This is a genomic window from Sinomonas atrocyanea, from assembly GCF_001577305.1.
Taxonomy (GTDB): Bacteria; Actinomycetota; Actinomycetes; order Actinomycetales; family Micrococcaceae; genus Sinomonas; species Sinomonas atrocyanea.
Map to the genome: position 1 here is coordinate 1,407,069 of NZ_CP014518.1, position 230,686 is coordinate 1,637,754.

At 72.3% G+C, this 230,686-nt stretch carries 191 protein-coding genes, 3 tRNA genes, 1 pseudogene and 1 riboswitch (2 of these 196 only partly in view); of the genes and pseudogenes, 119 read left to right on the forward strand and 76 right to left on the reverse strand.

Annotated elements, in window-relative coordinates:
- From SA2016_RS06575 to SA2016_RS06590, 5 genes are all read right to left on the reverse strand, one after another.
- A protein-coding gene (locus SA2016_RS06575) for a DEAD/DEAH box helicase (RefSeq protein ID WP_066496783.1) crosses the window boundary here: on the reverse strand, window positions 1-252 show its 5' portion. It extends 3,132 nt beyond the left edge of the window; the window shows 252 of its 3,384 coding nt (coding positions 1-252); it begins with the start codon at window positions 250-252; its stop codon lies beyond the left edge, outside the window.
- Between the two features lie 61 nt (window positions 253-313).
- On the reverse strand, window positions 314-1,219 hold the full coding sequence (locus SA2016_RS22160) for a hypothetical protein (RefSeq protein ID WP_229710870.1): 906 nt from the start codon (window positions 1,217-1,219) through the stop codon (window positions 314-316).
- Window positions 1,189-1,827 carry a DUF6318 family protein gene (locus SA2016_RS21390; protein WP_141305616.1) on the reverse strand — a complete coding sequence of 213 codons (639 nt, stop codon included), beginning with the start codon at window positions 1,825-1,827 and terminating at the stop codon, window positions 1,189-1,191. Before SA2016_RS21390 ends, SA2016_RS22160 begins: the two co-directional genes overlap by 31 nt.
- Window positions 1,828-1,939: 112 nt before the next feature.
- Window positions 1,940-3,274, reverse strand: coding sequence for a UDP-glucose dehydrogenase family protein (locus tag SA2016_RS06585; RefSeq protein WP_066502102.1), 1,335 nt, complete (start codon window positions 3,272-3,274; stop codon window positions 1,940-1,942).
- 46 nt (window positions 3,275-3,320) lie between these two features.
- Window positions 3,321-4,478: a glycosyltransferase family 4 protein gene (locus tag SA2016_RS06590; RefSeq protein ID WP_066496784.1), complete on the reverse strand. Its 1,158-nt coding sequence runs from the start codon at window positions 4,476-4,478 to the stop codon at window positions 3,321-3,323.
- Window positions 4,479-4,632: 154 nt separating this feature from the next.
- Here SA2016_RS06590 and SA2016_RS06595 point away from each other — a divergent pair, with 154 nt between their 5' ends.
- The gene (locus tag SA2016_RS06595; protein WP_066496786.1) at window positions 4,633-5,799 is read left to right on the forward strand and encodes an NADH:flavin oxidoreductase; all 1,167 of its coding nucleotides are present in this window, start codon (window positions 4,633-4,635) and stop codon (window positions 5,797-5,799) included.
- A gap of 69 nt (window positions 5,800-5,868) precedes the next feature.
- On the forward strand, window positions 5,869-7,179 hold the full coding sequence (locus SA2016_RS06600) for a cell division protein PerM (protein ID WP_066496788.1): 1,311 nt from the start codon (window positions 5,869-5,871) through the stop codon (window positions 7,177-7,179).
- Window positions 7,180-7,181: 2 nt separating this feature from the next.
- On the opposite strand, the gene SA2016_RS06605 is transcribed toward SA2016_RS06600, so the two are convergent.
- Complete coding sequence (locus tag SA2016_RS06605) at window positions 7,182-7,565, reverse strand: hypothetical protein (RefSeq protein WP_066496792.1); 384 nt, start codon at window positions 7,563-7,565, stop codon at window positions 7,182-7,184.
- A 61-nt stretch (window positions 7,566-7,626) separates the two neighbouring features.
- Between SA2016_RS06605 and purN the strand changes: the two genes are divergently transcribed.
- Complete coding sequence (gene purN / locus SA2016_RS06610) at window positions 7,627-8,208, forward strand: phosphoribosylglycinamide formyltransferase (protein WP_066496794.1); 582 nt, start codon at window positions 7,627-7,629, stop codon at window positions 8,206-8,208.
- 124 nt (window positions 8,209-8,332) lie between these two features.
- Here purN and SA2016_RS06615 read toward each other — a convergent pair whose 3' ends face one another.
- From SA2016_RS06615 to SA2016_RS06630, 4 genes are all read right to left on the reverse strand, one after another.
- Window positions 8,333-8,806: an SRPBCC family protein gene (locus SA2016_RS06615; RefSeq protein WP_066496796.1), complete on the reverse strand. Its 474-nt coding sequence runs from the start codon at window positions 8,804-8,806 to the stop codon at window positions 8,333-8,335.
- Between the two features lie 75 nt (window positions 8,807-8,881).
- Window positions 8,882-9,367 (reverse strand): DoxX family membrane protein, encoded by a 486-nt coding sequence (locus tag SA2016_RS06620; RefSeq protein ID WP_066496797.1) that lies wholly within the window; start codon window positions 9,365-9,367, stop codon window positions 8,882-8,884.
- Window positions 9,368-9,404: 37 nt separating this feature from the next.
- Entirely contained in the window at window positions 9,405-9,977 is a 573-nt protein-coding gene (locus SA2016_RS06625) for a hypothetical protein (RefSeq protein ID WP_066496799.1), read from the reverse strand.
- A gap of 12 nt (window positions 9,978-9,989) precedes the next feature.
- Window positions 9,990-11,138: a zinc-dependent alcohol dehydrogenase gene (locus tag SA2016_RS06630; RefSeq protein ID WP_066496800.1), complete on the reverse strand. Its 1,149-nt coding sequence runs from the start codon at window positions 11,136-11,138 to the stop codon at window positions 9,990-9,992.
- Window positions 11,139-11,294: 156 nt separating this feature from the next.
- Here SA2016_RS06630 and purH point away from each other — a divergent pair, with 156 nt between their 5' ends.
- Window positions 11,295-12,968 carry a bifunctional phosphoribosylaminoimidazolecarboxamide formyltransferase/IMP cyclohydrolase gene (purH, locus tag SA2016_RS06635; protein ID WP_066496801.1) on the forward strand — a complete coding sequence of 558 codons (1,674 nt, stop codon included), beginning with the start codon at window positions 11,295-11,297 and terminating at the stop codon, window positions 12,966-12,968.
- Between the two features lie 170 nt (window positions 12,969-13,138).
- On the opposite strand, the gene SA2016_RS06640 is transcribed toward purH, so the two are convergent.
- The gene (locus SA2016_RS06640) at window positions 13,139-13,390 is read right to left on the reverse strand and encodes a hypothetical protein (RefSeq protein WP_066496802.1); all 252 of its coding nucleotides are present in this window, start codon (window positions 13,388-13,390) and stop codon (window positions 13,139-13,141) included.
- A gap of 239 nt (window positions 13,391-13,629) precedes the next feature.
- Here SA2016_RS06640 and SA2016_RS06645 point away from each other — a divergent pair, with 239 nt between their 5' ends.
- Together SA2016_RS06645 and SA2016_RS06650 are read left to right on the forward strand one after the other, a co-directional pair.
- Window positions 13,630-15,852 (forward strand): NADP-dependent isocitrate dehydrogenase, encoded by a 2,223-nt coding sequence (locus SA2016_RS06645; protein WP_066496807.1) that lies wholly within the window; start codon window positions 13,630-13,632, stop codon window positions 15,850-15,852.
- Between the two features lie 245 nt (window positions 15,853-16,097).
- Window positions 16,098-16,544 (forward strand): DoxX family protein, encoded by a 447-nt coding sequence (locus SA2016_RS06650; RefSeq protein WP_066496808.1) that lies wholly within the window; start codon window positions 16,098-16,100, stop codon window positions 16,542-16,544.
- A gap of 179 nt (window positions 16,545-16,723) precedes the next feature.
- Here SA2016_RS06650 and SA2016_RS21395 read toward each other — a convergent pair whose 3' ends face one another.
- The 3 genes from SA2016_RS21395 to SA2016_RS06665 all read right to left on the reverse strand — a co-directional run bounded on the left by SA2016_RS21395 (window position 16,724) and on the right by SA2016_RS06665 (window position 20,093).
- Complete coding sequence (locus tag SA2016_RS21395) at window positions 16,724-17,881, reverse strand: hypothetical protein (RefSeq protein ID WP_066496810.1); 1,158 nt, start codon at window positions 17,879-17,881, stop codon at window positions 16,724-16,726.
- 81 nt (window positions 17,882-17,962) lie between these two features.
- Complete coding sequence (locus SA2016_RS06660; RefSeq protein ID WP_066496812.1) at window positions 17,963-18,919, reverse strand: hypothetical protein; 957 nt, start codon at window positions 18,917-18,919, stop codon at window positions 17,963-17,965.
- A 100-nt stretch (window positions 18,920-19,019) separates the two neighbouring features.
- On the reverse strand, window positions 19,020-20,093 hold the full coding sequence (locus tag SA2016_RS06665; RefSeq protein ID WP_066496814.1) for a Gfo/Idh/MocA family protein: 1,074 nt from the start codon (window positions 20,091-20,093) through the stop codon (window positions 19,020-19,022).
- Between the two features lie 110 nt (window positions 20,094-20,203).
- Here SA2016_RS06665 and SA2016_RS06670 point away from each other — a divergent pair, with 110 nt between their 5' ends.
- Window positions 20,204-22,084, forward strand: a complete 1,881-nt coding sequence (locus SA2016_RS06670; RefSeq protein WP_066496815.1) for a heavy metal translocating P-type ATPase — start codon at window positions 20,204-20,206, stop codon at window positions 22,082-22,084.
- A gap of 13 nt (window positions 22,085-22,097) precedes the next feature.
- Here SA2016_RS06670 and SA2016_RS06675 read toward each other — a convergent pair whose 3' ends face one another.
- From SA2016_RS06675 to SA2016_RS06690, 4 genes are all read right to left on the reverse strand, one after another.
- The gene (locus tag SA2016_RS06675; RefSeq protein ID WP_066496817.1) at window positions 22,098-23,198 is read right to left on the reverse strand and encodes a substrate-binding domain-containing protein; all 1,101 of its coding nucleotides are present in this window, start codon (window positions 23,196-23,198) and stop codon (window positions 22,098-22,100) included.
- A gap of 112 nt (window positions 23,199-23,310) precedes the next feature.
- Window positions 23,311-24,603: a multiple monosaccharide ABC transporter permease gene (gene mmsB / locus SA2016_RS06680; RefSeq protein WP_066496818.1), complete on the reverse strand. Its 1,293-nt coding sequence runs from the start codon at window positions 24,601-24,603 to the stop codon at window positions 23,311-23,313.
- A gap of 17 nt (window positions 24,604-24,620) precedes the next feature.
- Complete coding sequence (gene mmsA / locus SA2016_RS06685; protein WP_066496819.1) at window positions 24,621-26,165, reverse strand: multiple monosaccharide ABC transporter ATP-binding protein; 1,545 nt, start codon at window positions 26,163-26,165, stop codon at window positions 24,621-24,623.
- A 156-nt stretch (window positions 26,166-26,321) separates the two neighbouring features.
- Entirely contained in the window at window positions 26,322-27,515 is a 1,194-nt protein-coding gene (locus SA2016_RS06690; RefSeq protein ID WP_066496823.1) for an ROK family transcriptional regulator, read from the reverse strand.
- Between the two features lie 95 nt (window positions 27,516-27,610).
- Here SA2016_RS06690 and SA2016_RS06695 point away from each other — a divergent pair, with 95 nt between their 5' ends.
- Window positions 27,611-28,132, forward strand: a complete 522-nt coding sequence (locus SA2016_RS06695) for a gamma carbonic anhydrase family protein (protein ID WP_066496824.1) — start codon at window positions 27,611-27,613, stop codon at window positions 28,130-28,132.
- A gap of 59 nt (window positions 28,133-28,191) precedes the next feature.
- Here SA2016_RS06695 and purU read toward each other — a convergent pair whose 3' ends face one another.
- Together purU and SA2016_RS06705 are read right to left on the reverse strand one after the other, a co-directional pair.
- The gene (gene purU / locus SA2016_RS06700; RefSeq protein ID WP_066496825.1) at window positions 28,192-29,040 is read right to left on the reverse strand and encodes a formyltetrahydrofolate deformylase; all 849 of its coding nucleotides are present in this window, start codon (window positions 29,038-29,040) and stop codon (window positions 28,192-28,194) included.
- A gap of 54 nt (window positions 29,041-29,094) precedes the next feature.
- On the reverse strand, window positions 29,095-30,207 hold the full coding sequence (locus SA2016_RS06705; protein ID WP_066496827.1) for an NAD(P)-binding domain-containing protein: 1,113 nt from the start codon (window positions 30,205-30,207) through the stop codon (window positions 29,095-29,097).
- A 70-nt stretch (window positions 30,208-30,277) separates the two neighbouring features.
- Window positions 30,278-30,364, forward strand: a riboswitch (ZMP/ZTP riboswitch).
- Window positions 30,365-30,467: 103 nt separating this feature from the next.
- Between SA2016_RS06705 and glyA the strand changes: the two genes are divergently transcribed.
- From glyA to SA2016_RS06730, 5 genes are all read left to right on the forward strand, one after another.
- Window positions 30,468-31,760 carry a serine hydroxymethyltransferase gene (glyA, locus tag SA2016_RS06710; protein WP_066496828.1) on the forward strand — a complete coding sequence of 431 codons (1,293 nt, stop codon included), beginning with the start codon at window positions 30,468-30,470 and terminating at the stop codon, window positions 31,758-31,760.
- Window positions 31,761-31,768: 8 nt separating this feature from the next.
- Window positions 31,769-32,674, forward strand: a complete 906-nt coding sequence (locus tag SA2016_RS06715) for a bifunctional methylenetetrahydrofolate dehydrogenase/methenyltetrahydrofolate cyclohydrolase (protein ID WP_066502107.1) — start codon at window positions 31,769-31,771, stop codon at window positions 32,672-32,674.
- 198 nt (window positions 32,675-32,872) lie between these two features.
- Entirely contained in the window at window positions 32,873-34,015 is a 1,143-nt protein-coding gene (locus tag SA2016_RS06720; protein ID WP_066496829.1) for a sensor histidine kinase, read from the forward strand.
- Window positions 34,012-34,680: a response regulator gene (locus SA2016_RS06725; RefSeq protein ID WP_066496830.1), complete on the forward strand. Its 669-nt coding sequence runs from the start codon at window positions 34,012-34,014 to the stop codon at window positions 34,678-34,680. Before SA2016_RS06720 ends, SA2016_RS06725 begins: the two co-directional genes overlap by 4 nt.
- A gap of 158 nt (window positions 34,681-34,838) precedes the next feature.
- Window positions 34,839-35,177, forward strand: coding sequence for an SHOCT domain-containing protein (locus SA2016_RS06730; RefSeq protein WP_066496831.1), 339 nt, complete (start codon window positions 34,839-34,841; stop codon window positions 35,175-35,177).
- Between the two features lie 203 nt (window positions 35,178-35,380).
- Here SA2016_RS06730 and SA2016_RS06735 read toward each other — a convergent pair whose 3' ends face one another.
- Window positions 35,381-36,766 carry an MFS transporter gene (locus tag SA2016_RS06735; protein ID WP_066496835.1) on the reverse strand — a complete coding sequence of 462 codons (1,386 nt, stop codon included), beginning with the start codon at window positions 36,764-36,766 and terminating at the stop codon, window positions 35,381-35,383.
- A 196-nt stretch (window positions 36,767-36,962) separates the two neighbouring features.
- On the opposite strand from SA2016_RS06735, the gene SA2016_RS06740 reads away from it, so the two are divergent.
- The 8 genes from SA2016_RS06740 (at window position 36,963) to SA2016_RS06775 (ending at window position 43,944) form a co-directional block, all read left to right on the forward strand.
- Window positions 36,963-37,967 carry a LysR substrate-binding domain-containing protein gene (locus SA2016_RS06740; protein ID WP_084249364.1) on the forward strand — a complete coding sequence of 335 codons (1,005 nt, stop codon included), beginning with the start codon at window positions 36,963-36,965 and terminating at the stop codon, window positions 37,965-37,967.
- A gap of 83 nt (window positions 37,968-38,050) precedes the next feature.
- Entirely contained in the window at window positions 38,051-38,989 is a 939-nt protein-coding gene (locus SA2016_RS06745) for an ABC transporter ATP-binding protein (protein ID WP_229710727.1), read from the forward strand.
- A complete protein-coding gene (locus SA2016_RS06750; RefSeq protein WP_066496840.1) occupies window positions 38,982-39,833 on the forward strand; it encodes an ABC transporter permease in 852 nt (283 codons plus the stop codon). The genes SA2016_RS06745 and SA2016_RS06750 overlap by 8 nt, the downstream gene beginning before the upstream one ends.
- Window positions 39,830-40,660 (forward strand): ABC transporter permease, encoded by an 831-nt coding sequence (locus SA2016_RS06755; protein ID WP_066496841.1) that lies wholly within the window; start codon window positions 39,830-39,832, stop codon window positions 40,658-40,660. The genes SA2016_RS06750 and SA2016_RS06755 overlap by 4 nt, the downstream gene beginning before the upstream one ends.
- A gap of 272 nt (window positions 40,661-40,932) precedes the next feature.
- On the forward strand, window positions 40,933-41,457 hold the full coding sequence (locus SA2016_RS06760; protein ID WP_066496842.1) for a hypothetical protein: 525 nt from the start codon (window positions 40,933-40,935) through the stop codon (window positions 41,455-41,457).
- 9 nt (window positions 41,458-41,466) lie between these two features.
- Window positions 41,467-42,294: an exodeoxyribonuclease III gene (locus SA2016_RS06765; RefSeq protein ID WP_066496844.1), complete on the forward strand. Its 828-nt coding sequence runs from the start codon at window positions 41,467-41,469 to the stop codon at window positions 42,292-42,294.
- 23 nt (window positions 42,295-42,317) lie between these two features.
- A complete protein-coding gene (trpS, locus tag SA2016_RS06770; RefSeq protein WP_174835410.1) occupies window positions 42,318-43,361 on the forward strand; it encodes a tryptophan--tRNA ligase in 1,044 nt (347 codons plus the stop codon).
- A gap of 4 nt (window positions 43,362-43,365) precedes the next feature.
- Window positions 43,366-43,944 carry a 2'-5' RNA ligase family protein gene (locus SA2016_RS06775; RefSeq protein ID WP_066496849.1) on the forward strand — a complete coding sequence of 193 codons (579 nt, stop codon included), beginning with the start codon at window positions 43,366-43,368 and terminating at the stop codon, window positions 43,942-43,944.
- 110 nt (window positions 43,945-44,054) lie between these two features.
- Here the strand turns inward: SA2016_RS06775 and SA2016_RS06780 are convergent, their stop codons facing one another.
- From SA2016_RS06780 to sdhC, 4 genes are read right to left on the reverse strand one after another with little or no spacing between them, the layout of a single operon-like run.
- The gene (locus SA2016_RS06780) at window positions 44,055-44,837 is read right to left on the reverse strand and encodes a succinate dehydrogenase iron-sulfur subunit (protein WP_066496852.1); all 783 of its coding nucleotides are present in this window, start codon (window positions 44,835-44,837) and stop codon (window positions 44,055-44,057) included.
- A complete protein-coding gene (sdhA, locus tag SA2016_RS06785) occupies window positions 44,837-46,624 on the reverse strand; it encodes a succinate dehydrogenase flavoprotein subunit (protein ID WP_066496854.1) in 1,788 nt (595 codons plus the stop codon). The genes SA2016_RS06780 and sdhA overlap by 1 nt, the downstream gene beginning before the upstream one ends.
- A 36-nt stretch (window positions 46,625-46,660) precedes the next feature.
- Window positions 46,661-47,143, reverse strand: coding sequence for a succinate dehydrogenase hydrophobic membrane anchor subunit (locus SA2016_RS06790; protein WP_066496856.1), 483 nt, complete (start codon window positions 47,141-47,143; stop codon window positions 46,661-46,663).
- 1 nt (window position 47,144) lies between these two features.
- Window positions 47,145-47,525 carry a succinate dehydrogenase, cytochrome b556 subunit gene (sdhC, locus tag SA2016_RS06795; RefSeq protein WP_084249366.1) on the reverse strand — a complete coding sequence of 127 codons (381 nt, stop codon included), beginning with the start codon at window positions 47,523-47,525 and terminating at the stop codon, window positions 47,145-47,147.
- A 251-nt stretch (window positions 47,526-47,776) separates the two neighbouring features.
- On the opposite strand from sdhC, the gene SA2016_RS06800 reads away from it, so the two are divergent.
- From SA2016_RS06800 to SA2016_RS06885, 18 genes are all read left to right on the forward strand, one after another.
- Window positions 47,777-48,937 carry a mannose-1-phosphate guanylyltransferase gene (locus SA2016_RS06800; protein ID WP_066496859.1) on the forward strand — a complete coding sequence of 387 codons (1,161 nt, stop codon included), beginning with the start codon at window positions 47,777-47,779 and terminating at the stop codon, window positions 48,935-48,937.
- A 24-nt stretch (window positions 48,938-48,961) separates the two neighbouring features.
- Complete coding sequence (locus SA2016_RS06805; protein WP_066496860.1) at window positions 48,962-50,161, forward strand: amidohydrolase; 1,200 nt, start codon at window positions 48,962-48,964, stop codon at window positions 50,159-50,161.
- Between the two features lie 196 nt (window positions 50,162-50,357).
- Entirely contained in the window at window positions 50,358-51,476 is a 1,119-nt protein-coding gene (locus tag SA2016_RS06810) for a BMP family lipoprotein (RefSeq protein ID WP_066496861.1), read from the forward strand.
- Window positions 51,477-51,623: 147 nt separating this feature from the next.
- On the forward strand, window positions 51,624-53,195 hold the full coding sequence (locus tag SA2016_RS06815) for an ABC transporter ATP-binding protein (RefSeq protein ID WP_066496862.1): 1,572 nt from the start codon (window positions 51,624-51,626) through the stop codon (window positions 53,193-53,195).
- The gene (locus SA2016_RS06820) at window positions 53,188-54,477 is read left to right on the forward strand and encodes an ABC transporter permease (RefSeq protein ID WP_141305617.1); all 1,290 of its coding nucleotides are present in this window, start codon (window positions 53,188-53,190) and stop codon (window positions 54,475-54,477) included. The genes SA2016_RS06815 and SA2016_RS06820 overlap by 8 nt, the downstream gene beginning before the upstream one ends.
- A complete protein-coding gene (locus SA2016_RS06825) occupies window positions 54,474-55,937 on the forward strand; it encodes an ABC transporter permease (RefSeq protein WP_084249369.1) in 1,464 nt (487 codons plus the stop codon). The genes SA2016_RS06820 and SA2016_RS06825 overlap by 4 nt, the downstream gene beginning before the upstream one ends.
- Window positions 55,924-56,337 carry a cytidine deaminase gene (locus SA2016_RS06830; protein WP_066496865.1) on the forward strand — a complete coding sequence of 138 codons (414 nt, stop codon included), beginning with the start codon at window positions 55,924-55,926 and terminating at the stop codon, window positions 56,335-56,337. The genes SA2016_RS06825 and SA2016_RS06830 overlap by 14 nt, the downstream gene beginning before the upstream one ends.
- Before the next feature lie 18 nt (window positions 56,338-56,355).
- Window positions 56,356-57,684: a thymidine phosphorylase gene (locus tag SA2016_RS06835; RefSeq protein ID WP_066496866.1), complete on the forward strand. Its 1,329-nt coding sequence runs from the start codon at window positions 56,356-56,358 to the stop codon at window positions 57,682-57,684.
- A 179-nt stretch (window positions 57,685-57,863) separates the two neighbouring features.
- Entirely contained in the window at window positions 57,864-58,598 is a 735-nt protein-coding gene (locus tag SA2016_RS06840; protein WP_174835412.1) for a DedA family protein, read from the forward strand.
- Between the two features lie 44 nt (window positions 58,599-58,642).
- A complete protein-coding gene (locus SA2016_RS06845) occupies window positions 58,643-59,785 on the forward strand; it encodes an adenosine deaminase (protein WP_066496868.1) in 1,143 nt (380 codons plus the stop codon).
- A gap of 42 nt (window positions 59,786-59,827) precedes the next feature.
- Window positions 59,828-60,544: a MazG nucleotide pyrophosphohydrolase domain-containing protein gene (locus tag SA2016_RS06850; RefSeq protein ID WP_084249371.1), complete on the forward strand. Its 717-nt coding sequence runs from the start codon at window positions 59,828-59,830 to the stop codon at window positions 60,542-60,544.
- A gap of 142 nt (window positions 60,545-60,686) precedes the next feature.
- A complete protein-coding gene (eno, locus tag SA2016_RS06855; RefSeq protein ID WP_066496870.1) occupies window positions 60,687-61,967 on the forward strand; it encodes a phosphopyruvate hydratase in 1,281 nt (426 codons plus the stop codon).
- A 165-nt stretch (window positions 61,968-62,132) separates the two neighbouring features.
- Entirely contained in the window at window positions 62,133-62,738 is a 606-nt protein-coding gene (locus tag SA2016_RS06860; RefSeq protein ID WP_084249372.1) for an FtsB family cell division protein, read from the forward strand.
- Between the two features lie 91 nt (window positions 62,739-62,829).
- Complete coding sequence (locus tag SA2016_RS06865) at window positions 62,830-63,546, forward strand: DUF501 domain-containing protein (protein ID WP_066496874.1); 717 nt, start codon at window positions 62,830-62,832, stop codon at window positions 63,544-63,546.
- Complete coding sequence (locus tag SA2016_RS06870) at window positions 63,543-64,505, forward strand: Ppx/GppA phosphatase family protein (protein WP_066496876.1); 963 nt, start codon at window positions 63,543-63,545, stop codon at window positions 64,503-64,505. The genes SA2016_RS06865 and SA2016_RS06870 overlap by 4 nt, the downstream gene beginning before the upstream one ends.
- The gene (locus tag SA2016_RS06875) at window positions 64,505-65,848 is read left to right on the forward strand and encodes a S8 family serine peptidase (protein ID WP_066502114.1); all 1,344 of its coding nucleotides are present in this window, start codon (window positions 64,505-64,507) and stop codon (window positions 65,846-65,848) included. The genes SA2016_RS06870 and SA2016_RS06875 overlap by 1 nt, the downstream gene beginning before the upstream one ends.
- Window positions 65,849-65,882: 34 nt before the next feature.
- Entirely contained in the window at window positions 65,883-67,322 is a 1,440-nt protein-coding gene (locus tag SA2016_RS06880; RefSeq protein WP_066496879.1) for an NAD(P)/FAD-dependent oxidoreductase, read from the forward strand.
- Between the two features lie 132 nt (window positions 67,323-67,454).
- Window positions 67,455-67,531 (forward strand) — tRNA-Leu (locus SA2016_RS06885).
- A gap of 160 nt (window positions 67,532-67,691) precedes the next feature.
- Here SA2016_RS06885 and SA2016_RS22165 read toward each other — a convergent pair.
- Window positions 67,692-67,943 (reverse strand): hypothetical protein, encoded by a 252-nt coding sequence (locus SA2016_RS22165; RefSeq protein ID WP_229710725.1) that lies wholly within the window; start codon window positions 67,941-67,943, stop codon window positions 67,692-67,694.
- Here SA2016_RS22165 and SA2016_RS06890 point away from each other — a divergent pair.
- Window positions 67,906-69,057: an ABC transporter substrate-binding protein gene (locus SA2016_RS06890; RefSeq protein WP_229710723.1), complete on the forward strand. Its 1,152-nt coding sequence runs from the start codon at window positions 67,906-67,908 to the stop codon at window positions 69,055-69,057. The genes SA2016_RS22165 and SA2016_RS06890 overlap by 38 nt on opposite strands.
- A gap of 166 nt (window positions 69,058-69,223) precedes the next feature.
- Here the strand turns inward: SA2016_RS06890 and SA2016_RS06895 are convergent, their stop codons facing one another.
- The 5 genes from SA2016_RS06895 to SA2016_RS21980 all read right to left on the reverse strand — a co-directional run bounded on the left by SA2016_RS06895 (window position 69,224) and on the right by SA2016_RS21980 (window position 74,063).
- Window positions 69,224-70,021, reverse strand: coding sequence for an ABC transporter ATP-binding protein (locus tag SA2016_RS06895; protein WP_066496883.1), 798 nt, complete (start codon window positions 70,019-70,021; stop codon window positions 69,224-69,226).
- The gene (locus tag SA2016_RS06900) at window positions 70,018-71,148 is read right to left on the reverse strand and encodes an ABC transporter ATP-binding protein (RefSeq protein ID WP_066496885.1); all 1,131 of its coding nucleotides are present in this window, start codon (window positions 71,146-71,148) and stop codon (window positions 70,018-70,020) included. Before SA2016_RS06900 ends, SA2016_RS06895 begins: the two co-directional genes overlap by 4 nt.
- Entirely contained in the window at window positions 71,145-72,113 is a 969-nt protein-coding gene (locus SA2016_RS06905) for a branched-chain amino acid ABC transporter permease (protein WP_066496887.1), read from the reverse strand. The genes SA2016_RS06900 and SA2016_RS06905 overlap by 4 nt, the downstream gene beginning before the upstream one ends.
- A gap of 10 nt (window positions 72,114-72,123) precedes the next feature.
- Window positions 72,124-73,413 carry a branched-chain amino acid ABC transporter permease gene (locus tag SA2016_RS06910; protein WP_066496889.1) on the reverse strand — a complete coding sequence of 430 codons (1,290 nt, stop codon included), beginning with the start codon at window positions 73,411-73,413 and terminating at the stop codon, window positions 72,124-72,126.
- Between the two features lie 353 nt (window positions 73,414-73,766).
- Window positions 73,767-74,063: a GroES family chaperonin gene (locus tag SA2016_RS21980; RefSeq protein ID WP_218030611.1), complete on the reverse strand. Its 297-nt coding sequence runs from the start codon at window positions 74,061-74,063 to the stop codon at window positions 73,767-73,769.
- 166 nt (window positions 74,064-74,229) lie between these two features.
- Between SA2016_RS21980 and SA2016_RS06920 the strand changes: the two genes are divergently transcribed.
- On the forward strand, window positions 74,230-75,132 hold the full coding sequence (locus SA2016_RS06920) for a Bax inhibitor-1/YccA family protein (protein WP_066496891.1): 903 nt from the start codon (window positions 74,230-74,232) through the stop codon (window positions 75,130-75,132).
- A 96-nt stretch (window positions 75,133-75,228) separates the two neighbouring features.
- Here SA2016_RS06920 and galK read toward each other — a convergent pair whose 3' ends face one another.
- Genes galK through SA2016_RS06935 form a run of 3 tightly spaced genes read right to left on the reverse strand, consistent with a single transcriptional unit; the run spans window position 75,229 to window position 78,337 of the window.
- Window positions 75,229-76,398 (reverse strand): galactokinase, encoded by a 1,170-nt coding sequence (gene galK / locus SA2016_RS06925; protein WP_066496892.1) that lies wholly within the window; start codon window positions 76,396-76,398, stop codon window positions 75,229-75,231.
- Window positions 76,395-77,543, reverse strand: coding sequence for a galactose-1-phosphate uridylyltransferase (gene galT, locus SA2016_RS06930; RefSeq protein ID WP_229710712.1), 1,149 nt, complete (start codon window positions 77,541-77,543; stop codon window positions 76,395-76,397). Before galT ends, galK begins: the two co-directional genes overlap by 4 nt.
- Entirely contained in the window at window positions 77,540-78,337 is a 798-nt protein-coding gene (locus SA2016_RS06935) for a DeoR/GlpR family DNA-binding transcription regulator (RefSeq protein WP_066496893.1), read from the reverse strand. The genes galT and SA2016_RS06935 overlap by 4 nt, the downstream gene beginning before the upstream one ends.
- Window positions 78,338-78,482: 145 nt before the next feature.
- On the opposite strand from SA2016_RS06935, the gene SA2016_RS06940 reads away from it, so the two are divergent.
- The 4 genes from SA2016_RS06940 to SA2016_RS06955 are packed head-to-tail and all read left to right on the forward strand — an operon-like array spanning window position 78,483 to window position 82,569.
- Complete coding sequence (locus tag SA2016_RS06940; RefSeq protein ID WP_066496897.1) at window positions 78,483-79,451, forward strand: aldose 1-epimerase family protein; 969 nt, start codon at window positions 78,483-78,485, stop codon at window positions 79,449-79,451.
- 41 nt (window positions 79,452-79,492) lie between these two features.
- The gene (locus SA2016_RS06945) at window positions 79,493-80,662 is read left to right on the forward strand and encodes an AI-2E family transporter (RefSeq protein ID WP_084249374.1); all 1,170 of its coding nucleotides are present in this window, start codon (window positions 79,493-79,495) and stop codon (window positions 80,660-80,662) included.
- Between the two features lie 21 nt (window positions 80,663-80,683).
- A complete protein-coding gene (ilvA, locus tag SA2016_RS06950; RefSeq protein WP_066496899.1) occupies window positions 80,684-81,937 on the forward strand; it encodes a threonine ammonia-lyase in 1,254 nt (417 codons plus the stop codon).
- A gap of 32 nt (window positions 81,938-81,969) precedes the next feature.
- Entirely contained in the window at window positions 81,970-82,569 is a 600-nt protein-coding gene (locus SA2016_RS06955) for a rhomboid family intramembrane serine protease (RefSeq protein WP_229710710.1), read from the forward strand.
- An 87-nt stretch (window positions 82,570-82,656) separates the two neighbouring features.
- Here the strand turns inward: SA2016_RS06955 and greA are convergent, their stop codons facing one another.
- Window positions 82,657-83,154 carry a transcription elongation factor GreA gene (greA, locus tag SA2016_RS06960; RefSeq protein ID WP_066496901.1) on the reverse strand — a complete coding sequence of 166 codons (498 nt, stop codon included), beginning with the start codon at window positions 83,152-83,154 and terminating at the stop codon, window positions 82,657-82,659.
- Between the two features lie 172 nt (window positions 83,155-83,326).
- Window positions 83,327-83,743 carry a DUF4307 domain-containing protein gene (locus tag SA2016_RS06965; protein WP_066502124.1) on the reverse strand — a complete coding sequence of 139 codons (417 nt, stop codon included), beginning with the start codon at window positions 83,741-83,743 and terminating at the stop codon, window positions 83,327-83,329.
- Between the two features lie 18 nt (window positions 83,744-83,761).
- Between SA2016_RS06965 and mca the strand changes: the two genes are divergently transcribed.
- The 3 genes from mca to SA2016_RS06980 all read left to right on the forward strand — a co-directional run bounded on the left by mca (window position 83,762) and on the right by SA2016_RS06980 (window position 86,531).
- Window positions 83,762-84,667 (forward strand): mycothiol conjugate amidase Mca, encoded by a 906-nt coding sequence (mca, locus tag SA2016_RS06970; RefSeq protein ID WP_229710708.1) that lies wholly within the window; start codon window positions 83,762-83,764, stop codon window positions 84,665-84,667.
- 4 nt (window positions 84,668-84,671) lie between these two features.
- On the forward strand, window positions 84,672-84,980 hold the full coding sequence (locus SA2016_RS06975) for a hypothetical protein (protein WP_066496902.1): 309 nt from the start codon (window positions 84,672-84,674) through the stop codon (window positions 84,978-84,980).
- Between the two features lie 147 nt (window positions 84,981-85,127).
- On the forward strand, window positions 85,128-86,531 hold the full coding sequence (locus tag SA2016_RS06980; protein ID WP_066496906.1) for an MFS transporter: 1,404 nt from the start codon (window positions 85,128-85,130) through the stop codon (window positions 86,529-86,531).
- On the opposite strand, the gene SA2016_RS06985 is transcribed toward SA2016_RS06980, so the two are convergent.
- Both SA2016_RS06985 and SA2016_RS06990 read right to left on the reverse strand, forming a co-directional pair.
- Entirely contained in the window at window positions 86,521-88,716 is a 2,196-nt protein-coding gene (locus tag SA2016_RS06985) for a bifunctional polysaccharide deacetylase/glycosyltransferase family 2 protein (protein ID WP_229710706.1), read from the reverse strand. The two genes, SA2016_RS06980 and SA2016_RS06985, sit on opposite strands and share 11 nt — an antisense overlap.
- Window positions 88,713-89,240 carry a hypothetical protein gene (locus tag SA2016_RS06990; RefSeq protein WP_066496907.1) on the reverse strand — a complete coding sequence of 176 codons (528 nt, stop codon included), beginning with the start codon at window positions 89,238-89,240 and terminating at the stop codon, window positions 88,713-88,715. The genes SA2016_RS06985 and SA2016_RS06990 overlap by 4 nt, the downstream gene beginning before the upstream one ends.
- Before the next feature lie 102 nt (window positions 89,241-89,342).
- On the opposite strand from SA2016_RS06990, the gene SA2016_RS06995 reads away from it, so the two are divergent.
- A complete protein-coding gene (locus tag SA2016_RS06995) occupies window positions 89,343-91,448 on the forward strand; it encodes a thioredoxin domain-containing protein (protein ID WP_066496908.1) in 2,106 nt (701 codons plus the stop codon).
- A 69-nt stretch (window positions 91,449-91,517) separates the two neighbouring features.
- On the opposite strand, the gene trhA is transcribed toward SA2016_RS06995, so the two are convergent.
- Entirely contained in the window at window positions 91,518-92,201 is a 684-nt protein-coding gene (gene trhA / locus SA2016_RS07000) for a PAQR family membrane homeostasis protein TrhA (protein WP_066496910.1), read from the reverse strand.
- Between the two features lie 126 nt (window positions 92,202-92,327).
- Here trhA and SA2016_RS07005 point away from each other — a divergent pair, with 126 nt between their 5' ends.
- Entirely contained in the window at window positions 92,328-93,089 is a 762-nt protein-coding gene (locus SA2016_RS07005; RefSeq protein WP_066496911.1) for an isoprenyl transferase, read from the forward strand.
- On the opposite strand, the gene SA2016_RS07010 is transcribed toward SA2016_RS07005, so the two are convergent.
- The 3 genes from SA2016_RS07010 to SA2016_RS07020 form a co-directional block, all read right to left on the reverse strand.
- The gene (locus SA2016_RS07010) at window positions 93,086-93,847 is read right to left on the reverse strand and encodes an aspartate/glutamate racemase family protein (protein WP_066496912.1); all 762 of its coding nucleotides are present in this window, start codon (window positions 93,845-93,847) and stop codon (window positions 93,086-93,088) included. The genes SA2016_RS07005 and SA2016_RS07010 overlap by 4 nt on opposite strands.
- A 93-nt stretch (window positions 93,848-93,940) precedes the next feature.
- The gene (locus SA2016_RS07015; RefSeq protein ID WP_084249375.1) at window positions 93,941-95,524 is read right to left on the reverse strand and encodes an NCS1 family nucleobase:cation symporter-1; all 1,584 of its coding nucleotides are present in this window, start codon (window positions 95,522-95,524) and stop codon (window positions 93,941-93,943) included.
- Window positions 95,525-95,776: 252 nt separating this feature from the next.
- Complete coding sequence (locus SA2016_RS07020; RefSeq protein WP_066496913.1) at window positions 95,777-96,430, reverse strand: GntR family transcriptional regulator; 654 nt, start codon at window positions 96,428-96,430, stop codon at window positions 95,777-95,779.
- A gap of 276 nt (window positions 96,431-96,706) precedes the next feature.
- On the opposite strand from SA2016_RS07020, the gene phoH2 reads away from it, so the two are divergent.
- Window positions 96,707-98,053 (forward strand): RNA 5'-3' helicase PhoH2, encoded by a 1,347-nt coding sequence (gene phoH2, locus SA2016_RS07025; RefSeq protein WP_066496917.1) that lies wholly within the window; start codon window positions 96,707-96,709, stop codon window positions 98,051-98,053.
- 52 nt (window positions 98,054-98,105) lie between these two features.
- Here phoH2 and SA2016_RS07030 read toward each other — a convergent pair whose 3' ends face one another.
- Window positions 98,106-98,777, reverse strand: coding sequence for a GNAT family N-acetyltransferase (locus SA2016_RS07030; RefSeq protein ID WP_066496918.1), 672 nt, complete (start codon window positions 98,775-98,777; stop codon window positions 98,106-98,108).
- Window positions 98,778-98,834: 57 nt separating this feature from the next.
- Between SA2016_RS07030 and SA2016_RS07035 the strand changes: the two genes are divergently transcribed.
- Window positions 98,835-99,347: a prepilin peptidase gene (locus tag SA2016_RS07035; RefSeq protein ID WP_066496920.1), complete on the forward strand. Its 513-nt coding sequence runs from the start codon at window positions 98,835-98,837 to the stop codon at window positions 99,345-99,347.
- Between the two features lie 7 nt (window positions 99,348-99,354).
- Here SA2016_RS07035 and SA2016_RS07040 read toward each other — a convergent pair whose 3' ends face one another.
- From SA2016_RS07040 to SA2016_RS07055, 4 genes are all read right to left on the reverse strand, one after another.
- On the reverse strand, window positions 99,355-99,825 hold the full coding sequence (locus SA2016_RS07040; RefSeq protein ID WP_066496921.1) for an NUDIX hydrolase: 471 nt from the start codon (window positions 99,823-99,825) through the stop codon (window positions 99,355-99,357).
- A 192-nt stretch (window positions 99,826-100,017) separates the two neighbouring features.
- Window positions 100,018-101,451 carry a class II fumarate hydratase gene (locus SA2016_RS07045; protein ID WP_084249376.1) on the reverse strand — a complete coding sequence of 478 codons (1,434 nt, stop codon included), beginning with the start codon at window positions 101,449-101,451 and terminating at the stop codon, window positions 100,018-100,020.
- Window positions 101,452-101,532: 81 nt separating this feature from the next.
- Window positions 101,533-102,111: a carbonic anhydrase gene (locus tag SA2016_RS07050; RefSeq protein ID WP_066496924.1), complete on the reverse strand. Its 579-nt coding sequence runs from the start codon at window positions 102,109-102,111 to the stop codon at window positions 101,533-101,535.
- A 103-nt stretch (window positions 102,112-102,214) separates the two neighbouring features.
- Entirely contained in the window at window positions 102,215-102,841 is a 627-nt protein-coding gene (locus tag SA2016_RS07055) for a DUF4245 domain-containing protein (RefSeq protein ID WP_169803055.1), read from the reverse strand.
- Window positions 102,842-102,973: 132 nt separating this feature from the next.
- Here SA2016_RS07055 and glpX point away from each other — a divergent pair, with 132 nt between their 5' ends.
- Both glpX and SA2016_RS07065 read left to right on the forward strand, forming a co-directional pair.
- Window positions 102,974-104,011, forward strand: coding sequence for a class II fructose-bisphosphatase (gene glpX / locus SA2016_RS07060; protein WP_371326652.1), 1,038 nt, complete (start codon window positions 102,974-102,976; stop codon window positions 104,009-104,011).
- Window positions 104,012-104,087: 76 nt separating this feature from the next.
- On the forward strand, window positions 104,088-105,176 hold the full coding sequence (locus SA2016_RS07065; RefSeq protein WP_066496932.1) for a lipid II:glycine glycyltransferase FemX: 1,089 nt from the start codon (window positions 104,088-104,090) through the stop codon (window positions 105,174-105,176).
- 57 nt (window positions 105,177-105,233) lie between these two features.
- On the opposite strand, the gene manA is transcribed toward SA2016_RS07065, so the two are convergent.
- From manA to SA2016_RS07085, 4 genes are all read right to left on the reverse strand, one after another.
- Entirely contained in the window at window positions 105,234-106,499 is a 1,266-nt protein-coding gene (gene manA / locus SA2016_RS07070; RefSeq protein ID WP_066496934.1) for a mannose-6-phosphate isomerase, class I, read from the reverse strand.
- Between the two features lie 134 nt (window positions 106,500-106,633).
- Complete coding sequence (locus SA2016_RS07075) at window positions 106,634-108,244, reverse strand: LCP family protein (protein WP_066496935.1); 1,611 nt, start codon at window positions 108,242-108,244, stop codon at window positions 106,634-106,636.
- Window positions 108,245-108,266: 22 nt separating this feature from the next.
- Window positions 108,267-108,830 carry a 5-(carboxyamino)imidazole ribonucleotide mutase gene (gene purE / locus SA2016_RS07080; protein ID WP_066496937.1) on the reverse strand — a complete coding sequence of 188 codons (564 nt, stop codon included), beginning with the start codon at window positions 108,828-108,830 and terminating at the stop codon, window positions 108,267-108,269.
- Entirely contained in the window at window positions 108,827-110,029 is a 1,203-nt protein-coding gene (locus SA2016_RS07085; protein WP_084249377.1) for a 5-(carboxyamino)imidazole ribonucleotide synthase, read from the reverse strand. Before SA2016_RS07085 ends, purE begins: the two co-directional genes overlap by 4 nt.
- 207 nt (window positions 110,030-110,236) lie before the next feature.
- Between SA2016_RS07085 and SA2016_RS07090 the strand changes: the two genes are divergently transcribed.
- Window positions 110,237-110,830 carry a GtrA family protein gene (locus SA2016_RS07090; protein WP_066496938.1) on the forward strand — a complete coding sequence of 198 codons (594 nt, stop codon included), beginning with the start codon at window positions 110,237-110,239 and terminating at the stop codon, window positions 110,828-110,830.
- An 11-nt stretch (window positions 110,831-110,841) separates the two neighbouring features.
- Here SA2016_RS07090 and SA2016_RS07095 read toward each other — a convergent pair whose 3' ends face one another.
- Window positions 110,842-111,570 (reverse strand): TIGR03089 family protein, encoded by a 729-nt coding sequence (locus SA2016_RS07095; RefSeq protein WP_084249378.1) that lies wholly within the window; start codon window positions 111,568-111,570, stop codon window positions 110,842-110,844.
- Between the two features lie 283 nt (window positions 111,571-111,853).
- On the opposite strand from SA2016_RS07095, the gene SA2016_RS22170 reads away from it, so the two are divergent.
- Genes SA2016_RS22170 through SA2016_RS07110 form a run of 3 tightly spaced genes read left to right on the forward strand, consistent with a single transcriptional unit; the run spans window position 111,854 to window position 117,538 of the window.
- Window positions 111,854-112,405: a WhiB family transcriptional regulator gene (locus SA2016_RS22170; protein WP_084249379.1), complete on the forward strand. Its 552-nt coding sequence runs from the start codon at window positions 111,854-111,856 to the stop codon at window positions 112,403-112,405.
- Between the two features lie 2 nt (window positions 112,406-112,407).
- Window positions 112,408-115,953 (forward strand): glycosyltransferase, encoded by a 3,546-nt coding sequence (locus tag SA2016_RS07105; RefSeq protein ID WP_141305715.1) that lies wholly within the window; start codon window positions 112,408-112,410, stop codon window positions 115,951-115,953.
- The gene (locus SA2016_RS07110; protein WP_066496939.1) at window positions 115,934-117,538 is read left to right on the forward strand and encodes a DUF5719 family protein; all 1,605 of its coding nucleotides are present in this window, start codon (window positions 115,934-115,936) and stop codon (window positions 117,536-117,538) included. Before SA2016_RS07105 ends, SA2016_RS07110 begins: the two co-directional genes overlap by 20 nt.
- 20 nt (window positions 117,539-117,558) lie before the next feature.
- On the opposite strand, the gene SA2016_RS07115 is transcribed toward SA2016_RS07110, so the two are convergent.
- Window positions 117,559-118,083 (reverse strand): metallopeptidase family protein, encoded by a 525-nt coding sequence (locus SA2016_RS07115; RefSeq protein WP_066496940.1) that lies wholly within the window; start codon window positions 118,081-118,083, stop codon window positions 117,559-117,561.
- Between the two features lie 120 nt (window positions 118,084-118,203).
- On the opposite strand from SA2016_RS07115, the gene SA2016_RS22175 reads away from it, so the two are divergent.
- The 5 genes from SA2016_RS22175 (at window position 118,204) to SA2016_RS07140 (ending at window position 123,155) form a co-directional block, all read left to right on the forward strand.
- Window positions 118,204-118,644, forward strand: coding sequence for a DUF3499 domain-containing protein (locus tag SA2016_RS22175; RefSeq protein WP_066496942.1), 441 nt, complete (start codon window positions 118,204-118,206; stop codon window positions 118,642-118,644).
- A 91-nt stretch (window positions 118,645-118,735) separates the two neighbouring features.
- Window positions 118,736-118,930 (forward strand): Trm112 family protein, encoded by a 195-nt coding sequence (locus SA2016_RS07125; RefSeq protein ID WP_066496943.1) that lies wholly within the window; start codon window positions 118,736-118,738, stop codon window positions 118,928-118,930.
- Window positions 118,927-120,420, forward strand: coding sequence for an adenosylhomocysteinase (ahcY, locus tag SA2016_RS07130; protein ID WP_066496944.1), 1,494 nt, complete (start codon window positions 118,927-118,929; stop codon window positions 120,418-120,420). Before SA2016_RS07125 ends, ahcY begins: the two co-directional genes overlap by 4 nt.
- A gap of 144 nt (window positions 120,421-120,564) precedes the next feature.
- On the forward strand, window positions 120,565-121,794 hold the full coding sequence (locus SA2016_RS07135) for a L,D-transpeptidase (RefSeq protein ID WP_066496945.1): 1,230 nt from the start codon (window positions 120,565-120,567) through the stop codon (window positions 121,792-121,794).
- Between the two features lie 128 nt (window positions 121,795-121,922).
- Window positions 121,923-123,155, forward strand: coding sequence for a TIGR01906 family membrane protein (locus tag SA2016_RS07140; RefSeq protein WP_371326658.1), 1,233 nt, complete (start codon window positions 121,923-121,925; stop codon window positions 123,153-123,155).
- On the opposite strand, the gene SA2016_RS07145 is transcribed toward SA2016_RS07140, so the two are convergent.
- On the reverse strand, window positions 123,143-125,029 hold the full coding sequence (locus SA2016_RS07145; protein WP_066496947.1) for an AMP-dependent synthetase/ligase: 1,887 nt from the start codon (window positions 125,027-125,029) through the stop codon (window positions 123,143-123,145). The two genes, SA2016_RS07140 and SA2016_RS07145, sit on opposite strands and share 13 nt — an antisense overlap.
- Window positions 125,030-125,147: 118 nt before the next feature.
- Window positions 125,148-126,800: a dolichyl-phosphate-mannose--protein mannosyltransferase gene (locus SA2016_RS07150; protein ID WP_066496949.1), complete on the reverse strand. Its 1,653-nt coding sequence runs from the start codon at window positions 126,798-126,800 to the stop codon at window positions 125,148-125,150.
- Window positions 126,801-126,929: 129 nt separating this feature from the next.
- Between SA2016_RS07150 and rsmI the strand changes: the two genes are divergently transcribed.
- Together rsmI and SA2016_RS07160 are read left to right on the forward strand one after the other, a co-directional pair.
- A complete protein-coding gene (gene rsmI, locus SA2016_RS07155) occupies window positions 126,930-127,799 on the forward strand; it encodes a 16S rRNA (cytidine(1402)-2'-O)-methyltransferase (protein WP_066502138.1) in 870 nt (289 codons plus the stop codon).
- A 166-nt stretch (window positions 127,800-127,965) separates the two neighbouring features.
- A complete protein-coding gene (locus tag SA2016_RS07160) occupies window positions 127,966-129,459 on the forward strand; it encodes an NAD-dependent succinate-semialdehyde dehydrogenase (RefSeq protein ID WP_066496951.1) in 1,494 nt (497 codons plus the stop codon).
- 98 nt (window positions 129,460-129,557) lie between these two features.
- On the opposite strand, the gene SA2016_RS07165 is transcribed toward SA2016_RS07160, so the two are convergent.
- From SA2016_RS07165 to SA2016_RS07175, 3 genes are read right to left on the reverse strand one after another with little or no spacing between them, the layout of a single operon-like run.
- Window positions 129,558-131,903 carry a transglutaminase TgpA family protein gene (locus SA2016_RS07165; RefSeq protein WP_066496952.1) on the reverse strand — a complete coding sequence of 782 codons (2,346 nt, stop codon included), beginning with the start codon at window positions 131,901-131,903 and terminating at the stop codon, window positions 129,558-129,560.
- Window positions 131,900-133,258 (reverse strand): DUF58 domain-containing protein, encoded by a 1,359-nt coding sequence (locus SA2016_RS07170; RefSeq protein ID WP_066496953.1) that lies wholly within the window; start codon window positions 133,256-133,258, stop codon window positions 131,900-131,902. The genes SA2016_RS07165 and SA2016_RS07170 overlap by 4 nt, the downstream gene beginning before the upstream one ends.
- A 10-nt stretch (window positions 133,259-133,268) precedes the next feature.
- Window positions 133,269-134,240 carry an AAA family ATPase gene (locus SA2016_RS07175; RefSeq protein ID WP_229710959.1) on the reverse strand — a complete coding sequence of 324 codons (972 nt, stop codon included), beginning with the start codon at window positions 134,238-134,240 and terminating at the stop codon, window positions 133,269-133,271.
- 266 nt (window positions 134,241-134,506) lie between these two features.
- On the opposite strand from SA2016_RS07175, the gene SA2016_RS07180 reads away from it, so the two are divergent.
- From SA2016_RS07180 to SA2016_RS07340, 33 genes are all read left to right on the forward strand, one after another.
- Complete coding sequence (locus SA2016_RS07180) at window positions 134,507-135,454, forward strand: TatD family hydrolase (protein WP_066496957.1); 948 nt, start codon at window positions 134,507-134,509, stop codon at window positions 135,452-135,454.
- A gap of 231 nt (window positions 135,455-135,685) precedes the next feature.
- Window positions 135,686-136,849: a resuscitation-promoting factor gene (locus SA2016_RS22485; RefSeq protein WP_066496958.1), complete on the forward strand. Its 1,164-nt coding sequence runs from the start codon at window positions 135,686-135,688 to the stop codon at window positions 136,847-136,849.
- 32 nt (window positions 136,850-136,881) lie between these two features.
- A complete protein-coding gene (rsmA, locus tag SA2016_RS07190) occupies window positions 136,882-137,790 on the forward strand; it encodes a 16S rRNA (adenine(1518)-N(6)/adenine(1519)-N(6))-dimethyltransferase RsmA (RefSeq protein WP_066496959.1) in 909 nt (302 codons plus the stop codon).
- A 9-nt stretch (window positions 137,791-137,799) separates the two neighbouring features.
- Entirely contained in the window at window positions 137,800-138,768 is a 969-nt protein-coding gene (locus tag SA2016_RS07195; RefSeq protein ID WP_066496960.1) for a 4-(cytidine 5'-diphospho)-2-C-methyl-D-erythritol kinase, read from the forward strand.
- Between the two features lie 29 nt (window positions 138,769-138,797).
- Entirely contained in the window at window positions 138,798-140,603 is a 1,806-nt protein-coding gene (locus SA2016_RS07200) for an ABC-F family ATP-binding cassette domain-containing protein (protein WP_066496962.1), read from the forward strand.
- Window positions 140,604-140,717: 114 nt separating this feature from the next.
- A complete protein-coding gene (locus tag SA2016_RS07205) occupies window positions 140,718-140,921 on the forward strand; it encodes a hypothetical protein (RefSeq protein WP_066496963.1) in 204 nt (67 codons plus the stop codon).
- Window positions 140,922-140,995: 74 nt separating this feature from the next.
- The gene (locus SA2016_RS07210; protein ID WP_066496964.1) at window positions 140,996-141,655 is read left to right on the forward strand and encodes a DedA family protein; all 660 of its coding nucleotides are present in this window, start codon (window positions 140,996-140,998) and stop codon (window positions 141,653-141,655) included.
- 88 nt (window positions 141,656-141,743) lie between these two features.
- Window positions 141,744-141,815, forward strand: a tRNA-Gln gene (locus SA2016_RS07215).
- A gap of 218 nt (window positions 141,816-142,033) precedes the next feature.
- Window positions 142,034-143,497: a bifunctional UDP-N-acetylglucosamine diphosphorylase/glucosamine-1-phosphate N-acetyltransferase GlmU gene (glmU, locus tag SA2016_RS07220; RefSeq protein WP_244932824.1), complete on the forward strand. Its 1,464-nt coding sequence runs from the start codon at window positions 142,034-142,036 to the stop codon at window positions 143,495-143,497.
- Window positions 143,498-144,478 (forward strand): ribose-phosphate diphosphokinase, encoded by a 981-nt coding sequence (locus SA2016_RS07225; protein WP_066496966.1) that lies wholly within the window; start codon window positions 143,498-143,500, stop codon window positions 144,476-144,478.
- A 224-nt stretch (window positions 144,479-144,702) separates the two neighbouring features.
- Complete coding sequence (locus SA2016_RS07230) at window positions 144,703-145,320, forward strand: 50S ribosomal protein L25/general stress protein Ctc (RefSeq protein WP_066496968.1); 618 nt, start codon at window positions 144,703-144,705, stop codon at window positions 145,318-145,320.
- 119 nt (window positions 145,321-145,439) lie between these two features.
- A complete protein-coding gene (gene pth / locus SA2016_RS07235) occupies window positions 145,440-146,027 on the forward strand; it encodes an aminoacyl-tRNA hydrolase (protein ID WP_066496971.1) in 588 nt (195 codons plus the stop codon).
- A 113-nt stretch (window positions 146,028-146,140) separates the two neighbouring features.
- Window positions 146,141-148,864: a helix-turn-helix transcriptional regulator gene (locus SA2016_RS07240; protein ID WP_066496973.1), complete on the forward strand. Its 2,724-nt coding sequence runs from the start codon at window positions 146,141-146,143 to the stop codon at window positions 148,862-148,864.
- Window positions 148,865-148,886: 22 nt separating this feature from the next.
- Entirely contained in the window at window positions 148,887-151,625 is a 2,739-nt protein-coding gene (locus SA2016_RS07245; protein WP_066496975.1) for a helix-turn-helix transcriptional regulator, read from the forward strand.
- A 343-nt stretch (window positions 151,626-151,968) separates the two neighbouring features.
- On the forward strand, window positions 151,969-153,315 hold the full coding sequence (locus SA2016_RS07250; RefSeq protein WP_066496976.1) for an aminotransferase class V-fold PLP-dependent enzyme: 1,347 nt from the start codon (window positions 151,969-151,971) through the stop codon (window positions 153,313-153,315).
- Entirely contained in the window at window positions 153,312-153,767 is a 456-nt protein-coding gene (gene sufU, locus SA2016_RS07255; RefSeq protein WP_066496978.1) for a Fe-S cluster assembly sulfur transfer protein SufU, read from the forward strand. The genes SA2016_RS07250 and sufU overlap by 4 nt, the downstream gene beginning before the upstream one ends.
- Before the next feature lie 151 nt (window positions 153,768-153,918).
- Complete coding sequence (locus SA2016_RS07260; RefSeq protein WP_066496979.1) at window positions 153,919-156,636, forward strand: helix-turn-helix transcriptional regulator; 2,718 nt, start codon at window positions 153,919-153,921, stop codon at window positions 156,634-156,636.
- A 40-nt stretch (window positions 156,637-156,676) separates the two neighbouring features.
- The gene (locus SA2016_RS07265; RefSeq protein WP_066496981.1) at window positions 156,677-159,406 is read left to right on the forward strand and encodes an AAA family ATPase; all 2,730 of its coding nucleotides are present in this window, start codon (window positions 156,677-156,679) and stop codon (window positions 159,404-159,406) included.
- A 348-nt stretch (window positions 159,407-159,754) separates the two neighbouring features.
- The gene (locus SA2016_RS07270) at window positions 159,755-161,293 is read left to right on the forward strand and encodes a sugar transferase (RefSeq protein ID WP_084249383.1); all 1,539 of its coding nucleotides are present in this window, start codon (window positions 159,755-159,757) and stop codon (window positions 161,291-161,293) included.
- Window positions 161,294-161,351: 58 nt separating this feature from the next.
- Entirely contained in the window at window positions 161,352-162,557 is a 1,206-nt protein-coding gene (locus tag SA2016_RS07275; protein WP_084249384.1) for a Gfo/Idh/MocA family protein, read from the forward strand.
- The gene (locus SA2016_RS07280) at window positions 162,554-163,549 is read left to right on the forward strand and encodes an NAD-dependent epimerase/dehydratase family protein (protein WP_066496982.1); all 996 of its coding nucleotides are present in this window, start codon (window positions 162,554-162,556) and stop codon (window positions 163,547-163,549) included. The genes SA2016_RS07275 and SA2016_RS07280 overlap by 4 nt, the downstream gene beginning before the upstream one ends.
- Entirely contained in the window at window positions 163,546-164,694 is a 1,149-nt protein-coding gene (locus SA2016_RS07285; RefSeq protein WP_066496983.1) for a DegT/DnrJ/EryC1/StrS family aminotransferase, read from the forward strand. The genes SA2016_RS07280 and SA2016_RS07285 overlap by 4 nt, the downstream gene beginning before the upstream one ends.
- On the forward strand, window positions 164,691-165,386 hold the full coding sequence (locus SA2016_RS07290) for a NeuD/PglB/VioB family sugar acetyltransferase (RefSeq protein ID WP_066496984.1): 696 nt from the start codon (window positions 164,691-164,693) through the stop codon (window positions 165,384-165,386). Before SA2016_RS07285 ends, SA2016_RS07290 begins: the two co-directional genes overlap by 4 nt.
- A complete protein-coding gene (locus tag SA2016_RS07295; RefSeq protein WP_066496985.1) occupies window positions 165,383-166,525 on the forward strand; it encodes a DegT/DnrJ/EryC1/StrS family aminotransferase in 1,143 nt (380 codons plus the stop codon). The genes SA2016_RS07290 and SA2016_RS07295 overlap by 4 nt, the downstream gene beginning before the upstream one ends.
- On the forward strand, window positions 166,519-168,060 hold the full coding sequence (locus SA2016_RS07300) for an oligosaccharide flippase family protein (protein ID WP_066496987.1): 1,542 nt from the start codon (window positions 166,519-166,521) through the stop codon (window positions 168,058-168,060). The genes SA2016_RS07295 and SA2016_RS07300 overlap by 7 nt, the downstream gene beginning before the upstream one ends.
- Window positions 168,057-170,282 carry a glycosyltransferase gene (locus tag SA2016_RS07305; protein ID WP_066496988.1) on the forward strand — a complete coding sequence of 742 codons (2,226 nt, stop codon included), beginning with the start codon at window positions 168,057-168,059 and terminating at the stop codon, window positions 170,280-170,282. Before SA2016_RS07300 ends, SA2016_RS07305 begins: the two co-directional genes overlap by 4 nt.
- Window positions 170,270-171,358, forward strand: a complete 1,089-nt coding sequence (locus SA2016_RS07310) for a glycosyltransferase family 2 protein (RefSeq protein WP_169803056.1) — start codon at window positions 170,270-170,272, stop codon at window positions 171,356-171,358. Before SA2016_RS07305 ends, SA2016_RS07310 begins: the two co-directional genes overlap by 13 nt.
- 1 nt (window position 171,359) lies before the next feature.
- The gene (locus SA2016_RS07315) at window positions 171,360-172,565 is read left to right on the forward strand and encodes a glycosyltransferase (RefSeq protein WP_066496992.1); all 1,206 of its coding nucleotides are present in this window, start codon (window positions 171,360-171,362) and stop codon (window positions 172,563-172,565) included.
- Window positions 172,562-173,455 carry a glycosyltransferase gene (locus SA2016_RS07320; protein WP_066496994.1) on the forward strand — a complete coding sequence of 298 codons (894 nt, stop codon included), beginning with the start codon at window positions 172,562-172,564 and terminating at the stop codon, window positions 173,453-173,455. The genes SA2016_RS07315 and SA2016_RS07320 overlap by 4 nt, the downstream gene beginning before the upstream one ends.
- Window positions 173,452-174,288 (forward strand): hypothetical protein, encoded by an 837-nt coding sequence (locus tag SA2016_RS07325; RefSeq protein WP_066496995.1) that lies wholly within the window; start codon window positions 173,452-173,454, stop codon window positions 174,286-174,288. The genes SA2016_RS07320 and SA2016_RS07325 overlap by 4 nt, the downstream gene beginning before the upstream one ends.
- Complete coding sequence (locus tag SA2016_RS07330) at window positions 174,275-174,970, forward strand: hypothetical protein (protein ID WP_066496998.1); 696 nt, start codon at window positions 174,275-174,277, stop codon at window positions 174,968-174,970. Before SA2016_RS07325 ends, SA2016_RS07330 begins: the two co-directional genes overlap by 14 nt.
- Before the next feature lies 1 nt (window position 174,971).
- Window positions 174,972-176,300: an O-antigen ligase family protein gene (locus tag SA2016_RS07335; protein WP_066496999.1), complete on the forward strand. Its 1,329-nt coding sequence runs from the start codon at window positions 174,972-174,974 to the stop codon at window positions 176,298-176,300.
- Window positions 176,300-177,601, forward strand: a complete 1,302-nt coding sequence (locus SA2016_RS07340; RefSeq protein WP_066497001.1) for a hypothetical protein — start codon at window positions 176,300-176,302, stop codon at window positions 177,599-177,601. The genes SA2016_RS07335 and SA2016_RS07340 overlap by 1 nt, the downstream gene beginning before the upstream one ends.
- Before the next feature lie 390 nt (window positions 177,602-177,991).
- On the opposite strand, the gene SA2016_RS07345 is transcribed toward SA2016_RS07340, so the two are convergent.
- From SA2016_RS07345 to SA2016_RS07375, 7 genes are all read right to left on the reverse strand, one after another.
- Complete coding sequence (locus SA2016_RS07345) at window positions 177,992-182,722, reverse strand: DUF4082 domain-containing protein (RefSeq protein ID WP_257125855.1); 4,731 nt, start codon at window positions 182,720-182,722, stop codon at window positions 177,992-177,994.
- A 44-nt stretch (window positions 182,723-182,766) separates the two neighbouring features.
- Window positions 182,767-185,427, reverse strand: coding sequence for a WecB/TagA/CpsF family glycosyltransferase (locus SA2016_RS20820; RefSeq protein WP_169803057.1), 2,661 nt, complete (start codon window positions 185,425-185,427; stop codon window positions 182,767-182,769).
- Entirely contained in the window at window positions 185,424-186,026 is a 603-nt protein-coding gene (locus SA2016_RS07355) for an acyltransferase (RefSeq protein WP_066497004.1), read from the reverse strand. The genes SA2016_RS20820 and SA2016_RS07355 overlap by 4 nt, the downstream gene beginning before the upstream one ends.
- Window positions 186,027-186,247: 221 nt before the next feature.
- On the reverse strand, window positions 186,248-187,582 hold the full coding sequence (gene nhaA / locus SA2016_RS07360; RefSeq protein WP_066497006.1) for a Na+/H+ antiporter NhaA: 1,335 nt from the start codon (window positions 187,580-187,582) through the stop codon (window positions 186,248-186,250).
- Between the two features lie 212 nt (window positions 187,583-187,794).
- Window positions 187,795-188,016 carry an SCO4848 family membrane protein gene (locus SA2016_RS07365; protein ID WP_066497007.1) on the reverse strand — a complete coding sequence of 74 codons (222 nt, stop codon included), beginning with the start codon at window positions 188,014-188,016 and terminating at the stop codon, window positions 187,795-187,797.
- Complete coding sequence (locus SA2016_RS07370) at window positions 188,016-188,519, reverse strand: DUF2505 domain-containing protein (protein ID WP_066497008.1); 504 nt, start codon at window positions 188,517-188,519, stop codon at window positions 188,016-188,018. The genes SA2016_RS07365 and SA2016_RS07370 overlap by 1 nt, the downstream gene beginning before the upstream one ends.
- A gap of 85 nt (window positions 188,520-188,604) precedes the next feature.
- Window positions 188,605-189,078 (reverse strand): VanZ family protein, encoded by a 474-nt coding sequence (locus SA2016_RS07375; protein ID WP_169803058.1) that lies wholly within the window; start codon window positions 189,076-189,078, stop codon window positions 188,605-188,607.
- A gap of 158 nt (window positions 189,079-189,236) precedes the next feature.
- Here SA2016_RS07375 and mfd point away from each other — a divergent pair, with 158 nt between their 5' ends.
- Window positions 189,237-192,959, forward strand: a complete 3,723-nt coding sequence (mfd, locus tag SA2016_RS07380; protein ID WP_229710846.1) for a transcription-repair coupling factor — start codon at window positions 189,237-189,239, stop codon at window positions 192,957-192,959.
- A 92-nt stretch (window positions 192,960-193,051) separates the two neighbouring features.
- On the opposite strand, the gene SA2016_RS22190 is transcribed toward mfd, so the two are convergent.
- The 3 genes from SA2016_RS22190 to deoC all read right to left on the reverse strand — a co-directional run bounded on the left by SA2016_RS22190 (window position 193,052) and on the right by deoC (window position 195,161).
- The gene (locus SA2016_RS22190; RefSeq protein WP_066497012.1) at window positions 193,052-193,993 is read right to left on the reverse strand and encodes an endonuclease domain-containing protein; all 942 of its coding nucleotides are present in this window, start codon (window positions 193,991-193,993) and stop codon (window positions 193,052-193,054) included.
- A 215-nt stretch (window positions 193,994-194,208) separates the two neighbouring features.
- Window positions 194,209-194,442: a hypothetical protein gene (locus tag SA2016_RS07390; RefSeq protein WP_066497014.1), complete on the reverse strand. Its 234-nt coding sequence runs from the start codon at window positions 194,440-194,442 to the stop codon at window positions 194,209-194,211.
- Window positions 194,443-194,462: 20 nt separating this feature from the next.
- The gene (gene deoC / locus SA2016_RS07395; protein ID WP_066497016.1) at window positions 194,463-195,161 is read right to left on the reverse strand and encodes a deoxyribose-phosphate aldolase; all 699 of its coding nucleotides are present in this window, start codon (window positions 195,159-195,161) and stop codon (window positions 194,463-194,465) included.
- Between the two features lie 241 nt (window positions 195,162-195,402).
- Here deoC and SA2016_RS07400 point away from each other — a divergent pair, with 241 nt between their 5' ends.
- From SA2016_RS07400 to SA2016_RS07445, 10 genes are all read left to right on the forward strand, one after another.
- Window positions 195,403-196,470, forward strand: a complete 1,068-nt coding sequence (locus SA2016_RS07400; protein ID WP_229710847.1) for a LacI family DNA-binding transcriptional regulator — start codon at window positions 195,403-195,405, stop codon at window positions 196,468-196,470.
- 181 nt (window positions 196,471-196,651) lie between these two features.
- Window positions 196,652-197,143 (forward strand): hypothetical protein, encoded by a 492-nt coding sequence (locus SA2016_RS07405; protein WP_066497018.1) that lies wholly within the window; start codon window positions 196,652-196,654, stop codon window positions 197,141-197,143.
- Window positions 197,144-197,264: 121 nt separating this feature from the next.
- Window positions 197,265-198,422, forward strand: a complete 1,158-nt coding sequence (locus SA2016_RS07410) for a substrate-binding domain-containing protein (protein WP_174835388.1) — start codon at window positions 197,265-197,267, stop codon at window positions 198,420-198,422.
- A 63-nt stretch (window positions 198,423-198,485) separates the two neighbouring features.
- The gene (locus SA2016_RS07415) at window positions 198,486-199,991 is read left to right on the forward strand and encodes a sugar ABC transporter ATP-binding protein (protein WP_066497020.1); all 1,506 of its coding nucleotides are present in this window, start codon (window positions 198,486-198,488) and stop codon (window positions 199,989-199,991) included.
- Window position 199,992: 1 nt separating this feature from the next.
- Window positions 199,993-200,979 carry an ABC transporter permease gene (locus tag SA2016_RS07420; protein ID WP_066497022.1) on the forward strand — a complete coding sequence of 329 codons (987 nt, stop codon included), beginning with the start codon at window positions 199,993-199,995 and terminating at the stop codon, window positions 200,977-200,979.
- A 2-nt stretch (window positions 200,980-200,981) separates the two neighbouring features.
- Complete coding sequence (locus SA2016_RS07425; RefSeq protein WP_066497023.1) at window positions 200,982-202,115, forward strand: Gfo/Idh/MocA family protein; 1,134 nt, start codon at window positions 200,982-200,984, stop codon at window positions 202,113-202,115.
- A 14-nt stretch (window positions 202,116-202,129) separates the two neighbouring features.
- Complete coding sequence (locus SA2016_RS07430; RefSeq protein ID WP_066497024.1) at window positions 202,130-202,951, forward strand: sugar phosphate isomerase/epimerase family protein; 822 nt, start codon at window positions 202,130-202,132, stop codon at window positions 202,949-202,951.
- Between the two features lie 23 nt (window positions 202,952-202,974).
- The gene (locus SA2016_RS07435) at window positions 202,975-204,156 is read left to right on the forward strand and encodes a levoglucosan dehydrogenase (protein ID WP_066497025.1); all 1,182 of its coding nucleotides are present in this window, start codon (window positions 202,975-202,977) and stop codon (window positions 204,154-204,156) included.
- A gap of 130 nt (window positions 204,157-204,286) precedes the next feature.
- Window positions 204,287-204,553 (forward strand): putative quinol monooxygenase, encoded by a 267-nt coding sequence (locus SA2016_RS07440; protein ID WP_066497027.1) that lies wholly within the window; start codon window positions 204,287-204,289, stop codon window positions 204,551-204,553.
- Between the two features lie 26 nt (window positions 204,554-204,579).
- Complete coding sequence (locus tag SA2016_RS07445; RefSeq protein ID WP_066497028.1) at window positions 204,580-205,584, forward strand: sugar phosphate isomerase/epimerase family protein; 1,005 nt, start codon at window positions 204,580-204,582, stop codon at window positions 205,582-205,584.
- 242 nt (window positions 205,585-205,826) lie between these two features.
- Here the strand turns inward: SA2016_RS07445 and SA2016_RS07450 are convergent, their stop codons facing one another.
- From SA2016_RS07450 to nirB, 3 genes are read right to left on the reverse strand one after another with little or no spacing between them, the layout of a single operon-like run.
- Complete coding sequence (locus tag SA2016_RS07450) at window positions 205,827-207,017, reverse strand: uroporphyrinogen-III synthase (RefSeq protein ID WP_066497029.1); 1,191 nt, start codon at window positions 207,015-207,017, stop codon at window positions 205,827-205,829.
- A complete protein-coding gene (gene cobA, locus SA2016_RS07455) occupies window positions 207,014-208,102 on the reverse strand; it encodes a uroporphyrinogen-III C-methyltransferase (protein ID WP_066497030.1) in 1,089 nt (362 codons plus the stop codon). Before cobA ends, SA2016_RS07450 begins: the two co-directional genes overlap by 4 nt.
- A gap of 1 nt (window position 208,103) precedes the next feature.
- Window positions 208,104-210,794, reverse strand: coding sequence for a nitrite reductase large subunit NirB (gene nirB / locus SA2016_RS07460; RefSeq protein WP_066502159.1), 2,691 nt, complete (start codon window positions 210,792-210,794; stop codon window positions 208,104-208,106).
- Between the two features lie 211 nt (window positions 210,795-211,005).
- On the opposite strand from nirB, the gene nirD reads away from it, so the two are divergent.
- Window positions 211,006-211,395, forward strand: a complete 390-nt coding sequence (gene nirD / locus SA2016_RS07465; RefSeq protein ID WP_066497032.1) for a nitrite reductase small subunit NirD — start codon at window positions 211,006-211,008, stop codon at window positions 211,393-211,395.
- A gap of 30 nt (window positions 211,396-211,425) precedes the next feature.
- Here the strand turns inward: nirD and SA2016_RS07470 are convergent, their stop codons facing one another.
- Together SA2016_RS07470 and SA2016_RS07475 are read right to left on the reverse strand one after the other, a co-directional pair.
- Window positions 211,426-213,285: a phospho-sugar mutase gene (locus tag SA2016_RS07470; RefSeq protein WP_066497033.1), complete on the reverse strand. Its 1,860-nt coding sequence runs from the start codon at window positions 213,283-213,285 to the stop codon at window positions 211,426-211,428.
- A gap of 11 nt (window positions 213,286-213,296) precedes the next feature.
- A complete protein-coding gene (locus SA2016_RS07475) occupies window positions 213,297-214,112 on the reverse strand; it encodes a purine-nucleoside phosphorylase (RefSeq protein ID WP_066497035.1) in 816 nt (271 codons plus the stop codon).
- A gap of 86 nt (window positions 214,113-214,198) precedes the next feature.
- On the opposite strand from SA2016_RS07475, the gene SA2016_RS07480 reads away from it, so the two are divergent.
- The 4 genes from SA2016_RS07480 (at window position 214,199) to nrfD (ending at window position 221,112) form a co-directional block, all read left to right on the forward strand.
- Window positions 214,199-215,623, forward strand: a complete 1,425-nt coding sequence (locus tag SA2016_RS07480) for an NAD(P)H-quinone dehydrogenase (protein ID WP_066497036.1) — start codon at window positions 214,199-214,201, stop codon at window positions 215,621-215,623.
- Between the two features lie 93 nt (window positions 215,624-215,716).
- Window positions 215,717-219,025, forward strand: a complete 3,309-nt coding sequence (fdh, locus tag SA2016_RS07490) for a formate dehydrogenase (RefSeq protein WP_141305557.1) — start codon at window positions 215,717-215,719, stop codon at window positions 219,023-219,025.
- Window positions 219,026-220,024, forward strand: a complete 999-nt coding sequence (locus SA2016_RS07495; protein ID WP_066497039.1) for a 4Fe-4S dicluster domain-containing protein — start codon at window positions 219,026-219,028, stop codon at window positions 220,022-220,024.
- Entirely contained in the window at window positions 220,021-221,112 is a 1,092-nt protein-coding gene (gene nrfD / locus SA2016_RS07500) for an NrfD/PsrC family molybdoenzyme membrane anchor subunit (protein ID WP_066497041.1), read from the forward strand. Before SA2016_RS07495 ends, nrfD begins: the two co-directional genes overlap by 4 nt.
- 28 nt (window positions 221,113-221,140) lie before the next feature.
- On the opposite strand, the gene selD is transcribed toward nrfD, so the two are convergent.
- Complete coding sequence (gene selD, locus SA2016_RS07505) at window positions 221,141-222,139, reverse strand: selenide, water dikinase SelD (protein ID WP_371326659.1); 999 nt, start codon at window positions 222,137-222,139, stop codon at window positions 221,141-221,143.
- 68 nt (window positions 222,140-222,207) lie between these two features.
- Between selD and SA2016_RS07510 the strand changes: the two genes are divergently transcribed.
- The 5 genes from SA2016_RS07510 to SA2016_RS07530 all read left to right on the forward strand — a co-directional run bounded on the left by SA2016_RS07510 (window position 222,208) and on the right by SA2016_RS07530 (window position 227,525).
- A tRNA-Sec gene (locus SA2016_RS07510) sits at window positions 222,208-222,302 on the forward strand.
- A 37-nt stretch (window positions 222,303-222,339) separates the two neighbouring features.
- Window positions 222,340-223,671 (forward strand): L-seryl-tRNA(Sec) selenium transferase, encoded by a 1,332-nt coding sequence (selA, locus tag SA2016_RS07515; protein WP_066497044.1) that lies wholly within the window; start codon window positions 222,340-222,342, stop codon window positions 223,669-223,671.
- A gap of 3 nt (window positions 223,672-223,674) precedes the next feature.
- On the forward strand, window positions 223,675-225,471 hold the full coding sequence (gene selB, locus SA2016_RS07520; protein WP_066497046.1) for a selenocysteine-specific translation elongation factor: 1,797 nt from the start codon (window positions 223,675-223,677) through the stop codon (window positions 225,469-225,471).
- A 116-nt stretch (window positions 225,472-225,587) separates the two neighbouring features.
- On the forward strand, window positions 225,588-226,088 hold the full coding sequence (locus tag SA2016_RS07525; protein ID WP_066497047.1) for a hemerythrin domain-containing protein: 501 nt from the start codon (window positions 225,588-225,590) through the stop codon (window positions 226,086-226,088).
- Between the two features lie 132 nt (window positions 226,089-226,220).
- Window positions 226,221-227,525: a benzoate/H(+) symporter BenE family transporter gene (locus SA2016_RS07530; RefSeq protein ID WP_084249390.1), complete on the forward strand. Its 1,305-nt coding sequence runs from the start codon at window positions 226,221-226,223 to the stop codon at window positions 227,523-227,525.
- On the opposite strand, the pseudogene SA2016_RS07535 reads toward SA2016_RS07530, so the two are convergent.
- Together SA2016_RS07535 and SA2016_RS07540 are read right to left on the reverse strand one after the other, a co-directional pair.
- Window positions 227,491-229,055: pseudogene (locus SA2016_RS07535) on the reverse strand (FAD-dependent oxidoreductase). The gene SA2016_RS07530 and the pseudogene SA2016_RS07535 sit on opposite strands and share 35 nt — an antisense overlap.
- On the reverse strand, window positions 229,052-230,686 hold the 3' portion of the coding sequence (locus SA2016_RS07540) for a molybdopterin oxidoreductase family protein (RefSeq protein WP_084249391.1). The gene runs 717 nt beyond the window's last position; 1,635 of the gene's 2,352 nt are visible here — the last part of the coding sequence; the start codon falls outside the window, past its right edge; its stop codon occupies window positions 229,052-229,054. Before SA2016_RS07540 ends, SA2016_RS07535 begins: the two are co-directional and overlap by 4 nt.

The window sequence follows — 230,686 nt, forward strand, 5'->3', positions numbered from 1 at the left end:
GTAGGTGGCCTGCTGGGGCTTGAGGTAGACGCCGACCTCGTATGGCTCCTCTGCCGTGCCGAAGACCTGGGCCGTCATCTCGCTGATGTCGGGGTGCCAGGCCAGGTTCTCGACCCGTCCGTCCCTGGCGTAGGCATGGGCCCGGGACATGGCCGCCGCTCCGATCCTGGCGACCATTCCGGCGACGTCCACGAGGGGCAGGGCTCCGCCGCCGGTGCCAGGGTGCTGGCCAGCGAGGGAGAGGGGTGTCATGCCTTCATCGTCCCATGCGCCACCGACAGCCGTGGTCCCGGGGTGTGCAGGCCGCGGGGTGCTATCTGCAGCCTTCGCCCGCGGGGTTGGCAGTGCAGTCGTCGGCGTAGAGCTTGACTTCGGACCGCCACACGCTCAGCATCTTCGGTGCACTGGGGACCGGAGCGTTGCCCGCGATGGGCTGGAAGGGGCCGCCGTCCACGGAGAACTCTCCGGTGAAGACGGTGGTCAGCCCGACGTTCATGTCCCCGGTGGCCCTGTAGACGTGGCTCGTGACGGTCTTCTCGCCCCACCGTGCCTCGGGGACCGGACCGCCTGCCACCGCGGTGACAAGGCTCGTCCCGTCGCCGTAGCTCCAGTGGTACTCGCTCGGCTTGACGCGGATGTCCACCTTCTTGCCGACGATCGTGATGGAGAAGGACTGGTCGGAGGGCTCCGCGTAGATGTTGGTCTCGGCGCCCTTGAGCGTGTGGCGCCCAGGCTGGCTGCCGACCGTGGAGGCCTTGATCGGCAGTTCGCGCAGCTGCTTCTCGGTCACCGCGATGACGACGTCGCCGGGCCGTTCAGGCGGTTTGCCCGGATAGAGGCACGCCTGTTCGAGCCGCTCCCATGGCGCCCCCTGCTTCCGGGTGTCCTGCCGCTCCCACACGACCATCTTCCCGCCCGGCTCGGCGCGGCAGCGGCTGTTGACTGCGGCACAGGAATTCTGCTCTGGAGTATCGGTGTCGCTGACGCAGGCGGGTGTATAGGAGTAGACATAAACATCGGCCACGCCTTCGATATTGGGAAATTTGATCTCGACTTGCCCCGATCGCGTGCCGTTCACCTCGACTGCTTCTTTACCGAAGTCGGAGATCGGGTCAGCAGCGTACGCGATGCTCGCCGACCACAAGGCATGAAGGACAAGGAAGAAGCCGATCGCCAGGCGTCGAGAGGTCATGCGTTCCCGGCCTGCGTAGTGAGCCATTTCCCGTTGGCGTAGATCGCGTAGATGGCTTTGGGGGCATCATCCGAAAGTGCCTGCTGAGACTTGGCTACCGAGCCATCGCGAGAGTACTGGGTCGCGGCGCTCTCATCGATGAGAAAATATCCCAGTGCTTGCCCTAGCGGATCAAGCTTTAGGGTGCTGGAAAAGCCTTTCACGGTCCATCGAGGCCCTACATTCCAGCCATTCCCGCCAGCAACCCTATCGGCTCTAGCGATGTACCCATTGCAGATCTTGCAGTCCGGCTTAGATATCGCCTTGAGCGGCGCCGTGTCTCCGGTTTCCAGGGCATAGGTGACGGCGTCGAACCAGTACTGCGTGAACGCCTCGAACCCGGCCTTGGTGTTCTCCTTGGCGGCGGCAGGCATCTCGGGCTTGGGCAGGTTCCGTGCCGGCCCGGTGGAACTGGCGGGCGTGGGCCGGGAGTCGACGCTGGGTGTCGGCGTGGCCGTCGCGGAGGCACTGGGCGAGGCGGTGGGCGGGCCCTGGGACTCGGCGTCGGCGCCGCCGGAGCACCCCGAGAGTGCCAGGGCCGAGGCGAACGCAAGGACGGGCAGGGCAGAGCGAAGCGTGCAGCGGCGAATCGCCATTGACATCCCCCGAGGTCGTTGGTGTGGGCGCCGCCCGGTGCGTGGCGACGCTTGTCCGGCAGTCTACAAGCCTGTGACTAGACCTGTCGGGAGTTATCCACAGGAGCGCTGCTCATGCACAGGCCCGGGCGCGGAGGGCGTCGCCGGTGCCGAGGCCGTGGAGCTCCCAGCCGGCCTCGCGCCAAGCCGCTGCGTCGAGGACGTTGCGGGCGTCGAGGATCACCGGGCGGCGGACCCGGAAGGCGGCCTCGGCCGGGTCGATCGCCCGGAACTGCGGCCACTCGGTCAGCAGCAGCACGAGCTCGGCGCCCTGGAGCGCAGCGGGCAGGGACGGCTCGAACTCGAGCTGCGGGAAGCGCAGCCAGGCGTTGTTGATCGCCTTCGGGTCCGTCACCACCACGTGTGCCCCGGCCGCCGCGAGCCGTAGGGCGACATCGAGGGCGGGGGAGTCGCGGATGTCGTCGGTGTCCGGCTTGAACGCCGCGCCGAGCACGGCCACGCGCCGCCCCGCGACGTCGCCGCCGCACAGGTCCGCGGCGAGGGCCGCCACGCGCCCGCGCTGGCCCTCGTTGACCGCGTCCACGAGGCCCATCCACGCGTCCACGGAGTCCACGCCGAGTTCCTGCGCCTGGGCCCGGAACGAGCGGATGTCCTTGGGCAGGCACCCGCCGCCGAATCCGAGCCCGGCCGCGAGGTAGCGCTGGCCGATGCGAGGGTCCAGGCCCATGGCGGCGGAGAGCTGGGTGACGTCGGCGCCGGCGGCGTCGCACAGCTCGGACATCGCGTTGATGTAGGAGAGCTTCGTGGCGAGGTAGGCGTTCGCCGCGGACTTGATGAGCTCGGCGGTCGCGAAGCTGCACACGATCCGCGGCACGCCGGCCTGCAGCAGGGGAGCGTAGACGGTATCGAGCGTCCGCGCGGCGGCCGTCCCGCCGTCGTCGTCCGCCACCCCGTACACGAGCCGGTCCGGCACGAGGGAGTCCTTCACGGCGGTCCCCTGCCGCAGGAACTCGGGGTTCCACGCGAGCCCGAGGTCCTCCCGGCCGAGCCATTCGCGCACGCGGTGGACCGTCCCCACCGGGACCGTGGACTTGCCCACGACGGCGGCCCCGGCCTTCGCGTGCCGGCCCACCGAGCGCGCGGCCGCCTCGAGGTACGCCAGGTCGGCCACGCCGCTCGTCTTGGACTGGGGGGTCCCGACGCACAGGAAGTGCACGTCGCAGTCCGCCGCGAGGGCCATGTCGGTGGAGAACACGAGCCGGCCCGTGGCCCGGCCCTCGGCGAGGAGCTCCTCGAGCCCGGGCTCGAAGAACGGCGCGGTGGCACGGGCCAGGCGCGCCGCCTTGTCCGCGTCGGTGTCGATGCCCACCACGGTGTGGCCCATCGAGGCGAGCGTGGCGGCGTGGACCGCCCCCAGGTAGCCGCAGCCGATGACGGAGATCTTCATCATGTCCCTTCCTTCCCTTGCGCCCCTCGCCGGGATCCGGCGGCACTCACCGTGCCGGGACCGCGGCGCGGGCGATGACGTCCTCGTAGTGCCCGATGAGCTGGGCGCAGATGGCCCTCCAGGACCGGCCCTGGACGCTCCGCCAGGCGGCCTCGGCGAACGCGGCGCGCTTCGCGTCGTCGCCGAGGAGGTCCTGGGCGTAGGAGCGAAGCTGGGCCAGGTCGCCGGGGGAGTAGAGCCAGCCGGTCTTGGAGTTCTGCACGAGGTCGAGCGGGCCGCCTCGCCCCGTCGCGACCACCGGCACCCCGGAGGCCATGGCCTCCTGGATGGTCTGGCAGAACGTCTCGAACTCCCCCGGGTGGACGAACAGGTCGAAACTCGCCACGATCCGCGCAAGGTCCTCGCCGCCCTTGAACCCGGTGAAGTGCGCCCCGGGCAGCTGCGCCTCGAGCTGGGCCCGCAGCGGCCCGTCGCCGACCACCACGAGCCTGGTGCCCGGCAGGTCCGCGAGCACGCGCAGGTCCTCGACCTGCTTCTCCGCCGCGAGCCGCCCCACGTAGCCGATCACGGCCACCGGCGCGCCCTCGGGAGTCCGCCCGGCCACCGAGGCCCGCCACGCGGCGTCGCGCTTCGCCGGGGTGAACCGGGCCGTGTCCACGCCGCGGCGCCACAGCTCGACGCCGGGGATCCCGCGCCCGCGCAGCTGGTTGAGCGCGAAGGTCGACGGCGCGAGGGTCCGGTCCGCGAGAAGGTGGATGGCCTCCACCCGCTGCCAGGCCCAGTTCTCCAGGAACGGCACCCCGTACCGGGCCGCGTAGCCGGGCACCTCCGTCTGGTACACGGCCACGGTGGGGATCCCGAGCTGGCTCGCTGCCCGCACGGCCCGCCATCCGAGCTCGAACGGGGAGGCGAGGTGCACCACGTCGGGCTGGAACGCCCGCAGGATCCGCCGCACCTTCGGCACGGCCCCGAAGGCGATCCGCACATTGGGGTACCCGGCCACCGGCACGGCCGGCAGCCGCACGACCCGCGCCCCGGAGACGGTCTCGTGCTGCGGGAAGACCGCGCCGGCCCCTTCGCCGGACGGGGCGAGCACGAGCACCTCGTCGCCGCGCTCGCGCAGGTGGTCGAGCACCCGCAGGACGGAGTGGGTGACGCCGTTCATCTGCGGCAGGAACGACTCGGCAACAATCGCGATCCTCACGCCTCCACGCTCCGCTGCCCGTCTGGCCGGGCGGAGGCGGGGGCGTGACCTCCGGGGGAAGGCCGGGTGAACGCCCGGAACACCGGTGCTGTGACGTGCGGCACACTCGCCGCCGACGGGGAATGGCGCCGCGCGGGGTCCCGTTGCCCAGAGCATGACGATCCAGGACACCGCTTCCGGCCGCGCCTCGGCGGCTCCGCTCTCGAGCCTCTTCACCCCCTTCGACCTCGGCACCCTCCGCGTGCCCAACCGCTTCGTCATGGCTCCCATGACGCGCGAGTTCTCGCCCGAGGGGACGGTGACGGACGACGTCGTGGGCTACTACGCGCGCCGCGCCGCGGCCGGCGTCGGGCTCCTCATCACGGAGGGCGTCTACGTCTCGGAGGACTCCGGCCCGAGCACCCGGGTGCCGCGCCTGTTCGGCGAGGCCCAGCTCGCCGCCTGGCGCCGCCTGGTCGAGGAGGTCCACGCGGCCGGCGGCGCGATCGTGCCCCAGCTCTGGCACCTCGGCGCCGCCCGCGGCGACCACGCCGAGTTCAACCCGGAGCTGCCCTCCCTCAGCCCCTCCGGGATCGCCCCGAACGGCGCCCAGCGCGGCCGCGCCGCGACCGTGGAGGAGCTGGCCCGCATCCGCGACGACTTCGCCCGTGCCGCCGCCGCGGCCAAGGAGGCCGGGTTCGACGGGGTCGAGCTGCACGGCGCCCACGGCTACCTCCTCGACCAGTTCCTCTGGGAGGGCACGAACCGCCGCGAGGACCAGTACGGCGGATCGCTCGAGGCCCGGCTCCGCTTCCCCGCAGAGGTCGCCTCGGCGGTGCGCGCCGCCGTCGGCCCCGACTACCCGGTGATCTTCCGCTTCTCCCAGTGGAAGTCCGGCGACTACGGCGCGCGGATCGCCCAGACGCCCGAGGAGCTCGGCACCGTCCTGAGCACGCTCGCCGAGGCCGGCGTCTCGGCGTTCCACCCCTCCACCCGCCGCCACTGGGAGCCCGCGTTCCCCGAGGCCGCCGGCACCGGCGGCGCGGCAGGGGACGCCGCGCTCGGCCTCGCGGGCTGGACCAAGAAGCTCTCCGGCCTGCCCGTCATCACGGTCGGCTCAGTGGGCCTGGACAACGAGTTCGAGGTCACGTGGCAGGAGGGCGGCCGCTCCCAGGTCCGCGGCCTCGAGGCCCTGCTGGCGCAGTTCGGCCGCGGTGAGTTCGACCTCGTCGCGGTGGGCCGCGTCCTGCTCTCGGACCCGCGCTGGGTCGAGAAGGTCCGCGAGGGGCGCACGGAGGAGATCCGGCCGTTCAGCGCCGAGGACCGGCTCCACCTCTCCTGACGCCGGGCAGCGCCGTCCGCCGGTGCGCCTGAGCGGCGCACCGGCGGCGCCGTGGCACAGTGGAGGGCGATGAAACTCCGCGCCGACCAGTCTGGACTCCGCGGGCTCCCCATGCCGCTGTGGCTCCAGGGAGTCGCGGAAGCCGTCCAAGCCCTCCTGATCTCCGCCGTCCTGGCGATCGTCCCCGTGTGCGCCGTCTGGGCGACGGGCGGACTGGGGCCCTGGGCGCCCGAGGACGCCGCCCGCCTCGCGGGCCAGGCGTGGCTCCTCGCCCACGGGGTGCCGCTCAAGCTCAGCCTGGCCGCCGGGACGGGCGAGGCCGCCGAGCCCGTGACGGGGACCGTGTCCCTGATCCCGCTAGGGCTCACGCTGATCCCCGTGCTCCTGGCCTGGCGGGCGGGCCGGCGGCTCGCGCGCGCCTCGTATGCGGACACGCTGTGGCAGGCGCTCGCGGGCGCCGCGGCCGCCTACGCCGGGTTCGCGTTCGCCACCGCGTTCGTGTGCCGCACCCCCCAGGTGGATGTGGGCATGGTCGCCGCGACCCTGATCCCGCTCATCCCGGCCGGCCTCGGCCTCGTGGCCGGCGCCCGGCGCGAGGCCGGCGCCTGGACCCGGCTGATCGGGGTGGACGCGGTCGACTGGATCGCCCGCACCGGCCAGTACTCGCGGTGGGCCGGCAGCTATGTCTGGGCGGCGCTCCGCGCCGGGGCCGTGGGCCTGCTGACCTCGCTCGCCCTCGCCGCGCTGCTGCTCGCCGTGGACCTCCTGGGCCACTGGGCGGAGGCGGTGGCCGTGTTCGAGGGCGTGGGCGCCGACGCCGTGGGCGGGGCCGCCCTGACCGTCGCCCAGATCGGCTACATTCCCCACCTCGTGGTCTGGACCCTGGGCTGGGCCTCCGGCGCGGGCGTGGCGCTCGGGACGGGCTCGACGGCGGGGGCGCTCGCCACCGCGGTGGGGCCGCTCCCTCCGGTCCCGATGCTCGCCGCCGTGCCGACGGGCCCGCTCGTCTTCGGGCCGGCGGCCCTCGTGGTTCCGGTCCTCGGCGGCCTCGCCGCCGGCTGGTGGTTCGTGCGCGAGGGGGAGGACCACTTCGACGAGTGGCTCTCCATCAAGGTCCGCGCGCGGTGGTTCTCCGCGCCCGTCTCGGCGCTCTTCCTCGGCGCGCTCGTCGGCGCCGTCGCGGGCGTCCTGGCGGCGGGGCTCGCGTGGCTCACCAGCGGTTCTGCCGGCGTGGGCCGGCTCACCGAGCTCGGCGTGAGCCCCCTGTGGATGCTCGTCTGGGTCGGGGCCGAGACCGCGATAGGGGCCTGCCTCGGCTACGCCCTCGGGCCCTGGCTCGAGCGCTCCCGCTCCCGCAGCGCCGACTCAGCCGACGTCTAGGCTCAGCCCCGGCCCGAGGCCGCGGCCAGTGCGGCGCGCAGGTCGGCCTGGCAGGAGTCCTTGGCCGTGATGGTGATCGCGTGGTGGGAGCAGTCCTCGAAGCGGGCCACCTGCCCGGCGAACGCCAGCGCGGCCGCGGAATAGAGCCCGAGCAGCAGCCCGACGAGCATGCCCGCCACGGCGCCCACGGCCAGCGACCGGGGGTGGCCGCCGCGCCCCACGCGCACGAGCACCGTGATCCCGCCGCCCAGTACCGCCGCGGACAGCAGCGCCGAGGCCCAGGCCCAGCCGACGCCGTGCGCCGCCGCGATCCAGGTCAGGAGGACGGCCACCGCGAGGGCGCGGAGCAGGAGCTGGGTGCGGGCAAGGGAGGCCTGGGCGGTCACGGTTCTCCACCCTACCGGCGCGCGGGCCTGCGGGCGCGCGCTGCGCCGGTAAGGTGGCCCCATGCGCATCGTGGTCCTCGTCTCCGGCACCGGCTCCAACCTGCAGGCCGTGATCGACGCCGTGCGGGCCGGCGAGCTCGATGTCGAGATCGCCGCGGTCGGCGCCGACCGCGAGGGCACCTACGGCATCGAGCGCTCGGACGAGGCCGGCATCGAGACGTTCGTGGTGAACTTCAACTCGTTCCCCACTAGGGCCGAGTGGGATGCCGCGCTCGCGGACAAGGTGGCCTCCTACCGTCCGGACGTGGTCGTCTCCTCGGGCTTCATGCGGATCGTCAGCGCCGAGTTCATCGCGCGCTTCGGCGGCCGCTACCTCAACACGCATCCGGCACTGCTGCCCGCCTTCCCCGGCGCGCACGGCGTCCGCGACGCCCTCGACTACGGCGTGAAGGTCACCGGCTGCACGGTCCACTGGGCGGACGCCGGGGTGGACACCGGGCCGATCATCGCCCAGGAGGCCCTCGCGGTCGCCGACAGCGAGGACGAGGACTCGCTCCACGAGCGCATCAAGGTCATCGAGCGGCGGCTGCTCATCGATGTCCTGCGCCGGCTTGCCGCGGGCGAGGTCCCCGCACCGGCCTGAGCGGCCCTGCCCCGCCTGGCGTCGCTGTCCCACCGGGCCGTCGCCGTCCCGCGGCGGGCAGACGCACGACGGCGCGTGCCCGCCGCAGCGGTGCACGCGCCGTCGTGCGCGGAAAGTGCGTGGATCAGAGGGTGCCGCCGCCCTGCGGGGGCGCGTCCACGGAACCGCGCCATCCGCCGGTGGCGCCGTGGGACTCGACGAAGTCCTTGAACTTCTTCAGGTCGCTCTTGACCTGGGCGTTGTCGGCGCCGAAGGCCGCACCGATCTTCTCGGTCGCGGAACCGGGCTCCCAGTCGAACTGGACGGAGACCCGCGACTCAGCGTCGTTGAGCCGGTGGAAAGTGACGACGCCGGCGTGGTTGGGGCCGTCGGTGCTCTTCCAGGCGATCCGCTCGTCCGGGTTCTGCTCGGTGATCACCGTGTCGAACTCGCGGGTCTGCCCGGCCACCTTCGTGGTCCAGTGCAGGTGGGTGTCGTCCTGCTGGACCACGGACTCGACGCCCCCCATGAAGTGCGGGAAGGACTCGAACTGGGTCCACTGGTTGTACGCCGTCGCGACGGGGACGGCAACATCGATCGTTTCCTGGACGGTAGACATGCGTTTCTCCTAGCGAAGTTGGCGCTGTGGGGACCCTCTACTTGTACCCCGCGGTGCGGGACCCAAACCGGGCGGCTACTTCACGGCCGACTTGATCGCCGTCTTCGCCTGGGCGGCCCTGGCCTGGGCCACCTTGCGCCGGGCCTTGATCGGGTGGTGCTTGCGGTCGATGAGCAGCGCCACGCCGATCCCGGCGAGCCAGGCGTCCTTGGCCATGGGCACCCCGGCCGGCGTCGGCCTGATCCCGTCGGACTGGGTCAGCCCCGGGGTCTTCGCGTAGACGGCGAGCAGGCCGCTCGAGAACGCCGTGAGGCCCAGCGCCGCGAGCCGGGTGGGGACGAAGGGCGCCAGCAGGGCGGCCCCCAGCGCCATCTCGGCGCCGGCGACCATCTTGCCGAACATCTTCGGCGAGACCTGCTTGGCCTGCGGAATCGCGTGGGCCGTCATGTCCTGCAGGCGTGCCGAGCCCTCGTCGTCGAGCGAGAGCTTGGAGACCCCCGAGTTGAGGATGAAGGCGCCCGAGACGAGACGGAGGACGCCGTGGCTGAGCTTGAATCCCATGATGTGATGTGCCTTTCGGTGGTGGAGGTGGGGACCGCTAGCGGCGGGAGGGGGAGGTCAGGAGTTTGCGGGCGCCGACCCAGGCGAGGACGGCGGCCGCGGCCCACGGGCCGCCCACCATCACCGGGTCCATCCACGCGTGCTTGAGGTCCGCGCGGTTCCGGCCGAACCGGGAGGACAGCGGCCGGTGCCCGGGCTCGGCGAGGATGCCCGTCTGCGTGACCGGGTTGTCGGGGCGCCCGGTCGCGAGCGAGCGCAGATGCGATTCCCAGGCGTCCACGCGGTCGCCGGCGAGGAGCAGCAGCCAGTGCGGCGTCTGTCCTTCGCTGTACCGCCGGTACGCGAACCGGCGGATCGCGCCGGAGAACCCGTGCAGGGGAGCGGTGGTGCCGAACACCGGGGTGAGGAACTTGTGCTCGAGGGACCGCTCGCGCGGTGTGTTCTCCGGCTGCCGCTCGGGGAAGTCCCAATGCGCCCCGGTCGGCTCGTGCTTCTCCCGCGGCACGGAGGGCCGGTCCGCGGGGTCCAGGTCCGCGCCCCAGCCGGGGATCCGGTTGCGGAGCTCGTCCCTGCTCGGCGGCTGGCGGCGCGTGTCGGCGGTGTACGGCATGGCTGGCTCCTTTCAGGACGCCCCGGGTACCACGAGGGGCTTGATGATGCCATCGAGCTTGCCCGAGAAGAGGTGGTAGCCCTCGGCGATGTGCTCGAGCGGGATGCGGTGGGTGACGAGCTCGCTGGGCCTGAGGTAGCCGTTGCGGAGGTGCTCGAACAGGCGCGGCCACTGCCGCTTGACCGGACACTGGTTGGCGCGGATCGTCAGGCCCTTGTTCATGGCGTCACCGAACTTGATGCCGGTGGGCGCGGGCCCGTAGGCCCCGAGGACGGAGACCGTCCCGCCCTTGCGGACGGCAGCGAGCGCCCAGTTCAGGGCGATCGGCGAGCCGCCCTGCAGCTTGAGCTTGGCCCCGGCCACGTGCTGAAGGAAGCTCCCGTCCGCCTCGGCGCCGACCGCGTCGATGACGACGTCGGCCCCGAGGTAGTCTGTGGCCTTCTTCAGCTCGAGGATGATGTCCCGGTGCTCGGCGAAGTTGTAGGTCTCGGCGTGCGCGAACTCCCGGGCCTTGGCGAGGCGGTAGTCGAGATGGTCGACCACGATCACGCGCCCGGCCCCCATGAGCCACGGGGACGCGGCGGCGAAGAGCCCCACGGGCCCCGCGCCCAGGACGATCACGGTGTCCCCCTCGGAGATGTCCCCGAGCTGCGCCCCGAAGTAGCCGGTGGGGAGGGCATCGGTGAGCAGGACCGCGTCCTCATCGCTCATCCAGTCGGGGATGAGGGAGGGGCCGACGTCGGCGAAGGGGACCCGCACGAACTCGGACTGCCCGCCGTCGTACCCACCGCAGCTGTGCGAGTAGCCGTAGATCCCGCCGATCGCGGTGGCATTGGGATTCACGTTGTGGCAGTTGGAGTACAGCCCGCGCGCGCAGAAGTAGCACGAGCCGCAGTAGACGTTGAAGGGGACCATGACGCGGTCGCCCACCTTCAGGTTCTGCACCGACGGGCCGACCTCCTCGACGACTCCGATGAACTCGTGGCCGAAGGTGGTCCCGACCCTGGTGTCCGGGATCAGCCCGTGGTACAGGTGCAGGTCGGAGCCGCAGATCGCCCCGAGCGTGACGCGGACGATCGCGTCGTTGGGGTGCTCGACCGAGGGGATGTCCTTCTCCTCGACCGCGACCTTGTACGGGCCCCGGTAGACCATTGCGCGCACAGCGGACCTCCTCGCTGGGTGACGGGATGCTTCGGGCACCTCTCGCCAGACCCTTCCCCGCCGCGGCCTCGGTCAACCAACCGCGGCCCGGGCGGGCGCGGACGGCGACGGTAGAATGGCGCCGACCCCTCCCCGCTGCTGCTTCGAGAAAGACGAGTGCCTGTGACCCAGCTGGACCGCGTTCCCATCCGCCGAGCCCTGATCTCGGTGTACGACAAGACGGGGCTCGAGGAGCTCGCCGTCGGGCTCTTCGAGGCCGGCGTGCGGATCGTCTCGACCGGCTCGACGGCGAAGCGGATCGCCGCCGCCGGTGTGCCGGTCCAGGAGGTCGAGGAGGTCACCGGCTCGCCCGAGATGCTCGACGGCCGCGTGAAGACCCTCCACCCGCGCGTGCACGGCGGCATCCTCGCCGACCGCCGGGTCCCGGCCCACATGGAGACGCTCGAGCGGATGGAGATCGAGCCGTTCGACCTCGTCGTGGTGAACCTGTACCCGTTCGTGGAGACGGTCGCCTCCGGGGCGGCGATGGACGACGTCGTCGAGCAGATCGACATCGGCGGCCCCGCCATGGTGCGCTCCGCGGCGAAGAACCACGCCGCCGTCGCCATCGTGGTGGACCCGGGAGCCTACGGCGACGTCGTGGCGGCCGCGAAGGCCGGCGGCTTCGACCTGCGCACGCGCCGCCGCCTCGCGGCCAAGGCGTTCGCGCACACCGCGGCCTACGACACCGCGGTGGCGACGTGGACCGCGAGCCAGTTCCCGGACGAGGACGAGAACGGCGCGGTGCACTGGCCCGCCTACGCCGGGCTCGCGCTCGAGCGCTCCGAGGTGCTCCGCTACGGCGAGAACCCGCACCAGCCGGCCGCGCTGTATGTGGACCGGGCCGCCCCGGCGGGCATCGCCCAGGCGGACCAGCTCCACGGCAAGGCCATGAGCTACAACAACTTCGTCGACGCGGACGCCGCCCTGCGCGCCGCCTTCGACTTCGACGAGCCGGCCGTCGCGGTCGTCAAGCACGCGAACCCGTGCGGCATCGCCGTCGCCACCCCCGGCGCCGAGGACCCCATCGCGGACGCGCACCGCAAGGCGCACGCGTGCGACCCGGTCTCCGCGTTCGGCGGCGTCATCGCGGCGAACCGCCCTGTGACCCGCGCCATGGCCGAGACCGTGGCGGGCATCTTCACCGAGGTCGTCATCGCCCCGGACTTCGAGCCCGAGGCCGTGGAGATCCTCTCGAAGAAGAAGAACATCCGCCTCCTCGCCCTCCCCGAGGGCTACGGCCGCTACCCGACCGAGATCAAGCAGATCTCCGGGGGCGTGCTCGCGCAGGTCAGCGACACCTTCTCGGCCGAGGGCGACGACCCGGCCCGCTGGACCCTCGCCGCGGGCGAGGCGGCCGACGAGGCGACCCTCGCCGACCTCGCCTTCGCCTGGCGGGCCTCCCGCGCCGCCAAGTCGAATGCGATCCTGCTCGCCAAGGACGGCGCCTCCGTGGGCATCGGCATGGGCCAGGTCAACCGGGTCGACTCGTGCCGCCTCGCGGTCGAGCGCGCCAACACCCTCGGCGTGGAGGTGACGTCCGACGTCGACTCGGCCGGCGGCGCGTCCGGCACCGGCGGCTCGGGGGCGGCGCCGGAGCGCTCGCGCGGTGCGGTCGCGGCGTCGGACGCGTTCTTCCCGTTCGCCGACGGCCTGCAGATCCTCATCGACGCAGGGGTCAAGGCCGTGGTCCAGCCCGGCGGCTCCGTCCGCGACGAGGAGGTCGTCGAGGCCGCGAAGGCCGCTGGCATCTCGATGTACTTCACGGGCGCACGCCACTTCTTCCACTGACGCACCACCCGTAGGGGAGGGAGGCCGGGGCCACGGGACCCGGCCTCCCTCCCGCCGTCTCGGGTACGCATCTCGTCGCCCCCACACCGTTTCGGGTACGCATCTCGTCGCCGAATCGGCGTTCCGGGTACACGGGCAGCGTGGGTCCGCTCCAGCGGACGGGGGGAGGCTCAGCCCCGCGACGGCCCGGGCGGCTCCTGCCGCGCGTCCAGCCACTTCCTGACGGCCTCGAGTGCGGCCTCGGGATCGGCGAGCACGGCCATGCTCGCCGGTTCGTTCTGGCCCTCCGAGGCGAGGATGCGCACCCTGAGGCCCTGCTCGGTGCCGCGCTCCCGCCACACCCGCAGGACCAGGGCCCCCAGTTCCTCGATCGCCGGCTCGGGCGCCTCGTCCTCTCCGGCAGACACGGAATGCTGTGCCATTCTCTCCCCCTGGGGATCGCTGCTGATCGATGACGGGCTGGGGCCCGCGTTCCTGCCCCTGGCCCAGTCTAGGTACCAGAGCGCCTAATCCGGGTCTGCCGGCGGTCACGAATCGGGCCAGCTCGCTCTCTCCGGTAAGTTAAGCATGTTGACATAGCAGCACTCACGCACACTGCGGCCCATGCTGATGCGCGCATCCGCGCCGCGGTCTGCTCCAGCTCCGCAGGAGGCGCCCACCCATGGCCACCATCATCTATACGCACACGGACGAGGCGCCGATGCTGGCGACTCACTCCTTCCTGCCGATCGTCCAGGCCTACTCCTCGGCGGCGGGCGTGCAGATCGAGACGCGGGACATCTCCCTGTCGGGCCGCATCATCGCCGCCTTCGGGGACTACCTGACCGCTGAGCAGCAGCAGTCGGATGCACTCGCCGAGCTGGGCGCCCTCGCCAAGACGCCCGAGGCCAACATCGTCAAGCTGCCGAACATCTCGGCCTCGATCCCGCAGCTCAAGGCCGCCATCGCCGAGCTCCAGTCCCAGGGCTACGCGCTGCCGGACTACCCGGACAACCCCTCTTCGGACGAGGAGACGGACATCCGCTCGCGCTACGACAAGATCAAGGGCTCGGCGGTGAACCCGGTGCTCCGCGAGGGCAACTCCGACCGCCGCGCTCCGCTGTCCGTCAAGAACTACGCGCGCAAGAACCCGCACTCGATGGGTGCCTGGAGCGCGGATTCCAAGACGAACGTGGCCACGATGGGCGAGAACGACTTCCGCTCCAACGAGAAGTCCGTGGTCATGCCTTCGGACGATTCGCTCACCATCCAGCTCGTGCTCTCCGACGGCACGGTCAAGGAGCTCAAGAAGGGCATCAAGGTCCTCGCCGGGGAAGTCGTGGACGGCACCGTCATGCGGGCGGCAGCGCTCGATGACTTCCTCGCTGCGCAGGTGGCCCGTGCCAAGGAGGAGGGCGTCCTCTTCTCGGCCCACCTCAAGGCGACCATGATGAAGGTCTCCGACCCGATCATCTTCGGCCACGTCGTCACCGCGTACTTCTCCGAGCTGTTCGAGACCTACGGCAAGCAGCTCGCGGCCGCCGGCCTGAGCCCCAACAACGGCCTCGCCGCGATCCTCAACGGCCTGGACGCGCTGCCCGAGGACGTCCGCGACGGCGTCAAGGACCTCATCCAGAAGGGGCTCACGGAGGGCCCCGCCCTGGCGATGGTGGACTCGGACAAGGGCATCACCAACCTCCACGTCCCCTCGGACGTGATCGTGGACGCCTCCATGCCCGCCATGATCCGGATCGGCGGCCACATGTGGGGCCCGGACGGCCAGGAGCACGACACGCTCGCGGTCCTGCCCGACTCCTCCTACGCCAGCGTCTACCAGACCGTGGTCGACGACTGCCGCGAGCACGGCGCCCTCGATCCCACCACGATGGGCACCGTCCCGAACGTGGGCCTCATGGCGCAGGCGGCCGAGGAGTACGGCAGCCACGACAAGACGTTCGAGATCCCGGCCGCTGGCACGGTCCAGCTCGTGAACCGGGCCGGGGACGTGCTGATCGAGCACGCGGTCGAGCCCGGTGACATCTGGCGCGCCTGCCAGACCAAGGACGTGCCGATCCGCGACTGGGTCAAGCTCGCCGTCAACCGCGCCCGCGCCACGGACACCCCCGCCGTGTTCTGGCTCGACGAGGACCGAGCCCACGACCGCAACCTCATCGCGAAGGTCCGCGAGTACCTCCGCGAGCACAACACCGAGGGCCTCACCATCGAGATCCTCGCGCCCGCGAAGGCCACCGCCTACACGCTCGAGCGGCTCCGCAAGGGCGAGGACACGATCTCGGTCACGGGCAACGTCCTGCGCGACTACCTCACCGACCTGTTCCCGATCCTCGAGCTGGGCACGAGCGCCAAGATGCTCTCGGTCGTCCCGCTCATCGCCGGCGGCGGCCTGTTCGAGACGGGCGCGGGCGGCTCCGCCCCGAAGCACGTCCAGCAGCTCGTGAAGGAGAACTACCTGCGCTGGGACAGCCTGGGCGAGTTCTTCGCGCTCGTGCCGTCCTTCGAGCTCTACGCCGAGCAGGCGAACCTGCCGGCCGCGAAGGTCCTCGCCGACACGCTCGACCGCGCCACGGGCACGCTCCTCCTCGAGAACAAGTCTCCGGGCCGCAAGCTCGGCACGATCGACAACCGCGGCTCGCACTTCTTCCTCGCCCAGTACTGGGCGCAGGAGCTGGCGAAGCAGACGGACGACGCCGGCCTGGCCGCCGCGTTCGCGCCGGTCGCCGAGGCTCTGGCCTCCCAGGAGGAGGCCATCGTCTCGGAGCTGCTCGCGGTGCAGGGCTCGCCGGTTGAGCTCGGCGGCTACTACCGCCCGGACGAGGAGAAGGTGTTCGAGGTCATGCGCCCGTCCAAGACCCTCAACGGGATTGTGGACGGCCTGGCCAAGTAGCGCCAGCAGTCTTCCGAGCGGGCCGAGCCCCGCCCACGACGACGGCGCCCGCGCGCCCGAGGTGACCGACCACCTCAGGCGCGCGGGCGCCGTCGTCGTCTCGCGGACGGCGTCGTGGGAGCCGTGGGTCGTCACGCTTCTTGACACGGGACGGCTGTCCCCGATAATGGTTGAAGCTTCAATTGACGTGTCCGCCTCGCAGGCGGCCACGGAGCCGACGACCCCCTGACAGCAAGGAGCCCACCATGGCACCAGCCAACAGCCCCGTTCTCGCCGACACCGCCCGCACGATCCTGCGCGTCGCGCTCGGCGCCGTCTTCCTGGCCCACGGCTGGCAGAAGTTCTTCGAGTTCACCATCCCCGGCGCGCAGGGCGCCTTCGCGCAGATGGGCGTCCCCGCGGCCGGAGTCGCCGCTCCCGTGGCCGCCACCCTCGAGCTCGCGGGCGGTGCTCTGCTCGTCCTGGGGGTGCTGACTCGGATCGCTGGTGCGCTCCTGGCCCTCGAGATGCTCGGCGCGCTGTTCCTCGTGCACATCTCTGCGGGAATGTTCGTCGAGAAGGGCGGCATGGAGCTCGTGCTCGTGCTCGCGGCAGGCGCCGCTGCAGTGGCCCTCGTCGGCCCGGGACGCTTCTCGGCGAGCGGCCTGCTCTTCGGTCGCGCGTCCGGCCGCTGGGCGAGCATCGCGGCCTGACGCCCCCTTCCGGACGACGGCGCCCCGCGCCCGAGGTGAACTCGTCACCCCGGGCGCGGGGCGCCGTCGTGCTCTGTCCGCCGACGCCGGGCCGGGGCCGCCGGGTCCCACCGGTCGTGATGCCCCAACTCACCACGTCCGGTCGGGACGGCAGCCGCGGCCCGGCGCCGGAGGACGCATCAGACCACCGCGGTGGCAGGGCGGCGGCGCAGCACCAGCCCCGTTCCGAGGCCGGCGCCGGCACCGAGCAGGAGCCCGAGGCCCGCGAGGACCATCGCGAGCGTCAGACTCAGGCCGTCACCGGCGTCCTGAGCGAGCGACGCCAGGCACACCCCCGGAGCCTGCGCGGCCTGCGGCGCCCCGGAGGGCGCGTTCGTCTGCGTTCCCGCTACCGCGTTCGGCCGGGACCCACCCGCACCGGTGGCGGGGAGAGGACCCATTGCGTGGCCCGAGCCGGCAGTCAACCCAACGGTTGGACCAGCTAGGGTGCCCGCGTCGGATGCCAGACCGGACCCAAATGGCCCCATGGCCGCTTGTGCTGGGGTCAAAGCGACGTTCGTGCCAGCGGTCGATGTGGGTGCGCCTGTGCCCGTGGCCTGGTCTTCACCGCCCGTGGCCCCCTGCACGTCAGCGGCAGGCGTCGTCACCCCCTGACCTGAGATCAAGCCGGGGCTCCCGAGAAGACCTTGTACAAGGTCGCTCGCGGGCAGCGCCAATCCACCGGTGCCCGTCCCGCTGCCATCCTGGCTTCCGGTCTCGGTCCCGCCCAGCGGGCCCTCGTCGGCCGAGGTGCCACCGAGCAGGGTGAGCGCCGGTCCAGCGTTGCCGTCCGTGCCGGTGCCGGTGCTGCCGAGTATGGTGCTCCCGGTGGTGGCGCCTGTCGGGGCGGTGACGGTCGCCACCGGGTTGCTGGCGGCGCTGACCCCGCCGACGGCTGCCGGTGCAGGGGCGGCGTCCGGGTCGGTGCCCGCGCCAGTTGCGGTGCCGGCTCCGGTTCCGGTGAGGACGGCGCCGGTGGTGGCGCCGGTCGGGGCGGTGACGGTCGCCACCGGGTTGGTGACGGCGCCGACCCCGCCGAGGGTGCCCGATGAGGACCCCGTTCCGCTGGCGGTGCCGCCGACGACGGTGCCGGTGGCGCCGGTCGGGGCATTGAGCGTGAGCACGGGAGCGGTGGCGGCGGTGAGCGGTGAGGTTGTCACCGCGGCGGGCGCGGTGACAACCGCGCTGGGATCTGTGGTGACGGTGGTCGCATCCGCGCTGGCGGCGGCCTGGCCGAGGCCGAGCAGGCCTCCTGCGACCACGGTGCCGAGCATGGCCCGGCGCATCAAGGTATTCACGGTTGTTCTCCTGACAACGATTCGATGGCGCGTTGCGCGCCCGGGACGCATGTGCCTGCACGGGGGCAGACTCGTCCCCTCCTAATCGGGAGTCGAACCGGGATCGAAGGCCGGCAGCGCCGGAAGTGGCGTGGCACGCCGACGCCCGCGCGGACCGGTCCGCCAGGCGAGTGCGAGGGCGAAAGCTGCGGCGGCCAGAGCGGCCGGGCTGGGCCCGGAGCCGGCGGAACCGAGGAGTGTCCCACCCGTGGCGTCGGCGGTGATGGGCAGCACCGGAAGCGCCGGGAAGGTGGGCGACGGCTCACCGGGAAGCACGCCCGCGGCGGCATCGACCATGACCGCCGCTGACGCGAACGGGCCCATGGCCAGCGCCGTCACCATCGAGTCCGCCGCGGTGTCCACGCTGTCTGTTCCCAGCGCCTCCGGGCCTGAGCCCGTTCCGGTAGACGCGGCTCCGGCCGAGGGTCCTACGTCGGAGGCGTCGAGCGCGTCCGCGGCCACGGCCGCCTGCGCCGGGACGGGCGCTGAGGGGGCGGGCACGGGCACCGGGACGGCCAAGGATGCCTGCGGCGCAGGCAGGACAGCTCGCGTGCTGTCCGCGATGGCCCATGCCGTGGTGCCCACGGCGTCCACGGTGCTGCCCAGGGTGCCGGTGGCCCCGGACACGGTCGGGGCTACGACGGGGGAGAGCGGTGCGAGAGGGCCCTCGATGAGCGGCTCGACGGCGTTGGGCAGCGCCCGCAGCCCCGTGGCCCTAGAGGTGGTGGTTCCTGCGGTGAGGCCAGCGACGGGGCCGGCCGGGTCGGAGGTGAGCGCCGCCGTCGTACGCGAGACGGCGCCGACAGCGGGGCTGCGAGCGGGCGAGGCGGTGGAGGCCGGTGGAGCCACGACGGAGCCGAGGAGGTCGCCGGGTGGAGGGGCCGCGGCGCTCGCGGCGCCGCCCGAGAGGAGCAGCCAGCCGACGCCGAGGCCGGCAGCGGCGGCCGCATGGCGGAGCAGGGCACGCGCTCGGCTGCGCCAGTCGGCATGGTTGCGCATCCCGCGCCCTCCTCCCCAGTCAGACGGCGGCCCGGATGGGCTGTCCGGCTATCCTAGGAACGTCCGGCGCCGGAGGTCCAGACGCGGGGCCCGGCTTTTTTCAGCCCCGTTCGTCGTTCGGGTAGCTGATGCCGAGCTGGCGGCGGACGCCGTCGAACAGCCGCATCGTGTCCACGCTGTGGCTCCACGGCATCGTCGGGCTCTCCAAGACGCCCTGCTGCACGCACCGGACCACCTCGCGCAGCTCGTACACGTAGCCGCGGCCCACGACCTCGATCTTCTCGGTGCGCGCCGGGTCCCACCCGCGCCTCACCACGAGCTCGGTGGGGTTGTTGACGCTGCCGACGCTCGTGAGGACCCCCTCGGTCCCCGCCACGGTCGCGGTCCGGGGCCCGTGGGCCACCAGTGAGGAGATGAGCGAGGCGAGCTGGCCGTCCGAGTAGGAGAGGGTGAGCACGTTCTGCTCGTCCACCCCGGCGTCGTTGAGCTTCCCGACCGCGGTGAGCGAGTCCGGGAAGCCGAGGGCGCCGACCGCCCAGAGGAGGGGGTAGACGGTCAGGTCGAGCAGGGCCCCGCCCCCGGCCGGCACGTCCCAGAGCCGGCTCGCGGGGTCTTTGGGGGCGGGGAAGCCGAGGTCCGCCGAGACCCACTGCACCTCGCCGATCTCGCCCGACTCGATGATGTCGAAGGCCCTGAGCATGCCGGGCAGGAACCGGCTCCACATCGCCTCCATGAGGAACAGCCCCTTCGCCTCGGCGAGGGCCACGAGCTCCTGCGCCTCGTGGGCGTTGACCGTGAAGGCCTTCTCGACGAGCACGTTCTTTCCGGCGTCGAGGGCGGCGCGGGCCACCTCGTAGTGCTGCCCGTGCGGCGTGGCCACGTAGACGACGTCGACGTCCGGATCCTCGACGAGCTGGACGTAGCCGGGGCGTGCGCCCTCGTCGGAGTACGCACGCAGGGCCCCGAACTCGCGGGCGAAGGCGAGCGCACGTTCGTGGACCCGCGAGCTGACCGCGTGCAGCGCCGCGTCCGGGAGGAGGGCGAGGTCCCGCGCGACGGTCCGGGCGATCCCGCCCGTCGCCACCACGCCCCACCGGACCGTGCGCCCGGTCGGCTCGAGCGGATCGTCAGTGGGCTGCAGCGACAGCCACGGCCGCTGGATGTGACGTGTCATGCGCCCATCCTTCCACGGCCCGCGGGGCGGCGGCCGCGGCCACGCGGCGCCGACGTCCGGCGGCCAGTGCCCTGCTGGACGGGCGCCACGGCGGGCGGGAGGATCGGACCATGAGGACGCTCCGTCTCGCCCGCAGGTATCCGATCGTCATCGCTGCCCTCGTCGTGCTGGCGGCTGCCCTGCTCCTCGCCGGCCTCGGCCAGGGGGACGCCGCGCTCATCACGGCGAGCGTGTTCGCCGGCGCGGTGGGCGCCTGGACCCTCATCACGATGGTCCGGGAGATCCTCCGGGGCCACTTCGGCCTCGACATCCTCGCCGTCACAGCCATTGTCGCGACCCTGCTCGTGGGCGAGTACATCGCTGCCGTGATCATCGTGCTCATGCTCTCCGGCGGCGAGGCGCTCGAGGACTACGCCGCCGGGAGGGCCAAGCGCGAGCTCACCGCCCTGCTCGACCGCGCCCCCAGGGCGGCGCACCGGCAGGCGGCGGACGGGACCGTGGAAGACGTGGCGCTCGAGGAGGTCATGCCGGGGGACCTGCTCGTGGTGCGTCCCGCCGAGGTGGTCCCGGTCGACGGCACCCTCGAATCCCCGGCCGCGACCTTCGACGAGTCCTCCCTGACGGGGGAGAGCCTACCCGTGGACCGGCTGGCCGGCGAGCCCGTCCTCTCCGGCTCCATCAACGGGACAGGGGCGGCCGTGCTCCGTGCCACGGCCACCGCGGCGGACAGCCAGTTCTCCCAGATCGTGGCGCTCGTCCGCGAGGCCGCCGCGAGCCGGGCGCCGGTGGTGCGCCTCGCGGACCGGTACGCCGTCCCCTTCACGCTGTTCTCCCTCGCCGTCGGCGGGGTCGGCTGGTGGGTCTCCGGCGACCCTCGGCGGTTCGCCGAGGTGCTCGTGGTCGCCACGCCGTGCCCGCTGCTCATCGCGGCCCCGGTCGCCTTCATGGGCGGCATGAGCCGGGCCGCGAAGCACGGCGTGATCGTCAAGGGCGGCGCGGTGCTCGAGCTGCTCTCCCGGGTGAAGACCGCCGCCTTCGACAAGACCGGCACGCTCACGCGCGGGCGTCCCGAGCTCGTCGCGGTCCGGCCCGAGCGCGGGTTCGACGCCGAGCAGCTCCTCACGCTCACCGCCTCCGCCGAGCAGTACTCGACCCACGCGCTCGCCGCCTCCGTGGTCGAGGCGGCCGTGGCCCAGGGGGTCGTCCTCCTCCCGGGCGGGGGAGCGGAGGAGGCCGCGACGAACGGAGTCCTCGCCGAGATTGCCGGCCAGCGCGTCCTCGTCGGCAAGCGGGCCTTCGTGGCGGCCGAGACGGGCCGCCCGATCCCCGAGCCCCCGCTCGAACCGGGGGAGCTGGCCGTCTACGTGGCGGTCGACGGCGCGTTCGCCGGTGTCGTCGTGCTGCGGGACCTCCCGCGGCCCGAGGCCCGTGCCACCCTCGCCCGCCTCGGCGATCTGGGCGCGCGGCACACGGTCATGCTCACGGGCGACGGCGCGTCGACCGCCCACAGCATCGCCTCCCACCTCGGCGTCACGGACGTGCGCCCGGAGCTGCTGCCGCTCGACAAGGTCGAGATCGTCCGGGCAGCACAGCCGCGCCCCGTCCTCATGGTGGGCGACGGCGTCAACGACGCGCCCGTCCTCGCCGCAGCCGACGTCGGGATCGCCATGGGCGCCCGCGGCTCGACGGCGGCCAGCGAGTCCGCGGACGCGGTGGTGCTCGTCGACGACATCTCCCGGGCGGCGGATGCCGTCGAGATCTCGCAGCGCACCGTGCGGGTGGCGCTCCAGTCCATCTGGCTCGGCATCGCCCTGAGCGTGGGCCTGATGGCGGTAGCCCTCACCGGCCTGCTGCCCCCCGTCGTCGGCGCCCTCCTGCAGGAGGCGGTGGACCTCGCGACCATCCTCAACGCCCTGCGCGCGATCCGCGGAGGACGGCAGACGGCGACGGCGGCCGCCCCCGCAGTGGGGACGGCCGCCGTCAGAGGCTGAGCGCTCGGGGAGACTACTGGGTGAGCTTGCTCAGCGTCGGGTCGTTGGCGTAGGCCTCCTTGGCGTTGGCCTTCGTGACGATCTGGGGCGGCAGCAGGAAGGCCGGGACCGTCTTGACGCCGTTGTTGTAGGACTTGTCGTCGTTGATGTCCGGCTTCTGGCCCGCCTGGAGCTTCTTGACCATGTCGATGGCCTTGGCCACGAGGTTGCGGGTGTCCTTGTTGATGGTCGAGTACTGCTCGCCCGCCATGATGGACTTGACCGACTCGACCTCGGAATCCTGGCCGGTGACGACCGGGACCGGCTTTCCGGCGCTCTTCACGGAGGTGATGATCGCGCGGGCCAGGGTGTCATTCGGGGACAGCACGCCGTCCAGCGGCGCGGAGTTGTAGCTCGCGGCGAGGATGGTGTCCATGCGCTTCTGCGCGTTCTCCGCCTTCCAGCCCTGGGTCACTGCCTGGTCGAAGGACTTCTGGCCCGAGAGCACCTTGAGCGTGCCGTCGTCGATCTTGGGCTGGAGGATGTTCATCGCCCCATCCCAGAAGACCTTCGCGTTGGCGTCGTCAGGGGACCCGGCGAACAGCTCGACGTTGTACGGGCCGTTCGGCTTCTTCGCCTTCATGCCGTCCAGGAGCGCCTGGCCCTGCAGCTGGCCGACCTTGTAGTTGTCGTACGCGACGTAGTAGTCCACCGCGTCCGTGTTCTTCAGGAGGCGGTCGTAGGCGATGACCGTGGCGCCGGCGGCCTTGGCCTGCTGCACCTGGGTGCCCAGCTGGGAGCCGTCGATGGCGCCCACGATGATGACCTTGGCGCCCTTGGTGACCATGGCCGAGATCTGGTTCTGCTGCTCCGAGACGCCGCCGTTGGCGAACTGGACATCCGGGTTGAAGCCCGCAGCCTTGAGCCCATCGTTGAACAGCCCCTCCGCGAGGACCCAGTTCTCCGACGTCTTCTGGGGGAGGGCGACGCCGATCGTCGAGCCCGCGGGGAACCCGCCGGTGCCGCCGCTGGCGCTGCTGGAGCTGCTCGACTCCGAGCGTCCGCAGCCTGTCAGTGCGAGCGCCGCGATGGCCACGACGGCCGCGGCCTTTCCTGCCGTACCGAACATGCGCATGGTTTCTGCTTTCTGTGGTTTCCTATGGATCCGGTTGCGGAATCGTGGGGGTCTGGTGGTGCCCGGAAGGGGAGGCGCCGGCCGCGCCCGGGCGCGCGGCCGGCGTCGTGCGTCAGGCGTCCTTGGCGAGGACTTCGCTGGTCTTGGTGGTCTCGTCCGGCTGGAGCGGGGTCCCTGTGGTGCCGGTGCCGCCCCTGCCGCCGCCGGCGCCGCGGAGGAGCAGGCCGATGATGGAGCGGCGTCCCTGGGACTTCTGGTAGACGTCGAATGCGACGGCGGCGAGGAGGACGAGGCCCTTGATGATGGCGGTGCGGTCCGCGCCGATGCCGAGGAGCTGGAGGCCGTTGTTGAGCACGGCCATGACGAGGCCACCGACGATCGAGCCGATCACGGTGCCGACGCCGCCGGTGACGGCGGCGCCGCCGATGAACACGGCCGCGATCGCGTCGAGCTCCCAGCCGGTGCCGTCGAACGGGCCGGAGGCGGTGGAGCGGGCCACGAAGACCATGCCGGCGAGGGCGGCGAGGATCGCCATGTTCATCATCACCAGGAAGTTGACCTTCTTGGACTGGACGCCGGAGAGCTCGGCCGCGTGGCGGTTGCCGCCGACGGCGTAGACGTGGCGGCCGATCACGGTCTTGGAGGAGATGAAGCCGTAGATGAGCACGAGGACGCCGAGGATGATGCCCGGGACCGGGAAGGAGGTACCGGGGCGGCCGGTGGCGAAGAGGTAGGTCGCGTAGAGGATGGCGGCGCTGATGAGCACGAGCTTGGTCACGGTGACCCACAGTTCGGGGACCTCGGCGCCGAGCGCCCTGGCCTCGCGGCGGGAGCGCAGCTCGAAGAAGACCACCGCGGCGACGCCGATGATGCCGATGAGGAGCGTGAGGTTGTTGTAGGTGGTGTCGGGGCCGATCTCGGGCAGGTAGCCGGCGCCGATGAACTGGAAGTCCTTGGGGACCGGGACGGTGTTGGACTGGCCGATCCACTGGTTCACGCCGCGGAAGATGAGCATGCCGGCGAGGGTCACGATGAAGGCGGGGATGCCGATGTAGGCGACCCAGAAGCCCTGCCAGGCGCCGATGACCGCGCCGATGACGAGGCCGAGGATGATCCCGACCCAGGAGGGAAGGCCCCAGTCCCGCATCGCGATGGCGACGATGATGCCGACGGCGGCGGCGATCGAGCCGACGGAGAGGTCGATGTGGCCGGCGATGATCACGAGGACCATGCCGATGGCCAGGATCAGGATGTACGAGTTGCCGTTAAAGAGGTTGATCACGTTGTCCGGCGTGAGCGTGAGCCCGCCGGTGAGGATCTGGAACAGGATGATCAGGGCCACGAGGGCGAAGATCATCCCGAACTGGCGGCTGTTGCCGCCGAAGAGCTTCTTGAGGGCGTCCATGGTTGGTCCTTCGTCTCTCAGGCTGCCTTGCGGGCCTGGGTCATGAGCTTCATGAGGCTCTCCTGCGTGGCCTCTTCCTTGGTCAGGACGCCGGTGATGGCGCCCTCGAAGATCGTGTAGATGCGGTCCGAGAGTCCCAGCAGCTCGGGCAGCTCCGAGGAGATCACGATCACGCCCTTGCCCTGGCTGGCCAAGCGCTGGATGATCCCGTAGATCTCGTACTTCGCGCCGACGTCGATGCCGCGGGTGGGCTCGTCGAGGATCAGCAGCTCGGGATCCGTGAACATCCACTTGGCCAGGACGACCTTCTGCTGGTTCCCGCCGGAGAGCTTGGCGACGCCCTCGTCGACGTTGGGGGTCTTGGTCCGCAGCGAGCGGCGGTACTCCTCGGCGACCTGGTACTCGCGGTTGCGGTCGACGACGAGGCCCCGGGTGATCTTCTTCAGCGCGGCCGAGACGGTGGTCGTCTTGATGTCGTCGAGCAGGTTCAGGCCGAGGGACTTCCGGTCCTCGGTGACGTAGCCGAGGCCCGCCTCGATCGCCTGGGAGACGGTGTGCATGCGGACCTCCTTGCCGTTCAGGTAGGTGTGCCCGGAGATGAACTTGCCGTAGGAGTGGCCGAAGATGCTGCGCGCCAGCTCGGTCCGGCCGGCGCCCATGAGCCCGGCGAAGCCGACGATCTCGCCCTTGCGGACGAAGAAGTCGGAGCCCTTGCACACGAGCCGGTCGGCGATCACGGGGTGCTGCACCGTCCAGCCCTTGGCCTCGAACAGGACCTCGCCCACGGTGGGGGTGTGGTCGGGGAAGCGGGACTCGAGGGTGCGCCCCACCATGCCCTTGATGATGCGGTCCTCGTCGACGCCGTCGCGCTTGACGTTGAGCGTCTCGATCGAGCGGCCGTCGCGGATGATCGTGATCTCGTCCGCGATCTGCTCGATCTCGTTGAGCTTGTGGGAGATCATGATCGAGGTGACCCCGCGGCCCTTCAGGCCCACGATCAGGTCCAGCAGGTGCTGGGAGTCGGACTCGTTCAGCGCAGCCGTCGGCTCGTCGAGGATCAGGAGCTTGACGGACTTGTTCAGTGCCTTCGCGATCTCGACCAGCTGCTGCTTGCCGACGCCGATCTCCTTGACCGGGGTGTCGGGATCGTCGGAGAGCCCGACCCGGGCGAGGAGGTCCAGCGACCGCCGGCGGGCCTCCTTCCAGTCGATCACGCCGCGGCGGGAAGGCTCGTTGCCCAGGAAGATGTTCTCCATGATGGACAGCTCGGGGATGAGCGCGAGCTCCTGGTGGATGATCACGATCCCCGCGGCCTCGCTGGCCCGGATGTCCTTGAACTCCTGGACCTGGCCCTGGAAGACGATCTCCCCGGCGTAGCTCCCGTGGGGGTAGACCCCGGAGAGGACCTTCATGAGCGTGGACTTGCCAGCTCCGTTCTCCCCGCAGATCGCGTGGATCTCGCCGGCCTTCACCCTCAGGTTCACGTCCGCGAGCGCTTTCACGCCCGGGAACTCCTTGGTGATGGACCGCATTTCGAGGATGACGGGTTCGTTCGGCGCCATGTGCCCCTTGCCTCCTGGTCATCAGGTCGAACTTCATTGTCCGGCGGCCAAGGATCGGCGCCGTCTGAGTAGAAAGTAAACAATCTCTGCGGTCTTGTCGTCAAGGCTTGAACGCAATCTGAGGGTGGGGCTCCGATTCCCGGGCCCGCCGGACCCTCAGGAGTGGTGGGAGATGTCCGCGTTCTGGAACACGAGTGCGGCCGCCCCCAAGGCCTCCGCACGGGCCCCCAGGGCGGACATCGCGAGGGCGGTCGTCTCGCCCACGAGCGGCACCGCGTGGCGCAGCAGACCGCGCCTGATCGGCTCGAGGAGGATCTCCCCGAGCCCCGCCAGGGGGCCGCCGATGACGATCACCTCGGGGCTGATGAGGTTGGCGACGGCGCCGAGCGCGCGGCCGACCGCCAGCCCGGCGTCGTCGAGCACCCGCAGCACGGCCGCCGAGCCGGCGTGGGCGCGCTGGACGATCTCGTCCGGGGTCATCGGCTCGGGCTGACCCCTGCTGAGGAGCTCCGACATGATGGTGGTCGAGGCCACCGTCTCGAGGCACCCGCGGTTGCCGCAGCGGCACACGAGGCCGTGCTCCACGATCGTCGAATGCCCGATCTCGCCGGTGACCCCCACGTGCCCGTAGAAGGGCGCCCCGTTGATGATGAGCCCTGCGCCGATGCCGGAGCCGATCTTGACGAACATGAGGTTCTCGACCCCGTTGTGGGGCCCCCACGTGACCTCGCTGAGGGCGCCGAGATTGGCGTCGTTGTCGACGAAGACGGGCAGTCCGAGCCGTTCCTCGAGGTGGGCGAGGATCTGGAAGCCGACCCACTCGGGCAGGATCGCGCCCTGCACCACCGTCCCGGTCCGGTGGTCGATCGGGCCGGGGATTCCAGCCCCCACGCCCACGATGTGCTCGCGGCGCACGCCCGATTCGGCCAGCAGCCGGTCGAGCACGTTGACGGCCGCAGTGATGCTCACGTCCGCCTGGTGGCCGAGGGGCAGCATCATGCTCTCCTCGGCCAGGACCTCGTAGGCCAGGTTCGCGAGCACCACCCTCAGGTGCCGGCGCCCGAAGTCGATGCCCACCGCGACCGCCGAGTTGCTGTTGAGCCGGACGCTGAGGGCGCGCCGCCCCGAGCTGGTGGTCGGCTCGGTGGCGACCACGCTCGCGTCGCAGAGCACCTTGACGATGTTGGACACGGTGGCGGTCGAGAGGCCGGTCTGGCGGGAGAGCTCGGCCTGTGTGGCAGGGCCTGCCATGAGGGCCTCCACGATGCGCTGCTCGTTGAGCTTGCGGAGCGCTGACTGGGAGCCGGGGTTGCCGGTGCCGCTCGTCGTCGAGCGCAGGGTGGAGACCATGCCTCACAGCTTGCGCTCTGCCCCCTGTTGTCGTCAAGAAATGAACGCAAGGCGGGTCATCGTCATGGCTCGGAGAGGGCCACTAGTCTGGGGCCATGAGTCCAGTGATCGAATTCGGCGGCAAGTCTCCGGACATCCACCCGAGCGCCTTCGTGGCCCCGACGGCGTCCGTGATCGGCGACGCGCACCTGGCCGACCACTCGAGTGCCTTCTACGGGGTCTCGGTGCGCGCCGACACCGCGACCATCACGGTAGGGGCCGGGAGCAACCTCCAGGACAACGTCGTCCTGCATGCCGACGCCGGGTTCCCCTGTACGGTCGGCGCGGGCGTCTCGGTGGGCCACAACGCCGTGGTCCACGGCTGCACCGTGGAGGACAACGTGCTCGTGGGCATGGGCGCGACCATCATGAACGGGGCCGTGATCGGGGCTGAGTCGCTCGTCGCGGCCGGCGCCGTGGTCCTCGAGGGGACGCACGTGCCCCCGCGGTCGCTCGTGGCGGGCGTGCCCGCGAAGGTGCGCCGCGAGCTCACCGACGAGGAGGTCCAGGGCCTGTACCGGAATGCCGCGCACTACGTGGACCTCGCCCGGGCCCACCGGCAGGCCAACAGCCGCTGACCCGCCGGCTCTCCGCCGAGGCCACCCGGCAGGGGGCCGAGGTCACCCCGGCGGGCGGGTCAGGCGAAGACCACCGTCCGGTGCCCGTCGAGCAGGACCCGGTGCTCGGCGTGCCACTGCACGGCCCGGCACAGGGTGCGGCCCTCCACGTCGCGGCCCATCTGCACGAGCTGCTCGGCCGTCTTCGAGTGGTCCACCCGGATGACCTCCTGCTCGATGATCGGCCCCTCGTCGAGGTCCGCGGTCACGTAGTGGGCGGTCGCGCCGATGATCTTGACCCCGCGCGCGTGCGCCTGGTGGTACGGCTTGGCGCCCTTGAACGAGGGCAGGAACGAGTGGTGGATGTTGATGGCGCGGCCCTCGAGGGCGCGGCAGAGCCCGTCCGAGAGGATCTGCATGTACCGGGCGAGGACCACGAGCTCGATCTGGTGCTCCTCGACGAGGGCCAGCAGCTTGGCCTCGGCGTCGGCCTTCGTCCCCGCATCCACCGGCAGGTGGACGAACGGCACGCCGTAGAAGTCCGCCATCGGGGCCAGCTCGGTGTGGTTGGACACGACCACGGGCACCTCGATCGGCAGGGTCCCGGCACGCTGCTGGAAGAGGAGGTCGTTGAGCGTCCGGCCGTCCTTGGAGCACATGATGAGGGTCCGCACGCGCTGGCCGCCGGTGAACAGGCCCAGCCGCATCGAGAATGCCTCCGCGACCGGCGCCAGCGACGCCTCGAGCGCCCCGCGGTCCGACTCCGTCTCGACCTCGACCCGCATGAAGAAGGTGCCCGTGTGGGGGCTCTCGTACTGCCGGGACTCGGCGATGTTGCAGCCGGCCTCTAGCAGGGCTCCGGAGACGGCGTGCACGATCCCTGGGCGGTCGGGGCAGGAGAGGGTCACGATGAACCTGTTGCGCTTCACGCGCTCTAGCGTAGCGAGCCCGGCGTGTCGCTCCGGCCGGGGGCGCCCGCCCGCTCAGCGCACGACGGCGCCCGCCTCCGCGCGCTCGGAGGCTTGCCGCAGCAGCCGGGTCGCGGCCAGTGCGGCGGCGCGCCCGGCGCGCGTCGCGCCGATGGTCGAGGCGCTCGCACCGTACCCGACGAGGAACAGCCGCGGTTCCCGGACCACGCTCACGCCGTCTGGGCCCATGAGGACGCCGCCGCCGGGCTCCCGCACCCGCAGCGGGGCAAGGTGCCCGAGGGATGCCCGGAACCCGGTGGCCCAGAGGACCGCGTCGAGCTCGAGCGCGGTGCCGTCGGCGAGCACGGCTCCCGCGGGTGTGAGGCGGGCGAGCGGGCCGCGGGAGACGAGCACCCCCGAGCGGATGCCCTCCCGGTACTGCTCCGTGAGGGGCAGCCCGGTCGCGGCGGAGACGCTCAGCGGAGGCAGTCCGGCGCGGGTGCGCTCGCTGACACGCCGCTCGACGTCGGCGCCCCACTCCGCATCGAACGGCGCGTGGGTCCACTGCGGCGGCCGCCGCGTCGACCAGACGGTGCGGGCGCCCGCGGCGTCGAGCTGGAGCAGGAACTGCAGGGCGCTCGTCCCCGCCCCCACGACGAGGACGCGCTGGCCGGCGAACTCCTCGGCCGAGACGAAGTCGTGCGTGTGCAGCTGCCGGCCGCGGAACTGCTCGCGCCCGGGGTAGTGGGGCCAGTACGGCTGGTCCCACGTCCCGGTCGCCGAGATGACGGTCTCGGCGCGCCACGCGCGCCCGTCGGCCGCGCGCACGAGGAGGGCGGCGCCGTCGTCCGCGTGCTCCACCGCGGCCACGCGGGCGGGGCGCAGCACGGGCAGCCCGAAGGCGCGCTCGTAGCCGCCGTAGTACCGGCGCACGACGGCGGAGGCAGGCTCGTGCGGGTCCGGCGCCTCGAGGGTGAGGCCGGGCAGGGAGTGGAGGTGGTGCGCGGCGTCGAAGGTCAGGGAATCCCAGCGGTGCCGCCAGGCTCCGCCGGGGCCCTCGTTGGCGTCCAGGACCACGTAGTCCTCCCAGGGCGCGAGGCCACGCCGCTGCAGCCAGTGCGCGGCGCTGAGCCCGGCCTGCCCGGCTCCGATGACCACTGCCGCGAGGCCTTCCACACCGCACTCCATTCGTTGACGAATCAATCACCTAGGGAACGGCGCCGGGCGCCCCGATGTTCCCGGCCGGTCCACGGTAGACTGGCTGCGTCGCGACTGGCGTTGGGTGGATGACCACCGGGGAGCGGCAGACATGGGACACCGCGGATCGTACGCCTGGGCCGGGGTCGTGACGCCGTGCCTTCATGCTCCGCCGCGAGAGTTCCGCCGGGAGCGCGGAGGCCGGTAGCCTGACCAGTAGCCTCCCGCCACCTGACAATCCAGGAGATCCCGTGAGCCCCACCACTCCTCTCGTGTCCGCCGTCAGCAACCTCCCGCTCAGCGAGGTCGATCCCGAGATCGCCGCCGTCCTCGACCAGGAGCTCGGCCGCCAGCGCAACACCCTCGAGATGATCGCGAGCGAGAACTTCGCCCCGCGCGCCGTCATGGAGGCGCAGGGCTCCGTCCTGACGAACAAGTACGCCGAGGGCTACCCCGGCAAGCGGTACTACGGCGGGTGCGAGTACGTCGACGTCGCCGAGAACCTCGCGATCGACCGCGTCAAGGCCCTCTTCGGCGCCGAGTACGCGAACGTGCAGCCGCATTCGGGCGCCCAGGCCAACGCCGCGGCCCTGTCGGCGATGATCAACCCCGGGGACAAGATCCTCGGTCTCTCGCTCGCCCACGGCGGCCACCTCACGCACGGCATGAAGCTCAACTTCTCCGGCAAGCTGTACCAGGTCGCGGCCTACCAGGTCGAGCAGGACACCTTCCGCGTGGACATGGACCGGCTCCGCGAGCAGGCCCTTGCCGAGCGTCCCCAGGTCATCATCGCCGGCTGGTCGGCCTACCCCCGGCACCTGGACTTCGCCGCGTTCCGCTCGATCGCGGACGAGGTCGGGGCGCTCCTGTGGACCGACATGGCGCACTTCGCCGGCCTCGTCGCCGCGGGCCTGCACCCCTCGCCCGTGCCCCACTCCCACGTCGTGACCTCGACCGTGCACAAGACCCTGGCCGGCCCCCGCTCGGGCGTGATCCTGGCCAAGGAGGAGTTCGGCAAGAAGATCAACTCCAACGTCTTCCCAGGCCAGCAGGGCGGCCCGCTCATGCACGTCATCGCGGCCAAGGCCGTGGCGTTCAAGGTGGCCGGCTCCGAGGAGTTCAAGGAGCGCCAGCAGCGCACCCTCGAGGGCGCGAAGATCGTGGCCGAGCGCCTCTCGCAGCAGGACGTGGCGGACGCCGGCGTGTCCGTCCTCACCGGCGGCACGGACGTGCACCTGGTCCTCGTGGACCTGCGCCACTCCCAGCTCGACGGCCAGCAGGCGGAGGACCTCCTGCACGAGGTCGGCATCACCGTCAACCGCAACGCCGTCCCGTTCGACCCGCGCCCGCCGATGGTCACCTCGGGGCTGCGGATCGGCACCCCGGCGCTCGCGACCCGCGGCTTCGGCGCCGCCGAGTTCACCGAGGTCGCCGACATCATCGCCACCGCGCTGAAGGGCGGCGCCGATGCCGACGCCCTCCGCGCCCGCGTCGCGAAGCTCGCCGAGGACTTCCCGCTCTACCCGGGCCACGAGGAATGGTGAGCGGAACGATGACCTCTCAGACAGCGGGCCGTGCCGTCGTCCTCGACGGCAGGGCTGCCTCGTCCGCCATCAAGGAGGAGCTGGCCGAGCGCGTCGCAGCGCTCAAGGCCCGCGGGGTCACCCCCGGCATCGCCACGGTGCTGGTGGGCGCGGACCCGGCCTCGCAGCTCTACGTGGGCATGAAGCACAAGCAGTCCGAGGCGATCGGGATGAACTCGATCCAGCGCGAGCTGCCGGCCGATGCCACCCAGGAGCAGGTCGAGGCCCTCATCGACGAGCTCAACGCGGATCCCGCGTGCCACGGGTACATCGTGCAGCTGCCGCTGCCGAAGCACCTCGACACGGACGCGATCCTCGAGCGGATCGACCCGGCCAAGGACGCCGACGGCCTGCACCCGACCAACCTCGGCCGGCTCGTGCTGAACGTCAGCGGCACGATCGACACGCCGCTGCCGTGCACGCCGCGGGGCGTGATCGAGCTCCTGGTCCGCAACGGCTACGACCTCAAGGGCAAGCACGTGGTCGTGGTGGGGCGCGGCGTCACGATCGGCCGGCCGATCCCGCTGCTGCTGACGCGCCGCGAGATCAATGCGACCGTGACCATCACCCACACGGGCACCGCGGACCTGTCGGAGCACCTGCGCCGCGCGGACGTGATCGTGGCCGGCGCCGGCGTCAAGCACATCGTCAGGCCCGAGGACGTCAAGCCCGGCGCTGCCGTGCTGGACGTCGGCGTGACCCGGGAGACGGACCCCGAGACGGGCAAGTCCAAGGTCTACGGCGACGTCCATCCCGAGGTCGCCGAGGTGGCCGGCTACATCTCGCCGAACCCCGGCGGCGTGGGCCCCATGACCGTGGCGCTGCTCATGACCAACGTGGTCGAGGCCGCCGAGAGGGCAGCCGGCCTCGCCTGATTCTGAAGGTCACCTTCTGGGAGTCATCTTCTGGGGGTCACCTTCTGGAAGTCACCTCGTGTGACTCCCAGAAGGTGACCCCCAGATTCGTGTGGGGGCGCCGTCCCGCGGCCCGTACTCCCACGGGAGCAGCCGGGCGGCGCATCTGTGCCTCCCGTACGACGACGGCGGCCCGCCCCCGCGCGTAGGCTCGGCCCCATGCAGGGGTGGAGTGGGGCGCGGCCGCGCCAGGCGTGGGCGCACGGCCGCGCCCCGTGGCCCATCAGGGTCGCGGCCGTCGTGGTGCTCGCCCTCGTGCAGGTGTTGGGCACGCACGGGGCGGCGTTCCGCCAGCCGGGGGCCCGCCCCCTCGATGCCCTTGCGGTCGTCCTCCTCGTGGCCGGTCCCGCGTTCCTGCTCGGGCTCGCCCGCAGGCCCGGCCCCGCTGCCGCCGCAGTCGTTGCGGTGACCCTCGTCTACTTCGGGCTCGGCTACCCGTGGGGTCCCGTGCTCGCCTCGCCGGCCCTCGCCCTCGCGCTCGCGACGGCGGCGGGCGCCCGCCGCTGGACCTGGGGCGCCGGGCTGGCCGTCGTCGCCGCCGCGGCCGCCTGGACCCTGCCCGCCGGCAACTGGCTGGGGGCCGGAGCGGCCGCGGCCTGGACCGTCGTCGTGCTGCTGCTCGGCGAGGGGCTGCGCGTGCGCCGGGAGCGGGCCGCGGCCCGGCGCCGGGAGTGGGAGTCCCACCGCCGCGAGGTCCGCGACCAGGAGCGCCTCGAGCTCGCCCGCGACATCCACGACATCGTGGCCCACTCCCTCTCCCTCATCAACGTCAGGGCGAGCGTCGCCCTGCACCTCGCCGAGAAGAACCCCGGCGAGCTCGTGCCCGCCCTCGAGGCCATCAAGCACACGAGCCACGAGGCCCTCGGCGAGGTGCGCGAGCTCCTCGGTGTGCTGCGCCAGGATGCGCCCGTCACCCCCGAGGACCCGCTCGGCCGCATTCCGGGGCTCATCGAGGATGCGCGGGGGACCGGGCTCGAGGTGACGCTCGACGCGCGGCTGGACCCGCCGCCGTCGTCCTCCATCCAGCGGGTGGTGCACCGCGTGGTCCAGGAGGCGCTCACCAACACCGTGCGGCACGCCGGCGCGCACCGCGCCGACGTGCGGATCGCGCGCGAGGGCGGCCGCGTCGTCGTGGACGTGCACGACGACGGCACCGGCCTCCGCGGGTCCCTCCCCGGCGCGGGGATCACCGGCATGCGCGAACGCGTCGCCTCGCTCGGCGGCACCCTCACGCTCACCGACCGCGGCGGCCTCCAGGTGCACGCGGAGCTGCCCGAGGGGAAGACAGGGGAGGGCCGATGATCCGCATCCTGGTGGTCGACGACCAGGCGCTCCTGCGCGCCGGCTTCCGTGCGCTCCTCGACGCCGAGCCGGACATGGAGGTGGTCGGCGAGGCCGGGACCGGGGCGGACGCCGTGGCCGCGGCGGCGAGGCTCGCGCCCGACGTGGTCCTCATGGACATCCGCATGCCCGGCGGCGACGGGCTCGAGGCGACGCGGTCGATCCTCGCCGCGCCCCCGGACGGCCTGAAGGTCATCATCCTGACCACGTTCGAGCTGGACGAGTACGTCACGGGCGCGATCCGGGCCGGCGCGAGCGGCTTCCTGGTCAAGGACACGGAGCCGGCGGACCTCGTGCGGGCCGTGCGCGCCGTGCACGATGGCGACGCCATGCTCTCGCCGTCCGTCACCCGCAGGCTGCTCGCGCGCCTTGCGGCCGAGCGGACGCCCGCGGCCGAGGCGCCCGCGGTGGACATCAGCGGCCTCACCGAGCGCGAGCGCGAGGTCGTCTCCCTGGTCGGCCAGGGCCTCAACAACGCCGAGATCGGCGCACGCCTGTTCATCACGCCGCTCACGGCGAAGACCCACGTCTCGCGGGCCATGACCAAGCTCGGGCTGCGTGACCGGGCCCAGGTGGTGGTCCTCGCCTACGAGTCGGGGCTGGTGCGGCCGGGCTGGCTCGGCTGAGCCCCGGCGGGCGCGTCCCGGGCGTAGGCCCGCATGATCCCCGCGGAGTAGGCCGCCCCCGCCAGATGACTCCGCGGGGCCGATGCCGGAGCAGGGCCGGCTGAGAAGACTGGAATCAGCGGCTGAAGTCCAGCCGACACAGTCCCAAGGAGACCTCCATGTTCGCCGTCCTCAATGCCACAGCCGCCGCCGACCCGACCGCCCACTGGGCCGGCCCCTGGTTCCCGTGGTTCCTGATCTTCCCGCTGTTCTGGATCCTCGCTCTGGGCCTCTTCTTCTTCATCGGCCGCCGCATGTGGTGGGGCCGCCGCGGGCAGGCGGCGGGCGCCGGGCGCTTCGGCCCGGGCCACTACCCGGGGCCTTTCCCGGCTGGCCCTGCGGCCGCCGAGGAGATCCTGCGTGAGCGCTACGCTCGGGGCGACATCGATGAGACCGAGTACCGCCAGCGCCTCGAGGTCCTCCGCGGCGCCGAGCCGGGACCCTACTACCAGCCCTGAGCCCTGACGTCTGGGAGTCACCTCCTGAAGGGCAGCTTCTGGGAGTCACCTTCTGAAGGGCACCTTCTGAAGGGCAGCTCCTGGGAGGCACCTCCTGTGGGTCGCGACCGAGGGCCAGGAACCGAAGGTCACGCTAGGTGACTCTCAGGACCTGACCCTCGGAAGGTGACTCTCAGGAGGTGACTCCCAGAACGGATGGGCGGTCAGGCCTCCGCGGCCACGGGCTCGGCAGAGCGGTTCGGGCCGAAGACCGTGGCGCCGGTGGCCTGCTCGGCCTCGTGGTCGGGCCCGAGCGGGATGCCCCGCCGGTCGCGCAGGCACAGGACCGCGCCGATCGAGACGAGCGTCGCGACGAGCAGGTAGGCCGAGACCGCGGCAGTGGAGCCGGTGGCCTGCAGGAGCGCCTGGGCGATGGTCGGGGCGAAGGCGCCGCCGAGGATCGCCCCGATGGCGTAGGAGATCGAGACGCCGGAGAAGCGCACCGAGGCCGGGAAGATCTCCGCGTACCACGCGGCCTGGGGGCCGTAGGTGAGGCCCAGGCCGATCGAGAGCAGCACCAGGCCGGCGTAGAGGCCGCCGAGGTTGCCCAGGTTGACGAACCAGAACAGCGGGAACACCATCAGGGCCTGGAAGGCGAAGCCGATGAGGTAGGTGGCCTTCCGGCCGATCTTGTCGGCGAGGATGCCGGCCACGAGGGTGGATACGAACCACATGGCGGAGGCGACGGTGGCCGCGAGCAGCACGGCGGTCGCGTCCATCTTGAGCTTGCTGGTCGCGTAGCCCTGGATGAAACCGCCGGTGGTCATGTAGCCGACGGCGTTGTTGCCCACGAACACGAGCGCGGCGAGGATCACGAGGTGCCAGTGCTTGCGGAACAGCACGAGGATCGGCACCTTGGTCTGGCGGCCGCGCTCGGCGATCTCGGCGAACACCGGGCTCTCCTCGACGGAGCGGCGCACGAAGTACCCGACGACGATCAGCACGACGCTCAGCAGGAACGGCACGCGCCAGCCCCATTCCAGGAACGCCTTGCCGGGGGAGACCAGGCCGGTCATGATCGCCATGACGCCGGAGGCGAGCAGCATGCCGAGCGGCACGCCGAGCTGCGGGAACGCGCCCGCGAGGCCGCGCCGTTTCGCCGGCGCGTGCTCGACAGCCATGAGCACCGCGCCGCCCCATTCGCCGCCGGCCGAGACGCCCTGGAGGATGCGCAGGAGCAGCAGCAGGACCGGGGCAGCCATGCCAGCCTGCGAGAACGTGGGCAGCACACCGATGAGGGTCGTGGACGCGCCCATGAGGATGAGGGTGATCACGAGCATCGCCCGGCGGCCGATCACATCGCCGAAGTGCCCGGCGAGGAACGCCCCGAGCGGGCGGAAGAGGAACGAGATGCCGACGGTCGCGAACGAGAGCAGCGTGGCGATGTTCGCGCCGGCGGGCTTGAAGAACAGCTCGGCGAAGACGAGGGCCGCGCCGGTGGCGTAGATGAAGAAGTCGTACCACTCGATGGTGGTGCCGATGATCGTCGCGAACGCGACGCGTCGCTGGTTCGCTGCGGCGGAGACGGCGCCGGTGCCGGTGTGCGTCATGGCTGGTGTCCTTGCTGGCCGGCATCGTCGCTGATGCCTCATGGTGCGGCGGGGGCCGCGGGGGAACGGTGATGGCCCTGGCCCGTTCGGGCTCGGGCTCGGAGGTGGCGGTGTGACCATAGTGGCCGACACCACTTCCGAATGTAAACTTCAGATAATCGCCAAAGCACTTCGAGTGAACTTATATAGGAGCCTCATGGCGGATGTGACGCTGCGACAGCTCGAGCTCTTCGCCGCCCTGCCCGACCACGACACGCTCAGCGCGGCCGCGGTCTCCCTGCACATCTCGGAATCGGCGCTCTCCCAGGCCATCACGAGCCTCGAGAAGACCGTGGGGGAGCAGCTGTGCGTGCGCCGCAAGGCCCGCGGCCTCGCGCTCACGCCGGCGGGGCAGCACTTCGCGGTGCAGGCCCGCCGCATCCTCGCGGACACCCGCGAGCTCGTCCTCGATGCGCGGCGGGGCGACGAGCTGCGCGGGCCGGTGAAGCTGGGATGCTTCGCGAGCTTCGCCACCAGCATCGTCCCCGCCCTCCTGGATGGCTTCCCGCGCCGGCATCCGGGGGTCGACCTCGAGATCACGGTCGGCACCAACGACGACCTGCTCCCGGCGCTCGACTCCGGCCGTCTCGACGTCGCCATCATGTACGACATGTTCCTGCCCGTGGGCTACAGCCGGCGCGAGATCTACGCGACCGAGCTCCAGGCGCACCTGCACCCCGACCACCCCCTGGCCTCCCGGGACGCCGTCGACCTCGCAGACCTCGCCGACGAGCCGCTGATCCACTACGAGGCGAGCCCCAGCACCGTCAACACCGTCCAGGCCTTCGCCGCCCGCGGGCTGGCGCCCACCATCGCCGCGAGGGTGCCGCAGATCATCCTCGTGGAGGCGCTCGTGGGCCGCGGGGTGGGCTACGGGCTGCTCATGTCCCGCCCCAACGTCCAGCCCGCAAGCGTCGAGGGCCTTCCGGTGGCGGTCCGGCCCCTGGACCCGCCCGCGACCCGCACCCACGTCGTGGCCATCTGGCCCGAGGACATGGCCCTCACCCCGCGCGCCGCCGCGCTCCTGGACTACGCCGTCGAGAAGCTCGGCTCATACGGGCGCCCCGAGGCGCACGACGGCGCGTCCCCGGCTCGCGCTGCCGGCCCGCCCGCCGCCGGGGAGCCGGCGCCGCCGCCCGAGGGGGCGCCCCCGTTGTTGTGAAAGATTCGTTGCGGAACGTGGGGGACCGTACTAGGCTGCGACCTGTGTCACATTCCGCCTTTGCAACTGCCGGGGGGTCAGCCGTGAGTGGGGCAGGCAGGCGGACCGTCATCCGCGCCGAGCAGCTCGTGAAGGCCTACGGCGAGTTCCGCGCCGTCGACGGCATCAGCTTCGAGGTCCCTGCCGGCGAGTCCTTCGGCCTCCTCGGGCCCAATGGGGCCGGGAAGTCGACCACCATGCGCATGATCGGCGGCGTCACCCAGCGCACCGGCGGCAAGCTCGAGATCATGGGCCTCGACCCCGAGCGCCAGGGGCCGGAGGTCCGCGCGCACCTCGGCGTCGTGCCGCAGCAGGACAACCTCGACGAGGAGCTGCGGGTCCGGGACAACCTCATCGTCTACGGACGCTACTTCGGGCTCCCGATGGGCTACCTGCGCCAGCGCGCCGACGAGCTCCTCGCCTTCGCCCAGCTCGAGGACAAGGCGGGCGCGAAGGTCGATTCGCTCTCCGGCGGCATGAAGCGCCGCCTTACCATCGCCCGTTCCCTGGTCAACGAGCCCAAGATCCTGCTCCTCGACGAGCCCACCACCGGCCTCGACCCGCAGGCGCGCCACGTCCTGTGGGACCGCCTGTTCCGCCTCAAGGAGCAGGGCGTCACGCTCGTGCTGACCACGCACTACATGGACGAGGCCGAGCAGCTGTGCGACAGGCTCATCGTCGTGGACAAGGGCCGCATCATGGCCGAGGGCTCGCCCGCCGCGCTCATCCGTGAGCACTCGAGCCGGGAGGTGCTCGAGGTGCGGTTCGGCGCGGAGCGGAATGCCGCCGTCGCCGGCCAGCTCGAGGGCGTCGGCGACCGCGTCGAGGCGCTGCCGGACCGCGTGCTCGTCTACGCCGCGGACGGCGAGCGGGCGCTCGAGCTCATCCGGGCCCGCGGGCTGCACCCCCTCACCTCGCTCGTGCGGCGGGCCTCGCTCGAGGACGTCTTCCTGCGCCTGACGGGACGGTCGCTCATTGACTGATGCCGCACGGACCCGGCTCGCGGCGCACGCCCCGGAGGTCTCGGCGGCCAAGGCGCGCCGCTGGGGCTCGTTCTACTTCGCCGAGCACGTGCTCCGCTCGATGCGGGCCTACCTCGTCACGATCGTCGTCACGAGCGTCGGGAATCCGCTGTTGTACCTGTTCTCGATGGGGGTCGGGCTCGCCTCCATCGTGGACAGGAGCGCCGGCGGGGCGCATGGCGTGTTCGGCGGCGTGGGGTACCTCGCGTTCGCCGCCCCGGCCCTGCTCGTCTCGAGCGCCGTCATGACCAGCGCCAACGAGATGATGTTCCCCGTCATGGACGGGTTCAAGTGGCGCCGGTTCTACTACGGCCCGCACGTCACGCCGCTCGTGCCGGGCCAGCTGGCCGCGGGCCACATCATGGCCGTGGGGGTGCGCCTGACACTCCAGTGCCTCGTGTTCTTCCTCATCATGCTCGCGTTCGGCGCCGCCCCGGGTCCGTGGGCGTGGCTGCTCGTGCCGATCGGGGTCTTCGCCGGGATGGCCTTCGGCGCGCCGCTCATGGCCTACTCGGCGCACATCGAGTCGGAGAACTTCCAGTTCTCGATGATCCAGCGCTTCATCGTCATGCCCCTGTTCCTGTTCTCCGGCACGTTCTACCCGCTCGCGACCATGCCGGTGGGCATGCAGTGGATCGGCTGGATCTCGCCGCTGTGGCACGGGAACGAGCTCGGCCGGATGGCCTCCTACGGCCTGAGCGAGCCGGGCTGGCTCGTGGCGGTGCACGTGCTGTACCTGGGCGCGCTCGGTGCCGTGGGCATCTGGTGGGCGCGGAGGAACTACGCGAAGAGGATGGGCAAGTGAGCGCCCTGACGGACGAGGACTACGCGATCACGGAGGGCGGCCGTCCCCTCGGGGCCCTGTACGCGGGCAACGCGCGCGCCGTGATCGAGCGCGGGTTCCGGGTCATCAAGAGCCAGAACTGGATCATCCTCGTCTCCGGATTCTTCGAGCCGGTGTTCTACCTGCTCTCGATGGGGATCGGGCTCGGCAGCCTGGTGGGAACCGTCACCGGGCCCGGCGGCGCGCCCATCTCCTATGCGGCGTACATCGCGCCCGCACTCCTGGCGGTCTCCGCCATGAACGGGGCCATCTACGACTCCACGTGGAACGTGTTCTTCAAGATGCACTTCGGCAAGCTCTACCAGGGCATGCTCTACACGTCCCTCGGCCCGCTCGACATCGCGATGGGCGAGATCTTCATGGCCCTGTTCCGCGGCTTCCTCTACGCGCTGGGCTTCACCGGCGTCATGGGCGTCATGGGCCTCATCACCACCCCGTGGGCGCTCCTGCTCGTGCCGGCGTCGGTGATGGTCGCCTTCGGGTTCGCGTCCTTCGGGATGGCCGTCACGAGCTACATGAAGACGTTCCAGCAGATGGACATGATCACGTTCGTCATGCTGCCCATGTTCCTGTTCTCCGCGACGTTCTACCCGCTGTCGGTCTATCCGGTGCCGGTGCAGTGGATCGTGCAGGCCTTTCCGCTCTGGCACGGCGTGGAGCTCATGCGGCAGATCAGCATCGGGGCGTTCAGCTCCGCCACGGGTGTGCACCTGCTCTACTACGCGGTCATGATCCTGGTGGGGGTCGCCTTCACGACCGGCCGGCTCCGGTCCCTGTTCCTGCGCTGACGGCCGGGGGCATCCTTCCGCCCGACCCGCCCTCGAGCCCCGTTTCGGGTACGCATCTCGTCGCCCTTTCGGGCTTTCGGGTACGCACGACGGCGGGTGCCCGACCCGCGCGGGCCGGGCACCTGCCGTCGTCCCCGCCGCCTGCGTACCCGAGACGGGGAAAGCGCGACGAGATGCGTACCCGAGACGGTGGGAGGGCGGGGGGTGGAGCGGGGCCGGGGGAGGAGCGTGCGCGGCGATCGGCGGTGCGGACGTCTGGGAGAATGGACCCCATGCAGAGTCTCGGCCATCAGAACGCATCCAGCCAGCCCAGCGGCGCCCAGGCGCCCCGCCGAGGAGGCATCAAGGTCGGCGCACTGGGCCTGTCGGTCCTCGTGCTCGCGTTCCTCGTGGCCGTGATCTTCGCGGCGAACCAGAACGCCGTGATCGGATGGATCGTGGCGATCGTCTCGTTCGGGTGGCTGGTCTTCGCGTTCTTCGTCTTCACCACCGTCCGGACCGCAGGCCGCAAGGCCCAGGAGCGCTTCGAACGCGCCGCCGAGCAGCTCACCGGCCGCGGACCGTCGGTCGCCGGCGGTGAGGCCCGCTCGGTGGACGAGGTCCGCGACCTCAAGCTCGACCACTCGTTCAAGATCATTCAGGTCCAGGAGCGCGTGATCCGCGAGAACCTCGGAGGTGATCGCGAGATGGTGGACCGCGCCCTCGAGACGATCCAGATCACGGCCGCGAACGCCCGTGACATGCTCCGCCCTGACGACGGCACGCCCCTCACGGGGACGGTCATCGACGAGGGGTAGAGTGGCTAGGTGACTTCCCCCGAATCGGCCCCGAAGGGTGGGGCCCTGCGCATCGCGACCGTCAACGTCAACGGCCTCCGCGCCGCGTGGCGCAAGGGCATGCCGGAGTGGCTCGGGACGCGCGAGGTGGACATCCTCTGCCTGCAGGAAGTCCGTGCCCCGGACCCGACCGTGCACGAGTACTTCGACGGCTGGCACGTCCTGCATGCGGAGGCGGACGCGAAGGGCCGCGCCGGCGTGGCGATCGCTTCCCGCGAGGCTCCCACGGAGACGAGGATCGGGATCGGCGACGACTACTTCGCCACCGCCGGGCGCTGGGTGGAGGCGGACTTCGCCCTCGAGGGCGGCCGCCAGCTGACCGTCGTGAGCGCGTACGTGCACTCGGGCGAGGTGGGCACCCCCAAGCAGGATGACAAGTACCGGTTCCTGGACGTCATGCTCAAGCGGCTGCCGGAGCTCGGCGAGCTGAGCGACTACGCCCTCGTGGTCGGCGACCTCAACGTGGGCCACACCCCGCTGGACATCCGCAACTGGAAGGCCAACCAGAAGCGCGCCGGGTTCCTTCCGGAGGAGCGCGCGTACTTCGACCGGTTCTTCGGCACCGAGATCGGCTGGCGGGACGTGCACCGTGACCTGGCCGGCCAGGTGGATGGCCCCTACACGTGGTGGTCGCAGCGCGGCAAGGCGTTCGACAACGATGCGGGGTGGCGCATCGACTACCAGATGGCCACGCCGTCCCTGGCCGCGGTGGCGCGGAACGCCGTCGTCGATCGCGCCAGCGCCTGGGACACGCGATGGTCCGACCACGCCCCGCTCGTCATCGACTACCAGCTCTAGACCTCTCGGAAGTGCCTGACTCCATGACCTCTCCTGCCCCCGCCCGCCAGCGACTCCTCTCCGGCATGCAGCCCTCGGGCGACTCGCTCCACCTCGGAAACTACCTCGGCGCCCTCGTCAACTGGGTCAAGCTCCAGGACCAGTACGAGTGCCTGTACTTCATCCCCGACCTGCACGCCATCACGGTCCCGCACGAGCCGGCCGAGCTCCTGCACCGCACGCGGCTGACGGCGGCCCAGTACATCGCGGGCGGAATCGACGTCGAGCGCTCCACGCTGTTCGTGCAGTCGCACGTGCCCGAGCACGCCCAGCTCGCTTGGGTGCTGACGTGCCTCACGGGCTTCGGCGAGGCATCCCGCATGACCCAGTTCAAGGACAAGGCGGCCCGCCACGGCCACGACGCCGCGAGTGCCGGCCTGTTCATGTACCCGATGCTCATGGCAGCCGACATCCTCCTCTACCGGCCGTACGGGGTCCCCGTGGGCGAGGACCAGCGCCAGCACCTCGAGCTCGCGCGCACCCTGGCCCAGCGCTTCAACTCCCGGTTCGGCGAGACCTTCGTGGTGCCCGAGGCGCTCATCCCGCCGACCTCGGCGAAGATCTACGACCTGCAGAACCCGACGGCGAAGATGTCGAAGTCGGCCGAGTCGCCGAACGGCCTGATCAACCTCCTCGACGACCCCAAGGCCACGGCGAAGAAGATCAAGTCGGCGGTGACCGACGCCGAGACGGTGGTCCGGTTCGACCGCGAGGCAAAGCCGGGCGTCTCCAACCTCCTGACGATCATCTCGACCATCACGGGCGAGGACATGGACTCGCTCGTGGCCTCCTACGAGGGCAAGATGTACGGCCATCTCAAGACGGACGTCGCGCAGGTGGTCGTGGACGCCGTCGCGCCCATCAAGGCGCGCACCGAGGAGCTGCTGACGGATCCGTCGGAGCTCGACCGTCTGCTGGCCCGCGGCGCCGCGAAGGCCCGCGAGATCGCGTCGCGCACGCTCGCCGACGTCTACGAGCGCGTCGGGTTCCTCCCTGCCCTCGCCCCGGCGGCAGCGGCCGTCGGCTGAGGCCATGCCGGGATTCGAGGACGGCACGATCGAGGACACAGCGGGCACCGCAGGAGGTGCCGACCGGCCGCTCGTCGGCGTGATCCTCGGGTTTCCCGACATGGTGGCCCAGGAGCTCCGCGCGTGGCGGGCCTCGTTCGGGGACCGCATGGCCGAGGTCATCCCGGCCCACATCACGCTCGTGACCACCACCGAGACGTCCGACTGGGACGCGGCCGTCCGGCACGTGCGCGGTGTCGCCGCCCAGGCGCGTCCGTTCACCGTGGGCCTGAAGGGGACCGGCACGTTCCGCCCCGTCTCGCCCGTGGTGTACGTCAACGTGGACGAGGGCTTCGAGGAGTGCGTCAGCCTGCACCGCGAGCTCCAGCAGGGCCCGCTCGCGCGCACGCTGCCCTTCCCGTACCACCCGCACGTCACCGTGGCGCACGACCTGCCGCCCGAGCGGCTCGATGAGGCGCAGAGCGAGCTGGAGTCCTACAGCGCAGCGTTCACCGTGGACAGCATGGGCCTGTACCAGCACGACGCCGACGGGTTCTGGCAGCTGCGGGAAGAACTCACGTTCGGCCGCGCTGGGCGGCGCTGAGCTCAGGGCACTCAGCAGAGGACCCTGCGCACAGGACCCCGGGGGAGGGGAACACAAAAGGGCGCCGCTCGTGACGAGCGGCGCCCTTTCGCATGCCGGGCGGCGGTTCCCTACACCTTGCGGGCCAGAATGGCCTGCTTGACCTCGGAGATCGCCTTCGTCACCTGGATGCCACGGGGGCAGGCCTCGGTGCAGTTGAAGATCGTGCGGCAGCGCCACACGCCCTCCTTGTCGTTGAGGATCTCGAGGCGCATGTCGCCGGCATCGTCGCGCGAATCGAAGATGAAGCGGTGCGCGTTGACGATGGCCGCCGGACCGAAGTACTGCCCGTCGGTCCAGAACACCGGGCAGGACGAGGTGCACGCTGCGCACAGGATGCACTTCGTGGTGTCGTCGAAGCGCTCGCGCTCCTCGGCCGACTGGAGGCGCTCCTTCGTGGGCACGTGGCCCTTGGAGACGAGGAACGGCATGATCTCGCGGTAGGACTGGAAGAACGGCTCCATGTCCACGATCAGGTCCTTCTCGACGGGCAGGCCCTTGATGGGCTCGACCTCGATCGGCTTGGACGTGTCGAGGTCCTTCAGGAGGGTCTTGCACGCCAGGCGGTTGCGGCCGTTGATGCGCATGGCATCGGAGCCGCACACGCCATGGGCGCACGAGCGGCGGAACGAGAGCGATCCATCGTGCTCCCATTTGACCTTGTGGAGGGCATCCAGGACGCGGTCCGTGCCGTACATCGTCAGCTGGAACTCGTCCCAGCTCGACTCCTCGGAGACCTCCGGGTTGTAGCGGCGCACACGCAGCGTGACATCGAACGTGGGGATCTCGCCCCCGCCGCCCACGCTCGCGGGCAGCTCGACCTTGGACGCTGGCTCAGCGGTTGAGGCGGTCATCAGTACTTACGCTCCATCGGCTCGTAACGGGTGAAGACAACGGGCTTCGTGCCGAAGCGCAGGCCCTTGATGCCCTCGGTTTCCGCGGCGTCGTCCTTGTAGAGCATCGTGTGCTTCATCCAGTTGGCGTCGTCGCGATCGGGGAAGTCCTCGCGGTAGTGGCCGCCGCGGGACTCCTTGCGGTGCAGCGCAGCAACGGTCATGACCTCGGCAAGGTCCAGGAGGAAGCCGAGCTCCACGGCCTCGAGGAGGTCGAGGTTGAAGCGCTTGCCCTTGTCCTGGATGCCGATGTTGCGGTACCGCTCGCGGAGCTTGGAGATGTCCGCGAGGGCCTGCGCGATCGAGTCCTTGGTGCGGAACACCTGCATGTTCGCGTCCATGGTCTCCTGCAGGTCCGCGCGGATCGCGGCGATCCGCTCGGTGCCGGAGGCGTTGCGGACGGCGTCGAGCATGGCGACCGTCTCGGCGGCCGGGTTCTCCGGCAGCTCGACGAACTCGGCGGTCTTGGCGTACTCCGCGGCGTTGATGCCGGAGCGCTTGCCGAAGACGTTGATGTCGAGCAGCGAGTTGGTGCCGAGGCGGTTGGATCCGTGCACGGAGACGCACGCGACCTCGCCGGCCGCGTACAGGCCGGGGACCACGGTGTCGTTGTCCTGGAGGACCTCGCCCTTGATGTTGGTCGGCACGCCGCCCATGATGTAGTGCGCGGTGGGGAACACCGGCACGGGCTCCGTGTAGGGCTCGACGCCGAGGTAGGTCCGCGCGAACTCGGTGATGTCCGGCAGCTTCGCGTCGATGTGCGCGGGCTCGAGGTGGGTGAGGTCGAGCAGCACGTAGTCCTTGTTCGGACCGGCGCCGCGTCCCTCGCGCACCTCGTTGGCCATCGAACGGGCCACGATGTCACGCGGGGCGAGATCCTTGATGGTCGGCGCGTAGCGCTCCATGAAGCGCTCGCCCTCGGAGTTGCGCAGGATCGCGCCCTCGCCGCGGGCGGCCTCCGAGAGGAGGATGCCGAGGCCGGCGAGGCCGGTCGGATGGAACTGGATGAACTCCATGTCCTCGAGCGGGATGCCGCGGCGGAACGCGATCCCCATGCCGTCACCGGTGAGGGTGTGGGCGTTCGAGGTCGTCTTGAAGACCTTGCCCGCGCCGCCCGTGGCGAACACGACGGCCTTGGCCTGGAAGACGTGCAGCTCGCCGGAGGCGAGGTCGTAGCTGACGACGCCGGCCACGCGCTTCTGCTGGTAGACGGTGCCGTCCTCGCGGGTCGCCTCCTCTTCGACGACGAGCAGGTCGAGCACGTAGTACTCGTTGTAGAACTCGACGTTGTGCTTGACGCAGTTCTGGTACAGCGTCTGGAGGATCATGTGGCCGGTGCGGTCGGCGGCGTAGCACGCGCGGCGGACCGGGGCCTTGCCGTGGTCGCGGGTGTGGCCGCCGAAGCGACGCTGGTCGATCCGGCCCTCGGGCGTGCGGTTGAACGGCAGGCCCATCTTCTCGAGGTCGAGGACCGCGTCGATGGCCTCCTTGGCCATGACCTCCGCCGCGTCCTGGTCGACGAGGTAGTCGCCGCCCTTGACGGTGTCGAAGGTGTGCCACTCCCAGTTGTCTTCCTCGACGTTGGCGAGGGCCGCGCACATGCCGCCCTGGGCGGCTCCCGTGTGCGAGCGGGTGGGGTACAGCTTGGTCAGCACGGCGGTACGGGCCCGCTGGCCGGCCTCGATCGCTGCTCGCATGCCGGCGCCACCGGCGCCGACGATCACCACATCGTATTTGTGGACCTGCATGCTGTGAAGCTCCATTTCTTGCGGGGGATCCGCTGGTTACGAGGCGGGGCAGTAGTCGGCCACGGTGCGGACACCGTTGACCACCGGGCACGGATCGAAGGTGAAGATCACCAGGGTGCCGAGGATCACGATGATGGCGCTGGCCGCGAAGAGGACCGCCTTGAGCCAGAAGCGGACGGAGTCCCGCTCGGCGTAGTCGTTGATGATGGTGCGCACGCCGTTGGAGCCGTGGAGCATCGCGAGCCAGAGCATGGCGAGGTCCCAGACCTGCCAGAACGGGCTGGCCCACTTCCCGGCGACGAAGCCGAAGTCGATGCCGTGGACGCCCTGTCCGACCATCAGGTTCACGAAGAGGTGGCCGAAGATCAGGACGACCAGGACGATGCCGGACAGGCGCATGAACAGCCAGGCCAACATCTCGAACTGGCCCTTCGGGCCCCCGCTGCGCTTGTACTGCGGGGCGATGCGGCCGGTCACGGACGTGCTGCGCGGCTCGCGGATTTCAGGTGCTGTGGTCATGTCAGTGGGCTCCCAGCGCGAGTGAGAGGTGGCGGATGGCGAAGCCTGCGAACACGACGACCCAGACGATCACGACCGTCCAGAGCATCTGCCGCTGGTACTTGGGGCCGTTCTTCCAGAAGTCCACGAGGATCACGCGCAGGCCGTTGAAGGCGTGGAAGAGGATGGCAGCGACGAGACCAGTCTCGCCGAGGGCCATGAGCGGGTTCTTGTATTCGGCGATGACCGCCGTGTACACCTCGGGGGACACTCGCACCAATGAGGTGTCCAGGACGTGCACCAACAAGAAGAAGAAGATGACGACGCCGGTGATCCGGTGTACGACCCACGACCACATGCCTTCACGGCCGCGGTACAGGGTGCCAGCTGGTTTTGTCGGCACTGAATAAACCTCCCTGCGGGCACCGGCGCCCGCATGGGGCCCATGCGGAGGGGGCAACCGGTGCGGAGTGGCCCTGCTGTGCGTAGGGCGCGCTCACCTAGTCGGATTCCAGCCTAAATCTAGGCATCGCCCACAGCTTACTCAAAAGGGCCTCTGGGGCATGTTAAACCAGTGGGGATTGTCACAGTGCCCCCTCTTGCGGTCCGTGCGCGACCGTGATCCGGGCATCCGGCCCACTACAGTGGGGGGTGATGACAGAGAATACTGCCCCCGTCGCCGGCCCGGCGCCCGCCCCGCAGGATCCGCTCGAGAAGTTCGTCGCGGTGATCCCCGCGGGCGGCGTGGGCACCCGCCTGTGGCCGCTCTCGCGCGCCGCCGCGCCCAAGTTCCTGCACGACCTCACGGGGTCCGGCAGCACTCTCATCCGCGCGACGTACGACAGGCTGACGCCGCTGGCGGGGGGCCGCTTCCTCGTGGTGACGGGCGAGGCCCACCGGGCCGCCGTCTGCCGGCAGATCCCCGAGCTGGACGCGGCGAACCTCGTCCTCGAGAGTGAGCCGAAGGACTCGGGGGCCGCGATCGGCCTTGCCGCGGCGATCCTGTACCGACGGGACCCGGCCACGATCATGGGCTCCTTCGCCGCCGACCAGGTCATCAGCCCCGACGGCGTCTTCCAGGCTGCCGTCCGCGAGGCGATCCTCACGGCCGCCTCGGGCGAGCGGGGGAAGATCGTCACCATCGGCATCGAGCCGACGCACCCCTCCACGGGCTTCGGCTACATCCGCGGAGGCGAGCCGCTCGACGTCGCGGGCGCACCGAGCGCGCGCGCCGTCGTGGAGTTCGTCGAGAAGCCGAACCTCGAGGTTGCGGAGAAGTACCTCGCCTCGGGCGAGTACCTGTGGAACGCGGGCATGTTCGTGGCCCCGGTGGCCCTCATGCTCGAGCACCTCGCGGCGAACCAGCCCGAGCTCTATGCCGGGCTGACGGAGATCGCCGAGGCCTGGGACACCCTGGCCCGCGACGAGGTCGCGGCCCGCGTGTGGCCCACGCTGCCGAAGATCGCGATCGACTACGCCGTCGCCGAGCCGGCCGCCGCCGCCGGGGACGTCGCCGTCGTGCCCGGCGCGTTCCGCTGGGACGACGTCGGCGACTTCGCCGCGATCGGCCGGCTCAACAGCGCCCGGGAGGCCGAGCGCGTGACCGTGCTCGGCGAGGGCGCCAGGGTGTTCACCGAGGACGCGAGCGGCATCGTCGTCTCGGACACGAAGAGGGTCATCGCGCTCATCGGCATCGAGGACGTCGTCATCGTCGACACCCCCGACGCCCTCCTGGTCACCACGACGGAGCACGCGCAAAAGGTCAAGAACGCCGTGGCCGGTCTGAAGGCGAGCGGGGACCTCGACGTCCTCTGAGAACCGTGACGCTAGAGTGAACGGGTGCGAAACTACACGACGGAGACGAAGCCCACGCCCCTCGTAGGCCCCCGTCTCGAGGCCTTCCTGCCCGAGCTGATCCAATTCCGCCGGGACCTCCACTCGCACCCCGAGCTGTCCTTCCACGAGTACCGCACCACGGACCGGATCGTGGCGCGCCTCGAGGCTGCAGGGCTCGCGCCGCGCCGGCTCGATGGCACGGGTGTCGTCGTCGACATCGGCTCCGGTCCCATCGCCACCGCGGTGCGCGGCGACATCGACGCGCTGCCGATCATCGAGGAGACGGGCCTGCCCTTCGCCTCGCGCAACCACGGCGTGACCCACGCGTGCGGCCACGACGTCCACACCACGGTGGCCCTGGGGGTCGCGCTGCTCCTGGCCGAGATGGACCAGGAGACCCCGCTCGAGGGCACCGTGCGGGTCCTCTTCCAGCCGGCCGAGGAGACCATGCCCGGCGGCGCGCTGGCCTGCATGGGCCAGGGCGTGCTCTCCGGCGTGCCGCGGATCATGGCCCTCCACTGCGATCCGCGCATCGAGGTCGGCAAGATCGGCACCCGCATCGGGCCGATCACCTCGGCCTCCGACACGATCCGCATCCAGCTCACCGGCCGCGGCGGCCACACCTCGCGGCCGCACCTCACGGAGGACCTGGTCTTCGCCCTGGCGCAGATCGCGGTCAACGTCCCAGCGGTCCTGTCCCGGCGCGTGGACGTGCGCAGCGGCGTGTCCGTGGTCTGGGGCCAGATCTCCGCGGGCGCCGCGCCGAACGCCATCCCCGCCATCGGATCCATGTCCGGCACCATGCGCTGCCTCGACCGCGAGGCCTGGCACAGCGCCGGCGAGCTCCTCGACGAAGTGGTCCAGCAGGTCGCCGCGCCGTATGGGGTCGAGGTGAGCCTCGAGCACATCCGCGGCGTGCCCCCGGTCGTGAACTCCGAGCACGAGACCGCCCTGCTGGAGGCGGCGGCGCGGGCCGAGCTGGGGGAGAACGCCGTGGTGCTCACCCCGCAGTCGATGGGCGGAGAGGACTTCGCCTGGTTCCTCTCGGAAGTCCCCGGCTCCATGTTCCGCCTCGGCACGCACACCCCGGGCGGGGAGGAGTACGACCTCCACCGCGGCGACTACGTGGTCGACGAGGCGGCCATCGGCTGCGGCGTGCAGGTCCTCGCCGCCGCCGCCCTCAGGAGCCTGCGCGACCTCTGAGCCGTCCCCGCGCTGCCACGCTTCGGTGGGGCCTTCCCGTGAGGTTGGTAACGAATCACCAACGATTCGTGGGCGGCCGTCCCGCACGAGTGTGTGAAGGACTCCTTTCGATTACCCTAGTGCGCTGTACCACGCGCCCGGCGCGTCCCTCGGGGCCCCGGGGCTGAGGATTCCCTCGTCCACTCTGGAGGACTACTTGAACCGCTTCCGTACCCCCTTCCACCGAGCCGGCGTCGCGGGCGTGGCCCTGGCAGCGGTGTCCGCGCTGACCCTCGCCGGCTGCGGCTCGGCCCCGCCCACGTCGGGCTCCTCGGGCGGCTCCTCGGCCCAGGCCTCCAACTACCTCGGCTGCATGGTCTCGGACTCGGGCGGCTTCGACGACAAGTCGTTCAACCAGTCCGGCTACGAGGGCCTCCAGAAGGCCGTCAAGGACCTCGGCATTCAGGAGAAGCACGTCCAGTCGAAGGCCGACACCGACTACGACCCGAACCTGCGCTCCATGGTGCAGGCGGGCTGCAAGCTCACCGTCACCGTCGGCTTCCTGCTCGGCGACGCGACCAAGAGCATCGCCAGCGCCAACCCCAACAGCCACTTCGCGATCATCGACTACACGGACCCGGCGTTCCCCAAGAATGTCAAGCCGATCGTGTACGACACGGCCCAGGCCGCGTTCCTCGCCGGCTACCTCGCCGCGGGCGTCTCCAAGACCGGGAAGGTGGCCACGTTCGGCGGCCTCAACATCCCCACGGTGACGATCTTCATGGACGGCTTCGCCGACGGCGTGAAGTACTACAACCAGAAGAAGGGCAAGAACGTCCAGGTCCTGGGCTGGGACAAGGACAAGCAGGACGGCACCTTCGTGGGCGACTTCAAGTCCGTCGACAAGGGCAAGGTCCTCACCCAGGGCTTCCTCCAGCAGGGCGCGGACGTGGTGCTCCCCGTGGCGGGCGCGGTCGGCCCCGGTGCCGCCTCCGCAGTGCTGGACGCCAAGAACGCCGGCCAGGACGCCAAGCTCATCTGGGTCGACTCCGATGGCTACCTCACGGCCCCGGACTACAAGTCGGTCATGCTGACGTCGGTCCAGAAGACCATGTCCACCGCCGTCGAATCCGTCATCAAGGACGACCTCAACGGCAAGTTCGACGCGACGCCGTACGTCGGCACGCTCGCGAACGGCGGCGTTGCCCTCGCCCCGTTCCACGACCTCGACTCGGCGGTCCCGGCGGACATGAAGAGCGAGCTCGACCAGCTCAAGAAGGACATCATCTCGGGCAACATCAAGGTCGAGTCGAAGTCCAGCCCCGTCTCGAAGTAGCGCCGGCCACGATCCCATCCAGCGCTCCGGCTCCACGGTGCCCCGTGCACCGGGCCACCCAGTGCCGCCCGCCGCTCGCCGGCCGGGCGGCGCTGGCGTGCCGGGGAGCAAGCTGGTCCCACCTCATCCAAGGGGACGGTTCCCGCAGTGAAACTCGAACTCCGCGGCATCACCAAGCGCTTCGGCTCGTTCGCCGCGAACGACCACATTGACCTCGTCGTCGAGGACTCGCAGATCCATGCGCTGCTCGGCGAGAACGGCGCCGGCAAGTCGACGCTCATGAACGTGCTCTACGGGCTCTACGAGCCCACCGAGGGCGAGATCCTCGTGGACGGCAGGCCCGTCGCGTTCCGAGGCCCGGCGGACGCGATGGCTGCCGGGATCGGCATGGTGCACCAGCACTTCATGCTCGTCCCGGTCTTCACGGTGGCCGAGAACGTGGCCCTCGGGGCGGAGGCCACGAAGGCCGGAGGCTTCCTCGACCTCGACGCGACCCGGGCCCGGATCCGCGAGATCTCGTCCCGCTATGGGTTCGACGTCGACCCGGATGCCCGCATCGAGGACCTCCCCGTGGGCGTGCAGCAGCGCGTCGAGATCATCAAGGCCCTCGTCCGCGACGCGAAGGTCCTCATCCTCGACGAGCCCACCGCCGTCCTGACCCCGCAGGAGACGGACGAACTGCTCGCGATCATGGACGGGCTCAAGGCCTCCGGCACCTCGATCATCTTCATCTCCCACAAGCTGCGCGAGGTCAAGGCGGTCGCGGACGTCATCACGGTGATCCGGCGGGGCCGCGTGGTCGGCGACGCCCCGCCGTCGGCCGCCCCGGCCGAGCTCGCGGCCATGATGGTGGGACGCCCCGTGAGCCTCACCCTCGACAAGGCTCCTGCCCAGCCCGCGGAGACCACCTTCTCGGTGCGGGACCTGACGCTCGTGGCGCCCACGGGCCAGCGGATCGTGGACGGGGTGTCCTTCGACATCGCGCAAGGAGAGATCCTCGCCGTCGCCGGCGTCCAGGGCAACGGCCAGACCGAGCTCACCGAGGCCATCCTCGGCCTCCACCGGCACGTCACCGGCTCGGTGACCCTCGACGGCGCGGAGCTGCTCGGACGCAGCGTCAAGCAGGTCCTCGAGGCGGGGGTCGGGTTCGTCCCCGAGGACCGTTCGCACGATGGCCTCGTGGGTGCGTTCAGCGTCGCGGAGAACCTCGTCCTGGACCTCTACGACCGCGCGCCGTTCGCCCGCGGGCTCGCGATGAGCCCGGGCCGGGTCGCGGCCCAGGCCAAGGAGAAGATCGAGGAGTTCGACATCCGCGCGGGCTCACCCGATGCGCCGGCGTCGTCCCTCTCGGGGGGAAACCAGCAGAAGGTGGTCATGGCGCGCGAGCTCTCGCGGCCCCTGCGCCTCTTCATCGCCTCCCAGCCCACCCGCGGCGTGGACGTGGGCTCGATCGAGTTCCTCCACCGCCGCATCCTCGCCGAGCGGGACCGCGGGACTCCGGTCATGATCGTCTCGACCGAACTGGACGAGATCATGGAGCTCTCGGACCGCATCGCCGTGCTCTACCGCGGACGCCTCATGGGCATCGTCGACGGTGGCACCCCCCGCGACGTCCTCGGCCTGATGATGGCAGGCATGCATGCTGACGAGGCCGCGGCCGCCGCCGCGGAGGCCCGCCACACCGGCGGCGAGCACACCACAGGAGAGACACATGGCTGACGTGCAGAACGCGCCTGACTCGGCCCAGGCGCCCCAGCCCGTGCCGACCCCGCCGCCCGGCGGTCCCGCTGGCCCCGCGGCGGACGAGTCACTTCTCCGCCGGATCGCCACCGGCACCCCGATGGTGTCCCTGCTGTCCATGGTCCTGGCGATCGTCATCGGCGGGATCCTCATGGCGGTGACCAACCCCAAGGTCGCCACCGCGGCGGGCTACTTCTTCGCCCGGCCCTCCGACACCATCACGGAGGTCTTCCGCCCGTACGCCGCACTGGTCCAGGGCTCGATCTTCAACTGGCAGGGCGCAGACCTCGCCGCGCAGCTCTACCCGCTCGCCGAGACCCTCACGGTCTCGACCCCGCTGATCCTCGCGGGCCTCGGCGTGGCCCTCGCCTTCCGGGCCGGCCTGTTCAACATCGGGGCCCAGGGGCAGCTGATCTTCGGCGCCCTCTTCGGCGCCTACGTCGGCTTCGCGTGGCACCTTCCGTTCGGGCTGCACCTGCTCGTGGTGATCCTCGCCGGAATCTTGGGCGGCGGCATCTGGGGCGGGATCGTGGGCTTCCTCAAGGCGCGCACCGGCGCCCACGAGGTCATCGTGACCATCATGTTCAACTACATCGCGAGCTTCCTGCTCCTGTTCCTGCTCACCACGCCCGCGTTCCAGCGGAAGGGCTCGACCAACCCGATCTCGCCGTTCCTGGACGCCTCTGCCCTGTTCCCGGAGCTCCTGGGGCCGCAGTTCCGCCTGCACGCCGGGTTCATCCTCGCCATCCTCGTCACGTGGGGCGTGTGGTGGATCCTGTCCCGCTCCACCGTGGGGTTCGAGTTCCGGGCCGTCGGCGCCAACCCGAACGCCGCGCGCACGGCGGGCATCAACGTCGGGCGCTCGACGGTCCTGGTCATGGCCCTCGCCGGAGCGCTATCGGGCCTCGCCGGCATCGCCCAGGTGTCGGGCACCGAGAAGTACCTCTCCGGGGGCGTGGCGGCCTCGATCGGCTTCGACGCCATCACCGTGGCGCTGCTCGGCAGGTCGACCCCGTGGGGGACGTTCTTCGCCGGCCTGCTCTTCGGGGCGTTCCGCGCCGGCGGGGTCTCCATGCAGGCCGTGACCCAGACGCCGATCGACATCGTCCTGGTGATCCAGTCGCTCATCGTCCTCTTCATCGCCGCCCCGCCGCTCGTGCGGGCGATCTTCGGCCTCGGCCCGCGCAGGAGGAAGCGCAGCCGGTCCGGGCCGCCCACCCCCACACCGGCCGAAGCTGCCGAGAGCGGAGCCGCGTCATGAGCACCAGCACAGCAGCCGCCGCGCCGCAGGCCGCGCGCCCCGTCGCCGCGCCCGTGTCCCTCAAGGCCCCGATCGGGCTCAGTCTCCTCGCCGTGCTCGGCACGGTGCTCTTCGGCGCGCTCTCGGGCAGCAAGAACGCCTCGTTCGGCCTCGTCGACGCGGGGCGGGAGGCCTCCGGGGTGGCCGCATGGCTCGCCCTCGCCGTCGCGCTCGTCGCCGCGGCCTGGTTCGGATACCTCCGGTTCTGGGGCCCCCGCGCCGGCCGCACCCCGGCCCGCTGGCTCACCGGGGCGCTCGCCGCCGCGGTCGTCGTGTTCCTCCTGGCGATCCTGGGCGTCGCCGGGGTCACCGTCGTCACCGTCAGCTCGCCCGTCGTCGGCTGGCTCACCGCCGCCGTCATGCTCGCCGGCGCGGCCTACTCCGTGTGGCTCGCCTCCGCGCGGCGTCCGACGCCGGGCTGGGTCGGCGCCGTCTTCGCCGTCGCCTTCCTCGTGGGCTTCCTCGTGTGGATCGTGGCCGGCGGCCGTGACCAGACCCCCTTCATCTCCCTCGCCGGCCTGCTCGCGGGTGCCGTCACGCTCTCGGTCCCGCTCGTGTTCGGCTCCCTCTCGGGGGTGCTGTGCGAGCGGTCGGGCATCGTCAACATCGCGATCGAGGGCCAGCTGCTCATGGGCGCCTTCAGCGCTGCGGTCGGCGCCACCCTCGCGCACAACGTGTACGTGGGCCTCGTCGCGGCGGCGGTGGCCGGGGCGCTCGTGTCCCTCATCCTCGCCCTCGTGAGCATCAAGTACCTGGTGAACCAGATCATTGTCGGCGTCGTGCTCAACGTCCTCGTGGTCGGGCTGACCAACTTCCTCTTCTCCACCCTGCTCACCGAGGACCCCGACGGGCTCAACAACCCCCCGCACCTGGGCACCATCGAGATCCCCATCCTCGCGGACGTGCCGGTGATCGGGCCGATCCTCTTCCGCCAGTCGCTCGTGGGCTACCTGATGTACATCGCCGTCGTGGTGGTCTACGTGGGGCTGTTCCACACGCGCTGGGGCCTGCGCGTGCGGGCCGTGGGGGAGCACCCCCAGGCCGCGGACACCCTGGGCGTCAACGTCAACCGGACCCGGTTCTGGAACACGATCCTCGGCGGAGCGGTCGCGGGCATCGGCGGCTCGTTCTTCACCCTCGTCGCCGTGGACGCGTTCAGCAAGGAGATGTCCGCCGGCCGCGGCTACATCGCCCTCGCCGCCCTGATCTTCGGGCGCTGGAACCCGATCGGGGCCTTCCTGGCCTCGCTCCTGTTCGGCTTCGCCGACAACCTCCAGAGCATCATCACGATCATCGGCTCGCCGGTCCCGAGCCAGTTCATGGCCATGCTCCCGTACGTGGTCACCGTGTTCGCCGTCGCCGGGCTCGTCGGCCGCTCGCGGCCGCCGGCCATGGAGGGCATCCCGTATGTCAAGCAGTGAGCCCACGGCACCCGAGGTCGACTGGGACGCCCTCACCGCGGCGGCCACCCAGGCCATGCACGCCGCCTACGCGCCGTACTCGGACTTCCCCGTCGGCGCGGCGGCGCTGACGGACGACGGCCGGATCATCACCGGCTGCAACGTCGAGAACGCCTCGTACGGGCTCACGCTCTGCGCCGAGTGCACCCTCGTGGGCCAGCTCCGGCTCGGCGGCGGCGGCCGGATCGCGGCCTTCGCCTGCGTCGACGCGTCCGGCAGCGTGCTCATGCCGTGCGGCCGCTGCCGCCAGCTCCTCTACGAGTTCCGCGCGCCCGGGATGGTGCTGCTCACGGTGAGCGGCGTGCGGACCATGGACGAGGTGCTCCCCGACGCGTTCGGGCCGCAGAACCTGCAGAACTGATCCGACGGAAGGACACCAGTGACCACCTCCGGGAACGGGGCGCGTGCCGCGGAAGCGCACGACGCCGTCGACGTCATCCGCGCCAAGCGCGACCGGCGCGAGCTCAGCGACGCCCAGATCGACTGGGTCATCGACGCCTACACGCGCGGGGCCGTGGCCGATGAGCAGATGTCCGCCCTCGCCATGGCGATCCTCCTCAACGGCATGACCCACCGGGAGACGGCCCGATGGACGACGGCGATGATCGCCTCGGGCGAGCGGCTCGACTTCTCCTCCCTCCGCAGCCGCTCCGGCGGGCAGCGGCCGACGGCCGACAAGCACTCCACCGGCGGGGTCGGGGACAAGATCACGCTCCCGCTCGCGCCCCTCGTGGCCGTGTTCGGGGTGGCCGTCCCGCAGCTCTCCGGCCGCGGCCTCGGCCACACCGGCGGCACCCTGGACAAGCTCGAGTCGATCCCGGGCTGGCGGGCGGCCCTGAGCAACGAGGAGATGATGGCCCAGCTCGACGACGTCGGGGCGGTCATCTGCGCCGCGGGCGCCGGACTCGCCCCGGCAGACAAGAAGCTCTACGCGCTGCGCGACGTCACCGGCACCGTCGAGGCGATCCCGCTCATCGCCTCCTCGATCATGAGCAAGAAGATCGCCGAGGGGACCGGCGCGCTGGTCCTCGACGTCAAGGTCGGCTCCGGGGCCTTCATGAAGGATGAGGCCGACGCCCGCGAGCTGGCCGAGACGATGGTGGCCCTCGGCCAGGACGCCGGGGTGCGCACCGTGGCGCTCCTGACCGACATGGACACCCCGCTCGGCCTCACCGCCGGCAACGCGATCGAGGTCGAGGAGTCCCTCGAGGTCCTCGCCGGCGGGGGCCCGGAGGACGTCGTGGCGCTCACGGTCCGGCTGGCCGAGGAGATGCTCGAGGCCTCGGGCGTGCAGGGCGACCCGGCGCAGGCGCTCAAGGACGGCCGTGCGATGGACGTGTGGCGGCGGATGATCGCCGCCCAGGGCGGCGACCCGGACGCCCCGCTCCCGCGCGCCAAGGAGTCGGAGACGGTCTACGCCCCGGCTGACGGAGTCCTCGTGGGCCTCGACGCGCTCTCCGTCGGCGTCGCCGCGTGGCGGCTCGGCGCCGGCCGGGCGCGCAAGGAGGACGCCGTCCAGGCCGGCGCCGGCGTGCGGCTGCATGCCAAGCCGGGCGCGACGGTCCGCGCGGGGGAGCCGCTCATGACGCTGCTGACCGACACCCCCGAGCGTTTCGGCCGTGCGCGCGAGGCGCTCGAGGGGGCGGTCACGATCGCGCCGGAAGGCTCCCGCCCGGCCACCCCGCTCATCCTCGACCGCATCGCCTAGCACCGCCGAACCCGGCCCCGCCCTCGGGGCGAGCGCCTCCGCCCGGGGGAGGGGCCGGCGTCGTCCGTAGGGAGGATCGCCCCCGGCGCAATCTAGGGCCTTAGGGCGGATAGTCGCCTGAGCCTGCGCATGGGACACTGGAGGAGGCCCAGTATCCGGAGGAGCAATACCGCATGTCGTTGACCTTCATCGATCACGCGATCCTCCATGCTGCCGGCCAGTGGTGGATCTACCCGATCCTCCTCGTCTTCTTCTTCGTCGACGGCTTCGCGATGATCGCGCCGAGCGAGACGCTCATCGTGGCCCTCGCCGCGTACTGGCGCCATTCCGGCGAGCCCAACCTGTGGATCCTGGGCGCCACGGCGCTCATCGGGGCGATGGCAGGCGACAACGTGGCCTACTTCCTCGGGCGCAAGATCGGCACCGACCGCTGGAAGTGGATGCGGCGCCCGCGCGTGCAGAAGGTCTTCGGCTGGGCCCGGCACGAGCTCGACAAGCGCGGCGCCGTGCTGATCTTCACCGCCCGGTACATCCCCTGGGGCCGCGTGGCGGTCAACTACGTCTCCGGCAGCACCGGGTTCCGCCACCGCACCTTCTTCTGGCTCGATGCGTTCGCGTGCCTGACCTGGGTGGGCTACTCGCTCGGGGTGGGCCTCCTCGCGAGCTCCTTCCCCTGGCTGCACCACAACCCGCTCCTGAGCGTCGTGGTCGCCGTCGCCTTCGCACTCGTCCTCGGCGTGCTCCTGGACCACAGCATCACGGTCCTCCACCGCTGGCGCGACACGGTCGACGCCCGCCGGGCCGCCGCGGCGGCGAGGGCAGAGCACGAGCGCGAGCTCGCCCTGCGGCCCCATCTGCCCGCCGACGACTACGCGCCGCGCGAGCGCGAGACCACGCCCACTCCGGGGGAGTGACCTGCGCGGTGGCCTGCTGCCCCCAGCTTCAATAGAGTTGGGGCGTGACTGAGCCGAACATCGACGCCGCCCCGGACCTCTCCTTCGACCTCCGGGCGCTGCCCAAGGTCTCCCTCCACGACCACCTCGACGGCGGCCTGCGCCCCGCGACCATCATCGAGCTCGCCGCCGAGATCGGCCACGAGCTCCCATCCACGGACCCCGTGGCCCTCGGGCAGTGGTTCCGGGACGCCGCGGACTCCGGCTCCCTGCCCCGGTACCTCGAGACGTTCGACCACACGATCGCCGTGATGCAGACCGCCCCGGCCCTGCGCCGGATCGCACGGGAGTTCGTCGAGGACCTCGCGGACGACGGCGTGGTGTACGGCGAGGTGCGCTGGGCGCCCGAGCAGCACCTCACCGACGGGCTCACCCTCGACGAGGCCGTCGAGGCTGTCCAGGCCGGCCTCGAGGACGGCATGGCCCTCGTGGAGGAGTCGGGGCGGGTCATCGCCGTCGGCCAGCTCATCACGGCCATGCGCCACGCCGACAACTCCCAGGCGATCGCCGAGCTCGCCGTGCGCCACCGCGACCGCGGCGCGGTCGGGTTCGACATCGCCGGGGCCGAGGACGGCTTCCCGCCCTCGCGCTTCGCCGAGGCCTTCACCTACCTCGCGCAGAACAACTTCCCGGCCACCGTCCACGCCGGAGAGGCCGCCGGCCTCGCGAGCATCCAGTCGGCCCTCGTCGACGGGCGCGCCCTCCGCCTCGGCCACGGCGTGCGCATCGCCGAGGACATCACCGTCGACTCGACCGACGAGGTCGACGAGGACGGCGTGCCGATCCTCGACGTCACGCTCGGCGAGCTGGCCGCGTGGGTCCGCGACCGCGGGATCCCGCTCGAGCTCTGCCCGTCCTCGAACCTCCAGACCGGCGCGATCGCCGCCTGGGGCGAGGACATCCTCGACCACCCCTTCGACATGCTCTACGAGCTCGGCTTCAACGTCACGGTCAACACCGACAACCGGCTCATGAGCGGCGTGACGCTCACGGACGAGTTCGAGCTGCTCGTGGAGGCCTTCGACTACGACCTCGACGACCTGCTCGAGATCACGCTCAACGCCGCCGAGGCCGCATTCCTGCCCCTCGAGGACCGTGAGGACCTCGTCGAGTACATCAACGAGGCCTACGCGAACCTTGCCGAGTAGGCACGGGCCGGGTGAGGCCGCGGGTGCGGCGGGAGCCGTGAGGTGAGCGCCGCCGTCGACCGTCTCGTGGAGGTGGTGCGGCTCCTGCGGGAGCACTGCCTCTGGACGGCCGCGCTCACGCACGCCTCTCTCGTGACGTACCTCATCGAGGAGTCCTACGAGCTCGTCGAGGCGATCGAGGACGGCCAGCCGGAGGAGGAGCTGCGGGGCGAGCTCGCCGACGTGCTCCTGCAGGTGGTCCTGCACGCCGAGATCGCGCGGGAGCGCGGCGCGTTCGACCTCGACGGCGTCGCGGGGGCGCTCACCGCGAAGCTCGTCCGGCGCAACCGCCACGTCTTCACGCCCGACGGCGCGCTGCAGCCGAGCTTCCCGACCACCGTGGCCGAGATCATCGCCTCGTGGGACGAGGCCAAGCGCCAGGAGAAGGCGGCCGCCGGGTCGGGGCAGGGACCCGGGCCCGACGGCGACGGCTCGCCCCGGCTCGTCGGCCCCGACGCGCTCGAGGGGCTTCCGCGGCACCTGCCTGCCCTCGCCCTCGCCCAGAAGGCACTGGGGCGGGCCGAGCGGCGGCGTGCCCTGGAGGGCGCCGGGCCGGCCGGCGGGCCCGATGCCCCGACCTCGGCGTCCGGTGGGGTGACCTCGGCGGGATTCGCGACCGAGGAGGAGCTCGGGGACTTCCTGCTCGACGCCGTGCGCGCCGCCCGCGCCGCCGGGCTCGACGCCGAGCGCGCGCTCCGCGCCGCGGTCGGCCGCCTCTGAGCCCAGCCCGAGATGGGCGTCACAGGTCGCGCCGCCGAGCGCGGGCCGGATAGTCTGGTGCCGACACCGTGCCTGCCCCGCGGTTCGGCGCGGGCAGCGCCTCCTCATGTCAGAGCCGTTCCATCCACCAAGGAGCACATCCATGGCCCTTATCGATGCCATCCACGCCCGCGAGATCCTCGACTCCCGGGGCAACCCGACGGTCGAGGTCGAGGTCCTGCTCAGCGACGGCTCGCTCGGCCGCGCCGCGGTCCCCTCGGGCGCCTCGACGGGCGAGTTCGAGGCCGTGGAGCGCCGCGACGGCGACAAGGGCCGCTACCAGGGCAAGGGCGTCCAGCAGGCCGTCGAGGCCGTCCTCGACCAGATCGCCCCGGCGCTGACGGGCTTCGACGCCACCGACCAGCGCGCCATCGACCAGGCCATGATCGACCTCGACGGCACCCCCAACAAGGGCAACCTCGGTGCCAACGCGATCCTCGGCGTCTCCCTCGCCGTCGCCAACGCGGCCGCCGACTCCGCCAACCTGCCGCTGTACAAGTACCTCGGCGGCCCGAACGCGCACGTCCTGCCCGTGCCGCTCATGAACATCCTCAACGGCGGCTCGCACGCCGATTCCGACGTGGACATCCAGGAGTTCATGATCGCCCCGATCGGCGCCGAGACCTTCTCCGAGGGCCTCCGCTGGGGCGTCGAGGTCTACCACAACCTCAAGAGCGTCCTGAAGGAGAAGGGCCTCTCGACGGGCCTGGGCGACGAGGGCGGCTTCGCCCCGAACCTGCCCTCCAACCGCGCCGCGCTCGAGCTCATCACGGAGGCCATCAGCAAGGCCGGCTACACCCCGGGCAAGGACATCGCGCTCGCGCTCGACGTCGCCTCGTCCGAGTTCTTCAAGGACGGCGCGTACCAGTTCGAGGGCAAGGCGCTCTCCGCGTCCGAGATGAGCGCGTACTACGCCGAGCTCGTCAACGACTTCCCGCTCGTCTCGATCGAGGACCCGCTCGACGAGAACGACTGGGAGGGCTGGAAGATCCTCACCGAGGAGATCGGGGACAAGGTCCAGCTCGTGGGCGACGACCTCTTCGTGACCAACCCCGAGCGCCTCCAGCAGGGCATCGACGCCAAGACGGCCAACTCGCTGCTCGTGAAGGTCAACCAGATCGGCTCCCTCACCGAGACGCTCGACGCCGTCTCCCTGGCCCAGCGCAGCGGCTACACCACGATCACCTCTCACCGCTCCGGCGAGACCGAGGACACGACCATCGCGGACATCTGCGTCGCGACCAACGCCGGCCAGATCAAGACCGGCGCCCCGGCCCGCTCTGAGCGCGTCGCGAAGTACAACCAGCTCCTGCGCATCGAGGAGGAGCTCGACGACGCCGCGCGCTACGCCGGCCGCAGCGCCTTCCCGCGCTTCAAGGGCTGACACCCTCCGCGCCGTCCGGTGTGCCGCCCGCGGCACCCGGGCGGCGCCTGCGCAGAAATGCGCCCCGCGGCGGCTATCGTTGAATGACGATGGCCGCCGCGGCGCATCGGGCAGGGGCCGCCGCAGCGGCCGGCCGCACACAGGAGACCAACGCAAGGAGCTTCCATGGCGACGCGTCGACCGGCCGTGCCCCGCACGCCGGCCACGAAGCGACCCTCGCCCGCCGCGCCCACCCCTGTGGTGGAGCCGGTCCAGGAGGCAGCACCGGGGATGGGGGCCCCGAAGGCCCAGAAGTCCCCGAAGTCCCCGAGGAAGCCGGCCGGTCCGGCGAAGCGGCGGACGGGGACCAAGGTTCCCCTCAAGACCCCGGTCTCCGCGGACAGCGCCCCCGTGCCGGCGCGGGCCTTCTCCGGCCGCATCATCGCCCTCGCCGTGGTGCTCGTCGCCATCACGATCATGCTCGCCCCGACCGTCCGCGTCTTCCTCGGCCAGCGGGCCGAGATCAGCTCCCTCCAGGCCGACATCGCCGCGAAGCACGCCGAGCAGGACTCGCTCAAGCAGTCCATCGCCCGGTGGGAGGACCCCAACTACGTCAAGCAGCAGGCGCGCGACCGCATTAACATGGTCATGCCCGGCGAGACCTCGTACTGGGTGTTCGGCGACGACGGCAGCCCGGCCGCCACGAGCAGCGGGACGCAGACGCAGGCGGGCGGCGACACGCCCTGGAGCCAGGGCTTCTGGGACGCGTTCGTGCGGGCCGCGACCGACTGAGCCGCCGCGGCACCCGCGGTGCCGCCCCCGTCAGAAGGCGGCAGGGCGCCGTCGTGCGCCCACCGACCAGAGCAAGGACAGTGAGAGCCCCGTGACCGAGACCCCCCAGCCGTCCGCCGACGTCCCGACGCCGGCGGATCTCGAGACCCTGAGCCGCCAGCTCGGGCGCCCCGTGCGCGACGTGGTCGCCATCCCGGCGCGGTGCGTGTGCGGGAACCCGCTCGTGGCGGCGACCGCGCCGCGCCTGGCCAGCGGCACCCCGTTCCCCACGACCTTCTACCTCACCCACCCCGTCATCACCTCCGCCGTCTCCCGCCTCGAGGCCGCCGGCCTGATGGCCGAGATGAACGACAGGCTCGCGGCCGATCCCGAGCTCGCCGGCGCGTACCGCCGCGCCCACGAGGCCTATCTCGCCGCGCGCGAGGAGATCGGCCGCCGCGCGGGCACGGGCCCCGTCCCGGAGATCGACGGCGTCTCCGCCGGCGGGATGCCCACCCGCGTCAAGTGCCTCCACGTCCTCGTGGGGCAGTCGCTCGCCCTGGGCCACGGCGTCAATCCGCTCGGCGACGAGGCGATCGCGGGGATCTCCGCCTGGTGGACGCCAGAGGCCTGCTACTGCGACGGGGCCTGGGACACCGAGGGGGAGGCACCGGACCGGGACCTCTCCCGGCACGGCCCACAGGGGCTGCCGGCGATGACCGGCCGGCCGGCGCCCCTCCGGCGCACGGACTCCGCCGAGGGCACCGCGGAGGGCACCGCCGGCTCCAGCGCCGAGCGGGAGGACGCGGCGGGGGAGGACCGGGCATGAGGGTCGCGGGCATCGACTGCGGCACGAATTCGATCCGCCTCCTCGTGGCGGACACGCGTCCCGGGGACGACGGCGCGCCCCGCCTGGCGGACGTCCACCGCGAGATGCGCGTCGTCCGCCTGGGCCAGGGCGTCGACGCGACCGGCATGCTCGCTCCCGAGGCGCTCGAGCGCACCTTCGCCGCCGCCGACGACTACGCCGCCACCGTCCGTGACCTGGGCGCAGAGCGCGTCCGCTTCGTGGCGACCTCGGCCATGCGGGACGCGCGCAACGGCGACGAGTTCGTCGCCGGCATCCGGGCGCGCTTCGGCGTCGAGCCCGAGATCGTGCCCGGCGCCGAGGAGGCCGCGCTGAGCTTCGCCGGCGCCGCGAGCGTCCTGCCGCTGGCCGCCGGCCGCCCCGTGCTCGTGGTCGACCTCGGCGGCGGCAGCACGGAGTTCGTCCTCGGCGACGCCGCCGGGGTCCGGGGCGCGCGCTCGATCGACATGGGCTGCGTCCGCCTCACCGAGCGGCACCTCCGCTCGGACCCGCCCACCGCCGAGGAGGTCGCCGCGGCGGAGCGCGACGTCGACGCTGGCATCGACGAGGCGCTTGCCGGCGTGCCGCTCGGCGAGGCGACCGCGGTGATCGGCGTGGCCGGCTCGATCACCACCATCACCGCGCACGCCCTGGGCCTGCCCGCCTACCAGCCCGAGTGCATCCATGGCACCGAACTGCCCATCGCGCAGGTGGCCGCAGCCTGCACGTCGCTGCTGGGACTGACCCACGCCCAGCGGGCCGAGCTGCCCTACATGCACCCCGGGCGCGTCGACGTGATCGGGGCCGGGGCGCTCGTGTGGCGCCACATCCTCGCCCGGCTGTCCACGCTGACGGACGGCCGCATCGCCACCGCCGTCACGAGCGAGCACGACATCCTCGACGGCATCGCGCTGAGCACCCTGACGAAGAAGACCACGTGATCCGACGCGCCACTGCCCTGACCCTCTCCATCCTCACGGCGCTGGCCGCGGCGCTGCTCGGCCTCCTGCCGTCGGCGCCCGCCGCGCGGGCCGACAGCATCCGGGACCGCGAGTACTGGCTCGGCGAGTACGGGATCGAGAAGGCCTGGGAGGTCTCCAAGGGCGCCGGGGTCAAGGTGGCCGTCATCGACAGCGGCATCGACGGCACGCACCCGGACCTGCACGGGGCGGTCGTGGGCGGCCACGACTCCTCCGGCGCCGGCTCTCCGGACGGGCAGAAGCCGATCGGCGCGAAGCCCGAGCACGGCACGCTCGTCGCGACGATGCTCGCCGGCCGAGGCCACGGCCAGGACCCCGGCAAGGACGGCGTGGGCCCGGACGGGATCGTGGGCGTGGCGCCCGAGGCGCAGCTCCTCTCGGCGTCCACCTGGCTGGGCTCGCCGAACCCCGCAGGGATCTCCGACCAGGCGCAGATCCCCGATGCCGTGCGCTGGGCGGTGGACCAGGGCGCCAAGGTCATCAACATCTCCCTCGGCAGCTCCTCGCCCGTCTGGCCAGAGAGCTGGGACTCGGCCTTCCTCTACGCGGAGCAGCACGACGTGGTGATCGTCGCCGCGGCCGGGAACCGCGTGGGCGGCAACGTCCAGGTCGGTGCGCCCGCCACGATCCCGGGCGTCCTGACCGTCGCGGGCCTGGACCGCCAGCGGAAGGCGAGCGTCGACTCCTCGTCGCAGGGCATCAGCATCGGCGTGGCCGCTCCCGCCGAGGAGCTCGCCGGCGGCCTGCCGGGCGGCGAGTACGCGGAATGGGCCGGCACCTCGGGCGCCGCCCCGATCGTCTCAGGGGTGGCGGCGCTCATCCGCTCGAAGTGGCCGGACATGAGCGCGGCCCAGGTGATCAACCGGATCGTCTCGACGGCGAAGGACGCGGGCGCGCCCGGACCCGACCCGATCTACGGCCGCGGCATCCTCGATGCCGAGGCGGCGCTGAAGGCGGATGTGCCGGTGACGTCCGTCAACCCGCTCGGCTCGATCGCCGACTGGATCCGCGTCCACCGCAAGGGCGCGGGCCCGGCGCCCACCGCCCCGGACGAGACGGCGGCCCCGACTGCCCCTGCCACCGCCGTGCCCGAGCCGTCGGCGCCGACGCCCCGCAACGATCCTGCGGAGAGCCCCTGGCCGGCCCTGACCGTGGTCCTCTCGGCGGTCCTCGTGCTGGGCACTGCCGCCGGCGGAGGCCTCCACGTCTGGCGGCGCTCGGTCCGCAGCCCCGCGGGCGGGGCCGCCCTGCCGCCGGACGCCGCGGCGTCGGCGGAGCCGGAGGAGTCACACCCGGGGAGCTAGTGAATATTTTCACAAACTGCGCTACGCTTGTTCCATGCCTTCCTCCCTGCAGCTTGTCGATCGCCCCCGCGTCCTCGTCGTCGGCGGCGGCTACGTCGGCCTCTACGTGGCCCTGAACCTCCAGAAGAAGATCGCCTCGGCCGGCGGCATCGTCACGGTCGTGGATCCCAACCCGTACATGACCTACCAGCCGTTCCTGCCCGAGGTGGCCGGCGGCAACATCGAGGCGCGCCACGCCGTCGTCTCCCTCCGCGAGCACCTCAAGCAGAGTGAGGTCATCCAGGGCTCGGTCACGAGCATCGACCACGAGGCCCGCAAGGCCGTCGTGGAGCTCCCGGGCGACCAGGGCACGGTCGAGGTCCCCTACGTCGACGTGGTCCTCGGCGCGGGCGCCATCACGCGGACGTTCCCGATCCCGGGCCTCGCCGAGGCCGGCATCGGCAACAAGACCATCGAGGAGGCCATCGCCCTCCGCAACCGGGTGATCGAGCGCATCGAGTTCGCCTCGACCGCCACAGACCCGGCCGAGCGCCGGCGCGCCCTGACCTTCGTGGTCGTCGGCGGCGGCTTCGCCGGCATCGAGACCATCGCCGAGATGGAGGACCTCGCCCGCGAGGCCGTCCGCAACAACGCCCGCCTGAGCCAGGACGAGGTCCGCTTCGTCCTCGTCGAGGCGATGGGCCGCATCATGCCCGAGGTCACGGCCGAGCAGGCCGAGTGGGTCGTCAGCCACCTCAAGGGCCGCGGCATCGAGGTGCTCCTGAACACCTCCCTCGCCAGCGCCGAGGGCTCCCTGAAGCTCATCAACATGCCGGACAAGACCCCTGCGGACGAGTTCGAGGCGGACACCCTCGTCTGGACCGCCGGCGTGCAGGCCAACCCGATGGTCCGCGCCACCGGCTTCCCGCTCGAGCCGCGCGGCCGCGTCCGCGTCCTGCCGGACCTCCGCATCGCCGGGGACGAGGGCATCATCGACAACGCCTGGGCTGCCGGCGACGTCGCCGCCGTGCCCGACCTGACCGGCAAGGGCCTCCCGGACGGCACCTGCGTGCCGAACGCCCAGCACGCCCTGCGCCAGGCCAAGGTCCTCGCGAACAACCTGTGGGCCAACCGCTGGGACAAGCCGCTGACCGACTACAAGCACAAGAACCTCGGTGCCGTGGCCGGCTTCGGCCCGTGGAAGGGCGTGGCGAACATCAACCTGTTCGGGCGGATCGGCCTGAAGGGCCCGCTCGCCTGGCTCGCCCACCGCGGCTACCACGGCCTCGCGATCCCGACGGCGGAGCGCAAGTTCCGCGTGCTCCTCGACTGGTTCTCCTCGCTCTTCGCCGGCCGCGACACGACCCCGCTGCAGGGCCTCGAGAACCCGCGTGCCGCGTTCGAGAGCGCCGCCCGCCCCGCCCCGAAGCCCGCGGCCGCCCCGGCGCCGAAGGCCCAGGACGCCGGCGAGAAGGTTCCGGCCGGCGCCAAGTAGCCCCGCCACCCGGCCCTCTCGGGCCGAGCACGACGACGGCGGCCGCCTCCCGCGAAGGAGGCGGCCGCCGTCGTGCTCCCGGCAGGCACCCCGCGTCGCGGCACGCGGGCGAGCCAGTAGGCTGGGGAGCGCGCCCCAGTAGCCCAATCGGCAGAGGCAGCGGACTTAAAATCCGCTCAGTCAGGGTTCGAGTCCCTGCTGGGGCACCATGCGCGCCGGAAGCTGCCGAGGCGTTACAAGGCTGTGACCACAATCACTGTAACGAGCGTTAACCGTTGAATTAGCCTGTCTTCTAATCAGGAACACCTGATTGTTCGCATCAGGGGCTCTCCGTGCCCTTCGATGGAGGAGATTACGCATGATTCAACGTCACCAGGCTGCGCCTCGGGCGGCGAAGCTGGCTGCACTCGGCATCGGCGTCGCCCTCCTGGCGACCGCCTGCAGCGGTTCCTCGGGGACGCCGTCGAGCTCCAGCTCGAGCTCGGGCAGCGCTGCAGCATCCGGCACCATTTCCTGCCCGGCACCGAGCGCGTCGGCAGGCGCCGGCAGCGCCTCGGCCGCGGCCACGGTCGCCCCCGGGGACGTGCCGAAGTCCTCGACCACCTCCCCGACCCCGCTCAAGCTGGGCTCGCTCCTCCCGCAGACGGGCGCCCTCGCGTTCCTCGGCCCGCCCGAGATCGCCGGCGTGAACCTCGCCGTGAAGCAGATCAATGAGGCCGGCGGTGTCCTCGGCCACCCGGTCGAGATCACCCACCGCGACTCCGGCGACACGACCACGGACATCGCGACCCAGTCGGTGACGAACCTCCTCGGACAGGGCGTGTCCGCGATCATCGGCGCGGCGTCCTCGGGCGTGTCCAAGACGGTGATCAACCAGATCACCGGTGCTGGCGTGGTGCAGTTCTCGCCGGCCAACACGTCGCCGGACTTCAGCACCTGGAACGCGCACGGGCTCTACTGGCGCACTGCGCCCTCGGACGTGCTCCAGGGCCGCGTGCTCGGCAACTACATGGCCTCCTGCGGCGCCCAGACGCTCGGCATGATCGTCCTGAACGACGCCTACGGCACCGGCCTGCGGGACAACGTCCAGAAGGCCTTCGAGGCCGCCGGCGGCAAGGTCGTGGACCAGGAGCTGTTCAACGAGGGCGACTCGCAGTTCAGCTCGCAGGTGGACAAGGTCGTGGCGGCCAAGCCGGACGCGATCGCGGTGATCTCCTTCGACCAGGCCAAGCAGATCATCCCGCTGCTGACGGCCAAGGGTGTCAAGCCGACGCAGATGTTCTTCGTCGACGGCAACACCTCGGACTACAGCAAGGACCTCAAGCCGGGCACGCTCAAGGGCGCCCAGGGCACCACCCCGGGGACCTTCGCGAAGGACGACTTCAAGAAGCAGCTCGCCACGGTCGACTCCGGTCTGAAGGACTACAACTACGCCGGTGAGTCCTGGGACGCCGTGAACCTGATCGCACTCGCGGCCGAGGAGGCCAAGAGCACCAAGGGCACGGACATCGCGGCGCACCTCCAGGACGTCTCCGAGGGCGGTCAGAAGTGCTACGACTTCGCCAGCTGCGTGACGCTCCTGCGCCAGGGCAAGGACATCGACTACGACGGCAAGTCCGGCCCGGTCTCCTTCGCCAAGAACGGTGACCCCCAGGAGGCCTACATCGGCATCTACCAGTTCGATGACAACAACAAGCCGCAGCCGGTCCGCGAGGAGTTCGGCAAGCTGAGCTGACCGGCCTCTGACGGTCAGCACGGCTCAGGGCCCCGGTCCCCGCGAGGGTGACCGGGGCCTCTGCACGCCTCGGGGCTGCTCCGACCGGTGGCGCCGCGGTGAGCACAGACGACGGCGCCGCCCCACCCGCGGAGGGTGGGGCGGCGCCGTCGTGAGCGGGTGCCTCCTACGCCTGGCCGGCCGCCTTCCCTTCGCCCTCGACGGTGTCGGCGAGGGTGCCGAGGTAGAGCTGGATGACCTTCGGATCCTTGAGCAGCTCGCGGCCGGTGCCCGTGTAGGCGTCGCGGCCCTGGTCCAGGACGTAGCCCCGGTCGCAGATCTGCAGGCAGCGCCGGGCGTTCTGCTCGACCATGATGACGGAGACGCCGGCCCGGTTGATCTCGTGCACGCGCAGGAACGTCTCATCCTGCTTGACGGGGGAGAGGCCGGCCGAGGGCTCGTCGAGGAGGAGCACCGCCGGGTCCATCATGAGGGCCCGGCCCATCGCCACCATCTGCCGCTCGCCGCCCGAGAGCGAGCCGGCCCGCTGCGCCCGGCGCTTCCCGAGCTCGGGGAACAGCTCGGTCACGAAGTCCCAGCGCTCCTTGAAGGCCTTGGGCCGCTGGAACATGCCCATCTGCATGTTCTCCTCGATCGTGAGCGTCGTGAAGACGTTGTTGTTCTGCGGCACGAACCCCAGGCCGCGGCTCACGAGCTTGTTCGCCTTGAGCCCGGTCAGGTCCTGCCCGCGGACCACGACGGAGCCGGAGTGGACCTTCACGAGGCCGAACATGGCCTTGAGCAGGGTGGACTTCCCTGCGCCGTTCGGGCCGATGATGCCGATCAGCTCGCCCTTGCGGGCCTCGATGCTGCAGCCGTTGAGGATGTTGACCCCGGGCAGGTAGCCGGCCACGAGCTTCGTGACGGTCACGACGGCCTCGCCGGCCGGTGCGGCGCCTGCCGCGGGCGCGCTGTGCTCGCTCACTTCTGCTCCTCCTTGCCGGCGTCCTCAGTGGCCTCGGTGGCACCGTGGGGCGCCCGACCGGCGGCCTCGTCCGGTGCCTCGGCCTCGTCCAGCCCCTCGCCCGGCGCGGCGCGGTGCTTGGCGGGGTGGCTGACGGTGATGGTCTCGGCCTCGGAGAGGACCGACTCCTCGGAGATGATCCCGGCGTCGGCGGTGCCGACCACCGACTCCTCGTCCGCAGCCAGCTCCTCCTCGAGCTCCTTCAGGCCGCCGGCGGCTCCGAGGTCCACGTCGTGGTGGGCGCCCAGGTAGGCGTCGATCACGGCCTGGTCCTTCATGACGTCGGCCGGCGGGCCCTCGGCCACCACCTTCCCCTCGGCCATGACCACGACCCAGTCGGCGATGTGGCGGACCATGTGCATGTCGTGCTCGACGAACAGCACGGTCATGCCCTCGGCCTTGAGGTTCTTGATGTGGTCGAGGAGGCTCTGGGTCAGGGCCGGGTTGACGCCGGCCATGGGCTCGTCGAGCATGACGAGCTTGGGGTTGACCATGAGCGCCCGGGCCATCTCGAGGAGCTTGCGCTGGCCTCCGGAGAGGGAGGCTGCGTAGTCGTCGCGCTTGGTGTCGAGCTTGAACTTGGCCAGCAGCTCCTCGGCCTTGCCAGTGATGTCCTTCTCGCGGCTGCCCCAGATCCCACGGAACAGGGCGTTGCGGAGCTTCTCGCCCGGCTGCTCCGAGGCGCCGAGACGCATGTTCTCGATGACGGTCAGCTTGCCCATGACCTTGGTGAGCTGGAAGGTGCGCACCATGCCGAGCCTGGCCACCTTGTAGGAGGCCATCCCGGCGAGGTCGCGCCCCTCGAACTGCCACTTGCCCGACTGGGGGGTGTCGAAGCCCGTGAGGAGGTTGAAGAGGGTCGTCTTGCCTGCACCGTTGGGACCGATCAGTGCGGTGATCTTGTGCCGGGGGATCTCGAGGTGCTCGACGTCGACGGCATTGATGCCGCCGAAGCGCCGGCTCACGTTGTCGGCGACGACGATCGGGTCGCGCTTGCGGCATCCGGGCGCCGCGGGCCCTTCGGCGATGGGGCGGCTGTCCGTCATGTAGTCGACGGTCCCGCCGGAGGTGGTCTGTGCCTCGCTCATGAGAATGCGAGCTCCTTCTTGTTGCCGAACACGCCCTGCGGCCGGAAGATCATCAGCAGCATGAGGGCGACGCCGACGAGGATGTAGCGCAGCTGGCCTGCCTGGGTGGGGCTGAGGAACGGCAGGACGCCGATCTGGATCAGCCCGAAGAGCACGTTCTGGGTCAGGGAGAGCACGACCCAGAAGATCATGGCGCCCACAATCGGCCCGAGCACCGTGGCCATGCCGCCGAGGAGGAGGCACGTCCACAGGAAGAACGTGAACTCGGTCCCGTAGTTCGCCGGCTGCACGACGTCGCGGGGGAGGGTGAAGACGAGGCCCGCGAGCGCGCCGAGGATGCCGCCGATCACGAGGGCCTGCATCTTGTACGAGTAGACGTTCTTGCCGAGCGAGCGCACGGCCATCTCGTCCTCCCGGATGCCCTTGAGGACGCGGCCCCAGGGGCTGCGCATGAGCAGCCAGACGCCGATGCCGAAGATGACCACGAGGCCCCAGCCGAAGACCCGGTAGAAGAAGTCGGGGCTGCTGTACCCGAGGTAGGTGCCCGCGGGGAAGGGGTTCAGCCGCAGGAAGTCCTGCCGGAAGCCGGCCAGGCCGTTGGCCGAGCCGGTGACGTCCGTGAGGGTGTTGGTGGTGACGATGTAGCGGATGATCTCCGCCGCGGCGATCGTCACGATGGCGAGGTAGTCCGCCCGCAGCCGCAGGGTCGGGATGCCGAGGATGAGCGCGAACACGACCGAGGCCACGACGGCCACGATGAGCGCGAGCCAGAACGGGAACTGCAGATGGATGGTGGTCATGGCGAACGCGTAGGCGCCGACCGCGATGAAGCCGGCCTGGCCGAAGTTGAGCAGCCCGGAGTAGCCGAAGTGCACGGCGAGGCCGAGCGCGGCGAGGGCGTAGGCCGCGGTCGTGGGGCTGACGAGCTCGCCGAAAGCCTCGAGAAGAATCTGTCCGAAATCCATGGTGGCCTCCTCAGCCCACTCGCTCACGCCGGCCCAGGATGCCCTGCGGCCGGAACAGGAGGACGAGGATCATGACGACCAGCGCCCCGACGTACTTCAGGTCCGAGGTGAGGCCGAAGACCGTGGTGAGTTCGACGAAGATGCCCACCACGATCGACCCCACGAGCGCGCCGAACACGGTCCCGAGGCCTCCGAGGGTCACCCCCGCGAAGATCATGAGCAGCAGCTGCTGGCCCATGTTGAACGAGACCCCTGGGCGGTAGTACGCCCAGAGGATCCCGCCGAGCGCCGCAAGGAAGCCGCCCGTGACCCACACGAGCCGGATGACGCGGTCCACGTCGATCCCGCTCGCCGCAGCGAGGGCGGGGTTGTCCGCGACCGCGCGCGTCGCCTTCCCGAGCCGGGTCCGCAGGAGCGCGAAGGCGATCAGGAGGATCACGACGATGGAGATCAGCAGGGACCAGAGGTTGTTCGGCGAGATCGAGACCACGCCCAGGTCGATGTCCGTGGACTGCGAGCCCGGAAGCTGCTGGGTCGCGCCCCCGAAGAAGAACAGGATGACGTAGCGGGACGCCAGGGCGAGGCCGATGCTGACGATCATCATGGGGACGAGGCCGGTTCCGCGCCGGCGCAGGGGCTTCCAGAGGAACGCGTCCTGGGCGTAGCCGAAGGCGATCCCCGAGGCGAGGCCGGCGAGGATGGCGAGCCAGAAGGGCACGCCCACGGCGCTCGTCGAGAACACGACGACCGCGCCGAGCGTCACCATCTCGCCGTGGGCGAAGTTGGTCAGGCCTGTCGTGCCGAAGATGAGCGAGAGGCCTACGGCCGAGAGCGCGAGGAGCAGGCCGAAGCTCAGGCCCGCGACGAGGCGGTTGGCGAGGTTCGTGAAGAAGCTCTCCTGGTGCACCTGGATGCCCGCGCCGAACGCGAAGATGGTGCTCGCGTTGGACGTCTGGCTGAACGTCACCGTCCGCGGATTCTCCTGCCCGTCCGCGAGCTTGACGCCCTGGGGCAGCGTCGACTCGTCGAGCGTGACCTTGTAGCTGCCCTGGGTCGGCACCGAGATGCTCCACGCGCCGGAGGCCGAGGAGGTGGTGCTGCCGGTGAAGCCGTTCCCCTCCGCCGTGATCTTGACGCCTTGGAGAGGCTGGCCGGCATTGCGCAGGAAGCCCGAGATGCTGTTCTGGAACTGGGACTGGCTGGGGCCCGGGCTGGGCGAGGTCGTCGCCTCGGCGGCCGGGGCCACGGTCAGGAGCACTGCGAGGATGGCGCCGATCAGGGCGCCCGCCGCCGCCAGCACGCGCCGAGCGCGTAACCGGGGGACGGCCGAGGCTGTGCGTCTCACGTAGGGCCTCCGTCTGTACGGGTGCGGCTGGGGGATGCCAGCCGGTGATTGGTGCAGCGGGCACGGATCCTCCCGCCGAGCGCGCGGCCCTGCATGTGACGAACCTCACCCGCTGGACGTCATGTTACCCGCGGGCACGGCAGCGATCGGCCGCGGAAGGGGGCCCCGGAGGTCGCGATCCGGTAACAACTATGAAGCTGTGGGCCACCACGCCTTTAGGAGAGCTTGGGATTCAGGCCCGCGTCGGAGATCGCGCTGCGGACTGTCCCCGCGTGCGGGGCTCTGAGGAGAAAGGTGCGGGGCCCTGATCAGAGATAGAGGCCGAGATCCCGCGCAGGCTCGCCGCTCTCGGCCACGGCATGGAGGTCACGCTCGCGCAGCAGCACGTAGTCCTTGGCGCCGACCTCGACCTCGGCGCGGTCCTCGGGATCGAAGAGCACGTGGTCCCCGACGGCAACCTGGCGGACGCTGGGCCCGGCGGCGACGACCTCGGCCCAGGCAAGCCGCTTGCCGAGCATGGCGGTCGCCGGGATGACGATGCCCGACGCCGAGCGCCGCTCGCTCGCCTCCTTGTCCAGCTCCACCAGGATGCGGTCGTGGAGCATGCGCAGGGGGAGACGGGGCTGCGGGGCTGAGGTCACGTCATTCGGCACCGCAACAGTGTAGCCGCGGGAACTTCTGCGGCCTCCCGGGCGTGCTCTCCAGTAGTGACTCCGCAGCACCCGCGGGGCCGCCACGACGCCGCACCAGCAGTATGGACAAGGAGCCGACATGGCATTTGGGGGCAACCCGGTCTTCCGGGGGAAGAACTACAGGGGCGCCATTGCCACCGCCGCGCCCGCACAGGCCGCGCCCCAGGGCCACAGCCCGTACGCCCAGGGCCCGTATGGCCAGAACCCCTACGGGCAGGCGCGGTACCCGCAGCAGCCCCTGACGCCCGAGCAGCTCGACAAGCTCTACCGCGCCCCGTCCGCGGGGCCGGCCGAGACCGGGCGCATGACGTACGACGACGTGATCGTCCGCACGCTCGCATGCCTCGGTTTCGTCGTGGTCGGGGCCGCGGTCACCCTGGCCGTCCCGGGGAGCGCCGCGCTGGGCCTCATGGTCCTCGGCGCGATCGGGGGCTTCGTCCTCGCACTCGTCAACTCGTTCAAGCGGGAACCGGCCGCCGGGCTGATCCTGGCGTACGCAGGCCTCGAGGGCCTCTTCCTCGGCGGGATCACCCGCATCATCGACGCCGTGGCGCCCGGGGTGGGGCTGCAGGCGGTCATCGGCACGATCGTCGTCGCTGCCGTGACCCTGGCCCTGTACAAGAGCGGCAAGGTGCGGGCCACTCCGCGCCTGGCGAAGTTCCTCCTGATCGCCCTCGTGAGCTACCTCGCGTTCAGCCTCGTGAACCTCGTCATCATGCTCGTCGACCCGGGCCTCGGTGCGTGGGGCCTGCGCAGCAGCGTGCACATCTTCGGCATCCCGCTCGGCGTGTTCGTGGGACTGTTCGCTGTCGTGCTCGCGGCGATCTCGCTCATCTTCGACTTCAACAGCATCGAGCAGGGCGTCCGTGCCGGGGCTCCCCGCCGGTTCGCCTGGACCGCGGCGTTCGGGCTGACCGTGACCCTCGTGTGGCTCTACACCGAGCTGCTCAGGCTCCTGGCGATCCTCAACAGCAACGACTGAGGCGCCCAGAGCTGAGGCGCTGGGAGCACCAGGAGCCCCCGGGACCGACGGTCCCGGGGGCTCCTGCGCTGCTGGGGGCGTGCTGCCCGCATCGGGTCAGAGGACCCGCCGCGCCCCCTCGGCCGGGACCACCGTGAAGAGGTCAGGGGCGGTGAACCCCGCGCGCCGGAACGCGGCGGAGACCGCGTCCCGGACTGCCCCCTCGGCAGCGCGCGGGATCAGCGCGATCGCCGAGCCGCCGAAGCCGCCGCCGGTCATGCGGGCCCCCAGGGCCCCGGCCGAGCGCGCGGCCTCCACGGCCAAGTCGAGCTCAGGGCAGGAGATCTCGAAGTCGTCGCGCATCGAGGCGTGGCTCGCGTCCAGCAGGGGGCCGATCGCCGCCGGTCCCTCGGTCCGGAGCACCTCCACCGTGGCCAGGACCCGCTCGTCCTCGGTCACCACGTGCCGCACGCGTCGGAAGGTCACGGGGTCGAGGAGCCCGCGTGCCTCGGCCAGGTCCTCGGAGGAGACGTCCCGCAGCGCCTCGACGCCCAGGACCTCTGCCCCGAGCTCGCACGAGGCCCGGCGCTCGGCGTAGCCGCCGCCGGCGTGGGAGTGCGCCACCTTCGTGTCGACCACGAGGACCGCCAGGCCGGCTGCGTCGGCGTCGAACGGGATGAGCTCGACCCCCTGGTCGCGGCAGTCGAGGAACACCGCGTGCCCCGCCGTCCCGCGCAGCGAGGCCGACTGGTCGAGGATTCCCGTGGGCGCGCCGACGAACGCGTTCTCCGCCCGCTGGGTCACGAGCACGAGGTCCTGCGGCGTCAGGTCGGCCCCGGCGAGCTCGGACAGCGCCGTGGCCACCGCGCACTCGATGGCGTGCGAGGAGGACAGGCCCGAGCCCGCCGGGACGGTCGAGTCGAGCGCGAGGTCGAACCCGGGCAGGCGCACGCCGTGCTCGGCGAGGGCCCACGCGACGCCGGCCGGGTACACGCTCCATCCGGGGGCCCCGTCCCGGGAGAGCGCGTCCAGGTCGAGCTCGACGACGCCGCCGCCGTGGGTGGACAGGAGCCTGACGAGCCGGTCCGGTCGCGCCTGCACCGCCACATGGGCGGCGAGGTCGATCGCGAAGGGCAGGGCGAACCCCTCGTTGTAGTCGGTGTGCTCCCCGATGAGGTTGACCCTGCCCGGTGCCCGCCACACGCCGTCGGGCTCGCCGCCGAAGGCCTCCGAGAACGCGCGGTGGGCGGGTGCGGCGGCCTGCTGCGGGGAGAGGGGGCTGCTCATGCGGGGGCCTTTCCGGTGGCTGCGCGGACGGCGGGCGCCCCGGAGAGGGCGTCCCGCAGCCGGGCAGCGACCTGCTCAGGGGTGGTGTCGTTGATGAAGGCCCCCATGGCGGCCTCGGACCCGGCCAGGAACTTCAGCTTGTCCGCCGCGCGGCGCGGGGAGGTGAGCTGGAGGTGGAACCGCGACGCCGGCCGGAGTGCGGCCTCCAGCGGTGCCTGGTGCCAGGCGGCGATGTAGGGGGTCGGTGTGGGGTAGAGCGCGTCGAGGCCCCGCAGGAGCGTGAGGTAGGCGTCGGCGAGCTCGTCCTTCTCCTCGCCGGCGAGCGCGGAGAAGTCGGCGACATGACGGTGCGGGACGAGGTGGACCTCGAGCGGCCAGCGCGCGGCGAAGGGCACGTACGCCGTGAAGTGGGCGCCTTCGAGGACCACCCGCTCGCCCGCCGCGCGCTCGCGGTCCAGGAGGGTGCCGAGCAGGGTGGCGCGGCCGCCCGCCTCGTCGTAGAACCGGCGGGCGGCGGCGCCGAGCTGGGCGGCCCGCGGGGTGACGTAGGGGTAGGCGTAGATCTGGCCGTGGGGGTGGTGCAGGGTCACGCCGATTTCCGCCCCCCGGTTCTCGAACGGGAAGACCTGGCGGACGCCGGGCAGCGCGCTCAGGGCCGCGGTCCGGTGGGCCCATGCCTCGACCACGGTGCGGGCCCTCTCGTAGGGCAGCTGGGCGAAGGACCCGGTGTGGCTCGCCGTGAAGGACACGACCTCGCAGCGGCCGACGGCGGGCACCGTGTGCCCCCACGGCAGCGTCGGGGAGACCACCGCGGTGTCCGGTCCGAGCGAGGGGAAGCGGTTCTCGAACACCACCACGTCGTAGTCCGGCTCCGGGATCTCGGAAGCGTTGGACGCGGTGGTGGGGCACAGCGGGCATGCCTCGGCGGGCGGCAGGTGGGTCCGGGACTGCCGGTGGGCCGCGACGGCCACCCAGTCGCCGGAGAGCTCGTCGTAGCGCAGCTCCCCGGGGGCGGCACGGTGCGTGAGGCCGCGCCGGTCGGCCACCGGCGTGCGCGGCGGGGTGCCCGGGTCGTCGAAATACAGCAGCTCGCGGCCGTCGGACAGGCGTGTCGGCGTGATCCTCGGGGCATGGGGTGCAGTCACTGCGCTCCCTTCGTGGGTCGGGCGTCATCGACGGCCGCGACGATGAGGTCGGGGACGTGCTGGCGGAGTTCGTCGAGGGCCGCGGTGGAGAGCCCGTCGTCGGTGATGAGGGTGTCGACCGCGCTCAGGGGAAGGATCTGCGCGAGGCCCACGAGGCCGTACTTGCTGTGGTCCGCGAGGACCACGAGCCGGGCGGCGGCCTCCGCGGCCGCGCGGTTCGCCTCCGCCTCGAGCATGTTCGGGGTGGTCAGGCCGGCACGGGGATGCAGTCCGTGCACACCCATGAAGCACACCTCGACGTGGAGCTGGCGGAGGGTCGAGGTGGCCAGGGGCCCGACGAGGGCCTCCGACGGCGTCCGTTCCCCGCCGGTGAGGATGGTCCGCACCCCGCCGGCGGCGCCGAGTGCCTCGACCACCTTGATCGAATTGGTCGCGACCGTGAGGTCCGGGATGCCCACGAGCAGGCGCGCGAAGGCGAAGGTCGTGGTGCCCGCGGTGACGAAGATGGTCGCGCCCGGCCGGACGAGCTCGACGGCCTGCTGCGCGATGGCGCTCTTGGCGTCGGGGCGGTGCTCGCTCTTGATCTCGAACCCGAGCTCGGTGAAGCCCACCTCCGTGGGCCGGGCGGCACCGCCGTGCACCCGGCGGGCAAGGCCCTGCTGCTCGAGGTGCTCGATGTCCCGCCGGATCGTCATCTCGGAGACGCCCAGGGCGGCCGCAAGCTCGGTGACCCGGACGGCCTCCCGCCGCTCGAGCTCGGCGATGATGTGTGCATGGCGTTCCGCAGCCAGCATAGGTCCCCCCGCCTCGGCTCCCGTGACGGGAGACGACTAACAGAAACAACAGCTTTCTAACAAAAGATAACATTCTGACGCCCGGCTGGGAAGACCCTGCGGGCGACCCGGGCGGAGCGTCCCCGGCGCCGCTAGCGTGGTCCCCATGACACCTTCACCGACCGCCCGCCGTGCCGCCACGGGCCGGCAGCATGAACTCCGGCGCGGGGGCGCCGTCGTCGTCGTCACCGAGCTCGCCGCCGGCCTGCGGTCGTACGCCCGCAACGGTGTGGCCCTCACCGAGACCTACGGCGACGGGCAGATCCCCCCGGGCGCCACCGGCATCACGCTCGCGCCGTGGGCGAACCGGATCGAGGACGGGCGGTGGACCCTCGACGGCAAGGTCCAGCAGCTGGACATCACCGAGCCCAAGTTCGGGCACGCGAGCCACGGGCTCCTGCGCAACACCGGCTACAGCGTCCTCGAGCAGACGGAGTCCGCCGTCGCCCTCGAGGCCGTCGTGTTCCCGCAGCACGGGTACCCGTTCCTCCTCCGCCACCGGGTCGACTACGCGCTCGGGAGCGACGGCGGCCTCAGCGTCACCCAGACCCTCGCCAACGACTCGGCCGCGTCCGCGCCCTACGTGCTCGGCGCCCACCCCTACCTCCGGATCGGCGACGTCCCCACCGAGGAGCTCACGCTCACCGTCTCGGGCCGCACGCGGCTCATCGCGGACCAGCGCCTCATTCCCCGCTCGTCCGAGCCCGTCTCCGGCGGCACCGACCTCCGCGGGGGCCAACCGGTCTCCTCCCTCGCGCTCGACTCCGGCTACACCGACCTCGCCTTCGAGGACGCGGCGGACGACACCCCGGGAGGCCCCCGGGAGGCCCACGCACCCCGGGTGGCCCGCGCAACGCTCGCTGCGGCCGACGGGCGCAGGGTATGGATGTGGCAGGAACAGACCTGCCCCTACACCCATGTCTTCGTCACCGACACCTTCCCGGGACGGCCCGCGGCGGTGGCGCTCGAGCCGATGAGCGGGGCCGCGAACGCCTTCAACAGCGGCGCCGGGCTGGGCTGGCTGGAGCCCGGCGCGTCCGCCTCCATCCGCTGGGGGATCGGCTCCGAGCTCTAGGGGCGCGCGGGGCGCCGGGAGGGCTCTGGCAGGATGGGGCCATGGAGCCCACGCCCCCAGGACCCCGCCCCGCGCCCGCCCGGCCCACCCGGCCGGTGAGCGACGCAGACCTGCCGTTCGCGCTGCGGGTTGCGGCCGCCTGGTCCTGGCGCACGGCGATCATCCTCGTGGTCGCCTGGGCCATCGCGTGGGCGCTCGCGCAGCTGAGCTTCCTCGTGATCCCCGTCCTCGTCGCGGCGCTCCTCGCCGGGCTGCTCAGCCCGGTCGTCGGCTGGCTCCGGCGCGCCCGCGTCCCCAAGGGCCTCGCGGTCGCGATCACCGAGGTCGGCTTCATTGCGGCCGTCGCGGGCCTGCTGACCCTCGTGGGACGGCAGATCTCGATCGGCTTCGCGCAGCTGTGGGACGAGGCGCTGGCCGGGCTGGCCGAGGTCCAGAAGTGGCTCGCCGAGGGGCCGTTGCAGCTCACCGCCGATCAGCTCGAGGCCTACACCAAGGACGCCCAGCGCCTCCTCCAGACGAACCAGGGCACCCTCGTCAGCGGCGTGCTGAGTGTGGGGTCCTCTGCCGGCCACTTCCTCGCGGGCGCCCTCATCACCCTGTTCGTCCTCGTCTTCTTCCTGCTCGAGGGAGAGCGCATCTGGCGCTTCCTCGTGGGGCTCCTGCCCCGGCAGGCACGCCCGGCCGCCGACGGCGCCGGACGCCGGGGCTGGGCCTCGCTCGTGAGCTACGTGCGGGTCCAGGTGCTCGTCGCCGCGGTCGACGCGGTGGGCATCTCAGTGGGCGCGGCGATCCTGGGCGTGCCCCTCGCGCTGCCGCTCGGGATCCTCGTCTTCGTCGCATCCTTCATCCCGGTGGTCGGCGCGCTCGTGAGCGGCGCGGTGGCCGTGCTCCTTGCGCTCGTCGCGAATGGACTCGTCAACGCCGTCATCATGCTCGTCATCGTCGTGGCCGTCCAGCAGATCGAGTCGCACGTGCTCCAGCCCCTCATCATGGGCCGCGCCGTGTCCCTCCATCCCGTGGCGGTGATCCTCGCGGTCGCCGCCGGCTCGTACATCGCCGGCATCCCCGGGGCGCTCTTCGCCGTGCCCACCCTCGCCGTCACGAACTCCGCGGTCCGCTACATCGCGGCCCGAGGGTGGGAGAACTCGTGGGAAACTGGAGATGCGCCGGCCCCAGCGGAAGACGCCGGACCGGTTCCGCCATCTTCGTGAAACCCCCAAGGAGCACTGAGCATGAAGACCCTCCCGACTCTCGCTGTGACGCTCGACGACGTTGTTGCCGCACAGGAGCTGCTCGAGGGCATTATTGCCAAGACCCCGATCGAGCAGTCCAGGGCGCTGGGCCAGCAGATCGGCGGCGAGGTCTTCTTCAAGTGCGAGAACCTCCAGCGCGCGGGCTCGTTCAAGGTCCGCGGCGCCTACGTGCGCATGGCGAGGCTGAGCGAGGAGGAGAAGCGCCGCGGCGTGGTGGCCGCCTCCGCCGGGAACCACGCCCAGGGCGTCGCCTCCGCCGCCAAGCGGCTCGGCATCCGCGCGCGCATCTACATGCCGCTCGGCGTCGCCCTGCCCAAGCTCCAGGCGACCCGCAGCCACGGCGCCGAGGTGGTCCTCCACGGCCACAACGTCGATGAGGCGCTCGCCGAGGCGAAGCGCTTCGCGGACGAGACGGGCGCCGTGTTCGTCCACCCCTTCGACAACGCGGACGTCGTCTCCGGCCAGGGCACGATCGGCCTCGAGATCCTCGAGCAGGTTCCGGACGTGGACACCGTCCTGATGGGCGTCGGCGGCGGCGGCCTGCTCGCCGGCGTCACCGTGGCCCTGAAGGCCAAGGCCGCCGAGCTCGGACGCGAGATCCGGGTGATCGGCGTGCAGGCCGAGAACGCCGCGGCCTATCCGCCCTCGCTCGCCGCGGACGCCGTGGTGCCGCTGCCCAAGGTCGCGACCATGGCAGACGGCATCGCTGTCGGCCTTCCCGGCCAGATCCCGTTCAGCATCATCCGGGAGCTCGTGGACGACGTCGTCACCGTGAGCGAGGACTCGCTGGCCCGTGCGCTGATCTTCCTGCTCGAGCGGGCCAAGCTCGTCGTCGAGCCGGCCGGCGCGGTGGGCGTGGCCGCCCTCATGGACGGCAAGCTCGCCGAGCTGGGCATCGACCCGAAGAAGACGGTCGTGATCCTCTCGGGCGGCAACATTGACCCCATGCTCATGCTCAAGGTCATCCAGCGCGGCCTCTCCGCCGCCGGGCGCTTCCTCACGGTCCGCATGATGCTCGACGACCGGCCCGGCTCGCTCGCCACCATCTCGCGCATCATCGCCGAGAACGATGCGAACGTCACCGGCGTGGACCACACCCGAGTCGGCGGCTCGATCGCGATGGGAGACGTGGCGATCACCATCGACATGGAGACCAAGGGCCACGAGCACTCCGACCAGGTCCTCCGTGCCCTGCGCGCCGAGGGGTTCCAGCCGATCGTCATGCACGTCTGAGGCCACGCGGGCGTGGCGGGAGGGAGCGCGGGGTGGACGCACGCCTCGCGGTGAGGGCACGGGCCGGACTCGCGACCATGACGGCCGTGACCGCCCTCCTCTACGCGATCCAGTGCGTCAACATGGCCACGTTCGGCCTGCTCACCCGCTGGTTCGGCATCCGGCCCCGTGACGTGAGCAGCCTGCCGGACATCGTCACCTCGCCCCTCGTGCACGACCCGACCGGCTGGGGGCACCTCGCGGCCAACACGCTGCCGCTGTTCGTCTTCGGGTTCCTCGCCTTCCTCGCAGGGATCAGGCAGTTCCTCACCGCGGTCGGCCTGTCCTGGCTCGCCTCCGGAACCGGCGTGTGGATGTTCGGCGGGAACCTCCTCGGGGCCCCGTCCATCACCGTCGGGGCCTCCGGGGTGATCTTCGGCCTGTTCGGGTTCCTGCTCGTGCGCGGGTTCTTCAACCGCAGCTGGTGGCAGATCCTCCTCGCCCTCGTGCTCTTCGCCGCGTACGGCAGCGTGCTCCTGGGCATCCTGCCCACCGTGGGCAGGGGCATCTCGTGGCAGGCGCACCTGTTCGGCCTTGCGGGCGGCGTGGCCGCGGCCGTCATCCTCCGGCCCCGGGGCCGGGTGGCGGTCTGAATCGCCCCGGTTCCCGCACGACGACGGCGCCGCCCCCCTCGCGAGGGGAGCGGCGCCGTCGTGCGTGATGGCTGGGGGTGTGGCGGATCAGCCGTTGTACGGCGTGGCCGAGATGATCTCGACCTTGATCTCTTTGCCGTTCGGGGCGGTGTAGGACAGCTTGTCGCCCTGCTTGTGGCCCACGATCGCGGCGCCGAGCGGGGACTTCTCGCTGAACACGTCCATGTCCGTGCCGCCGTCGGCGATCTCGCGCGAGCCGAGGAGGAAGCGCTCCTCCTCGCCCGCGATCTTGGCGACCACGATCATGCCGGGCTCGACGACGCCGTCGTCCGCGGGCTTCTCGCCCACGTGGGCGCTGCGCAGCAGCTCGGTCAGCTGGCGGATGCGGGCTTCGATCTTGCCCTGCTCCTCCTTGGCCGCGTGGTAGCCGCCGTTCTCCTTGAGGTCGCCCTCCTGGCGGGCAGCCTCGATCCTCTCGACGATCTCATGACGGCCGGGCCCCGAGAGGTGGTCCAGCTCGGCCTTGAGACGGTCGTACGCCTCCTGGGTGAGCCAGGCGCCGCCCTGATGGGTCGTGGTGGACATGTCGTCTCCTTGTAGCGTCTTGCCAAAGCAAATACCCCGCGGCGGCTCAACGAACCCTCTCAAGGAACGATGCCTCGGGAGCGCTGTCTCGACCACCGGCGGGGCAATGGGTATTAGACCAGTCTAGTGATACGGGGTCCCAATCCCAAGCTGGCCTGCGGGGCGTGTCCTGCTAGGCCCCCTTGAGCCAGCAGGAGTCCACGACGCCGGACACCGCCGCGGTCTCGGTCCGCAGCGGGACGCGCTGCAGGCTCGTGGTGGTCCCGGACCGGCCGGCGTCCGGGCCGATGACGACCTCCTTGAAGCCCACCACGGCGTAGGTGTCGGACAGCGCGTGGACGGCGCAGACCGCGGTGGCGGAGGCGTCCTTGCTCACCTGGAAGTCGATCTCCGCGTGCCACGGGTCCGGGGTCGAGAAGCCGATGTCGTTCGAGCTCACCCCGGCGCGCACGCTCGAGGTGTAGGTCAGCCAGGCGGCCGCCGCGATGCCCACCACGAGGGCCACGATGATGACGAGGCGTGCCCTCTGCTTCGTGAATCCGCGCCGGGGGGCGCCGTAGCGGGCAGCGAGAGCGGGGGAGTCGGTCACCTGACTATTCTAGGAGACGTGTCAGAGACCCATGCCGCCCTGCGCCTCCTCGCCGTGCACGCCCACCCCGACGACGAATCGAGCAAGGGCGCCCCGATGATGGCGAAGTACCTCGCCGAGGGGCACGAGGTCATGGTCGTCTCGTGCACGGACGGATCCCGGGGGGACATCCAGAACCCGCACATCCTCGATGCCCCGCACCCTCGGCGCGACATGGCCGGCGCCCGGCGCCTGGAGATGGCCGCCGCGCGCGAGATCCTCGGCGTGGACCACCGCTGGCTCGGCTTCATCGACTCGGGCCTGCCCGAGGGCGACCCGCTGCCGCCGCTTCCCTGGGGCTCCTTCGCGACGCTGCCCATCGACCAGGCCTCCGCGCCGCTCGTGCGGCTCATCCGCGAATTCCGCCCCCACGTGGTCGTCGCCTACGACGAGAACGGCGGCTACCCCCACCCGGACCACATCATGGCCCACCGTGTGGCCGTCGAGGCCTTCCGCGCGGCGGGGAAGGACGGCGCCTACCCGGACGCCGGCGAACCCTGGGCACCCTCGAAGCTCTACTACGACGTCTCCTTCAACCCGGACAAGGTCCGTCGCATCCACGACGCGCTCGTCTCCGCCGGGCTCACGTCGCCCTACGCAGACTGGATCGCCCGTGCCTCCGAGAACGACGCCGAGGGCCACCGCCCCTGGACCTCGCGGCACCGCGTGACCACCCACGTCCAGTGCGCCGAGTACTTCGAGGTCCGGGACCGTGCGCTCCTCGCCCACGCCACCCAGATCGACCCCGACGGCTGGTTCTTCGCGGTCCCGCTCGAGCTGCGCCAGCGCGAGTGGCCCTGGGAGGACTACGCCCTCATCGAGTCCGCCGTCGGCTTCCCCGAGGAGGGGACGACCGAGGGGGACCTCTTCGCCGGGCTACGATAGAGCGGTGCAGAATCTCCTCGTTGCCCTCACCCAGACACCGGCTCCGTCGCCCGAGAGCTCACTGCGGCCGGGGCTGAGCGAGGACATGATCACCCCCGGAAACTGGGGGTTCGCGGCCACCGCCTTCGTCGTCATCCTCACGATCTTCCTCATCATCGACATGGTGCGCCGCCTCCGGCGGATCCGCTACCGCGCCCAGGTCGAGGAGGCCCGCCGCGCCGACGGCGAACCCGGGGCCGCCGGCGATGAGTCCGGGCAGGGGGGCACCGGCCCCGAGGCGCCCCGGCCCGGCCGTGCCACCGGCCGCCCCTGACGTCTCCCTGAACGTCCATGGCAACGCGTGGCAACGTGTTGCCGGGCCACGTCCCGCGGTTTAGTCTCACTCTGCCCTCGGTATGACCGGGGCCACAGGCCACGGAGTCCCACGTCCCGGGACTCCGACAGGGAGGGGGAGGCACCGATGGACCAGACAACCATCCGCAGGCTGTCCGATGAGGCGACCCAGCTGCTGATGAACCGGGCAGGGACGGAGTCCAGCCGTCGCGGCGGCTGGATGATGATCGCGACGATCCTCATCGAGGCGTGGGACCTGTATGCCCTCTCCTTCGTGCTCGTCTTCATCAAGACCGAGTACCACCCCACCGCGTTCGAACTCGGCTGGCTGACGGCCGGCGTGCAGGGCGGGGCGCTGATCGGCGCGGTCCTCGGCGGTGTGGTGGCCGACCGTCTGGGGCGCAAGCGAGTCTTCATCCTCACGATGGTGCTGTTCATCGTGCTCGCGATCGCGCAGGGGTTCTCCCAGAACGTCTGGGACCTGATCATCCTGCGCATCCTCATCGGCATCCCGCTCGGGTCCGACATCTCCAACGGCTACGCCTACATCATGGAGTCCATGTCCAAGGGCGCGCGGGACCGCATGGGCAGCCGCTGGCAGGGCATGTTCGGCCTCGGCGAGGTGCTCTCGATCGTGGTCATCACCATCATGTACGTCACCGGGATCGACCACGCCATCCTGTGGCGCGTGGCCCTCGCGATCGGCGCGATCCCCGCCTTCATCCTGCTGCTGGCACGGCTCGACCTGCCCGAGACCCCGCTCTCGCTCATCCACCAGGGCAGGTTCGCCAACGCCAAGGAAGTCTCGCTGCGCCTCTTCGACGAGCCGCTCGACATGCTCCCGAACGAGGACGCGAAGCTCGAGCGGCCCAAGGTCGGCGACTTCCTGCAGGTCATCTGGGCCGACCGCACCAAGCGGCGCGCCACGATCTTCGCCTGGATCTCCAACGCGTGCCAGGGCGCCGAGTTCACCGCCTTCGGCTTCTACCTCCCCGTCATCCTCGTGACCGCCGGCGTCGGCGTCGCCTCGAACGCCAACATGACGGGAACGAACATCGTCACCGCGGCGATCTACGTCCTGGCCACGATCTCGGGCTTCCTCGCGCCGGTGATGATCCAGCGCACCGGCCACCGCGGGGTGGCCATGTGGGGCTTCGGCCTGGCGTTCATCGGCCTGGCGGTGGGCGCCTTCGCGCTGGGCGCCAAGGTCGAATGGCTGATCGTCCTGGGCGCGGCGGTCCTCATGTGGGGGCACTACTGGGACGCCTCCAACGGCATGACCATCGCCTCGATGGTGGCGCCCGCGCGGTTCAAGGCGACCGCCTCGGGGTTCGGCTACGTCTTCGTGAAGGCCGCCTCGTTCTTCGGCGCCTTCGTGTTCCCGTTCATGACCTCCGCCTGGGGCCCGGTGGGGGCGACCCTGGCCGTCTCGGTCCTGTCCCTCATCGGGTTCCTGGCCGCGAAGTTCATCCTCCCGGAGGTCTACAACTACGTCGAGTCCGAGGAGGTCCGCGCGGCGGTCACCGACTGACGGGCCCCTGCGTCGGAGCCGGCACGTTCAGGCTGCCGTAGCGCTCCATGCGGTGCCACTTCAGGTGCAGGCCGGCGAGCGCCGTGAACACCGACTGGATGACCACGAGGTACATGAGCTGGCGGTACACCACCTGCTGCAGCGGCAGCGTCCACAGGGGGGCCAGCTTCTCGCGGTCCAGGCGGAACGCGTAGGCCGCCATCGCGAGCTGGGCGCCCATGAAGGCCAGCCACAGCACCGCGATCCGCACGGGGTCGAGGAACACCAGCCCGTACAGCGCGAACACGTCCACGATCGGCGCGAAGAGCGGCAGGAGGACCTGCAGCACCAGGAGGTAGCCGAGCCCGCGGCGCCCCAGCTTGCCTGCGGCCCCGCCCTGCAGCACCGCGCCGCGATGCTTCCACATCGCCTGCAGGGTCCCGTAGCACCAGCGGTACCGCTGCTTCCAGAGCGCGCCGAGGGTTGCCGGCGCCTCGGTCCAGGCCCGCGCGCTGTCCTTGTACACGACCCGCCAGCCATCGCGGCACAGCGCCATGGTCAGGTCGGTGTCCTCCGCGAGCGTGTCGCTGCTGACGCCGCCGAGACGCAGGAGCACGTCGCGCCGGAACGCGCCGATCGCGCCCGGCACGGTCGGCATGCACTCGGCGAGGTCGAACAGCCTCCGGTCGAGGTTGAAGCCCACGACGTACTCGATGTGCTGCCACGCGCCGAGGACCCCGCCCCGGTTGGCGACCTTCGTGTTGCCCGAGACCGCGCCGACCCGGGGGTCGGCCAGCGGCTGCACGAGGTCATGGACCGTGCCCGGTTCGAAGACGGTGTCGCCGTCGACCATGACGACGATCTCGTGCGAGGCGGCGCGCAGGCCCGTGTTGAGCGCCGAGGGCTTGCCGCCGTTCTCCTGGCGCACCACGATCACTCCGGGGAGCGCGAGGGCTTCGACGATGTCGGCGGTGCCGTCGGTGGAGCCGTCGTCCACGACGATGATCTCCACGGGGTGCTCGGACGCGGCGATGGACCTGACGGCCGCCTCGATCCCCGCCGATTCGTTGTAGGCGGGGACGATCACCGTGACCGGCTCTGTGACCTCGGGCAGCAGCGGGACGTCCCGTCGGCGTCGCCCGCGCCGCGCGAGGCGGTGGTGGCGGGACGCCACCGCCACGACCAGGACGGCCCGCACCAGCGTGACGACGCCGCTTGCGGCGAGCAGCCACGAGATCACGGCCACGACCGTCCCGCTGGCCTGGATCCCGCCCACGAACGCCTCGCCGATGAGCTGCTCGGAGGGCGGCGCGGTCCGCATGGTCGCCAGGCCGAGGGCGTCGCCCACGCTGGTGACGCGGTCGCCCTGCGCGGCAGCCCGGTCGAGGACCTGGTCAAGAGCGGCCACCGTCTGGCTGCGGTCGCCGCCGCCGTCGTGCATGAGGAGGACCTGGCCCTGGCTGCCCGTCGGCACGGCGTTCTTGACGATCTGCGGCACGCCGGGCCGTGACCAGTCCTCGCTGTCGAGGGTGCTCAGCACCGTGAGGTAGCCGTCCGACGCGCTCGAGAGCATGGCGGACCATGCCTGGGTCGTGACGGCGTCGTTCTCCGAGCTGTACGGAGGACGCAGGAGCGTGGCGGTCTTGCCCGTGATCCCGGCGACGGCGCGCTGGGCGCCCTGCACCTCGAGCTGGCGCCGCCACTCGGGGATCTGGCCGAGGTCCGCGTGGGTGAGCGTGTGGATTCCGACCTCGTGCCCCTCGGCGATCATGCGGCGGATGAGGTCGGGGTGGTCGATCGCCGCCGTGCCGACCACGAAGAAGGTCGCGTGGACGTGGTGGGCCTTCAGGACGTCCAGGATGCGGGGCGTCCAGGTCGGGTCGGGACCGTCGTCGAAGGTGAGGGCCAGCGTGTGCTCGGCGGGCCGGGCGGTGCGGACGGCGGATGACCTCGCGTCGACGACCGGGCCCCCATGGAGCACCGAGGCGGGCACGCCGTCGGAGCCCGTCGCGGCGGGCACGGAGTCGTCCCCGATCCCGGCCAGATGCTGGGTGTACCCCTGGACGGCCAGGGCCAGCGCGAGTCCGACCAGGAGCGCGGCGAGCACGATCCAGTGCGTGCGGACCCGGCCCGGCTTCCGGCTCGCCGCGGCGCGGACGCGCGGGGGCTTCCGGCTTCCCCTCACCGGGGTGTGGGTGCCGGTCACGGGTGCGCGGGCGGGGTAGCGCGGCGCGTCTGCCCGGGCGCGGCGGGGTTGCCGGGACCCGACGGCTGTGTGGCCACGGCAGTCGGCGCCGGAGCCACGGCTGCAGCGGTCGGAGCCGGGGCAGGCTGCGCTGCCGCCGCAGCGCCGCCCGCGGCGGCCGTGGCCGCGGGGACGGGCGCGATCTGGGCCGCCGGAACGGGGTTGCCGCCCGGAGCAGGCTGGGCGCCGGCGCCCGCCGCCGGATTGCCGGCCAGGGACGCGGGCGCACTGGGCGACGGCGCCGCGGGAGCCGGGGAGGCCGCCGGCGCCGCCGGGGCGGGCAGGAACGGGGCCGCTGCGTTGGGGCTGCCTCCGAGGAGGGCGAGTCCGACCACGCCCAGGTACGCCACCACGAGGATCAGCGCCACGGCGCCCATGACCCGCATGAGCCGGAGCTTGCGGCCCGTCGAGTCCACGAAGATCGGGCGGGGGACCCTCTGGGTGGACGCGCGGCTGCTGGGGATGCTGCTGGGGGGAGTGTCCATCGGTAGGACAGTGTAGGCGGTACCCCACCGGGATGGCATCCCGAGGCCGTCACGCGCCGCCCCGGGGTACCGGGCGCTGACGGGGTCGGGCAGACTCGGAGCATGAGCAACCGCCTCGCCGGGCAGGCTTCGGCCTACCTGCGCCAGCACGCCGAGAACCCCGTCCACTGGCAGCCGTTCGGAGACGACGCCTTCGCGGAGGCCGCCCGCCGGAACGTCCCGGTCTTCCTCTCGATCGGCTACGCCGCCTGCCACTGGTGCCACGTGATGGCCCACGAGTCCTTCGAGGACCCGGCCGCGGCCGAGCAGCTCAACGCCGGCTTCGTGTGCGTCAAGGTGGACCGCGAGGAGCGCCCCGACGTCGACTCCGTGTACATGGCCGCGTGCCAGGCGATGACCGGCCAGGGCGGGTGGCCCCTGAGCGTCTTCACCCTCCCCGACGGGCGCGCCTTCTACGCCGGGACCTACTTCCCGCCGGCCCCCCGCCCCGGCCAGCCGAGCTTCCGGCAAGTCCTCACCGCGGTCGCGGAGGCCTGGCGGGACCGGCGGGAGGCCGTGGAGCGCCAGGCAGGCGCCCTCGCGGACGCCCTGGGCGGCCTGTTCTCCGACCAGCTGCTCGGCATCGGCGCGGACAGCGGGCACGACGGCGCGGCGCTGACTTCCGCGGTGGGGGACGCCGTAGCCGCGCTGGCCCGGACGGAGGACCGCTCCCACGGCGGTTTCGGCGCCGCCCCCAAGTTCCCGCCCTCGCCCGTGCTCGAGTTCCTCGTCCGGCACGCCGCAGGCACCGCCCCCACCGCCGAGGACGCCCGGGGACTCGCGGGCCGCTCGCTCGCAGCGATGTGCCGCTCGGCGCTCTTCGACGTGCTCGGGGGCGGGTTCGCGCGCTACTCCGTGACCGCGGACTGGTCGCTGCCGCACTACGAGAAGATGCTCTACGACAACGCCCAGCTCCTGCGGGTCCTGGCGCACTGGGTGCGGCTGGGCGGCTCGGACGAGTTCCCCGCGGACGAGGCGCGGGAGGCCGCCTCGCTCACCGCCGACTGGATGGTGCGCGAGCTCGGTCTGCCCGACGGCGGCTTCGCGTCCTCCCTCGACGCCGACTCCGAGCGGAACGGCCACCGCGTCGAGGGCGGCTACTACGTCTGGACGCGTCGGGAGCTCACCGACGCGGTGGAGGACCCGGACGACGGCGGCCGGCTGGCTTCCCTCTTCGGCCTGCCCCTCGGCGAGCACGCCTCCGCGGCCGCGCCGCTGCACGTGGGCCGGGCCCTCACCGCGGAGGAGCACGCCCGCCTCGCACGCCACCGGGACGCCCTGCACGCGGCCCGCACGCTCCGCACGCCGCCCGACCGGGACGAGAAGGTGGTCGCAGGCTGGAACGGCCTCGCGGTCGCGGCGCTCGCGGACGCGGCGTGGGCGCTGGGCCGCCCTGGGCTGATCGGGCCGGCGCGCGCGGCGGCCACGCTCCTCCAGGGCACGCACTGGGACGGCGCGCGGCTCCTGCGCGTCTCGCACGGGGGGACGGCGGGAGGGATCGAGGGGCTTCTCGCCGACTATGCGGGCTGCGCCGAGGGCGCCCTCGCGCTGTACGCGGCGACCGGGGAGGAGCAGTGGTACGCGTGGGCCGAGGACCTCCTCGCCGTGGCCGAGGACCGCTTCATCGCCGACGGCCTCCTCTCCGACGCCGCCGCCACCGGCCCTGCTGCGCAGAGCGCGGCCGGCGTCCGGGCGGCGCTCGCGGGGGCCCGGAGCCTCGATCCCCACGATGCCGAGGCGCCCAGCGGCGCCTCGCTTCTGGCCGGGGCCATGCTCTCCCACGCCGCCTACAGCGGCTCGGCCGGGCACCGTGCTGTCGCGGAGTCGATCGTGGGCGGCCTGCCGCGTCTGATGGCGCAGGGGCCGCGCTCGGCGGGATGGCTCCTGGCCGTGGCCGAGGCCCTGCTCGCCGGCCCTGCCGAGGTGGCGATCGTCGGCGGTGCGGGGGAGGAACGCGGTCGTCTGCAGGCCGAGGCTCTCGCCTCGCCCGCTCCCGGAACCGTGGTGGCGGTGGGCGAGCCCGGCGTCCCGTCCCGGGTGCCGCTCCTGGCCGACCGGCCCGCGGCGCCCGACGGCGGCCCCCTCGCCTACGTCTGCCTGGACTTCGCGTGCCGGCTGCCGGTGGGCACGCCGTGCGGGCTCCACCAGGAGCTGGCGGCACCGCGCTGAGGCCCCCGAGCGCGGGCGCCCGCAGTACGGGCCCCCGGAGCATGGGCGCCCGCAGGACGGGGCGCTGGGCTACCCGCCGGTGATGATCGGGGCCCCCGTCACGGCCAGCACGATCGCGACGTAGTGGACCGCGAACGCGGCGACCGTGAACGCGTGGAAGAACTCGTGGAAGCCGAAGTGGTGGTAGGAGAAGTTCGGGCGGCGGATCCCGTAGAAGACCGCGCCGGCGATGTAGAGCGCGCCGCCGATGCAGATGAGGATCGCCGCCGGCACGCTCGCGGCGAAGAACTCGGGCAGGAACAGCAGTGCCGCGCAGCCGAGCGCCACGTAGATGGGCACGTACAGCCAGCGCGGGGCGCCGACCCACAGGGTGCGGAACGCGACGCCGGCCAGGGCGCCCGCCCAGATGAGGGTCAGCAGCAACACTGCCGTGGGCCGGGGGAGGAGGACCCAGGAGAGCGGTGTGTAGGTGCCCGCGATCACGAGCATGATGTTCGTGTGGTCGAGCCGCTTGAGCAGCGCCTTGGTCCGCGGTGCCCAGTTGCCGAGGTGGTAGACGGCGCTCACCGAGAAGAGGAGCAGCCCGGTGACGGCGTAGACCGCGGAGGCGATCTTGCGGTCGGCGCCGGGGGCGAGGGCCACCAGGACGATCCCCGCGGCGAGGGCGAGCGGGGCCGTCGCTGCGTGGATCCAGCCGCGCCACGAGGGCTTGAGGGACAGGAGCTCTGCGCGGACGTCCGCGGGGTGCTGCATGGGGCCGAGTCTAACTTACGGTCCAGTAGGTTACCGGCCGGTAGCATCACATTCTGCTGCGGTAGCCTAGAGGGGCAGCAGCGTGGGCGCCCGGGACCGGGCACGGATTCGACGGGCGGGAGGGCCATGGAACTGCCCGGCTTCCTCTACGGCTTCTACGAGCGCCACCTCCAGCGCTCGCTGAGCCCGGACAGCGTTCCCGGCCACATCGGCGTCATGGTGGACGGCAACCGGCGCTGGGCCCGCCAGTTCAATGCCCCCACGAGCCAGGGGCACCGCGCCGGCGCGGACAAGATCCACGAGTTCCTCGTCTGGTGCCGCGAGCTCGGCGTGCGCGTCGTGACCCTCTACATGCTCTCGACCGACAACCTCAACCGCTCGAGCGACGAGCTCGCCGAGCTGACGGAGATCATCGCCGACACCCTCGACCGGCTCGACGAGGACCCCTCCGTGTCCGTGCATGCCATGGGCGCCCCCGAGATCCTCCCCGACCACCTCGCAGAGCGCCTCGCGCGCCTCACCGCGAAGCCCAGCCCCTCCGAGCCGCTGCACGTCAACGTCGCGGTGGGCTACGGCGGCCGGCGGGAGATCGTCGACGCGGTGCGCGACCTGCTGCGCGACGCCCTCGCCCGGGGCGAGGACATCGCCGAGCTGGCGGACCGCCTCGACGTCGACGACATCTCCCGCTTCCTCTACACCGCGGGCCAGCCGGACCCCGACCTCGTGATCCGCACCTCGGGCGAGCAGCGGCTCTCGGGCTTCCTCATGTGGCAGAGCGCCTACAGCGAGTTCTACTTCTGCGAGGCCCTCTGGCCGGCCTTCCGCAAGGTCGACTTCCTGCGGGCCCTGCGCGACTACGCGGGGCGGCAGCGCCGCTTCGGCGCCTAGCCGGGGATTCCCACACCGGGCGCCTGGGCCGGGGCGTGGACCGGGATCGGCCAGCCGAGGACGGCCTTCGGCCGAGGCCTCGCGAACGTGCGGACCTTCGACGTCGTGAGCCCGAGCCGGACGAGGGACTCCGCAGCCGCGATGGCGGCAGCAACGCCGTCGACCACGGGAACGCCGCAGCGCTCGCGGATCCGCCCTTCGAGCTCGGCCATCCCGCCGCACCCGAGCACGATCACCTCGGCCTTGTCCTCCCGGACCGCCCACTCGGCCTCGGCGACGATCGCTTCGATGGCCCGCTCCGGATCCTCCTCGAGCTCGAGCACCGCCATGCCCGAGGCGCGGACGGACGCGCAGCGGGCGTCGAGGCCGGCGAGCTTGAGCCGGTCCTCGATGAGGGGCACGGCCCGGTCGAGGGTCGTGACGACGGAGTACTTGTGGCCGAGGTACATCGCCGTGGCCGCGGCGGCCTCCGTGATGTCGACGACCGGGACGTCCAGGAGCTCCTGCAGCCCCTCCCGCCCGTGCTCGCCGTACCCGGCCTGGATGACGGCGTCGAACTCGCCCTCGTACCGCGTCACGGCATCCATCACCGCGACGGCCGCGAGGTAGCTCTCGAAGTTCCCCTCGCAGGACTCCGCGCCGAAGCGCGGCGTGACGCCGATGATCTCGGTGCCCGGCAGCGCGGCGCGGCGTGCTTGGGCCGCGATGGCGTCGGTCATGGACTGGGTGGTGTTGACGTTGGCGACCAGGATGCGCATGGGGTGTCCTTCGGTGGGGTTTCCTGCTGGTGGGGCGCGGGACGGACGACGACGGCGGGTGGGGCTCGCCGTCGTCGTCCGTCCCGAGGGGCTTCAGGCTGCTGCCGGCTCGGGCTGGGCGTCGGCCTTGATCTGCGGCCGGACCCGCTCGAAGGCAGCGAAGGCGACGAAGCCGATGCCGCAGCCGATGAACCACGAGTAGTCGGAGATCCACTGGGCCTGGCCGATGACGGTCGGGATGATGACCGAGGCGATCGACGGGACGCCGGCCGCGACCGTGGCCCACACGGCGTTCGGGTTGAAGCCGTTGACGAACCAGTAGCGGCCCTTCGGGCTCATGGTGTACATCTCCTCGACCCACACCCGCTGGCGGCTGACCACGAAGTAGCCGGCGATGAGGATGCCGAACAGGGGGCCGATCAGGGCGCCGAGGATGCCGAGGGAGTACTGGATGGCCGTGGCGTTCGAGTACCAGTTCCACGGGGTGAGGACCACGGAGCCGACGGCGGCGATCATGCCGCCCGTGCGCCAGGAGATCTTCTGCGGGTTGACGTGGGAGAAGTCGAACGCGGGGGAGATGAAGTTGGCCACGATGTTGATGCCGACGGTCGCGATGACGAACGTCAGGCCGCCGAGGATGGTGGCGAACGGCGCGTCGATCCGGCTGACCGTCTCGATCGGGTCCGTGATGAGCGTGCCGAAGACCGGCACCGTGGCGGACGCGGTGATGACGGTGAGGAGCGAGAAGAAGAGGAAGTTGATCGGCAGGCCGAGCATGTTGCCCTTCTTCACGGACGTGAACGACTTGGCGTAGCGGGAGAAGTCGCCGAAGTTCAGCATTGGGCCGGAGAAGTAGCTCACCACGAGGGCGATGGCCGAGAGCATGACGGGGATGGAGGCGCCGAAGTCGAGGGGCTTGCCTGCAGAGAGGTTCAGGGAGACGTGGTCCCAGCCGGCGTTGGCCACGAGGTAGACGGCCAGGAGGATCATCACCACGTAGACGGCCGGACCGGCCCAGTCGACGAAGCGCTTGATGGCCTCCATGCCGCGCCAGAACACGAGGCCCTGGGCGACCCAGAGGACGGCGTAGGCGACGTAACCGAGCGGCGAGAGACCGAGGAAGCCGTGCGCGTTGACGGCCAGCGGGGCGAGCTGCGGCCAGAACTTGAGCATGACGATGACGAGCGACTGCGACGCGAGGTACGTCTGGACGCCGTACCAGGCGATGGCGATCAGGCCGCGGATGACCGCCGGGATGTTCGCGCCGCGGACGCCGAAGATCGAGCGGTTGATGACGGGGTACGGCACGCCCGTGGCCTGACTCGGCTTGGCGACGAGGTTGCAGAAGAACTGGACGATGAGGATGCCGACCACGAGGGAGACGAGCACCTGCCACGAGGCCAGGCCGAGGGCGAAGAGGCTGCCCGCGGTGACGTAGCCGCCGACGCTGTGCACGTCGGACATCCAGAAGGCGAAGATGTTGTAGGAGCCCCACCTCTGGTGCGCGAGCGGGTCGAGGTCCTTGTTCGACAGCCGCGGGTCGCGGCCGGGGAACGGGGCCGACTCTGTCACCGTCGGCAGCACCAGCGGGTGCTCTGCGGCGACGTCGGCTGCGATGTCATTGATGGTCGTCACGGTCGTCAGCGACGGGACGACGGCGTCCTGATTGCTGTTCATGGTGTTCTTTCGGATCAGTGGTGGCGGCGGAGCCGCAGGATCCGCTGGCCCTTTGCGCTGGAAGGCTCAGCTGGTGGACGTTGTGCCGGCGGTCGAGGAGGCCGTGTTGTGTGACCTACCTCTCATCCCCTGCGCTCCACAATAGCTCTGGTATACCAAAGTTGGCAAGAGGGCATTTGAAAGGGCGCCGGGAGGGCATTCCTCGCCGAGAGCGGCCTCCATGGAATACCAAGACCCGGCGTGGGAGGGGTGTCAGGAGCCCGAGGGCCGGGGCGCACCCAGGCCCACGTGCGTGCGCAGGAGGACCGCGTACGCGGCGGCGTCCCCGCGGTCGAGGAACGTGATCAGGCGACGGTGGTCGGAGAGGAACCGGGGCAGGTTGCCCTCGCCCTGGCGGACGACCGCGTGCGCGAGCCGCTCGAGCCGCGGGCTGATCTGCCCATAGAACGCGCCGGTGAGCGCGTTGCCGGAGGCGGCAGCGACGGCGGCGTGGAACGCATGGTCCGCACGGGCGAACGCGAGCGGGTCCCGCGCGTCGACCGCGCGCTGCTGGTCCTCGAGGAGTCGGGCAAGCTCCTGCGTGCCCGCGGCGTCCCTCCGCGGCCCGTCGGCGACGGCCCGCACGGACTCGGACTCCAGCATGACCCGGGCCTCGAGGAGCTGGCGGATCGCGGCGTCGTCCTCCCCAGTCACCACGGCGCCCTTCTTCGGACACAGCCGCAGCAGCCCCTCGGAGGAAAGCCGCAGGAAGGCCTCCCGGACCGGCGTGCGGCCCATCCCCAGCACTGCGGACTGCTCGCCCTCGGTGATGAGCGCTCCCGGCGCGAGCGCTCCGGAGACGATGGCGTCGGCGAGGGCTGCGTGGGCGCGCTCGGCGGCCGCATGGGGCTGCTCGGTCCCGGCCACGCCTCCAGCCTACGCGTGCATCTCTTGATGGATGCATCAGCCCGGCGGTCGCGGAGCGGGATTTGCCGGACACTCCCCGCGCGTTCATCCGCAGGACATGTGGTGCGGCGTACATTGGCGCCATCGGAGGCATCCGCCTCCGGTACGGGGAGGCCGAATGTGGGCGCTGCACTGCAGCAGTCCAGGGAGGCCGGTTCCGGCCTCGCGGCCGAGCCGGACGGAACTGGAGAACGCCGGGGAGACCCGGGGGCTGGAGTCGACGTGACGACCACTGGAATGCTGCCCGAAGAGACCGCCGCCGCAGACGCCCCCGCAGGGGACACGCGGAGGACCTACGTCCTGGACACGTCCGTGCTGCTGTCGGATCCGCGGGCGCTCCTGCGCTTCGCCGAGCACGAGGTGGTGATCCCCGTCGTCGTGATCACCGAGCTCGAGGGCAAGCGCCACGACCCCGAACTGGGCTACTTCGCCCGCAAGGCCCTGCGCCTGCTGGACGACCTGCGCATCCGGCACGGCAGCCTCAGCCGCCCCGTCCCGCTCGCGGCGGACGGCGCGGCCGAGGGCGGGACCCTCACCGTGGAGCTCAACCACATCTCCGCCGACGTGCTCCCCGCAGGCTTCCGCAGCGGCGAGAACGACTCCCGCATCCTCGCCGTGGCCAAGAACCTCGCCAACGAGGGCCGCTCCGTGACGCTCGTGTCCAAGGACCTCCCGATGCGGGTCAAGGCCTCGGCGATGGGCCTCGACGCCGACGAGTACCGCAATGAGCAGATCGTCGACTCCGGCTGGACCGGGGTGGCCGAGGTCGACGCCGACGAGGAGCAGATCGGCGCGCTCTACGGGCACGAGCCGGTCTTCATCCCCGAGGCCGCCGAGATGCCGGTCAACACCGGCCTCGTGGTGCTCTCCCACCGGGGCTCCGCCCTCGGACGGGTGGGCGCCGACAAGCAGGTGCGGCTCGTGCGCGGCGACCGCGAGGTCTTCGGTCTCCACGGGCGCTCGGCCGAGCAGCGCCTCGCGATCGACCTGCTCATGGACCCCGGCGTGGGCATCGTCTCGCTCGGCGGCAAGGCCGGCACCGGCAAGTCCGCGCTCGCCCTGTGCGCGGGCCTCGAGGCCGTCATGGAGCGAGGCGAGCACAAGAAGGTGGTCGTGTTCCGCCCGCTCTTCGCCGTCGGCGGCCAGGAGCTCGGCTACCTGCCCGGCACCGAGGCCGAGAAGATGAACCCTTGGGGCCAGGCCGTCTTCGACACCCTCGGCGCGCTCGTGGGCAAGGAGGTCCTCGACCACGTCATGGACGCCGGCCTGATCGAGGTGCTCCCGCTCACCCACATCCGCGGCCGCTCGCTGCACGACTCGTTCGTGATCGTGGACGAGGCCCAGTCCCTCGAGAAGAACGTGCTCCTGACCGTGATGAGCCGCATCGGGCAGAACTCGAAGATCGTGCTCACGCACGACGTCGCCCAGCGGGACAACCTCCGCGTGGGGCGGCACGACGGGATCGCCGCCGTGGTCGAGACCCTCAAGGGGCACCCCCTGTTCGGCCACGTGACCCTCACCCGCTCGGAGCGCTCGCCCATCGCCGCGCTCGTCACCGAGCTGCTCGAGGGGGCCGAGATCTAGCCTCAGCGCACGGCCCGGCCGGCAGCAGCCGGCGACCGGCCGCCGTCGTCCTTCAGCCCCGCTCCGGGATGCCGAGGACGGCGGCGGCCGGTCCATGCCCGTGCACCTCCAGGCGCCAGCCGGGGCGGCGGAAGGCCGCCTTCGCGAGGCGGAACCGGAGTTCGCGTTCGACGACGCCAGGGGCGCCTTCGCAGCGCGCCTCGCCGTTGGGCTCGTACCCGAGGGAGCGGCTCACCCCGATCGAGGGCGCATTCCAGTCGTAGGCGCCCGTCTGCGCGACCTCCGCGCCGAGGCAGTCGAACGCCCACAGCAGCACGGCCGCGCGCATCTCGGTCCCGAGCCCGAGGCCGCGGGCCGAGCGGCGCAGCCACGAGCCGGTGGCGACCGTGCGCAGGGCGGCGAAGTCCGTGGCCCCGACGTCCTGGGACCCCAGGAACTCGCCCTCCCGCGACCAGACGCCGAACATGACCGTCCAGGCCGCGGGGTGGGAGCGCAGGCGCGACTCCCAGATCCAGCGGGCGCTGTTGGCCGCGATGTCGGGCGACTCGTCCCACGCGTTCGACAGCGCCGAGCGGCCTGACGGGGCCAGGGCAGGATCGGTGAGGCCGCCGCGGGCAGCCTCGACGTAGTGCGGGATGTCCTCGTCGCGGAGAGGGCGGAGCTCGAGCCGAGGGGTGAGCAGGCGGAGACGGAGTATGGGCCAGACGTCCTCGAGCGTCATCATCCCGCCACGCTAGCCCACGTGCGGCGGAGGGGGCGCCCGCGGCGCTAGGGTCCACCTGTGACCCACCGACTTCCCGAGCTGTGGCAGGACAGCCCCGTCGCGTTCTGGCTCGTCATCGCGTGCCTGGGCTACTACCTCTGGATGGCCGCGCGGCTGGCCGTGATCGACATCCGCAGCCACCTGCTCCCGAACCGGATCGTGCTGCCGAGCTACTGGGCCGCGGTCCCGCTGACCGTCGCCGCCGTGGTCGCGGCCGGGGGAGCCGACGTCGGGGCGGCCCTGCGCGTGCTCGGCGGCGGCGCCGTGCTGTGGCTCGTGTACTTCGTGCTGCGGGTCGTCTACCCGGCGGGCATGGGGTTCGGTGACGTCAAGCTCGCCGGGGTCCTCGGCCTGTACCTGGGCTTCCTGAGCTGGGAGCACCTGTTCTGGGGCACCGCGGCGGCGTTCCTGCTCGGCGGCCTGTACGGCCTCGGCCTCATCGTGACGCGCAGGGGCACCGCGAAGTCCGCGATCCCGTTCGGACCGTTCATGCTCGCGGGCACCGCGATCGCGCTCGTGCTGCCCGCCTGAGCCGCCCTCAGCCGACGAAGTGCGCGCGGCGCTCCGGGTCGAGGGCCCAGCCGATGGCGCGGGCGTGCAGCGGCGGGATGTCCGGGAGGCCGTCGCGGGAGAACCAGCCGACCTCGAGGTTCTCATCGTCGTTCACCCGGGCCTCGCCGCCGGTGTACGCGCACGCCATCACGACGTCGAGGTACTGGGCGTGGTCCCCATTGGGGTAGACCACCGGGGCTGTGATGCCGACGCCGGCGAGGTGGGTGACCGCCACGTGGACGCCGGTCTCCTCCAGCACCTCGCGCACCGCCGTCGCGGCGGGCTCCTCGCCGGGCTCGACGATGCCCGCGGGAACTGTCCAGCGCCCATTGTCGGCGCGCCGGACGAGGAGGAGGCGGCCGGCGTCGTCCGTCACGACGGCCTTGACCCCCGGCAGCCAGAGGGGATGGTCCCCGACGAGGTCACGCAGGGCGAGGATGAAGTCAGGCGTGGGCACGGGTCCCAGACTACCCGGGCGGCCGGAGCATCCCGCTGCCGGCGGGACCCCCGCGCCCCCCAGACATTCTGAAGGTCACCTCCTGGAGGTCGATGTCAGGACAAAGACCCACAGGAGGTGACCTTCAGGAGATGACTCTCAGGAGGTGGCTCTCAGGAGGTGACCTTCAGGAGGTGACTCCCAGAGTGGGGGCTACTTGTTGGGGCCCGTCATCGTCGTGACGTCGAGCGCCGCGTCGAGCTGCTCCTCGGTGAGCTCGCCCCGCTCGACATAGCCGAGCGCCACGGTCGCCTCGCGGATCGTCAGGCCCTCCTTGACGGCCTTCTTGGCGATCGCCGCGGCGTTCTCGTAGCCGATGAACTTGTTCAGCGGCGTGACGATCGAGGGCGAGGCCTCGGCGAGGAAGCGCGCGCGCTCGACGTTCGCCTGGATGCCGTCCACCATCTTGTCCGCCATGACGCGGGCCGTGTTCGCCAGCAGGCGGATCGACTCGAGCAGGTTCGCGGCCATGACCGGGATGCCGACGTTGAGCTCGAACGCGCCGTTGGTCGAGGACAGGGCGATCGTGGTGTCGTTGCCGATCACCTGGGCGGCGACCATGATCGCGGCCTCGCAGATCACGGGGTTGACCTTGCCCGGCATGATCGACGAGCCCGGCTGGAGGTCGGGGATCGCGATCTCGCCGAGGCCGGTGTTCGGGCCCGAGCCCATCCAGCGCAGGTCGTTGGCGATCTTCATGATCGAGTAGGCGATGTTGCGCAGCTGGCCCGAGGCCTCGATGAGGCCGTCGCGGTTCGCCTGGGCCTCGAAGTGGTTGCGCGCCTCGGTGATCGGCAGCGCCGTGTCCGCCGCGAGGAGCTCGATCACGCGCTGCGGGAAGCCGGCGGGCGTGTTGATGCCGGTGCCGACGGCGGTCCCGCCGAGGGGCACCTCGGCGACGCGGGGGAGGGAGGCCTCGATGCGCTCGATCCCGTAGCGGACCTGGGCCTCGTAGCCGCCGAACTCCTGGCCGAGCGTCACGGGGGTGGCGTCCATGAGGTGCGTGCGGCCGGACTTCACGACGTCCTTGAACTCCGCGGCCTTGCGGCTCAGCGAGGCGGCGAGGTGCGTGAGCGCGGGGACGAGGTCGTTGAGGAGGGCGTTGGTCGCCGCGACGTGCACCGAGGTGGGGAAGACGTCATTGGAGGACTGGGAGGCGTTGACGTGGTCGTTCGGGTGGACGACCTTGTCGCTGCCCGCCTCCTTGAGCGCGCGCGTGGCGAGCTCGGCGATGACCTCGTTCATGTTCATGTTGCTCGAGGTGCCAGATCCGGTCTGGAACACGTCGATCGGGAAGTGCGCGTCGAACTCGCCCGCGGCAACGCGGTCGGCGGCGCCGGCGATCGCGTCGGCGAGGTCGGCATCGATGACGCCGAGGTCCTCATTGGCGCGCGCGGCGGCCTTCTTCACGCGCGCGAGGGCCTCGATGTGCTTGCGCTCGAGCGTCTTGCCCGAGATGGGGAAGTTCTCGACGGCGCGCTGCGTCTGGGCGCGGTAGAGGGCCGAGGCGGGAACGCGCACCTCGCCCATCGTGTCGTGCTCGATCCGGTATTCCGTGGCAGGGGCCTGCACTGCAGAGTCAGTCATGGCTCCCAGATTAGACCCGGTCGCAGGGCACCCCCGAACCGGGAGCGCCCTGCGACGGACATGGTCCTTGGAGGAGCGGACCTAGACGTTCCCGAAGCCGGAGACGAGCTCGGCCTTGCCCTCGGCCAGGTGGTAGCAGACGCCGAGCACGGCGGTGCGGCCCTCCTCGACGGCGGTGGCGATGGTCTGGGACGTGTCGAGGAGCCGCTTGCCGGTCTGGCGGACGTGCTCGACGACGGTGTTGTCGACGTCGGTGATCCCGTTGCGCTGGGCCGTGAGGACGGAAGGCATGATGCGCTCGACGAGGTCGCGGACGAACCCGCCGGGCATCGTGCCGGTCTCGTACGCCTGGACGCTGGCCGTGACGGCGCCGCAGGAGTCGTGGCCGAGGACCACGATGAGCGGGACGTTGAGCGGGTCGACCGCGTACTCGAGCGAGCCGAGGATCGTCTCGTCGATGACGTGGCCCGCGGAGCGGACGACGAACGCGTCCCCGAGGCCGAGATCGAAGATGATCTCCGCCGCGAGCCGCGAGTCCGAGCAGCCGAAGATCACGCAGATGGGATTCTGCGACGCGACGAGCTCATGGCGTCGGGCCGAGTCCTGGTTGGGGTGGATGTTCGCGCCATCCACGAAGCGCTGGTTTCCGTCGCGCAGCATCTGCCACGCCTGGGCGGGAGAGAGAGTCTGGGTCACGGGCCCTACTCTACGCCCGGCGCCCTGCCCATCCCGGGCGGCGGCGCCGCGCGGGAGCCCGGCCGGGCTAGGAACGGGCCGACGCGGCGACGGCGCCGGCCACGGCGTCGAACTCGCCGAACGCCGCCGAGCCGCTGACGATCACCGTGGTGCCGGCGATGGTCGCGACATAGCTCTTCTCGGTGCCCGGCTTGTCGTACAGGGTCCAGGCGACCCCACCGACGTCCCGCGTCCCGGTGGTCGGCGCCTTGTGCACCTGGTCGGCGAGCCACGTCGGGTTCGCGGAGGCCGTCTGCTCGACCGAGACGAACTGCTGGCCGGGGGTGAGGTAGCCGAGGTCCCAGTGCGAGACGCCGTCCGAGGTGCCGGAGACCCAGCGGGCGTAGTTGGGGGAATAGCCCGCGGGCAGCTGGGGGACGACCGGGCTGAAGCCGGCCACCGGCTTGGCGTTCGCCGCGACGGCCGCGACGTCGACGGCCGGACGGTACGTGTCCGTCTTCTGCCCGGCGCTCAGCAGCACCACCGGGACGATCGCCAGCAGGCTCACCAGGAGCGCCATGATCATCCCGATCACCGAGGCGTTGGCGCGCTTGGCCGCCGCCGGGGTCAGGACGGGCTTGACGGCGGGCGCGTCCTCGGGGCCGGCGGTGGCCTGGGCGTCGTGCGTCTCGGGGGCATGATCGGTGCTGCTCACGCCTCCATGGTCCCGCATGCAGCGCGGTGCTCGCGAATGCCAATGCGTCGGCGGAGGTCGACATCCTTTCGGGGCCGTGGGGCCCGGACGACTAGGATGAAGGAACACGCCCGCTCGAAGAAGAGGTCCTCAGTGTCCACTGCGTCCCAAGACACCCAGTACTCGACCCTTTCCAGCTCGCTCCACGTGGGAGCCGACGAGCCGGACCGCAACCTCGCGCTCGAGCTCGTCCGGGTGACCGAGGCCGCTGCGATCGCCGGTGGCCACTGGGTCGGCTTCGGCGACAAGAACAAGGCCGACGGCGCGGCCGTCGACGCGATGCGCTCGTTCCTCGAGACCGTGCACTTCAACGGCGTCGTCGTCATCGGCGAGGGCGAGAAGGACGAGGCGCCGATGCTGTTCAACGGCGAGCGCGTCGGCGACGGTACGGGCCCCGAGGTGGACGTCGCCGTCGACCCGATCGACGGCACGCGCCTGACCGCCCTCGGCATCAACAACGCCCTCGCGGTCCTCGCCGTGGCCGAGCGCGGCACGATGTTCGATCCCTCGGCGGTCTTCTACATGGAGAAGCTCGTCACGGGCCCGGAGGCCGCGGACCTCGTGGACCTGCGCCTGCCGGTCAAGCAGAACCTGCACCTGATCGCCAAGGCCAAGGGCGTCAAGGTCAACCAGATCAACGTGTGCGTCCTCGACCGCGACCGCCACAAGCCCCTCGTCGAGGAGATCCGCGCCGCCGGCGCCCGGACCAAGTTCATCATGGACGGCGACGTGGCCGGTGCGATCGCCGCGGCCCGGGAGGGCACCGGGGTGGACGCGCTCATGGGCATCGGCGGCACGCCCGAGGGCATCGTCGCGGCCTGCGCCATCAAGGCCCTCGGCGGTGTGATCCAGGGCCGCCTCTGGCCCACGAGCGACGAGGAGAAGCAGAAGGCGCTCGACGCCGGGCACGACCTCGACCGCGTCCTCACCACGGGCGACCTCGTCACGAGCGACAACTGCTACTTCGCCGCCACGGGCATCACCGACGGCGACCTCCTCCGCGGCGTGCGCTACCGCAAGGACCGCGTCAAGACGCAGTCGATCGTGATGCGCTCCAAGTCGGGGACCGTGCGCTTCGTCGACGCCGAGCACCACGCCAGCAAGTGGGAGAACTGGGCTCGCCGGGCCTGAGCCGCGGCTAGACTGGGGCGCGGCCGCGCCCCAGTCGGCGCGTCGCCAGCACCCTGACGCCCGACCCAGGAGGATCATGAGCCCCGAGAGCCAGCAGGCCGCCCGCGAGCTGACCGTCAGTCCCTGCAGGGACCGCGCCACGTGGGACGCACTGGTGAACGGCCACGGAGGGCACCCCCTCCAGCTGTGGGGCTGGGGCGAGGTCAAGGCGGCCCACCACTGGCGCACGGAGCGGCTCCTCGTGCGGGACGGCGAGACCGTGGTGGGCGGCGCCCAGGTGCTGTACCGGTCCCTGCCGTGGCCGCTGAAGTCCCTCGCGTACCTCTCCCGCGGCCCCGTCTGCGCGCCCGAGGACGCCGGGCGCGTGCTGGCCGCCGTCGCCTCGGCAGTCCGGGCGGCGCACGGCTCCGTGGCCCTCGTCGCCGAACCGGACTGGGACGCCGGCTCGGCGGGGGAGCGCGAGCTGGAGGCGGCCGGCTTCCGCCGCACGGAGGGCACCATCCTCATTCCGCGCACCCTCATCCTCGACCTCGGACGCAGCGAGGACGAGCTCATGGCGGACATGTCCCGCACCACGCGCGCCAACGTGCGCAAGAACCTCCGCGGCGACCTGGAGTTCCGCAAGGTCGCGACCGAGGAGGAGCTCGGGCAGGTGCTCGCGATCTACCGCGAGACCGCGGAGCGCGCCGGATTCGGCATCCACGAGGACGGCTACTACCGGGACATCTGGCGCTTCCTCGGCGACGACTCGCCGATCGTGGCCGCGTTCGACGGCGACCGCGTGGTCGCCTTCGTGTGGATCGCGCGCAGCGCGGGCACAGCCTTCGAGCTCTACGGCGGCGTCAACGCGGCCGGGCAGAAGGCCCGCGCGAACTACGGCGTCAAGTGGGCGGCCTTCATGGCGATGAAGGAGGACGGCTGCGCCCGCTACGACCTCAACGGCCTGCTCAACGACGGCATCTCCGACTTCAAGAAGCAGTTCGCCCAGCACGAGAACCTGCTCGCCGGGACGTGGGAGCTGCCGCTCTCGCCGTTCTACCCCGTGTACGCGACCGGCATGCCGCTCGCCCGCAGGACGCTCGCGCAGGGCCGCCGTGCGGCGAAGACCGCCGTGCGGCGGGTCAGGGGCGCCGCGGGCCGGGCCCGCCAGCTCGCCCAGCGCTGACGCTCGTCCGCGCCGCCGGCGGCCTGGCCGCCGGCGGCCTGGCCGCCGGCGTGCGCCCTACGCCAGGCCCGAGGCCGGGCCCAGCCCTGTCGTCACGGCGAAGGCGAGGACACCGTCCGACCCTGCGTGCGCGAGGGCCGGCGATTCGGCGTCCGGGATGAAGGCGCTGTCGCCGCGGGAGAGCACCAGATCGCCCTTCGGCGTGTCCAGGGTGAGTGAGCCCCGCACCACGAGCACGACCGCCGCGCCGGTCTGGGCCACCGGCACGGGCTCGGGCGCTGCCCCCGCGCCCGGCGTGCCGGGCACCTCGATGCGCTGGAGCTGGAATTCCTCGAACGGCGGCCGGTAGAGCTCCTGCCCGAGCGCGGACTCCTGTGCGGCGAGCCGGGGGACCCCCGGGGCCTCGAACACGACGGTGCGCAGCAGCTCGGGGATGTCGACGTGCTTGGGCGTCAGGCCGCCGCGCAGCACATTGTCCGAGGCCGCCATGACCTCGATGCCCAGGCCCCGCAGGTACGCGTGCACGTTGCCCGCCGGCAGGTAGAGGGCCTCGCCGGGCGCCAGGCTCACGCGGTTGAGCATGAGCGACAGGAGCACCCCCGGGTCGGAGGGGTAGGCCGCCGCGAGGTCCGCGACGGTGGCCAGGGCGGCGTCGTCCCGGGCTGCGGGCCCGGCGGCGGCGATGGCCGCGGCGGCCGCGTCGACGCACGCGCGCACGTCCGGACCGCCGTTGATGAGCCGGGCGAAGGCTGCGCTGAGCGCCTCGGCCTCGTCCGGGGTCCGCAGGAGCTCGGCGACCTGCTCCGTCACCTCGGCGGCCTCGGACCCCGCGAGCAGCGCCGTCAGCCGCTCGAACAGCGCGGCGGACTCGCCCGGAGCGCGGAAGCCGGTGAGCGCGTCGAACGGGGTGAGGGCGAACACCATCTCGGGCTTGTGGTTGTCGTCCTTGTAGTTCCGGTGCGGGGCGGTGCGGGCGACGCCGGCCGCCTCCTCGTCGGCGAAGCCCGCCTTCGCCGCCTCGAGCTTCGGGTGGACCTGCAGGGACAGGGGGGAGTCCGCCGCGAGGACCTTCAGCAGGAATGGCAGGCGGGGGCCGAACGCCTCGATGCTCTTCGGGCCCAGGGTGCCGACCGGATCGGCATCGATGAGCTCCGCGAGGCTCGAGCCGTCGGGGTCGTCCAGCGGCTGCGACGGCGCGTCGGGGTGCGCCCCGATCCAGAGCTCGGCCTCCGGCCGTCCGCTCGGCTCACGGCCCAGCAACTCGGCGATCGCCGTCCTCGAGCCCCAGGCGTAGTCGCGGACGGTGTTGCTCAGCAGGTGCATGGGGTCCTCACAGGGGCGGGCGGGTGGGTCTTGAGGGCAAGCGGGTGGGTCTTGAGGGCAAGCGGGTGGGTCTTGAGGGCGGGCGGGTGCAGGGGGACGCCGGGTCCTGAAGCTGGATCACGGCGGCGCGACCGTCACAGCGGCGTGCACTCCCCGTTGCCGGACATGATGGCGTCGAGCAGGTCGTTCCTGCCCGCGTTGAACAGGTCGTTGAGGTGCTGGGGAGTGACCTTGACCCCATCCGGGCCCACGTCGTTGTACTGGTTGGCCGGCGCGCCTGCGGGGGCGTACTGGCCGGCCGGGATCGCACCCGGGACGGCGAGTCCCGCGCCCCCGCCGAGCACCGACGTCGTGCCTCCCAGCGCCTTCGGCGACGGCGAGGCAGATCCGCTCGCCTGCTTGAGGGTGTCCTGGACCTTCGCGTGGATGGCGTTGAAGTCCGGGTAGGTCGGGAAGGAGGCGTCGAAGTCCGGCGGCCCGATCACGAGCCGGGTGGTGGGCTGGCCCTTGCCCTTGAGGGCGAGGTCGACGAAGCTGCCGAGCTGCTCCGAGGAGATGTTGGACTCGACGACCTTGGTCCCCGCCCCCGCGATGTCCTGGAACTTGCTCAGGAGGGTCGCGGGGTTGAGCTGGTTGATCATGGCCTGCTCGATGCACTGCTGCCGGGCGACCCGGTCGTAGTCGCTCGCGAACTCGCGGCTGCGCCCGTACCAGAGGGCGTGGAAGCCGTCGAGCTTCTGTTCCCCGGGGGCGATCCAGCCGACGGGCAGCGCATGGGTCCCGGTGTTGTCGAGCGAGGCACCGCTCATCGGCACCCAGCCGCCGGCCTTGATGCGGATTCCGCCCATCGCGTCGATGAGCTGCTGGAAGCCCGCCATGTCCACCACCACGTAGGCCTGGACCTTGATGCCGAGCGTTCCGGAGGCCGCCTCGAGCGTTGCCTGCGCGCCGGGATCGTCCACGCCCGGGTAGAGGTCCTTGTACTTCTGGTTGACCTCGGTGTTGATGGCGTTGATGAGGCAGTCGTTGCCGCAGTTGTAGCCGTCCGGGTAGATCTTGTGCATCGGCGAATCGGCGGGGAACTGCGCGTTCTGGAGGTTCCGCGGGATCGAGATGAGGGCGGTGCGGCCGGTGTTCGCGTCCACGCTGATGATCGAGAGGCTGTCGGGGCGGCGGCCCACGCGGTCTGCGCCGGCGTCGCCCCCCATCACCATGAAGTTGTAGCGGCCGTCCACGGGGCTGATGGCCGGGCCGCCGAAGATCGTCCCGATCGCGCCCCGGCCCACGCCGATGAGGTAGGCCCCGTAGGCGAGGCTGCCGCTGGAGAGCACCATGGCCACGACGAGGGCCAGGATCACGGCCGGGCGCATCCGCTGGGCCAGGAGCGGGACGCGGATGAGCCGCAGTGTGTTCAGGAACAGGCCTGCCCAGCAGACGGCCAGCACGAGCAGGACCACGATGAGGACCAGCGAGAGCACCGGGTGCGTGACCAGGGTCAGGATCGCCCCGCGGTTGATGAGGCCGACGACGAGGAGGACGAGCGCGAGCGCCCACACCGTCGCGGTGACCGCCAGGGCGCGGCGCGCGAGGCGCCGGCTCCCCGCGATCAGCTGGGCAGTGCCCGGGACCAAGAGGGTCAGGACCAGGAGCGTGAAGGCCCGCCGCGTCCGCACCCCGGGCGAGGCGCCCTCGGGGTGGCGGATCGGATCGGTCTGGTGGCTTCGCGCGGGGATGTGCAGGGCCATGGTCCTCCTGTCGGTGCGCGGGTCAGGCGCCGGGCCGGTCGGCGTCGTCCGCGAAGACCCGCGCGGCCTTCTCGCGCAGCGCCTCGCCCTTGCGGGCGGCGGCGGCCTTGAGCCCGACGGCGAACTCCGCGAGCCGCTCTGCGAGCTGCTGCCCGAGCTCGTCCTGGGCCGAGGCGAGCATGCGCACGGCGAGCAGCCCGGCGTTGCGCGCGCCGCCGATCGAGACGGTCGCGACGGGGACGCCCGCCGGCATCTGCACGATCGAGAGGAGGGAGTCCATCCCGTCGAGGGTCTTCAGCGGCACGGGCACGCCGATCACGGGCAGCGTCGTCACCGAGGCGAGCATCCCGGGGAGGTGGGCCGCGCCCCCTGCCCCTGCGATGATCACCTTCAGGCCACGCCCGCGGGCGGACTTGCCGTAGGCGATCATCTCCTCGGGCATCCGGTGGGCCGAGACGACGTCCGCCTCGAAGGGGACTCCGAACTCGGCGAGCGCGTCCGCGGCGGCCTCCATGACGGGCCAGTCCGAGTCGGAGCCCATGACGAGCCCGACGAGGGGCTGCTGGGGCGATGCCGGGGTGCTCATGCGTTCTCCTGGGGGTCGGAGGGCGTCCCGTCCGCCCGCGTGCCGGGGGCACCGTCGCGGACGATGGCGGCGACGCGGGAGGCCCGTTCGCGCAGGGCGGCCGGATCGGATCCGGGTCCGCCGACGAGGTTGACGTGGCCGATCTTCCGGCCGGGCCGGACGGACTTGCCGTAGGCGTGGACCTTGGCGGCCGGGTCCGCGGCGAGCGCGGCCGGGAAGGCGCTGTAGAGGTCCTCGTTGGCCCCGCCGAGGTAGTTCTTCATGATGGCCCAGTCGCCGAGCACGTCCGTGGCTCCGAGCGGAAGGTCGAGGACGGCGCGCAGGTGCTGCTCGAACTGGCTCGTCACCGAGCCGTCCTGGGTCCAGTGGCCGGTGTTGTGCGGCCGCATGGCGAGCTCGTTGACGAGGAAGCCGGGGCCACGGCCGGGCGTCTCGAACAGCTCAGCGGCCATGACGCCGGTCACCCCGAGGCTCTCGGCCACCGTGAGCGCCGCCTGCTGGGCCGCGCGGGCGACGGCGGGGTCCAGCTCGGGCGCCGGGGCGATCACCTCGTCGCACACGCCGTTGACCTGGATCGTGTGCACGACGGGCCAGGCCCGGGACTCTCCGCTGGGGGTGCGGGCGACGAGGGCGGACAGCTCGCGGGAGAAGCCGACCATCTCCTCGGCCAGCAGCGGCGACATGGTGCCGAACCAGTCGTCGCACTCCTCGGCCTCGGCGGCGGAGCGGAGCACGCGCACACCCTTGCCGTCGTACCCGCCGCGGGGCGTCTTGAGCACCACGGGCCAGCCGAGCTCGTCGCCGAACGCGACGAGCTCGCTGATGTGGTGCACGGCCCGCCAGCGCGGATTCGGCAGGCCGAGCGCGTCGATGGCCTCGCGCATGCGCAGCTTGTCCTGGGCATGGACGAGCGCCTCGGGGCCCGGCTGGACGTTGACGCCCTCTGCCATGAGCGCCAGGAGGTGCTCGGTGGGGACGTGCTCGTGGTCGAACGTCAGGACGTCGACCTCGCGGGCGAACGCCCGCAGGTCCTCGAGGCTGCGGTAGTCGCCGACGGGCGCGAACGGGACGGCGGGGACGGCGGAGACGTCCTCAGCCTCCGCGAGGACGCGCAGTTCGAGGCCGAGGGCGGTTGCTGCAGGGGCCATCATGCGCGCCAGCTGGCCGCCTCCGACCACTCCGATCACAGGAAAACTCACTCGCCCAGAGTACAGAATGCTGGCCCGGGGACGGCGGACGCGGGCCCGGGAGAGCGTGCTCACAGCGGGTATCCAGCCTCCGCGTCGGAGGGCGGCGGTAGAATGGCCTGTGCGCTCTCCCCGTCCCGGCCCCTCGGGCCGAGGCGGGACGCCGGATGCCTTGCGTCCTGAGGCGATGCGCCGTCCCGATGCCGTCCGTGGAGGATCATGATCTCGACAATCTCCGACCGCCTGCGTGGTCTCGTCTCGCTCTTCTGGCGCGAGGTCGCGAAGTTCGGCACGGTCGGCGGTGTGGCCTTCGTCATCGACAACGGCCTGACCTACCTGTTCATGCACACGATCATGTCCGACTCGGAGGCCAAGGCACGCTTCGTGGGCGCGACGGTGGCCACGATCTTCTCGTGGGTGGCCAACCGCTACTGGACCTTCCGGCATCGCAAGCAGGCCAACATTGCCCGCGAGTTCGTCATGTTCGCGGTCATCAACGGCCTCGGCATCGGCATCTCGACCGGATTCACGGCCATCGCCAAGTACTGGATGGACATCCAGGACAAGAACGTGCTGTTCCTCGCCGGCGTGGTCGGCATCGTGGTCGCCACGGTGGTGAGGTTCTTCGCCTACCGCTTCTGGGTCTTCAACCAGGAGCTCGACACCGAGCCCGGGTACGAGGGCGACCACGAGATCTTCGAGCACGAGCACGGGCACGGCCACGAGCACGGGCACCCCTCCGCGGCCGGTGCCGGCGAGCCGGGCCGGACGGCCGCGGGCCCCGGCGACCTGGGCGCTGCCGGGGACCGCTGAGGAAGGGCCGCTCAGGCCCCGGTGACCTTCTCGGTCTGGCGGATGCGCTCGAGGGCGCGTCCGTCCTCTGCTTCCTCGGTCTGCGCATGGACCAGCACCGCGGACCCGTCCGCGGCCCAGGCTCCGAGGAGCCGCGACAGCGAGGCCCGCAGGCCTTCCCGCGCCGCGACCAGGACGCGCGCGCCGGCGGCTGCCGGGGCGGCGAACCCGGAGGAGAGCTCCGCCTGCGAGAACGACTCGCTCCCTGACTCGTAGGCAGCATCGTCCTCGGCCGGCGCATCGAACGGCTCGTAGGAGTCGGCGAACTGGCGCACGGCGGCCGCGTAGTCGTAGGCGCCTGCCGGCAGCTGGCCCGGGTACCCCATCTCGAGCGCGCCGAGCGCGACGGCCACGAGCGCGCCGCCGGAGGGCGCGGCGTCGTCCGCCGCAAAGTCCGGGCCCACGAAGGTGACGTCGACCGGGATGCCCGGGTCGTCGACGACCACGGCGCCCACCTGCCACGCGGCGAGCGCGATCACGGCCGACTTCCAATGGGCCGGCAGGGCGATCCGCACCCGGGTGCCGATCTCGGCGTCGAGCTCCTCGGTCAGGAAGTTCGACGTCTTCGCGACCCAGTTCTCCAGCACGCGGCCGGAGAGCTCGATGCGCTCGCCGTCCGGGCCGTACCAGGTCAGGCGGGGGGAGGAGGCATGTTGGCCGCCGCGCAGCCGCTGCAGCAGATGGGGGATCGTGGATGGCATGCGCCCATTGGACCACAGCGCCCTGCGCCTCGGCCGCGGAGGTGGGGCGGGCCCCGCGCGCCGCGCGTGTCGCACAGACGCGCCACGGAATCGTCTGGCTACAATCCGCCGCCACCGCTTGACTCAGACCGTCTTACACGCATGTAATTAGCACTGGACAGTAACTGCGCCGGCGGCACCGATGAACCGATCATCGCATGGCCGAGGGGGGACCGGCACCGGGATTCTTCCTGGCGCTGGTCTGAAGCGGCTCGCCGCGCAGAACGACCCGAGGAGGAGCACCGTGGGACAGGCGGAGCGTATCCAGTATGAGTCGGCCGTAGCTGCACAGGCATCGGCCAGGTACCGGTCGCGGGGGATTCCCGCGGATTGGTACGTCGATCCAGCAGACCCGGACGCGCAGGAGCGGTACGAGGCCCGCTCCGTGGAGACCCTCGAGGATGCCGCGACGGCGTTCCTCGCGGCCCACGAGGTGGAGGACCCCGACGACGACGTCGAGGACGAGCCGGCGGACGAGGCCATCGAGCGCGCGCTCGCCCTCCTCGCGAATCCCCGGGAGCACTCGCCCAAGGCCGTGCTCATCGACCTCGTCCAGCCGGGCGAGCCCGAGGAGGGCGAGCTCGCGTGGCAGGCCGAGGCGCTGTGCGCCCAGACCGACCCCGAGGCCTTCTTCCCGGAGAAGGGCGGCTCGACCCGCGACGCCAAGAAGGTCTGCGGATCCTGCACGGTGAGGGCCCAGTGCCTCGAGTACGCCCTCGCCAATGACGAGCGCTTCGGCATCTGGGGCGGCCTCTCCGAGCGCGAGCGCCGCCGGCTCCGGAAGCGGGCGGTCTGACCCTGGAGGCTCTACGCGTCACCGCTGTCGTCGTTGCGCACGACGGCGGTCCCTACCTTCCTGCGACCCTCGCCGGCCTCGCGGGCCAGACCCGCCCGGTCGACGCCGCGATCGGCATCGACACCGGGTCCCGCGACCACTCCGCCGAACTCCTGTGCGAGGCTCTCGGCGCCGAGAACGTCACGGCCGTGCGCACTCCTGGAGGGTTCGGCGGCGCCGTGGCCCGCGGCCTGGGGGGCCTCGCCGCGGGGTCGCCGGCTGCCGCCGGGGCCGCCGCGGAGTGGCTCTGGCTGCTGCACGACGACGCGGCCCCGGCGCCGGACGCGCTCGCCGCGCTGCTCGCGGCAGTGGAGGCCGCCCCGAGCGTGGCCGTGGCCGGCTGCAAGCAGCTCGATCCGGACGCGCCCGGCTGCCTCGTCGACGTCGGCCTGTCCGTCAGCCGCTGGGGCGAGCGGCTGACCCTCATCGACGTGGACGAGCAGGACCAGGGCCAGTACGACGCGCGCAGCGACGTCTTCGCCGTGAACTCGGCCGGGATGCTCGTGCGCCGGGACGTCTGGGAGTCCCTGCGCGGCTTCGATCCGGCCCTGCCGGCCACCGGCGACGACGTCGACTTCTGCTGGCGCGCGCGCCTCGCCGGGCACCGCGTCGTCGTGGTCCCCGGGGCCCGCATGATGCATTCCGCCCGGCCGGGCGCCGCCGGCACGCCCTTCGCGGCCCGCCGGGCCGAGGTCTACTCCCGGCTCAAGCACGCACCGCTGTGGCAGCTGCCCCTCCACGCCGCGGGCGCGCTCTTGGGCGGCCTCTGGCAGTTCCTGCTGGCCATCGTCCTCAAGGAGCCCGGTCTGGGCGCCGCGAGACTCGGCGCCACCCTCGCGGCCCTGGGCATGCCCGCCAGGCTGGCCCGCGGGCGCCGGGCCGCGCGCAGGAGCCGCACCGTCTCGCGCTCCGTGCTCCGCCCGCTCATCAGCCCGCGCCGCGACATCTGGGCCCACCGCCGCGCACTGCTCGAATCCGCGGCCGCCGAGCCGGAGAGCGTGGTGGGCGACGGCTCGGGGATGGCAGAGGGCTCCAGCGAGCCGACTGGCGACTCCCAGGACGACTTCGCGGCCTTGGCGGTCGCCTCCCGCGGCTGGGTCGGGACCGGCGCCCTCGTGGTCGCCGCGGGCGCCCTGCTGGCCGCGTTCGCGGCGTTCGCCCCGCTGCTCGGAGCCGAAGCCGCCGTCGGCGGCGCGCTCGTGCCGGTCTCCACGACCCTCTCCGCCGTCTTCGCCCACGCCACGAGCTGGTGGGCCGGGATCGGCCCGGGCCAGGCGGGGCACGGCGACCCCTTCGACCTCGTGCTCTGGATCCTCGGACTCCTCGCCGCCGGCGATCCGAACCGCGGCGTCACCGCCGCCCTCGTGGCGGCCGCCCCCGTCGCCGGCCTCGGCGCGTGGGCCCTCGCCGCCAACCTCACCGCCCACCGCGCGCCCCGTTGGCTCGCCGCCCTCGTGTGGGCCGCCGCGCCCTCCCTCCTGACCGCGCTCGCGCAGGGCCGGCTCGGCGCCGCCGTGGCCCACGCCGCCCTGCCGTGGGCCGTCCTCGGCATGGTCCGCGCGGTCGGCGGAGCCCGGATCCGGGGCACGGTCGGGCCCCGCCACGAGCCGCGCAACGGCACCGGCGGCGTTCCGTCCTGGACCGCGGCAGCCGCCGGCGGCCTCGCGCTCGCCGCGGCGACAGCCGGTGCGCCCTCGCTCGTCCCACTGGCCGCCGCGGTAGTCCTGCTCGCTTCCCTCGCGCTGCGCGGGCGCGCGAGAAGCCTGTGGATCGTGCTCGTGCCCACCGCCGCGCTCTTCGCCCCGCTGTGGGTGTCCGCGCCGTCGAACCTGCGTGCGTGGATCGCCGACCCCGGCGTCCCGCTCGCCGGGGCCCCCGCAGCACCGTGGCAGCTCGTCCTCGGGCAGCCCGTGGCGTTCGACGCCGGGGCCGCGCTCACCGGCGTGCCCGCGCTCCCCGCGGGCGTGCCGTGGTCCCTCCTCGGGGCGCTGCTCGTCGGTGCGCCGGTGCTGGCCGCAGCCGTGGCCGGAGCAGTCCTCCTCACCGGGCGCCGGGGCGTCGCTGCCCGACTGCTGTTTGCGGTGGGCGTCCTCGGGCTGGCCTATGCGTGGGCGGTGTCCCGCACCCCCACCGCGGTCGCCGGGGACTCGCTCGCGGCACCCTTCGCCGGACCGAGCCTCGGGGCCGCATCGATGGCGTTCATCACCGTCGGCGTCCTCGCCCTGGACCGCCTCCTCGAGCGCCGCAGGAGCGCCGCCCTCCGGCCGCAGCCCGAGGGCTCCACGGCGTCGAGCGCGCCGCGCCGGGCCGTCGCGGCCGCGATCGTGCTCGCCTACGTGCTCGTCGCCGTCGGCCCCGCCGGGGCCCTGGCCCAATGGGCCGCCACCGCGCTGGGGCACGCCCCCTCGTCCGGGGGACTCGGTGCCGAGGCGCTCGTCGGCCCCGGACTGTCCCGGGTCCTTCCCGCGACCGCCGCCGATCTGGGACAGGGGACGCAGCAGACCCGCACACTCGTCCTCCACGGCACCGACGCCGGCGGCTTCACGGCGAACCTCATGCGCGGAGCCGGCACCACTCTGGATTCGCTCTCAGCGGTCGCCGCGTCCAGCCGCGTCCAGGGCGCGTGGGGCTCGGAGCGCATCGCCGACGACGATGCCGCGCTCACCGCACTCCGCCACGCGGTCGCCACGGTGGGCGGCGGCGCAGCCGTGGACCCGCGCAGCGACCTCGAGCAGCTCGGGATCGGCTTCGTGGTGCTCGCGGACGACGGGGCCACGGATGAGGTCACGGCGGGCCGCATTGATGCCGTGCCCTTCCTCGTCGCCGTGGGCCGCACGGACGCCGGCTGGCTCTGGCGCGTCACCCCGCGCACGGCGGGCAACGACGGCGCCTTTGCCATCGACCAGCGCGCGCGCATCGTTGCCGCGTCCGGGGCCACCCTCGCGGTAGTCCCCTCCGGCCCCGAGACGGTCTCCGCCGACATCCCGGCCGGACCCCAGGGACGCAAGCTCGTGCTCGCCGAGCGCAGCGACGCGCACTGGTCGGCCTCGCTCGACGGCACCCCGCTCGCGGCCTCGGCCCAGGGCTGGGCCCAGGCGTTCGACCTTCCGGCCCGGGGCGGCCATCTCGACCTCGCCTACCGGGATCCCGCCGCATGGCCGCTGGGGGCCGCCGCCGTCGCCGCCTTCGCGCTGACGCTCCTACTGGCCATCCCGGCCCGGGTCCGGCGCACGGGCCGCCGCGGTGCCGGGTCCGCTCTCCTCGTCCGCGAGTCGCTCGGACGCCATCCGCAGCGTGCGGCAGGGCGCCCTGCCGCTGGCCGCCGCCGCGGCGAGGACGGCGCCGCCGCCCCTGCCCCCGTCCACGACGGCGAGGACGCGCCGCTCGACGACGGACCGGACGACTGGCCGATCGACGAACCGGAGGCGCAGCCCACGGAGGCGGCCCGCGCCGAGGACCGCGAACCTGCGAGCAGTGAGGAAGCAGCGCATGACGACGCCCGCCTCTGACCGGACCCCGACGACCCGGCCGGGCCGCCGGATGCGCGCCGTGGGGGCCGCCGTCGCCGGCACCGTCCTCGCCGGCCTTGCCGGCGGGCTCACGGTCGCGGCGTCCGCCGTGCCCGCTCCCGCATCCCTCAACGCGGGGAACGCGCCCTCGGTCGACGTGCCCACGGCAGACGCGGTGCGCGCCTGCCCGGGACCCGCCCGGCTGCTGTCCGGCACCCCGGTGCAGGGAGACCCCCAGTTCAGTCCGGCAAGCCGGACCGCCCGGACCCAGGTGAGCGGCATCGTCCTGTCCGACACGCAGGGCACGCTCCCGGACACTGCGCTGGGGCCGCAGGGCGGTCCGGCGCTGAAGTCCATCCCGGGCCAGAAGGTGCCCGCGGGAACCGTGGCACAGCCGCGCGCTGCGGCGATCGCGGGGCAGGGTGTGGATGCGCTGACCCTGCTCACGGCCAAGCCCCTCGCCGGGACCCCCGCCTCGACGGGAGCCCTCACCCGGTTCGACGCAGGGGACGGCGACCTGCGCGGCCTCGCCACCGCCACCTGCACCGCCCCGACGAACGACCAATGGCTCCTCGGGGCGGAGACGACCGTGGGGCGGACCTCCATCCTGACTCTCGCCAATCCCAGCTCGAGCCCGGCCACGGTGGACCTCGAATTCTTCGGGGACAAGCCGCTGACCCAGGCACCGCCCTCGAGCCGGGGCCTTCAGGTCAAGCCCGGCAGCTCCGCCTCGTACGTGCTGAGCGGCTACATGCCGGGCCAGGCCAACGTCTCGGTGCACGTGCGCAGCACCGGCGCCCCCGTCGCCGCGTCCATCCAGCAGTCCACGCTGCGCGGCCTCACCCCCGGCGGCGTCGAGCTCATCACGCCCGCCGCGGCGCCGGCACCGCGGCAGACGGTGACGGGCATCGAACTGCAGGACCCGGCCCGGTCGAAGGACCTCACAGCGAGGAGCGGGTACGAGGACGCCGGCGCCGCCGTGCAGATCACCGTCCCCGGCGCCGCGGACGCCGTCGTGCAGCTCCGCGTATACGGCCGCAACGGTGCCGTGCAGCTGCCCGGCGGCGGAGTCGTGACGGCCAAGGCGGGAACCGTCACGGAGGTCCCCCTCGCGGGGCTCCCCGCCGGGACCTACAGCGTGTCCGCGACCGCGGACGTCTCCTTCACGGCCTCTGCGCGCGTGCCGCGCGGCCTCTCGGCCGACGAGCCCCTCGACACGGCCGTGGCCTCGGCGTCCCAGCGGATCGGCGACAGCCACGTCGTCGCGGTCGGGCAGGGCAGCGGGTCCCGGCAGATCGTGTTCGGCGTCCCGGACGGGCGCGCCCAGATCCGGGCTGTCCCCGTCACCGAGGACGGGGCGTTCCACAGCGCCGTCTCGCTCGACGTCGCCGGTGGGACGACCGCGGTCCTCGACGCGCCCGACAAGGTGGACGGCTCGGCGCTCACCGGATACGTGCTCTCGGCCTCGGGCGACCCGGCCTACGGCTCGCTCCTCTTCAAGGGCGACGGCAACGCCATCTCGGCGGCCACGATCGTTCCCGCGGCGGCGGGGGCGCGCTCGCTGCCCGTGACCGTCGGCTACTAGGGAACCGGGGGCCCGGGCCCTCAGTAGCCGCGGTAGTAGGGATCGAGGGTCTCGGGGGCGACGCCGAGCATGAGGGCGGTGTACTCCACCACGATGTCGTGCACGAGGTCCTGCAGCTCTGCCGGGGAGGAGGCGCCGGTCTCCACGACGCGGCGGTAGACCGTGATGCGGGGTGCGCGGCCCGGCGCGCCGGGGGTGTACTGCCCCTGCGGGGGGCGGCCCCCGTCCCGGAGCAGCTGCTCGAGCCCGGGCGGGATCTCCTCGACGGCATACTCGACGCCGTCCAGCTTCGAGGAGTTGAGTTCCTGAAGGCGGTCCGCGGCATCGAAGACCCAGTCCTCGAAGCGCTCCGCGCGGGTTCGGCTCGCAGGGAGCACGGACGGCAGGATCTCGCCGCGCAGGCCGCGCCCATGGCGGTTCCTCCGACGCTGGCGGAAGCCGCGCCGTCGTTCCGCCGAGGGCTCTCCCTCCGGCGGCACTGGCCGGATGCTGAGGGTGGGCCCGCCCGGGTCCGACGGGCCCCCGGAGAACGAACGATCCTGCATACATCGACTCTAGTCGCCCCGTTCGCGCCATGGCGAGTCGTCGGCGGCCACGCGGCGCGGGGCCCGGCATGCGGGGTCAATCCCCGGGTAGCGGCAGTCCCGGGAGTAGGGTTCTGTGCCGTGGGTCCACTACGCCATTGTTCTCGATCTGCCTGCCGCCAGGCGGCGGTGGCAACGCTCACGTACGTGTACGCCGATTCCACCGCGGTCCTCGGCCCGCTCGCCACCTTCGCCGAGCCGCACAGCTACGACCTCTGCGCGACCCACGCCGAACGGCTCACCGTTCCCCGGGGTTGGGACGTGCTCCGTCTGGCCCTGCCGGCCGCGCCGCCCCGCAGCCCCGATGACATCCTCGCCCTCGCCGACGCGGTCCGGGAGGGGGAGGCCCCAAGCGACGACGGGAACGATTCCTCCTCCGGCCGGGCGGGCGCGCACCGGGCGGACTCCGAGCACGCCGGGGACCGGGGAGCCGGGGACCGGCCGTCCCGCGCGCCCCTCGACGTCCCGCCGGGGGCGGACATCCCGCGGCGGCACCTGAGGCTCCTGCGCGAGCCGTACTGACGCGAGCCGCACCGCCGCGGGCCCTACTGACGCGAGTCGCACCGCCCCGGTCCGCCGCAGTCACGCTGCCGGACTCGGTAGGCTAGAGGGCATGCCGAAACTCAGCCCCTCGCTGCTGGACATCCTCCGGTGCCCCGTGACGGGTTCCGCACTCGTCCAGGACGGCGACAGCCTCGTGGCCGCCGCGCCGGGCCCCGACGGGACGACGCCGCGCTACGCGATCGAGGACGGCATCCCCGTCCTCCTCGCGCCCACCACCACCTCCGCGAACCAGGAGCACGCATGACCCCCGACTTCAAGGTGAAGGACCTGTCCCTCCACGAGGCAGGACGCCACCAGATCCGCCTCGCCGAGCACGAGATGCCCGGCCTGATGGCGCTGCGGGAGGAGTTCGGCGAGTCGCAGCCGCTCAAGGGGGCGCGCATCGCCGGGTCGCTGCACATGACGGTCCAGACCGCCGTCCTCATCGAGACCCTCGTGGCGCTGGGCGCCGAGGTCCGCTGGGCCTCCTGCAACATCTTCTCGACCCAGGACGAGGCGGCGGCCGCCGTCGTCGTCGGCCCCGGGACCCCGGAGGACCCGCAGGGCGTGTCGGTGTTCGCCTGGAAGGGCGAGTCGCTCGAGGAGTACTGGTGGACCGCAGAGCAGATCCTCACCTGGCCCGGCGCGGACGCGAACCCCGAACTCGGCCCGAACCTGATCCTCGACGACGGCGGTGACGCGACGCTGCTCGTCCACAAGGGCGTCGAGTTCGAGGCAGCCGGGGCAGTGCCCGAGGCGACGGAGGAGGACCCCGAGGAGTACCGCATCATCCTCGAGGTGCTGCGCGCCGGTCAGGCCCGCGACCCCCAGAAGTGGACCCGGATCGCGGCCGGCATCAAGGGCGTGAGCGAGGAGACCACCACCGGCGTCCACCGGCTCTACCAGCTGGCCGAGCAGGGTGCCCTGCTCTTCCCTGCGATCAACGTCAACGACGCGGTGACGAAGAGCAAGTTCGACAACCGGTACGGCATCCGGCACTCCCTCCCCGACGGCCTCAACCGCGCTACCGACGTGCTGATCGGCGGCAAGGTCGCCGTGGTCTGCGGGTACGGCGACGTGGGCAAGGGGGCCGCGGAGGCCCTCCGCGGCCAGGGCGCGCGCGTGATCGTGACCGAGATCGACCCGATCTGCGCGCTGCAGGCGGCGATGGACGGCTACCAGGTGGCCAGGCTCGAGTCGGTCCTGGACCAGGGAGACATCTTCATCACGACCACCGGCGGCAAGGACATCATCCTCGCCGAGCACATGGAGGCGATGAAGGACAAGGCCATCGTGGGCAACGTGGGCCACTTCGACAACGAGATCGACATGGCCGGCCTCGCCCGGATCCCGGGGATCCGCAAGGTCGAGATCAAGCCGCAGGTGCACGAGTGGGTGTTCCCCGCCTCGAGCGGCCTCAACGGCGCCACGGCGGAACACTCGGTGATCGTGCTCTCCGAGGGGCGCCTGCTCAACCTCGGCAATGCCACGGGCCACCCATCCTTCGTGATGAGCAACTCGTTCGCCAACCAGACGATCGCCCAGATCGAGCTCTGGACGAAGCGCGATCAGGGCGACGGCCAGCGTGAGTACGAGAACCGGGTCTACGTCCTGCCCAAGGTCCTGGATGAGAAGGTCGCGCGGCTCCACCTCGCGGCGCTGGGTGTCGAGCTCACCGAGCTGACCAAGGAGCAGGCCGAATACCTCGGCCTCGATGTCGCCGGCCCGTACAAGGCGGACCACTACCGCTACTGACGCCCCGCGCGCCGCTGCCCGTCCCGGGCTGTGCCGGCCGCCCCGATCGTGTCCCGACCGTAGCCGGGGTGTGACCGGGGCGGCCGTCTGCTGCCGGTAGGCTTGGCCGAGGGGATGTACGGCAGAAAGTGGGGGACCCCAACCATGTCTGAGCGGAAGCGGCTTGCCAGGGGCGCGAAGATCGCGATTCTGGCGGCCGTCCTCGTGTTGGCGGGGATCGGCGGTGTATTCGCCGCGGTCGGCCCGCTCCAGGCGGCTCCCATCACGTCCGAGCAGGCCTCGCCCGTGCGGAGCCAGCCCGGCTCCGCCTTCCCGGTGGTGAAGCAGGCGACCGCTGCGACGGTGCCCGCGCAGGGCGCCAAGGAGGTCAACCCCGCGGCGCCCGTGACGGTGACCGTGGCCAACGGCACCCTGGACAACGTCAGCCTCCGCTCCGCCTCCGGAGACGACGTCGACGGCGCCCTGAGCTCCTCGCGGGCAGGCTGGACCTCGAAGAGCCAGCTCGCCTTCGACACCACCTACACGCTCAGCTACACCACGATCGACGCCGCCGGGCGCACCGAGTCGGCGACGACGACGTTCGCCACCGTTGCCACCAAGAACGAGGCCGACGCCGCGATGTACCCCCTCGACGGGATGAGCGTCGGGGTCGCCCAGCCGATTCAGCTGACCTTCAGCGAGCCGGTGAAGAACAAGAAGGCCGTCGAGAAGGCCATCACGATCACCTCGACCTCCGGCCAGCCCGGCGCCTTCCACTGGTACAGCGACACCATGGTCCGCTACCGCCCCGAGACGTTCTGGGCGGCCCACAGCACCATCACAGTCAAGATGGACCTCTTCGGCGTGGACCTCGGCAACGGCCAGATCGGCAACTTCTCCAAGACGAACACGGTCCACATCGGCGACAAGCGCACGGCCGTCGCCGATGCGACGGCCCACACGTTCACGGCCTACATCAACGACAAGCCCGTGCACACGTGGCCGGCCACGCTCGGCGACACCCGCTTCCCGTCCGCCCGCGGCTACCTCGTGCTCATGGAGAAGCAGCGCAAGGCGCACTTCGTTGCCGCCTCGATCGGGCTCAAGCCCGGCGACCCGGCCAACTACGGCGAGCTCGATGTCGAGTACGCGACGCGGCTGACCCCGAGCGGTGAGTTCATCCACCAGGCGACCGACACCGCCCTGCCGTACCTCGGCCAGATCAACGTCTCGCACGGGTGCATCGGCCTGGGCCCCGACGGCGCCTCCTGGGTCTTCAACAACATGACCACGGGTGATGTCGTGCAGATCATCAACACCCAGGGCGACTACGCGAACTTCGACGACGGCTTCGGGGACTGGAACATCCCCTGGGCCCAGTACGCGAACAGCTGAGACGCCCCGCGGCGATAACGCTTCGGCCACACGTGGGTGCCGCTACGGGGGAGCGGCCGCACACACCGGTACGGTGGAGTGAGAACCATGCAGACTCCAGGCCCGCGGGCCTCTACTGGACGGTGACAGTGTTGACCGACAAGAGTTCCGGATCCGAGCCGGGGGCCGACTTCGACGAGTCCGGCGACAGCGACGAGCCGGCCTTCGGCTGGATGAGGCCCGCCGGCGCGGGGCGCCGCACATCAGAGCCAGCCACCGGGCAGCACGCTGCCGCACCGGAGGCCAGCCCCGCCGCCAGCGAGCCCCAGGCCGCTGCGGCGGCGGGACCAGAGGCTGCCCCTGCTGCGTCCGGAGCGACCCAGGCGGACACCGTCGCGGTCCCCGCGCAGAGCCGCGCAGAAGCGAAGCGGTCCCGCGAGCGGGCCTCCGGCGACGAGGCCTCCCGTGACGCGCCCTCCCGCGACCGCGGGGCCAGCGGCGAGGGCACCGGCGCGCGCGGGGCCTCCGTGCACCGCGAGCCGTCCCCGACGAGCGCGATCAACGTGCGCCCACCCGAGGACGAGGTCCAGCGGCGGCGGAACGAGCGGGATGCGGCCGCGCGGTCCAGGCCCGTCGGCCGGCGCATCGTGCAGGTGCTCATGGCGATCTTCCTCCCCTTCCTGCTGCTCATCGCAGCGGTGCGCGTCGTGGCCACGCCCCTGTTCCTGTGGATCGAGTACTACCGTCCCGGGTTCCCAGGTGACGGCTACGGCTTCACGACGGATGACCGGCTCACCTACGGCTCCTACGCGGTCGACTACCTCGCGAACCTCGCGGGCCCCCGGTACCTTGGCGACCTCGTGCTGCCCTCGGGCGACCACCTCTTCACCGCCGGTGAGGTGAGCCATATGGCGGACGTCAAGACCGTGGTCCTCTCCGCCTACGGCGCCGGGATCGTGCTGCTGCTGTTCTTCGTCTTCGCGGCCATCGGGCTCCGGAAGACGAAGGGCGCGTTCGGGCGCGGACTCTTCGCGGGCTCGTTCGTGACCATGGCGATCATCATCGCCCTCGCCGTGCTCGCGGCGCTCGGGTGGGAGACGTTCTTCACCGACTTCCACCGGATCTTCTTCGCCAACGGCACCTGGACCTTCAGGCTCGAGGACTCGCTCATCCGGCTCTTCCCCGGCCAGTTCTGGGTGGACTCTGCGCTCGTCGTCGGCGTCCTGGTGCTGCTCGCGGCGAGCCTGCTGCTGATCTTCTGCTGGCCGACGCCCAAGCGGCGGGCGGCCCGCGGTACGGTGGGGGAGCCGGAGGCCGGGCAGGCCTCCCGCGTCCACACCGACACCCACACCGACGCGGACGCCGAGGTTCAGGCGGAGTAGAGGTCCTCGAGCTCCTGCGGGAACGACTCGACGAGGCGCTGCCGCCGGAGCTTGAGGGACGGGGTCAGGTCTCCGTCCTCGAGCGTGAGCTCCCTCGGCAGGACCACGAAGCGGCGGATCGACTCCGCGCGGGACACGGCCGCGTTCGCCGCGTCGACCGCCTGCTGGAGCTCCGCCAGGACCTCCGGATCGCCCGCCGCTTCGGCGATGCTCAGCGTGCGCCCCCGGCGGCGTGCCCAGGAACCCAGCTGGTCGCCGTCGAGCGCCAGGAGGGCGGCCACGAAGGGGCGGCCTTCGCCCACCACGACCGCGTGGGCGACGAGCTCGGACTCGCGCAGCGCCTCCTCGAGCGGGCCGGGGGCCACGTTCTTCCCGCCGGCCGTCACGAGCACGTCCTTGAGCCGTCCGGTGATGGTGAGGAAGCCCTCGGCATCGAGGGAGCCGAGGTCGCCGGTGGCGAAGAACCCGTCCTCCCGGAAGGCCGACGCCGGGCCCTCGCCGCCGGGGGCAGCGGCACCGCCCCCGCGGTAGCCGCGGATGACGCCGATGCCCTTCACGAGCACCTCGCCGGTGGGGTCGATGCGCACGGTGGTGCCGGGGACGGGGCGCCCCACGGTGCCGATCCGCGTCGCCTGCGGCGTGTTCACGGTGCAGGGCGCGGTCGTCTCGGTGAGGCCGTAGCCCTCGAGGACCGTCAGGCCCGCGCCGCGGAAGAAGTGCGCGAGGGCCGGGCTCAGGGCGCTCCCGCCGGAGACGATCGTGGAGACCCTCCCCCCGAAGGCGGCTCGGAGCCGGCCGTAGACGAGCCGGTCGAACACGGCGTGCCGCAGCCGCAGGCGCCGCCCGGGGCCCTCGCGGCGCCCGGCGGCCTCCTCGTCGAGCGCGCGGGAGAACTCGCGCGCCGTCGCCGCGGCGCGCTCGAACACGGAGCCCCGTACTCCCTCGGCGCGTTCCTCGGCGGCGGCATAGACCTTCTCGAACACGCGCGGCACGGCGAGGAGGAACGTGGGCCGGAACGTCGCGAGGTCGTCGAGCAGGGTCGACTGGCGCGAGTGCCCCACCACGACGCCGGCCGCCACGCAGGTGATCTGGACGGCGCGGGCCAGGACATGGGCCAGCGGCAGGAACATGAGCGTCCGCGCCCCCGGGCCGACGACCTCGGGCAGGTGGGCCTGGAGGTTGACCGCGAGCAGGGCGAGGTTGCGGTGGGTGATCTCGCAGCCCTTCGGGCGCCCCGTCGTGCCGGACGTGTACACGAGGGTCGCGAGCGAGTCGAGGTCCGCGGCGGTGCGGTGGCGCTCGAGCTCCTGAGCCGGGACACCCAGCCCCGGGCCGGCCAGGCTCGTGAGGTTCGAGCCGCCGCCGCCGTCCTCGGTCATGAGCGTGATGGGCAGCCACGCGTTGCCGAGCTCGGGGGAGGAGCTGATGGCCTCCTGGACTGCCAGGGCGAGGTGGCTGTTCTCGACGAACACGCGGCGTACGCCCGAGTCGGCGAGGATGTAGGCGATCTGCGAGGGCGAAGACGTCTCGTAGACCGGCACGGGCACGCCGCCGGCGTACCAGATGGCGAAGTCGACGAGCGCCCAGCCGTAGCTCGACGCCGAGACGATGGCCACGCGGTCCCCGACGTCCAGCCCACTGGCGATCAGGCCCCGGGCGAGGGCGACCACGTCCGCATGGAACTCCGCGGCGCTGACCGGCTCCCAGCCGGCCTCGGTGCGCCGCGAGAACAGCTCGGCGCCCGGGGTGGCCGCCACCCGGTCCTCGAGGAGCGAGGTGACGTTCGCCTCGGGCGGCAGGCTCGCCAGCAGCGGCGTCGACGCCTCCGCCCGCGCCTCGTGCGCTCCTGCTCCGGCTTCCGCTCCGCCTGCCACGTGCCCGTCCTCTCCGCGCTCGCGCTCGTCTCCTGGTGCCCCCCGTGCCGCGCTCAATGCCTACGCCCATCCTGCCATCCCGGGGCGGCTCCAGGCCGGGGCGACGCGGGCCGCGCCGCTACGTCCAGCTCGGCATCCACAGCCGCAGCCGCCACTCGATGTAGGGGATGGGCTCGGCCGTCCAGAGGGGCATCAGGTAGGCCGACACGGCGAGGGCGGCGAGGACGAACACGCCGACCGCGAGGAACCCGGCCTGCCGCCGCGCGGGGGGGTCCGTGGGACGGCCGAGCACGAGCCCGAGGGCCATGGCCAGGGCCAGGACGAGGAACGGCTCGAACGAGACCGCGTAGAAGGCGAACATGGTCCGGTCCGGGTACATGAACCACGGCAGGTACCCGGCGGCGACGCCGGCGAGGATCGCGCCGGCGCGCCAGTCGCGCCGGCCCGCCCAGAGCAGCACGAGGACGCCGAGCGCCACCGTCCCGCCCCACCAGATCAGCGGGTTGCCCACGGACAGCACGGCCGAGGAGCAGTGGCTGGCCCCGCACGTGCCCGCAGGCTCCGTGTAGTAGAAGGACACCGGCCGGCCCTGCAGGAGCCAGCTCCACGGGCTCGATGCGTACGGGTGCGGCGTGGACAGGCCTGTGTGGAAGGCGTACGCCTCCTGGTGGTAGTGCCACAGCGAGCGCAGCGGGGCCGGCACCCACCCCCATGCCGGGTCCGGGTTCGCCTCGGCCCAGTGCCGGTAGAAGCCGTTGTCCGAGAGGAACCAGCCCGTCCACGAGGCGAGGTAGACGCCCGCAGCGGTGACGAGGATGCTCGCCGCCGCGAGCGGGGCGTCGCGCAGGGCGGCGCCGGGCAGCCAGGCTCTGATGCCGGCCTCGCGGCGCGCGGACGCGTCCCACAGGACGGTCATGATGCCGAAGACCGCGATGAACGCGAGGCCGGACCACTTCACGCCCACGGCGAGGCCGAGGCAGACCCCTGCGGCGATCCGCCACCACCGTACGCCGAGCCACGGGCCCGTCACGAGCGCCGTCGGCCGTATCCGCCCGTCCGGCCCGGCGAGGGCACCGAGGCGCGCGGCGAGGCGGCGCCTGCCGTCGTCCCGGTCGAGGAGGAGGGCGCAGAACGCGGCGAGGAGCCAGAAGGAGAGGAAGATGTCCAGGATCCCGGTGCGGGAGAGGACCAGATGGTGGCCGTCGATCGCGAGGAGCAGGCCCGCGGCCGCGGCGAGCGTGTGCGAGCGGAACAGCCGGCGGGCCGCCCACGCCGTCATCATCACGGACAGCGTCCCCACGAGCGCCGCGGAGAAGCGCCAGCCGAAGGAGCTGCCCGGGCCGAAGAGCGCCATCCCGGCCGCGATCATCCACTTGCCCACGGGCGGGTGCACCACGTACTCGGGGGAGGAGAGCAGTCCGGACATGTCCCCGTTGACGAAGAGGTCGTTGGCGTTCTGGGTCCAGCTCCGCTCCACGCCCGCGACGAGGTACGAGTACGCGTCCTTGACGTAGTAGGTCTCGTCGAAGATCAGGGAGTGCGGCCGGTCGAGCTGCCAGAAGCGCAGGAGCCCGGCGACCAGGCCCACGGCCACGGGCACGAGCCAGGCGAGCCGACGGTCCCACACCCCGGCCGCGGTCCAGGAGCCCACGAGGCGCTCCCGCAGGGCCGCGGCCGGACCGCGCGAGGCGTCCTGCGCGGGATCGACAGTCCGGGGGCGCGGGGAGTTCCAGCTGCGCACGGGCGGGCGGGTGGGGGTCTGGGTGGCCATCCCGGCCCATGCTACCGGGGCGGAGGGGCCCGGGGCGGGCTCGCTTCGCTGGCGTAGGCTGGGCGCGTGCAGCCTCGCGAGACCCCCCAGGAATCCAGCAGCCTCCCGGACGCGGAACCAGGGGAGGAGCTGGCGGACGACGGCGGCGGCCACCCCGTGCGGCCGGCCGGCGGGGCCGTGGTGCTCGCCGCCACGCCGATCGGCAATCTGGGCGACGCGAGCCGGCGGCTCGTGGAGCTGCTCGGCGAGGCCGACGTCATCGCCGCCGAGGACACGCGGCGCCTCCAGCGGCTCGTGCGCGGGCTCGGCGTGCACCCGAGGGGCCGCGTGGTGAGCTACCACGAGCACAACGAGGCCGCCAAGACGCCCGAGCTGCTCGACGCCGTGGCAGCCGGCGGCACGGTGCTCCTGGTCACCGATGCCGGCATGCCCGCCGTGTCCGATCCCGGCTACCGGCTCGTCGAGGCCGCCGTTGCCCAGGGCCTCACCGTCACTGCAGTCCCCGGTCCTTCGGCGGTGCTCACGGCACTGGCCCTGTCCGGGCTGCCCACGGACCGCTTCTGCTTCGAGGGCTTCCTGCCGCGCAAGGCCGGCGAGCGGGCGTCCCGGCTCGCCGAGCTGCGCGCCGAGGCCCGCACCATGGTCTTCTTCGAGGCGCCCCACCGGCTCGCCCCGATGCTGCGTGCGCTCGCCGAGGCGTTCGGCGCCGAGCGCCGCATCGCGGTCTGCCGCGAGCTCACCAAGACCTACGAGGAGGTCCTGCGGGGCACCGCGGGCGAGCTCTCCGCCTGGGCGGAGGAGGGCGAGGTCCGCGGGGAGATCGCGGTGGTGGCCGAGGGCGCGCCGCCCGCCGCCCCCGCCCGCCCCGAGGACCTCGTGGGCGCCGTGCAGGCGCTCGTGGCCAGCGGGGCACGGCTCAAGGACGCCGTCGCGGTCGTCGCGGGGGAAGCAGGGGCGAGCAAGCGGGAGCTCTACGCCGCCGTCGTGGCCGCCAAGTAGGAGCCACACCAAAAACCGCGGAATTCCGCGGAAGTCGATTGTGCATCTGCACAGGTGAAGTCCGTCACCATCGTCCTCGGATGCATGGACACCTGCGGGCACGGAGGCCTAGCGTGGAAGGAGTCCACCCACGCCCGATGTCGAGCGTGCCCACGAAGGAGTCGACGTGCCCGAGAACACCGCTGTCACCCCCGAGCGCGAGCAGGAACTGCTCGCGAAAGTCCCCACCGGCCTGCTGGTCAACGGCGAGTGGCGCGACGCCGCCGGCGGGAAGAAGTTCGCGGTCGAGGATCCTGCGACGGGCAGGACCCTGCTGGAGATCGCGGACGGCACGAGCGAGGACGCGGTCGCGGCCCTCGACGCCGCTGACGCCGTCCAGGCGTCCTGGGCCCGCACGGCGCCGCGGGAGCGCGCCGAGATCCTGCGCCGCGCGTTCGAGCTCGTGACCGAGCGCGCCGAGGACTTCGCCCTCCTCATGACCCTCGAGATGGGCAAGCCGCTCGCGGAGTCCCGCGGCGAGGTCACCTACGGCGCCGAGTTCCTGCGCTGGTTCTCCGAGGAGGCCGTGCGCGACTACGGCCGCTACCTCACCAGCCCCGAGGGCAAGAACAAGATCCTGGTCCAGCGCAAGCCGGTGGGCCCGTGCCTGCTCATCACCCCGTGGAACTTCCCGCTGGCGATGGCGACCCGCAAGATCGCCCCCGCGGTCGCCGCGGGCTGCACGATGGTGGTCAAGCCGGCGAAGTTCACCCCGCTCACCACGCAGCTGTTCGCCGCGGTCATGCAGGAGGCCGGCCTGCCGGCCGGCGTGCTCAACGTCGTCTCATCCTCCTCCGCCTCGAGCATCTCCGGCCCGCTCATGAAGGACTCGCGCCTGCGGAAGGTCTCCTTCACGGGCTCGACGCCGGTGGGCCGCCGCCTGCTCGCGGATGCCTCCGAGAACGTGCTGCGCACCTCCATGGAGCTCGGCGGCAACGCGCCGTTCATCGTCTTCGAGGACGCCGACCTGGACAAGGCCGTGGCGGGTGCCATGGCCGCCAAGATGCGGAACATGGGCGAGGCCTGCACGGCCGCGAACCGCTTCCTGGTGCAGGAGTCCGTGGCCGAGGAGTTCACGGCCAAGTTCGCCGCGGCGATGGCCGAGCTCACCCCGGGCCGCGGGACCGAGCCGTCCACGACCGTGGGCCCCCTCATCGACGGCGGTGCCCGCAAGGACGTCCACGCCCTCGTGACCGAGGCGGTCGAGTCTGGCGCGCGGGTCGCCACCGGCGGTGCACCGCTCGAGGGCGACGGCTACTTCTACGCCCCGACCGTCCTCGCCGACGTCCCGAACGACGCCGAGATCCTCCGCAACGAGATCTTCGGCCCGGTTGCCCCGGTCACGACGTTCAAGACCGAGGAGGACGCGATCCGCCTCGCCAACGCGACCGAGTACGGCCTGGCCTCCTACCTGTTCACCCAGGACTACGCGCGCATGTTCCGGGTGGCCGAGCAGATCGAGTACGGCATGGTCGGCTTCAACGCCGGCGTCATCTCCAACGCGGCCGCGCCCTTCGGCGGCGTGAAGCAGTCCGGCCTGGGCCGCGAGGGCGGCGCGGAGGGCATCGCGGAGTACACGACGACGCAGTACATCGGCATCGCCGATCCCTACGCGGGCTGACAAGCCCGCAGGCGACGACAGCGGACGGAGAAACGAGCACCGCATCGCGGATCCCTACGCGGGCTGACAGTCCCCGCGCCTGTGGTGGGGCGGGGGAGTCAGTCCTTCGGCCGCCGCAGGCGGTGCAGCACCCGCCTCAGGGCGGCGCGCATCCTGGCCCCCGCAGCCTCGGCTGCGGGGGCCATCCGCGTCCGGGCGCGCGTGAGCCACGCGAAGGACGAGGGCGGGAGCGCGGCGATCCGCGCCCGCCGGACCGGGTGCTGCGTGCGGCGCCCGGCCTCGTGCACCACCGCTACGGCATGCCGCGCGGCCTCCTCGTCGGCCTCGTACCCGGGGCGCCCGAATTCGTGCCGCTCGTACGCGGTGGTGAGGGTGTCGAGCGCGCGGTGCAGGCCGCCGCCGTCCGCGTCCCACGCGCTGAGCCGCCGCGCGTACGAGCGCGGCGTGTCGGCGGGGCCGGGGGGCAGCCCGTGGTCGACCCCGACGGCCTCGAGCTCCTCCCAGATCCCCCGGAGCCCGCGCCGGAGCCGCCGTCGCCGCTGGGCGGCGCGGAGGGCGGCGGGAAGGGCGACGACGACGGCGAGGGCGAGGAGCCCGAGCGCCACGAGGACGGCGGGAATCCACGGGGCGGCCTCCCGCGCGCCGGACGGGGCCGGAGCAGGGGCGCTGGGTGCGGGGGTCGCGCCCCCCTTGTTCGGGGCCGCCCGCAGGCCGTCGTTGAGGTTGTCCAGGTTGCTGCTGCCGCCAGGGCCCGCGGTGTCGGTGAAGGCGTAGGTGGGCAGCACCCCGCGCGTGGGCGTCGGCTCGAACGGCACCCAGCCGAGCCCCTGGAAGTACAGCTCGGGCCAGGCGTGGGCATCCTTCCCGTCGACCTGGAACTCGGGCAGGGACTTCGAGGCCGGGACCGCGACGGTCTGGCCGGTGGGGTGCCCCGGTGCGAAGCCCACCGCGATCCGGCTGGGGATGCCGACCACCCTCGCCATGACGGCCATCGCCGCGGCGAAGTGGATGCAGTAGCCGGACTTCTTCGTCAGGAAGGTGCTCAGGACGTCCATGCCGGTGCCGTCGTAGCCGTCCTCGACCGGAGTCTTCTCCGAGTACTGGAACGTGCGCAGCCACGCCTGGATCTTCAGGGCGCGGGCGTAGGGGGTGGCGGCGCCCTGGGTGACCTGTTCGGCCGCGGTGCGGACGTTCGCCGGGACGCCCTTGGGGACCTGGGCGGCGACGAGATCGATGCCGCGGGGGGCCGTGACCGCGGCGGAGAGCGCCTGGGGCGTGAGCTGCGGCATCGTGGAGTGCACCACGTAGAGCTGGTTCTGACTGGAGGCGGGGGCTCCCTTGACGCTCAGGTCGGCCGGATCCCAGCCGAAGTCGCCCCGCACCCCGTCGAGCGACTGGGGCGCGTAGGGGGCCGGCAGGTACGGGCTCGTGAAGCCGCCCGTGGTCACCACGGTGGTCGTCGCCGTGGTCGGGCCGGTGCCTGCCGCGGAGTTCACGATCTGCGTGATGGGCCGCTGGAGCTGGTCGTCATGGTTCTCGGGGCCCCACGCAGCCCCGTTGAAGTCCTCGACCGTGACGGTGCGCAGGTAGACGGGGGCCGTCGAGTCGGTGGCGTAGGTGAGGACGCCGACGGCGTTCGAGCTCCTCAGGTCGTTGCCGAGGCTGATGAGCGGGTTGAGGCCCACGTTCTGGCCCAGGCTCTGCAGCCGTGAGCCCTCCGGGAAGGTGCCGGCGTCGAACCCGGGGATGACCTGGGGGAGGACGAGGGCGCCGGCGACCACGGTCGCCACGAGCACGGCGAAGCGCCCGGGCGAGAGCGCGGCGGCGAGGCGCTCGGCGGCGCTCCCCGAGGCGTAGGCGGAGCCTGCCGTGGCGAGGAGCCCGAGGTAGCCGGCAGCGGCCGCGGCGAAGCCGGTCGCGCCCACGCTCTCGGGCTTGAGCACGGCGGGGACGACGAGGACCGCGAGGACGGCGACGCCCGAGACCGCCGGCATGCGGCACGAGAGGGCGATGGTCTCGGTGACGAGCGCGATGAGGCCGATCGCCCCGGCCGTCAGGGCCACGATGCCGACGTTCGGTGCAGCCGGGACCGCGTCGTAGGCCACCGTGTGCCAGGCCTGGTCCAGCGCTTCCCGCGCGGCGCCGAGGGTACCGGCCGTCGGGATCAGGCCGAGCAGGCTCGAGCTCCGGAAGAACATCGAGTCCATCCCGGCCGTCCACGCGGCCATCCCGGCGAGGCCTACCGCGACGGGGTGCCAGCGGAACGCCCGGGCAAGCAGGGTGCCGGCCACCGTGGCGATGAGCACCACGAGGACCGGGTACAGCCAGGACCACCCGCGCAGTACCCCGCCGTAGGCGAGGGACCCCCCGCCGACGGCGAGGACCAGGAAGAGCTCGGCGGCGACGTGGCGCCACTGCGGGCGCCGGAGCGAGGGAATCTTCACGCGGAGCTCCTCTCCCCGCCGGCCGTGCCCGGGCGGCGCTCCCCGCGGTCCAGGGGCGCATCCTCGGCGGTCAGCGCGGCCCACACCCGCGGCAGCGAGGCGCGGGGCGTGGCCTCCGCGGCCCTCCAGCCGGCGTCCCGCAGGGCGTCCACCGCGCCGCGCGATGAGCCGGCCCTGGGGACCACGACCACGGCGAGCGCGCGTTCGGCGAACCCGGATGCCGAGGCCAGCTCGCGCGCCTGCTCCGTCGTGGTCCGGCCGAGGACGGCGACAATCGGCCCGCGGTGGCGGTGGCCCTCGAGCCTGTCGAGGAGCCGGTCGCTGAAGCCGGCGGGCCCGGCGGCCTGCTCCGCCGGGCCGATGGCGGCCAGGCCCTCGGCGATGAGGGCGAGGCCGTCGCGGCCTGTGTACTCGGCGGTGTCCGGTTCCGGCGCGGAGGAGGAGCGGGCGAGGGCGAGGCCCCCGCCGGGCTCGAGCAGCCGCAGTGAGTAGCCGAGCTCGCTCAGGTGGGCTGCGACGGAGACGACGGCGGTGACCGCCCATTCGAACGCCGGCGACTCGCGGTCCTCGGAGTCCTCCTGGCCCGCGTCGGGGAAGGCGGAGCCCCGCAGGTCCATCACGATCGTGGCCTCGGGCGAGACAGCCGACTCCTCCTGGCGCACCATGAGCTCGCCGTGCCGGGCGGTGGCCGCCCAGTGGACGCGGCGCATGGGGTCGCCGTGGCGGTACTCGCGCGTCATGACGTCGTCCTCGCTCGGCACCGACTGGATCCTGGCCGCGATGATGCCCTCTGCCCCCCGCAGCCCGGCCAGCGCGGCGGCCGGAAGCGCGACCGGCGCGGGGGTCACGGTGAGCCTCGTGCTGGCGCCGATCCGGCTGCGCCGCTCGGCCAGGCCGAACGGGTCCGAGTGCCGGGCCTCGACGGGGCCGATCCAGTAGAGGCCGCGGCGGGGGCAGCCGAGCTCGTACCGGTAGTTGCTCGCCCCGTCCCGTCCGATCGATGCGCCGGGGTAGACGAAGGTGGGACCCGTGCCGAGCGAGGCGGGCAGCTGCTCGGTCATGGCCATGCGCCCCGAGAGCAGGCCGCTGTGGCGCAGGCTCAGCGCGACCTCCGTGCTCTGCCCGGCCTCGACGACCTCCGGGCGCGGCCGGCGCAGGACCGTCACCGACGGCCGGACCAGAAGGCTGGCCACGAGGGCTCCTGCGGGGACGAGCGCGAGGAACACGGCAAGGTGCAGGAGGTCCCGCCGCCCCATGACCTGGGCGGCCATGAGCGCCACCGCGGCGGCGGCCACGAAGCCCCAGCCCCGCGGCGTGAGGGCGCCCCGCCAGTCCGTCCGGGGCAGCCGCTCCATGCCGGACCGCCTATCCGTGGCGCCGGGCGCCGGACTGCCCGGTGATGGGGATGGGCACCGAGTCCACCACGGCCCGGAGGACGGCGGCCGCCGTGAGCCCGCTGCCCGAGGCCCGGCGGTCGAGGACGAGGCGATGGGTGAGGACCTCCGGCGCCATCGCGGCGACGTCGTCGGGCAGCACGAAGTCGCGCCCGGCGAGGGCGGCGCGGGCCTTCGCCGCGCGGAGGAGCTGCAGGACGGCCCGCGGGCTCGCGCCGAGGCGGATCCGCTCGCTCGCGCGCGTCGCCCGCCCCAGCTCCACGGTGTAGTCGCGCACGGGCGCGGAGACGAAGACGTCCTTGACGGTGGCGATCATGGCTCGGATCTCGGCCGCGTCCACCACGGGCTCGACCCGCAGCAGGGGGGACTCCGACTGGTGGCTCTCGAGCATCTCCGCCTCGGCGGCGGCGTCCGGGTAGCCCATCGAGATGCGCGCCATGAAGCGGTCCCGCTGCGCCTCGGGGAGGGGATAGGTGCCCTCCATCTCGATCGGGTTCTGGGTCGCGACGACCATGAACGGCTCACTGAGGACGTAGGAGGTCCCGTCCACGGTCACCTGATGCTCTTCCATGCACTCGAGCAGCGCGGACTGGGTCTTCGCCGAGGCCCGGTTGATCTCGTCGCCGATCACGATGTTCGCGAACACGGCGCCCGGCCTGAACTCGAACTGCCGGGTGGCCTGGTTGTAGATGGAGACCCCGGTGACATCGCTCGGGAGGAGGTCCGGGGTGAACTGGATGCGGCTGACCGAGCAGTCGATGGACCGGGCAAGGGTCTTGGCCAGCATCGTCTTGCCGACCCCGGGGACGTCCTCGACGAGCAGGTGGCCCTGGGCCAGGAGGACGGTGAGGGCCAGGCGTGCGGCCTCCGCCTGGCCGTCGACCACCTGGCCGATGGAGGCGAGGATCCGCTCGCACGCGGCCTTGAAGCGCCCCGCCTCCATGGGCTCGGGCGACTCGGCGTGGTGGAGCGGACGCAGGGCGCTCACGGAGCCCCCTGCCTGATCGACGCCGCCCTGATGACCGTCCATGTGCGCCCTCCCGGCCGGCCGCCGCCTGCGTGCGGCCCTGATGCTGTGGCGTGCGCCACACCTAGCTCCACGTTACCCGCAGCCACCGCATCGCGCTCGGCCCGGGTACCGCCGCACAGCAGCCCTGCCGGGCCCCGATGCGGGCGGGCCCAGCCGGTCCGCGAACTACAGTGGAGGCCATGCGCTCAGCCCATCCTCCCGCCGCCTACCGCCCCACCGACACCGCCGGCACGGCGGAGGAGGCAACCTCGCCGGCCGGCCGCCGCGCCGCCGCGGACGAGTCGGGCCGCTCGCGCCGCCTCGAGTACCCGCCGGCGCCCGAGCCCCTGCCGGTGCCCGTGGTGGACAACCACACCCACCTGAACTTCAGGGACGGCCTCGTGGAAGTCGACGTCAGGGACGCCCTCGACGCCGCGGCCGCCGTGGGCGTGGACCGCGCCGTCCAGGTGGGCTGCGACCTGCCCTCCTCCCGCTTCACGGTGCAGGCGCTCGACGTCGACGCCCGGCTGCTCGGCGCCGTCGCCCTCCACCCCAACGACGCCCCCCGCTACGCCGCGCGGGGCGAGCTCGAGGCGGCCTACGCCGAGATCGAGCAGCTCGCCGCCCACCCGCGCGTGCGGGCCATCGGGGAGACCGGGCTGGACTACTTCCGCTCGAAGGGCGATGCCCTGACCGTCCAGCACGAGTCGTTCCGCTGGCACATCGACCTCGCCAAGCGCCTCGGCAAGACCCTGCAGATCCACGATCGCGACGCCCACGAGGACGTGGTGCGCCTCCTCGGCGAGGAGGGCGCCCCGGAGACGGTCGTGTTCCACTGCTTCTCCGGGGACGAGGACCTCGCCCGCACCTGCAACGAGCACGGCTGGTTCATGTCCTTCGCCGGGACGCTGACCTTCAAGAACGCCGAGAACCTGCGCCGGGCCCTCGCGATCGCCGAGCCGGAGAGGATCCTCGTGGAGACCGACTCGCCGTACCTCACGCCGCACCCGTACCGCGGCCGGCCCAATGCGAGCTACATGGTCCCGTACACGGTGCGCTCCATGGCCGAGGTCCTCGGAGCAGACCTCGCCGAGCTCTGCTCGCGGCTCTCCGCCAACACCGAGCGGGCCTACGGCTCCTGGGCCTGACCCCACGCGGCGCCACGGGGTGGCCCGTAGCCATTCCGTGATCTGACTGGCCTCTCTGTAACGTTTCGGTTACTGTGATCCCCAACAGCCGGGGTCGCCGCAGACGCCGGGCACTTGCCCCCTCGGGGTGAGGCAGGAGCAGTGCCGCGGGCGCGCCGTCGTCCATCTCCCGGTCCTCCCTGCCCCGTGCCCGGGGCCGCCGTGCCCGGATGGACCGACGATTGGACCCCTGTGAGCAACCACGGCCGCCGCGCAGCACGACCGGTCCGTCCCCGCCGTTCTCCCGTCCGTGCCGCGGGCCAGGCCGCCGTGGTGGCCGCGCTCGCGCTCGGGACCACGGCCTTCGTGGTCAACGGCAAGACCGTGACCCTGTCCGTCGACGGGCAGGCCAGCACCGTCACGACCTTCGCCTCCACGGTGGACGAGGTGGTCCGCAGCGCGTCCGTGCAGCTCGGCTCTGCGGACCGCGTCTCGCCCGCCCTCGGCGCGACGGTCACCGACGGATCCGTGGTCACCGTCAGCCGCGCCAAGCGCGTCACGGTCGACCTCGACGGGGCCCAGCGCACCGTGGACACGACCGCCCCCGACGTCGCCGCGCTCGTGAGCCAGCTCGGGATCGCCCCGACCTCGCTCGTCTCGCTCGACCGCTCCACCCGCCTCGAGGCGGCGCCGGCCCCGATCCGGATCAGCACGCCGAAGGACGTCACCGTGATCGTCGACGGCACCCCCGTGACGCGCACGACGACGGCCGCCACCGTCGCGGACCTCCTCGCCGAGCTGGGCATCACCCCCGGGCCGGCCGACCGCATCTCCGCTCCCCGCAACGCGCCCATCGTGGCGGACATGGCGCTCAAGGTCACCCGGGTCGACACCTCCGCCGCGAGCACGGTCACCGAGACGCTCCCGTACAGCACCGAGAAGACCGAGAGCGCCGACCTCAGCGAGGGCGAGACGAAGGTCGTGCAGCAGGGCGTGGACGGAACGGTCGAGAAGCACTACAGCAGCGTCACCGTCGACGGCCGCGTGGCCCAGCGCACGCTCGTGTCCCAGAACGTGACCCAGGCCGCGGTCACCGAGAAGATCCTCGTGGGCACGAAGCCCAAGGCGGCCAGCACCGGCCAGAACACCGGCGCCGCCGCGCCCGCCGTCATGAACGCCGCCATGTGGGACAAGATCGCCCAGTGCGAGTCCAGCGGCAACTGGGCCGCGAACACCGGCAACGGGTACTACGGCGGCCTCCAGTTCGACATCTCCTCCTGGCTCGCCAACGGCGGCGGCCAGTACGCCCCCAACGCCGCCCTCGCCACCCGCGAGCAGCAGATCGCCGTCGCCAACACGTATTACGCCAAGGCCGGCCTCTCCCCGTGGGGCTGTGCGGGCGCGGCGGGCGGCTGAGGCGCACCCTCGGCCCCCGGTAGGATGCTCGGGTGACTGACGCCCCCGGCTCCCGCCCGCTCCTCGGCGCCGCCGACATCCGTGCCCTCGCGGCCGAGCTGGGGATCCGGCCCACCAAGACGCTCGGCCAGAACTTCGTGATCGACGGCAACACGATCCGCCGCATCGTCACGGCGGCCCGCCTCGACCCGTCCGAGACGGTCCTCGAGGTGGGGCCCGGCCTCGGCTCGCTCACCCTCGGCCTGCTCGACGCGGCGGCGAACGTCGTCGCGGTCGAGATCGACCCCGTCCTCGCCGCGAAGCTCCCCGCCACGGTCGAGCGCTGGCGGCCCGACGCCGTCGGGCGCTTCGCGCTCGTGCTCTCCGATGCCCTGAAGACCACCGAGCTCCCGCCGGGGCCGTTCGCCCAGCCCAGCGCGATCGTGGCGAACCTGCCCTACAACGTCGCCGTGCCCGTGGTCCTGCACCTCCTGGAGCACTTCCCGTCGCTGCGCCACGGCCTCGTCATGGTCCAGGACGAGGTGGCCGACCGCCTCGCGGCCGAGCCCGGCTCCAAGGTCTACGGCGTCCCCAGCGTCAAGGCCGCGTGGTACGGGACCATGCGCAAGGCCGGTGTGATCGGCATGAATGTCTTCTGGCCCGCGCCCAAGATCCACTCCGGCCTCGTGGCCTTCACCCGCACCCAGCCGCCGGTCACCTCTGCGAGCCGCCGCGAGGTCTTCGCCGTGATCGACGCCGCCTTCGCCCAGCGCCGCAAGACCCTGCGGGCGGCGCTGGCCGGCTGGGCGGGCTCGGGTGCCGAGGCGGAGCGGGCACTGCGGGCGGCGGGCGTGGACCCGCAGGCCCGCGGCGAGGTCCTCGGCATCGCCGACTTCGCCCGCATCGCCGAGCAGCACCGTCCGGCGGACGCGGGTGCGCCCGCGGCCGACGCCGTCCGATAGCGTGGGGGCATGCGCACCAGCCCCTCCGGACCCGACCCCCGCCCGAGGTCCGTGAAGGTCCGCGCCCCGGGCAAGGTCAACGTCTCCCTGCGGGTCGGCCCCCGCCGCCCGGACGGCTACCACTCGGTGGCCAGCATCTACCTCGCCGTCTCGCTGTTCGAGGAGGTCACCGCCACGACCTCGCCCGAGCCCGGGGTGACGGTGAGCCTGAGCCCCGAGAGCACCCTGGACCTCGACGAGCTGGACATCCCCCTCGACGAGCGCAACCTCGCCGTGCGCGCCGCGCGGCTCATGGCCGAGATGACCGAGAACCCCACCGGCGTGCACCTGACCATCACCAAGCGCGTGCCCGTGGCCGGCGGCATGGGCGGGGGATCGGCCGACGCCGCCGCGGCCCTCCTCGCGTGCGACGCCCTCTGGGGCTCGGGCCTGTCCAAGGAGGAGCTCGCCCACGTCGCCGCCGAGCTCGGCGCGGACGTGCCCTTCGCCCTGCTGGGAGGCGCCGCCGTGGGCCTCGGGGTGGGGGACCAGCTCTCCCCGGCGCTCGCCACCACGCGGTTCGACTGGGTCCTCGTCCCGGCCCCGTTCGGCCTGAGCACGCCGGCGGTGTTCTCCGAGCTGGACCGCCTCCGCGATGCCGAGGGCCTCACCGTCCCCGAGCCCACCCACGTCGAGCCCGCTGTCCTCGCCGCCCTGCGGGCCGGAGACGCCGGCGGCCTCTCCCACCTGCTGGTCAACGACCTGCAGCGCGCCGCCGTGGGCCTCGCCCCCCAGCTGCGCGACACGCTCGGGTGGGCCGACTCGCACGGCGCGCTCGCCTCGATCGTCTCGGGCTCCGGGCCCACCGTCGCCCTCCTCGCCGCCGACGCCGCGGCCGCCGCCGACCTCGCCGAGGAGCTCGCCCACCAGGGGATCGAGGCGCTCGCCGTCCACGGGCCCGTGCCCGGGGCCCGGATCGTCAGCGATACCCTTCTGTAGTCCCCTTCACCCGACTGGCAAGGATTCCTGTGGCACACCTCCTCGGCGGCGAGAGCCTGGCCATCTCCTTCGGCACGCGCACCGTGCTCGACGGCGTCACGGTGGGCCTCAACGAGGGCGACCGGATCGGGATCGTGGGCCGCAACGGAGACGGCAAGTCCACCCTCATGCGCCTCCTCGCCCAGCGGCTGGCGCCCGACGGCGGCCGCGTCACCTGGCGCCGCGGCGTCGACGTCGGCTACCTCGACCAGGGTGACGTGCTCGACGGCGACCTCACCGTGGGCGCCGCGATCGTAGGGGACCGCGCCGACTACGAGTGGGCCTCCAACCCCACGATCCGCGACATCATGGGCGGCCTCGTGGCCGACGTCGACTGGCACGCGCAGGTGCGCTCCCTCTCGGGCGGCCAGAAGCGCCGCGTGGCCCTCGCGAAGCTCCTCATCGAGCCGCACGACGTCATCATGCTCGACGAGCCCACCAACCACCTCGACGTCGAGGGGGTCGCGTGGCTCGCCCGGCACCTCAAGACGCGGTGGCGGCCCACGGAGGGCGCCTTCCTCGTGGTCACCCACGACCGCTGGTTCCTCGACGAGGTCTGCACCGACACCTGGGAGGTCCACGACGGCATCGTGGAACCGTTCGAGGGCGGCTACGCCGCCTACGTGCTGGCCCGGGCCGAGCGGGACCGGATGGCCGCCGTCGTCGAGGGCAAGCGTGCGAACCTCGTGAAGAAGGAGCTCGCGTGGCTGCGCCGCGGCGCGCCCGCCCGCACGGCGAAGCCCAAGTTCCGCATCGACGCCGCCAATGCGCTCATCTCCGACGTCCCCGAGCCGCGGGACACCGTGGCCCTGTCCAAGATGGCCACCGCGCGCCTGGGCAAGGACGTGATCGACCTCGAGGGCGTGACCCTCGCCTACGACGGCGGCGGCGCGGACGCGAAGCCGCTCCTGGACAACATCACGCTGCGCCTGGCACCGGGCGAGAGGGTGGGCCTCGTTGGCGTCAACGGCGCCGGGAAGTCCACGCTCCTGCGGCTGCTCTCGGGGGACATCGCCCCGACCTCGGGGCGGGTCAAGCGCGGCAAGACCGTGGTCCCGGCCGTGCTCAGCCAGGACGTCCGCGAGCTCGACGACGTCGCCGACCTGCGCGTCATCGAGGTCATCCAGCGCGAGAAGCAGACGTTCACCGTGGGCTCGAAGGAGCTCACGGCCGGCCAGCTCGTCGAGCAGCTGGGCTTCACCAACGAGAAGCAGTGGACCCGCGTCTCCGAGCTCTCCGGTGGCGAGCGGCGCCGGCTCCAGCTCCTGCGCCTCCTCGTGGGCGAGCCCAACGTGCTCATGCTCGACGAGCCCACGAACGACCTCGACACCGACACCCTCGCCGCCGTCGAGGACGTCCTCGACGGGTGGCCCGGCACCCTCGTCGTCGTCAGCCACGATCGCTACCTGCTCGAGCGCGTCACCGACCACCAGCTCGCCCTCCTCGGCGACGGGAAGGTGCGCGACCTGCCCGGCGGCGTCGAGCAGTACCTCGCCCTGCGCGAGGAGGCGCTCGCCGCCGCGGAGGCGCTGCCCGGGCAGGCCCCCCAGGACGCCCAGCCGGCCCCGGCGGGCCGCTCGGAGTCCGAGAAGCGCGAGGCCCGCAAGGAGCTCGCGCGCATCGAGCGCCAGCTCGGCAAGCTCGCCGCCCAGGAGGAGAAGCTGCACGCCCAGATGGCCGCCTCCGCCGAGGACTTCGTCCGGCTCGGGGACCTCAACGCCGCGCTGAAGGACCTGCAGGGCCAGAAGGACGAGCTCGAGCTCGCGTGGCTCGAGGCCTCCGAGGTCCTCGAGTAGCGCCCGGGCGTCTGACGCGGCGCGTCCAAGCGTTCACCTTCCCGTCACCGCGCCGGCACCCTGCTTCCCTACGCTGGACGCAGCAGGCCACGGCGGCTCGCGGAAGGGAGACGCATGGGCGCTCGGAGCGACGACTTCGCCCTCGTGGTGCCGGGGGATCCGGTCACGGTGGTCGACCCCGGGCGGCTCTCGGTCTCGGGCATCGTCGACGCGGTGTCGCCGGACGGGTCGGTCCTGTGGGTGATCGAGCACGGCGGACAGGGCCGCCACATGGTGCACAGCACGGATGCCGCCCTCGTCCGGCGCCGCGCCGGCTGACCGGCTGACCGTCCACGACGTGCGCTGCGGGCAGGCTCTGGCCGCTCCCAGACTCACCGCCTAGCATCGGCTGGGTGGGTTCCCTCGTCGATGCGATCCTTGCCATGCCGCCGCTCGTGGCGTACCTGGTGGTGTTCGGGCTTGTCTTCGCGGAGGACGCGATCTTCGTCGGATTCGTGGTTCCCGGCGAGACCGCCGCTGTGCTCGGGGGCGTGCTCGCCAACCAGGGCAAGGCAGACATCTGGACCATGGCACCTGTGATCGTGGCGGCCGCGATCCTCGGGGACACGGTCGGGTACGAGGTAGGGCGGCACCTGGGCCAGCGGCTGCTCGGATTCCGCGTCTTCGACAGGCACCGCCGCCGCCTCGAGGACGCGCAGGAGTTCCTGCGCCGCCGCGGCGGGTCGGCCGTGTTCCTCGGCAGGTTCGTCGCGTTCTTCCGTGCGATGATGCCCGCCCTCGCCGGGGCGTCCCGGATGCCGTACCCCCGGTTCCTCGCGTTCAATGCGATGGGCGGCGCCGTGTGGGGCACCGGGTTCGCCGTCCTCGGCTACCTCGCCGGTGCCTCGTACGACGCCGTGGCGAAGACCGCCGGGCGCGACATCGCCGCCGGCGTGCTCGTCGTCGCAGTGATCGCCCTCGTCGTGTGGCGCGTCCGCAAGAGCCGCAGCGAGCAACGCGCGGAGCGGACGCTCAGGAGCCCACCGGACCCGGATCCTTCCGAAGGCTCGTGAGCCCGTTCCTCGTCCCGCGACCGGCCCGGGCGGCCATCCATGGCAGAATTGAGCTTTGTGCCGCGCCCGTCCCGGCGGCAGCGTGCACTCCGCCCTGGTGTAATGGCAGCACGCCGGCCTTTGGAGCCGTGCAGTCTAGGTTCGAATCCTAGGGGCGGAACGCACTGGCCAGCCGACGGCACTGGCTAGAATTGCCGACAGCCCCACTCGCCAGCCGATCGACCAGGAGAGCCAGCGACAGTGAATGCGGAGACCCCCGGACAGAGCTCAACAGCAGAGGACCTGGGGCGGCCGCATCCCGCCGGCGCCCCGCGCGCGGGGCACGAACAGCACGGCCCCGCTGCCGTGATCGTCCTCGCCGCCGGGGCGGGGACGCGGATGAAGTCGCGCACCCCGAAGATCCTCCACCCGCTCGGCGGCCGCTCGATGGTCGCCCACGCGCTCGACGCCGCCCGCGGCCTCGCGCCCGGCCGGCTCGCCGCCGTCGTGCGGCACGAGCGCGACCTCGTGGCCGCGCACATCGCAGAGCACGACCCGGCCGCCGTCATCGTCGACCAGGACGAGGTGCCCGGGACCGGCCGCGCGGTCGAGGTGGCCCTCGAGGCGCTCGACGCCGAGGCCGAGGGCGGACAGCTCTCGGGCACCGTCGTGGTGACCTACGGCGACGTGCCCCTGCTGACCACCGCCCTGCTCGCCGAGCTCGTCGCCGAGCACGAGGCCGCGGGCAACGCGGTCACCGTCCTCACCGCCGTGCTCGAGGACGCGACCGGCTACGGCCGGATCCTGCGCGAGGACGACGGCACGGTCGCGGGGATCCGCGAGCACAAGGACGCGACCGCCGCCGAGCGCGCCATCCGCGAGGTCAACTCGGGCATCTACGCGTTCGAGGCCGCCGTGCTGCGCGAGGCGCTCCGGCAGGTCACCACCGAGAACGCGCAGGGCGAGAAGTACCTCACGGACGTCCTCGCGCTCGCCCGCGCGGCCGGCGGCCGCGTGTCCGCGCTCGCCACCACGGACCGCTGGCAGGTGGAGGGCGCCAACGACCGCGTCCAGCTGCAGGCCCTCGCCGCCGAGCACAACCGCCGCATCCTCGACGCCTGGATGCGCGCGGGCGTGACGGTGGTCGACCCCGCCACCACGTGGGTCGACGCCACCGTGCAGCTCGCCGAGGACGTCACCCTCAAGCCCAACACCCAGCTGCACGGCGCCACGGTCGTGGAGCGGGACGCCGTGATCGGCCCCGACACGACCCTCACCGACTGCGTGGTCCGCGAGGGCGCCACCGTGAAGCGGACCGACGGGACCGGATCCGAGATCGGCGCCGGGGCCACCGTGGGACCGTTCACCTACCTGCGCGCCGGCACGCGGCTGGGGCCCGAGGGCAAGATCGGCGCGTTCTACGAGACGAAGAACGCCCAGATCGGCCGCGGCGCCAAGCTCTCCCACCTCGGCTACGTGGGGGACGCCGAGGTCGGCGAGGGCGCGAACATCGGCTGCGGCAACATCACCGCCAACTACGACGGCGTCCACAAGCACCGCACCGTGATCGGCGCCCAGGTGCGCACCGGGTCGAACACCGTCTTCGTGGCGCCCGTCACGGTCGGCGACGGCGCCTACACGGCCGCCGGGGCGATCGTCCGCAAGGACGTGCCCGCCGGCGCCCTGGCCCTCTCCGTCGCCCCGCAGCGCAACGCCGAAGGGTGGACCGAGGCCCACCGCCCCGGCTCGCCGTCGGCGGCCGCGGCCGCCGGAGCCAGGACCTCGGCGGCAGGTGCCGCCGACGGTGCCCCCGAACCACCTTCCTCCGCCGCATCCCCCTCGAAGAAAGTAGAAGGCAAGTAGATGACCGAGATCACGGCCAATGGCGAGAAGCGCCTGGTGCTCGCCTCCGGGCGCGCCCACCCGGAGCTCGCGCAGGAGATCGCCAAGGAGCTCGGCACCGAGCTGCTGCCGACCTCGGCGTACGACTTCGCGAACGGGGAGACCTACGTCCGCTTCGAGGAGAGCGTCCGCGGCGCGGACGCGTTCGTGATCCAGGCCCACCCGGCGCCGATCAACAACTGGATCATGGAGCAGCTGATCATGATCGATTCGCTCAAGCGCGCGAGCGCCAAGCGGATCACCGTGGTCTCGCCGTTCTACCCCTACGCGCGGCAGGACAAGAAGCACCGCGGCCGCGAGCCCATCTCGGCGCGCCTCATGGCGGACCTCTACAAGACCGCCGGCGCGGACCGCCTCATGAGCGTGGACCTGCACACCGCGCAGATCCAGGGCTTCTTCGACGGCCCCGTGGACCACCTCATGGCCATCCCGCTCCTGGCCGACTACGTCCGCACGCGCGTGGACCTGAACAAGGTCACGGTCGTCTCGCCGGACACCGGCCGCGTGCGCGTGGCCGAGCAGTGGGCCGAGCGCCTCGGCGGCGCCCCGCTCGCGTTCGTGCACAAGTCCCGCGACGTCAACGTGCCCAACTCCGCTGTCTCCAAGACCGTGGTCGGCCAGATCGAGGGCCGCGACTGCGTGCTCATCGACGACATGATCGACACCGGCGGCACGATCTCCGGCGCCGTCACGGTCCTGAAGAACGCCGGCGCCCGCTCCGTCATCATCGCCGCGACCCACGCCGTCTTCTCCGACCCGGCCGCGCAGCGCCTCGCCGAGTCCGGCGCCCGCGAGGTCGTCGTGACCAACACCCTGCCGATCCCGGCCGAGAAGCGCTTCGAGCAGCTCACGGTCCTCTCGATCGCCCCGCTCATCGCCCGCGCGATCCACGAGGTCTTCGACGACGGCTCGGTCACGTCCCTCTTCGACGGCCGCAGCTAGCTGCAGCACCCGCGCACGACGGCGGCGTCCCCACCTGAGGCGGGGACGGCGCCGTCGTGCGTCGTTTTGGCGGACGCCCCGGCGCCCCGGTAGGATGGCTGGCGAACCTTGGCGAGGGAGCGCCCGCTCCGTGATCGACTGGGTCTGGCAGCTCCTTCGCAGTGCCCCACGGGGCCGGGCGGGGTCGGCAGACCTCGCGCCAACGAACCATCGAAGGAGACCCCATGAGCGAGAAGCTCGCAGCCGAGAAGCGCACCGAGTTCGGCAAGGGCTACGCCCGCCGCGCCCGCGCCGCCCACAAGATCCCCGCCGTCATCTACGGCCACGGCGCCGAGCCGATCCACGTCACCCTCCCGGGCCACGAGACCATGATCGCCGTCCGCGTCCCGAACGCCCTCCTCACCCTCGACATCGCCGGCGAGGAGCACCTCGCGATCGTCAAGGACATCCAGCGCAACGCCGTCCGCCAGACGATCGAGCACATCGACCTCCTCACCGTCCGCCGCGGCGAGAAGGTCGCCGTCGACGTCCCCGTGCACGTCACCGGTGAGGTCGCCGCCGGGTTCGTCGCCAACCAGGAGGCCGTGACCGTCTCGGTCGAGGCCGAGGCCACCCACCTGCCGACCGCGCTCGAGGTCAGCGTCGAGGGCCGCGAGGCCGGCCAGCACGTCCACGCCGCCGACATCACCCTGCCTAGCGGCGTGTCCCTCCTGACCGACGGCGAGACCCTCGTGGTCAACGTCTCCGAGGCCGTCGAGGTGGCCCCGGAGGAGGAGGCCGGCGAGGCCGAGGCTGCCGAGGCGCCGGAGGCTCCGGAGGCCGAGGAGGCCCCCGCCGAGTAGTCTTCCGACTGCTGTACTGCGTCAGGCGGCCCGTCCCACCCGGGGCGGGCCGCTTCGACGTGGCGGCCCCCCGGCCGCCCCCGCCCGCCGATCGCCCGCCCAGCCCAAGGAGCGCATCCATGACCGACACCTGGCTCGTCGTAGGCCTCGGCAACCCCGGACCCGAGTACAGCGGGAACCGGCACAACGTGGGGCAGATGGTCCTCGACGCCCTGGCTTCCCGCATGGGCGGGAAGTTCGCCGCCCACAAGGGCGCGCGCGCCGCGGTGCTCGAGGGGAGGCTGTGGGTGGGCGGCCCCCGCGCCGTCCTCGCCAAGCCGCTGACCTACATGAACGTCTCCGGCGGCCCGACCTCCTCCCTCGCCAAGTACTACGGCATCGATCCCAGCCACGTCGTCGCCGTGCACGACGAGCTGGACATCCCGTTCAACACCGTCCGGCTCAAGCTCGGCGGCGGCGAGGGCGGCCACAACGGCCTGCGGGACATCTCCAAGGCCCTCGGCACCAAGGACTACCTCCGGGTGCGGGTCGGCGTGGGCCGGCCCCCCGGCCGCATGGACGCCGCCGACTTCGTGCTGCGCGACTTCGCCACCGCCGAGAAGAAGGAGCTGCCGTTCCTCCTCGACGAGGCCGCGGACGCCGTCGAGATGCTGGCCCGGGACGGCCTCGCCGCCGCCCAGCAGAAGTTCCACCCGGCCAAGGCCTAGTCTCCCGGCAAGGGCGTGACATTCGGCCCTGCTGCCGCCGCCGGCGCCCGCGCTACGGTTTCCCCAGCGACGTCCTCGCCGGGGACGTGCCGACGCATGGGGGCGCAGGTCAGATGCTGACGCGAACCGAGGCGGAGGAGACCGGCCAGCTCCTGCGCGACGCCAAGGCCCGCGCGGGCGACAGGCTGGCCTGGGCGCGGACCGTCAGGTCCCGCGAGATCGCGGACGCGACGGCGGCGCTGGCCGCGCCCGAGTCCTACGGGGTCGTGCTGACCGGGGACGTGAGCCTCGGCAAGTCCGCGGTGGCCTCGGCCCTGCTCGCCGAACTCGACGGCTCCGCCCACACCGTCCGCCTCCGCGCCACGACCGCGGGGGCCAAGACCCCGTACGGCGCACTCGCCGTGCTGCTCGCGCGGCTGCCCGAGGACGCCCAGACTGACCCGGGGTCGATCATGCGGGGCATCCTGCAGCTGCTCGCCTCCGACGCCGGGGGCCGCACCGCCGTGCTGTCGCTCGAGACCTCCAGGAACCTCGACGAGCTCAGCATCGCCACCCTCGTGAACGTCATGGTCACGGGCACCGCCAAGGTCGTCCTCGTCGCCGACCGCGCGAGCGAGCTTCCCGCCGACTTCCACTGGATGCTCTCCGAGGGCCGGCTGCGCGAGGTCCCCCTGGCCGCGCTCGCGCCCGAGGAGACCCTGCAGGGGCTGCGCTCCCTGCTCGGCGGGATCGTCCCCCAGACCGTCGGGTTCCAGCTCCATGCGATGTCCCGGGGCAACCCGCAGGTCACGCTGCTCGCCACCGCCGAACTCCTCCAGCGCGGGGCCCTCGACGCCACGGACGGCGTGTGGACCCTCGCCTCGGACGCCGAGATGAGCGGCATCCGGCAGATCGACGACCTCGTGCGGGCCCACATCGAGCGGCAGCCCGAACGCATCCGGACGATCGTCGAGGCGCTCGCGTGCGCGCGCCGGATCCCGCTGCCGCGGCTCGTTGCCGTGTTCCGCAGCGAGGACCTCGCGCAGATGGAGGACGACGGCCTCGTCACGGTCGACGACGCGGGGCGGCACTCCGTGGCCCTCGCCGACCCGCTCGTGGCGGAGGTGGTCCGCGGATGGCTCTCGGTACCCCGCCGCCGCGAGCTGCGCGCGCTGCTGATCCCCGACGGCGAGCCGCCCGTCGGGGCCACCACCGCACTCGAGCTCCTCGGGCTGGCCGCCTGGGCCAGAGAGTGCCACACGCTGCTGTCCCCGCGGCATGCCCTCGCCGCCGCCGCGGCGTCCCTGCGGCTGTTCGACCCGCGGTTCGCGCTCGACTGCCTCGAGGGGATCGACCGCGAGCCCGCCACCTGGCCCACCGTCCAGCACTTGCGGGCGCGGGCCCTGCTCCTGCTGCAGCTGCCCCAGCAGGCCCTCGCGTGCCTGGACCAGGTCGCCGAGGACGAGCTGGCCCTGCTGGGCCCCGCAGCCGCGGCCGAGCTCACGGCCACCCAGGCGGAGGCCATGCGGTGGGTACCGGACCGGGCCGGCCAGGTCGAGGAGCTCCTGACGGACGCCCGCGCCAGGCTCCTGCTGGGGCCGGGGTCCGGGCCGGGCCCGGACCCCGAGGTCCGCCGCGCCGCCGCAGTGCTCGATCTCGCGGACTTCGAGCACCGGGCCTTCGCCGGCGACTACCGCCGCATCGTGGACCGCCTCGAGGCCATGGTCGCGGACCCCGACCCGGCCGACGACGAGATCCGCCTCCGCGCGGCCTGCATCCTCATGGAGGCCAGGACCATGCTCGGCAGGGAGCAGGAAGGCCTTGCCCTGCTCCATGAGGTCGCGGCCCAGCTGGGCCGGAACCAGGGCTCGGCGCCGCTGCGGCAGGCCTTCGCGGTCCGCGCCTTCAGCGTCCTGTTGTTCAACGGGCACTGGCGGCAGGCGCTCGCCCTGCTCAGGAGCCCGTCTCAGGTCTCGCTCGAGCGGCTGAGGACGACCGGGGCCTCCCTCGAGCTCGCGGCCGGGCTCGCCTGCGTCTATGCGGGACGGGGCCACGACGCCCTGGGCCCCCTCCTCTCCGCGCTCGCGCTCCTCGAGCGCCGCCCCTCGGCGGCCCTGCTCGGTCCCGCCTACGCCGCCACCGCCTTCGCCTACGCCCAGCAGGGCGACGCCCCGGCCTCGCGGAAGTGGCTCGAGAAGCTGGACCGCTGGCGCCCGCAGGGCAGCTACCAGGCCCGCTCCATCGTCGAGTTCTGCTCGCAGATGGCGCGCCGGTGGATCGGGGACCCCCAGGCAGCGTCCCGGCTCGTGGCCTCGGCGCGCCAGGACATCGCGAACGGGCGGTGGAACCAGGCCGGCGTCAAGCTCCTCGGGGCCACCGTCAGCGCCCACCTGGACGACCTGCGCCTGCTCGAGGACGTCTGCGCGCACCGGCAGGGCCAGCTGGCCGAGCTCGCCCTCCTGCTGGCCCGCGGGACCCGGACCGGGCGCCTCGAGGACCTGACCGCCGCGGCCGACCTCGCGGCCGGGCTCGAACTCGACGCGGTCGAATCGCGGTGCACCGCCGTGGCCCTCGACCGGGCGCGCGAGATGGACGACGCCGCGGCCGTGCGGCGCCTGCGCCCGCGCCTCGAAGCCCTGGCGGGCCGGCTCGCGGTCCTCCCCCTCACGCCCCGGCACGCGCCGCCCGTGCTCACCGACCGTGAACAGGAGGTCGCGGCCCTCGCAGCGTCGGGGACTTCCAACCGGCGCATCGCGGAGCTGCTCGGGCTGTCCGTCCGGACCGTGGAGGGCCACCTCTACCAGATCTTCGCCAAGCTCTCCGTCTCGACCCGCGGCGAGCTGGCGGACCTGCTGTGACGGTGCCCCGGGGCGGCCCCGCGTGAGCCCCGGGCCTCCACACCGTCCGCCGCCGCGGGGGTCGCGCGCGGACACGGAGCGCGTCGTCGAGCTCCTCACCCGGCCGGCCACGGCCGCCGTGCTGGTCCTGGGCGAGATGGGCATGGGCAAGTCCGCCCTGCTCGACCGAGTGGCGGCCGCGCTCGGCGAACGGCTGGAAGTCCTCCGCCTCCATGGCAGCCCGGCACTCGCGAAGGTCCCGTACAGCGTCCTCGCACCCTTCCTCGGAAACGCGCACCCGGCCGAGTCCGGCTCACGGGTCGAGGTCCTGCGGGCCTTCTGGCGGGCCGTGGAGGCACGGCGGCAGAAGGCGGCGGCGGACCTGCTCCTCGTCATCGACGACGCGCACGAGCTGGATCCTGCCTCGAGCGAGGTCGTCGCGGAGCTCGTCTCGGCCCGATGGGCCAAGGCCGCCCTGGCCGCGCCCAGCGGAGCAGCCCTGCCCAGGCCGCTGATGGAACTGTGGCTCGACGACGGCGTCGAACGGGTCGACCTCGCACCCCTCGCCGTCGACGAGGTGCGCCGCTACCTCGAGGCGAAGCTCGGCGGCCCCGTGCTGCCCACCGTCCCGCTGCTGTTCTGGCGGGAGTCCGGGGGCAACCCCCTCCTGCTCGCGCGCCTCGTCGAGGAGGCCCGGAAGGCGGGAACGCTGCGCCGGCACGGGCAGACCTGGCTCGTCACCGGCGAGCTTCCGCACCGAGGAGAGGGCCTCCTCGCCCTGGTCCGGGCACAGCTCGGCCGGCTCGGGCCCGACGAGCGGGAGGCACTGACGCTCATCGTCGTCGCCGAGCCGGCCCCCTTCGAGCTCGTGGAACGGGAATGCGGCGCCGAGGCGGTCAGGCGGCTTGCCGCCATGAGGCTGGTGCGCCCGGCCGAGGGCCCCGACGGCGTGCTCCGGCTCCGGCACGCGGTGTACGGCGACGCGCTGCTGCCCCTGATTCCGCTCACCGCCTCGCTGTCGCTGCGGGAGCGGACCGCAGGCCACCTCGCGCGGCAGGCGTCCACAGCGGACGGCCTCGTCCGCGCCGTGACCTGGGCGCTCGACTGCGGGGTCCCGGTCGAGGACGAGGCCCTCCTGCGAGCCGCCCGCCTCTCCCTGCGGCGGCTCGGGAACACCCTCGCCGTGGAGGCGGCCAGCGCCGTCCGGCTGTCGGCATCGCGCGATGCGGCCCGGGAGGTGCTCGGGCAGGTCGCGTACAGCCGCGGCCGGTACGCCGAGGCGGTCGCCCTTCTCCGCCCGACTGCTTCGGAGCGCGGCGTCCTGCGCCCGGGGCTGGCCGGAGCCCTCGTGTGGCTCGCAGCGCGCGGGGCCCTCGGCCACCCGGTGGTGGCGGTCCGCGACGACGTCGAACGGCTCCCCGGAGCGGGAGAAGGAGGCCTGCGCGATCTGCTGGGCCTGGCCGCAGCCTGCGCAGCGGGGGACCGGGACGCAGTGGCGTCGGGGCTGGGCCGCTGGCGCGCCGGGCCCGGGCGGGACGCCGTGGCCCGGCAGGGGTGGGCAGCCGAGGCCGTGGCCGGCGCGGTCGAGGCCGAGCTCCTGGTCGCAGCCGGCAGGCCGGTCGGGGCGGCGCCGCCGCTGCGCGCCGCGCTCGAGCGCGCCACCGAGGACGCCGATGCGGCGCCCTTCCTGCAGGCCTTCGCGGCGATCCGCCTGGTCCTGGCCGGCCTCGCGGCAGGGGAGTGGGACGCCGCGGAGGACGACCTGCAGCGTTTCCTCATCTCCACCACCGCGGGCCTGGTCGCGGAGGGCGCGGCAGCGCAGACGGCCCGCGGAGTGGCCCTCACCCGGTGTGGGCGCTTCCGCGAGGCCTGGGACGCGCTGGCTCCGGCCCTGGACGCCCTCCAGGGCCGCGGCCCCGGGCACCTTCTCCCCTTCACCGCCGCGCTCGCGGCATATGCGGGGGCGCGTGCGGGGGAGCGCGGCCCGGCCCGTGCCCTTCTGGCCCAGTTCCGCGTGGGCCAGTCCGGCCCGGCCCCGTCCGACCCGGGCCCGTCCGACCCGGCCCAGTCCGAGGATGCGCCGGCCCCCTCGATCGCGCTGCTGCAGCCCCTGGCGGCCCTCTTCAGCGCCGCCGCCGGCCACGCGCTCGACGCTGGCCCGGGGTCCTCAGGCGCGGCAGCCACCGCCTCGGGAGACAGCCTCGAGGCCGCGGTCAACGCGGCCGCAGGGGAGGGCCGGCTCGACGTGGCGCTGCAGGGCGAGCTCCTCTGCTTCGAGGCAGGCCGCCGGGACCGGCTCGGGCGCCTGCTCGAGGTGGCCCGCAGCACGGAAGGCCGGTGGGCCGAAGCGGCCGCCCTCCTCGCCTCCGCGTTCGCCGAGCGCAGCCCCGCCGGGCTCCTGCAGGCGGGGGAGCGGCTCTCGGGCGAAGGCTGGACCGCCTATGCGGGGGACTGCTTCGCCGAGGCGTCCCGCGGCTTCGACCGCGCACTCCAGCGCTCCGAGGCCCGCGCCGCCTGGGCGAAGAAGTCCGCATGCGACGCGCTCCTCGGCGACGGGGCCCCCCGCCCGTCCGCCGGCGCGGCCCTCCTGACCCCGCGGGAGCGCGAGGTCGTCGCCTTCGCCGCGGCAGGACTCAGCGACCGCGAGATCGCCGAACGGCTCACCGTCTCGGTCCGCACCGTCGAGGGGCACCTCTACCGCGCCTACGCCAAGCTGGCCGTCACGAGCCGGGAGCAGCTCGGCTCCGCGCTCGGAACCAGTGGCACGGCGACTGGCCCCTAGGGGATCCGAGTACACCCTCGCGGCGAGCAAGTAGTCGCGGCGCGGGGAGGGGCCCGAAGACAAGTAGTCACTACCCGTGCGCAGGCACGCAGCCGGGTGCGAAAGTGGGGTGTGGCCGCAGCCCCCGGGTTCGCGGCCACCGTCCCCAAGGACTGGGCCGGCGGCGTCGGAACCTCCCCGAGACCAAGGTTCCTCCCCCCAGCCGCCGCCGGCCCCGCCTTGGGACTCCTTGGGTGGTGGATCTGCCGCCCGCCAAGCGTGGGACAATGGATTCCGGCATGTTCGCATGCCCTAATTCATGCTGCTGTCCGGCAGCCTCGTTCCATCGAAGGAGTCCCGTCCCGTGGCCCTGGTCAAGACGCCGTCGACCCTCCTGCCTGCCCAGCCGGCGCTGGACGATGCCGAAGTCTCCCGCATCCGCGCCGATTTCCCGGTGCTCGCGACGACGGTCCACGGCCATCCGCTGGTGTACCTCGACTCGGGCGCGACGAGCCAGCACCCCCGCAGCGTCCTCGAGGCCGAGCAGGAGTTCTACGAGCAGCGCAATGCGGCCGTGCACCGGGGGGCCCACGAACTCGCCGTCCGGGCCACCGATGCCTACGAGGACGCCCGCGTGGCCGTCGCCCGGTTCGTGGGCGCCTCGCCCGACGAGCTCGTGTGGACCTCCAACGCGACCGAGGCCATCAACCTCGTCGCCTACGCGCTCGGCACCGCGACGCTGTGGGCGGAACGGGGGCGAGGGGGAGAAGACCTGCGTGCCCTCGCCGTGGGGCCCGGCGACGAGATCGTGGTCACGGAGCTCGAGCACCATGCCAACCTGATCCCGTGGCAGGAACTCGCCTTCCGCACCGGGGCGACCCTGCGGTGGATCCCCGTCGACGACGCGGGGAAGCTGCGCATGGACGAGGCCGAGCGGATCATCGGCCCGCGCACCAGAGTCCTCGCGTTCTCGCACGCCTCCAACGTGCTGGGCTCCGTGGCGCCCGTCGAGGAGCTCGTGGCGCTCGCCCGCCGCACGGGCGCGCTCACCGTGCTCGACGCCTGCCAGTCCGCGCCGCACCTGCCCCTGGACCTCGCGGCCCTGGGAGTCGACTTCGCGGCCTTCTCCGGGCACAAGATGCTCGCGCCCACGGGGATCGGCGCGCTGTACGGGCGCCGCGAGCTGCTCGATGCCCTCCCGCCGTTCCTCGTGGGCGGGTCCATGATCACCACCGTGACGATGGAACGTGCCGAGTACCTGCCCGCACCCCAGCGCTTCGAGGCCGGGACCCAGCGCATCTCCCAGACCGTGGCCTTCGCGGCCGCGGTGGACTACCTGGGCCACGTGGGCATGGACAGGATCCATGCCCGCGAGGCGGAGCTCGGCGGCCGCCTCGCGGAGGGCGTCGCCGCGCTGGAGGGGGTGCGCCTCCTCGGGCCGGCCCCCGGCGAGCAGTGGCACGGCTCCGAACGGATCGCGCTGGCCGCGTTCGACGTCGAGGGCGTCCACGCCCACGACGTCGGCCAGTACCTCGACAGCGCGGGCATCGCCGTGCGGGTGGGCCACCACTGCGCGCAGCCGCTCCACCGGCGCCTGGGGCTGACCGCCTCCACGCGGGCGAGCGCCTACCTCTACACCACGAGCGACGAGGTCGAGGCCTTCCTCGCTGCGCTCTCCGAGGTCCGCAGCTACTTCGGGGTGGCGCGATGAGCCTGGATTCCCTCTACCAGCAGATCATCCTCGAGCACGCGAAGGCCCGCCACGGCGGCGGGCTCGAGGGCCAGCCGGGGCCCCGCGAGGCCCAGTCCCACCAGCTCAACCCGGTCTGCGGCGACGAGGTGACGGTCAGGGTGCGGGTGGACGACGGCGTGGTCCGCTCGCTGCGGTGGGACGGGGCCGGGTGCTCGATCTCCATGGCCTCGGCCTCGGTGCTCCACGACGAGGCCGAGGGCCTCACCGTCGCCGAGTTCGGCGAGCTCGTGGAGGCCTTCCGCGCCATGCTCCGCTCGCGGGGCACGGTGGCCGCAGACCCCGAGGTGCTCGGGGACGCCGCGGCCTTCGAGGGCGTCTCCCGCTACGCCGCCCGCGTCAAGTGCGCCATGATCGCCTGGGTCGCCGCGGAGGACGCCGCGCGGCAGGCCGCCGCCGGGACGGCTCCGTAACGCCGGCATACCCCAGCAACACCAGCGTGCCCCAGTAACACATCGGAGCCCTGCTGCATCCGGGGCGTTGGTCCCTTTGCAATGCCCGAGGGCGGCCGTAGGCTGTGCCTGTTCGGGCGGCTGGGGGCCCACGTCCGAGGTGGAGGCACAGATGGGCAACAACATACCGAGCCTGGTGGAGGCGGGCGGCGCAGCCGGCGCGCCTGCGCCGCCCACGGAGCGGCAGGCGGACAGGCGGCACTGGGCCACGCTCGTGCGCCAGCCCGAGCTGGACACAGCGGTCGGGGCGCTCACCCAGGACTCCAGCCTCGGCGTGGTGATCACTGGAGCCCCCGGAGTGGGGAAGTCCTTCCTCGCAGGCGCCGTGCTCTCCGCCCTCGGACCCAACGTGCACACCATGCGGCTGCGTGCCTCGTCCGGCCCGTCCGGGCCCGGGGCGCCCCCCTCCACCTGCCTCGGTCCGCTCCTCGCCCGGCTCCCCAAGTCCGCCCCGTCCTCGGGCACCGGCCTGCTCCTGGCCCTTGAGCGCATGCTCGCCGACGACGCGGCGGGCCGCGACGTCGTGCTCACCCTCGACCTCGTGGGGCCGCTCGCGGAGGACAGCGTGGCCGTGCTCATGCACCTCGTCCTCAGCCGCGCGGCGCGGCTGCTGGCGATCGCGCCCGCCGTCGCAGATCTCCCCCCGGACCTCGCCCGCCTCGTCCGCGGCGGACGCATCAGGGAGATCGCGCTCGGCCGGATCGGCGTGCCCGAGACGCGCAGGCTCGTGGCCGCGATCGTGGGCGGCAGGGTGGCGTCGTCGACCATCGGCGAGGTGCACTACGCCTGCGGGGGCAATCCCGCCGAGGTGTACGGGATCGTCCACCGCGAGCGCGCCCGCGGGAACCTGCACGAGCGGGGCGGGGTGTGGACCCTCGACCGCTCGGTCCGGCCGGAGCCGGTAAGGGGCGCGGACGACCTCATCCGCGCGCGCTGGGCCCGGGAGTCCCAGGATGTCAGGGAGGTCATCGAGCAGCTCGCAGTGGCCCGCAGGGTGCCGATCACGGCCCTCGCGGGCCTTTTTGGTTCTGAGGTCCTCGTCGACATGGAGGACCGCGGCCTCATCGCGGTCGACGCGAGCCAGCACCGCTGCGCCTACCTCCGCGAGCCGCGGATGGCCGAGCTCGTCCGGGCCAGGCTCGGGCCGGACCGCCACCGCGAGCTCGCCTCGCTCATGTCCCTCGGCGGCGCGTCGGAGGAGAGCGGCCTGGACCACGAGGAGCTCATCTCCTACGTCGAGTGGACGCTCGAGGTCGGCAGCACGCCGGATCCCGGCCTCGTGCTGCAGTCCGCCGCGGCGGCGGTCGAGCTGTCCGAGCCGGACCGGGCGCTCGCCCTGCTCGACCGGCTGCCGGGGCTCGAGGGGCCGCTGGCCTTCGAGGCTGCCCTCCGCCGTGCGGCGGCCCTCGCGAGGCTCGAGCGCCGGGACGAAGCGCTCTCCGTCCTCGAGGCTGTGCCCGCGGACGTCCTCGGCTCGCTCGAGGCAGTGGATGCCGCGCGGCATGCGGCGGCGATGTCGGAGCTGCGCTGCTGGCTCTCCGGCGCAGGGGATGCGCTGGAGCCGCTGCGCGCGGCATGGGACCGGCTGGCCGTGCGCGCGGAGGAATCCGGGCCGGACCGCGCGGCCGCCGAGGTGCTCGACCTCGCAGAGTTCAGAGCGCACGCGTTCACCGGTGACTTCATGCCCATCCTGGCCCGCCTCGAGGCCGCGTCGCGGGACGCGGACTCGAGCGAGGGCTTCCGGCGCGGCTGCTCCCTCGTGCTGGCGCATGCCTGGGCCGCCTGCGGGCGCGAGGCGGACGCCGCGGCGCTGCTGGCCTCGATCGAGTTCTCGGCGCCGCGGCGCACGGACGAGGGCGAGTTCATGGCGTCCGCGTTCTCCGTCTGGACTGCCATCGGGGACTGGAAGCGGTGCGTCGACCTGTTCGAGGGGTACATGGACAAGGGCGGGCGCCGGCTCACCCTGCGCGGCGGGATCGCCGAGCTGTACCTCGCCCTCGCGCACCTGGCGGCAGGGCACGGCTCGGCGGCACTCGGCCCCGTCCTCAGTGCGGCCGCGCAGCTCGAGGAGTTCCCGGCGCTCAACGCCCTCCGCGCCGCCTATGCCGCCGCCGCCCTCGCGTACGCCCAGATCGGCGACTCGGGCGAGGCCGAGCGGTTCCTCGCCCTCGCAGCCAAGGCCCGGGGGCCGATGTTCTGGCAGCTCGCCATGTGCGCCGACCAGTGCGAGGGTGCTGCCCGCACTTGGCTCGGCCAGGGCGACGGGCCCGCGGCGATGCTCGCCCGTGCGGCCCGGGACGAGGCTGCGGGGCGCACGAGCGCCGCGGGCAGCGCGGTCTTCGAGGCGAGCCTGGTCGGCGGCGAGCGGGAGTTCCTGTGGATCGAGCGGCTCGCGCACCACCGCCAGGGCCCCCTCGCCCACCTCTGCGCCGCCGTGGCCTCCGCGACGCGCCGGAGGGACGTCACCGGGCTCCTCACGGCCGCCGAGCAGGCCTACGAGCTCCGCCTGGACGCCGTCGAGGCCCGGTGTGCGGCCCTCGCCCTCGACTTCGCCCGGGGCGAGGGCAACTCGGTGGCGGCCGGCCTCGCCCAGACCCGGCTGGACCGGCTCGCGCGGGTGCTCCCGGTGCTGCCGCTCGTCCCCCAGACGCCCGCCCCGATGCTCACCGAGCGCGAGCGCCAGATCGCCGTCCTCGCGGCCTCCGGCTCCTCCAACCGGGACATCGCCGACGAGCTCGGTGTCTCCGTCCGCACGGTGGAGGGCCATCTGTACCAGGTGTTCATGAAGCTGGGGGTGAGCTCCCGTGCCGGACTGGCTGGCCTTGTCTGAGAGGGAAGCGCGCCCGGAACGGAGGACGATGGAGACGACAATGAATGCCTCGCGGGGATCACGGGGAGACCACCGCGACTACTCCATGGCCCCCGACGGACTGGCCCCGACCCAGCAGGCGGTCATCTCCGCCACCGCCGAGGCGCTGCACCGCGGGGTCCCCGGCGCGGTCATCGTCTCGGGGGAGCCCGGGACGGGCAAGACCCACCTCATCAAGACGGTGACGGCCCAGCTCCGCGACGACGTCCGGTTCGTGGCCATCACGCCCGGAGAGAGCCTGCGGCACATCCCCTACGGAGCGCTGCTGCAGTGCCTGCGACATCTCACCCCGGAGGAGGCCCAGGACCGCGTCGGCATCCTGCGTGCCCTCTGGGCTGAGCTGCACGGCGCCGAGCCCCACGACGGCGGTGGACCCGAGCGGCCGATCGTGATCGTGCTGGACGACGCCCACCACCTCGACGACGACTCGGCCGGTGTCCTCGCCGAGGCCGTCGCCTCGTCATGGGTCAGGGTGCTCGCCACGGCGTCCAGCTCGGCGGGGCTCCCAGGGGACCTCCTGGACCTGTGGCGGGACGGCCTCGCGGAACGGTTCGACCTCGGCCCCCTGTCCCTCGAGGAGAGCCGGGAGGCGGCCGGGAAACGGCTCGGCGGCCGGCTCTCGATCACCGCCGCCGCGGTCCTGCACGCCCTGAGCGCGGGCAACCCGCTGCACCTCGTGCGGCTGACGGAAGAGGCCACCGCGGCCGGAACGCTCGTGCAGCGGCGCGGGATCTGGCTCCTCACCGGGGACTTCGCCAGCCGGGGCCAGGCGCTCGGCGCCCCCGTGCGCAGCGCGATGGAGTCCCTCGCCGCGGCCGAGCGGGAGGCCCTCACGCTGATCGCCCTGACCGAACCGCTGCCCCGCGCGGCCGCCCGGACCCTCATCGAGCGGGCCGTGTTCGACAGGCTCACCGACGCCGGGTGGCTGGCCGACGCGGGCCACGCGAGCGTCCGGCTCCGCTACCCCCTCGTGGCGGACGCCATCCGGGCCATGACGACCTCCACCCGCCGGCTGCACCTCCTGCGCCGGGCCACCGCTGTGGGCGGCGACGAACTGCGCCAGCCCTCGAACGAGCTGAGGCTGTTCGAGCTCGCCCTCGAAACGGGCACCATCCCGCCGTTCCACGAGCTCGCGCGGGGAGCAGCCCACGCGGTCTCGCGCTTCCGCAACGATCTGGGCCTCAGGGCCGCGGCCCTCGTCGACGGGGAGGCCGAGCGTTCGCTCATGCGGGCCATCCCGGCGCGCGCCCACCTCAACCTCGGCGACCCGGCCGCGGCCCTGGCCGACCTGTCCCGCGGCCCCGTGGACCCGAACGACCTCGATGACGTCCTCGCCGGCACCCTCATCGGCTTCGCGGCCCGGGCCGCCCGGGGCGAGACCTCGGCGATGGACGACGACGCCGCGCGGCTCGAGCGGGCGGCCGAGGCGATCGAGCGGGGCACGCCCACGGGCGACATCGTCTTCGGCCCCGGTCCCCGCAGCGTCGTCATGCGCAGGGCCAGGCTCCTGCGGGCCCTGGCCGCCGATGAGCGCGGGGACATCGCCGCGGTCGAGGCGGCCGTCGTCGACGAGCGCCGCGCGGTGCACGCCACGCCCCCGGCCCCGATCGAGCAGGCGCTGTGGACGCTGCTCGAGGGATCCGTGCTGCTCGCCCAGGGCCAGTACGCCACCTCGGCCCGCATGGCCGGCTCCGTCCTGGCCCAGATCGAGATCGACGACGAGCACTTCCCCCTCGAGGAGTACGGCCTCGTCCGGTACCTCTCTGCTCTCGTCCTCGGCGGCGACTGGGCGTCCGTCGTGAAGGTGTCCGAGGGCTACACCGGTGTCCGCTCCCGCCCCATCGTCGCCTTCGGCCCAGGGCTCTACTGCGCCCGGGCGTTCGCGCTCCTGCACAGCGACCGCGGCGAGGAGGCCGTGCCGATCCTCGGCGACGTCGTCGAGAACCTCGAGCTCATGGACCCCCTCCGCCTCCTCGCCGTCGCGGCCTCCTTCGCCGCGTGGGCGGCCGCAGCGGCCGGGGACGAGGAGGGCGCGCGCGAGTACCTCGCCCGGGCCGAGGGCTGCGCCGAGGTGGGCAGCGCGGCGATGCGCGAGCTCGCCGCGATGCACCGCGCGGGCGCGGCCGAGATCCTCGAGCCCGGCGCCGGCCTGGCGGCACTTGCCGAGATCGCCGAGCGCAACCGCGCCGCGGGCCGGCCCGGCTGGGAGCTCATCGCGTGGGTGCTCTACCTCGAGCTCGGGGGCAGGGACGAGGCCGGCCGGGCCGCGGAGGTCGCGGCGGCCGCAGAAGGATCGTGGGCCAAAGGCTGGGGCGCCTGGGCGCGCGCAGAGGCGGAGGAGCACGGCGACGCCTACCTGGCGGCTGCCGACCACTTCCGCGCGCTCGGGCTCAACCGGCGCGCGCGGGGTGCCTACGCGCGCGCGGCGGCCTGCTTCGACGCCGCCGGGGACAGGATCGCCGCGCGCCGCGCCGGTGCCGCCGCGCGGGCCTGCGAAGGCCTGCCCGGGGCCGGAGAGGCGGGCGAGGCGGAGGAAGCCGTCCTCGCCTCGCTGCGGCTGAGCCCACGCGAGCAGGACGTCGTGGACCTCGCCGTCGAGGGCCTCAGCGACCGCCAGATCGCCGACCGGCTGCACCTGTCGGTCCGCACCGTCGAGGGCCACCTGCACCGCAGCTACGCCAAGCTCGGCATCCGCAGCCGCGAGGACCTGCGCGCCGCCGTCGAAGACTGACCGGCACCCTCCCACACCACCTCTCCGTCCAGGCCTCCGGCCCGCCCCCGTGGCGGGCCGGAGGCCTGTGGCGGGCCGAAAGCCTCTGCCGCCGCGCGCCGTCGTCCGTCCGGTCACCCCGGACAAGTAGCCCTCGCCGGGCCCGGCGGAGGGTCAGCGCCGGCCCGCGTAGTGCCCCCCGAACCGGCTGCGTACCGGGCAAGGGGTGCGCCCCCGGAAGCCCCTCGAAGCTCGCGTACTCACTACTCGTGACCCTCTTCAAGCCGGCGCGTGTACTGGTGTGCAGAAGCTTTCCGTTCGAGGCGGTGCCGCAATGCCGGGCACCGCGGCAGGGGCAAGGAGCGGGTCATGTCCGTTGGAGCTCAGCAGGGATCAGCAGGATTCGAGCCGACCCGCGCCCGCGGGCTGGCGGAACGGATCGGGGCGTCCGCACTGGGCCTGCGGCTGCGCCGGGACCTGAGCGCGGCAGAGGCGCGCATGGCCCGGTCGGCACGGGCGCAGGGCTGGGCCCACCGCTATGCGCGGTTCCTGCGCGTCACCGACGCCCTCGTGGCGCTCGCGGCCGGGACCCTGGGCCTGCTCGTCATGAACCCGCCGCCCGGGCCGGCGGCCGCCCTCGTGGCGTTCATCCTCGTCTGGCCGTTCGCCCTCGGGCTCTCCGGCAGCCGGGACACCTCCGTGCTCGGCATCGGCGTGGACGAGTACCGGCGCGTCATCAGCGCGACGATGCAGCTGTTCGCCCTCGTCGCGGTCGTGGTCGTCCTCACCGACGGGGTGCTGTCCGCGCGCCTGTGGGCCCTGGTCCTCGGCACCGGCTCGGCCGGGCTGCTGGCGACCCGCTCCCTGAGCCGCCGCTGGCTCCACCGCCAGCGGCAGAGCGGGATGTACCTCACCCCGGCCGTGGTCGTGGGCGAGCCGGAGGACGTCCGCTACGTGGTGCGGCGCATCTCTGCCGGCGAGGGCGCACCGTACAACGTCCTCGGCGCGATCCTGCCCGGCGGCCGCCGCGGGCAGTCCCTCACCGTCGACGGCGTGCGCCTTCCCGTGCTCAGCTCGACGGACGACGTGGTGCGCACGGTCGCGACGAAGAAGGCCGGCGCCGTGATCGTCGCCGGGCCCGTGCCGGGGGGCAACCAGTACGTCCGCGAGCTCGGCTGGAACCTCGAGGAGCACGACGCCGAGCTCGTCCTCGCGTCGTCCCTGACCAACGTCGCCGGGCCCCGCATCCACTTCCGCCCCGTGCCGGGGCTGCCCCTCATGGAGGTCGACCTCCCGCGGTACTCGGGCACCAAGCACGTGGTGAAGCGCTGCGCGGACCTCGTGCTCGCCACGGCGGCGGTGATCGTCCTGGCGCCGGTGCTCGCGGTCCTGGCGCTGATCGTCCGGCTCGATTCTCCAGGCCCGGTGCTGTTCCGGCAGGAGCGGATCGGCAAGGACGGCACGCCGTTCACCATGTTCAAGTTCCGCTCGATGGCCACGGATGCGGAGGCGCGCCTGGCCGCCCTCACCGAGGCCAACGAGGGGGCCGGGGTGCTGTTCAAGATGAAGGACGACCCTCGGGTCACCCGGTGCGGGGCCTGGATGCGCCGGTACTCGCTCGACGAGCTCCCGCAGTTCCTCAACGTCCTGCGGGGCGAGATGAGCCTCGTGGGCCCGCGCCCGCCCCTGGCCCGCGAGGTCGGCGGCTACGAGCGCTACACCCACCGGCGGATGCTCATCAAGCCCGGCATCACCGGCCTGTGGCAGATCAGCGGCCGTTCCGACCTCGAATGGGACGACGCGGTGCGGCTCGACCTGTACTACGTCGAGAACTGGTCCCTCACGGGAGACCTCATGATCCTGTGGCGCACGCTCCGCGCCGTGGTCTCGCCGACCGGCGCCTACTGAGCACCGCGGCCAGACACCGCCCTTTTCCGTTACGCACATCATCTAGCAAGGGGAGACCATGGGAGACGTTCCACATCCGCTGGCCCGGCTGAGGGGGCTCGCCGAGGGCCGGCACGGCAGCACGTTGAGAGTCGTCGTGGTCGGAGCCGGCTACTGGGGGCCCAACCTTGCCCGGAACTTCGGCCGCTCCCCGGACTGGGAGCTGGCCGCGGTCTGCGACCTCGACGTGGCGAAGGCCGCCGTGCTCGGGGCCCCCTACGGGGCACCGGCTTTCCCCTCGCTGGACGAGGCGCTCGACACGGTCGAGGTCGACGCCGTGGCCATCGCGACCCCGGCTCGGACCCACCACGGAGTGGCACTCACCGCGCTCGCGGCGGGCAAGCACGTGCTCATCGAGAAGCCGCTTGCGGACACCTGGGACAAGGGGGCGGACTTGGTGCGGGAGGCCGATGCCCACGGGCTCGTCCTCATGGCCGACCACACGTACTGCTATACCCCGGCGGTCCAGAAGATCCGCGAGATCATCCTCGACGGGGATCTCGGGGACCTCCTCTACATCGACTCCGTCCGCATCAATCTGGGCCTGATCCAGCCGGATGTGAACGTCTTCTGGGACCTCGCCCCCCACGATCTCTCCATTCTGGACTACGTGCTCCCCGAGGGGCTCGCTCCGGAGGCGGTCTCGGCGCACGGCGCGGACCCGCTCGGCACAGGGCGGGACTGCGTGGGCCACCTCACCTTCGACCTGCCGGACGGGGCCATGGCGCACATCCACGTCAACTGGCTCAGCCCCACCAAAATCCGCCAGATGGTGATCGGCGGCACCCGGCGGACCCTGGTGTGGGACGACCTCAATCCGCAGCAGCGGCTGAGCGTCTACGACCGCGGGGTCCAGCTCCCGCGCAAGAGCCCGCGGGGCGGCCTCGAGCGGCGGGACGCCGCGGTGTCCTACCGGCTCGGCGACACGTGGTCGCCGGCGCTGCCGGAACGCGAGGCTCTCGGGGCCATGGTCGCCGAGTTCGCCGGCGCCATCCGCTCAGGGCGCTCGCCCGCGACGAGCGGCGAGTCCGCGCTCCGTGTGCTGGGCCTCCTCGAGGCCTCGAGCCGCAGCATCGCCCACCAGGGCGCCCAGGCCTCCGTCGCCGCGCTCGACGGGGCCTCCGGCACCGGGGGCAGCCGGGAGGCCAGCGTCGTCGACCTCGCCGGTCACACGTCCCGGAGCACGTTCGTCGAGAGCGCCGCGGCCCAGGAGTCGGGGTCATGACCGTCCTCGCGGGGGCACGCGTGCTCGTCACCGGAGGAGCCGGCACGATCGGCTCCACGATCGTGGACCAGCTGCTGGACGCAGGGGTCGAGCACATCGACGTCCTCGACAACCTGGTCCGCGGCAGGCTGGCGAACCTGGACCACGCCATCGCCGCGGGGCGTGTCCGGCTGGTCGAGGGCGACCTGCGGGACCGCGACCTAGTCCACGACCTGACGGTCGAGAAGGACCTCGTCTTCCACCAGGCGGCCATCCGCATCACACAGTGCGCGGAGGAGCCCCGCCTCGCGCTCGAGGTCCTCGTGGACGGCACCTTCACGGTGCTCGAGGCCGCGGCCCAGCACAGCGTGGACAAGGTGGTGCTCGCCTCGAGCGCCTCCGTCTACGGCGCCGCGGAGCAGTACCCCACGGGCGAACGCCACCACCACCACAACAACGACACGTTCTACGGCGCGGCCAAGAGCTTCAACGAGGGCATGGCCAGGAGCTTCCGCGCCATGTACGGCCTCGACTACGTGGCCCTGCGGTACTTCAACGTGTACGGGCCGCGGATGGACGTGCACGGGCTCTACACCGAGGTCCTCGTGCGGTGGATGGAGCGGATCGCCGACGGCAGGCCGCCGCTCGTGTTCGGCAACGGCGAGCAGACCATGGACTTCGTCTACACGGAGGACGTGGCGAGGGCCAACCTCAGCGCCGCCGAGTCCTCGGTCTGCGAGGGCGTGTACAACGTGGCCAGCGGCACCGAGACGAGCCTGCTCGCGCTCGCGGTCGCGCTGCTCGCGGCCATGGACTCGGACCTCTCGGTCGAGTTCGGGCCAGCCCGCAGGGTCAACGGCGTCGCCCGCCGCCTCGCCGACGTCGCGGCAGCCGAGCGGGACCTCGGATTCCGCGCGCAGGTGCCGCTCGAAGAGGGCCTGCGCCGGCTCGTCGCCTGGTGGCGCCCCCTGCGCGAGGAGATCGCCGCCGCCCGAGTCCTGGCGGCGTCATGACCGGGCGCATCAACGTCATGCAGCCCTGGGTGGGCCCCGAGGAGGCCGCGGCGGTCGCCGAGGTGATCGCCTCCGGGTGGCTCGCGCAGGGGCCCCGGGTGGCCGAGTTCGAGGCCGCGTTCGCCGCGGCCCAGGGGGCAGCGCACGGCGTCGCCACCTCGAGCTGCACGACCGCGCTGCACCTCGCCCTCGTCGTCGCCGGCCTCGGAGAACGGGACGAGGTGGTCGTGCCCTCGTTCTCCTTCATCGCGACCGCCAACGCCGCCCGCTACGTGGGGGCCGAGCCGGTGTTCGCCGACGTCGACCCCCTGACCGGGAATGTGACCGCGGAGACGGTCGAGGAGGTGCTGGGCCCCCGGACGGCCGCCGTCGTCGTCGTCGACCAGGGCGGGATGCCCGCCGACGTCGCCCCCATCGCCCGGCTGTGCGCGGCCCGCGGCATCACCCTCATCGAGGACGCCGCCTGCGCTGCGGGCTCCCTCTACCGGGGCCTGCCGGTGGGCGTGTTCGCGGACGCCGCCGCATGGTCCTTCCACCCCCGCAAGCTGCTCACCACGGGCGAAGGCGGCATGCTCACCACTGGCCGGCCGGAGTGGGCCGAGCGCGCGCGGCACCTGCGCCAGCACGCCGCGAGCCTGTCCGCGGCGGACCGCCACGGCTCCGTCCGGGCACCCGCAGAGTCCTACACCGAGGTGGGCTTCAACTTCCGGATGACCGACCTGCAGGCAGCGGTGGGGCTCGTCCAGCTCGGCAGGCTCGAGGCCATGGTGGCGCGGCGGCGCGAGCTCGCGGCGCTCTACCGCGCGGCGCTCGCCGACGTCCCCGGGCTCCGGCTCGTCGAGGACCCCGAGGCGGGGGAGTCGAACTTCCAGTCGCTGTGGGCCGAGGTCGGCGAGGCGTTCCCGCTCACGCGGGATGAGCTCCTGGACGCCCTCGCCGAGCAGGGGATCTCTGCCCGGCCGGGCATCATGGCCGCGCACCTCGAGCCGGCCTACGCCGGGGCGCCCCTGCGTGCCCCGCTGCCCGCGACCGAGCACCTCACCGCGCACACCCTGATCCTGCCGCTGTACCACGAGCTCGGAGCCGAGGGCGTCGAGCGGGTGTCCGATGCCGTACGGGCTGCTGCGGCGGTGGCGCGGACATGACAGAGCTCCTCCTCGCAGCGGCGGGCGGCCTGGCCCGCGAGGTCATGGCGGCTGTCCGCGACGGCAGCAGGTACGACATCCTCGGACTCGTCGACGACGACCCGGCCCTGATCGGGACCGTGCTGGACGGGGCGCACATCCTGGGCCGCCTCGAGGACGTGCGGGACTATCCCTCGGTGCACCTCGTGGTCTGCGCCGGCAAGGGGACCGTGCGCGCGGACATCGTCCGGCGGCTCGGCGGCCTCGGCGTGGCCCAGAACCGGTACGCGACCATCATCCATCCGAGTGTGACCGTGCCGGAGGGGTGCCTCGTGGGCCAGGGGAGCATCCTGCTCGCCAACGTCGTGATGACGGCGGCCGTGCAGATCGGCAGCCACGTCGTGGCCATGCCGCAGGTGACGTTCACCCACGGTGACGTCGTCGAGGACTTCGCGACGTTCGCGGCGGGCGCCACGCTCGGCGGATCCGTCACGGTCGCGCGCGCTGCGTACGTGGGCATGAACTGCAGCATCCGGCAGAACGTGCGGATCGGGGCGCAGGCGACCGTGGGGATGGGCGCGGCCGTCGTGGCCGACGTGCCGGACGGGCAGACCTGGGTGGGTGTGCCCGCGCGGCAGATCCCGCCGCCGCCGCCGCGCCAGGCACCGGCGCCAGAGGAGGCCGCCGAGCAGGCGCGGGAGGGGGAGCGATGACAGCAGGAGCCAGGGCGGGCGCGCCCGCGGTGCCCTTCGTGGACCTCGCCGCGCAGCAGCAGGAGATCGCGGCCGACGTGGTGCCCGAGGTGCTCGAGGTCCTCGCGACGGGCGCCTTCATCGGCGGCCCCCACGTGGCCGCCTTCGAGGAGGAGTACGCGCGGTTCGCGGGCACACGGGAGTGCGTGGGCGTCGCCAACGGCACCGATGCCCTCGAGCTGGCCCTGCGCGCCGTCGGCGTCGGCCCGGGCGGAGAGGTCATCCTGCCGGCGAACACGTTCGTGGCCACGGCGGAGGCCGTGGTGCGCGCCGGCGCGCGGCCGGTGCTGGTCGACGTCGACCCGGAGACCCTCCTGATCGACGCAGATTCGGTGGGCCGGGCGGTGGGTCCTAGAACGCAGGCCATCGTCCCGGTCCACCTGTTCGGGCAGGTGGCGCCCGTCGAGGAGCTGCTCCCGATCGCGGTGGCGTGCGGCGCCGCCGTGGTCGAGGACGCGGCGCAGTCCCAGGGCGCGCGGCGCTTCGGCCGCCCCGCGGGATCCCTCGGCGACATCGCGGCGACGAGCTTCTACCCGGGCAAGAACCTCGGCGCCGCCGGGGACGCGGGGGCGGTGACGACCCATGACGGACTCCTCGCCGACCGCGTCCGGCTCCTCGCCGCGCACGGGAGCCGGGTGAAGTACGTGCACGAGGCGGTGGGCTGCAACTCGCGGCTCGACGCCGTCCAGGCCGTGGTGCTGCGCGCCAAGCTGCGCCGGCTCGAGGGCTGGAACGCACGACGCCGGGTGGCGGCCGAGCGGTACTCCTCGCTTCTCGAGGGGGTCGCCGGGGTTCGGGTTCCGCGGAGCCTGCCCGGCAACGAGGACGTGTGGCACCTGTACGTGGTGCGGGTCCTCGACGGGCGCCGCGCCCGGGTGCAGGCGGCGCTCGCGGAGGCAGGGATTGCCACCGGCATCCACTACCCGACCCCGGTGCACCTGACCGAGGCCTTCTCTTCCCTGGGCTACGGCCCCGGCGACTTCCCCGTCGCCGAGGCCGCCGCGGAGCAGATCCTGTCCCTGCCGATGTTCCCGCACCTCACGGACGGCCAGGTCGAGCGGGTCGCCGAAGCGGTGGCGCAGGCGGTGGCGGGATGCTGAACACCCGCGCTCGCCGGGCCGGGAGGGCCACGGTCGCGCGGGGCGCCCTGTGGAGCGGGCTGAACACCTTCGCCACGAAGCTGGCCGGGATCGCCGTGACGATCGTCGTCCTGCGGATCGTCTCACCGCGCGATTTCGGCGTCTTCGCCGTCGCCCTGGTCGTGTACACCGTGGTGAGCTCCTCCTCCGAGCTGGGCCTGTCAGCCTGCATCGCCAGGCGTGACCTCGACCCTGAGGACACGGCACCGGTGGTCGTCACGCTCTCCATCGGCAGCAGCCTCCTGCTCTCCTCCGCAATGGCACTCGGAGCGGGCCCGTTGGCTTCGGCCCTGGGCGCGCCGGAGGCGGCAGGCGCAATCCGGGTCCTCTCGCTCTCGGTCCTGCTGAGCTGCATGACGACCGTGCCCACCGCCATGCTCACGAGGGAGTTCCGCCAGGGACGGATCTTCACGGCAACGGCCGCCTCCTTCGTCCCTGCGAACGCGCTCCTGCTCGTGCTGGCGCTCTCCGGCGACGGCGCCATGGCCTTCGCCTGGTCCCGCGTGGCCGGCCAGGTCGTGGCCGGTGCGGTCATCATCGCCTCAGTCCGCCCGTGGTACCGGCCCCGGTGGAGCAGGACGGCGGCTGCCCGTGCGCTCAGCTTCGGCCTCCCGCTGGCCGGGGCCAATCTCATCAACTACATCCTGCTGAACGCCGACTATGCCTTCATCGGCAGTCTGCTGGGGCCGGTGGTGCTGGGCGTCTACTCACTCGCGTTCAACATTGCATCGTGGTCGACCTCGGTGCTCGGTGCGGCGATCAACGGCGTGGCGATGCCCGCGTTCTCGGACGTCAGAGGGGACCCCGACCGCCTCCAGGATGCCGTATCGCACTGGTTCGCGGTCACAGGCCTCGTGGCCTTCCCGGTGTCGGTGCTCACGGCGCTGCTCGCGCCCGATCTGGTGCACGTGCTCTACGGGGACGCCTGGGCGGCCGCCGCGCCGATCCTCTCAGTCCTTGCCGTCTACGGGGCGCTGTTCGTGGTGGCGCTCGTCGCCTCCAACCTCCTGGTCGGAACAGGGCACACGGTGTGGGTCTTCCTCGTCCAGGCCGTGTGGCTCGGGTCCCTGGTCCCGACGATCGTCCTCGGGGTACAGCACTTCGGCGTCCTCGGGGCGGCCTATGCCCACGTCGCAGTCGTGCTCCTCGTCGTGGTCCCTGCCTACGGCTTCGCCCTCCGCCGCGTCCTCCCGCAGCCCTGGCGCCTCGCCGTGACGGCGCTCGCCCGTCCAGCGGCGGCGGCGTTCGCCGCCGGGGCGGCGGCGGCGCTGACCGCGCTGCTGCTCCCCGGGGGACTGCCGCGGCTGCTCGGAGCAGGAGCAGCGGGCGCCCTGGTGTTCCTCCTCGTGGCGCGCCGGACGATCGTGCGCTATCTCCCGGCCCGCGCCGTGACCCGGCTGCGCGCCCTCAAGGGCCCGATCGGGGGCGCCCGGACGGCCGCTGTCCCGGCTGGGGGCGCGGGCGGCCGCCTGCAGGACCAGGGGGCCGCCGAATGATGCGGCCGGAACGAGATCCCCTGTCCGACGGTCCTGCCGGCGCACCGCTCGGCACGTCCGGGCCGCGCCCCCGGCTCGTCTGGTTCCGCAGCATCCGCGCCGGCCTTCCGGACTTCTTGGCGAACCACCTCGCGGAGCAGGTGCGGACCATGTCGAGGTTCTTCGACGTGCACGTCCTCGACGCCGTGGGCGACTACGACGAGATCTGCGACCGTCTGGAACCGGACCTGTGCGTCCTCGAATCCGGCGTCTACGCGGGGGAACGCCGGCTGGCGAACACCGCATCCCATCCGAGGGTCCCCAAACTCGGATTCCTGCATGCCGATGCGTTCGACACCTCGCGCGCAGCCTTCATTGCCGACATGGAACGCTGGGGAGTCCATTCGTACTTCACCACATCGATGTCGATGGCCGACTACACGCCGGAGATCGCCGACAGGCTGTTCGTGTGGCCCAACACGGTGGAGGCGCAGGCCTTCGCCGGGCCCGCCGGTCCGAGAGCAGTGCCCGTGCTGCTCACCGGGAGCCGGGCGCGCCACTACCCGTGGCGCAACGCGGTGGGCCGGGTCCTCGAGGAGAACTTCACAACGCTCAGGATGCCGCACTTCGGCTGGGCCGGTGAGCGGGGCACCGAGCGCATGGCCTGGGGCGGCGACTACGCCCGCCTGCTCCGAACAGCCGTCTTCGTGCCCACGTGCGGGACGATGGCGCACGACTTGGTCCGCAAGCATCTCGAGATCCCCGCTGCCGGCGCCTGCCTCGTGACCGAGCGGACGCCCACGGTCGAGGCGGCGGGATTCCAGGACATGGTGAACTGCGTGTTCGCGGATGCCGGCGACGTGGTCGAGAGGCTCCGCGCCCTCATCGCCGATGAGCCCCTGCGCGAGCGCATCACGGCCGCTGGCACGGCGCTGGTCATCGGGCACCATGCCGCCGAACATCGGGACCAGGTACTCCAGTGGTACCGCCTCGCCAGGGAGCACGGGCCGGACACCCCCATGTCCCAGAGCTGGCCGGACGGACGGCTCACCGCGGTCGAGGGCGGGAGGCCGCACAAAACAGTCCGCCTCACCGTCGGAGGGCTCGACCGCCTCGATCTCGCAGCGGGCTGGGCGGCCGTCGGCCGGGGCGACCTGGTATCCGCGGAGAGCGCGTTCGGCAGGGCCCTGAACTACTTCTTCATCCCGGAAGCGGCGGTCGGCATGGCGCACACGGCCCTTCTCCAAGGCAAGCCGCGGGCAGCCCAGGACTGGGTGTCACGCCTGCTGGTGACGTCCTTTGCACACTATGCGGTTCCCCACCCCGATCCCGTCTTCTGGGCCTACCAAATCCGCGTCCACCTCTGCGCCGGTGACCTGGCCTCGGCAGCCGAGGCGGCGCGGAGATTCCCGGCGCTGAAGCATCCTGAGCTCGATCGCGTGCGCGGCGCGGCCCTTCTCGCGGTGGGCGCGCCGTCCGGCGGAGCAGCGCGGGGCACCGTTGCGGGGGAGCCCACGCCCACGACGGCTCCGGTTCCCCCTCGGTCGGAGGCCGAGTGGGCTGCCGAGCTGGAGACGATGCGGGGCGCCTGCGCTGGCGGGGGCGGCAGCAGCCTGAGGAGGCTTCCGATCCTTCCCTCGCTCCCTCGGGGCGCCTCGGCCCTGTGGGGGCGCGCCCACGTGTCCGCCCTCGTGGCGCGCCAGGCCTCAGGCCGGCTGCAGCCCGTGGTGGTGTCCACAGTCCGGGCCCGCCTCTCGCCGTTGAAGCGCCGGCTGCTGACCGACGCCGTCTCCGAGGAGATCGCGCGCACCCTCGAGACTGAGCCCATCGACACTGCCGTCCTCGTGGGCGCCCGTCGGCGAAGCCGGATCGGCCGGGCCGTGGAGGCCGCCGTCGGGCGGAACCCCAGCATCCGGCAGGTCGAACGGATACCTCCGGCACACGGCGACCACACGGACACCACGGAGCACCCGGACCGCGGTCGGGGCGCCCGGCTGGTGTTCGTCGCGCGCAGCGGATGGCCCCTGCTCGTGGACCTCGGTCTGCTCGCCGGCGCCGCCCTCATCGTCCTCGAGGGGACCACGCGGCGCAGCGGAGTCCAGGCTCTGGAGCGGCTGTCGGCCGCCGGCTACGCCGTCGCGGTCCACGAACCGGGGTACCGCGACGGCTGCGCAGTCCTGCGGCGCACCGTGCCGGAGCCCGACATGACGACGGAGGAAGGAGGAGCGCTGTGGAGCGAGTAGCGCAGGCGCTGCGGATGCGCCCGGCCCGCGCCGGCCAGGAGGGCCCTCCCCCCGGGCGTGTGAGCGTCGTGATCCCCTGCTTCAACTACGCCCCCTACCTTCAGGACGCTGTCGACGGCGCGCTCGCCCAGAGGGGTGCCATCGTCGACGTCGTCATCGTCGACGACGCCTCGACGGACGGCAGCTGGCAGGTCGCACAGCGTCTCGAACAGGCCAGCGGGCGCATCACGGCCCTGAGGCATACGGCCAATCGCGGGCCCGTCGCGACCTTCAACGACGGGGTGGCCGCCGCCACCGGGGACTTCATCATCCGGCTCGATGCAGATGACCTCCTCACCCCCGGCTCGGTGGCGAGAGCGCTCGCCCTCTTCCACGCCTTTCCCTCCGTCGGGCTCGTCTACGGACACCCCGTGCACTTCTCCGGCGCGCCCGTCCCGGGATACCGCGGCCGCTGCCGGTCGTGGTCCGTGTGGCCGGGCGCCGAATGGCTTGCACGCCGGTGTGCGTCCGCCGTGAACGTCATCACCGCGCCCGAAGCGATGATGCGCACATCGGCCCTCGACGCGGCAGGTCCCTTCCAGCGCGAGCTCCGCCACACGCACGACTTCGAACTGTGGCTCCGGCTCGCCGCGGTGAGCGATGTCGGCCATGTCGACGGAGCCGACCAGGCATGGCACCGGATCCATCCCGGAAGCCTGTCATCCTCGGTGGCACCCCTTGAAGACCTCGGGGAGCGCAGGGCAGCCTTCGACGCGCTGTTCGGCCACGGCGGTCCCCGGATCGACAACGGTTCCGAGCTCGCGGCCCAGGCGAGGACGGCCCTCGCCCGCGAGGCCGTGACGCTGGCCTGCCGCGAGTACGACCGTGGGCGGGGAGAGCTGGCAGCTGCGGCCGGGTTCGTGCACGCCGCGAGGGAACTCGTCCCCGATCCCACCGGACTTCCCGGGTGGAGCGGGCTCGAGCGCAGAATGCGGGGCCGGCCGCCCGGACGGACTCTGTCCTTGCTGCCGAGGCTGTCCCGCCGGGTGAGGACGCAACTCCGCGCGGCAGCGTGGCGCTATCGAGGGGTGATGTGAGATGGACCGATTCGAGGCGCCGGAGCGCCCCATCGGAGATGTCGTCGTGGTGTCTGCAGCGAACCGCTGGGAGGGGATCCCCATGGCGGACCAGCAGATGGCGGCGGCTCTGGCGCGCCGGGTTCCGGTCCTGTACGTTGATCCGCCGCAGTCCGTGGCGACCCGCGTCCGCAGCCTCGGCGTGGCCTCCGCGGTGCGCAGGGGCACCGTGGAGATCCTCGGGCCGGGACTGGCCCGGTGCGCCCCCGAGGGGCTCCCAGGCCTGGGCCGGCCCGGAATCGCGGCAGTCAATGCCCGCCTGTCCGCCCTCCAGATCCGGTCGGCACTGCGGCGGCTCGGCGGCCGCGCAGTGGCGTGCCTCGAAGGGAACGTCATGGTGCCCGTGATGGGCAGGCTCGGCACCCTGACGAAGGTCTACTGGGCGCAGGACGACGTCGAGGGCATGGCCGAGCTCATCGGCGGCGATGCGGGCGCCTACGCCCGAGCCAACCGCAGGCTCGCCGACGAGGCAGACATCGTCCTCGCGGCGAATCCGCTCGTCGCCGAGTCGCTCGGCGGGGGAGGCCGGCGAAGCGTCCTCATCCCCTTCGGGTGCGATGCCCAGCATTTCGGCGCCGCACGCGACGTCGAGCCGGCGCCGCTGATCCGCCTCGAGCGGCCCTACGCAGTCTTCATGGGACACCTCGGGGAACGGATCGACACGGGGATCCTCGAAAGGGTCGTGGACGACGGTGCGCGGCTGCTCCTCGTGGGCCCCCTCCATCCGCGCGCGGACACGAGGGCCTTCGACCGACTCGCGCAGCGGCCAGGCGTCCAATGGGTCGGCGCCGTCGACTTCGACCAGCTGCCCCGGTACCTGGCTGCCGCCAGCGTCGGCCTCGTGCCCTATACCCACTCGCGCTTCAACACCGGGAGCTTCCCCCTGAAGGCGCTGGAGTACCTCGCGGCCGGCCTGCCCGTCGTGTCGACCTCACTGCCGGCGATGGAGTGGATCGGGGGCCGCGACATCCACTTGGCGGACACTCCAGAACAGTTCTCTGCCGCGGTGCGCACCCTGCTCGCCGCCGGACGGGACACCGCATCGGACGAGCGGCGGCGCACCTTCGCACAGGGCCATACCTGGGATGCCAGAGCAGGCGCAGTCCTGGAGGCACTGGAGAGCTTGAGTGCGCGACCGCCGCGCAGCATGGTCGGGGGGCAGCCATGACGGGCGTCGACCACGTGGTGCTCACGCGCTTCAACCTCCCCTCAGCCGGCTACGAGAAGACGGTGCGCACGCGGGACGGATGGCTGGAGTCACGGGTCGGGCTCTTCGAACGCTACTGCCTCCCCTCGGTCCTCAGCCAGAGCTGTCAGGACTTCGCATGGCTCGTCTACTTCGATCCGGAGAGCCCGTCGTGGCTCATGGAGCGCATCGCACGGTGGAGCGGCAGCCTCACGCCCCTGTTCAGGCGCGAGGTACTCGCCCCCGAGCTCATCGCCGATCTGCGCGCTGCCTCAGGTGGAGGTGGAGGGCGCCTGCTCACCACCAACCTCGACAACGACGACGCCTTGTCCTCGGATTTCGTAGAGCGGGTCCAGGCCGCCGCACGGTCGGTCGATGACCAGCCGACCGCCATCTATCTCGCGCACGGCCTCATCGCAGCCGGCGAACGGCTCTACCGGCGGCACGATCCGGCCAACGCCTTCTGCAGCGTCGCGGCCCCGTGGGCAGCCCAGAAGACGTGCTGGAGCGACTGGCACAATCATCTCGGACGGAGTATGCCCGTGGTCCTCGACCGTGGCGGCCCGGGCTGGCTCCAAGTGGTCCACGGGGCGAACGTCAGCAATCGCGTCCACGGAGTCCTCACGGCCCCGGCAGTCCACACCCGGTCATTCCCGGGCCTTCTGGACGACCTGCGCCGACCCCGGACGAGGGACCGTCTGCTGGATGGCACAGTACGGCAGCCTGCCCGGATCGCCCGGGAGGCTCTGCGCGGTGCGGTGAAGAGCATCGTCGTGGCCTTCGGCGGCCGCGATGCATTGGACCGTGTCCGGACCCGGGCGCGCATCAGGGGGCCGCGTGGGGGCCTCTCCGGAAGGAGAAGTGGGCAATGAAACTGAGGACACTGGCTCGGGCGCTGCTGCGCCGATGGTATGCCGTCGTGACGGGCCTCCTGGCTCTCGGGGGGCTCTGCTACAGCGTGTACAGCGTGGTTCCTGCCGACTACAAGACCACCGGGAGCATCGTCCTCCTGCCCTCGTCGGAGACGATGGGCAAGGGCAGCAACCCGTATCTCTATCTGACCGGTCTCGGGCAGGCGATGGATGTGCTCACCCGGCGCATGTCGGCACCGGATGTCGACGCCCAGTTCACCCGGGACCACCCGGCGGCGTCGTACACCATTGCGGCAGATGTGACGTCGGGCAGCTCGATCCTCGTCGTCACAGTCAAGAGCCGTACGAGCGCCGACGCGACGGCGACCATGGAGGCGATCATCGGGGCCGTTCCCCGCGAGCTCTCGGCCATGCAGGACGAACTCAAGGTGCCTGCCTACTCGCGGATCTCCTCCATGCCGGTCGCGGCGCCCACGACGCCGACCGTGGAGGGCAAGGCGCGCCTCCAGGCCACCGCCGCCGCGGGCGCCGCCGGATTCATTGCCGTCATGGCGCTCACCGCCCTTCTCGACGGGCTCCTCCTGCGCAGATCCCGCCGTCGTGCGGCGGCAGGCGTGACGTCTGCCCGAGCGTCGCGCAGTATTCGCGGCCCGCTCCATGCCGGGGCGGCCAGCGTGGACGACGACGTCTCCGGCGAGCCCCCGCACGACGACCGCAGCCGCGTCCTCGTCCCCGTGGCCGCGGCAGACGGCGGACCGGTCATCGACGACGGCGAGGCCGCTCCGGCGGCGCCGCGGCGGCGGAAGCATCAGGTATCCGGTGAGCGCGGCTGATGTCCTCCAGTGCCTGGCGCGGCGATGGTACATCGTGCTCTTGGGGCTCATGATGACCTGCGCAGGCTGCCTCGCGGCAGCTCCCGGCCAGCACGTCTACTCCGCCCGTGCCTCGGTGGTCTTCCTCTGGCCGGGGTCCGGTCCCGTCTCGCGCACCGATGACACGGCCGTCCCGGCTCTCGTGAACTTCGCCGCCATGGTCCGGCTCGCTCTTCCGGCGCTCTCGGAAGGAGCGAGCGACGGAGGAGCGTTCGGGGGCTCGCTCGTCGGCGCGGAGGTGCGCCGGGGCTACGTCATCGTGCTCCCGAACTCGGGCGGCCAGTGGAGCCAGTCTTACAACCAGCCGATGCTCGCCATCGAAGCTGTCGACGTGGATCCCCAGGCCGCCGAGAACCAGTTGACGGCGATCATGAGGCAGATCGATGAGACGACTGCCGAGCTCCAGGAACGCCTGGCCATCCCGCCCGCAGAACGGGTCACCACCACCGCCGGGACCGCGAACATCGACCTCGTCGACGGCGGCGTGAACGCCGGGACCAGGGTGCGTGGTGTCTCCGCGCTCGGTGTCCTCGGCGCGTTCTCGACGATCGTGGGCGCCGTGCTGGCCGACCGCGCCCTGCAGCGCCGGCGGCCCCGCCCCGTTCGGCAGGGCATGACTGCTGTTCCTGCCCGAGGAGTCTGACATGACGATGGCGACCCCCTCCGCGCGGCGCCGCCTGGACGCCACGAGTGTGCTGACGGTGTTCCTCCTGCTCTGCGCTGTGCCCACGTCTCTGACCTTCACCGCCATCGGAGCGCTGGGCCGGCCGATCGTGCTGGCCGCGCTGGCGATGTTCGCGTGGTGGCTCGGGCACTCGCTCCAGCGGCCCTTCGGCACCCAGACGGCCGTCCAGCCCGTACGCTGGCTCCTCGCCGCCTTCGCCTGCACCGTGGCGGCAAGCTATGCGTCGGCGATGCTCCGCGGGCTTCCCGGAACGGAGGTGAGCCCGGCCGACACTGCACTGCTGCGCGTCGCGGCCTGGTGCGGGATCTTCCTGGTGGCCCATGATGGCCTGCGGACCTGGGAGAGCCTGTACACGGTGCTGCGCCGCGTGGTCCTCACGGGAACGCTCATGGCACTCTTGGGCCTCGGACAGTTCCTGACCAAGAACTCGCTCCTGGGCTGGTTCTCAGTTCCCGGCATGAGCGGGGACGGCACCGGCATTGACCAACGCGGAGGATTTGTCCGGGCTGCGGGCACGGCGTCCCATCCGCTCGAGTACGGGATCGTGCTGTGCGTGACACTCCCGCTCGCGGTCGCCTTCGCCATGGGCGACCGCCAACGAGGGGCCATCAGGCGATGGCTGCCTGTGGCGGTCATCGGAGCGGCCGCCGTTCTGTCCGTGTCGCGGTCGGCGCTGATCGCCGTCGCCGTTGCGGGAATCGTCCTCGCCGCCTCGTGGACCCCTCGGCAGCGGCTGTACGCGGGGCTCGGCGGCGTCGTCATGATGGCCGCGGTCTACATCGCCGTACCCGGCATGGCGGGCACGCTGCTCGGCATGTTCACCGGCGCCTCCCAGGACCCGAGCATCGCCTCGCGGGTCAACGGGGCCGACGTTGCCTTCGCCATGGCCGGGCGGCTGCCCTTCTTCGGCCGTGGCTTCGGCACGCTGCTGCCCACCTACGTGTACCTGGACAACCAGTACTTGGGGATCATCGTCGAGCTCGGCGTGGTGGGGCTCGGCGTCGTCCTCGCCCTCTTCGCGACGGGGATCGTGCTCAGCTGGCGCGGGCGCCGGCGGACGGACCTGCCGCTCCAGTCGCATCTGGGGGCAGGCCTCGCCGCGGGGATCTCCTCGGCCGCGGTCGCCTTCACCTTCTTCGATGCCCTCTCCTTTCCTCTGTCGGCGGCGTTCATGTTCCTCATGCTCGGTCTGGCCGGCGCCTACTGGCGGCTCTCGGCGGGACCGTCCGCACAGCCTGCGACAGCCACCTCGGCGGCACCTGCCGCCACCGACCTGAGGAGGACCTGATGGCCGTCCACCACCGCAGCCGGCATCCGCGGCAGGGCGCCCGGTCGATCTCCGTGCTCCTGTGCGCCCTCCTCGTCGTCCTGGCACCGATGAGCTCCCCGGCGCAGGAGACTGCCGCCGCGCCCTCCCTCCGCGACCTCCCCAGGATTCCCTGGGAGGGAGGGGCCGACTACTGGAAGCAGTTCCCAGCGGCGGACGCGGCCGGATGGTCCAACCCCGCCTTCTTCCCGATCGTGGCCTGGTACAACGGCATCAGCTCCAACGCCGAGGCGCAGTACGACAAGAGCGTCGGAATCAACACCTACATCGGCATGGACGCGGCCACGCCCTACAGCCTGTTCGCAGACAACGGGCTGTACTGGATCGGGCCGCCCCTCAACGGGACGTTCACCGCAGCGAGCAGGAACTGGGTGGGAGGCTTCCTCGACGATGAAGTCGACGGACGGTACTCCCCGGCGGAAGGCAGGGCACACCTGCGCCAGCTCTCCCAGGCCGCGAGGACCGGCGGCAGGTTCGCCTACACCAACTACACCCAATCAGTGCTCAGTAAGGACATGGCGCCCTCGGATGCTGAAGCCTATGTCAACGACTTCACCGATGTGACCTCGGTCGACATGTACTGGTACACGGTCCCCTTCTGCGGCTCCGTGCCGTACCGCGAGAACTACCTCATCCCCATTCCGCAGAAGCAGTGCCGATCGGCGTCGAGCTACGGCACCGCGCTCCAGATGCTGCGGCAGAGGGATGCCGCCGACGGCAGGCTCCAGCCGCTCTGGCAGTTTGTCGAAGACCTGAACGGGGGGCCCGGCGACCAGCCCTTCACGGCGGACATCACACCCCGGCAGCTCCAGGGGGCCGTCATGAGCTCCCTCATCAACGAGGCGCGCGGCATCGTGTACTTCAACCAGAGCCTCAGCGGGCCCTGCCAGGGCGGGAGCATCATCAGGATGTCCCAGGTGGAGCACGATTTCTGCGGGGCGCAGCAGGTCGCCGCCATGGGACAGGTCAATGCGCTCATCAAGGACCTGGCCGCCGTCCTCAACAGCCAGTCGCTCGCCTACTCCTTCGGACCCGGGCTCAGGACGATGCTCAAGAGCTACGGGAATTCGGTCTACATCTTCGCCATGGCCGACGCCGGGTCGTCGCCTGGGCACCGCTCATTCCAGCTTCCTTCCGGCGTGAGCGGGAGGACGGCGGAGGTCATCGGCGAGCACCGGACGATCGCGGTGGACGGGAGTGGGGCCTTCTCGGACGGGTTCGACGACGAGGCCGCCTTCCACATCTACCGCGTCCAGATCTGACGCCTGGTCCCTGCGTACCAGGTCGTCCGGCACTCGGTGACCGCGCACCCGGGTGACGGGGCGTCCTCGGGGCGGTCCCGCGCCCGGCGTCGTCCCCTGGCCACGACGCCGTCGGTCCCGCCGGCCCGCACTCCCAGGGCCTGAAGCCTGCCGCTCCATGGCAGGGGATGTGGCGCCGGCCGTTCCGCCCCAGCCGGTGATGCCACCCGGGCAGCCATCCGGGCGACGTTGCGCTGGTCTCATCGAGGGCCAAGCCCCCTGGTGACGCAGACCGGTGATGGGTCCGATGGGGTCTGGACCGGGCTTGCTCCGGCCCACGGACGCCTGCCGACACCGCGGATCGCCCCGCCGCGGGTCAGCGGCGGGGCGATCCGATGGCGTGCCCCGGGATCACGGTGTCGTGAAGACCACGTCCACCCAGTAGTTGGCTGCGTTGTAGCTGCTGGTCGGGAAGCCCGAGGAGCCATAGCTGTAGACACCGTTGAGGTGGCTCGCCGTGCTCTGGAGGCCGTGCAGCGGTGGGGCATCGGCTGCCGAGGTGAAGTAGCTGCTGGTGGCCGAATAGTAGCCATTGGGCGCGTAGTAGGACACCACGTAGGTGGTGTTGGCCGAGATGGCCACCGGGGTCGACAGGGTGGCCGTCTGCCAGCCGCCCGCACTCTCCCCACTGAACGTCACGGAAGCGAGGAGTGTCCCGCCCGCCGACCACAGGTGCCCCACATGGGTTCCGCTGTTCTGCGAACCCTTGTAGAACTTGATCGCCGTCACCGAGCCCGCCACGTCCGAGGTGAACTGCATGCCGAGCTCCACCGCGTTCGGGTCATTGACGTTCGGAGTCGCCGGAGTCGACGAGGCGCCGAAGACGCTGCAGGGACACTGGCTCCCCGAGGCTGCCGCGGTGGTGAAGCTCCAGCTGAAGGGCGACGGCATGACCTGGCCGGTGCTGCTCTTCACCCCGGAGACCGTCGCGGTGTAGGTGGTGCTGCCAGCGAGGGCTGCGCTCGGCGTGAAGGTGTAGGTCCCTGTGGCCGAGAGGTTCCCGACGGTGCCGCCCACGGCACTGCCTCCACTGGGGGTCACGGTGAAGGTCGCGGACGAGGTGTCAACGGCCTGGTCGAAGGTCGCGGAGACCGCCGACGTCACAGGAACACCGGTGGCGCCTTGGGCGGGCGACGTGGTGAGCACGACGGGGGCCGCCGGGGCCCCCGGATTGAAGACGGCATCGACCCAGTAGTTGGTCGCGTTGTAGGTGCCGGTGGGGAAGGTCGACCCCGAGCCGTAGGCGTACACGCCGTTGCCGCCCGAGGACCCGCTCGCGAGACCGAAGACCGGCGCGGCACCCTGCTGGGAGGAGAAGCCGCCGCTGGTGTAGGAGTAGTTCCCGGCGGGCGCGTGGTACGAGACGACGTAGGTGGTGTTCGCGGTGACCGAGACGGGGCTGGAGAAGTACGCCTGCTGCCAGCCGGACGCCGACTCCGCCACGAAGGTCACGGTGGCGAGATTGGTGCCGTTGGCGGACCACAGGTTGCCGACATGGGTACCGGTGTTCTGCGAACCCTTGTAGAAGCGCACGCCCGTCACCTGCCCGCCGGTGCTCGTCTGGAACTTCATGCCGACTTCCACTCCGTTGGTGTCGCCGGAATTCGCGGTGGCCGGCGTCGCGCTCGAGGGGAACACCGTGCAAGGACAGCTGTAGGCGGGCACCGTCGTGAAGCTCCAGCTGTAGGGCGACATCGTCTGCCCGGTCGAGTTGGTCGCGCCGCTCACGGTTGCCGTGTACTGGACGTTGTTGGCGAGCGACGCCGACGGCGTGAATGTCGCCGTCGTGGTGGCGCTGGAGTAGCTGAGAGATCCCGCGACGGTCGCGCCGGAGGGATCCTTCAGGGTGAACTGGATCGACGACGGGGCGACGTCCTGCGTGAAGGTGGCGGCCACCACGGAGGTCACCGCTACGCCCGTCGCCCCGGGCGCCGGGTTGGTGGACGACACGTTCGGGGCCGGCGGGGCCGAAGCGGTCGTGAAAGTCCACGAGTACGGCGCCGTCATCGTCTGGCCGGTCGAGTTGGTGGCACCGCTCACCGTCGCGGTGTACGTCATGCCGTACGCCAGCGCCGAGGACGGCGCGAACGTCGCCACCGTTCCGCTGCTGTCCAGGGACGTCGTGCCGGAGACGGCCGCACCGGTCGAGTCCTTGACCGTGAACGTCACCGAGGATGCCGTGACGGTCTGGTTGAAGGTCGCGGTCGGCGTCACCGCGACCGCGACGCCGGTCGCATTGGAGGTGGGCGAGGTCGAGGTGACGGCCGGTGCCGGGGGCGGGGCCGCGGTCGTGAAGTTCCACGAATAGGGGCTCGCCATACTCTGGCCGGTCGAGTTCGTCGCCCCGCTCACGGTCGCGGTGTACTGCGTGCTGTAGGCCAGGGCGGACGACGGTGTGAAGGTCGCCACCGTGCCGGCGCTGTTGAGGGCGGTGCTGCCGGCTACCGTAGCCCCTGTGGAGTCCTTGAGGGTGAAGGCCACGGAGGCTGCGGTCACGGACTGGTTGAAGGTGGCAGTCGGGGCGGTCCCGACGCCGACGCCGGTGGCCCCGGAGGCCGGGGAGGTCTGGGTGACCGCGGGCGCAGGGTTGGCGCTGGGGGAGAAGACCGGGTCCACCCAGTAGTACTCGGCCTGGTAGATCTGGTTCGGGAACGTCGACGAGGAGCTGTAGGCGTAGAAGCCGTTGGGGCTGCCCGGCAGGCTCCGGGTGAAGTGGAGCGGGGGCGCGTCGACCGAGTCGCCCCCTGCAGGCGGCGGCGACGGGTTGTTGTAGAAGTACCCCGTGGTCTGCGTGTAGTGGCCCTTGGGCGCGTAGTACGAGATGACGTACTTGGTCCCGGCTGTGATCGACACGGGCTGCGAGAACGTGGCCGACTGCCAGCCGGAGGTGGTCTCCCCGCTGAACGTGACGCTGGCCAGCCTGGTCCCGCCGGCCGTCCAGAGGTTCCCAATGTGGGTGCCCGTGTTGGTGCTGGCCTTGTAGAAGCGGACTCCCGTCACGGTGCCGGCGACATCGGAGTAGAACATGGCGCCCACCTCGGTAGCGCTTGCGTCGCCCGCATCGGCGACTGCCGGCTTGGTGGCGGTGCCGAAGAGGGAACACGCGCAGGTGGTCGACACCGTGGCGCCCGACCCGGGCTTCTCGAGGTTGCCGTTGTCGTCCACCGCCCGGCTCAGGAGGGTGGTGGAGGGGCTGCCGTGCGCGATCCAGGAATAGGTCCAGCTGGTGGTCCCGGTAGCCGGGTGCCAGGTGGTCCCGCCGTCGGTCGAGACCTCGACGCCGGCCACGACGCCGCCTCCGGCGTCGCTCGCGGTACCCTTCACGGTCACGGCCGTGCCGTCAGCGAAGGACGCCCCGGAAGCGGGAGACGTGATGGTCGACGAGGGCGCCGTGGCATCCGTCGAAGCGGTGGCGGCCACGAGCCCGGACATGAGGGTGGCAGGCTGGGCGCCCATGTCGGCGAAGAGGTTGACCGTCGCCTGCTGCATCGTCGGGTCCGGACTCTTGCCGGTGGTGAAGCCGTCGAGCCCCCAGGACCACTGCACGGTGCCGGCACCGAAGACGAGCGCCCCGCTGGGCGCGCGGTATTCCGTCAAGTTGTGGGTCGCGGTGGCATTGTTGACCGTGTTGCTCCCGTAGTCAGTGAAGACCTGGGCCGAGCCGTACATGGTCGAGGAGAGGTCGAAGAGGCCGGCGGGCCGGAACCCGTTGTCGGCGTCGAGGTCCCACTCGTAGCCCAGCGTGCCGAGCCCCGCGCCGAGCGTGGCGGACTGCGACCCGGTCAGGCTCGCGACCGGGGTGTTCCGCCAGATCCTGAGCTTGGCGTACTGGGCCGGCACGGTGATGTCGGTGGTGCCCGAGTTGACGTTGAAGAACTGGCCCGTCAGCGCGTTCTGGGCGTTGCCGCCGCCATTGGCCGTCCCGAAGCGCGGGTCCGCGTAGGTCCCCGTCCAGGTGACGGGGTCCATCGGCGCGTCGAAGTGGGTGTCCTTGTAGCAGACGAGCGTGCGGCCGGACGTTGTGGGGCCCGCTTGGCTGGGTTCCCAGCGCGTGCGCCAGAAGAGCTCGTTGCCCGAGAACATGGCGACGCTCACGCCCTTGTCGCGCGCCGCCTCGATGTTGGCCCGCTGATCGAAGGAGACGTATTCGTCATGGCCCGACGTGACGAACACCTTGTGATTGAGCAGGAGGGATCCCCGCGTCGCTGTGTCCAGTCCGGACATGTAGCTCATGTCGTACCCGTTGGCCTCCATGAAGCGGATCGTGGGGAGTTCGGTCGAGGTGATCCAGGAGTGCCCGCTGTCGTCGAGCGCGGTGTGGAACGGCCGGTTGTACGAGACCTTGAAGGCGGCCTTGTACGCCTGCGGGTTGCCCGGGGGACACGCGACGGTGCAGGTGTAGAGGCTGTTGCCCCCATAGGTGTTGTACGCCTGCCAGGTCTCGTCGGAGGTCTGGAAGAGGATCTGGCTCGTAGAGGCGTCGTTGCGCACCACGAAGGTGATCCAGCTGCTCCCGCCGGTGTCGGTCCGGACCAGGTGCGCGATGTAGACGCCGGACACGGCGTTGGACGGCACGGTCCACGAGGCGGAGACGGCCCAGTTGCCGCAGTCGACGAGGCCGGTGTCGGAGAAGGTCTGGCACGAAGGCTGGGTCTGCGGGAGCGTGGCGCTCGGGAGCAGGTTCGCGGCGACCTTGCGCGCACCGTTGCCCTGGTAGTACCCGAGGCGGAGGATGTCGAAGCGGTAGGCCTTCGCGTTGGTGTTCACCTTGAACTGGACCGTTTCACCCGCATTGACGCTCATCTGGGTGGCGTAGCCCTGGATCGTGGAGTCGCCGGCGCCGGAGATCATCCAGTCGCTCTGCGGGTCGCCCGCGAGGGTGTTCTCGCACGCCACCGCGCTCACCACCGGCGAACAGGGGTTGGTCGCGGCCTGGGCCGGCGGCGCCGTGGCGGGCGCTGCCGCGACGAGGATGCCGGCAACCAGGAGCGCTGGCATGAGGATGGAGGCGAGGCGACGCGCGGGGCGACGCTTCGGCCTGGTGGATCCGGCCGAATGAGGACGGCCTGCTGCGGTGCCCACGGTGACTCCTCGGGTGAAGGGTGAGGGATGTCTCTGACGCCGCCTCATCGCCGGCTGCTCTCGTCGCGCTCCCAGGGCGCCGGGCCCGCGAGCGGGCCGATCCTGCGCCCCACGAGCGCGAACGTCGCGTACACGGCGGCGTCGGCCGCGGAGAGCGGCCCGCGCACGGAGGCGAGGAGTCCGCGGACGGTGCGTCCCGGCGTGCCCCCGCCGGCGAGGGCGGGGGCACGGTAGACGCGGTGCAGGGTGGAGATGAGCGAGCCCGCCGTCTGCGGGGGGCGTACAGTGACGGGCTCGCAGTCGAGGATGACCTTCGCTTCGGCGGGGAACAGGGCATCGACGTAGTAGTCGTCCGCGGCGTCCTCGGGGAAGCGACCGAGCCGGCGGTGGCCGGCCTCGCTGAGGGCATAGCAGCCGGCGCCCCACAGCGCAGCACGGTTCGACGGGACCCGCACGCGGGCCCGGTAGTAGGCCGCGACGAGCGGATCGCACCCCGTGTCGTCATAGCGGAAGCCCGGCCGCCCGGCCAAGTACCGGCCCCGTCCCAGCTCGGCCAGCACGCTGGCCAGCGCCGCCGGCGGGAGCTCGATGTCGGCGTCCAGGTAGACACGGGGCCACTGCGTGGCCACGGCGTCCGCGGCGTTGAGCGCCCGGCCCTTGCCCGGCTCCGGCAGCTCGAGCACGCGCACCCCGTCGAAGGCCCGCGCCACCTCCGCGGTCGCGTCGGTGCAGGCGTTGCACGCCACGATCACTTCGACGCGCCCGCTCGCGAGCGCCGGCCTGAGCCTCTCGAGCGTCCGGCCGATCACCGCCTCCTCGTTGTGGGCGGGGATCACGATGCTTCCTCGGGGGTGCTCGGCGGGCGCGGCGGGGACGGGGGGCTGGCCGGGCACGACGGCGGGACCGGCCAGCGGCACGAGGGCGCCCCAGCGGCGCGGGCGGAGGAGCGCCGCCAGCGTGCGGCGGTGGCCGCCGTCGTACGAGCGCAGCGCCTCCCGGGCGACGACGGCGGCGGAGGCGAGTGCCGCGGAGGCGCCGGGGTGGTGCTTGCGCATGTAGCGGATGCGGTTGACGGCCAGGAGGGCTGCGAGGGGGCCCGAGGTCCCGGACCCCGCACCCGAGTGCCGCACCCGGGCCGCCGGCTCGAACCAGACCTCGAAGCCGCGCGCGCGGAGGGAATGGCAGTAGTCCGTCTCCTCGGAGTACATGAAGTAGCGCTCGTCCCAGGGGCCGGTCTCCGCCGCGGCATGGGCCGAGACGAGCATCGCGGCGCCGGTGGCCCAGTCCACGGTGTGCGCGTGGGCGTAGCTCTCGGGCTCGTAGTCGGTCTCGGCGCACCACTGCGGGCGGCCGGCGAAGTGCGCCCCGAAGAGGGCATCGCCCCAGATCCGCGCCGCGGTGGGCTCCCGCCGCAGCGAGAGGTGCGGCGCGCTGTCGTCGTCGATGAGGAGGGGCACGACGGCGCCCGCCCCGCTCGCGCGCAGCCTCGCCAGGAGCGCGGCGACGGCCCCGGGGGAGACCTCGGTGTCGGGATTGAGGACGAGGTACGCCTCGGCGTCCCCGGCCGCGGCCACGGCGGCATTGATCCCGCCCGCGTACCCGAGGTTCCCGCCGGTGGGGAAGGCGCGGACGTCGGGGTGCCGGGCGAGCGCGTCGAGCGTGGCCCGGTCGGGGGAGTTGTCGGCGACGACGACGCGGAGCCGCACCGCGCGGGCCTCCCGCCGTAGCGAGGCGACGAGCGCGTCCACCGTGTCCGCGTTGTTGTAGGTCACGACGACGACCGCGACCTCGGCGCCCTCGCCGTCGCGCACGAACGCGCCCTCGGCGTCTGGCCGGGCACCGCCGCCGTCCCGGGGCAGGCCCCGGCCAGCAGGGTGGGCGGCACGCGCCGAGGCCCGGGCGGCCTCCCGCCGTGCCGCGGCGGACAGCGCGATGCCTCCCGCGGCACTGTGCCGGCGCAGGCGCAGGTAGGCCTCGGGCCCCTGCACCAGGTACCGCTCGGAGAGGCGGGCCGGCTCGAGGGCGAGCCTCCACGCCCATTCGAAGCCATGCTCGGCCACCCAGGCGGGGGCCCGCTGGATGCGCTCGGCCAGGAAGTCGACCACGGCGCCGAACGCGAGCAGCGCCCGCGCCCCGGTGTGCGCGCCATGCTCGGCGATCCACAGCTCCTGCCGCGGCTTGCCCAGGCCCACGACGAGCACGTCGGTGCGGGCCGCGGCGACCGCGAGGGCCGCGGCGCGTGCCGAGTCCGGGTCCCCGAGCTCCTCCCGGCTGGGACTCCAGAAGCCGGCCACCGCGAGGCCCGGCCGCCGCTCGGCCAGCCGGGCGGCGAGCAGTTCCTGTGCCGCGGGGCTGCCGCCGAGGAAGCCGACGCGCAGCCCGTCTGCCGCGGCGCGGTCCAGGAGCGGGCCGATCAGGTCGCTGCCGGCGAGCCGCGGCCAGGCCCTGCCGGTGATCCTCTCGGCCTCGACGGCGAGCGGCGCCCCGTCGAGCAGCGTGAGCCACTCGACGTCGTCGGCGGCCTCGAGCGCGTGCTGCCAGCGGCCGCCCGCGCCGAAGTGGAAGACGTGGTCGAGGTTCGCCGAGACGACGCCGAGGGGCGCGGTGCGCCCGCGGCAGCCGCCGAGGATGGCCTCGACGGCCTCCGCTGCGTCGAGGAGAGTCACGGCGGTGCCGCCGAGCTGCACCCTGGCCGGCGCGCTCACGCCTCGGCCCTCCGCAGCCGCCCGGCGTCCTCGGTGTACCGGGTGCCGGTCGCGGGGCACACCCACGCGGTCCCGGCCTCGGCCGTATCCTCCTTCAGGCGGTGGCCCGCCTCGCCCACCCAGCCGATCCGGCGGGCCGGAACGCCGGCCACCAACGCGTAGTCCGGCACGTCCCGCACCACGACGGCGCCGGCCGCCACCGTGGCCCACGCCCCGATCCGCACCGGCGCCACGCACACCGCCCTGGCGCCGATGGCGGCGCCCCGGCCCACCCAGACGCCCACCGCGTCCCAGTCGGCGGCCGACTTGGGCGTGCCGTCCGGGTTGACGGCCCGCGGGTTCAGGTCATTCGTGAGGACTGCGCCGGGGCCCACGAAGGCGCCGTCCTCGAGCACCGCGGGCTCGTACACGAGCGCGTAGTTCTGCAGTTTGCAGCGGTCGCCGACCACGGCGCCGGGGCCCACGTACACCCCCCGGCCCACGGTGCACTCGCTGCCGATCCGGGCGCCGGCCCGCACGTGCGCGTACTGCCAGAGGGTGGTCGCGGACCCGATCTGCGCGCCGTCCTCGACCACCGCCGTTGCGTCGATCCGATCCATGCAGGCCTCCGTCCCCACGCGTGATGCGTTCCGTATGTGCAGGTGGCACCACGGTCGTCAGGCGGGGAACAGGGGGACAAGCGAGGGGAGGGGAATCGAGGATCGGCCGGGCCGGAATCAGGTGGTGCAGCACGGCGGGCGTCCGCCGTGCGCGTATGCTCCGGGGCGCCGGGCAAGTAGTACCGAGTACAGCGCCTTCTGCGTCTGCGTACCGGGACGGGTCAGCCCGCGGTGCCCCGCTCGAACGCGTCCGGGATGCCGTCGCCGTCCGCGTCGCCGGTCGCGACCGACTCGGCGGCCTCCACGCGCCGGTAGTGCCGGTTGCGGGCACGGAGCACGACGGCGGCGAGCAGCGCCGCCGTCACCGACCCGGCGAGGATCGCGGCCTTGGCGTGCTCGCCGTGCGGGGAGGCGGGGCCGAAGGAGAGCTCGGAGATGAGCAGGGAGACGGTGAAGCCCACCCCCGTGAGCAGCGCCAGGCCCGCGAGGTCGATCCACGCGAGGTCCGAGTCGAGATCGGCGTGCTGGCTCTTGGCCACGAGCCAGGTGGCGGAGAACACCCCGGCGGCCTTGCCCGCCACGAGGGCCGCGGCGATGCCGAGCGCCACCGGATCCTGCAGCGCGGAGACGAGGCCGTCCCACCCGCCGATGGCCACGCCCGCGGAGAAGAAGGCGAAGACGGGCACCGCCACCCCGGCCGAGAGGGGCCGGAGCCGGTGCTCGAAGATCTCCGCGAGGCCCGGGCCCGCCTCGGGGCCGCCGTTCTTCGCGCTGCGCAGCACGGGCACGGTGAAGGCCAGGAGCACGCCGGCGACCGTCGCATGGATGCCGGAGGCGTGCACGAGGGCCCACGTCGCGAGCGCGAGCGGGACGAGCAGGTACCAGGCGCGGACGCGGAGCTGGACGAGGACTCCGAACGCGGAGAGCGGCACCAGGGCTAGCAGCAGGTAGGCGGGCGCCAGGTCGGAGGAGTAGAAGAAGGCGATGATGGCGATCGCGAGCAGGTCGTCCACCACGGCCAGGGTCAGCAGGAAGGTGCGCAGCGCCGCGGGCAGGTGGGTGCTGATCACGGCCAGGACCGCGAGGGCGAAGGCGATATCGGTCGCCGTCGGGATCGCCCATCCCTTCAGCCCGTCGGAGCCCGCGGCGAGGTTGACGCCCACGTAGACGAGCGCCGGCACCGCGACCCCGCCGAATGCCGCGACCACGGGCACGAGCGCCGCGGAGGGCCGGCGCAGGTCGCCGGCCACGAACTCGCGCTTGAGCTCGAGCCCGGCGACGAAGAAGAACAGGGCGAGCAGGCCGTCGGCCGCCCACGAACCGACGCTGAGCTCGAGGTGCCACGGTGCGTAGCCGAGCCGCGCGTCGCGCAGGGCGGTGTAGGCCGGCCCGGCGGGGGAGTTGGCCCACACGAGCGCCGCCACGGTCGCGAGCAGCAGCAGCGCGCCGCCCACCGTCTCCTTGCGGAGGATCTCGGCGATGCGGCGGTACTCGGGGTAGGTTCCGCGGCTGAGGGTGGAGGCCAGCGGACGACGGCGCGGGGCGGGCTGCGGCACGGATTCATCCCATCGGTCGGGGGTCTCCTCGCGGGGAGGACTGTCTCACGCCGACCAGACTTCCCGGCACACCTTCATCCATTCTAGGGGGACCGGGGTCCGGGAAGCAGAACGGCGCCCCGGCCACCCGCAGCAGCGGGCGGCCGGGGCGCCGTCGTGCGCTCTGTGCCCCGCCGTCCCGGGCGTCCCCCGCCCCGGAACGGCCAGGAGGCTCAGGAGAAGAGCGTCCTGATCCCGATCACGGCAACCGCCACGCCGAGCGTCACCGAGATGGACACGAGCAGCAGGTGGACGGTCATGAACCGGGTGGCCCGGCCCTGCTCATCCTTGGCCCGCGGATCCTTCATGATCCGGCGGAGGAACTGCGGCCACACCACGAGGTTCCACACGCCGGCCACGATGAGCACCCAGGAGAGGGCGACCGGCAGCTGCATCAGTTGATCTCGCCGGCCAGCCAGGCCTCGGCCTGCGTCGCCTGGAGGTTGAGCGCCTTGCCGACCATCGGCTCGGCGGCGGAGGCGATCTTGCCGCCCAGGAGGGGCACCGAGGAGCTCACGGTGCCGTTGAGCTCGATGCGGGTCGCGCCGCCGTCGGCCGCGAGGCGCTGAACGGCCGCGACGTCCACCGGCGCGCCGGCAACCTTGACCTTGATGTCGGCCTGGCGGGAGCCGTCGGCCTCGGGCGCGCCCCAGACCTCGGTCTGGGTGACGTTGACGTACTCGCCGACGACCTTGCGGGCGATCTCGGGCAGGCGCTGCGTGGGCAGCTGGCGCACGACCGTGGCCGTGAAGGCGCCGGCGACGTCGCCGTCGACCGCGAACGACTCGAGGCGGCCGCCGACGAGCTCGCTCACATGGCGCTGGAACGCCTCGTCCGCGAACACCGCCGCAACGCGGTCGACGGGGAAGTTGAGGGTCTGGCTGGCTGACAGTGCCACAGGGGTCCTTCCGTAGGAGGCTGGGGTTTGGCGGAACGAATGCGGTCCCGGCACAGGCACGCGGGGGCGCGCGCCGAAGACCATCCTAGGGTGCCGTGGGGCGGCGCCCGGACGCGGGCTGCGGCGCGGATGCGGGCTGCCGGCGCTGCACGAGCACCGCGACCGCGGCCCCCACGAGCGCGCCGAGGCTGTTGGCGAGGATGTCCATCAGGGACGCCGTCCGCTCGGGCAGGAACAGCGCCTGCGCGGTCTCGGCCGCCGCCGACGCCGCGACCCCGGCGAGCACCGCGGCCCACGGCCGTGCGCCGAGGAGCACGGCCAAGAAGCCGAACGGGACGAAGAACGCGACGTTGGACGTCCACTCGAGCTGGGCGTAGCCGAGCCAGCGGGGGAGCCCCTGCGCATGCAGCCACAGGAAGACGGCCTGGATCGTGCCCGCCTCCGGCCGGTCCACGGGCGAGGGCCACAGGACCACGAGGGCCACCCCGGCCAGGTACAGCACCGCCGCGGCCGCCAGGGCACGCCGCACCCCGGGCCGGAGTGAGGGGGTTCGGGGCACGCGCTGGACCATCCCTCCCATGCTACGGGCGAACGCGGCCCGCCCGCGCGCGGCGCATTGGCTAAGCTGGGACAGCCCCCGGCCTCGCAGAGTGTCGGGGCTGTTGTGCTGTCGTGGCGCGCGGCCCGCTGACGGAGCGCGCGAGTGAGGAGCCAGAAGTGTCTGTTGACGTGCTGCGCCCGGCGAGCCGCGAGGGCGCCCCCATCCTCGAGGGCCTGCGCCGTGCCGTCGGGGAGGACGCGAGCGTGGCCCGGCTCCGCGAGTACGCCTCCAAGCCGGCGGCCCGCCGCAGCCAGGACCTCCAGGTGGTCGCGCCCACCGGGCTCCGGCCGGTGGTCGTCGCCGAGGTGGTCGAGGCACTGCCGGAACCGGGCGCCGTCGTGCTCGCCGTGACCGCGACCGAGCGCGAGGCGGAGGACCTCGTCTCGGCGCTGGGCGCCTACGTCCCGGCCGAGTCCGTCGCGCTCTTCCCGAGCTGGGAGACCCTCCCGCACGAGCGGCTCTCGCCGCGCTCGGACACCGTGGGGCGGCGGTTGGCCGTCCTGCGCCGCCTCGCGCACCCCGCGGCCGCGCCGGCCGACGGCGGCGGCCGGGCCACCGGAGAGCTCAGGGTCGTGGTCGCGCCCGTGCGCGCGGTCCTGCAGCCGCTCGTGGCTGGCCTCGGGGACCTCGAGCCGGTCTCCCTCGCCGTCGGGCAGGACGCGCCGTTCGACGACGTGGTCCGAGCGCTCGCCGACGCCGCGTACGCCCGCGTCGACATGGTCAGCCACCGCGGCGAGTTCGCCGTGCGCGGCGGCATCATCGACGTCTTCCCGCCCACCGAGGACCACCCCGTCCGCGTCGAGTTCTTCGGCGACGAGGTCGAGCAGATGCGCTGGTTCGCCGTCGCCGACCAGCGCTCCCTCAGCGGGCCCACCGTCCACCACCCCACCGCGCTGTTCGCCCCGCCCTGCCGCGAGCTGCTCATCACCCCCGCGGTCATGGGCCGCGCCGCCAGGCTCAAGGGGCGGCTGCCCGCCGCGGCGGACATGCTCGAGAAGATCGCCGGCGGGATCGCGGTCGAGGGCATGGAGTCCCTCGCCCCGCTCCTCGTGGACCGCATGGTCCCGTTCATCGGGGAGCTCCCGGCCGGGTCGGCCGCGCTCGTCATGGAGCCGGAGAAGGTGCGCGCCCGCGCCCACGACCTCGCCGCGACCAACGAGGAGTTCCTCGCCGCCGCGTGGGCCACCGCGTCCGACGGCGGCGCCGCACCGCTCGACGTCGCCCTCGCCGAGGCGGGGGAGGACTCGGGCGAGCACGCCGGCCGGCTCGAGGACGCGAGCTTCGCCACGCTGGGCGAGGTCCGCTCCGACGCCCAGGAGCGCGGCGTCACGTGGTGGTCGCTCACGTCCCTCGGCGTGGACCAGGAGACGGTCCTGGACATCGACGTGGTCACCATCGCCGCCCGCGAGCCCCGCGGGTACCAGGGCGACGTGGCCGAGATGATGGAGTTCATCGGGGGCAGGGTGCGGGACGAGTGGCGGATCGTCGTCGCGACGGACGGCCCCGGGCCCGCCCAGCGCCTGGCCGAGCTGTTCCACGACGCGAACATCCCGTGCAGCCGCATCGACGGGCTCGACCGCGCCCCCGACCCCGGCATCATCGAGATCACCAAGGCACCGGCCGGCAAGGGCTTCGTGCTCGACGGGCTCAAGCTCGGGCTCCTCACCGAGGCGGACCTCCTCGGGCGGGCGAGCGCGGCGGGGACCCGCGACATGCGCAAGATGCCCTCCCGGCGGCGCAACGCCGTCGACCCCCTCTCGCTCACCGCGGGGGACTTCGTGGTGCACGAGCAGCACGGGATCGGGAAGTTCGTCGAGCTCGTGCAGCGCAAGATAGCCGGAGGCGGACACAGCGCGGGGCAGGGCGCGGCCGGTGCCGCGCCGACGCGCGAGTACATGGTCCTCGAGTACGCGCCGGCCAAGCGCGGCGCGCCGGGGGACCGGCTCTTCGTGCCCACCGACCAGCTGGACCAGGTGACCCGGTACGTGGGCGGGGACACGCCGTCGCTGTCGAAGATGGGCGGGGCCGACTGGGCCTCGACCAAGTCCAAGGCCAAGAAGGCGGTCAAGGAGATCGCCGGGGAGCTCATCCGGCTCTACTCGGCCCGCATGGCGTCCAAGGGGCACGCGTTCGGGCCCGACACCCCCTGGCAGCGCGAGCTCGAGGAGGCGTTCCCCTACGTCGAGACGCCGGACCAGCTCACCACGATCAACGAGGTCAAGGCGGACATGGAGCGCGAGGTCCCCATGGACCGCCTGGTCTCCGGCGACGTCGGCTACGGCAAGACCGAGATCGCCGTCCGGGCCGCGTTCAAGGCGGTCCAGGACGGCAAGCAGGTGGCCGTGCTCGTGCCGACCACCCTGCTCGCCCAGCAGCACTACGAGACGTTCTCGGAGCGGTTCTCGGGCTTCCCGGTCCGCGTGCGGGCGCTCTCGCGCTTCCAGACCGGCACGGAGTCCAAGGAGACGCTCGAGGGGCTCAAGAACGGCTCGGTCGACGTGGTCATCGGCACGCACCGGCTCCTGTCCAAGGAGGTCCAGTTCAAGGACCTGGGCCTGGTGATCATCGACGAGGAGCAGCGCTTCGGCGTCGAGCACAAGGAGGAGCTCAAGAAGATGCGCACCAACGTGGACGTCCTCGCGATGTCCGCGACGCCCATCCCGCGCACGCTCGAGATGTCCCTCACCGGCATCCGCGAGACCTCCACGCTCGCCACGCCGCCCGAGGAGCGCCACCCCGTCCTGACCTACGTGGGCCCGTACACGGACAAGCAGGTCTCCGCCGCCATCCGCCGCGAGCTCATGCGCGAGGGCCAGGTGTTCTTCGTGCACAACCGCGTCTCCTCGATCGACAAGACGGCCGCCGCGATCCGCGAGCTCGTGCCCGAGGCGCGCGTCGAGGTGGCCCATGGACAGATGTCCGAGTCCCGGCTCGAGAAGATCATCGTGGACTTCTGGGAGAAGCGCTTCGACGTGCTCGTGTGCACCACCATCATCGAAACCGGCCTCGACATCTCCAACGCGAACACGCTCATCATCGACCGCGCCGACTCCTATGGCCTCTCCCAGCTGCACCAGCTGCGCGGCCGGGTGGGCCGCGGGCGCGAGCGCGCGTACGCGTACTTCCTGTACCCGGCGGAGAAGCCCCTCGGCGAGGTCGCCCTCGAGCGGCTCAAGGCGGTCGCGGCGCACAACGAGCTGGGCGCCGGCATGCAGCTGGCCATGAAGGACCTCGAGATCCGCGGCGCCGGCAACCTCCTCGGCGGCGAGCAGTCCGGGCACATCCAGGGCGTGGGGTTCGACCTCTACATCCGGCTCGTCGGCGAGGCCGTCGCGGACTTCCGCGGGGAGGGCGAGGAGAAGGCCGCCGAGATGAAGATCGAGCTCCCGGTGAACGCGCACCTCCCGCACGACTACGTGCCGGGGGAGCGGCTCCGCCTGGAGGCCTACCGCAAGCTCGCTGCCGCGACGGACGACGCCGGCATCAACGAGGTCATGGAGGAGCTCACGGACCGGTACGGCGAGCCGCCCGCCCCGGTGCAGAACCTCGCGGCCGTGGCACGGTTCCGGGTGCGGGCCCGCGCGGCGGGCCTGACCGACGTGGCGCTCCAGGGGAACATGGTGCGCTTCGCGCCCGCCGACCTGCCCGAGTCCAAGCAGATGCGCCTGACCCGGATGTACAAGGGGGCCCAGTACAAGCCGGCGCTCAACGCCGTGCTCATCCCCAAGCCCAAGACCGCCCCCATCGGCGGTGCCGACCTCGCCGACGGGGAGATCCTCGCCTGGGCGGACCAGGTGGTGGAGGCCATCTTCGCCCCGGCCCCCTCGACCACCCCCTGAAGACCCGCCCACCCCGCCCCGCAGACCCCCCCGTTTCGGGTACGCATCTCGTCGGGTTTCCGCGGTTTCGGGTACGAGCCGCCGAGCCGCCGTCAGCGCCAGCCCTGTGACGTCAGGGCGGCGACGACGCGGCTGACGATGTGCGCCTCGCCTCTGACGAGGTCCTCCCGGGTGAGGATCACCTGCGCCCAGCCGGCCGCCACGGTCCTCCGGTTGCGGCTGCGGTCCCATTGCTGCTGCTCGGGGTCAAGGTGGTGCTCGCCGTCGTACTCGATGGCCACGCGGTAGCGGGCGTTGCCCAGATCGACCCACAGGACCTTGCCCCAGGGGTCCACGACGACGCAGTTGGGTTTGAAAGGCGGCAGGCCCGCGCGCTCGAGCATGAGCCGGATCCGCGTCTCCTGCGGCGAATCGGCTCCCACGGCCATGAGCTCGAGGGCGATCCGCGCCCTCCCGAGGCCGGGGACCCGGCGCTTGCCGCCAACATAGGCGCGCAATTGGGCGAGCGTGACGATCGCTGTGCGCGGATGGATCCCGCGCTGGTGTTCCGAGACCAGGTGCTCGCCGGCAACGATGACGTCGTCCATGGTCAGCTGACGGACCCCGCACAGGTCGAGCCAGGTCCGCTCAGCCGTGGTGACCCTCGTGCCGCCGAGCATCATCACGTCGTCGGCACCGAGGCGGACGCGGTGCCCGCGCACCTCGAAGCGCCGGGGCTGGCCGAGCCGCTCCTCCGGGCCGCCGGACCGGGCGAGATCGATCTGGGACGTGTCCTGGGCCCACGCGGGCAGGGGGATGCCGTGGAGGAGGGAAGCCGTCAGGTGGCTGACGGAGGTGGACTCGTGCAGCCGCGTGTAGGGGGCCGCCCGGCTCAGAAGGTCCTCGCGGGCGTCGAGCGGCCTGCGGATGCCGCGGCTCGGGATGATGATGCCGCCGCCGCGCACCCTGCCCGGCCCGAGCTCCGACTCGAGCCCGTCGAGCAGGGTGAAGGAGGCCGTGGGGAGCCGGTCAGCGGAGCCTGTGCTGTTCGTCACCTCACCATTGAGCCACGGACGACGGCGATGCCTCCTGAGTTATCCACAGGCCTTTCGTTTCGGGTACAGACAGCTGCCCGCCTGCGGTGCTCCTCGGAGCGGCAGGCGGGCAGAGCGTGTACCCGGAACGGCGAGGGGACGACGAGATGCGTACCCGAAATGCCGATAGGGCGACGAGATGCGTACCCGAAACGGGGGGGGTAGGCGGGGCGGGGTCAGCGGCGGTGCTGCTCGCCCGTGGTGTTCTTGGCCATGAACGTCATCGGGATCCCGAACGCCGCAGCGAACAGGAAGATGAGGGCCGCCATGGGCCAGACGTTCGTGAAGTCGAGGAACTGCACGAGGTACAGGCCCAGGAGGAAGAGGACCATGAAGATCACGAAGAGGATGATGCTGCCGCCGAGCGGGTTCGGCTCGAGCGGGCGGTTGTACTGGTCGTCGTCAGACATGTCTCTCCTGTGCGCTGCGTCTAGTAGCCGCCGGCGCCGCTGGTGCCGCCGGTGACGATGGCCACCCCGGAGCTGGCTCCGATCCGGGTGGCGCCTGCTGCAATCATAGCCCGGGCGTCGTCCGCGGTCCGCACCCCGCCGGACGCCTTGACGCCGAGGTCCGGGCCCACCGTGGCGCGCATGAGCGCGATGTCCTCGACGGTGGCTCCGCCCCCGTTGAAGCCCGTGGAGGTCTTCACGAAGTCCGCCCCGGCCTCGACGGCGGCCTCGCACGCGAGGACCTTCTGCGCATCGGTCAGGAGCGAGGTCTCGATGATGACCTTGAGGATCGAGGAGCTGCCGTGCACGGCCTCGGCGACCGCCTGGATGTCGTCGACGAGGGTGCCGCGGTCGTTCGCCCGCGCGGCAGCGATGTTGATGACCATGTCGACCTCGTCCGCGCCGTCCAGCGTGGCGCCGCGCGCCTCGAAGACCTTCACGTCCGTGGGGGTCGCCCCGAGCGGGAAGCCGGCCACGGCGCACGTGAGCACGCCCGAGCCGCGCAGCGCCCGCGTCGCCGTCTTGACCCAGAGCGGGTTCACGCACACCGACTTGAACCCGTACTTCACGGCCTCGCTGCACAGGGTGAGGATGTCCGCCTCGCTGGCCTCCGGCTTGAGCAAGGTGTGGTCGATGTAGCCGGCAAGGTCCGCGGGAGTCAGTGCGGGCTCGGAAGACACGTCGGCGTCCTTTCGCTTGGGTCATCCCATACTGGCACATCGGCTACTGGCACTCGGCGCGGGCTCTCCGGCCGTGCAGCATGAAGCAGAAGGTGGCCTGAGGTTGGGAGCAGTGAGCGGGGGAAGCCGACTAGAACGAGCACCCCGCGCGTTGGCGCTGGCACGGCATTGCTCTGCTAGCGTCTAGTTGGAGGGTTGACAGGCTTTCCCTTAGTGGTGCGTCGTTGGCGAGGAGGGGCTGTTGGCACAGGAACTAGGGCATTCAGCGGGTCTCCCACGACGGCGGAAGCCCAGTATCAATGATGTCGCCAAGATCGCCGGTGTCTCGTATCAGACCGTCTCCCGAGTCATCAACAACGCCCCGGACGTGAGTGCGGCGACCCGGGATCGGGTGCTCGGCGTGATCAAGGAGGTCGGCTACCGGCGCAATCGGACGGCCACCGCGCTCGTCACCAGTCGCTCGACGGTCATCGGGATCCTTACGGACGGCTCTCCTCGCTTCGGACCGGTGGGCACTCTCATGGCACTTGAGAGCCTCGCCCGGCAGAACGGCTACGCATCGACGGTTGTGACCGTTGAAGAGCCCTACGAGGAGAGCGTGCCGAAGGCGCTCAATGCCTTGGACGACGTGGGTGTCGACGGCATCATCGTCATCGCGCCACGCCTCGCCATGGCTGCTGCCGTGTGGAATGCCGACTTCCGGGTGCCGGTCGAGATGATCGCCGCCGGGGCCTCGTCCACGCCGAACGTCTTCACCTACTCAGAGAACCAAGAACTGGGCGCCCGCATGGCGACCCAACACCTCATCGACCTCGGCCACACGGACATCGCTCATATTGCGGGGTCGATGGAGTGGTTCGACGGCCGCGTCCGCAAGCGCGGCTGGGAGGCGGCGATGCGAGACGCCGGCCTGGAACCCGGGCTGTGCGTGGAGGGCGACTGGAGCCCCAAGTTCGCCTACGAGACTGGCCTGCGCCTGGTCTCAGAGGGAAGAGTGCCGCAGGCGATCTTCGCCGTGAGCGACCATACGGCGCTCGGCCTCATCCGGGCCTTCGCGGAGAACGGCGTCCGCGTTCCAGAGGATGTGAGCATTGTCGGCTTCGACGACGTCGAAGGCTCAGACTATTTCCTTCCGCCGCTGACAACCGTGCGACAGGACTTCCCGGCGCTCGCGCAGGCCAGCATCGACGTGCTCTTGGGGGCCGTCGAGGGGCGCGAGGTCGACAGGACCCCGAGTGTCCCGACCCTCGTCGTGAGGGCGAGCGCCATCCCAGCGCGTCTTCGCCAGACCAGCCCTCAAGCCCTATAGAAACCAGAGCGACGAGCTCCTGGCCCTCCTCCGCAGGCGGGGGCCGGGCGTCTGGGCCCACCCCGCGTTAGGGGAATCCGTTGGCAAGTTCCAAGTGATGCTTGACACATGCGACCGTGAACGTTCACGATAGTAGGACCGTGAACGTTCACGGGAATCTCAACGAAGAGGAGGAGCCACGGTGAAAGCCGACAAGTCGGTCCAGTCCCTAGGGCTCCCATCCAACGTCGGCGTGGGCCAGGTCGACGCTGGGCAGTGGGCCCACGCAAGCCAGCTGCTGTCCGCGGCCCAAAGCCCGGGCAACGATCTTGCCAAAGGCGTGGAGGCGTTCGTACCCCGGAACTCCTCGGCGGTCGTGGGCGTCGTCCACGACGGAACCCTGTGGGCGAGCCTGGTCGTCACGGCGGATGGATCAGGCTGTCTCGCAGCGGTGGGCACTGTGGACCCGGATGGCCTGGAACCTTCCGTTGACTTGGCCGGCATCTCGTCGGAGGCGGTCGCCTGGGTCCAGGGACACTATGGCCGCTGCAGCCTCGGACTCTTCTTCGACAAGCCACAGGCTGCGGCGTTCCTGAACGCCTCGGACAAGGCTGCCGCCATCCGAGCAGCCTCGACTGCCGGCGGACTCATGCTTTCGCCTGTCCCTCCTGCTCTGGCGCTTGCCCTCGCCTGAGCGGCACCAGCCGCATCCGCGACCCGAGACCCAGAACGTCCAGGGAATTGCCCCGCGGACAAGCACCACCCTTCCCTTCCCTTCCCTTCCCTTCCCTTCCCCGACAGGACTGGAGAACATCATGATTCGCAGAACAGCGTTCCTCGCAGCGGCCGCTGCTATCACGCTGGCCGCCGCAGGGTGCGGCAGCTCATCGACGAGCGCCGCCGGAGGAACCGACTCGGCCGTCTCGCAGAAGGCCGAGACTGCCCTCAAGCAGGTCACAGGTCAGGTGCTCAGCAAGGGTCCGAACGGCGAGACTCCGTCGCCCGCTTCGGCCACGACGCTGTCCTCAGATGAGATCGCCAAGGTCAAGGCCATGGGTGCCACCGCCGCGATTGTCATGCACTATGGCGGCAACGACTGGGCCACAGCCCAGATCGCCGGTCTCAAGAGCGAGTTCGAGAAGCTGGGCATCAAGGTCATCGCCACGACGGACGCCGACTTCAAGCCGGACAAGCAGGTCTCCGACCTCGAGACCGTCATGACCCAGAAGCCGAGCATCATCGTCTCGATCCCCACCGACCCCGTTGCGACCGCGACGGCCTATCGGAAGGCCGCTCAGGCCGGGGCAAAGCTGGTCTTCATGGACAACGTCCCGCAGGGTTTCGTCGCGGGCAAGGACTACGTCTCGGACGTCTCCGCGGACAACTACGGCAACGGCGTCGTCTCCGCCCACGAAATGGCCAAGGCACTCGGCGGCAAGGGCAAGATCGGCGTCATCTTCCACCAGGCAGACTTCTTCGTGACCCAGCAGCGCTACCAGGGCTTCAAGGACACCATCGCCAAGGACTACCCGGACATCCAGGTCGTCGAGGAGAAGGGCATCGCCGGCCCCGACTTCGCCGGCGACGCCCAGGCTGCCGCGAACGCGATGCTCAGCAAGCACGCCGACCTCGCCGGCATCTGGGCCGTGTGGGACGTCCCTGCCGAGGGTGTCATGGCCGCGGCCCGTGCAGCAGGCCGCCAGGACCTCAAGATCGCGACCGAGGACCTCGGCAAGAACGTGGCCATCGCTCTCGCGAAGAACGACCTCGTGGTCGGCCTCGGCGCCCAGGTGCCCTTCGACCAGGGCGTGACGGAGGCCCAGATCGGTGCGGGGGCGCTGCTGGGCAAGAAGGAGCCGGCCTACGTGGCGCTGAGCGCCCTGCCCGTGGACCACTCGAACGTCCTGGACGCGTGGAAGCAGGTCTACCACGCCGACGCCCCGGCGGACCTCCAGAGCTCGTACAAGAAGTAGCGGGCCAGAAGCAGCAGAAGCAGTCGGGCGGGGGCTCAGACCCCCGCCCGGGAGGGACAACCCATGAACACGCCAGACAATGCCGTCGAGATGCGGTCCATCTCCAAGGGCTTCAACGGGGTTCCGGTCCTGAAGGAGGTTGATTTCGAGGTCCGCAGGGGCGAAGTCCACGCACTTGCGGGCGGCAACGGCGCCGGCAAGTCCACCCTCATGAAGATCCTGCAGGGCGTCTACCATGCAGACGCCGGCGAGATCCTCATTGACGGGAAGCCGGCCGCCATCAATTCCATCCAGGACGCGAAGTCTGCGGGGATCGGAATGGTCTTCCAGGAGTTCAGCCTCGTGCCGAGCCTGACCGTGGCGCAGAACATCTTCCTCGCCTCCGAGCCGCTGGCCGGCGGCTTCATCGACGACCGCGAAGCAGTGCGCCGAGCCAAGAAGATCTTCGACGAGATGGAGGTCAGGGTCGATCCCAAGGCCGAGGTCTCCCGCCTCGGCACGGCGTACTGGCAGCTCACGGAGATTGCCAAGGCGCTGTCTCAGAACGCGAAGGTGCTCATCATGGACGAGCCGACCGCGAGCTTGGCCAGGCATGAGACCGAGGCGCTCTTCGAGCTCATCGACCGTCTCAAGGCGCGGGGCATCTCGATCATCTACATCTCACACCGTATGGACGAGGTGTACCGGATCGCGGACCGCATCACGATCCTGCGCGACGGCCGACGCCTGCTCACCGAGCCGCTCTCCACCGTGACGCCCGAGCAGATCGTCGAGGGCATCGTGGGCAAGAAGATCGAAGGGCAGCTCGCGTACCGCGAACGGGAGCACACGGTGCACGACGGCGTCCCCCTCCTTGAGGTGCGCGGGCTCACCTCCGGCCCCAAGGTCCGGGACATCTCCTTCGTCCTGCGGCCCGGAGAAATCCTCGGCCTCGCAGGCCTCATGGGCTCCGGGCGCACCGAACTGGCCCGCGCCCTGTTCGGCATCGACAGGGCCACCAGCGGCGAGATCCTCATCAAGGGCAAGAAGGCCATCATCGGCTCGCCCAAGCAGGCGATCGCCGCCGGGCTGGCCCTGATCCCAGAGGACCGGCGTGCCCAGGGCCTCGTCCTGGAGCACTCGGTGCGCGACAACCTCCTCCTGCCCCTCCTCGGCAACATCAGCCGCGGACCGCTCTTGGACATCGGCGAGGGCAAGAAGCTCTCGTCCTCGCTCATCGAAAAGCTCGCGGTGAAGGTGGCCCACCCGAATCGGCCCGTCAGGCTCCTCTCCGGCGGCAACCAGCAGAAGGTGGTCATCGCCAAGTGGCTGGGCACCGACCCCGAGGTGCTCATCCTCGACGAGCCGACGGCCGGCGTCGACATCGGCACGAAGAGCGAAATCCTCGACATGATCCGGGATCTGGCGAGCACCGGCAAAGCGGTGATCGTCATCTCCTCCGAATACCCCGAACTCCTTGCGGTGAGCGACCGAGTCCTCGTCCTCAAGGAAGGTTCCATCATCCATGACCTGCCTCGCGGCGACATCGCCGACGAGGAGTCCCTCCAACTCGCAGTCCAGGGAGTCTGACATGAGCAAGACAGCCCCCGCGGCCACCATCGAGTCGCCGATCTCGCCGAGCTTCGGCGAGAAGCTGAGGAAGCTCGACTGGCGCCGCTACGTCATCTACATCGGCTTCGTCGTGGTCTTCGCGTTCTTCGCGATCCTCCTCCACGACCAGGGTTTCCTGTCGGCGGTCAATCTGCTGAACATCTTCCGGCAGACCGCGACCATCACCGTGATCGCGGTCGGGATGACCTACGTCATCTCGTGCGCCGAGATCGACCTCAGCGTCGGATCCACGGCCGGCCTCTCGAGTGTCGCCACCGCCATGGGCATTTCCCAGTGGGGTCTCGTGCCGGGCATCCTGGCCGGCCTCGCCATGGGCGTGATCGTCGGTGCGATCAACGGCGGTCTCGTAAGCCTGCTGGGCATTCCCTCGTTCCTCGTGACTCTGGGCATGATGGGCATCGCCGTCGGCGCCGCCCAGTGGGCCACCGCATCGGCCCCGCAGCCGATCCTCGACGACACCTTCAACACGCTCTTCGGCTCGGGGAACATCGGCCCCATCCCGGGCCTGGTCCTGTGGTCCGCGCTGTTCGTGGCGGTCGGCGCCGTCGTGCTGTCCCGCACCAAGTTCGGCCGGCAGGTCCTCGCAACCGGAGGCAACCGCACTGCAGCCGACTTCACCGGCATCAACACCAAGCGCATCAAGTTCCAGGTCCTGCTGATCTCGGGCATCGTCGCGAGCATCGCGGGCATGCTCTACGCTGGCCGCCTCCAGTCCGGACGCTTCCAGTGGGGCACCGGGGACGAGCTCTCGGCCATCGCCGCGGTGATCCTCGGCGGGACCAGCCTGTTCGGCGGCTCTGGCACTGTGATCGGCACACTGTTCGGCTCGCTCCTGATCGGCCTCATCAACAACGGCCTGATCCTCGCGGGACTCGACAGCAGCCAGCAGCAGGTCGTCCGCGGCGCGATCATCATCCTGGCCGTCGCCCTGGCCCGGAAGAAGTAGCCATGGCCGCCGTACTCCGCTCCGGGATCATCGGCACGGGATTCATGGGCGAGGTCCACGCTCACGCCGTGCGGGCCGCGGGCGGCACCCTGAGTGCCGTCGCGGGCCGAACGACGCAGAGTGCGGAGCGCGCAGCGGCCATGCTCGGCGCGGCCCACTCGGCAGCATCGCCGGAGGACCTGATCGATCGCGACGACGTCGATGTCGTGCACATCTGCAGCCCCAACACGACGCACGCCGAGTATGCGGAGCGGGCTCTCGCGGCCGGCAAGGCAGTCGTGTGCGAGAAGCCCCTCGCGACCTCGGTCGAGGATGCCGCGCAGCTCGCGGATTTGGCCCACCGCCACGGAAGCGTCACGTCGGTGCCGTTCGTCTACCGGTTCTACCCTGCCGTCCGAGAGGCGCGGAGCCTCGTCCGCCGCGGAGACCCAGGCCGTCTGTGGCTCCTGCACGGCTCTTACCTGCAGGACTGGCTCGCCAGCCCCCAGACGACGAACTGGCGCGTCGACCCGGCTAGGGGAGGGGCGTCCCGGGCCTTCGGCGACATCGGCGTGCACTGGTGCGACCTCATGGAATTCGTCACCGGGCAGCGGATCACGCGGCTCGTCGCCTCCACATCGCAGGCCTTCGCGGAACGGCTCGGCGATCGAGGTTCCTCCCCGGTCGCCACCGAGGACGGCGCGACTGTGCTGTTCGAGACCGACCAGGGAGCAACCGGATCAGTCGTAGTCAGCCAGGTCACCCCGGGCCGGAAGAACCGGCTCTGGTTCTCCTTTGACGGGACCGATGCCTCCCTGAGCTTCGACCAGGAGCAGCCAGACACACTCTGGGTGGGACGGACAGCGGCCTCCACCCGTGTGGCCGCAGGCCGCGACACCCTTACCACCGAGGCCGGGAGGCGGTATGCCCGGCTCCCCGCCGGCCACCCGCAGGGCTATCAGGACAGCTTCAACGCGTTCGTCGCGGATGTCTATGACGCTGTGCGCGGCAACGCACCCGACGGGCTGCCCACCTTCGCCGACGGGCTCCGCGCGGCCCGGCTCACCCAGGCGATCATCACCTCAGCCCAGAGTGGCGGATGGGTCGCGACTCCCCTGCAGGATGAGCCGGCCCGCCGCGCTCACACCACCATCTGAAAGGGCCACAGCCAATGAAACTCGGATACTGCACCATCACCTGGGGCGGCGTCGTCGGGCATCCCGTCGGGGTGACGAGCGTCAAGGACCTCTTCTACATGACGCACGGCTCGATGGAGACGGCCGTGAAGGACATCGCCTCAGTCGGCTACGAGGGCGTGGAGATGTTCGACGGCAATCTCGTCGAGTACGCCGATCGCCCTGAGGAGCTCCGCGGCCTGCTCCACGACGCCGGCGTCTCGCTCGTGAGCGTCTACACCGGCGCGAACTTCATCTACGCCGACATCCTCCCCGACGAACTGCACCGCATCCAGCGGTCCGCGGAACTGGCGGCCACGTTCGGGGCCGAACGCCTCGTCGTCGGCGGCGGCGCGCGCCGCGCCGCGGGAACCAGGGACGAGGACTACCAGCGCCTCGGCGAAGCCCTCGACAGGGTCGCCGACATCGCCGAGGGCTTCGGCCTGTCCGCGAGCTACCACCCCCACCTCAGCACGATCGTCGAAGGACCGGACGAGCTGGAGCGCCTGATGCCGCTGACCAGGATCGGCTTCTGCCCCGACACGGCGCACCTGGCAGCCGGTGGCGCTGACCCCGCGGCCATGATCCGCAAATACCCTGAGCGACTCCGCCACGTGCACCTGAAAGACCTCCGTGAGGACCCGTTCAGATTCCTGCCGCTCGGCGAAGGCGTCCTCGACCTTCCGGACATCGTCCAGGCCATCAAGGAGAGCGGCTACGACAGCTGGCTCATGGTCGAGCTCGACGAGTACGACGGAGACCCCCGCGCTGCCGCCGAGATCAGCAAGAAGTACCTGGACGACCTCCTCCACTCCTGACCCCCATCGAAAAGGAACACGTCATGAAGAACCTCAACGTCGGCCTCATCGGAGGCGGCTTCATGGGCAAGGCCCATTCGCTCGCCTACTCGGCGATGCCCATGTTCTTCTGGCCGGCCCCGGCCATGCCCGTCCGCCACACCATCGCCGAGGCGACCGACGACCTCGCTGCCGAGGCCGCCCGCCGCTTCGGCTTCGAGAAGTCGACCGCGGACTGGCGCAAGGTCATCGAAGACCCACAGATCGACGTCGTGGACATCGCCACGCCGAACCACCTCCACGCCGAGATCGCCATCGCAGCCGCACAGGCCGGCAAGCACATCATCTGCGAGAAGCCCCTGGCCCGCACCGGCGAGGAGTCCAAGGCCATGTACGACGCGGTCAAGGACGCCGGCATCGTCCACATGGTGGCCTTCAACTACCGCCGCACGCCCGCCGTCGCCCTCGCAAAGAAGTACATCGAAGAGGGCGCGATCGGCCGCATCCTCAACTTCCGCGGCACCTACCTCCAGGACTGGAGTGCCGACCCCAACTCTCCGCTCTCGTGGCGCTTCCAGAAGTCCGTCGCCGGCTCCGGCGCGCTCGGAGACATCGCAACCCACGTCATCGACATGGCCCGCTACCTCGTCGGCGAGTTCGCCTCCGTCAACTCGATCCTCTCGACATGGATTCCTGACCGGCCCCTGCAGTCCGGCGGGGCCGACGCGCTCGGGAACGTCCGGGGCGGCGACGGGCCGCGCGGCGAGGTCGACGTCGATGACGAGGTCATGACCATGGTCCGCTTCGCCAACGGCGCCGTCGGCTCCATCGAGGCCACCCGCAATGGGTGGGGGCGGAACAACTTCATCACGTTCGAGATCCACGGCACCGAGGGCAGCATCGTCTTCAACTACGAGCGCCGGGACGAGCTCCAGGTCTGCTTCGCGAACGACGGCGACGACCGCCGCGGCTTCCGGACCGTCTACACAGGGCCGGCGCACCCCTACGGAAGCGGCCTCTGGCCGATCCCTGCGCTCGGCATCGGCTACGGCGAGACGAAGATCATCGAGGCGCACGACTTCTTCAAGGCCATCGCCGAGGGCACCAGCGTGAGCCCGAACTTCGCCGATGGCTACCAGACCGCCCTCATCGACGACGCGATCGTCGCCTCGGCGGAGAAGGACGCGTGGGTCGACGTACCTCGCGTTGCGGAGCTCGCGGACTAGCGCGAACAGCCCCCTAGAGGTGGGGACAGCGGGCCTGTCCCCACCTCTGCCCCCAGCAGGAGGAAAGATGAATCCCCCATCCCCAGCGGACCGCAATCCAGCAGGACCGGTGGCGCAAGAAGTCTGGCTGATGCCCGTCTTCATCCCCAGCCCCGACCGCGCAGCCGAGCTGCGCACCGCTCTCCACGAGCTCCAGCAGACGAGCCGCAAGGACCCAGGCTGCATCGAATACAGCGTCTATGAGGCCGATGGACGATTCGTCCTCATCGAGGGCTGGGACAGCCGCGCCGACCTCGAGAGCCACAACGAGCAGGCCCACGTCCAAGAATTCGTGGGCAGTTCGGCGTACCTGCTGGCCGAGCCATTCACCGTTGCCCGCATCATCCCAGTGAGCTGAGAGCCCACCCCATCCGAGGAGGTCCCATGCCCCGCCCCTTCACCCTGTTCACCGGCCAGTGGGCCGACCTCAAGCTCGAGGAGGTCGCCGAGCTCGCCGCCGGCTGGGGCTACGACGGCCTCGAGATCGCCGTCTCCGGCGAACACCTCGACGCCGCCCGCTGGGACGATCAGGCCTACATCGACGAACGCCTCGGCATCCTCGAACGCCACGGCCTGCAGCTCTACGCGATCTCCAACCACCTCAAGGGCCAGGCCGTGTGCGACGACCCGATCGACTTCCGCCACCAGGGAATCGTCGGGTCCCGGGTGTGGGGCGACGGCGACCCCGAAGGCGTGCGGCGACGGGCCGCCGAGGACCTCAAGGACACCGCCCGACTCGCCCGCGCCCTCGGCGTGAAGACCGTGGTCGGATTCACCGGCTCGGGCATCTGGCAGTACGTGGCCATGTTCCCGCCCGTGCCCGCCACCGTCATCGACGCCGGCTACCAGGACTTCGCCGACCGGTGGAACCCCATCCTCGACGTCTTCGACGAGTGCGGGGTCCGGTTCGCCCACGAGGTCCACCCCTCCGAGATCGCCTACGACTACGTCTCCACCCAGCGCGCCCTCGAGGCCATCGGCCACCGGCCCGCGTTCGGCCTGAACTGGGACCCCTCCCACATGATGTGGCAGGGCCTGGACCCCGTCGCATTCATCACCGACTTCGCCGAGCGGATCTACCACGTGGACTGCAAGGACACCCGGATGCGCATGGGCAACGGCCGCGCCGGCATCCTCTCCTCCCACCTGCCCTGGGGCGACCCCCGCCGCGGCTGGGACTTCGTCTCCGCCGGCCGCGGCGACGTCCCCTGGGAGGACTGCTTCCGCGCCCTGACCGCCATCGGCTACGACGGGCCCATCAGCATCGAATGGGAGGACGCCGGCATGGACCGCCTCGTCGGGGCCCCCGAGGCCCTCGCCGCCCTGAAGAAGTTCGACTTCACCCCCGCCACCGCCTCCTTCGACGCCGCCTTCAGCAACCAGACCTGACGCCAGAACAGCAGCCACGGGGGTGGTCAACATCCTGATACATGTCGACGACTGGTCAACCCTCTCCGGGTGCCAGATTGAAGTACGCCTGAAGGGCAGGAGTGTCTGTACCGGAATCGTAGGAGAGGTCCTAGAAGGCGGGACCGTTCTGCTCGTCCAGCCGTTCAGAGGGGTCCGCACTGCATTCGACAAACGCGACTCATATGAGGCGTGGACAACTCTTACGTGTGTGAGGCCAGGCCTCAGCCGGAGGCCACCCGCAGCCGGTACCCGCGCTTGACCACGGTCTGCACGAGCTGGGGATCCGGAAGCGCCCCGCGCAGCCGGTTGACCGCCATGTCCAGGGCGTGGTTGGAGGCGGACGGGGAGACGAGCCGGGCGAGGGTCTCGCGCGGCACTACCGCGCCTCCGGCATCGAGCAGCGTCCGGAAGAGGAGCATCGCCGCCGGGGCGAGGAACAGCTCCGATCCGGCGACGGTGACGGCCCGGCCCCGCAGCGCGACGGTCCCCGCCGCGGTCTCGACGCTGCGCACTGCGCGCCGTTCGAGGTTGTCCGTGACGAGCTTGACCAGCGCCCCCATGCGGTACCGCTCCGGGATCCAGGGGCTGAGGCCGGCGGCCTCGAGCGGCGCGGCCGTGACGGGGCCGACGGCGGCGGTCGCCACCCGCCGGCGCAGCGACCCGATGAGCTCGCGGTAGACGCCGAGCTCGTGGGCGGTGCTGAACAGGGCATCCACGGCCGGGGCGCTCGTGAAGGTCAGGACGTCGAGGGCACCCTCGCACACGGCGGTGATGAGCGCCTCCGTCCGGTCGTCGCCCTCGGGACGCACCCAGCGGTAGGGCGTGACGGTGACGAGTTCCGCCCCGGCCTCGCGGAGCCGGTCGAGCTGGCCCCGGTCGGTGTAGCCGTGCAGCTGGACGGCAACGCGCCGCCCGTCGAGCCGGCCGCCCGCGTCGCGCAGCACAAGGTCCACGAGCGTGGAGGTGGTCTCGTCGTTGGCGATGCCGACGTCGGCCAGCCCGGCCGCGCGGACCGCGCCGCGGGCCTTGGGGCCGCGGACGTAGAGCGAGGCGCCGGAGAGGGAGTCCTGCAGCGCGTCTCCCAGCCCCGCGGCGTCGGCCACCTCGAGCCAGCGCCGCATGCCGTAGGCCGTGGTGATGACTGCCAGGTCGGGCTGCGCGGCGATGGTGCGGCGGGTGTCCTCGAGCAGTCCCTGGTCCTGGTCGACCGGCGCGATCGTAAGCACCGGGGCGTGCAGGACCTCGGCGCCGCGCCGCTCGAGCGCCTCGATCAGGTCCTGGGAGCGGCGGTGCGAGGTGACGCCCACCCGGAAGCCCCGGAGGAGCCCCCCAATGGCCCCTCCGTCCGCTGGTGCCGAGCCGGCATTCTCCGGCGCCGCCCCCCGGTCAGGTCCTACCGCGGCGGCGCTCATGCGGCGCTCCCGGCCGGCTGCTCCGCGAGGGCGCCGACGAGTCCGCGCAGCTCGTCGGCGTACGCCCCGCCCCCGGCAGCGCCGTGGCCGGCGGCGCGGACCACGTCGCCGATGACGATCACGGCAGGGTTGCCGCAGCCCGCCGTGTCCGCCTCCGCGCTGCCGAGGGCCGTGACGGTGGTGCGCTGGCCCGCCTGGTGGCCGCGCTCGACCACGGCGAGCGGCGTCGCCAGGCCCAGTCCCGCCCGCCGCAGCCCGGCGGCGAGGTGGGGGAGCGTGGCGATGCCCATGAGGACGACGACGGTCCCTCCCTCCGCTGCGAGCCCGGCGAGGTGGCGGTGCTCGGCGTCGGTCAGCGGGGCGTGCCCCGAGATGACCGTGAAGGAGTGGCTCACGTTGCGGTGCGTCACGGGGATCCCCGCGGCCGCGGGGACCGCGATCGAGCTCGAGATCCCGGAGACCACACGGACCGGGACGCCCGCGGCCGCGCAGGCGGCGGCCTCCTCGGCGCCGCGGCCGAACACGAACGGGTCCCCGCCCTTGAGCCGCACCACGTTGGCGGGACGCCCGGTGAGGCCGTACGTCGCGTAGTCGACGAGCAGCCGGTTGATCTCCTCCTGCGGCACCTTGTGGTGCCCTGGCAGCTTGCCGACGTCGACGAGCCTGGCCGTGGTGAGCGCGGGCAGCTCGCGCCACGGGGCGAGGCGGTCGAAGAGGACGATGTCGGCATCGCGCAGCGCCTCGACGGCCTCGACCGTGAGCAGGCCGCGGGACCCCGGGCCGCCGCCCACGAGGGTCACGTGGCCGCGGCGCCCCGCCGGGGGCTCGGCGACGAGCGGGACCCCGAGCCTGCGGTAGTGGTCCAGCACGGGCGCCCACGCGGCGTCGTGCGCCTCCGGGCGCCCCACCACGGCCACGAGCGCGGGCCTGGCGGGCACGGCGGCGGCCGCCATGTAGGCCTCGGCGGATGAGAAGAACGTCAGGCGCGCGCCCGCGGCCCGGTAGCGCGCGAGGGCCTGGCGGGACTCGTCGGCGTCGCCGAGCACGACGACGGGAAGGCCCTCGAGTGAGACGGTGATCTCCATGTCAGGCCTCCTGGGCGGTGGGCGCGGCAGCGGCCGCGGCGGGAGTGCGGACGGGGATGGTCGCGCCGAGGGAGACCCGCTCGGCGGCGGTGGCGGGCCGGACCTGGTCCCGCTCGGGGACGTGCACGATCGAGTCGTCGGCGGCGTCGGGGGCGTTGACGAAGGAGCGGAAGCGGCGCAGGCGCTCGGGGTCCTTCAGGGTCGCGGCCCACTCGTCCTCGTAGTGCTCCACGTGGCTGGCCATCGCCGCCTCGAGCTCGGCGGCGATCCCGAGCGAGTCCTCGACGACGACCTGCCGCACGTGCTCGAGGCCGCCGTCGAGCTCCTCCTGCCAGCGCGCGGTGCGCTGCAGGCGGTCGGCGGTGCGGATGTAGTACATGAAGTAGCGGTCGATGTACCTGATGAGGGTCTCATCGTCCAGGTCCTTGGCCAGGAGCTGGGCGTGGGCCGGGGTCGCGCCGCCGTTGCCGCCCACGTACAGGTTCCAGCCGTCCGCGGTCGCGATGACGCCCACGTCCTTGCCGCGGGCCTCGGCGCACTCGCGGGCGCAGCCGGAGACGCCGAGCTTGAGCTTGTGCGGGCTGCGCAGGCCCCGGTAGCGCAGCTCGAGCTGGATCGCCATGCCCACGGAGTCCTGCTGGCCGTAGCGGCACCAGGTCGACCCGACGCAGCTCTTCACCGTCCGCAGGCTCTTGCCGTACGCCTGCCCGGACTCCATGCCCGCGGCGATGAGCTCGGCCCAGATGTCCGGAAGCTGCTCGAGCCGGGCCCCGAACATGTCGATCCGCTGCCCGCCGGTGATCTTGGTGTAGAGGTTGTACTTCTGCGCGACGGACGCGATGACGGCGAGCTTCTCGGGGGTGATCTCGCCGCCGGGGATGCGCGGGACCACCGAGTACGTGCCGTCTTTCTGCATGTTGGCCAGGGCGCGGTCGTTGGTGTCCTGGAGGGTGCCGCGGCCGGCGTCGAGCACGTAGGCCGAGTGCTGGGAGGCGAGGATCGAGGCGATCGTCGGCTTGCAGATGTCGCAGCCGGCGCCCGTGCCGTACCGGGACATGATCTCCTCGAACGAGGTCAGCTGGGCGACCCGGATGTGGTCGAAGAGCTCCTGGCGGGAGAGCGGGATGTGCTCGCACAGGGCCTTGCTCACGGTCACGCCGGACTTGGCGAGCTCGGCCTCGAGGAGCTTCTTGATCATCGGCACGCACGAGCCGCACTGCGTCCCGGCGCGCGTGCAGGCCTTGAGCCCGGCCACGTCCTGCACCGGGTCCTGCCCCTCGCAGGCCCCGCAGGCGTTGACGGCATCGCGCAGCGTCCCGGCCGCGACGTTGTTGCACGAGCACAGGATCGCGTCGTCCGGGAGCTCGGTTTCGGGCGCCTCGCCGCCGCCTGCAGCGGACAGGAAGGCGCCGGGCTCGGCGGGGAGCTCGCGGCCCAGGAGCGGGCGCAGGCTCAGGTAGGGGGAGGCGTCGCCGACGAAGATGCCGCCGAGGAGCGTGCGCGCATCGTCGGTCGTGACGATCTTCTGGTAGACGCCGCGGGCGGGGTCGGCGTAGACGATCTCGAGTGCGCCCGGCTCGGCCGCGAACGCGTCGCCGAAGCTCGCCACGTCCACCCCGGAGAGCTTGAGCTTGGTGGCCGTGTCGAAGCCGGGGAAGGTCGCCTCGCCGCCGTGGAGGCGGTCCGCGACGATCTCCGCCATCGTGTTCGCGGGCGCCACGAGCCCCAGGCACATGCCGCCGAAGCTCGCCACCTCGCCGATCGCCCATACGTTCGGCGCGCCCGTCGCGCACCTTTCGTCGATCACGACGCCGCCCCGCGGCCCGATCTCGAACGTCGCCCCGGCGCCGGACTCGCCCGCGGCGTCCACGGCCGCGCGGATGAGCTCGTCACGGGGCCGGACGCCGATCGCGACGACCACGAGGTCCGCGGGCACCACGCGCCCGTCCGCCATGAGCACGCCGGTGACCGACCCGGCGTCATCCGTGTGCACCTCGGACGGGAACACCCCGCCGTGCAGCGTGAAGCCCTTCGCGGCGATCAGCCGCGTGAGCGCCTGGCCGGCGCCCTCGTCGAGCTGCCGGTTCATGGGCCACGGCGAGCCGTCGATGATGAGGGACTCCGCACCGAGCGACTGCGCCCCCGCGGCCGCCTCGATGCCGAGCAGCCCGCCGCCGATCACGGCGACCCGCGGCTGGCGGCCGAGCACCTGGCCGAGGCGGCCGATCTCGGCACGGAGGAACCAGACGTCCTCGAGCGTGCGGTAGACGTGCGTGTGCTCGGCGCCCGGGATCGGGAGGCGGGCGGCGTTCGAGCCTGTCGCGAGCACGAGCTCGTCGTAGGGCAGCTCCTCCGTGCCGTCCTGGCCCTCCAGGAGCACGGTGCGGGACGCGGCGTCGAGGCGCACGGCGCGCGCGCCGGTGCGGAGCGTGACCCCGGGCGTGTCCCACAGGGACGGTGTGCCCAGCGTGAGGTCGACGCTGCCCGGCTCCTCGGTGAGCGCCTTGGAGAGCGCCACGCGGTCATAGGGGAGGTGGGCCTCCTCGGTGACGACGGTGATCCGGAAGCCGCCGGAGGAGTCGAGGCCACGGGCGGCCATCGCCTCGACGAAGCGGTGGGCGGCGGGGCCGCCGCCGATCACGGCCACGCGGCGCGGACCGGTGCCGGCGGTGGGGGTCTCGAGCGGGCTCATGCTCACGGTGGGTGCCTTCCGTAGGAGGATGCCGGGCGCCCCGGCGTGTTTCCTCCACCCTAGGAGGGGGCGATTTCGGCCCAGTTGCCCGGATGTAACGGACCGTTGACTTCACTGTCACGGGCATGTTTCGCGACAGGTGAGGCCGGTTTTACGTGGCCGTCACGCGTGCTCAACCCGGGCGAAACCCTCCGCTCCGTAGCGTGGAGCCATGACGATCACAGCTGAAGCACCCCGCACGGACACCCTCCGGGACCACGCCGGCCCCGTTCCTTCCGACGGCGTCTGGCACAGCGTCTGCACCCTGGCCGACCTCGAGCCGAACTGGGGAGAGGCCGCGCTCGTGGCGGGGCGCCAGGTCGCGCTGTTCCGCCTGGCGACCGGCGAGGTCTACGCGGTCGAGCAGCGGGACCCCGTGAGCGAGGCGTACGTGATGGCTCGCGGCATCGTGGGCTCCCGGGGCGAGCGCCCCACCGTCGCGTCCCCGCTCCACAAGGAGGTCTACGACCTGGCCACCGGCGAGCGGCTCGATGCCCCGGGCATCCCCCTCGCCACCTTCCGCGCCCGAGTGGTCGACGGCAGGGTGCAGGTCGCGGCCTGACCGGGGCCCACCCGCCGCGGGGAGCTCCGGCTAGAGCCCGAGCGCCTCGCGCACATCGTCGAGTGCTGCGTCCATCGCCGCCCGCGCGGCCTGGCGGGCCTCGGCGAGCTCGGCAGAGCTGTCCACCGGGCGGATCACCTCGACATAGCACTTGAGCTTCGGCTCGGTCCCGCTCGGCCGGATGATCACGCGGGTCGAGTCCCGCGTGGCCCACAGCAGCCCCTCGGTGGGCGGCAGCTGCTCCGACCCCTCCGAGAGGTCGACGGCCGTCTCGACCGGGGAGTCCGCGAAGGAGGCCGGCGGGTCCTGCCGCAGGCGGGTCATCATCGCCTCGAGGAGGCCCAGGTCGGCCACCCGGACGCTGAGCTGGTCCGTGAGGTGGACCCCGTGCAGCACGTGCAGCGCGTCGAGCCGGTCGAAGAGGGTCTGGCCCTGGGCCTTCGCCTCCGCGGCCATCTCGGCGACCAGGAGCGCGGCGGAGATCCCGTCCTTGTCCTTGACGAGCTCCGGCGCGACGCAGTAGCCGAGCGCTTCCTCGTAGCCGTACACGAGCCCGGGGACCCGGGAGATCCACTTGAACCCGGTGAGCGTCTCGCGGTGGGCGATCCCGGCCGAGGCGGCGATGCGGGACAGCAGCCGCGAGGACACGATCGAGTTCGCGAACACCGGCCCGCCCGGCTCGGCATCGGCCGCGGGCGGGGCGGCGGGGGAGGCGGCAGGGGAGGCGTCGGCGGCGGCCGCCGGGGCGGCGTCGTCCGTGAGGCCCTGCCCGCGGCCGAGGCGGCGGACCATGTGGGAGCCGAGCAGCGCCCCGACCTCGTCGCCGCGGAGCATGCGCCACTCGCCCGAGGCGGGGTCCTCGGCCGCGACGGCGCAGCGGTCGGCGTCCGGGTCATTGGCGATCACGAGGTCCGCGCCGGCCGCCTGGGCGGCCTCGAGCGCGAGGTCGAGCGCGCCGGCCTCCTCCGGGTTCGGGAAGGCCACGGTGGGGAAGGCCGGGTCCGGCTCGGCCTGCTCGCGCACGAGCGAGACGTCGTCGAAGCCGGCCGCGCGCAGCACGCCGGCGGCCGTCTCGCCGCCCACGCCGTGCAGCGGCGTCAGGACGACCTTGAGCTCGCGCGCCGGGAAGAGCCCGGGATCGGCGAGGCGCACGACGGCGTCCCGGTAGTCCGCGGCGACGCTCGCCGGCAGCGTGGTCCAGCCGGACTCGGCGAGGACGATGGCGCCGACCGGGCCGGCGGCGTCGATGAGCGCGGAGATCTCCGCATCGACGGGGGCGACGATCTGCGCCCCGCGCCCGCCCTCGTCCACGGCGCGGCCGCCGAGGTAGACCTTGTAGCCGTTGTCCTGGGGCGGATTGTGGCTGGCCGTGACCATGACGCCCGCGTCGCAGCCGAGCGCCTGCAGGGCATAGGCGAGGACCGGGGTGGGCAGCGCCGAGGGCATCAGGTACGCCTCGACGCCCGCCGCGGTGAAGACCGCGGCCGTCTCCTCCGCGAACACGTCCGAGTTGGTGCGGGCGTCGTAGCCCACGACGGCGCGCGGCCGGGTCCCGTCCGCGGCCCCCGGCCGGGCGGCGGCGACCTTGCCGAGGAGGAACGCGGCCACCCCCGCCGCGGCGCGCCGCACCGTGACGCGGTTCATGCGGTTCGGACCCGGCCCCAGCGCCGCGCGCAGGCCGGCCGTGCCGAACTGCAGGGTCCCGGCGAACGCGTCCGCGAGCTCCTGCCGCGCGGCCTCGCGTGCGGGGGAGCCCTCGGGCTCGGCAGCCCGCGCGAGGGTCTCGCGCAGCTGGGCCGCGGTGGCCGGGTCCGGATCGGCCGCGGCCCAGGCCTCGGCGCGGGAGACGAGCTCGTCGAGCCCGGGGGCGCCGGCAGGTGTGGTGCTCATGGGAAGGCCCTTCAGATCGCGGCGAGGACGTCGGCGAGGAGGCGCGAGATGCGCGGGCCGGCGGCCCGCCCGGCCTCGAGGACCTCCTCGTGGCTGAGGGGCTCCGGACTGATGCCGGCGGCGAGGTTGGTCACGAGCGAGATGCCGAAGACCTCCAGGCCTGCGTGCCGTGCGGCGATCGCCTCGAGCGCGGTGGACATGCCGATCAGGTCCGCGCCGATCCGCTTCGCGTACTGCACCTCGGCCGGCGTCTCGTAGTGGGGTCCGGGGAACTGGGCGTACACGCCCTCGGCGAGGCTCGGGTCCACGGACCGGGCCACCGCGCGCAGCCGCGCCGAGTAGAGGTCGGTCAGGTCCACGAAGGTCGCGCCCTCGAGCGGGGACGCGGCGGTGAGGTTGATGTGGTCGCTGATCAGCACCGGAGTGCCGGGCGCCCAGTCGGGGTTCAGGCCGCCGCAGCCGTTCGTGAGCGTGAGGACCCTGCAGCCCGCGGCTGCCGCGGTGCGGACGCCGTGCACCACCGCGCGCACGCCCTTGCCCTCGTAGTAGTGGGTGCGCGCGCCGAGCACGAGGGCCCGCTTGCCGTCCGCGGTCAGCACGGAGCGGATGGTGCCCACATGGCCCTCCACCGCGGGGGCCGAGAAGCCGGGGACCTCGGGCGCGGGGAGGGTCGCGGTCGTCTCCCCGATGAGGTCCGCCGCGCCGGCCCAGCCGGAGCCGAGGACGAGCGCGAGATCGTGCTGCGCCACGCCCGTGGCGCGCGCAATATGGTCTGCCGCGGCCCGGGCCAGCTCGAAGGGCCCGGTGGCGGTTGCCGTTGTCGTCACAGGTAGAACCTACCAACCGCACCCGCGCGGGGCATGCTCGGCACGCAATGGCCCCCACGCCCCCGCGCAGGGCACAATGGATGTCCGTGACGATGAACCCTGACTTCGCGGCCCCCCACATTGCAATCCTCGGCGGCGGACCCGGCGGCTACGAGGCGGCGTCGGTCGCCGCGTCGCTCGGCGCCCGGGTCACGATCGTGGAGCGCGCCGGGCTCGGCGGCTCCGCGGTGCTCACCGACGTGGTGCCCTCCAAGACCCTCATCGCGACGTCCGACCTCATGACCCGGGTCGAGGAGGCCTCGGCGGCGCTCGGGCTGCGCCTGGCCTCCGGCAGCGGGGACTCGCTCAAGCGCTCCGACCTCCGCGCGGACCTGCGCATCGTCAACGACCGGCTCCTTGGCCTCGCCCGCCAGCAGTCGGAGGACATCCGCGCCGGGCTCGAGGCACAGGGCGTCAGGATCGTCCTGGGCTCCGGCCGGCTCGTGGACGGCAGCGTGATCGAGGCGGTCACCGTGGACGGGACCGAGCGGATCGAGGCCGACGCCGTGATCCTCGCCGTGGGCGCCCACCCCCGCGAGCTGCCCACGGCCCGCCCGGACGGCGAGCGGATCCTCAACTGGGCCCAGATCTACAGCCTCGAGGAGCTCCCGGAGGACCTCATCGTGGTCGGCTCGGGCGTGACGGGCGCCGAGTTCGCCTCCGCCTACAACGGCCTCGGGTGCAAGGTCACGCTCATCTCGTCCCGCGACCGGGTCCTCCCCGGCTCCGACACCGACGCCGCCGAGCTGCTCGAGAAGGTCTTCACCCGGCGCGGGGTGCGGGTGCTCTCGCGCTCGCGGGCCGAGGCGGTCGAGCGCACGGAGGACGGCGTCGTCGTCACCCTCGGCGACGGCACGAAGGTGACCGGCTCGCACTGCCTCCTCTGCGTCGGCTCCATCCCCAACACGGACGGGATCGGGCTCGAGCAGGCCGGCGTCGCCGTCAGCGAGAGCGGGCACATCAAGGTCGACGGCGTCTCCCGCACCTCCGCGACCAGCATCTACGCGGCGGGCGACTGCACGGGCGTCCTCGCGCTCGCCTCCGTCGCGGCGATGCAGGGCCGCATCGCGGTCGCCCACATCCTCGGCGACCAGGTGACGCCCCTGAACCTCAGCCACGTGGCCTCGAACATCTTCACCTCGCCCGAGATCGCCTCCGTGGGCGCCTCCGAGGCGGACGTCGCGACCGGCAGGATCGCCGGGGACATCGTGACGCTGCGCCTGAAGAGCAACGCCCGCGCCAAGATGCGCAACACGACCGACGGGTTCGTCAAGATCATCTCCCGCAAGGGATCCGGGACTGTGATCGGCGCCGTCGTGATGGGCTCGAACGCCTCCGAGCTCATCTTCGGCCTCGCGATGGCGGTCGAGCAGAAGCTCCACGTGGACGACGTCGCGAACACCTACGCCGTCTATCCGTCCCTGTCCGGCTCGCTCTCGGAGGCCGCGCGGCGCCTGCACGTGCACATGTAGCCGGCCGGCCGCCCCCGGCGCGCCGCGCGCCGCCGCACCGGGGGAGCGGGGGGTCCTGCCGCGGGCGCCCTCATGTGGGCTATGCTCGCAACCATGGCACCGCGGAGCTTCCTTGAATGGCCCGTCGTCCGGCAGATGCGCACCGGCGATCTGCTCGGCCGTGGGCCCTCGGTCACCTCGCCCCGGACCAAGGCGATCGCCCCCCGGACGGCCACGGCCGACCGCGTCGTGCAGAGCGTGTGCCCCTACTGCGCGGTGGGCTGCGGGCAGCGCGTCTACGTCAAGGACGAGAGGGTCGTGCAGATCGAGGGCGACCCGGACTCGCCCATCTCGCGCGGCCGCTTGTGCCCCAAGGGCTCGGCCAGCGAACAGTTGGTCAACTCCCCGGGCCGGCAGACCCGGGTGCTGTACCGCGCCCCGCGCTCTGCGGAGTGGAAGCACCTGGACCTGGCCACCGCCGTCGACATGATCGCGGACCGGTTCATCGAGACGCGCCGCAGGACATGGCAGCAGGAAGACAGCGAACGCCGGCTGCTGCGCCGCACCATGGGCATCGCCTCGCTCGGCGGCGCGACGCTGGACAACGAAGAGAACTACCTGATCAAGAAGCTGTTCACGGCTGCCGGGGCGGTGCAGACCGAGAACCAGGCGCGCATTTGACACTCCGCCACGGTTCCCAGTCTGGGAGCCTCGTTTGGACGCGGTGGCGCGACGCAGTCACTGCAGGACATGGCCAACGCCGACTGCATCATCATCCAGGGTTCCAACATGGCCGAGTGCCATCCGGTGGGATTCCAGTGGGTTGCGGAGGCGAAGGCCCGCGGAGCGAAGGTCATCCACGTCGACCCCCGCTTCACCCGCACGTCGGCCGTCGCGGACAGGCACATCCCGATCCGTGCCGGCTCTGACGTCGTCCTCCTGGGTGCGCTCATCAACTACGTCATCAGCAACGACCTCTGGTTCAAGGAGTACGTGAGCGCGTACACCAACGCGGCGACGCTGGTCCACGAGGACTACCGCGACGCCGAGGACCTCGGCGGCCTCTTCTCGGGCTTCGATCCGGAGACCGGGGCGTACGACAAGTCGTCGTGGGGATACGCGGAGGACGAGGGGGGCTCGATCGCCGAGCCCGGAGCCAGCTCCGAGCACGGCGCGGACGCCGCGGCCCGTGCCGCCGGCCACTCGTTCGGCAGCGGCGGGCCCGCCCTGGAGCATGCCCAGGTGCGGCGCGACGACACACTGCAGGATCCGAGGACCGTCTTCCAGATCGTCAAGCGGCACTACTCCCGTTACACCCCGGAGATGGTCCGGGACATGTGCGGCATCGACGTCGCCGACTTCGAGTACCTGGCCCGCACCATCACCGAGAACTCGGGGCGCGAGAGGACCACCTGCTTCGCCTACGCCGTCGGGTGGACCCAGCACTCCCTGGGAGCACAGTTCATCCGGACCGCCGCGATCCTGCAGCTCCTGCTCGGCAATGTGGGCCGCCCGGGCGGCGGGATCATGGCGCTGCGCGGCCACGCCAGCATCCAGGGCTCCACGGACATCCCGACCCTCTTCAACCTGCTCCCCGGGTACCTGCCGATGCCGAGCGTGGGACGCCACGACACTCTCAGCGAGTATCTGGGGGCGATCGCGTCGAAGCAGCAGAAGGGCTATTGGGCGGACGCCGATGCCTACACCGTGAGCCTGCTGAAGGCGTGGTGGGGCGACGCCGCGACGGCGGAGAACGACTGGGCCTACGACTACCTCCCGAGACTGACCGGAGCGCACGGCACCTACGAGACCGTGATGGGCATGCTCGACGACGAGGTGGAGGGCTACTTCCTCCTCGGACAGAACCCGGCCGTGGGCTCGGCCCACGGGCGCATGCAGCGGCTGGGCATGTCGCACCTGAAGTGGCTCGTCGTCCGCGACCTGAACCTCATCGAGTCGGCCACGTGGTGGAAGGACGGCCCGGAGATCGAGTCTGGGGAACTGCGCACCGAGGACATCGAGACCGAGGTGTTCTTCCTGCCCGCGGCGACCCATGTGGAGAAGGCGGGCTCGTTCACCCAGACCCAGCGGCTGCTCCAGTGGCGGCACCAGGCGGTCTCCCCGCCCGGTGAATGCCAGAGCGAGCTGCAGTTCTTCTTCGAGCTGGGCCAGCGGATCCGCGAGAAGCTGGCCGGCTCGGACGACGAGCGCGACCGCCCGCTGCTCGACCTCACATGGGACTACCCCACGGACGAGCACGGCGATCCCGATCCGGAGGCCGTGCTCGCCGAGATCAACGGCCGCCACCTGGCTGGCCCGGACGCCGGCAGCCCGCTCTCGGCGTACACCGAGCTGCGCGCCGACGGTTCCACCGCAGCGGGCTGCTGGATCTACACCGGCGTGTACGCCGGCGGCACCAACCATGCCGCGAATCGCACGCCGGGCCGCGAGCAGGGACCTGCCGCACCGGACTGGGGCTGGGCGTGGCCGGCCAACCGCCGGATCCTCTACAACCGGGCCTCCGCCGACCCCGCCGGCAGGCCGTGGAGCGAGCGCAAGAAGTACATCTGGTGGGACCAGGAGCAGGGACGGTGGGTCGGCGACGACGTGCCGGACTTCCCCCTCGACCGGGCGCCGGGCAGCACTCCCGACCCCGCGCTCGGCGGTCCTGCCGCCCTCAGCGGAGACGACCCGTTCATCATGCAGTCCGACGGCAAGGGCTGGCTGTTCGCACCCACCGGCCTCGTGGACGGGCCCCTGCCGACCCACTACGAGGCCCAGGAATCTCCGGTGGCCAACGCGCTGTACCCGCAGCAGCAGAACCCGGCGCGGCTCAGGTTCCCGCGCCCGGACAACCTCAGCGCGCCGAGCGCCGGGACGAGCGGTGTGGAGGTCTATCCCTACGTCTTCACCACGTACCGGCTCACCGAGCACCACACCGCCGGAGGGATGAGCCGCTGGCTGCCGTACCTCTCGGAGCTGCAGCCGGAGATGTTCTGCGAGGTCTCCCCGGAGCTGGCTGCCGAGCGCGGACTCGAGCCCTATGGGTGGGCCACGATCATCTCGCCCCGGTCTGCCATCGAAGCGAAGGTGATCGTCACGGAGCGGATGACTCCGCTGGCCGTGGGCGGCCACACCGTCCACCAGATCGGGTTGCCCTACCACTGGGGCGTCGGGACGAACGCGGTGGTCAGCGGCGACGCGGCGAACGACCTCCTGGGTGTCACCCTGGACCCCAACGTCCAGATCCAGGAGTCCAAGGTGGCCTCATGCGACATCCGGCCGGGCCGCCGGCCCCGGGGGGCCGACCTGCTCGCCCTGGTCGCCGAGTACCAGGCGCGGGCCGGCACGACCGTCGAGACCGGCAACCAGGCGGTCACCGATCCGGCGCGCGAAGGCATCGACCAGACGAGGGAGGACTAGATGGGCCAGCTGTCCGGACCGACCGATCCCACCGCCGATGCCCACTGGGAGCACACCCATCCGCGCAAGGGGTTCTTCACCGACACCTCGATCTGCATCGGGTGCAAGGCCTGTGAGGTCGCCTGCAAGGAGTGGAACCACAACCCCCAGGACGGCGACCTGGAGCTGCTGGGGTCCTCCTACGACAACACGGGCGCGCTGGGAGCGAGCACCTGGCGGCATGTCGCCTTCATCGAGCAGGGCCAGGACCGCATCGTCGAGGCCCGGGAATCCGGGCGCGCGCTCGTGAACCTGGGTATGCCCCGCATCGGGCCGCCCGCGGATGCCGCACCGGACCTGTCCGAGGCGGACACGGCGCCCCCGGACACGGCAGACTTCCGGTGGCTGATGTCCTCCGACGTCTGCAAGCACTGCACGCATGCCGGGTGCCTCGACGTCTGCCCGACCGGGGCGCTCTTCCGGACCGAGTTCGGCACCGTCGTGGTGCAGGACGATGTCTGCAACGGCTGCGGGACGTGCGTGGCCGGGTGCCCGTTCGGCGTGATCGAACGCCGCCGTGACGGCACCGTCGCGGTGGCCGCCGAGCGGGAGCAGCACGCAGAGCATCCTGCTGTCCCCAACGTGGGCGTCGCCCAGAAGTGCACGCTGTGCTACGACCGGCTGGTGGCCGACGAGACCCCGGCCTGTGCCAAGGCCTGCCCGACGACGTCCATCAAGTTCGGCGACCACGATGACATGGTGGAGACGGCCAAGGAACGTGTGGCCGCCCTGCATGCACAGGGGCTGACCGAAGCGAGGCTCTACGGCGCGAACGAGCTCGACGGGGTGGGCGGGACCGGTTCGGTGTTCCTGCTGCTCGACGAGCCGGAGGTCTACGGGCTCCCGCCGGACCCGAGGGTGCCCACGGCCGATCTGCCGCAGATGTACCGGAGAGCCGGGATGGCCGTAGCAGGGATGGTGGCCGCAGCCGCGTTGGCCTTCTGGAGAGGACGGGCGTGACCCACTCGGATTTCGACAGCTTCCGCCCCACCGAGCCCGCCCGGCGCCGTCGCCCTGACGGCAGGCGACGCGGCGGCCGCCGAGACGGCGGCGGCGACGGATCCAGGGAGATGCCCATGGTTCCGGAGCCCGAGTTCACCTCGTACTACGGCCGTCCGGTGGTCAAGCCGGCGCCGTGGGGCGACGACGTGGCCGCCTACCTGTTCCTCGGCGGCGTCGCAGGGGGGTCCGCGCTGCTCGGCCTCGGCGGCCAGCTGACCGGCCGGCCCACGCTGCGCAGGAATGCCCGGCTGGGCGCCCTGGCGGCCGTCAGCGTCGGTGCCGTCGCCCTCGTGAAGGACCTGGGCCGGCCGGAACGCTTCCTGCACATGCTGCGGACCTTCAAGGTGACGTCGCCGATGAGCGTCGGCTCGTGGATCCTCAGCGCGTTCAGCGCCGGCACCGCGGTCGCGGCGGTCGCGGAGATCGACCGCCTGAGCGGTGCGCGGCTGCCGCTCGGGCCGCTGCGGCCCGTGCTGCAGGGCGTCGAGGGGCTGGCCGGCTTCGAGGCAGCGCTCTTCGGCGGACCCCTGGCGGCGTACACCGCGGTCCTGCTCGGCGACACTGCCACTCCCACGTGGAATGCCGCGCACGAGGAGCTGCCCTTCGTCTTCGTCAGTTCGGCGACGCTCGCCTCCGCCGGCCTCGCTATGATCACGACCCCGGTCAACGAGGCCTCTCCCGCCCGGACGCTCGGGGTGCTCGGCGTCATCGGCGACGTGGTGGCGACGCGGGTGATGGAGCACCGGATGGACCCGGTCGCCGCCGAGCCCCTGCACGAGGGCAAGGCCGGCGCCATGCTGAAGTGGAGCGAACGGCTGGCGGTCGCCGGCGGACTGGGTGCACTGGCGGCCGGACGCAGCCGCGCCGTGGCGGCCGCCTCCGGGCTGGCGCTGCTGGCAGCCTCGGCCCTGACCCGGTTCGGGCTGTTCGAAGCCGGCCTGTCCTCGGCCCGGGATCCGCGCTACACGATCGAACCGCAGAAGAAGCGGCTTGCAGCCCGCCGCGCGGCCGGGATCACCGACGATTCGATCACTACCGCGGGCTGACACAGCCGGCTGAGGCCCGGGCCGAGGCCTAGCGGATCTCGAGGCCTGCGCCCACGGTGGTGTGCCCGATCACCGGGTGCCCGGGCACTTCGCCCACCACCAGCAGCCCACCGGACGTCTGCGCGTCGGCGAGCAGGAGCAGGTCGTCCTCGGTGATCCGGGAGGCGGTCCGGATCTGCGGCCGCACCCAGTCGAGGTTTCGCCGGGTCCCGCCCGAGACGAATCCGTCCCGCAGCGCCTGACGCGCCCCCTCGATGAGCGGCACCGCGTCCAGGTCGATCACCGCGCCCACGGTGGAGGCGCGGCACATCTTGTACAGGTGCCCCAGCAGACCGAAGCCCGTCACATCCGTGGCAGCCCGGATGCCGGCCGCGACCGCGTCCCGGGCCGCGTCGCGGTTGAGGCTCGCCATCGTCGCCACCGCTTCGGCGAACACCTCGCCGGTCTGCTTGTGCCGGTTGTTGAGAAGGCCGACGCCGATCGGCTTGGTCAGCGTGATCGGCAGCCCCGGCTCGGCGGCGTCGTTGCGCAGCAGCCGGTCCGGGGGAGCGACACCGGTGACCGCCATGCCGTACTTCGGCTCCGGATCATCGATGGAATGGCCGCCGATCACCGGGCAGCCTGCCTCCGCGGCGACGCTCAGACCACCGCGGAGGACCTCGGCCATCAGCTCTGCCGGCAGGACGCCGCGGGGCCAGCCCACGAGGTTGACCGCCATGATCGGCCGCCCTCCCATCGCGTAGATGTCGGAGAGGGCGTTGGCCGCCGCGATGCGGCCCCAGTCGAAGGCGTCGTCGACGACCGGGGTGAAGAAGTCGGCGGTCGAGAGCACGGCGAGGTCATCGCGCACCAGGACGGCCGCGGCGTCGTCGCCGTTGTCCAGGCCGACCAGCACGTCCGCACCCGGCTGGCCGACGAGGCTGCGGACCACGTCTTCGAGCTCTCCGGGCGGGATCTTGCAGGCGCAGCCGCCACCGTGGGCGTAGCCGGTCAGCCGGGGCGCGCCGGCCGCGCCGCCGTCGAGCAGCGGCAGGGACGTGGGGGCCTCATTCACCCGGCCAGCCTACCCCCGGGGCGCCTGCTACATTGGGGTGCGGTGGCGTCCGGGTCCTGGTGGGCCCCCCGGTCTTCAAAACCGGTGAGGCCGAGCATCTCGGCCTGGCGGGTTCGATTCCCGTCCGCCACCGCCAACCAGCGGCAGCCGATGCCGCGTCACGAGGAGGGGCTGTGGACCACGTCGATCCCCGGCGCCTGATACCCCGCACGAACGACCTGCTGGCGCTGCCGGCCGTCCGCGAGGCCCGCAGCCGGCTCAGCGAGCCGGTGGTCCGCGACCTCGTCCGCGACGCCCAGGAGAAGGCGCGGCGCGGCGACATCGCCCCGGGACAGGTGGAACCAGCCGTGCTCGCAGCCGTCGCCGCCCGCAGCGCGACCACCCTGCGGCCGGTCCTGAACGCGACGGGCGTCATCGTCCACACCAACCTCGGCCGGGCCCCCCTGTCCGCCGCTGCCGTCGACGCCCTCGTCGCAGCCAGCGGCTACGTCGATGTCGAGCTGAACCTCGCCGACGGCCGGCGCTCGCGGCGCGGCGCCGGCGCCCGGGCTGCCCTGCTCGCCGCCTGTCCCGCCGCCGAGGACGCCCTGGTGGTCAACAACGGCGCCGCGGCGCTGGTCCTTGCCACCACGGCCCTCGCCGCCGGCCGGGAAGTGGTGGTGAGCCGGGGCGAGCTGGTGGAGATCGGCGCAGGCTTCCGGCTCCCGGACCTGATCGAGTCGACCGGCGCCGTGCTCCACGAGGTGGGCACGACCAACCGGACGCACCTGCGCGACTACGCCGACGCCCTCGGACCCGCCACGGGCTGTGTCCTCAAGGTCCACCCGAGCAACTTCCGGGTCGAGGGATTCACCTCCGCCGTCGGCCTCGAAGAGCTGAAGTCGTTGACGGCCGCGGACGGGATACCGCTCGTGGCCGACCTGGGCAGCGGGCTGCTGGCCCCCGACCCGCACCTGCCGCATGAGCCCGACGCGGCCACCGCGCTGGCCAGCGGGGCCGACGTCGTCATCGCCAGCGGCGACAAGCTGCTCGGCGGCCCCCAGGCGGGGCTGCTCCTGGGCCGCAGGGACATCATCGAGCGGCTGTCCCGCCACCCCCTCGCCCGGGCCGTCCGCGCCGACAAGCTCTCCCTCGCCGCCCTGGAGGCGACCGTCGCTGGCGGGGCGCCCCCGGTCGTCCAGGCGCTGCACGCCGACATCGGAACGCTGCAGCGCCGCACCGAGAGGCTCGCCGCAGCCCTCGGAGTGCCTGTCGTGGCGCACGCCGGCCGGGTCGGGGGCGGCGGCGCCCCCGGCTTCGCACTGCCCGGCTGGGCGCTCCGGCTTCCTGAGGGACTCGCGGGCCTCCTGCGCACCGGCGACCCCGCCGTGCTGCCGCGCGTCCACAGCGGCTCCTGCCTGCTCGACCTGCGGTGCGTCCCCGAGGGCGACGACGATCGGATCCTCGAGGCGGTGCGGAAGGCCCTGGCAGCCCTCGGCGCCGCGGACGCAGGCGCGGCGGGCTGAGACGTGCACGTCGTCGCCACGGCCGGACACGTCGACTCCGGCAAGAGCACCTTGGTGCGCGCCCTGACCGGCATGGAGCCGGACCGCTGGGAGGAAGAACGCCGCCGTGGGCTGACCATTGACCTCGGCTACGCCTGGACCGCCCTGCCGTCCGGGCTGGATGTCGCCTTCGTGGACGTCCCCGGGCATGAACGCTTCCTCGGCAACATGCTGGCCGGGATCGGGCCGGCGCCCGTGGTCTGCTTCGTCGTCGCCGCCGACGAGGGCTGGCAGGCGCAGTCCGACGATCACCGGGACGCCGTCGCCGCGCTGGGCATCGAGCACGGGATCCTGGTCCTCAGCCGGGCGGACCGCGCGTCCGACCAGCGGATCGGCGACGTGCTCGCACGGGCCCGGACGGAGCTGGCCGGGACCGGCCTGCGGGACGCCCCCGCGGTGACGGTGTCCGCCGTCGAGGGCGCCGGCCTGGCCGAACTCCGGACCGCCCTCGATGGCGTGCTGGCCGGCGTCCCGGCACCGAGCACGTCCGGCCGGGTCCGGCTGTGGGTGGACCGGTCCTTCACCATCACCGGTTCGGGCACCGTGGTGACCGGAACACTGGGTGCGGGAACGCTGGCCCAGGGCGACCGGCTCCAGCTGCTCGGGCACGCCGGTCCGCGGGCCGTCGCCGTGCGCGGCCTCCAGAGCCGCGACACCTCATGCACCTCGGTAGGGCCAGTCAGCCGGGTGGCGCTGAATCTGCGCGACATCGCTGCCGCGGACATCCGCCGAGGGGACGCACTCGTGACGCCGGACGCGTGGCCCACCACCGGGGTGCTGGGCATCCAGCGGAGCACGGGCGTGGCCTACACCGACGTGCCGGAGCAGCTCATGGTGCACGTCGGCACCGCCTCCGTGCCGGCGCGGCTGCGTCCCTTCGGCCCCGACCACGCCCGGCTCGTCCTCGACAGGCGCCTGCCGCTCGTGCTGGGGGACCGCCTGGTGCTGCGTGATCCGGGGAGCCGCTCGGTGCTGGGCGGCGCCCGGGTCCTCGACGCCGACCCCCCGGCCCTGCGGCGGCGCGGTGACGGCGCCCAGTGGGCGCAGCGGCTCGCGGGCATGGATCCGGCAGGGGATGTGCTGGGCGAAGTGGCGGCCCGCGGAGCGGTGGAGGCACAGCATCTCCGTCGGCTCGGGCTGCTGGCCGACGACGACGCCGAGGCGCCCTCGGGCGTGGAGGTCCTCGGCGGCTGGTGGGTGCATGCTCCCGTGCTCCACGCGTGGCAGCAGCGGCTCCGCACCGCGGTCGAGGCGCTGCAGGATCGGGATCCCCTGGCGCCGGGCCTGTCCATGGGCGCGGCCCGCGACCTGCTCGCGCTGCCCGATGAGAGGCTGCTCCCGCCGGTCGTCCACGGGGCGGGCCTGGAGCAGGACGGCGGGCACCTCCGGCTGCCCGGGAGCGACCGCAACCTCGGCGCAGCCGAAGCGGCCATCGCCGAGCTGGAGCGCCGACTGGCGGCCCAGGCGTTCAGCGCACCTGAAGCGGACGAGCTGGCCGCGCTGGGCCTCGGCGTCCGGGAGCTTGCTGCCGCCGAGCGTGCCGGCCGCGTGCTGCGGCTGCGCGACGGGGTGGTCCTCCTGCCCACGGCTCCCGCCATGGCGATGCGCACCCTGGCGCGGCTGGAACAGCCCTTCACCACGAGCCAGGCACGCCAGGCGCTCGGCACCACGCGCCGGACCGCGATTCCGCTCCTCGAGCACCTCGATGCGCGCGGCTGGACCCGGCGCCTGGATGCCGGTCACCGCACGGTGGTCCGCTGACCCGGAGGACCCGGGTCCGGGCCGCGGTCCCAGCTGCCCCTCCGTCGAAAGGGCCGGCGAGGTCCCGGAGTCCTTCGGCCCTTGAGCCGGCGCGGGCCGCGGCGGACCATGGCCGCATGGCACACGACAACGCCCCTGCCCATCAGCACCGGGCCTTTTCAGACGACCGCGAGGCGCTCAGCGCCATCGAGGAGCACCACGGGCAGATGCTCCGGCGCGGCAGCGCGCTCGCCGACGCGCTCGTCGCGGCCGTCGCCGCGGGCGACGCCGGCGCAGCCTACGACGAGAAGGCCAACCTCGTCGGGTGGTGCGAGGACGAGCTCATCCCGCACGCCGTGGCCGAGGAGGGCCCGCTCTACGGGCAGGCCCGCCAGACGGCGGAGGCGCACCTCCTCGTGGAAGGGATGCTCCTGGACCACCAGACGATCATCGGCCTCGTCGAGGAGCTCCGCGAGGCGGAGGGGGCCCGGGCGGCGGCCCTGGGCACCGCGATTGCCCGGGCGTTCGCCCTGCACCTGAGGAAGGAGAACGAGCTCCTCTTCCCCTTCATCGCCGCGAACCCGGCCCTGTCCCTCGCCGAGGCGGTCGCAGGCCTCGAGGCACTGGTCGGGGAGTAGCCCGCGGTGAGCCGGGCGCCGGCCCGTGGACCGGGCTGAGTCCATTCAGATGCGGAGCGTGTGCACTCGGAGGCACGCGTTGCTGTACCGTGTCCGCCGTCACAGGAGATGGGCAGGGTACGAGGAGCGACGATGGCCACGACAGCGGAGGAATCGACCGCGGGGGAATCGACCACGGCACCAGCCGGCTGCCGCGCTGCAGAGGCGGAGGGGAATGCCGGCCCGCGAAGGCCGCCCGTGGCGTCCTTCTCCGCCGTCATGGCAGGCTTCATCGCGGTCGCGGGCTCCTACGCGGGCCCGATGGTCGTGGTCCTCCAGGCGGCCACGGCCGCACATCTGAGCGCGGAGCTGACGGCATCGTGGGTGGGCTCGATCGCGATCGCCAGCGGAGTCACGCGCATCGTGCTGAGCGTGGCCACCCGGCAGCCCGTGGTGGTCGCGTGGTCCGTGCCCGGCGCAGCGCTGCTGCTCACCGCCCTGGGCCGCTACCCGTACTCCGACGCGCTCGGGGCGTACGTCGTCGCAGCCGCCGCGGCGCTCGTGCTCGGGGCGCCCGGATGGTTCGGGAAGATCATGGAGGCCGTGCCGCAGCCGGTCGTGGCCGCTGTGCTGGCCGGTGTCCTGCTCCCCTTCGTGCTCAAGGCGAGCAGCGCTGTCGTGGAGGCGCCCGTCGTGGGCGGCGGTCTCGTCCTCGCCTTCCTGCTCGGCCGCAGGTACCTTCCCCGCTACGCGGTGCTCGCCGCGCTCGCCGCGGGAGCCCTGCTCGCCGCGGCGACGGGCGCAGTGCGGATGCCGAGCCTCACCTGGGACTTCTCCGGCCCCGTATGGACGACGCCGACCTTCGGCCTCCCGGCGGTCGTCGGCATCTCCGTGCCGCTGCTCGTCGTGACGATGGCGGGACAGAACGCCCCGGGCCTGGCGATGATGCGCCAGCTCGGGTACGACGCCGGGCACAGGACCATGATCGGAGGCGCATCGCTCGCCTGGCTGCTCTCGGCTCCCTTCGGCGCCCACGGGATCAACCTTGCAGCCATCACCGCGGGGATCTGCGCGGGCCGCGAGGCCCACGAGGACCCGGCGCGCCGCTACATCGCAGGTGTCTCGTGCGGCGCCTTCTACATCCTGTTCGGCCTCTTCAGCACCACGGCAGTGGCCCTTGTCGCCGCGGTCCCCGGTGCGCTCCTGACGTCCCTGGCGGGGGTCGCGCTCCTCGCCGCGACCCAGGGCGCGATCGTCGATGCCCTCGGGCGGCACGGCGGCGGGGGCAGGGCGACGCCGCACGCGGCCGAGGCCGCCATGGTCACGCTGGCCGTCACGGCGTCCGGGGTGAGCGCACTCGGGATCGTCGCCCCGTTCTGGGGCCTCGTGGCAGGCACCGTGGCGTACGCCGCGCTGGGGATGTTCAGGCGGCAGCGGCCGCGAAGTGCGCCTCGATGAGCTCGCGCAGCCCATCGCGGCAGCCGCCGCAGCCGGTCCCGGCCCTCGTCTTCCGCGAGATGTCCTCGACGGTCGAGCACCCGTTGCCGACCGCCTCCTGCACCTCCCCGCGGCTCACTCCGGCGCACCGGCACAGCGTGGCCTCAGGGCCGGTCCCTGCCGCCGAGGGGCCTCCGGCGAGGGCGGCCTCCGGGCCGTCCAGGCGCAGGATGACGGACCGGTCGGCGGGCAGCTCCGCGCCTGACTCGAACAGCAGTGTGAGCTCCGCCGCCGCCCGGGGCATGCCGAGGGCCACGAAGCCGACGAGCACCCCGGCGCGGGTGGCCATCTTCACGTAGGCCCCGTGCTCCGGGTCCGACCACAGGGAGACCTGCAGCGGCGGGGGCCCGGACTCGCCCGCGGCGTTCTCGAGCGAGAAGGCATCCCACGGGTCTGCAGCCACGGCCCCGGCGAGTGCGAGGTTCACGCCGCGGGCCTTGAGCAGGATGACCGGGGCCCGCTCCGGGCCCAGGGGCGCGGGCGCGGGCTCGCCCAGGAGCTCGCTGCGGAAGCGGGCGGCGAGCCAGTCTGCGTGGCGCCACCCCGGGGCGAGGAGTCCGCTCGGGGCCTTCTCGCCGGGCTGGGCGCAGTCGCCGATCGCGAAGACATGCTCGGTGTGCAGGGCCCGCAGTCCCTCGTCCACGAGGACCCCGGCGCCGACCGCGAGGCCCGCGCCCTCTGCGAGCTCCGTCCTGGGGCGGGCCCCGCACGCGAGGACCAGGAGGTCGCCGTCGATGGCCGAGCCGTCGTCGAGCAGCAGGGCACGGAAGGCCCCTCGGGGCCGGTCTCGAGGCCGGTCGAGCGTGCGTTGCCGGCGACCCGGACGCCCTGGCGGCGCAGGGCCGCGGCGAGTGTGGCCCCGCCGGCGGCGTCGATCGTGCGGCCGAGCGGCCGGTCCCCGTGGTGGACCACGGTGACGGTGGCGCCCTCCTCGCTCGCCGCGAGTGCCGCCTCGAGGCCGAGCACGCCCCCGCCGAGGACCACGATCCTGCGGCGTCCCTCGACCGCGGAGGCCAGCCGCGCGGCGTCGTGCACGTCGCGGAGCGCCGTGACGCCCGGGGGGAGGACGGGATGCAGCGGGTCCGGGTTGAGCCCCGTGAGGTTGGGCACCACGGCGCGGGCGCCGGTGGCCAGGACCAGCCGGTCGTAGGCGAGCCCGGTGCCGTCGGCGAGACGGACCGCCCGCCGGGACCGGTCCACCCGGGCCACCCGGGTGCCGGTCAGCACGCGCACGCCGTCCCGGGCGAGCTCCTCCGGGTCGGCGAGGGCCATGGCCCCCAGAGCCGTCCGGCCCACGCCGAGGTCCGCGATGAGCACCCGGTTGTAGGCGGGGAGCTCCTCCTCGCCGACCACGGTGAGCTCGAGCGCCCCGGCCGCCACGGCGGGCCGGAGCTCGTCGACGAAGCGCGCGGCGACGGGGCCGAAGCCGACGACGACGATGCGGGGCCGGGCGGGCGCGGAGCCCGCCGGGCGCTGGGCTGGGGCAGTCATCGCGAGGCCTCCCTCGAGGGCACGGGGACGGGGACAGGGACCGGGGTGGGCGCGGGCGGCGCGGCCGTGACCGTGGTTCCGGGCTGGGGCGCGTCCCGCGGCAGGGGCGCCACGAGCACGCTCGTGGTCTTGAACTCGGGCATCCCAGAGATCGGGTCGGTGCGCTGCTCGGTCACGCGGTTCGCCGTTGCGGTGCCCGGGAAGTGGAACGGGACGAACACGGTGTCCGGCCGCACCTCGGAGGTCAGCCGTGCGCGGCAGCGCACCTCCGGGGCGCCCGTCCGGGGGCCAGACGCGGTGGGACCGGCGCGGCGGACGGTGACCCACGCGCCGTCGGCAATCCCGAGGCGGGCGGCCGAGGCGGGGTGGATGTCCAGGCTCGCCTCGGGGCGGGCGGCCGCGAGCGAGGCCACCCGCCGGGTCTGCGCCCCGGACTGGTAGTGCTCGAGCAGCCTGCCGGTCGCGAGCTGGAACAGCGATGGATCCCGCGGGGTGGCGGCGCCCGCCTCGGCGCCCGCGGGCGTCAGGGGCCGCACGGGCACGATCCTCGCCCGGCCGTCCGGGTGGGCGAAGCGTTCGAGGAAGAGCCGCGGCGTTCCCGGCGACCCCGCGCCCTCGGGCGCTGCGCTTTCGGACCCCGCGCCCTCGGGCGCTGCCGGGCACGGCCAGTGCAGCGCCTCTCCGGCGTCCAGCCGCTCGTAGGTGATGCCCGAGTAGTCCGCCGGGCCGCCGGCCGAGGCGGCGCGGAGCTCCTCGAACACCGCGCGCGGGTCGTCGGGGAAGGCAGACGGCGCGCCGAGCAGGGCCGCGAGCCGGTGCATGATCCACAGCTCGCTGCGGGCCCCGGCAGGCGGCTCGGCGGCGCGGCGCCGCCGGAGCACCCGGCCCTCGAGGTTGGTCATGGTGCCCTCCTCCTCGGCCCACTGGAGCACGGGGAGCACGAGGTCGGCCTCGCGGGCGGTCTCGGAGAGGAAGAAGTCGCAGACCACGAGGAAGTCCAGCGACCGCAGCGCGGCCCGCACGGCCGTCGCATCGGGGGCGGAGACCACGAGGTTCGCCCCGTGCACGAACAGGCAGCGGACGCCGCCGGCGTTCTTCTGTCCGACCGGGTCCTCAGAGGCGGGCTTGCCGAGGGAGGCCAGGAGTTCGACGGCGGGCAGTCCGGGCCCGGGGATGCTCGCCTCGGGCACGCCCCAGACCCGGGCCAGGTGCGCGCGGGCGGCGGGGTCGGTGATCTTGCGGTAGCCCGGGAGCTGGTCGGACTTCTGGCCGTGTTCGCGGCCGCCCTGGCCGTTCCCCTGGCCCGTGAGCGTGCCGTAGCCGCCGCGCGGGGAGCCGGGCAGGCCGAGCAGGAGCGCGAGGTTGATCGCGGCCGTCGCCGTGTCGGTGCCGTCGGCGTGCTGCTCGACGCCCCGGCCCGTGAGGATGTAGCACGAGCCGGTCCGCGCGGAGTGGGCGAGGCGCCGGGCCGTCTCGCGGAGCAGGGTGGCCGGGACCCCCGTGGCCGCCTGCACCCGCTCGGGCCACCACGGCGCGACGGAGCGGGCGAGCGCCTCGGGCCCCTCGCCGGGGGCCGCGGCGGCCACGCGCTCTGCCAGGTAGTCGCGCGCCGCGAGCCCCTCGGCGAGGAC

Excerpts from the sequence above, each read along its gene's own strand:
- SA2016_RS22160 (WP_229710870.1), bottom strand. The coding sequence starts at position 1,219 with ATGGCTCACTACGCAGGCCGGGAACGCATGACCTCTCGACGCCTGGCG.
- SA2016_RS21390 (WP_141305616.1), bottom strand. The coding sequence starts at position 1,827 with ATGGCGATTCGCCGCTGCACGCTTCGCTCTGCCCTGCCCGTCCTTGCG.
- SA2016_RS06585 (WP_066502102.1), bottom strand. The coding sequence starts at position 3,274 with ATGAAGATCTCCGTCATCGGCTGCGGCTACCTGGGGGCGGTCCACGCC.
- SA2016_RS06595 (WP_066496786.1), top strand. The coding sequence starts at position 4,633 with ATGACGATCCAGGACACCGCTTCCGGCCGCGCCTCGGCGGCTCCGCTC.
- SA2016_RS06600 (WP_066496788.1), top strand. The coding sequence starts at position 5,869 with ATGAAACTCCGCGCCGACCAGTCTGGACTCCGCGGGCTCCCCATGCCG.
- purN (WP_066496794.1), top strand. The coding sequence starts at position 7,627 with ATGCGCATCGTGGTCCTCGTCTCCGGCACCGGCTCCAACCTGCAGGCC.
- SA2016_RS06615 (WP_066496796.1), bottom strand. The coding sequence starts at position 8,806 with ATGTCTACCGTCCAGGAAACGATCGATGTTGCCGTCCCCGTCGCGACG.
- SA2016_RS06620 (WP_066496797.1), bottom strand. The coding sequence starts at position 9,367 with ATGGGATTCAAGCTCAGCCACGGCGTCCTCCGTCTCGTCTCGGGCGCC.
- SA2016_RS06625 (WP_066496799.1), bottom strand. The coding sequence starts at position 9,977 with ATGCCGTACACCGCCGACACGCGCCGCCAGCCGCCGAGCAGGGACGAG.
- SA2016_RS06640 (WP_066496802.1), bottom strand. The coding sequence starts at position 13,390 with ATGGCACAGCATTCCGTGTCTGCCGGAGAGGACGAGGCGCCCGAGCCG.
- SA2016_RS06645 (WP_066496807.1), top strand. The coding sequence starts at position 13,630 with ATGGCCACCATCATCTATACGCACACGGACGAGGCGCCGATGCTGGCG.
- SA2016_RS06650 (WP_066496808.1), top strand. The coding sequence starts at position 16,098 with ATGGCACCAGCCAACAGCCCCGTTCTCGCCGACACCGCCCGCACGATC.
- SA2016_RS06660 (WP_066496812.1), bottom strand. The coding sequence starts at position 18,919 with ATGCGCAACCATGCCGACTGGCGCAGCCGAGCGCGTGCCCTGCTCCGC.
- SA2016_RS06665 (WP_066496814.1), bottom strand. The coding sequence starts at position 20,093 with ATGACACGTCACATCCAGCGGCCGTGGCTGTCGCTGCAGCCCACTGAC.
- SA2016_RS06670 (WP_066496815.1), top strand. The coding sequence starts at position 20,204 with ATGAGGACGCTCCGTCTCGCCCGCAGGTATCCGATCGTCATCGCTGCC.
- SA2016_RS06675 (WP_066496817.1), bottom strand. The coding sequence starts at position 23,198 with ATGCGCATGTTCGGTACGGCAGGAAAGGCCGCGGCCGTCGTGGCCATC.
- mmsB (WP_066496818.1), bottom strand. The coding sequence starts at position 24,603 with ATGGACGCCCTCAAGAAGCTCTTCGGCGGCAACAGCCGCCAGTTCGGG.
- mmsA (WP_066496819.1), bottom strand. The coding sequence starts at position 26,165 with ATGGCGCCGAACGAACCCGTCATCCTCGAAATGCGGTCCATCACCAAG.
- SA2016_RS06690 (WP_066496823.1), bottom strand. The coding sequence starts at position 27,515 with ATGGTCTCCACCCTGCGCTCGACGACGAGCGGCACCGGCAACCCCGGC.
- SA2016_RS06695 (WP_066496824.1), top strand. The coding sequence starts at position 27,611 with ATGAGTCCAGTGATCGAATTCGGCGGCAAGTCTCCGGACATCCACCCG.
- SA2016_RS06705 (WP_066496827.1), bottom strand. The coding sequence starts at position 30,207 with ATGGAGTGCGGTGTGGAAGGCCTCGCGGCAGTGGTCATCGGAGCCGGG.
- SA2016_RS06715 (WP_066502107.1), top strand. The coding sequence starts at position 31,769 with ATGACCTCTCAGACAGCGGGCCGTGCCGTCGTCCTCGACGGCAGGGCT.
- SA2016_RS06720 (WP_066496829.1), top strand. The coding sequence starts at position 32,873 with ATGCAGGGGTGGAGTGGGGCGCGGCCGCGCCAGGCGTGGGCGCACGGC.
- SA2016_RS06725 (WP_066496830.1), top strand. The coding sequence starts at position 34,012 with ATGATCCGCATCCTGGTGGTCGACGACCAGGCGCTCCTGCGCGCCGGC.
- SA2016_RS06730 (WP_066496831.1), top strand. The coding sequence starts at position 34,839 with ATGTTCGCCGTCCTCAATGCCACAGCCGCCGCCGACCCGACCGCCCAC.
- SA2016_RS06735 (WP_066496835.1), bottom strand. The coding sequence starts at position 36,766 with ATGACGCACACCGGCACCGGCGCCGTCTCCGCCGCAGCGAACCAGCGA.
- SA2016_RS06740 (WP_084249364.1), top strand. The coding sequence starts at position 36,963 with ATGGCGGATGTGACGCTGCGACAGCTCGAGCTCTTCGCCGCCCTGCCC.
- SA2016_RS06760 (WP_066496842.1), top strand. The coding sequence starts at position 40,933 with ATGCAGAGTCTCGGCCATCAGAACGCATCCAGCCAGCCCAGCGGCGCC.
- trpS (WP_174835410.1), top strand. The coding sequence starts at position 42,318 with ATGACCTCTCCTGCCCCCGCCCGCCAGCGACTCCTCTCCGGCATGCAG.
- SA2016_RS06775 (WP_066496849.1), top strand. The coding sequence starts at position 43,366 with ATGCCGGGATTCGAGGACGGCACGATCGAGGACACAGCGGGCACCGCA.
- SA2016_RS06780 (WP_066496852.1), bottom strand. The coding sequence starts at position 44,837 with ATGACCGCCTCAACCGCTGAGCCAGCGTCCAAGGTCGAGCTGCCCGCG.
- sdhA (WP_066496854.1), bottom strand. The coding sequence starts at position 46,624 with ATGCAGGTCCACAAATACGATGTGGTGATCGTCGGCGCCGGTGGCGCC.
- SA2016_RS06790 (WP_066496856.1), bottom strand. The coding sequence starts at position 47,143 with ATGACCACAGCACCTGAAATCCGCGAGCCGCGCAGCACGTCCGTGACC.
- SA2016_RS06800 (WP_066496859.1), top strand. The coding sequence starts at position 47,777 with ATGACAGAGAATACTGCCCCCGTCGCCGGCCCGGCGCCCGCCCCGCAG.
- SA2016_RS06820 (WP_141305617.1), top strand. The coding sequence starts at position 53,188 with ATGGCTGACGTGCAGAACGCGCCTGACTCGGCCCAGGCGCCCCAGCCC.
- SA2016_RS06825 (WP_084249369.1), top strand. The coding sequence starts at position 54,474 with ATGAGCACCAGCACAGCAGCCGCCGCGCCGCAGGCCGCGCGCCCCGTC.
- SA2016_RS06830 (WP_066496865.1), top strand. The coding sequence starts at position 55,924 with ATGTCAAGCAGTGAGCCCACGGCACCCGAGGTCGACTGGGACGCCCTC.
- eno (WP_066496870.1), top strand. The coding sequence starts at position 60,687 with ATGGCCCTTATCGATGCCATCCACGCCCGCGAGATCCTCGACTCCCGG.
- SA2016_RS06860 (WP_084249372.1), top strand. The coding sequence starts at position 62,133 with ATGGCGACGCGTCGACCGGCCGTGCCCCGCACGCCGGCCACGAAGCGA.
- SA2016_RS06870 (WP_066496876.1), top strand. The coding sequence starts at position 63,543 with ATGAGGGTCGCGGGCATCGACTGCGGCACGAATTCGATCCGCCTCCTC.
- SA2016_RS06880 (WP_066496879.1), top strand. The coding sequence starts at position 65,883 with ATGCCTTCCTCCCTGCAGCTTGTCGATCGCCCCCGCGTCCTCGTCGTC.
- SA2016_RS06900 (WP_066496885.1), bottom strand. The coding sequence starts at position 71,148 with ATGAGCGAGGCACAGACCACCTCCGGCGGGACCGTCGACTACATGACG.
- SA2016_RS06905 (WP_066496887.1), bottom strand. The coding sequence starts at position 72,113 with ATGGATTTCGGACAGATTCTTCTCGAGGCTTTCGGCGAGCTCGTCAGC.
- SA2016_RS21980 (WP_218030611.1), bottom strand. The coding sequence starts at position 74,063 with ATGCTCCACGACCGCATCCTGGTGGAGCTGGACAAGGAGGCGAGCGAG.
- SA2016_RS06920 (WP_066496891.1), top strand. The coding sequence starts at position 74,230 with ATGGCATTTGGGGGCAACCCGGTCTTCCGGGGGAAGAACTACAGGGGC.
- galK (WP_066496892.1), bottom strand. The coding sequence starts at position 76,398 with ATGAGCAGCCCCCTCTCCCCGCAGCAGGCCGCCGCACCCGCCCACCGC.
- SA2016_RS06935 (WP_066496893.1), bottom strand. The coding sequence starts at position 78,337 with ATGCTGGCTGCGGAACGCCATGCACACATCATCGCCGAGCTCGAGCGG.
- SA2016_RS06940 (WP_066496897.1), top strand. The coding sequence starts at position 78,483 with ATGACACCTTCACCGACCGCCCGCCGTGCCGCCACGGGCCGGCAGCAT.
- SA2016_RS06945 (WP_084249374.1), top strand. The coding sequence starts at position 79,493 with ATGGAGCCCACGCCCCCAGGACCCCGCCCCGCGCCCGCCCGGCCCACC.
- ilvA (WP_066496899.1), top strand. The coding sequence starts at position 80,684 with ATGAAGACCCTCCCGACTCTCGCTGTGACGCTCGACGACGTTGTTGCC.
- greA (WP_066496901.1), bottom strand. The coding sequence starts at position 83,154 with ATGTCCACCACGACCCATCAGGGCGGCGCCTGGCTCACCCAGGAGGCG.
- SA2016_RS06980 (WP_066496906.1), top strand. The coding sequence starts at position 85,128 with ATGGACCAGACAACCATCCGCAGGCTGTCCGATGAGGCGACCCAGCTG.
- SA2016_RS06990 (WP_066496907.1), bottom strand. The coding sequence starts at position 89,240 with ATGGACACTCCCCCCAGCAGCATCCCCAGCAGCCGCGCGTCCACCCAG.
- SA2016_RS06995 (WP_066496908.1), top strand. The coding sequence starts at position 89,343 with ATGAGCAACCGCCTCGCCGGGCAGGCTTCGGCCTACCTGCGCCAGCAC.
- trhA (WP_066496910.1), bottom strand. The coding sequence starts at position 92,201 with ATGCAGCACCCCGCGGACGTCCGCGCAGAGCTCCTGTCCCTCAAGCCC.
- SA2016_RS07005 (WP_066496911.1), top strand. The coding sequence starts at position 92,328 with ATGGAACTGCCCGGCTTCCTCTACGGCTTCTACGAGCGCCACCTCCAG.
- SA2016_RS07010 (WP_066496912.1), bottom strand. The coding sequence starts at position 93,847 with ATGCGCATCCTGGTCGCCAACGTCAACACCACCCAGTCCATGACCGAC.
- SA2016_RS07015 (WP_084249375.1), bottom strand. The coding sequence starts at position 95,524 with ATGAACAGCAATCAGGACGCCGTCGTCCCGTCGCTGACGACCGTGACG.
- phoH2 (WP_066496917.1), top strand. The coding sequence starts at position 96,707 with ATGCTGCCCGAAGAGACCGCCGCCGCAGACGCCCCCGCAGGGGACACG.
- SA2016_RS07030 (WP_066496918.1), bottom strand. The coding sequence starts at position 98,777 with ATGATGACGCTCGAGGACGTCTGGCCCATACTCCGTCTCCGCCTGCTC.
- SA2016_RS07045 (WP_084249376.1), bottom strand. The coding sequence starts at position 101,451 with ATGACTGACTCTGCAGTGCAGGCCCCTGCCACGGAATACCGGATCGAG.
- SA2016_RS07050 (WP_066496924.1), bottom strand. The coding sequence starts at position 102,111 with ATGCTGCGCGACGGAAACCAGCGCTTCGTGGATGGCGCGAACATCCAC.
- SA2016_RS07065 (WP_066496932.1), top strand. The coding sequence starts at position 104,088 with ATGAGCCCCGAGAGCCAGCAGGCCGCCCGCGAGCTGACCGTCAGTCCC.
- manA (WP_066496934.1), bottom strand. The coding sequence starts at position 106,499 with ATGCACCTGCTGAGCAACACCGTCCGCGACTACGCCTGGGGCTCGAGG.
- SA2016_RS07075 (WP_066496935.1), bottom strand. The coding sequence starts at position 108,244 with ATGGCCCTGCACATCCCCGCGCGAAGCCACCAGACCGATCCGATCCGC.
- purE (WP_066496937.1), bottom strand. The coding sequence starts at position 108,830 with ATGAGCACCCCGGCATCGCCCCAGCAGCCCCTCGTCGGGCTCGTCATG.
- SA2016_RS07090 (WP_066496938.1), top strand. The coding sequence starts at position 110,237 with ATGATCTCGACAATCTCCGACCGCCTGCGTGGTCTCGTCTCGCTCTTC.
- SA2016_RS07095 (WP_084249378.1), bottom strand. The coding sequence starts at position 111,570 with ATGCCATCCACGATCCCCCATCTGCTGCAGCGGCTGCGCGGCGGCCAA.
- SA2016_RS07110 (WP_066496939.1), top strand. The coding sequence starts at position 115,934 with ATGACGACGCCCGCCTCTGACCGGACCCCGACGACCCGGCCGGGCCGC.
- SA2016_RS07115 (WP_066496940.1), bottom strand. The coding sequence starts at position 118,083 with ATGCAGGATCGTTCGTTCTCCGGGGGCCCGTCGGACCCGGGCGGGCCC.
- SA2016_RS07125 (WP_066496943.1), top strand. The coding sequence starts at position 118,736 with ATGCCGAAACTCAGCCCCTCGCTGCTGGACATCCTCCGGTGCCCCGTG.
- ahcY (WP_066496944.1), top strand. The coding sequence starts at position 118,927 with ATGACCCCCGACTTCAAGGTGAAGGACCTGTCCCTCCACGAGGCAGGA.
- SA2016_RS07135 (WP_066496945.1), top strand. The coding sequence starts at position 120,565 with ATGTCTGAGCGGAAGCGGCTTGCCAGGGGCGCGAAGATCGCGATTCTG.
- SA2016_RS07150 (WP_066496949.1), bottom strand. The coding sequence starts at position 126,800 with ATGGCCACCCAGACCCCCACCCGCCCGCCCGTGCGCAGCTGGAACTCC.
- SA2016_RS07170 (WP_066496953.1), bottom strand. The coding sequence starts at position 133,258 with ATGGAGCGGCTGCCCCGGACGGACTGGCGGGGCGCCCTCACGCCGCGG.
- SA2016_RS07175 (WP_229710959.1), bottom strand. The coding sequence starts at position 134,240 with ATGGAGGCGGGGCGCTTCAAGGCCGCGTGCGAGCGGATCCTCGCCTCC.
- SA2016_RS07180 (WP_066496957.1), top strand. The coding sequence starts at position 134,507 with ATGCGCTCAGCCCATCCTCCCGCCGCCTACCGCCCCACCGACACCGCC.
- SA2016_RS07195 (WP_066496960.1), top strand. The coding sequence starts at position 137,800 with ATGCGCACCAGCCCCTCCGGACCCGACCCCCGCCCGAGGTCCGTGAAG.
- SA2016_RS07205 (WP_066496963.1), top strand. The coding sequence starts at position 140,718 with ATGGGCGCTCGGAGCGACGACTTCGCCCTCGTGGTGCCGGGGGATCCG.
- glmU (WP_244932824.1), top strand. The coding sequence starts at position 142,034 with ATGAAGTCGCGCACCCCGAAGATCCTCCACCCGCTCGGCGGCCGCTCG.
- SA2016_RS07225 (WP_066496966.1), top strand. The coding sequence starts at position 143,498 with ATGACCGAGATCACGGCCAATGGCGAGAAGCGCCTGGTGCTCGCCTCC.
- SA2016_RS07230 (WP_066496968.1), top strand. The coding sequence starts at position 144,703 with ATGAGCGAGAAGCTCGCAGCCGAGAAGCGCACCGAGTTCGGCAAGGGC.
- pth (WP_066496971.1), top strand. The coding sequence starts at position 145,440 with ATGACCGACACCTGGCTCGTCGTAGGCCTCGGCAACCCCGGACCCGAG.
- SA2016_RS07240 (WP_066496973.1), top strand. The coding sequence starts at position 146,141 with ATGCTGACGCGAACCGAGGCGGAGGAGACCGGCCAGCTCCTGCGCGAC.
- sufU (WP_066496978.1), top strand. The coding sequence starts at position 153,312 with ATGAGCCTGGATTCCCTCTACCAGCAGATCATCCTCGAGCACGCGAAG.
- SA2016_RS07260 (WP_066496979.1), top strand. The coding sequence starts at position 153,919 with ATGGGCAACAACATACCGAGCCTGGTGGAGGCGGGCGGCGCAGCCGGC.
- SA2016_RS07265 (WP_066496981.1), top strand. The coding sequence starts at position 156,677 with ATGAATGCCTCGCGGGGATCACGGGGAGACCACCGCGACTACTCCATG.
- SA2016_RS07270 (WP_084249383.1), top strand. The coding sequence starts at position 159,755 with ATGTCCGTTGGAGCTCAGCAGGGATCAGCAGGATTCGAGCCGACCCGC.
- SA2016_RS07275 (WP_084249384.1), top strand. The coding sequence starts at position 161,352 with ATGGGAGACGTTCCACATCCGCTGGCCCGGCTGAGGGGGCTCGCCGAG.
- SA2016_RS07280 (WP_066496982.1), top strand. The coding sequence starts at position 162,554 with ATGACCGTCCTCGCGGGGGCACGCGTGCTCGTCACCGGAGGAGCCGGC.
- SA2016_RS07285 (WP_066496983.1), top strand. The coding sequence starts at position 163,546 with ATGACCGGGCGCATCAACGTCATGCAGCCCTGGGTGGGCCCCGAGGAG.
- SA2016_RS07290 (WP_066496984.1), top strand. The coding sequence starts at position 164,691 with ATGACAGAGCTCCTCCTCGCAGCGGCGGGCGGCCTGGCCCGCGAGGTC.
- SA2016_RS07295 (WP_066496985.1), top strand. The coding sequence starts at position 165,383 with ATGACAGCAGGAGCCAGGGCGGGCGCGCCCGCGGTGCCCTTCGTGGAC.
- SA2016_RS07300 (WP_066496987.1), top strand. The coding sequence starts at position 166,519 with ATGCTGAACACCCGCGCTCGCCGGGCCGGGAGGGCCACGGTCGCGCGG.
- SA2016_RS07305 (WP_066496988.1), top strand. The coding sequence starts at position 168,057 with ATGATGCGGCCGGAACGAGATCCCCTGTCCGACGGTCCTGCCGGCGCA.
- SA2016_RS07315 (WP_066496992.1), top strand. The coding sequence starts at position 171,360 with ATGGACCGATTCGAGGCGCCGGAGCGCCCCATCGGAGATGTCGTCGTG.
- SA2016_RS07320 (WP_066496994.1), top strand. The coding sequence starts at position 172,562 with ATGACGGGCGTCGACCACGTGGTGCTCACGCGCTTCAACCTCCCCTCA.
- SA2016_RS07325 (WP_066496995.1), top strand. The coding sequence starts at position 173,452 with ATGAAACTGAGGACACTGGCTCGGGCGCTGCTGCGCCGATGGTATGCC.
- SA2016_RS07335 (WP_066496999.1), top strand. The coding sequence starts at position 174,972 with ATGACGATGGCGACCCCCTCCGCGCGGCGCCGCCTGGACGCCACGAGT.
- SA2016_RS07340 (WP_066497001.1), top strand. The coding sequence starts at position 176,300 with ATGGCCGTCCACCACCGCAGCCGGCATCCGCGGCAGGGCGCCCGGTCG.
- SA2016_RS07355 (WP_066497004.1), bottom strand. The coding sequence starts at position 186,026 with ATGGATCGGATCGACGCAACGGCGGTGGTCGAGGACGGCGCGCAGATC.
- SA2016_RS07365 (WP_066497007.1), bottom strand. The coding sequence starts at position 188,016 with ATGCAGCTGCCGGTCGCCCTCTCCTGGGTGCTCATCGTGGCCGGCGTG.
- SA2016_RS07390 (WP_066497014.1), bottom strand. The coding sequence starts at position 194,442 with ATGTCTGACGACGACCAGTACAACCGCCCGCTCGAGCCGAACCCGCTC.
- SA2016_RS07410 (WP_174835388.1), top strand. The coding sequence starts at position 197,265 with ATGATTCGCAGAACAGCGTTCCTCGCAGCGGCCGCTGCTATCACGCTG.
- SA2016_RS07415 (WP_066497020.1), top strand. The coding sequence starts at position 198,486 with ATGAACACGCCAGACAATGCCGTCGAGATGCGGTCCATCTCCAAGGGC.
- SA2016_RS07420 (WP_066497022.1), top strand. The coding sequence starts at position 199,993 with ATGAGCAAGACAGCCCCCGCGGCCACCATCGAGTCGCCGATCTCGCCG.
- SA2016_RS07425 (WP_066497023.1), top strand. The coding sequence starts at position 200,982 with ATGGCCGCCGTACTCCGCTCCGGGATCATCGGCACGGGATTCATGGGC.
- SA2016_RS07430 (WP_066497024.1), top strand. The coding sequence starts at position 202,130 with ATGAAACTCGGATACTGCACCATCACCTGGGGCGGCGTCGTCGGGCAT.
- SA2016_RS07435 (WP_066497025.1), top strand. The coding sequence starts at position 202,975 with ATGAAGAACCTCAACGTCGGCCTCATCGGAGGCGGCTTCATGGGCAAG.
- SA2016_RS07440 (WP_066497027.1), top strand. The coding sequence starts at position 204,287 with ATGCCCGTCTTCATCCCCAGCCCCGACCGCGCAGCCGAGCTGCGCACC.
- SA2016_RS07445 (WP_066497028.1), top strand. The coding sequence starts at position 204,580 with ATGCCCCGCCCCTTCACCCTGTTCACCGGCCAGTGGGCCGACCTCAAG.
- SA2016_RS07450 (WP_066497029.1), bottom strand. The coding sequence starts at position 207,017 with ATGAGCGCCGCCGCGGTAGGACCTGACCGGGGGGCGGCGCCGGAGAAT.
- cobA (WP_066497030.1), bottom strand. The coding sequence starts at position 208,102 with ATGGAGATCACCGTCTCACTCGAGGGCCTTCCCGTCGTCGTGCTCGGC.
- nirB (WP_066502159.1), bottom strand. The coding sequence starts at position 210,794 with ATGAGCCCGCTCGAGACCCCCACCGCCGGCACCGGTCCGCGCCGCGTG.
- nirD (WP_066497032.1), top strand. The coding sequence starts at position 211,006 with ATGACGATCACAGCTGAAGCACCCCGCACGGACACCCTCCGGGACCAC.
- SA2016_RS07470 (WP_066497033.1), bottom strand. The coding sequence starts at position 213,285 with ATGAGCACCACACCTGCCGGCGCCCCCGGGCTCGACGAGCTCGTCTCC.
- SA2016_RS07495 (WP_066497039.1), top strand. The coding sequence starts at position 219,026 with ATGGGCCAGCTGTCCGGACCGACCGATCCCACCGCCGATGCCCACTGG.
- SA2016_RS07525 (WP_066497047.1), top strand. The coding sequence starts at position 225,588 with ATGGCACACGACAACGCCCCTGCCCATCAGCACCGGGCCTTTTCAGAC.
- SA2016_RS07530 (WP_084249390.1), top strand. The coding sequence starts at position 226,221 with ATGGCCACGACAGCGGAGGAATCGACCGCGGGGGAATCGACCACGGCA.